This is a genomic window from Burkholderia sp. AU6039 (assembly GCF_002223365.1).
Lineage (GTDB): Bacteria > Pseudomonadota > Gammaproteobacteria > Burkholderiales > Burkholderiaceae > Burkholderia.
The window spans coordinates 337,086-561,643 of sequence record NZ_NKFK01000004.1 but is presented as its reverse complement, the minus strand read 5'-3'; the positions used below and the strand labels follow the sequence as shown (position 1 = coordinate 561,643).

The 224,558-nt window shown below is 67.9% G+C and carries 206 protein-coding genes, 1 tRNA gene, 2 pseudogenes and 1 riboswitch (2 of these 210 cut by a window edge); of the genes and pseudogenes, 109 read left to right on the top strand and 100 right to left on the bottom strand.

The annotated features are described in order from the left end of the window. Positions 1-1,503 carry the 5' portion of a threonine ammonia-lyase, biosynthetic gene (ilvA, locus tag CFB39_RS15260; RefSeq protein WP_089426311.1) on the bottom strand. Its footprint begins 21 nt before the window's first position, so only the first 1,503 of its 1,524 coding nucleotides appear in the window; its start codon is at positions 1,501-1,503; the stop codon falls past the left edge of the window. A 575-nt stretch (positions 1,504-2,078) separates the two neighbouring features. Between ilvA and CFB39_RS15250 the strand changes: the two genes are divergently transcribed. From CFB39_RS15250 to CFB39_RS15165, 18 genes are all read left to right on the top strand, one after another. Continuing rightward, complete coding sequence (locus CFB39_RS15250; RefSeq protein WP_089473545.1) at positions 2,079-6,098, top strand: DUF3683 domain-containing protein; 4,020 nt, start codon at positions 2,079-2,081, stop codon at positions 6,096-6,098. An 85-nt stretch (positions 6,099-6,183) separates the two neighbouring features. After that, complete coding sequence (locus CFB39_RS15245; protein ID WP_089426308.1) at positions 6,184-6,627, top strand: HIT family protein; 444 nt, start codon at positions 6,184-6,186, stop codon at positions 6,625-6,627. After that, positions 6,624-7,037, top strand: coding sequence for a gamma-butyrobetaine hydroxylase-like domain-containing protein (locus tag CFB39_RS15240; protein WP_089426307.1), 414 nt, complete (start codon positions 6,624-6,626; stop codon positions 7,035-7,037). Before CFB39_RS15245 ends, CFB39_RS15240 begins: the two co-directional genes overlap by 4 nt. Before the next feature lie 53 nt (positions 7,038-7,090). Next, a complete protein-coding gene (ubiE, locus tag CFB39_RS15235; protein ID WP_039360112.1) occupies positions 7,091-7,822 on the top strand; it encodes a bifunctional demethylmenaquinone methyltransferase/2-methoxy-6-polyprenyl-1,4-benzoquinol methylase UbiE in 732 nt (243 codons plus the stop codon). A 41-nt stretch (positions 7,823-7,863) separates the two neighbouring features. After that, the gene (locus CFB39_RS15230; RefSeq protein WP_089473544.1) at positions 7,864-8,898 is read left to right on the top strand and encodes a Tim44 domain-containing protein; all 1,035 of its coding nucleotides are present in this window, start codon (positions 7,864-7,866) and stop codon (positions 8,896-8,898) included. Between the two features lie 163 nt (positions 8,899-9,061). Beyond that, on the top strand, positions 9,062-9,688 hold the full coding sequence (locus tag CFB39_RS15225; RefSeq protein ID WP_069248831.1) for an SCP2 domain-containing protein: 627 nt from the start codon (positions 9,062-9,064) through the stop codon (positions 9,686-9,688). A 13-nt stretch (positions 9,689-9,701) separates the two neighbouring features. Further along, positions 9,702-11,279, top strand: a complete 1,578-nt coding sequence (gene ubiB / locus CFB39_RS15220; RefSeq protein ID WP_089440995.1) for a ubiquinone biosynthesis regulatory protein kinase UbiB — start codon at positions 9,702-9,704, stop codon at positions 11,277-11,279. A gap of 17 nt (positions 11,280-11,296) precedes the next feature. After that, positions 11,297-11,923 carry an SAM-dependent methyltransferase gene (locus tag CFB39_RS15215; protein WP_089473543.1) on the top strand — a complete coding sequence of 209 codons (627 nt, stop codon included), beginning with the start codon at positions 11,297-11,299 and terminating at the stop codon, positions 11,921-11,923. 95 nt (positions 11,924-12,018) lie between these two features. After that, entirely contained in the window at positions 12,019-12,366 is a 348-nt protein-coding gene (locus CFB39_RS15210) for an FmdB family zinc ribbon protein (protein ID WP_089473542.1), read from the top strand. Between the two features lie 61 nt (positions 12,367-12,427). Beyond that, the gene (locus tag CFB39_RS15205; RefSeq protein WP_069248829.1) at positions 12,428-13,078 is read left to right on the top strand and encodes a DUF502 domain-containing protein; all 651 of its coding nucleotides are present in this window, start codon (positions 12,428-12,430) and stop codon (positions 13,076-13,078) included. A gap of 67 nt (positions 13,079-13,145) precedes the next feature. Next, the gene (aspS, locus tag CFB39_RS15200) at positions 13,146-14,948 is read left to right on the top strand and encodes an aspartate--tRNA ligase (protein WP_089473541.1); all 1,803 of its coding nucleotides are present in this window, start codon (positions 13,146-13,148) and stop codon (positions 14,946-14,948) included. Between the two features lie 159 nt (positions 14,949-15,107). Further along, positions 15,108-15,602 carry a dihydroneopterin triphosphate diphosphatase gene (gene nudB, locus CFB39_RS15195; protein ID WP_089426303.1) on the top strand — a complete coding sequence of 165 codons (495 nt, stop codon included), beginning with the start codon at positions 15,108-15,110 and terminating at the stop codon, positions 15,600-15,602. Then, positions 15,599-16,873, top strand: coding sequence for a cardiolipin synthase ClsB (gene clsB, locus CFB39_RS15190; RefSeq protein WP_089473540.1), 1,275 nt, complete (start codon positions 15,599-15,601; stop codon positions 16,871-16,873). The genes nudB and clsB overlap by 4 nt, the downstream gene beginning before the upstream one ends. A gap of 201 nt (positions 16,874-17,074) precedes the next feature. Further along, on the top strand, positions 17,075-17,674 hold the full coding sequence (locus tag CFB39_RS15185) for a TetR/AcrR family transcriptional regulator (RefSeq protein WP_006751498.1): 600 nt from the start codon (positions 17,075-17,077) through the stop codon (positions 17,672-17,674). A gap of 58 nt (positions 17,675-17,732) precedes the next feature. Further along, positions 17,733-19,520, top strand: coding sequence for an acyl-CoA dehydrogenase C-terminal domain-containing protein (locus CFB39_RS15180; RefSeq protein WP_089473539.1), 1,788 nt, complete (start codon positions 17,733-17,735; stop codon positions 19,518-19,520). Positions 19,521-19,633: 113 nt separating this feature from the next. Beyond that, positions 19,634-22,069 carry a 3-hydroxyacyl-CoA dehydrogenase/enoyl-CoA hydratase family protein gene (locus CFB39_RS15175; RefSeq protein ID WP_046544448.1) on the top strand — a complete coding sequence of 812 codons (2,436 nt, stop codon included), beginning with the start codon at positions 19,634-19,636 and terminating at the stop codon, positions 22,067-22,069. 27 nt (positions 22,070-22,096) lie between these two features. After that, positions 22,097-23,296, top strand: a complete 1,200-nt coding sequence (locus tag CFB39_RS15170) for an acetyl-CoA C-acyltransferase (protein WP_039360089.1) — start codon at positions 22,097-22,099, stop codon at positions 23,294-23,296. A gap of 93 nt (positions 23,297-23,389) precedes the next feature. After that, positions 23,390-24,157 carry an enoyl-CoA hydratase gene (locus tag CFB39_RS15165; RefSeq protein WP_089473538.1) on the top strand — a complete coding sequence of 256 codons (768 nt, stop codon included), beginning with the start codon at positions 23,390-23,392 and terminating at the stop codon, positions 24,155-24,157. Between the two features lie 59 nt (positions 24,158-24,216). On the opposite strand, the gene fdhD is transcribed toward CFB39_RS15165, so the two are convergent. Beyond that, a complete protein-coding gene (fdhD, locus tag CFB39_RS15160; RefSeq protein WP_373452732.1) occupies positions 24,217-25,059 on the bottom strand; it encodes a formate dehydrogenase accessory sulfurtransferase FdhD in 843 nt (280 codons plus the stop codon). A gap of 117 nt (positions 25,060-25,176) precedes the next feature. On the opposite strand from fdhD, the gene CFB39_RS15155 reads away from it, so the two are divergent. Then, positions 25,177-25,659: a nitrate reductase associated protein gene (locus CFB39_RS15155; RefSeq protein ID WP_089426298.1), complete on the top strand. Its 483-nt coding sequence runs from the start codon at positions 25,177-25,179 to the stop codon at positions 25,657-25,659. Positions 25,660-25,703: 44 nt separating this feature from the next. Here CFB39_RS15155 and CFB39_RS15150 read toward each other — a convergent pair whose 3' ends face one another. Then, the gene (locus CFB39_RS15150) at positions 25,704-26,099 is read right to left on the bottom strand and encodes an acyl-CoA thioesterase (protein WP_041492954.1); all 396 of its coding nucleotides are present in this window, start codon (positions 26,097-26,099) and stop codon (positions 25,704-25,706) included. A 175-nt stretch (positions 26,100-26,274) separates the two neighbouring features. On the opposite strand from CFB39_RS15150, the gene CFB39_RS15140 reads away from it, so the two are divergent. Beyond that, positions 26,275-28,146, top strand: a complete 1,872-nt coding sequence (locus tag CFB39_RS15140; RefSeq protein ID WP_046546241.1) for an ABC transporter ATP-binding protein/permease — start codon at positions 26,275-26,277, stop codon at positions 28,144-28,146. Between the two features lie 198 nt (positions 28,147-28,344). Here CFB39_RS15140 and murU read toward each other — a convergent pair whose 3' ends face one another. Both murU and CFB39_RS15130 read right to left on the bottom strand, forming a co-directional pair. Beyond that, entirely contained in the window at positions 28,345-29,064 is a 720-nt protein-coding gene (gene murU / locus CFB39_RS15135) for an N-acetylmuramate alpha-1-phosphate uridylyltransferase MurU (protein ID WP_089473536.1), read from the bottom strand. Positions 29,065-29,095: 31 nt separating this feature from the next. Then, entirely contained in the window at positions 29,096-30,145 is a 1,050-nt protein-coding gene (locus CFB39_RS15130) for an aminoglycoside phosphotransferase family protein (RefSeq protein WP_089473535.1), read from the bottom strand. A 223-nt stretch (positions 30,146-30,368) separates the two neighbouring features. Here CFB39_RS15130 and CFB39_RS15125 point away from each other — a divergent pair, with 223 nt between their 5' ends. From CFB39_RS15125 to rsmA, 4 genes are read left to right on the top strand one after another with little or no spacing between them, the layout of a single operon-like run. Then, complete coding sequence (locus CFB39_RS15125; protein WP_089426294.1) at positions 30,369-32,729, top strand: LPS-assembly protein LptD; 2,361 nt, start codon at positions 30,369-30,371, stop codon at positions 32,727-32,729. 51 nt (positions 32,730-32,780) lie between these two features. Next, on the top strand, positions 32,781-34,139 hold the full coding sequence (locus CFB39_RS15120; RefSeq protein WP_089473534.1) for a peptidylprolyl isomerase: 1,359 nt from the start codon (positions 32,781-32,783) through the stop codon (positions 34,137-34,139). An 11-nt stretch (positions 34,140-34,150) separates the two neighbouring features. Beyond that, complete coding sequence (gene pdxA / locus CFB39_RS15115; RefSeq protein ID WP_089473533.1) at positions 34,151-35,140, top strand: 4-hydroxythreonine-4-phosphate dehydrogenase PdxA; 990 nt, start codon at positions 34,151-34,153, stop codon at positions 35,138-35,140. Positions 35,141-35,189: 49 nt separating this feature from the next. After that, the gene (gene rsmA / locus CFB39_RS15110) at positions 35,190-36,017 is read left to right on the top strand and encodes a 16S rRNA (adenine(1518)-N(6)/adenine(1519)-N(6))-dimethyltransferase RsmA (RefSeq protein ID WP_047852199.1); all 828 of its coding nucleotides are present in this window, start codon (positions 35,190-35,192) and stop codon (positions 36,015-36,017) included. A gap of 94 nt (positions 36,018-36,111) precedes the next feature. On the opposite strand, the gene CFB39_RS15105 is transcribed toward rsmA, so the two are convergent. Continuing rightward, the gene (locus CFB39_RS15105) at positions 36,112-37,047 is read right to left on the bottom strand and encodes a DMT family transporter (RefSeq protein ID WP_089473532.1); all 936 of its coding nucleotides are present in this window, start codon (positions 37,045-37,047) and stop codon (positions 36,112-36,114) included. Positions 37,048-37,442: 395 nt separating this feature from the next. Here CFB39_RS15105 and gloA point away from each other — a divergent pair, with 395 nt between their 5' ends. Then, positions 37,443-37,832, top strand: coding sequence for a lactoylglutathione lyase (gene gloA, locus CFB39_RS15100; protein ID WP_089473531.1), 390 nt, complete (start codon positions 37,443-37,445; stop codon positions 37,830-37,832). A gap of 108 nt (positions 37,833-37,940) precedes the next feature. Here gloA and CFB39_RS15095 read toward each other — a convergent pair whose 3' ends face one another. From CFB39_RS15095 to glyQ, 5 genes are read right to left on the bottom strand one after another with little or no spacing between them, the layout of a single operon-like run. Further along, the gene (locus CFB39_RS15095; protein ID WP_071335291.1) at positions 37,941-38,828 is read right to left on the bottom strand and encodes a M48 family metallopeptidase; all 888 of its coding nucleotides are present in this window, start codon (positions 38,826-38,828) and stop codon (positions 37,941-37,943) included. Between the two features lie 46 nt (positions 38,829-38,874). Continuing rightward, the gene (locus CFB39_RS15090; protein WP_089473530.1) at positions 38,875-39,639 is read right to left on the bottom strand and encodes a 1-acyl-sn-glycerol-3-phosphate acyltransferase; all 765 of its coding nucleotides are present in this window, start codon (positions 39,637-39,639) and stop codon (positions 38,875-38,877) included. Positions 39,640-39,682: 43 nt separating this feature from the next. Next, on the bottom strand, positions 39,683-40,246 hold the full coding sequence (gmhB, locus tag CFB39_RS15085) for a D-glycero-beta-D-manno-heptose 1,7-bisphosphate 7-phosphatase (protein ID WP_089426288.1): 564 nt from the start codon (positions 40,244-40,246) through the stop codon (positions 39,683-39,685). Between the two features lie 10 nt (positions 40,247-40,256). Next, a complete protein-coding gene (glyS, locus tag CFB39_RS15080; RefSeq protein ID WP_089473529.1) occupies positions 40,257-42,356 on the bottom strand; it encodes a glycine--tRNA ligase subunit beta in 2,100 nt (699 codons plus the stop codon). A 22-nt stretch (positions 42,357-42,378) separates the two neighbouring features. Beyond that, positions 42,379-43,383 carry a glycine--tRNA ligase subunit alpha gene (gene glyQ / locus CFB39_RS15075; protein WP_011885965.1) on the bottom strand — a complete coding sequence of 335 codons (1,005 nt, stop codon included), beginning with the start codon at positions 43,381-43,383 and terminating at the stop codon, positions 42,379-42,381. Positions 43,384-43,704: 321 nt separating this feature from the next. On the opposite strand from glyQ, the gene CFB39_RS15070 reads away from it, so the two are divergent. Next, on the top strand, positions 43,705-45,360 hold the full coding sequence (locus CFB39_RS15070) for a hypothetical protein (RefSeq protein ID WP_089473528.1): 1,656 nt from the start codon (positions 43,705-43,707) through the stop codon (positions 45,358-45,360). 98 nt (positions 45,361-45,458) lie between these two features. On the opposite strand, the gene lnt is transcribed toward CFB39_RS15070, so the two are convergent. The 8 genes from lnt to CFB39_RS15035 all read right to left on the bottom strand — a co-directional run bounded on the left by lnt (position 45,459) and on the right by CFB39_RS15035 (position 53,783). Then, positions 45,459-47,147, bottom strand: a complete 1,689-nt coding sequence (gene lnt, locus CFB39_RS15065; protein ID WP_089473527.1) for an apolipoprotein N-acyltransferase — start codon at positions 47,145-47,147, stop codon at positions 45,459-45,461. Positions 47,148-47,199: 52 nt separating this feature from the next. Then, positions 47,200-48,087, bottom strand: coding sequence for an HlyC/CorC family transporter (locus CFB39_RS15060; protein WP_039360042.1), 888 nt, complete (start codon positions 48,085-48,087; stop codon positions 47,200-47,202). Between the two features lie 309 nt (positions 48,088-48,396). Further along, entirely contained in the window at positions 48,397-48,549 is a 153-nt protein-coding gene (locus tag CFB39_RS40225; RefSeq protein WP_179257676.1) for a hypothetical protein, read from the bottom strand. Between the two features lie 70 nt (positions 48,550-48,619). Beyond that, positions 48,620-49,252: a gamma-glutamylcyclotransferase gene (locus CFB39_RS15055; protein WP_089473526.1), complete on the bottom strand. Its 633-nt coding sequence runs from the start codon at positions 49,250-49,252 to the stop codon at positions 48,620-48,622. Positions 49,253-49,264: 12 nt separating this feature from the next. After that, positions 49,265-50,041 (bottom strand): rRNA maturation RNase YbeY, encoded by a 777-nt coding sequence (ybeY, locus tag CFB39_RS15050; protein WP_089473525.1) that lies wholly within the window; start codon positions 50,039-50,041, stop codon positions 49,265-49,267. 147 nt (positions 50,042-50,188) lie between these two features. Then, positions 50,189-51,235 carry a PhoH family protein gene (locus CFB39_RS15045; RefSeq protein ID WP_089426281.1) on the bottom strand — a complete coding sequence of 349 codons (1,047 nt, stop codon included), beginning with the start codon at positions 51,233-51,235 and terminating at the stop codon, positions 50,189-50,191. A gap of 25 nt (positions 51,236-51,260) precedes the next feature. Beyond that, positions 51,261-52,634 (bottom strand): tRNA (N6-isopentenyl adenosine(37)-C2)-methylthiotransferase MiaB, encoded by a 1,374-nt coding sequence (gene miaB, locus CFB39_RS15040; RefSeq protein WP_089426280.1) that lies wholly within the window; start codon positions 52,632-52,634, stop codon positions 51,261-51,263. Between the two features lie 216 nt (positions 52,635-52,850). Beyond that, entirely contained in the window at positions 52,851-53,783 is a 933-nt protein-coding gene (locus CFB39_RS15035) for a LysR family transcriptional regulator (RefSeq protein ID WP_089473524.1), read from the bottom strand. A gap of 144 nt (positions 53,784-53,927) precedes the next feature. Between CFB39_RS15035 and CFB39_RS15030 the strand changes: the two genes are divergently transcribed. The 3 genes from CFB39_RS15030 (at position 53,928) to ribB (ending at position 57,186) form a co-directional block, all read left to right on the top strand. Next, positions 53,928-55,103 (top strand): MFS transporter, encoded by a 1,176-nt coding sequence (locus tag CFB39_RS15030; protein WP_089473523.1) that lies wholly within the window; start codon positions 53,928-53,930, stop codon positions 55,101-55,103. 218 nt (positions 55,104-55,321) lie between these two features. After that, positions 55,322-56,023 (top strand): helix-turn-helix domain-containing protein, encoded by a 702-nt coding sequence (locus CFB39_RS15025; protein WP_069248802.1) that lies wholly within the window; start codon positions 55,322-55,324, stop codon positions 56,021-56,023. 185 nt (positions 56,024-56,208) lie between these two features. After that, a riboswitch (FMN riboswitch) is annotated at positions 56,209-56,357 on the top strand. Between the two features lie 118 nt (positions 56,358-56,475). Beyond that, positions 56,476-57,186 (top strand): 3,4-dihydroxy-2-butanone-4-phosphate synthase, encoded by a 711-nt coding sequence (gene ribB, locus CFB39_RS15020; RefSeq protein WP_039360016.1) that lies wholly within the window; start codon positions 56,476-56,478, stop codon positions 57,184-57,186. 116 nt (positions 57,187-57,302) lie between these two features. Here the strand turns inward: ribB and CFB39_RS15015 are convergent, their stop codons facing one another. The 5 genes from CFB39_RS15015 to CFB39_RS14995 form a co-directional block, all read right to left on the bottom strand. Beyond that, entirely contained in the window at positions 57,303-57,989 is a 687-nt protein-coding gene (locus CFB39_RS15015; RefSeq protein ID WP_089473522.1) for an HAD family phosphatase, read from the bottom strand. 192 nt (positions 57,990-58,181) lie between these two features. Continuing rightward, positions 58,182-59,168 (bottom strand): inositol 2-dehydrogenase, encoded by a 987-nt coding sequence (gene iolG, locus CFB39_RS15010; RefSeq protein ID WP_089473521.1) that lies wholly within the window; start codon positions 59,166-59,168, stop codon positions 58,182-58,184. A gap of 71 nt (positions 59,169-59,239) precedes the next feature. Then, positions 59,240-60,067, bottom strand: a complete 828-nt coding sequence (locus tag CFB39_RS15005) for a TIM barrel protein (protein WP_089473520.1) — start codon at positions 60,065-60,067, stop codon at positions 59,240-59,242. A 38-nt stretch (positions 60,068-60,105) separates the two neighbouring features. After that, on the bottom strand, positions 60,106-61,128 hold the full coding sequence (locus CFB39_RS15000) for a xylose isomerase (RefSeq protein WP_089473519.1): 1,023 nt from the start codon (positions 61,126-61,128) through the stop codon (positions 60,106-60,108). Between the two features lie 156 nt (positions 61,129-61,284). Next, positions 61,285-62,349, bottom strand: a complete 1,065-nt coding sequence (locus tag CFB39_RS14995) for a LacI family DNA-binding transcriptional regulator (RefSeq protein ID WP_089473518.1) — start codon at positions 62,347-62,349, stop codon at positions 61,285-61,287. A 172-nt stretch (positions 62,350-62,521) separates the two neighbouring features. Here CFB39_RS14995 and CFB39_RS14990 point away from each other — a divergent pair, with 172 nt between their 5' ends. From CFB39_RS14990 to CFB39_RS14980, 3 genes are read left to right on the top strand one after another with little or no spacing between them, the layout of a single operon-like run. Beyond that, positions 62,522-63,604, top strand: a complete 1,083-nt coding sequence (locus tag CFB39_RS14990; RefSeq protein WP_089473517.1) for a fatty acid desaturase family protein — start codon at positions 62,522-62,524, stop codon at positions 63,602-63,604. Between the two features lie 36 nt (positions 63,605-63,640). Continuing rightward, entirely contained in the window at positions 63,641-63,949 is a 309-nt protein-coding gene (locus CFB39_RS14985) for a non-heme iron oxygenase ferredoxin subunit (RefSeq protein WP_089446355.1), read from the top strand. 4 nt (positions 63,950-63,953) lie between these two features. Next, entirely contained in the window at positions 63,954-65,204 is a 1,251-nt protein-coding gene (locus tag CFB39_RS14980) for an NAD(P)/FAD-dependent oxidoreductase (protein ID WP_089473516.1), read from the top strand. A gap of 80 nt (positions 65,205-65,284) precedes the next feature. On the opposite strand, the gene CFB39_RS14975 is transcribed toward CFB39_RS14980, so the two are convergent. The 3 genes from CFB39_RS14975 to glpD all read right to left on the bottom strand — a co-directional run bounded on the left by CFB39_RS14975 (position 65,285) and on the right by glpD (position 69,215). Next, positions 65,285-66,001, bottom strand: coding sequence for an MIP/aquaporin family protein (locus CFB39_RS14975; protein WP_006484467.1), 717 nt, complete (start codon positions 65,999-66,001; stop codon positions 65,285-65,287). An 81-nt stretch (positions 66,002-66,082) separates the two neighbouring features. Then, positions 66,083-67,585, bottom strand: coding sequence for a glycerol kinase GlpK (glpK, locus tag CFB39_RS14970; RefSeq protein WP_089473515.1), 1,503 nt, complete (start codon positions 67,583-67,585; stop codon positions 66,083-66,085). Positions 67,586-67,691: 106 nt separating this feature from the next. Then, complete coding sequence (glpD, locus tag CFB39_RS14965; RefSeq protein ID WP_089473514.1) at positions 67,692-69,215, bottom strand: glycerol-3-phosphate dehydrogenase; 1,524 nt, start codon at positions 69,213-69,215, stop codon at positions 67,692-67,694. A gap of 162 nt (positions 69,216-69,377) precedes the next feature. Here glpD and CFB39_RS14960 point away from each other — a divergent pair, with 162 nt between their 5' ends. Next, a complete protein-coding gene (locus tag CFB39_RS14960; protein ID WP_069248791.1) occupies positions 69,378-69,746 on the top strand; it encodes a hypothetical protein in 369 nt (122 codons plus the stop codon). A gap of 91 nt (positions 69,747-69,837) precedes the next feature. Here CFB39_RS14960 and CFB39_RS14955 read toward each other — a convergent pair whose 3' ends face one another. Both CFB39_RS14955 and CFB39_RS14950 read right to left on the bottom strand, forming a co-directional pair. Continuing rightward, positions 69,838-70,035: a hypothetical protein gene (locus tag CFB39_RS14955; protein WP_011353109.1), complete on the bottom strand. Its 198-nt coding sequence runs from the start codon at positions 70,033-70,035 to the stop codon at positions 69,838-69,840. A gap of 301 nt (positions 70,036-70,336) precedes the next feature. Continuing rightward, positions 70,337-71,116, bottom strand: coding sequence for a DeoR/GlpR family DNA-binding transcription regulator (locus CFB39_RS14950; RefSeq protein WP_089473513.1), 780 nt, complete (start codon positions 71,114-71,116; stop codon positions 70,337-70,339). A gap of 223 nt (positions 71,117-71,339) precedes the next feature. Between CFB39_RS14950 and CFB39_RS14945 the strand changes: the two genes are divergently transcribed. From CFB39_RS14945 to CFB39_RS14935, 3 genes are all read left to right on the top strand, one after another. Next, positions 71,340-72,980: a gamma-glutamyltransferase family protein gene (locus tag CFB39_RS14945; RefSeq protein WP_089473512.1), complete on the top strand. Its 1,641-nt coding sequence runs from the start codon at positions 71,340-71,342 to the stop codon at positions 72,978-72,980. A gap of 327 nt (positions 72,981-73,307) precedes the next feature. Beyond that, complete coding sequence (locus CFB39_RS14940) at positions 73,308-74,135, top strand: ferritin-like domain-containing protein (protein WP_039360322.1); 828 nt, start codon at positions 73,308-73,310, stop codon at positions 74,133-74,135. Between the two features lie 70 nt (positions 74,136-74,205). Beyond that, positions 74,206-74,712, top strand: coding sequence for a hypothetical protein (locus CFB39_RS14935; RefSeq protein ID WP_089473511.1), 507 nt, complete (start codon positions 74,206-74,208; stop codon positions 74,710-74,712). On the opposite strand, the gene CFB39_RS14930 is transcribed toward CFB39_RS14935, so the two are convergent. The 3 genes from CFB39_RS14930 to CFB39_RS14920 form a co-directional block, all read right to left on the bottom strand. Continuing rightward, positions 74,706-76,154, bottom strand: a complete 1,449-nt coding sequence (locus CFB39_RS14930; RefSeq protein WP_089426269.1) for a DEAD/DEAH box helicase — start codon at positions 76,152-76,154, stop codon at positions 74,706-74,708. The two genes, CFB39_RS14935 and CFB39_RS14930, sit on opposite strands and share 7 nt — an antisense overlap. 134 nt (positions 76,155-76,288) lie before the next feature. Further along, entirely contained in the window at positions 76,289-77,587 is a 1,299-nt protein-coding gene (locus tag CFB39_RS14925; protein WP_089440956.1) for a cytochrome c, read from the bottom strand. Positions 77,588-77,606: 19 nt separating this feature from the next. Continuing rightward, complete coding sequence (locus CFB39_RS14920) at positions 77,607-78,371, bottom strand: c-type cytochrome (RefSeq protein ID WP_046544481.1); 765 nt, start codon at positions 78,369-78,371, stop codon at positions 77,607-77,609. A 379-nt stretch (positions 78,372-78,750) separates the two neighbouring features. On the opposite strand from CFB39_RS14920, the gene CFB39_RS14915 reads away from it, so the two are divergent. Next, positions 78,751-79,683, top strand: coding sequence for a CopD family protein (locus CFB39_RS14915; protein ID WP_089431658.1), 933 nt, complete (start codon positions 78,751-78,753; stop codon positions 79,681-79,683). A gap of 153 nt (positions 79,684-79,836) precedes the next feature. On the opposite strand, the gene dgoD is transcribed toward CFB39_RS14915, so the two are convergent. Next, on the bottom strand, positions 79,837-80,985 hold the full coding sequence (gene dgoD / locus CFB39_RS14910) for a galactonate dehydratase (protein WP_089426266.1): 1,149 nt from the start codon (positions 80,983-80,985) through the stop codon (positions 79,837-79,839). 163 nt (positions 80,986-81,148) lie between these two features. On the opposite strand from dgoD, the gene CFB39_RS14905 reads away from it, so the two are divergent. Then, positions 81,149-81,832 (top strand): FadR/GntR family transcriptional regulator, encoded by a 684-nt coding sequence (locus tag CFB39_RS14905; protein ID WP_089473510.1) that lies wholly within the window; start codon positions 81,149-81,151, stop codon positions 81,830-81,832. A gap of 25 nt (positions 81,833-81,857) precedes the next feature. Here the strand turns inward: CFB39_RS14905 and CFB39_RS14900 are convergent, their stop codons facing one another. Then, on the bottom strand, positions 81,858-82,103 hold the full coding sequence (locus tag CFB39_RS14900) for a DUF1272 domain-containing protein (RefSeq protein ID WP_039359973.1): 246 nt from the start codon (positions 82,101-82,103) through the stop codon (positions 81,858-81,860). Positions 82,104-82,258: 155 nt separating this feature from the next. Between CFB39_RS14900 and CFB39_RS14895 the strand changes: the two genes are divergently transcribed. Next, a complete protein-coding gene (locus CFB39_RS14895) occupies positions 82,259-82,606 on the top strand; it encodes a GFA family protein (protein ID WP_089431884.1) in 348 nt (115 codons plus the stop codon). Positions 82,607-82,640: 34 nt separating this feature from the next. Here CFB39_RS14895 and CFB39_RS14890 read toward each other — a convergent pair whose 3' ends face one another. Beyond that, positions 82,641-85,742 carry a transglycosylase domain-containing protein gene (locus tag CFB39_RS14890; RefSeq protein ID WP_089473509.1) on the bottom strand — a complete coding sequence of 1,034 codons (3,102 nt, stop codon included), beginning with the start codon at positions 85,740-85,742 and terminating at the stop codon, positions 82,641-82,643. A gap of 424 nt (positions 85,743-86,166) precedes the next feature. Here CFB39_RS14890 and CFB39_RS14885 point away from each other — a divergent pair, with 424 nt between their 5' ends. Next, positions 86,167-86,559, top strand: coding sequence for an MAPEG family protein (locus CFB39_RS14885; protein ID WP_089473508.1), 393 nt, complete (start codon positions 86,167-86,169; stop codon positions 86,557-86,559). A 155-nt stretch (positions 86,560-86,714) separates the two neighbouring features. Further along, positions 86,715-86,999 carry a PAAR domain-containing protein gene (locus CFB39_RS14880; RefSeq protein WP_039359956.1) on the top strand — a complete coding sequence of 95 codons (285 nt, stop codon included), beginning with the start codon at positions 86,715-86,717 and terminating at the stop codon, positions 86,997-86,999. Positions 87,000-87,057: 58 nt separating this feature from the next. Here CFB39_RS14880 and CFB39_RS14875 read toward each other — a convergent pair whose 3' ends face one another. Together CFB39_RS14875 and CFB39_RS14870 are read right to left on the bottom strand one after the other, a co-directional pair. After that, entirely contained in the window at positions 87,058-87,369 is a 312-nt protein-coding gene (locus tag CFB39_RS14875; protein WP_089446345.1) for a cupin domain-containing protein, read from the bottom strand. An 81-nt stretch (positions 87,370-87,450) separates the two neighbouring features. Beyond that, positions 87,451-88,134 (bottom strand): DJ-1/PfpI family protein, encoded by a 684-nt coding sequence (locus CFB39_RS14870; protein ID WP_089473507.1) that lies wholly within the window; start codon positions 88,132-88,134, stop codon positions 87,451-87,453. 116 nt (positions 88,135-88,250) lie between these two features. Between CFB39_RS14870 and CFB39_RS14865 the strand changes: the two genes are divergently transcribed. Together CFB39_RS14865 and CFB39_RS14860 are read left to right on the top strand one after the other, a co-directional pair. After that, entirely contained in the window at positions 88,251-89,222 is a 972-nt protein-coding gene (locus CFB39_RS14865; RefSeq protein WP_089473506.1) for a GlxA family transcriptional regulator, read from the top strand. 177 nt (positions 89,223-89,399) lie between these two features. Beyond that, the gene (locus CFB39_RS14860) at positions 89,400-90,374 is read left to right on the top strand and encodes a LysR family transcriptional regulator (RefSeq protein WP_089473505.1); all 975 of its coding nucleotides are present in this window, start codon (positions 89,400-89,402) and stop codon (positions 90,372-90,374) included. An 88-nt stretch (positions 90,375-90,462) separates the two neighbouring features. Here CFB39_RS14860 and CFB39_RS14855 read toward each other — a convergent pair whose 3' ends face one another. From CFB39_RS14855 to CFB39_RS14825, 6 genes are all read right to left on the bottom strand, one after another. After that, positions 90,463-91,242 (bottom strand): hypothetical protein, encoded by a 780-nt coding sequence (locus CFB39_RS14855; RefSeq protein WP_144030261.1) that lies wholly within the window; start codon positions 91,240-91,242, stop codon positions 90,463-90,465. Between the two features lie 141 nt (positions 91,243-91,383). Continuing rightward, a complete protein-coding gene (locus CFB39_RS14850) occupies positions 91,384-93,612 on the bottom strand; it encodes a hypothetical protein (RefSeq protein WP_089473503.1) in 2,229 nt (742 codons plus the stop codon). Between the two features lie 289 nt (positions 93,613-93,901). Next, positions 93,902-93,978, bottom strand: a tRNA-Met gene (locus CFB39_RS14845). A gap of 158 nt (positions 93,979-94,136) precedes the next feature. Continuing rightward, a complete protein-coding gene (locus CFB39_RS14835) occupies positions 94,137-95,795 on the bottom strand; it encodes an MFS transporter (RefSeq protein ID WP_089426255.1) in 1,659 nt (552 codons plus the stop codon). A gap of 236 nt (positions 95,796-96,031) precedes the next feature. After that, positions 96,032-97,588 (bottom strand): sensor histidine kinase, encoded by a 1,557-nt coding sequence (locus CFB39_RS14830; RefSeq protein WP_089473501.1) that lies wholly within the window; start codon positions 97,586-97,588, stop codon positions 96,032-96,034. Positions 97,589-97,605: 17 nt separating this feature from the next. Then, a complete protein-coding gene (locus CFB39_RS14825; protein ID WP_041492943.1) occupies positions 97,606-98,334 on the bottom strand; it encodes a response regulator transcription factor in 729 nt (242 codons plus the stop codon). Positions 98,335-98,521: 187 nt separating this feature from the next. Between CFB39_RS14825 and recA the strand changes: the two genes are divergently transcribed. The 9 genes from recA to CFB39_RS14780 all read left to right on the top strand — a co-directional run bounded on the left by recA (position 98,522) and on the right by CFB39_RS14780 (position 107,696). Further along, positions 98,522-99,595, top strand: coding sequence for a recombinase RecA (gene recA, locus CFB39_RS14820; protein WP_089473500.1), 1,074 nt, complete (start codon positions 98,522-98,524; stop codon positions 99,593-99,595). Then, the gene (recX, locus tag CFB39_RS14815) at positions 99,595-100,464 is read left to right on the top strand and encodes a recombination regulator RecX (protein WP_089473499.1); all 870 of its coding nucleotides are present in this window, start codon (positions 99,595-99,597) and stop codon (positions 100,462-100,464) included. The genes recA and recX overlap by 1 nt, the downstream gene beginning before the upstream one ends. Positions 100,465-100,610: 146 nt before the next feature. Continuing rightward, on the top strand, positions 100,611-101,219 hold the full coding sequence (locus CFB39_RS14810) for a DUF2889 domain-containing protein (RefSeq protein WP_089473498.1): 609 nt from the start codon (positions 100,611-100,613) through the stop codon (positions 101,217-101,219). Between the two features lie 68 nt (positions 101,220-101,287). Next, complete coding sequence (sucC, locus tag CFB39_RS14805) at positions 101,288-102,454, top strand: ADP-forming succinate--CoA ligase subunit beta (protein WP_011353083.1); 1,167 nt, start codon at positions 101,288-101,290, stop codon at positions 102,452-102,454. 69 nt (positions 102,455-102,523) lie between these two features. Further along, positions 102,524-103,405 (top strand): succinate--CoA ligase subunit alpha, encoded by an 882-nt coding sequence (gene sucD, locus CFB39_RS14800; protein ID WP_006477916.1) that lies wholly within the window; start codon positions 102,524-102,526, stop codon positions 103,403-103,405. A gap of 156 nt (positions 103,406-103,561) precedes the next feature. Then, positions 103,562-104,266, top strand: a complete 705-nt coding sequence (locus tag CFB39_RS14795; protein ID WP_089473497.1) for a TerC family protein — start codon at positions 103,562-103,564, stop codon at positions 104,264-104,266. A 96-nt stretch (positions 104,267-104,362) separates the two neighbouring features. After that, positions 104,363-104,959 carry a pilin gene (locus tag CFB39_RS14790; RefSeq protein WP_089473496.1) on the top strand — a complete coding sequence of 199 codons (597 nt, stop codon included), beginning with the start codon at positions 104,363-104,365 and terminating at the stop codon, positions 104,957-104,959. A gap of 153 nt (positions 104,960-105,112) precedes the next feature. Continuing rightward, positions 105,113-106,891 (top strand): Wzy polymerase domain-containing protein, encoded by a 1,779-nt coding sequence (locus CFB39_RS14785; RefSeq protein ID WP_089473495.1) that lies wholly within the window; start codon positions 105,113-105,115, stop codon positions 106,889-106,891. A 454-nt stretch (positions 106,892-107,345) separates the two neighbouring features. Next, a complete protein-coding gene (locus tag CFB39_RS14780; RefSeq protein ID WP_089473494.1) occupies positions 107,346-107,696 on the top strand; it encodes a TonB family protein in 351 nt (116 codons plus the stop codon). Between the two features lie 100 nt (positions 107,697-107,796). Here CFB39_RS14780 and CFB39_RS14775 read toward each other — a convergent pair. The 6 genes and pseudogenes from CFB39_RS14775 to CFB39_RS39415 form a co-directional block, all read right to left on the bottom strand. Further along, positions 107,797-108,302: pseudogene (locus tag CFB39_RS14775) on the bottom strand (hypothetical protein); the annotation flags it as partial. A gap of 22 nt (positions 108,303-108,324) precedes the next feature. Further along, a complete protein-coding gene (locus CFB39_RS14770) occupies positions 108,325-109,047 on the bottom strand; it encodes a hypothetical protein (RefSeq protein WP_089473493.1) in 723 nt (240 codons plus the stop codon). An 18-nt stretch (positions 109,048-109,065) separates the two neighbouring features. Continuing rightward, positions 109,066-109,401: a hypothetical protein gene (locus tag CFB39_RS14765; protein WP_089473492.1), complete on the bottom strand. Its 336-nt coding sequence runs from the start codon at positions 109,399-109,401 to the stop codon at positions 109,066-109,068. Between the two features lie 148 nt (positions 109,402-109,549). Then, the gene (locus CFB39_RS14760) at positions 109,550-109,873 is read right to left on the bottom strand and encodes a hypothetical protein (protein WP_089426245.1); all 324 of its coding nucleotides are present in this window, start codon (positions 109,871-109,873) and stop codon (positions 109,550-109,552) included. A gap of 346 nt (positions 109,874-110,219) precedes the next feature. After that, positions 110,220-111,002, bottom strand: coding sequence for a hypothetical protein (locus CFB39_RS39420; protein WP_144030260.1), 783 nt, complete (start codon positions 111,000-111,002; stop codon positions 110,220-110,222). Further along, on the bottom strand, positions 110,999-111,502 hold the full coding sequence (locus CFB39_RS39415; protein WP_144030259.1) for a hypothetical protein: 504 nt from the start codon (positions 111,500-111,502) through the stop codon (positions 110,999-111,001). The genes CFB39_RS39420 and CFB39_RS39415 overlap by 4 nt, the downstream gene beginning before the upstream one ends. A gap of 172 nt (positions 111,503-111,674) precedes the next feature. Here CFB39_RS39415 and CFB39_RS14755 point away from each other — a divergent pair. Beyond that, a pseudogene (locus CFB39_RS14755) lies at positions 111,675-112,132 on the top strand (transposase); the annotation flags it as partial. Between the two features lie 251 nt (positions 112,133-112,383). On the opposite strand, the gene moaC reads toward CFB39_RS14755, so the two are convergent. Next, positions 112,384-112,863: a cyclic pyranopterin monophosphate synthase MoaC gene (gene moaC, locus CFB39_RS14750; protein WP_089426243.1), complete on the bottom strand. Its 480-nt coding sequence runs from the start codon at positions 112,861-112,863 to the stop codon at positions 112,384-112,386. Positions 112,864-113,133: 270 nt separating this feature from the next. Here moaC and CFB39_RS14745 point away from each other — a divergent pair, with 270 nt between their 5' ends. Beyond that, on the top strand, positions 113,134-114,828 hold the full coding sequence (locus tag CFB39_RS14745) for a M48 family metalloprotease (protein WP_089473491.1): 1,695 nt from the start codon (positions 113,134-113,136) through the stop codon (positions 114,826-114,828). A gap of 33 nt (positions 114,829-114,861) precedes the next feature. Here CFB39_RS14745 and CFB39_RS14740 read toward each other — a convergent pair whose 3' ends face one another. The 6 genes from CFB39_RS14740 to CFB39_RS14715 form a co-directional block, all read right to left on the bottom strand. Continuing rightward, positions 114,862-115,449, bottom strand: coding sequence for a DUF2946 family protein (locus CFB39_RS14740; RefSeq protein WP_089473490.1), 588 nt, complete (start codon positions 115,447-115,449; stop codon positions 114,862-114,864). Further along, positions 115,442-116,479 (bottom strand): hydrolase, encoded by a 1,038-nt coding sequence (locus tag CFB39_RS14735; RefSeq protein WP_089473489.1) that lies wholly within the window; start codon positions 116,477-116,479, stop codon positions 115,442-115,444. The genes CFB39_RS14740 and CFB39_RS14735 overlap by 8 nt, the downstream gene beginning before the upstream one ends. A 34-nt stretch (positions 116,480-116,513) precedes the next feature. Further along, complete coding sequence (locus CFB39_RS14730) at positions 116,514-116,960, bottom strand: nuclear transport factor 2 family protein (RefSeq protein WP_006749968.1); 447 nt, start codon at positions 116,958-116,960, stop codon at positions 116,514-116,516. Between the two features lie 115 nt (positions 116,961-117,075). Continuing rightward, the gene (gene waaF, locus CFB39_RS14725; protein WP_039360609.1) at positions 117,076-118,113 is read right to left on the bottom strand and encodes a lipopolysaccharide heptosyltransferase II; all 1,038 of its coding nucleotides are present in this window, start codon (positions 118,111-118,113) and stop codon (positions 117,076-117,078) included. Positions 118,114-118,263: 150 nt separating this feature from the next. Next, positions 118,264-118,458, bottom strand: coding sequence for a zinc-finger domain-containing protein (locus tag CFB39_RS14720; RefSeq protein ID WP_006749970.1), 195 nt, complete (start codon positions 118,456-118,458; stop codon positions 118,264-118,266). Positions 118,459-118,508: 50 nt separating this feature from the next. Beyond that, positions 118,509-119,432: a branched-chain amino acid transaminase gene (locus CFB39_RS14715; protein ID WP_089473488.1), complete on the bottom strand. Its 924-nt coding sequence runs from the start codon at positions 119,430-119,432 to the stop codon at positions 118,509-118,511. Positions 119,433-119,625: 193 nt separating this feature from the next. Between CFB39_RS14715 and CFB39_RS14710 the strand changes: the two genes are divergently transcribed. From CFB39_RS14710 to CFB39_RS14700, 3 genes are all read left to right on the top strand, one after another. Next, the gene (locus tag CFB39_RS14710) at positions 119,626-120,381 is read left to right on the top strand and encodes an AzlC family ABC transporter permease (protein ID WP_089473487.1); all 756 of its coding nucleotides are present in this window, start codon (positions 119,626-119,628) and stop codon (positions 120,379-120,381) included. Next, positions 120,378-120,701 (top strand): AzlD domain-containing protein, encoded by a 324-nt coding sequence (locus tag CFB39_RS14705; RefSeq protein WP_089473486.1) that lies wholly within the window; start codon positions 120,378-120,380, stop codon positions 120,699-120,701. The genes CFB39_RS14710 and CFB39_RS14705 overlap by 4 nt, the downstream gene beginning before the upstream one ends. Before the next feature lie 280 nt (positions 120,702-120,981). Next, positions 120,982-122,178: a phosphoglycerate kinase gene (locus CFB39_RS14700; RefSeq protein ID WP_069257480.1), complete on the top strand. Its 1,197-nt coding sequence runs from the start codon at positions 120,982-120,984 to the stop codon at positions 122,176-122,178. A 157-nt stretch (positions 122,179-122,335) separates the two neighbouring features. On the opposite strand, the gene CFB39_RS40825 is transcribed toward CFB39_RS14700, so the two are convergent. Then, positions 122,336-122,464 carry a hypothetical protein gene (locus CFB39_RS40825; protein ID WP_256093618.1) on the bottom strand — a complete coding sequence of 43 codons (129 nt, stop codon included), beginning with the start codon at positions 122,462-122,464 and terminating at the stop codon, positions 122,336-122,338. Between CFB39_RS40825 and pyk the strand changes: the two genes are divergently transcribed. The 6 genes from pyk to CFB39_RS14670 all read left to right on the top strand — a co-directional run bounded on the left by pyk (position 122,463) and on the right by CFB39_RS14670 (position 129,275). Then, positions 122,463-123,899 carry a pyruvate kinase gene (gene pyk / locus CFB39_RS14695; RefSeq protein WP_039360687.1) on the top strand — a complete coding sequence of 479 codons (1,437 nt, stop codon included), beginning with the start codon at positions 122,463-122,465 and terminating at the stop codon, positions 123,897-123,899. The two genes, CFB39_RS40825 and pyk, sit on opposite strands and share 2 nt — an antisense overlap. A gap of 317 nt (positions 123,900-124,216) precedes the next feature. Next, positions 124,217-125,281, top strand: coding sequence for a class II fructose-bisphosphate aldolase (fba, locus tag CFB39_RS14690; protein WP_034189083.1), 1,065 nt, complete (start codon positions 124,217-124,219; stop codon positions 125,279-125,281). A 223-nt stretch (positions 125,282-125,504) separates the two neighbouring features. Then, on the top strand, positions 125,505-126,395 hold the full coding sequence (locus tag CFB39_RS14685; RefSeq protein ID WP_039360621.1) for a phosphoribosylaminoimidazolesuccinocarboxamide synthase: 891 nt from the start codon (positions 125,505-125,507) through the stop codon (positions 126,393-126,395). An 18-nt stretch (positions 126,396-126,413) separates the two neighbouring features. Next, positions 126,414-126,935, top strand: a complete 522-nt coding sequence (purE, locus tag CFB39_RS14680) for a 5-(carboxyamino)imidazole ribonucleotide mutase (protein ID WP_039360624.1) — start codon at positions 126,414-126,416, stop codon at positions 126,933-126,935. A gap of 88 nt (positions 126,936-127,023) precedes the next feature. Further along, complete coding sequence (locus CFB39_RS14675) at positions 127,024-128,235, top strand: 5-(carboxyamino)imidazole ribonucleotide synthase (RefSeq protein WP_089473485.1); 1,212 nt, start codon at positions 127,024-127,026, stop codon at positions 128,233-128,235. Positions 128,236-128,246: 11 nt separating this feature from the next. Next, positions 128,247-129,275, top strand: a complete 1,029-nt coding sequence (locus tag CFB39_RS14670; protein WP_089473484.1) for an L-threonylcarbamoyladenylate synthase — start codon at positions 128,247-128,249, stop codon at positions 129,273-129,275. Between the two features lie 80 nt (positions 129,276-129,355). Here CFB39_RS14670 and CFB39_RS14665 read toward each other — a convergent pair whose 3' ends face one another. From CFB39_RS14665 to dacB, 3 genes are all read right to left on the bottom strand, one after another. Then, a complete protein-coding gene (locus CFB39_RS14665) occupies positions 129,356-130,486 on the bottom strand; it encodes an SGNH/GDSL hydrolase family protein (protein WP_089473483.1) in 1,131 nt (376 codons plus the stop codon). A gap of 95 nt (positions 130,487-130,581) precedes the next feature. Beyond that, positions 130,582-131,496, bottom strand: coding sequence for a sterol desaturase family protein (locus CFB39_RS14660; protein WP_089473482.1), 915 nt, complete (start codon positions 131,494-131,496; stop codon positions 130,582-130,584). A gap of 400 nt (positions 131,497-131,896) precedes the next feature. Beyond that, positions 131,897-133,429 carry a D-alanyl-D-alanine carboxypeptidase/D-alanyl-D-alanine-endopeptidase gene (dacB, locus tag CFB39_RS14655; RefSeq protein WP_089473481.1) on the bottom strand — a complete coding sequence of 511 codons (1,533 nt, stop codon included), beginning with the start codon at positions 133,427-133,429 and terminating at the stop codon, positions 131,897-131,899. A gap of 187 nt (positions 133,430-133,616) precedes the next feature. Here dacB and CFB39_RS14650 point away from each other — a divergent pair, with 187 nt between their 5' ends. From CFB39_RS14650 to CFB39_RS14625, 6 genes are all read left to right on the top strand, one after another. Beyond that, positions 133,617-134,279, top strand: a complete 663-nt coding sequence (locus CFB39_RS14650) for a response regulator (RefSeq protein ID WP_021164091.1) — start codon at positions 133,617-133,619, stop codon at positions 134,277-134,279. A 3-nt stretch (positions 134,280-134,282) separates the two neighbouring features. Next, positions 134,283-135,629 (top strand): ATP-binding protein, encoded by a 1,347-nt coding sequence (locus CFB39_RS14645; protein WP_089431641.1) that lies wholly within the window; start codon positions 134,283-134,285, stop codon positions 135,627-135,629. A gap of 111 nt (positions 135,630-135,740) precedes the next feature. After that, positions 135,741-137,225, top strand: a complete 1,485-nt coding sequence (locus CFB39_RS14640; protein WP_089426229.1) for a DegQ family serine endoprotease — start codon at positions 135,741-135,743, stop codon at positions 137,223-137,225. Positions 137,226-137,330: 105 nt separating this feature from the next. Beyond that, on the top strand, positions 137,331-137,768 hold the full coding sequence (locus CFB39_RS14635; protein ID WP_089473480.1) for a carboxypeptidase-like regulatory domain-containing protein: 438 nt from the start codon (positions 137,331-137,333) through the stop codon (positions 137,766-137,768). 132 nt (positions 137,769-137,900) lie between these two features. Next, the gene (locus CFB39_RS14630; protein WP_089473479.1) at positions 137,901-138,260 is read left to right on the top strand and encodes a DUF427 domain-containing protein; all 360 of its coding nucleotides are present in this window, start codon (positions 137,901-137,903) and stop codon (positions 138,258-138,260) included. A 28-nt stretch (positions 138,261-138,288) separates the two neighbouring features. After that, positions 138,289-138,996 carry a CoxG family protein gene (locus tag CFB39_RS14625; RefSeq protein WP_089473478.1) on the top strand — a complete coding sequence of 236 codons (708 nt, stop codon included), beginning with the start codon at positions 138,289-138,291 and terminating at the stop codon, positions 138,994-138,996. A gap of 42 nt (positions 138,997-139,038) precedes the next feature. Here CFB39_RS14625 and CFB39_RS14620 read toward each other — a convergent pair whose 3' ends face one another. Further along, complete coding sequence (locus tag CFB39_RS14620) at positions 139,039-140,055, bottom strand: helix-turn-helix domain-containing protein (RefSeq protein ID WP_089473477.1); 1,017 nt, start codon at positions 140,053-140,055, stop codon at positions 139,039-139,041. A 152-nt stretch (positions 140,056-140,207) separates the two neighbouring features. Between CFB39_RS14620 and CFB39_RS14615 the strand changes: the two genes are divergently transcribed. Beyond that, positions 140,208-140,873 (top strand): cysteine hydrolase family protein, encoded by a 666-nt coding sequence (locus tag CFB39_RS14615; RefSeq protein ID WP_089473476.1) that lies wholly within the window; start codon positions 140,208-140,210, stop codon positions 140,871-140,873. A 101-nt stretch (positions 140,874-140,974) separates the two neighbouring features. On the opposite strand, the gene CFB39_RS14610 is transcribed toward CFB39_RS14615, so the two are convergent. Beyond that, positions 140,975-141,616, bottom strand: a complete 642-nt coding sequence (locus CFB39_RS14610) for a TetR family transcriptional regulator (RefSeq protein WP_089426224.1) — start codon at positions 141,614-141,616, stop codon at positions 140,975-140,977. A 401-nt stretch (positions 141,617-142,017) separates the two neighbouring features. Between CFB39_RS14610 and CFB39_RS14605 the strand changes: the two genes are divergently transcribed. Genes CFB39_RS14605 through CFB39_RS14595 form a run of 3 tightly spaced genes read left to right on the top strand, consistent with a single transcriptional unit; the run spans position 142,018 to position 148,031 of the window. Next, positions 142,018-143,292, top strand: a complete 1,275-nt coding sequence (locus tag CFB39_RS14605) for an efflux RND transporter periplasmic adaptor subunit (protein ID WP_089473475.1) — start codon at positions 142,018-142,020, stop codon at positions 143,290-143,292. A gap of 15 nt (positions 143,293-143,307) precedes the next feature. After that, on the top strand, positions 143,308-146,508 hold the full coding sequence (locus CFB39_RS14600) for an efflux RND transporter permease subunit (protein ID WP_069248738.1): 3,201 nt from the start codon (positions 143,308-143,310) through the stop codon (positions 146,506-146,508). Then, positions 146,508-148,031, top strand: a complete 1,524-nt coding sequence (locus tag CFB39_RS14595) for an efflux transporter outer membrane subunit (RefSeq protein WP_089473474.1) — start codon at positions 146,508-146,510, stop codon at positions 148,029-148,031. The genes CFB39_RS14600 and CFB39_RS14595 overlap by 1 nt, the downstream gene beginning before the upstream one ends. Before the next feature lie 370 nt (positions 148,032-148,401). On the opposite strand, the gene CFB39_RS14590 is transcribed toward CFB39_RS14595, so the two are convergent. After that, positions 148,402-149,778, bottom strand: a complete 1,377-nt coding sequence (locus CFB39_RS14590) for a nucleobase:cation symporter-2 family protein (RefSeq protein WP_174972934.1) — start codon at positions 149,776-149,778, stop codon at positions 148,402-148,404. Between the two features lie 439 nt (positions 149,779-150,217). Between CFB39_RS14590 and CFB39_RS14585 the strand changes: the two genes are divergently transcribed. Continuing rightward, a complete protein-coding gene (locus CFB39_RS14585) occupies positions 150,218-151,669 on the top strand; it encodes a xylulokinase (RefSeq protein ID WP_089473473.1) in 1,452 nt (483 codons plus the stop codon). On the opposite strand, the gene CFB39_RS14580 is transcribed toward CFB39_RS14585, so the two are convergent. Further along, positions 151,653-151,850: a hypothetical protein gene (locus tag CFB39_RS14580; protein ID WP_089473472.1), complete on the bottom strand. Its 198-nt coding sequence runs from the start codon at positions 151,848-151,850 to the stop codon at positions 151,653-151,655. The two genes, CFB39_RS14585 and CFB39_RS14580, sit on opposite strands and share 17 nt — an antisense overlap. A gap of 94 nt (positions 151,851-151,944) precedes the next feature. Here CFB39_RS14580 and CFB39_RS14575 point away from each other — a divergent pair, with 94 nt between their 5' ends. Both CFB39_RS14575 and fghA read left to right on the top strand, forming a co-directional pair. Beyond that, on the top strand, positions 151,945-153,051 hold the full coding sequence (locus tag CFB39_RS14575) for an S-(hydroxymethyl)glutathione dehydrogenase/class III alcohol dehydrogenase (RefSeq protein ID WP_011353045.1): 1,107 nt from the start codon (positions 151,945-151,947) through the stop codon (positions 153,049-153,051). 16 nt (positions 153,052-153,067) lie between these two features. Continuing rightward, a complete protein-coding gene (gene fghA, locus CFB39_RS14570) occupies positions 153,068-153,916 on the top strand; it encodes an S-formylglutathione hydrolase (RefSeq protein WP_089473471.1) in 849 nt (282 codons plus the stop codon). Positions 153,917-154,054: 138 nt separating this feature from the next. Here the strand turns inward: fghA and CFB39_RS14565 are convergent, their stop codons facing one another. From CFB39_RS14565 to CFB39_RS14550, 4 genes are read right to left on the bottom strand one after another with little or no spacing between them, the layout of a single operon-like run. Continuing rightward, the gene (locus tag CFB39_RS14565) at positions 154,055-154,837 is read right to left on the bottom strand and encodes a metal ABC transporter permease (RefSeq protein ID WP_027789245.1); all 783 of its coding nucleotides are present in this window, start codon (positions 154,835-154,837) and stop codon (positions 154,055-154,057) included. Then, entirely contained in the window at positions 154,830-155,720 is an 891-nt protein-coding gene (locus CFB39_RS14560; RefSeq protein WP_089473470.1) for an ABC transporter ATP-binding protein, read from the bottom strand. The genes CFB39_RS14565 and CFB39_RS14560 overlap by 8 nt, the downstream gene beginning before the upstream one ends. A 15-nt stretch (positions 155,721-155,735) precedes the next feature. After that, positions 155,736-156,650 (bottom strand): metal ABC transporter solute-binding protein, Zn/Mn family, encoded by a 915-nt coding sequence (locus CFB39_RS14555; protein ID WP_089473469.1) that lies wholly within the window; start codon positions 156,648-156,650, stop codon positions 155,736-155,738. Positions 156,651-156,696: 46 nt separating this feature from the next. Then, entirely contained in the window at positions 156,697-157,158 is a 462-nt protein-coding gene (locus CFB39_RS14550) for a Fur family transcriptional regulator (protein ID WP_011353040.1), read from the bottom strand. 327 nt (positions 157,159-157,485) lie between these two features. Here CFB39_RS14550 and CFB39_RS14545 point away from each other — a divergent pair, with 327 nt between their 5' ends. From CFB39_RS14545 to CFB39_RS14510, 8 genes are all read left to right on the top strand, one after another. Further along, positions 157,486-158,262, top strand: a complete 777-nt coding sequence (locus tag CFB39_RS14545) for an L-iditol 2-dehydrogenase (RefSeq protein ID WP_089473468.1) — start codon at positions 157,486-157,488, stop codon at positions 158,260-158,262. Between the two features lie 96 nt (positions 158,263-158,358). Then, a complete protein-coding gene (locus tag CFB39_RS14540) occupies positions 158,359-159,315 on the top strand; it encodes a sugar kinase (protein ID WP_089473467.1) in 957 nt (318 codons plus the stop codon). Continuing rightward, positions 159,303-160,661 (top strand): D-tagatose-bisphosphate aldolase, class II, non-catalytic subunit, encoded by a 1,359-nt coding sequence (locus tag CFB39_RS14535; RefSeq protein ID WP_089473466.1) that lies wholly within the window; start codon positions 159,303-159,305, stop codon positions 160,659-160,661. Before CFB39_RS14540 ends, CFB39_RS14535 begins: the two co-directional genes overlap by 13 nt. A 58-nt stretch (positions 160,662-160,719) precedes the next feature. Beyond that, positions 160,720-162,045: a sugar ABC transporter substrate-binding protein gene (locus CFB39_RS14530; RefSeq protein ID WP_089473465.1), complete on the top strand. Its 1,326-nt coding sequence runs from the start codon at positions 160,720-160,722 to the stop codon at positions 162,043-162,045. 99 nt (positions 162,046-162,144) lie between these two features. Then, the gene (locus CFB39_RS14525; protein WP_089473464.1) at positions 162,145-163,098 is read left to right on the top strand and encodes a carbohydrate ABC transporter permease; all 954 of its coding nucleotides are present in this window, start codon (positions 162,145-162,147) and stop codon (positions 163,096-163,098) included. After that, positions 163,095-163,946, top strand: coding sequence for a carbohydrate ABC transporter permease (locus CFB39_RS14520; RefSeq protein WP_011353034.1), 852 nt, complete (start codon positions 163,095-163,097; stop codon positions 163,944-163,946). The genes CFB39_RS14525 and CFB39_RS14520 overlap by 4 nt, the downstream gene beginning before the upstream one ends. After that, on the top strand, positions 163,943-164,629 hold the full coding sequence (locus CFB39_RS14515) for an HAD family phosphatase (RefSeq protein ID WP_089473463.1): 687 nt from the start codon (positions 163,943-163,945) through the stop codon (positions 164,627-164,629). Before CFB39_RS14520 ends, CFB39_RS14515 begins: the two co-directional genes overlap by 4 nt. A gap of 58 nt (positions 164,630-164,687) precedes the next feature. Further along, positions 164,688-165,797 (top strand): ABC transporter ATP-binding protein, encoded by a 1,110-nt coding sequence (locus tag CFB39_RS14510; RefSeq protein WP_089473462.1) that lies wholly within the window; start codon positions 164,688-164,690, stop codon positions 165,795-165,797. Between the two features lie 201 nt (positions 165,798-165,998). Here the strand turns inward: CFB39_RS14510 and CFB39_RS14505 are convergent, their stop codons facing one another. From CFB39_RS14505 to CFB39_RS14490, 4 genes are all read right to left on the bottom strand, one after another. Then, entirely contained in the window at positions 165,999-167,012 is a 1,014-nt protein-coding gene (locus CFB39_RS14505; RefSeq protein ID WP_089473461.1) for a sugar-binding transcriptional regulator, read from the bottom strand. Between the two features lie 65 nt (positions 167,013-167,077). Then, on the bottom strand, positions 167,078-168,559 hold the full coding sequence (gene xylB / locus CFB39_RS14500; RefSeq protein ID WP_089473460.1) for a xylulokinase: 1,482 nt from the start codon (positions 168,557-168,559) through the stop codon (positions 167,078-167,080). Positions 168,560-168,642: 83 nt separating this feature from the next. Continuing rightward, positions 168,643-170,037 (bottom strand): D-arabinitol 4-dehydrogenase, encoded by a 1,395-nt coding sequence (gene dalD, locus CFB39_RS14495; RefSeq protein WP_089473459.1) that lies wholly within the window; start codon positions 170,035-170,037, stop codon positions 168,643-168,645. A gap of 183 nt (positions 170,038-170,220) precedes the next feature. Further along, positions 170,221-171,132, bottom strand: coding sequence for a LysR family transcriptional regulator (locus CFB39_RS14490; protein WP_179257682.1), 912 nt, complete (start codon positions 171,130-171,132; stop codon positions 170,221-170,223). 99 nt (positions 171,133-171,231) lie between these two features. On the opposite strand from CFB39_RS14490, the gene mdlC reads away from it, so the two are divergent. From mdlC to CFB39_RS14470, 4 genes are all read left to right on the top strand, one after another. Continuing rightward, positions 171,232-172,839 (top strand): benzoylformate decarboxylase, encoded by a 1,608-nt coding sequence (gene mdlC / locus CFB39_RS14485; protein WP_089473457.1) that lies wholly within the window; start codon positions 171,232-171,234, stop codon positions 172,837-172,839. A gap of 39 nt (positions 172,840-172,878) precedes the next feature. Further along, entirely contained in the window at positions 172,879-174,330 is a 1,452-nt protein-coding gene (locus CFB39_RS14480; protein ID WP_089473456.1) for an aldehyde dehydrogenase, read from the top strand. A gap of 14 nt (positions 174,331-174,344) precedes the next feature. Continuing rightward, positions 174,345-175,289 (top strand): ketopantoate reductase family protein, encoded by a 945-nt coding sequence (locus tag CFB39_RS14475; RefSeq protein ID WP_089473455.1) that lies wholly within the window; start codon positions 174,345-174,347, stop codon positions 175,287-175,289. A 266-nt stretch (positions 175,290-175,555) separates the two neighbouring features. Next, a complete protein-coding gene (locus CFB39_RS14470) occupies positions 175,556-176,953 on the top strand; it encodes an MFS transporter (RefSeq protein ID WP_089473454.1) in 1,398 nt (465 codons plus the stop codon). A gap of 29 nt (positions 176,954-176,982) precedes the next feature. On the opposite strand, the gene kynA is transcribed toward CFB39_RS14470, so the two are convergent. The 3 genes from kynA to kynB form a co-directional block, all read right to left on the bottom strand. Then, entirely contained in the window at positions 176,983-177,915 is a 933-nt protein-coding gene (gene kynA / locus CFB39_RS14465; protein WP_039368343.1) for a tryptophan 2,3-dioxygenase, read from the bottom strand. A gap of 78 nt (positions 177,916-177,993) precedes the next feature. Further along, positions 177,994-179,247: a kynureninase gene (kynU, locus tag CFB39_RS14460; RefSeq protein ID WP_373452731.1), complete on the bottom strand. Its 1,254-nt coding sequence runs from the start codon at positions 179,245-179,247 to the stop codon at positions 177,994-177,996. 25 nt (positions 179,248-179,272) lie between these two features. After that, positions 179,273-179,914: an arylformamidase gene (gene kynB / locus CFB39_RS14455; RefSeq protein WP_089473453.1), complete on the bottom strand. Its 642-nt coding sequence runs from the start codon at positions 179,912-179,914 to the stop codon at positions 179,273-179,275. A gap of 130 nt (positions 179,915-180,044) precedes the next feature. On the opposite strand from kynB, the gene CFB39_RS14450 reads away from it, so the two are divergent. After that, entirely contained in the window at positions 180,045-180,545 is a 501-nt protein-coding gene (locus CFB39_RS14450; protein WP_006477992.1) for an Lrp/AsnC family transcriptional regulator, read from the top strand. On the opposite strand, the gene CFB39_RS14445 is transcribed toward CFB39_RS14450, so the two are convergent. The 3 genes from CFB39_RS14445 to CFB39_RS14435 all read right to left on the bottom strand — a co-directional run bounded on the left by CFB39_RS14445 (position 180,532) and on the right by CFB39_RS14435 (position 183,417). Then, positions 180,532-181,041, bottom strand: coding sequence for a flavin reductase family protein (locus CFB39_RS14445; RefSeq protein ID WP_089426191.1), 510 nt, complete (start codon positions 181,039-181,041; stop codon positions 180,532-180,534). The genes CFB39_RS14450 and CFB39_RS14445 overlap by 14 nt on opposite strands. A gap of 307 nt (positions 181,042-181,348) precedes the next feature. After that, a complete protein-coding gene (locus CFB39_RS14440; protein ID WP_089473452.1) occupies positions 181,349-182,014 on the bottom strand; it encodes a hypothetical protein in 666 nt (221 codons plus the stop codon). Continuing rightward, positions 182,011-183,417 (bottom strand): selenium-binding protein SBP56-related protein, encoded by a 1,407-nt coding sequence (locus CFB39_RS14435; protein WP_089426189.1) that lies wholly within the window; start codon positions 183,415-183,417, stop codon positions 182,011-182,013. Before CFB39_RS14435 ends, CFB39_RS14440 begins: the two co-directional genes overlap by 4 nt. A gap of 580 nt (positions 183,418-183,997) precedes the next feature. On the opposite strand from CFB39_RS14435, the gene msrA reads away from it, so the two are divergent. Further along, complete coding sequence (msrA, locus tag CFB39_RS14425; protein ID WP_089473451.1) at positions 183,998-184,558, top strand: peptide-methionine (S)-S-oxide reductase MsrA; 561 nt, start codon at positions 183,998-184,000, stop codon at positions 184,556-184,558. A gap of 53 nt (positions 184,559-184,611) precedes the next feature. Here the strand turns inward: msrA and CFB39_RS14420 are convergent, their stop codons facing one another. From CFB39_RS14420 to pdxH, 3 genes are all read right to left on the bottom strand, one after another. After that, positions 184,612-185,907 (bottom strand): DUF72 domain-containing protein, encoded by a 1,296-nt coding sequence (locus CFB39_RS14420; protein WP_089473450.1) that lies wholly within the window; start codon positions 185,905-185,907, stop codon positions 184,612-184,614. A 23-nt stretch (positions 185,908-185,930) separates the two neighbouring features. Continuing rightward, the gene (locus CFB39_RS14415; RefSeq protein ID WP_089431619.1) at positions 185,931-187,151 is read right to left on the bottom strand and encodes a cyclopropane-fatty-acyl-phospholipid synthase family protein; all 1,221 of its coding nucleotides are present in this window, start codon (positions 187,149-187,151) and stop codon (positions 185,931-185,933) included. Positions 187,152-187,272: 121 nt separating this feature from the next. Then, on the bottom strand, positions 187,273-187,917 hold the full coding sequence (gene pdxH, locus CFB39_RS14410; RefSeq protein WP_089473449.1) for a pyridoxamine 5'-phosphate oxidase: 645 nt from the start codon (positions 187,915-187,917) through the stop codon (positions 187,273-187,275). Between the two features lie 128 nt (positions 187,918-188,045). On the opposite strand from pdxH, the gene tcdA reads away from it, so the two are divergent. Next, positions 188,046-188,903, top strand: a complete 858-nt coding sequence (gene tcdA / locus CFB39_RS14405; protein WP_089473448.1) for a tRNA cyclic N6-threonylcarbamoyladenosine(37) synthase TcdA — start codon at positions 188,046-188,048, stop codon at positions 188,901-188,903. A 113-nt stretch (positions 188,904-189,016) separates the two neighbouring features. Here the strand turns inward: tcdA and trxA are convergent, their stop codons facing one another. Continuing rightward, complete coding sequence (gene trxA, locus CFB39_RS14400) at positions 189,017-189,865, bottom strand: thioredoxin (protein WP_069248701.1); 849 nt, start codon at positions 189,863-189,865, stop codon at positions 189,017-189,019. Positions 189,866-189,917: 52 nt separating this feature from the next. Further along, positions 189,918-190,799: a pirin family protein gene (locus CFB39_RS14395; protein ID WP_089473447.1), complete on the bottom strand. Its 882-nt coding sequence runs from the start codon at positions 190,797-190,799 to the stop codon at positions 189,918-189,920. 246 nt (positions 190,800-191,045) lie between these two features. Here CFB39_RS14395 and CFB39_RS14390 point away from each other — a divergent pair, with 246 nt between their 5' ends. Continuing rightward, positions 191,046-191,924 (top strand): EamA family transporter, encoded by an 879-nt coding sequence (locus CFB39_RS14390; protein ID WP_179254846.1) that lies wholly within the window; start codon positions 191,046-191,048, stop codon positions 191,922-191,924. Between the two features lie 45 nt (positions 191,925-191,969). Here the strand turns inward: CFB39_RS14390 and CFB39_RS14385 are convergent, their stop codons facing one another. Both CFB39_RS14385 and tsaE read right to left on the bottom strand, forming a co-directional pair. Further along, entirely contained in the window at positions 191,970-193,490 is a 1,521-nt protein-coding gene (locus CFB39_RS14385) for an N-acetylmuramoyl-L-alanine amidase (RefSeq protein ID WP_089473446.1), read from the bottom strand. Further along, positions 193,472-194,026, bottom strand: coding sequence for a tRNA (adenosine(37)-N6)-threonylcarbamoyltransferase complex ATPase subunit type 1 TsaE (gene tsaE, locus CFB39_RS14380; protein ID WP_089426181.1), 555 nt, complete (start codon positions 194,024-194,026; stop codon positions 193,472-193,474). Before tsaE ends, CFB39_RS14385 begins: the two co-directional genes overlap by 19 nt. 17 nt (positions 194,027-194,043) lie before the next feature. Here tsaE and queG point away from each other — a divergent pair, with 17 nt between their 5' ends. From queG to xerD, 3 genes are all read left to right on the top strand, one after another. Next, positions 194,044-195,279, top strand: coding sequence for a tRNA epoxyqueuosine(34) reductase QueG (gene queG, locus CFB39_RS14375; RefSeq protein WP_089473445.1), 1,236 nt, complete (start codon positions 194,044-194,046; stop codon positions 195,277-195,279). A 64-nt stretch (positions 195,280-195,343) separates the two neighbouring features. Continuing rightward, positions 195,344-195,811 carry a methylated-DNA--[protein]-cysteine S-methyltransferase gene (locus tag CFB39_RS14370; protein ID WP_089426179.1) on the top strand — a complete coding sequence of 156 codons (468 nt, stop codon included), beginning with the start codon at positions 195,344-195,346 and terminating at the stop codon, positions 195,809-195,811. After that, positions 195,811-196,761: a site-specific tyrosine recombinase XerD gene (xerD, locus tag CFB39_RS14365; RefSeq protein WP_089473444.1), complete on the top strand. Its 951-nt coding sequence runs from the start codon at positions 195,811-195,813 to the stop codon at positions 196,759-196,761. Before CFB39_RS14370 ends, xerD begins: the two co-directional genes overlap by 1 nt. Before the next feature lie 48 nt (positions 196,762-196,809). On the opposite strand, the gene CFB39_RS14360 is transcribed toward xerD, so the two are convergent. Further along, the gene (locus CFB39_RS14360) at positions 196,810-198,372 is read right to left on the bottom strand and encodes a class I adenylate-forming enzyme family protein (RefSeq protein ID WP_089473443.1); all 1,563 of its coding nucleotides are present in this window, start codon (positions 198,370-198,372) and stop codon (positions 196,810-196,812) included. A gap of 245 nt (positions 198,373-198,617) precedes the next feature. Between CFB39_RS14360 and ybaK the strand changes: the two genes are divergently transcribed. Beyond that, positions 198,618-199,109 (top strand): Cys-tRNA(Pro) deacylase, encoded by a 492-nt coding sequence (gene ybaK, locus CFB39_RS14355; RefSeq protein ID WP_089473442.1) that lies wholly within the window; start codon positions 198,618-198,620, stop codon positions 199,107-199,109. A gap of 108 nt (positions 199,110-199,217) precedes the next feature. Beyond that, positions 199,218-199,856: a glycerol-3-phosphate 1-O-acyltransferase PlsY gene (gene plsY / locus CFB39_RS14350; protein ID WP_089431613.1), complete on the top strand. Its 639-nt coding sequence runs from the start codon at positions 199,218-199,220 to the stop codon at positions 199,854-199,856. A gap of 79 nt (positions 199,857-199,935) precedes the next feature. On the opposite strand, the gene CFB39_RS14345 is transcribed toward plsY, so the two are convergent. Further along, a complete protein-coding gene (locus CFB39_RS14345) occupies positions 199,936-200,421 on the bottom strand; it encodes a YajQ family cyclic di-GMP-binding protein (RefSeq protein WP_039368282.1) in 486 nt (161 codons plus the stop codon). Positions 200,422-200,558: 137 nt separating this feature from the next. Between CFB39_RS14345 and murB the strand changes: the two genes are divergently transcribed. Beyond that, a complete protein-coding gene (murB, locus tag CFB39_RS14340; RefSeq protein WP_089473441.1) occupies positions 200,559-201,608 on the top strand; it encodes a UDP-N-acetylmuramate dehydrogenase in 1,050 nt (349 codons plus the stop codon). 91 nt (positions 201,609-201,699) lie between these two features. Here the strand turns inward: murB and argF are convergent, their stop codons facing one another. After that, positions 201,700-202,629 (bottom strand): ornithine carbamoyltransferase, encoded by a 930-nt coding sequence (gene argF / locus CFB39_RS14335; protein WP_089473791.1) that lies wholly within the window; start codon positions 202,627-202,629, stop codon positions 201,700-201,702. Between the two features lie 413 nt (positions 202,630-203,042). Here argF and CFB39_RS14325 point away from each other — a divergent pair, with 413 nt between their 5' ends. Then, a complete protein-coding gene (locus CFB39_RS14325) occupies positions 203,043-203,363 on the top strand; it encodes a DUF3579 domain-containing protein (protein WP_089426173.1) in 321 nt (106 codons plus the stop codon). A gap of 156 nt (positions 203,364-203,519) precedes the next feature. Here the strand turns inward: CFB39_RS14325 and rpsT are convergent, their stop codons facing one another. Further along, on the bottom strand, positions 203,520-203,792 hold the full coding sequence (gene rpsT / locus CFB39_RS14320) for a 30S ribosomal protein S20 (RefSeq protein ID WP_039368270.1): 273 nt from the start codon (positions 203,790-203,792) through the stop codon (positions 203,520-203,522). Positions 203,793-204,096: 304 nt separating this feature from the next. Here rpsT and murJ point away from each other — a divergent pair, with 304 nt between their 5' ends. Together murJ and CFB39_RS14310 are read left to right on the top strand one after the other, a co-directional pair. Continuing rightward, positions 204,097-205,647, top strand: coding sequence for a murein biosynthesis integral membrane protein MurJ (gene murJ / locus CFB39_RS14315; protein ID WP_046544567.1), 1,551 nt, complete (start codon positions 204,097-204,099; stop codon positions 205,645-205,647). Positions 205,648-205,655: 8 nt separating this feature from the next. Continuing rightward, positions 205,656-206,498 (top strand): SirB1 family protein, encoded by an 843-nt coding sequence (locus CFB39_RS14310; protein WP_089426643.1) that lies wholly within the window; start codon positions 205,656-205,658, stop codon positions 206,496-206,498. A 65-nt stretch (positions 206,499-206,563) separates the two neighbouring features. Here the strand turns inward: CFB39_RS14310 and CFB39_RS14305 are convergent, their stop codons facing one another. From CFB39_RS14305 to lpxK, 5 genes are all read right to left on the bottom strand, one after another. Further along, positions 206,564-207,322: an SDR family NAD(P)-dependent oxidoreductase gene (locus CFB39_RS14305; protein ID WP_089426172.1), complete on the bottom strand. Its 759-nt coding sequence runs from the start codon at positions 207,320-207,322 to the stop codon at positions 206,564-206,566. A gap of 294 nt (positions 207,323-207,616) precedes the next feature. Beyond that, a complete protein-coding gene (gene adk / locus CFB39_RS14300) occupies positions 207,617-208,279 on the bottom strand; it encodes an adenylate kinase (protein ID WP_011352990.1) in 663 nt (220 codons plus the stop codon). A 208-nt stretch (positions 208,280-208,487) separates the two neighbouring features. Beyond that, positions 208,488-209,273 carry a 3-deoxy-manno-octulosonate cytidylyltransferase gene (kdsB, locus tag CFB39_RS14295; RefSeq protein ID WP_071334980.1) on the bottom strand — a complete coding sequence of 262 codons (786 nt, stop codon included), beginning with the start codon at positions 209,271-209,273 and terminating at the stop codon, positions 208,488-208,490. 110 nt (positions 209,274-209,383) lie between these two features. Then, complete coding sequence (locus CFB39_RS14290) at positions 209,384-209,578, bottom strand: Trm112 family protein (protein WP_010090898.1); 195 nt, start codon at positions 209,576-209,578, stop codon at positions 209,384-209,386. Beyond that, positions 209,559-210,587, bottom strand: a complete 1,029-nt coding sequence (lpxK, locus tag CFB39_RS14285; RefSeq protein ID WP_089473440.1) for a tetraacyldisaccharide 4'-kinase — start codon at positions 210,585-210,587, stop codon at positions 209,559-209,561. The genes CFB39_RS14290 and lpxK overlap by 20 nt, the downstream gene beginning before the upstream one ends. A 450-nt stretch (positions 210,588-211,037) precedes the next feature. Here lpxK and xseA point away from each other — a divergent pair, with 450 nt between their 5' ends. Further along, positions 211,038-212,420: an exodeoxyribonuclease VII large subunit gene (gene xseA / locus CFB39_RS14280; protein ID WP_046544571.1), complete on the top strand. Its 1,383-nt coding sequence runs from the start codon at positions 211,038-211,040 to the stop codon at positions 212,418-212,420. A 227-nt stretch (positions 212,421-212,647) separates the two neighbouring features. Then, entirely contained in the window at positions 212,648-213,226 is a 579-nt protein-coding gene (gene sodB / locus CFB39_RS14275; protein WP_089440866.1) for a superoxide dismutase [Fe], read from the top strand. Positions 213,227-213,332: 106 nt separating this feature from the next. Here the strand turns inward: sodB and chrA are convergent, their stop codons facing one another. Further along, on the bottom strand, positions 213,333-214,544 hold the full coding sequence (gene chrA / locus CFB39_RS14270; protein WP_089473439.1) for a chromate efflux transporter: 1,212 nt from the start codon (positions 214,542-214,544) through the stop codon (positions 213,333-213,335). Positions 214,545-214,630: 86 nt separating this feature from the next. After that, the gene (locus CFB39_RS14265) at positions 214,631-215,338 is read right to left on the bottom strand and encodes a Crp/Fnr family transcriptional regulator (RefSeq protein ID WP_089473438.1); all 708 of its coding nucleotides are present in this window, start codon (positions 215,336-215,338) and stop codon (positions 214,631-214,633) included. An 81-nt stretch (positions 215,339-215,419) separates the two neighbouring features. On the opposite strand from CFB39_RS14265, the gene CFB39_RS14260 reads away from it, so the two are divergent. From CFB39_RS14260 to CFB39_RS14250, 3 genes are all read left to right on the top strand, one after another. Then, complete coding sequence (locus CFB39_RS14260) at positions 215,420-215,944, top strand: DUF962 domain-containing protein (protein ID WP_089431610.1); 525 nt, start codon at positions 215,420-215,422, stop codon at positions 215,942-215,944. After that, a complete protein-coding gene (locus CFB39_RS14255; RefSeq protein ID WP_089473790.1) occupies positions 215,937-216,983 on the top strand; it encodes a 2-dehydropantoate 2-reductase in 1,047 nt (348 codons plus the stop codon). Before CFB39_RS14260 ends, CFB39_RS14255 begins: the two co-directional genes overlap by 8 nt. A 101-nt stretch (positions 216,984-217,084) precedes the next feature. Continuing rightward, positions 217,085-217,690, top strand: coding sequence for a class I SAM-dependent methyltransferase (locus tag CFB39_RS14250; protein ID WP_089473437.1), 606 nt, complete (start codon positions 217,085-217,087; stop codon positions 217,688-217,690). Positions 217,691-217,709: 19 nt separating this feature from the next. Here CFB39_RS14250 and CFB39_RS14245 read toward each other — a convergent pair whose 3' ends face one another. Together CFB39_RS14245 and mdtD are read right to left on the bottom strand one after the other, a co-directional pair. Next, the gene (locus tag CFB39_RS14245) at positions 217,710-218,984 is read right to left on the bottom strand and encodes an EAL domain-containing protein (RefSeq protein WP_089473436.1); all 1,275 of its coding nucleotides are present in this window, start codon (positions 218,982-218,984) and stop codon (positions 217,710-217,712) included. 192 nt (positions 218,985-219,176) lie between these two features. Next, complete coding sequence (gene mdtD, locus CFB39_RS14240; protein WP_089440860.1) at positions 219,177-220,613, bottom strand: multidrug transporter subunit MdtD; 1,437 nt, start codon at positions 220,611-220,613, stop codon at positions 219,177-219,179. Between the two features lie 217 nt (positions 220,614-220,830). Here mdtD and CFB39_RS14235 point away from each other — a divergent pair, with 217 nt between their 5' ends. Then, a complete protein-coding gene (locus CFB39_RS14235) occupies positions 220,831-221,154 on the top strand; it encodes a DUF2917 domain-containing protein (protein ID WP_089473435.1) in 324 nt (107 codons plus the stop codon). Positions 221,155-221,226: 72 nt separating this feature from the next. Here the strand turns inward: CFB39_RS14235 and CFB39_RS40820 are convergent, their stop codons facing one another. Next, positions 221,227-221,352 (bottom strand): hypothetical protein, encoded by a 126-nt coding sequence (locus tag CFB39_RS40820; protein WP_256991404.1) that lies wholly within the window; start codon positions 221,350-221,352, stop codon positions 221,227-221,229. Between the two features lie 252 nt (positions 221,353-221,604). On the opposite strand from CFB39_RS40820, the gene CFB39_RS14225 reads away from it, so the two are divergent. Next, the gene (locus CFB39_RS14225; RefSeq protein WP_089473433.1) at positions 221,605-222,996 is read left to right on the top strand and encodes a CoA transferase; all 1,392 of its coding nucleotides are present in this window, start codon (positions 221,605-221,607) and stop codon (positions 222,994-222,996) included. 21 nt (positions 222,997-223,017) lie between these two features. Here CFB39_RS14225 and CFB39_RS14220 read toward each other — a convergent pair whose 3' ends face one another. Next, entirely contained in the window at positions 223,018-223,764 is a 747-nt protein-coding gene (locus CFB39_RS14220) for a GntR family transcriptional regulator (RefSeq protein WP_011352976.1), read from the bottom strand. A 166-nt stretch (positions 223,765-223,930) separates the two neighbouring features. Between CFB39_RS14220 and CFB39_RS14215 the strand changes: the two genes are divergently transcribed. Next, positions 223,931-224,558 carry the 5' portion of an aldo/keto reductase gene (locus CFB39_RS14215; protein ID WP_089473432.1) on the top strand. Its footprint extends 218 nt past the window's final position, so 628 of the gene's 846 nt are visible here — the first part of the coding sequence; the start codon lies at positions 223,931-223,933; the stop codon falls past the right edge of the window.

The window sequence follows — 224,558 nt, the reverse complement described above, 5'->3', positions numbered from 1 at the left end:
AGCCGGGTTGGCGCTCTCCTCGACATACGGATAGCCGAGTGCCGCGAGGAAGCGTTCGAATTCGGCGCGATCGGCCTGCGGCACCTGCAGCCCGACGAGGATCGAGCTGTAGTCCGCGCCTTGGTTACGATAGTGGAACAGGCTGATGTTCCAGTCCGGCGCCATCGACGACAGGAACTTCATCAGCGCGCCCGGGCGTTCCGGGAATTCGAAGCGGAACAGGCGCTCGTCGAGCGCGAGCGGCGAGCGGCCGCCCACCATGTAGCGGATGTGTTCCTTCGACAGCTCGTCATGCGTCAGGTCGACGCTCTTGAAGCCATGCGACTCGAAGTTCGCGGCGATCTCGGCCGATTCGCCGCGGCGCTTGATCTGCACGCCGACGAAGATGTGCGCGGCCTGCGCATCGGCGATCCGGTAGTTGAACTCGGTGACGTTGCGGTCGCCGACGAGCGAGCAGAAGCGCTTGAAGCTGCCGCGCTCCTCGGGGATCGTGACCGCGAACACGGCTTCGCGCGCTTCGCCCACTTCCGCGCGCTCGGCGACGAAGCGCATCCGGTCGAAGTTCATGTTCGCGCCGGACGTGACCGCGACGAGCGTCTGGTTCTCGATGCCTTCGCGTTCCGCGTAGAGCTTCGCGCCCGCGACCGCGAGCGCGCCGGACGGCTCGAGCACGCTGCGCGTATCCTGAAAGACGTCCTTGATCGCCGCGCACAGTGCGTCGGTGTTCACCGTCACGACGCCGTCGAGGTATTCGCTGCAGAGCCGGAAGGTTTCCTCGCCGACCAGCTTCACGGCGGTGCCGTCCGCGAACAGGCCGACCTCGCTCAGCTCGACACGCTTGCCGGCTTCCAGCGACTGCGCCATCGCGCACGAATCCTCGGCCTGCACGCCGATCACCTTGATCTCCGGGCGCACCGCCTTCACGTAGGCCGCGACGCCGGACGCGAGCCCGCCGCCGCCGATCGGCACGAAGATCGCATGGATCGGGCCCTGGTGCTGGCGCAGGATTTCCATCGCGATCGTGCCCTGGCCTGCGATCACGTACGGATCGTCGAACGGGTGGACGAACGTGAGGCCGCGCTCTTCCTGCACCTTGACCGCGTGTGCATACGCGTCGCTGTACGACTCACCGGCCTGGATCACCTCGACGCTCGGGCCGCCGTGCGCACGCACCGCATCGACCTTCACCTGCGGCGTCGTGACCGGCACGACGATCACGGCCTTGACGCCCATCCGCGCCGCCGAGAACGCGACGCCCTGCGCGTGGTTGCCGGCCGACGCCGTAATCACGCCGCGCGCGAGTGCTTCCGACGGAATGTGCGCCATCTTGTTGTACGCGCCGCGCAGCTTGAACGAGAACACCGGCTGGTTGTCCTCGCGCTTCAGGTAGACGGCGTTGCGCAGGCGGGCCGACAGGTTGCGGGCGGATTCGAGTTCCGTCTCGATCGCGACGTCGTAGACGCGCGCGGTGAGGATTTTCTTCAGGTAATCGTGGGATGCCATGGGCGCTCGCGTGCAGTGCGGAAAGCAGACGGTAAAGGATCAATGATAGCGCCAAGGGTCTGCCTGCACGCAAGCGGCATGCCGAGCCGTTGCTCGCGGGGCCGTGCGGGCGGGGCGTCGGCGGGCGCGCGCCGCCTTTTTTACCGGCTTAACCGCACGGTTACCGACCGGACGGACGGCGAATGATCGCGCGAAATCGCGCCGAGCCAGGCCTGGCGCGGCTCGCGGGGATAGCCCCACGACCTGTCCGACGTGTCACGCGTGACCCGATCATGGGTTAGAATTCCGTTTTGAATCAAGGATCGGAAGATGCAGAGGCACCCTCGGATCGCACCGTTGAAGCCGACGCCGCGCGCAGCCAGCCCCGCGGCCGAACGGCACGCGCGCCGCGCGCGATCGTGCTGATCGTTCCGAGTGCCGCCAGGCCCTGTCGCCGGCCAGGAGGGGCGAGTCGCCCGCTCCGGCCCCATGAAGGACAGCCGCGCGCCTGGTAACAGAACAGATTTCCCCAAGATTGCGCCCACGCGCTTGCCGACGCCCGTGCACGGTGTATCGGCCCTCCGAGTCGTCCGAACATGAACGCACCACAAGTTTTCGATCCGCATGGCGCGGCCGCCGCCGTCGCCGCCGACCCCGCGCCCCGCTTGCGCGAGATTCCCTACAACTACACGTCCTTCTCGGATCGCGAGATCGTGATCCGCCTGCTCGGCGAAGAAGCGTGGTCGGTGCTTGACGAATTGCGCGCCGAGCGCCGTACGGGCCGCTCGGCACGGATGCTGTATGAAGTGCTCGGCGACATCTGGGTCGTGCGCCGCAACCCGTACCTGCAGGACGACCTGCTCGACAACCCGAAGCGCCGCGCGCTGCTGATCGAGGCGCTGAACCACCGCCTTACCGAAATCGGCAAGCGCCGCAGCGCGGATCTCACCGAGCACCGCGACGACGCGGGCCGCGAGCGCGCATCGCGCGTCGAGATGCTCGAAACCGCCGCGCAGCGTGCGGTCAACGAGTTCGCCGACGAATTCGAGAAGATGGCCGACCTGCGCCGCCGCGCGACCAAGGCGCTCGGCCGCTGCACGCAGAAGGACAACATCCGTTTCGACGGGCTGTCGCGCGTGTCGCACGTGACCGACGCGACCGACTGGCGTGTCGAATACCCGTTCGTCGTGCTGACCCCCGATAGCGAAGCCGAGATCGCCGGCCTGATCAAGGCCTGCTTCGAGCTCGGCCTGACCGTGATCCCGCGCGGCGGCGGCACCGGCTACACGGGCGGCGCGGTGCCGCTCACGCCGTTCTCCGCCGTCATCAACACCGAAAAGCTCGAGCAACTCGGCGCGGTCGAGCTGACCGAGCTGCCGGGCGTCGCGCACAAGGTGCCGACGATCTTCTCCGGCGCGGGCGTCGTCACGCGCCGCGTGACCGAGGCGGCGGAAGCGGCCGGCTACGTGTTCGCGGTCGATCCCACCTCGCTCGACGCATCGTGCATCGGCGGCAACGTCGCGATGAACGCGGGCGGCAAGAAGGCCGTGCTGTGGGGCACCGCGCTCGACAACCTGGCCTGGTGGCGGATGGTCGACCCGGACGGCAACTGGCTCGAAGTCACGCGCCACGAGCACAACCAGGGCAAGATCCACGACATCGCGGTCGCGCGTTTCGAGCTGAAGTGGTTCGACGGCGCGTATGCGCCGGGCGAGAAGCTGCTGAAGAGCGAGATGCTCGAGATCGAAGGCCGCCGGTTCCGCAAGGAAGGGCTCGGCAAGGACGTGACCGACAAGTTCCTCGCCGGCCTGCCGGGCGTGCAGAAGGAAGGCTGCGACGGGCTCATCACGTCCGCGCGCTGGGTGCTGCACAAGATGCCCGCGCACACGCGCACCGTCTGCCTCGAATTCTTCGGCCAGGCGCGCGAGGCGATCCCGAGCATCGTCGAGATCAAGGATTACCTGTTTGAAACGTCGAAGCAGGGCGGCGCGATCCTCGCGGGCCTCGAGCACCTCGACGAGCGCTACCTGCGCGCGGTCGGCTACGCGACCAAGAGCAAGCGCAATTCATTCCCCAAGATGGTGCTGATCGGCGACATCGTCGGCGACGATGCCGATGCGGTCGCGCACGCCACGTCCGAAGTGATCCGGATGGCGAACGGCAAGAGCGGCGAAGGCTTCGTCGCGGTCAGCGCGGAGGCGCGCAAGCGCTTCTGGCTCGACCGCAGCCGCACGGCCGCGATCGCGAAGCACACGAACGCGTTCAAGATCAACGAAGACGTCGTGATCCCGCTGAACCGGATGGGCGAGTACACCGACGGCATCGAGCGGATCAACATCGAGCTGTCGCTGAAGAACAAGCTGCAGCTCGTCGATGCGCTGGAAGCGTTTTTCCGCGCTGGCAACCTGCCGCTCGGCAAGACCGACGACGCGAACGAGATCCCGAGCGCCGAACTGCTCGAAGACCGGGTCCAGCAGGCGCTGGAGCTGCTCAAGCGCGTGCGTGCCCGCTGGGAATTCGTGCGCGACCGGCTCGACCAGCCGCTGCGCGAGGCGCAGCACTACCTCGTGCAGCTCGGCTACGAGGCGCTTGCCGAGAAGTTCGCCGATCGCGCGGACGATCAGCCGGGCGCGACCGTGTTCCACATCACGCAGGACCGCACGGTCCGCATCTCGTGGAAGCAGGAGATCCGCGCCGAGCTGCGCGCGATCTTCAACGGCGGCGCGTTCAAGCAGATCCTCGACGAGGCGCAGGCGATCCACAAGCAGGTGCTGCGCGGCCGCGTGTTCGTCGCGCTGCACATGCACGCGGGCGACGGCAACGTCCACACCAACCTGCCGGTCAACTCCGACAACTACGAGATGCTGCAGGACGCCCACGCGGCGGTCGCACGCATCATGACGCTCGCGCGTTCGCTCGACGGCGTGATTTCCGGCGAGCACGGCATCGGCATCACGAAGCTCGAGTTCCTGACCGACGACGAGATCGCCGAATTCCGCGCGTACAAGCAGCGCGTCGACCCGAACGGCCGCTTCAACAAGGGCAAGCTGCTCGAAGGCGCCGATCTGCGCAACGCCTATACGCCGAGCTTCGGGCTGATGGGGTACGAGTCGCTGATCATGAAACAGTCCGACATCGGCGCGATCGCCGATTCGGTGAAGGACTGCCTGCGCTGCGGCAAGTGCAAGCCGGTGTGCGCGACGCACGTGCCACGCGCGAACCTGCTGTACAGCCCGCGCAACAAGATCCTCGCAACCTCGCTGCTGGTCGAGGCGTTCCTGTACGAGGAACAGACGCGCCGCGGCGTGTCGATCAAGCACTGGGACGAGTTCAACGACGTAGCCGACCACTGCACGGTGTGCCACAAGTGCGCGACGCCGTGCCCGGTGAAGATCGACTTCGGCGACGTCACGATGAACATGCGCAACCTGTTGCGCAAGATGGGCAAGAAGAAGTTCAACGCCGGCAATGCGGCGGGCATGTTCTTCCTGAACGCGACCAATCCGCAGACGATCAACGTCGCGCGCAGCGTGATGATGGGCGCCGGCTACAAGGTGCAGCGCTTCGCGAACGACATGCTGAAGAAGGTCGTGACGAAGCAGACGCAGCACCCGCCGGCCACGGTCGGCAAGCCGCCGGTAGTCGAGCAGGTGATCCACTTCGTCAACAAGAAGATGCCGGGCAACCTGCCGAAGAAGACGGCGCGCGCGCTGCTCGACATCGAGGACAACAAGATCGTGCCGATCATCCGCAATCCGAAATCGACCACCGTCGATTCGGAAGCGGTGTTCTACTTCCCGGGCTGCGGCTCCGAGCGCCTGTTCTCGCAGGTCGGCCTCGCCACGCAGGCGATGCTGTGGGAAGCCGGCGTGCAGACGGTGTTGCCGCCGGGCTACCTGTGCTGCGGCTATCCGCAGCGCGGCTCGGGCCAGTACGACAAGGCCGAGAAGATCGTCACCGACAACCGCGTGCTGTTCCACCGGGTCGCGAACACGCTGAACTACCTCGACATCAAGACGGTGGTCGTGTCGTGCGGCACCTGCTATGACCAGCTCGCCGGCTACGAATTCGACAAGATCTTCCCGGGCTGCCGGATCATCGACATCCATGAGTTCCTGCTCGAGAAGGGGATGAAGCTCGATGGCGTGACGGGCACGCGCTACATGTATCACGACCCGTGCCACACGCCGATCAAGACGATGGACCCGGTGAAGCTCGTCAACGAGCTGATGGGCGCCGAGAAGGACGGCTACAAGATCGAGAAGAACGATCGCTGCTGCGGCGAATCGGGCACGCTCGCGGTCACGCGCCCGGACGTGTCGACGCAGGTCCGCTTCCGCAAGGAAGAGGAGATCCGCAAGGGGGCCGCGAAGCTGCGCAGCATCCCGGTCGTGGCCGGCAACGCGCCGGCGCCGGCGGCAGCGAACGGCCCGGACGTGAAGATCCTGACGAGCTGCCCGTCGTGCCTGCAGGGCCTGTCGCGCTACAGCGAGGACGCGAACCTCGAGGCCGACTACATCGTGGTCGAAATCGCGCGCCAGGTGCTCGGCGAGAACTGGATGGCCGATTATGTCGCACGTGCGAACAATGGCGGGATCGAGCGCGTGCTGGTCTAATGCGGGCATGACGACCGCCCGACCGGGCCAGGAATGAGCGGGCGCCGGCGCGGCAATGCCGGCGCCCGTCCACATGGGAGCGACGATGGAATGCGTGTTTTGCCGTGAAGACGGCGGCGAAGTGCTCTGGCAGGACGATGCGGTGCGTGTCGTCCTCGCGACGGGCGAGCACGACTACCCGGGCTTCTGCCGGGTGATCTGGGGCGCGCACGTGGCCGAATTCTCCGATCTCGGCGAACCGGAGCGGGCACATCTGATGCGCGTGGTCTACGCGGTCGAGCGGGCCGTGCGCCGCGTGATGCAGCCGAACAAGGTGAATCTCGCGAGCCTCGGCAACATGGTGCCGCACGTGCATTGGCACGTGATCCCGCGCTTTTCCAACGACGCACACTTCCCGCAGCCCGTATGGGCGCCGCGCCAGCGCAGCGTGTCCGAGGCGCTGCTGCGCTCGCGCGCAGCGCAGGCCTCGCTGCTGCACAATGCGGTGCGCGAGGAAATTCAACGCATGACCGATTCGAGGCAGCCATGAGCGGTTTGACTTCCACGACGCCGATTCCGTCCGGCGTCGTCGTGCACGCGGTATCGCGCGTGCTCGAATTGCAGTACCCGAACGGCGACAGTTTCCGGATTCCGTTCGAGCTGATGCGCGTGTATTCGCCGTCGGCCGAGGTGCGCGGCCACGGGCCCGGCCAGGAGACGCTGCAGACGGGCAAGCGCGAAGTGACGATCACCGCGCTTGAGGGCGTCGGCCACTACGCGCTGCAGCCGACGTTTTCCGACGGCCATTCGACCGGCATCTACTCGTGGGACCTGCTGTACGAGCTGGCCACGCAGCAGGACGCGCTGTGGCGCGACTATTTCGACAAACTGAAGGCGGCGGGCGTCGAGCGCGATGCCCCGATGCCGGCGGCGAACGCGTCGCACGGCCACTGCCACTGAAATTCGACGGCGCCCGCTCGGCGCCGTCTTGCCATTTACTGAGGATCAACGCGATGAGCAAAACCCACTTCGGCTTCGAAAGCGTCGAGGAAAACGAAAAAGCGAAGAAAGTGGCGGGTGTGTTCCATTCGGTCGCGAGCAACTACGATCTGATGAACGACCTGATGTCGGCGGGCATGCACCGTGCGTGGAAGGCGTTCACGATCGCGCAGGCGAACGTGCGCCCCGGCTTCAAGGTGCTCGACTTGGCGGCCGGCACCGGCGACCTGACCCGGTCGTTCGCGAAGGCGGCCGGGCCGACCGGCGAGGTCTGGCATACGGACATCAACGAATCGATGCTGCGCGTCGGCCGCGACCGGCTGCTCGACAAGGGCATCGTGACGCCGTCGCTGCTGTGCGACGCGGAGAAAATTCCCTTTCCGGACAACTACTTCGATGTGGTCACGGTCGCGTTCGGGCTGCGCAACATGACGCACAAGGATGCCGCGCTGGCCGAGATGCGCCGCGTGACGAAGCCCGGCGGCCGCGTGATGGTGCTGGAGTTCTCGAAAGTCTGGGATCCGCTGAAAAAAGCGTACGATCTGTATTCTTTCAAAGTATTACCGTGGCTTGGCGACAAGTTCGCGAAAGATGCCGAAAGTTACCGGTATCTTGCCGAATCTATTCGGATGCACCCCGATCAGGACACGCTGAAGACGATGATGGAACAAGCGGGCCTCGATGCCGTCAAATATTACAATTTGTCAGGTGGCGTGGTAGCTTTACACATGGGAGCCAAGTATTAAGGGGCTCTTTCCATACATTTGTCTTACATCTGGAGAAACTGATGTTCGAATCGCGTTCGTTGTTCAACCGTAGCAAGCCGTCGAAGCCGTGGGCTCGACGGGTCGGCACGCTGCTGATGGTCGGCCTGCTCACGGCCGGCACGTTCGCATCGCTCGACGCCGAAGCCAAGCGCATGGGCGGCGGGCGCAGCATCGGCCGCCAGAACTCCACGGTCACGCAGCGCCAGGCCACGCCGCCCGCGCAGCAGCCGATGCAGCAGGCCGCGCCGTCGCAGGCGCAGCGCGCGAATCCGGCCGCACCCGCGCCGGCCGCGCAGCCCAACCGCTCGCGCTGGCTCGGGCCGATCGCCGGCCTCGCGGCCGGTCTCGGCATCGCGGCGCTGCTGTCGCACTTCGGCCTGGGCGGCGCATTCGCGAGCATGATGGCGAACGTCATCGTGATCGCGCTGCTCGCGGCGGTCGGCATCTGGCTGGTCCGCAAGTTCATGAACCGCCGTCGTCCGCAGGAGCCGGCGTATTCGGTCGGCGGCTCGGCGTCGTCGTCGGGCGGCTACTCGCAAAGCCCGTCGTTCCAGCAGGGCGGCACCGGCAGCAACTACTCGGGTAGCGGCAGCAGCTACGCGAACGAAGCGCAAGGCGTGTTCGGCGGCGGGGCCGCGGCCACCGGCGCGGCAGCGGCTGCTGCGGCAGCACCGCTCCAGGTGCCGGCCGGCTTCGACACCGAAGCGTTCCTGCGCAGCTCGAAGGTCTATTTCGTGCGCCTGCAGGCCGCGTGGGACCAGGGCAACCTGGCCGACATCCGCGAGTTCACGACGCCGGAAATGTTCGCCGAGATCAAGATCGACCTCGATTCGCGCGGCAACGAGTCGAACCAGACCGACGTCGTGCAGCTCGACGCGGAACTGGTCGCGATCGAGGATCGCGGCATCGAGCAGTCGGCGAGCGTGCGCTTCCACGGCCTGATTCGCGAATCGGCGAATGCATCGGCCGCGCCGTTCGACGAGGTGTGGAACCTGTCGAAGTCGGGCAGTCAGGGCTGGCTGCTCGCGGGCATCCAGCAGATCAACACGCACTGAGCGTGACCGGCGGCCCGCGCCGCCGGCACCCGGGCGACGGCCGCCGCACTGCGACCGCTTGCCGCCCGGGTGTGCGGTCAGGCACGGTCTGCCGACGATCCGACGTTACAATAGAAACCCGCGTGGGCGCCCGGCCTGCGCGGGTTTTTTCTTTCCCAGCCCGATGACCTTTGCCGCCAAGCCTTTTGCTGCTGCTGTCAATCACCTGCTCGCCCGCGAATCGTGGGCGCGCGACCGCCTGATTCCCTATTCGGGCAAGACTGCCCGGATCGACGTGCCCCCGGTGACGCTGACGTTGCTGGTGCAGCCCGACGGCTATCTGTCGGCCGTCGACGCGCACGATGCGCAACAGGTCGACGTGTCGATCGCGCTTGCCGGCGACACGGTCGCCGCGTTCCTGCAGGGCGGCCAGGCGGCCGTGATGAAGCACGTGAAGATCGAGGGCGACGCGGAGTTCGCCACGCAGATCGCGAAGCTGGCCGAGCACCTGCGCTGGGAGCCTGAGGAAGATCTCGCGAAGCTGGTCGGCGACGCGGCGGCATACCGGATCGCGACGGTCGTGCGCGACGCCGGCGCGCGCGCGCGCCGCACCGGCCGCAACGTGCTCGATTCCGTCGCCGAATACTGGCTCGACGAGAACCCGCAAGTCGTCCGGCGCGCGTCGCTCGGCGGCTTCGACGCCGAACTGGCGCGCGCACGCGATGCGCTCGCACGGGTCGAAAAGCGGGTCGAGCGACTCGAACAAAAAATCGGCGCGCGCACGGGTTCCGGCCCGCGCGGCGCGCACTGAGGGGCCGCAGGGCATGCGCATTTTCCGTTTCATCAAGATTGTCTACACCGTCATCCGCTTTGGTCTCGACGAAGTGATGCTGTCCCGGATCGACGACCGGCGCGTGAAGCTGCTGTTGCGGATCACGACGATCGGCCGCCGCTATTCCGATCCGCCTGCCGTGCGGCTGCGTCACGCGCTCGAAAGCCTCGGCCCGATCTTCGTGAAGTTCGGCCAGGTGCTGTCGACGCGCCGCGACCTGCTGTCGGTCGATTTCGCGAACGAACTCGCGAAGCTGCAGGATCAGGTGCCGCCGTTCGATTCGGCGGTCGCGATCGGGATCATCGAGAAGTCGCTCGGTGCGCCGGTCGACGAGCTGTTCGACGAATTCGAGCGCGAGCCGGTCGCGAGCGCGTCGATCGCGCAGGTGCATTTCGCGAAGCTCAAGCAGGGCCAGCACGCGGGCAAGGCCGTCGCCGTCAAGGTGCTGCGCCCGAACATGCTGTCCGTGATCGATTCCGACCTCGCGCTGATGCGCGACATCGCGATCTGGACCGAGCGCATGTGGGCCGACGGCCGGCGCCTGAAGCCGCGCGAGGTCGTCGCCGAATTCGACAAGTACCTGCACGACGAGCTCGACCTGATGCGCGAGGCCGCCAACGGCAGCCAGCTGCGCCGCAACTTCGCGGGCCTCGACCTGCTGCTCGTGCCCGAAATGTTCTGGGATTTCTCGACGTCGCAGGTGCTCGTGATGGAGCGCATGACCGGCGTGCCGATCAGCCAGGTCGAGACGCTGCGTTCGGCCGGCGTCGACATCAAGAAGCTCGCGCGCGAAGGCGTCGAGATCTTCTTCACGCAGGTGTTCCGAGACGGCTTCTTCCACGCGGACATGCACCCGGGCAACATCCAGGTGAGCCTCGATCCGAATACGTTCGGCCGCTACGTCGCGCTCGATTTCGGGATCGTCGGCGCGCTGTCCGATTTCGACAAGAACTACCTCGCGCAGAACTTCCTCGCGTTCTTCAAGCGCGACTACCACCGCGTCGCGACGCTTCACCTCGAGTCGGGCTGGGTGCCGCCCGAAACGCGCGTCGAGGAACTCGAAAGCGCGATCCGCGCGGTGTGCGAGCCGTATTTCGACCGCGCGCTGAAGGACATCTCGCTCGGCCAGGTGCTGATGCGGCTGTTCTCGACGTCGCGCCGCTTCAACGTCGAGATCCAGCCGCAGCTCGTGCTGCTGCAGAAGACGATGCTGAACGTCGAGGGCCTCGGCCGTTCGCTCGATCCCGAGCTCGACCTGTGGAAGACCGCGAAGCCGTACCTCGAGCGCTGGATGACCGAGCAGATTGGCCTGCGCGGCTGGTACGAGCGCTTCAAGGTCGAGGCGCCGCAGTGGAGCAAGACGCTGCCGCAACTGCCGCGCCTGATCCATCACGCGATGGCCGCGCGCCATGATGCGCCGCGTGCCGCGAGCGAAGAGTTGATGCGCCAGATCCTCGTCGAGCAGAAGCGGACGAACCGGCTGATGCAGGCGCTGCTGATCTTCGGCCTTGCCGTCGGCGTCGGGGCGCTCGTCGCGCGTGTGCTGCTGGCGCTCACGTACGGCACATGACCGAAAGGAGCAGGGCGATGTCCGATCCGAAGCAACCCGCTACACCGTCAGCCGCCGATTTCGCGACGCGCGATCCTGGCAACGCATCGTTCTGGGACGAACGTTTCGAGCGTGGCGTGACGCCGTGGGAATTCGGCGGCGTGCCTGAGGGGTTCCGCGTGTTCGCGCATCGGCTCGAGCCGTGCTCGGTGCTGATTCCCGGCTGCGGCAGTGCGCAGGAAGCCGGGTGGCTGGCCGAAGCCGGCTGGCCCGTGCGGGCGATCGATTTCGCCGCGCAGGCGGTGGCGGCCGCGAAGGCGCAGCTCGGCACACATGCGGGCGTCGTCGAGCAGGCCGATTTCTTTACGTACCGGCCGCCGTTCGACGTGCAGTGGGTGTACGAGCGCGCGTTCCTGTGCGCGCTGCCGCCGGCCATGCGTGCCGGCTATGCGGCGCGCATGGCCGAGCTGTTGTCTGCGGATGGATTGCTGGCCGGCTATTTCTTCCTGATGGCGAAACCGAAGGGGCCGCCGTTCGGAATCGAGCGTGCCGAACTCGATGCGCTGCTCACGCCGCACTTCGAGCTGATCGAGGATTTGCCCGTGACCGATTCGCTCGCGGTGTTCGAAGGACACGAGCGCTGGCTCACGTGGCGTCGCCGCTGATGCGCGGGTGTCGCGGCCATTGCCGGAGCGCGGCAGGGTTTCGGCTATAATTCAAGGTTTTGCAAGCCGTTTCCAGTTTCCGCGGGAAAAATATCATGCCGATCTACGCCTATCGATGCGAAGCGTGTGGCTTCGCGAAGGACGTGCTCCAGAAGATGAGCGACGCGCCGCTGTCGCAGTGCCCGGAATGCGGGAAGGATGCATTTCGCAAGCAGGTCACTGCCGCGGGCTTCCAACTGAAGGGTTCGGGTTGGTATGTCACCGATTTCCGTGGCGGTTCGGGCGGCACCAGCGCGCCGGCAACGGCATCGGGCGACGCAGCCCCGGCTGCATCGACGGAAGCCGCGCCTGCCGCGACCGCGCCGGCTGCATCGAGCAGTTCCGAAAGCACGACGACGAGCGCGGCGCCCGCCCCGGCTGCAGCGCCCGCCGCCAGCAGTTGACCGTCGCGGCCCGGCCGGGCTGCGACCAACCCGCGCCGCCGGCGCGGTTCATTGACGGCAGATGATGAAAAAGACGACCCTGAAATCGGTGTTTCTGACCGGCCTGCTGGTTCTCGTCCCGCTCGCGATCACGCTGTGGGTGCTTGGTCTCATCATCGGCACGATGGACCAGACCCTGCTCCTGTTGCCCGAATCGTGGCAGCCCGAGCGGATGCTCGGCTTCCATCTGCCGGGGATCGGCGCGGTGCTGACGCTCGCGTTCATCTTCGTCGTCGGGCTGGCCACGCAGAACTTCATCGGCCAGAAGCTCGTCACGTGGTGGAACGCCGTGGTGCGTCACATCCCGGTCGTCGGGCCGATCTACACGAGCGTCAAGCAGGTGTCGGACACGCTGCTGTCGAGCAGCGGCAACGCGTTCCGCAAGGCGCTGCTGATCGAATACCCGCGTCGCGGCTCGTATACGATCGCGTTTCTGACCGGCACGCCGGGCGGCGACGTGCTCAATCATCTGACGGAAGAATACGTGAGCGTCTATATCCCGACGACGCCGAACCCGACGTCGGGCTTCTTCCTGATGCTGCCGAAGAGCGAAGTCATCGAACTCGACATGTCGGTCGATGCCGCGCTCAAGTACATCGTCTCGATGGGCGTGGTGGCGCCCCCGGCGCCGGCTCCGGCGCCTGCACGCCGCCCCGTCGAGCCGCCGCTGTAAGTAAAGAATCATCGCCCGGGCCGCGCGTTGCGGCGCCCGTTGATCAAACCGAACGAAAGCAAACATCATGTCGATGCGTACTGAATACTGCGGTCTCGTGACCGAACACCTGCTGGGCCAAACCGTGTCGCTGTGCGGCTGGGTGCAGCGCCGCCGCGATCACGGCGGTGTGATCTTCATCGACCTGCGCGATCGTGAAGGCCTCGTGCAGGTGGTGTGCGACCCGGATCGCGCGGAAATGTTCGCGACCGCCGAAGGCGTGCGCAACGAGTTCTGCGTGCAGATCAAGGGCCTCGTGCGCAACCGTCCGGACGGCACGGTCAACGCCGGCCTGAAGAGCGGCAAGATCGAGGTGCTGTGCCACGAACTGAACGTGCTGAACGCGTCGGTCACGCCGCCGTTCCAGCTCGACGACGACAACCTGTCGGAAACGACGCGTCTCACGCACCGCGTGCTCGACCTGCGCCGCCCGCAGATGCAGCACAACCTGCGCCTGCGCTACCGCGTGGCGATCGAAGCGCGCAAGTACCTCGACGAGCAGGGCTTCATCGACATCGAAACGCCGATGCTGACGAAGAGCACGCCGGAAGGCGCGCGCGACTATCTCGTGCCGTCGCGCGTGAACGCGGGCCAGTTCTTCGCGCTGCCGCAGTCGCCGCAGTTGTTCAAGCAGCTGCTGATGGTCGCGAACTTCGACCGTTACTACCAGATCACCAAGTGCTTCCGCGACGAAGACCTCCGTGCCGACCGTCAGCCGGAATTCACGCAGATCGACTGCGAAACGTCGTTCCTCGGCGAGCAGGAAATCCGTGACCTGTTCGAAGACATGATCCGTCACATCTTCAAGACGACGATCGACGTCGAGCTCGACGCGAAATTCCCGGTGATGCCGTACTCGGAAGCGATGGCGCGTTTCGGTTCGGACAAGCCGGACCTGCGCGTGCAGCTCGAATTCACCGAGCTGACCGACGCGATGAAGGACGTCGACTTCAAGGTGTTCAGCACGCCGGCCAACGCGAAGGACGGCCGTGTCGCGGCACTGCGCGTGCCGAAGGGCGGCGAGCTGTCGCGCGGCGACATCGACGGCTACACCGAATTCGTGCGCATCTACGGCGCGAAGGGTCTCGCATGGATCAAGGTCAACGAGAAGGCGAAGGGCCGTGACGGCCTGCAGAGCCCGATCGTCAAGAACCTGCACGACGCATCGATCGCGGCGATCCTCGAGCGCACCGGCGCGCAAGACGGCGACATCATCTTCTTCGCGGCCGACCGCGCGAAGGTCGTCAACGACAGCCTCGGCGCGCTGCGCCTGAAGATCGGCCATTCGGAATTCGGCAAGGCGAACGGCCTCGTCCAGGCCGGCTGGAAGCCGCTGTGGGTCGTCGACTTCCCGATGTTCGAATACGACGACGAAGATGCGCGCTACGTCGCGGCTCACCACCCGTTCACCAGCCCGAAGGACGAGCATCTCGAGTACCTCGAGACGGATCCGGGCCGTTGCCTCGCGAAGGCCTACGACATGGTGCTGAACGGCTGGGAAATCGGCGGCGGCTCGGTGCGTATCCACCGCGAGGAAGTGCAGAGCAAGGTGTTCCGCGCGCTGAAGATCGGTGCGGAAGAAGCGCAGCTCAAGTTCGGCTTCCTGCTGGACGCGCTGCAGTACGGCGCGCCGCCGCACGGCGGTATCGCATTCGGTCTCGACCGCATCGTCACGATGATGGCCGGCGCCGATTCGATCCGCGACGTGATCGCGTTCCCGAAGACGCAGCGTGCGCAGGATCTGCTCACGCAGGCGCCGAGCCCGGTCGACGAGCGTCAGCTGCGCGAACTGCACATCCGTCTGCGTCAGCCGGAACAGCCGAAGGCGTAACGCGCTTCGTACCCGGTCGTGTGTGCGTTCGCGCGCACACGACGCACATGAAAAAGGCGCAGCGATGCGCCTTTTTCGTTTTTTGCGGTACAGTCGCAGCACTTGCCGCCCGTTCGGAGCATTTGCCCGGCACGCGGCCCTGTGCTGCATGAAACAAAGATGACGAAGCCGCCGAAAATCCCCGAATCCGTTCTTGTCGTGATCTACACGCCCGACCTCGATGTGCTCGTGATCAAGCGTGCCGACCAGCCTGATTTCTGGCAATCGGTGACCGGCTCGAAGGACGCGCTCGACGAGCCGCTCGCGCTCACCGCCGCGCGCGAAGTGGTCGAAGAGACCGGCATCGCGGTCGGCACGCCGGACGTGCCGGCGAGCGCGCTCGTCGACTGGCGCCACAAGATCGAATACACGATCTATCCGCAATACCTGCACCGCTACGCCCCGGGCGTCACGCGCAACGTCGAGCACTGGTTCGGCCTGTGCGTGCCGCATCGCGTCGACGTGACGCTGTCGCCGCGCGAGCATGTCGACCATGCGTGGCTGCCGTTCCGCGAGGCGGCCGCGCGCTGTTTCTCGCCGTCGAACGCCGAGGCGATCCTGCAACTGCCCGCGCGCGTGGCACTGTCGCGCGCGCCGCACGGCTCGTCCGCATGACGGCGGAAGCCCGCAAGCGCTTCGCGCAATTGCGGCAGATGTTCCTGCAGGAACGCGGTTCCGCGTCGCGGCTCGCCTTCACGTCGGGCAATACCGTGCGATTGTGCGAGACCGGCGGCGAGTTCTTCCGGGCGCTGATCGAGCGGATCGATGCCGCCCGCGAGCAGGTGATGCTCGAAACCTACATCTTCTGCGACGACGCGGCCGGCCGGCCGGTGTCGGATGCGCTGATCCGCGCGGCGCAGCGCGGCGTGCGCGTGCGCGTGATCACCGACGGCATCGGCACCGCACGCCTGCCGTTGTTCGACACGTGGGTGGCAGCCGGCGTCGAGCACTGCATCTACAACCGTTACCTGTTCGGCCGCTTCGGCTTCTCGCGCACGCATCGCAAGCTCGCGGTGATCGATCACGCGGTCGCGTTCTGCGGCGGCATCAACATCGTCGACGACTACACGCAGGGCAGCGCGACGCTGCCGTTTCCGCGCTGGGATTTCGCGGTCGAGATGGCCGGGCCCGCGGTGTCCGACGTGCGTGCCGCGTTCGAGTTGCAGTGGCACCGGATCCAGTTCGGCCACAAGCCGTACGCGCAGTACGCGGCCGGGCTGCACGGCGGCGAAGCGTTCCCCGACATGTTCCGGCGCTGGATGCGCAGCCATCGATGGATCAAGGCCGGCGCACTGCGGGTCGTGACCGAGCCGAGCGTCGCGTTCGTCGCGCGCGACAACGTCGTGAACCGCCGCGCGATCGAGAAGGCGTATCTCGCGGCGATCGGCCAGGCGCGCCAGCGGATCCTGCTCGCGAATCCGTATTTCATGCCGGGCCGCAAGCTGCGCCGCGCGCTGACGGGCGCGGCCCGCCGCGGCGTCGACGTGCAGGTGCTGATCGGTCGCAAGGAATTCACGGCGCTCGATACGGCCGTGCCGTTCCTGTATCACTCGCTGTTGCGGGCGGGCGTGCGCGTGGCCGAATACGACAAGACGATCCTGCACGGCAAGGTCGCCGTGATCGACGACAACTGGGCGACGGTCGGCTCGTCGAACCTGGACGCGCTGAGCCTGATGCTGAACAATGAAGCGAACGTCGTGCTGGTGCGCTACGATGCAGTGACGAACCAGTTGCGCGACGCGATCGCGACCGCGTTCGCAGAAGGCCGGGAGATCGATGCCGCGCGCTACGCCGCGCGCCCGCGCATCGAGCGGCTGCTGAACTGGCTTGCGTACAACACGTACCGCCTCGTGATGAAGGCGCTGACGGTCGGCGGTTACGACTGAACGCAGACTAAGTATTCGCTTCAAAAAATCTGTCCGCACGTTCGTGCGGAAAAGCCGCTCCGGTCCCGCCGGAATCGCGCAAAATAGCGGCTCGGTTAGACACCGGTTTCTAATAATTTCCTTGTTTCGCGAGCGGCCGCACTCAATAATAGTACGGCCGTTCGATTTTATTCGAACCCCCGAACGGTTACAGAAATAGCTATGCGAAAAGGCGAACAGACGCGTGCCGCGATACTTGAAGCTGCTTTGGACCTCGCCAGCCGTGACGGGCTGGAGGGGCTGACGATCGGCCTGCTGGCCGAGCGCATGCAGATGAGCAAGAGCGGTGTGTTCGCGCACTTCGGATCGCGTGAGGACCTGCAGGTCGAGGTCGTCCGCGAGTATCACCATCGTTTCGAAAACGAGGTGTTCTTTCCGAGCCTGCGCGAGCCGCGAGGCTTGCCGCGCCTTCGGGCGATGCTGGCCCGCTGGACGGAGAAGCGCATCCAGGAGGTGACGACCGGATGCATCTACATCAGCGGTGCGGTCGAGTATGACGACCGGCCTGACAGCCCCGTGCGCGAGCAGTTGATCGCAAGCGTGACGGCCTGGCGTGCCGCGATGCTGCGTGCCATTTCGCAGGCGAAGGAAGAAGGCCATCTGCGTGCGGATACGGATCCGGACCTGATGCTCTTCGAGTTGTACAGCTTCACGCTCGGCCTGCATCACGACGCCCGCTTCCTGCATTCGCCGGATGCCGTGCGCCTCACGTGGGCCGCGCTGGAAAAGACGATTGTTTCGTATCAGAGCGAGAGCCGTTAGCGGCGCGTGATCCGCCCGCCAGGAGCTCGAGCCGTTTTGCCCACCTTTGGAGAGAGTCATGGGACAGTACGCCGCGCCGCTGCGCGACATGCAATTCGTGTTGCACGAGCTTCTGAACGTCGAAGCCGAAGTCAAGCAAATGCCCAAGCATGCGGACCTCGACGCCGACACGATCAACCAGGTCCTCGAGGAAGCGGGCAAGTTCTGCTCCGAGGTGCTGTTCCCGCTGAACCAGGTCGGCGATCGCGAAGGCTGCACGTATGAAGGCGACGGCGTCGTGAAGACCCCGACCGGCTTCAAGGAAGCCTACCAGCAGTATGTCGAGGCCGGCTGGCCGGCGCTCGGCTGCGATCCGGACTACGGCGGCCAGGGCCTGCCCGCGTTCGTGAACAACGCGCTCTACGAAATGCTGAACTCGGCGAACCAGGCCTGGACGATGTATCCGGGCCTGTCGCACGGCGCCTACGAGTGCCTGCACGCACACGGCGCGCCGGAACTGCAGCAGCGCTACCTGCCGAAGCTCGTGACGGGCGAATGGACCGGCACGATGTGCCTGACCGAGCCGCACTGCGGCACCGACCTCGGCATCCTGCGCACCAAGGCCGAACCCAACGGCGACGGCTCGTACTCGATCAGCGGCACGAAGATCTTCATTTCGAGCGGCGAGCACGACATGTCGAGGAACATCATCCACCTCGTGCTCGCGCGCCTGCCGGACGCGCCGCAGGGCACCAAGGGGATCTCGCTGTTCATCGTGCCGAAGTTCATCCCCGACGCAGCCGGCGAGCCGGGCGAGCGCAACGGCATCAAGTGCGGCTCGATCGAGCACAAGATGGGCATCCACGGCAATTCGACGTGCGTGATGAACCTCGACGGCGCGACGGGCTGGATGGTCGGCGAGCCGAACAAGGGCTTGAACGCGATGTTCGTGATGATGAATGCCGCGCGCCTCGGCGTCGGCATGCAGGGCCTCGGCCTCACGGAAGTCGCGTACCAGAACTCGCTCACCTATGCGAAGGAGCGCCTGCAGATGCGCTCGCTGACGGGCCCGAAGGCACCGGACAAGCCGGCCGACCCGATCATCGTGCATCCGGACGTGCGCCGCATGCTGCTCACGCAGAAGGCCTACGCCGAAGGCGCGCGCGCATTCACGTACTGGTCCGCGCTGCAGATCGACAAGGAGCTGTCGCACGGTGACGAAGCGGTGCGCAAGGAAGCGGCCGACCTCGTCGCGCTGCTCACGCCGATCATCAAGGCGTTCCTGACCGACAACGCGTTCGAGTCGACCAACCACGCGATGCAGATCTACGGCGGTCACGGCTTCATCTCCGAGTGGGGCATGGAGCAGTACGTGCGCGACGCGCGGATCAACATGATCTATGAAGGCACGAACTCGATCCAGTCGCTCGACCTGCTGGGCCGCAAGGTGCTCGGCGACATGGGCGCGAAGCTGAAGAAGTTCGGCAAGCTCGTCACGGAATTCGCGGAAGCCGAAGGCGTGAAGCCGGAAATGGCCGAGTTCATCAACCCGCTCGCCGACATCGGCGACAAGGTGCAGAAGCTGACGATGGAAATCGGCATGAAGGCGATGCAGAACCCGGACGAAGTCGGCGCTGCCGCCGTGCCGTACCTGCGCACCGTCGGCCACCTGGTGTTCTCGTACTTCTGGGCGCGCATGGCGCGCCTCGCACTCGACAAGGAAGCGTCGGGCGATCCGTTCTACAAGTCGAAGCTCGCCACCGCTCGCTTCTACTTCGCGCGCCTGCTGCCCGAGACGGCGTCGACGATCCGCGCGGCGCGCGCCGGTTCGAAGACGCTGATGGAAGTCGACGAATCGCTGTTCTGACGCGAGTCCGGGCGGGGCGCACCGCGCGCCGCCCGAACGCAACGGTTCCTGGTACTCACTTCGCCGTGCAGCCCCCACCTCCCGCGCTGCACGACACTATCCGGAGACATCCCGTGAGCAATTTCCTGATTCGCAAGGTCGCCGTGCTGGGCGCCGGCGTGATGGGCGCGCAGATCGCCGCGCACCTCATCAACGCGCGCGTGCCGGTGCTGCTGTTCGACCTGCCGGCCAAGGAAGGCCCGAAAAACGCGATCGCGCTGAAGGCGATCGAGAACCTGAAGAAGCTGTCGCCCGCGCCGTTCGGCGTGAAGGACGACGCAAAGTACCTCGAGGCAGCGAACTACGAAGACGACATCGCGAAGCTCGCCGAGTGCGACGTCGTGATCGAGGCGATCGCCGAGCGGATGGACTGGAAGCACGACCTGTACAAGAAGGTCGCGCCGCACATCGCGCCGAACGCGATCTTCGCGACCAACACGTCGGGCCTGTCGATCACGAAGCTGTCCGAAGGGTTCTCGGACGAGCTGAAGTCGCGCTTCTGCGGCGTGCACTTCTTCAACCCGCCGCGCTACATGCACCTCGTCGAGCTGATCCCGACCGCGCATACGCGCCCGGAGATCCTCGACCAGCTCGAAACCTTCCTGACGAGCATCGTCGGCAAGGGCGTCGTGCGCGCGAAGGACACGCCGAACTTCATCGCGAACCGCGTCGGCATCTTCTCGATCCTCGCGGTGATCACCGAGGCCGCGAAGTTCGGCCTGCGCTTCGACGAAGTCGACGACCTGACGGGCAGCCGCCTCGGCCGCGCGAAGTCGGCGACGTTCCGCACCGCGGACGTGGTCGGCCTCGACACGATGGCGCACGTGATCAAGACGATGCAGGACAACCTCGCCGACGATCCGTTCTTCCCGGTCTACCAGACGCCTGCCGTGCTCGCCGAACTGGTGAAGCAGGGCGCGCTCGGCCAGAAGACGGGCGGCGGTTTCTACAAGAAGGAAGGCAAGGCGATCAAGGTGCTCGACGCGAAGACGGGCACCTATGTGGATTCGGGCGCGAAGGCGGACGAAACCGTCGGCCGCATCCTGAAGCGTCCGCCGGCGGAACGCCTGAAGCTGCTGCGTGAAACGGACCATCCGCACGCGCAGTTCCTGTGGTCGATCTTCCGCGACGTGTTCCACTACATCGGCGTGCATCTCGAATCGATCGCCGACAACGCGCGCGACGTCGACCTCGCGATCCGCTGGGGCTTCGGCTGGAACGAAGGCCCGTTCGAAGGCTGGCAGGCTGCCGGCTGGAAGCAGGTCGCCGAGTGGGTGCAGGAAGACATCGCGGCCGGCAAGGCGCTCGCGAACGTGCCGCTGCCGTCGTGGGTGCTCGAAGGCGCGGTGGCGGAGAAGGGCGGCGTGCACACGGCCGAAGGTTCGTGGGCGCCGGCAGCGAAGCGCTTCGTGCCGCGTTCGGACCTCGCGGTCTACGACAAGCAGGTATTCCGTGCGCCGCTGCTCGGCGAAGCCGGTGCCGATCCGAAGACGTACGGCAAGACGCTGTTCGAGACCGATGCCGTGCGTGCATGGGTCGACGACCGTGCGGGTGAAGACGACGTCGTGATCGTGTCGTTCAAGTCGAAGATGAACACGATCGGACCGAGCGTGATCGACGGCCTCGTGCAGGCGATCGAACTCGCGGAGAAGGACTACAAGGGCGTCGTGATCTGGCAGCCGACGTCGCTGAAGCTCGGCACGCCGGGCGGCCCGTTCTCGGCCGGTGCGAACCTCGAAGAGGCGATGCCCGCGTTCATGATGGGCGGCGCGAAGGGCATCGAGCCGTTCGTGAAGAAGTTCCAGGAAGGCATGCTGCGCGTGAAGTACGCGAACGTGCCGGTCGTTGCAGCCGTGTCGGGCATCGCGCTCGGCGGCGGGTGCGAGCTGATGCTGCACAGCGCGAAGCGCGTCGTGCACGTCGAGAGCTACATCGGTCTCGTCGAAGTGGGCGTCGGCCTCGTGCCGGCGGGCGGCGGCCTGAAGGAAGCCGCGCTGCGCGCAGCGGATGCCGCAACGGCCGCGAACGCGACCACCGACATCCTGAAGTTCGTCACGAAGTCGTTCGAGAACGCGGCGATGGCGAAGGTGTCGGCGTCCGCGCACGATGCCCGTGCGATGGGCTACGTGAAGCCGTCCGACACGATCATCTTCAACGTGTTCGAACTGCTCGACACCGCGAAGAAGGAAGCGCGCGCGCTGGCCGCGACCGGCTACCGCGCACCGCTGCGCGCGAAGGACGTGCCGGTCGCCGGCCGTTCGGCGATCGCGACGATCAAGGCATCGCTCGTCAACATGCGTGACGGCCGCTTCATCAGCGATCACGACTACCTGATCGCGAGCCGCATCGCCGAAGCCGTGTGCGGCGGCGACGTCGAAGCCGGCAGCCTGGTCGACGAGCAGTGGCTGCTCGCGCTGGAGCGCCGTGCGTTCGTCGAGCTGCTCGGCACGCAGAAGACGCAGGAACGGATCATGGGCATGTTGCAGACCGGCAAGCCGGTGCGTAACTGAGCGAGCGGATAAGGCAAGGAGTCTCAAATGAGCAAACAATTGCAAGACGCATACATCGTCGCCGCCAGCCGCACGCCGATCGGCAAGGCCCCGCGCGGTGTCTTCAAGAACACGCGCCCGGACGAGCTGCTGGTCCACGCGCTCAAGTCGGCGGTGGCGCAGGTGCCCGGCTTCGACACGAAGCTGATCGAAGACGCGATCATCGGCTGCGCGATTCCGGAAGCCGAGCAGGGCCTGAACGTCGCGCGCATGGGCGCGCTGCTCGCAGGCCTGCCGCAGACGGTCGGCGGCGTGACGGTCAACCGTTTCTGCGCGTCGGGCATCACGGCGCTGGCGATGGCGGCCGACCGCATCCGCGTCGGCGAATCGGACGCGATCTTCGCGGGCGGCTGCGAATCGATGAGCATGGTGCCGATGATGGGCAACAAGCCGTCGATGTCGCCGCACATCTTCGATCGCAACGAAGACTTCGGCATCGCGTACGGGATGGGCCTGACGGCCGAGCGCGTCGCGGAGCAGTGGAAGGTGAGCCGCGAAGACCAGGACGCGTTCTCGGTCGAGTCGCACCGCAAGGCGCTTGCCGCCCAGCAGGCCGGCGAGTTCAACGACGAGATCGCCGCGTACACGATCACCGAGCGTTTCCCGAACCTCGCGACCGGTGAAGTCGACGTGAAGACGCGCGAGATCAAGCTCGACGAAGGTCCGCGCGCCGATACGTCGATCGAAGGCCTCGCGAAGCTGCGCACGGTGTTCGCGAACAAGGGCTCGGTCACGGCCGGCAACAGCTCGCAGACGTCGGACGGCGCGGGCGCGCTGCTCGTGGTGTCGGAGAAGGTGCTCAAGGAATTCAACCTGACGCCGCTCGCGCGCTTCGTGAGCTTCGCGGTGCGTGGCGTGCCGCCGGAAATCATGGGCATCGGCCCGAAGGAAGCGATTCCGGCCGCGCTGAAGGCTGCCGGCCTGAAGCAGGACGATCTCGACTGGATCGAGCTGAACGAAGCGTTCGCCGCGCAATCGCTGGCGGTGATGCGCGATCTCGGCCTCGACCCGTCGAAGGTCAACCCGATGGGCGGCGCGATCGCACTCGGCCACCCGCTTGGCGCGACCGGCGCGATCCGCGCGGCGACCGTCGTGCACGGCCTGCGCCGCCGCAACCTGAAGTACGGGATGGTCACGATGTGCGTCGGCACCGGCATGGGCGCCGCGGGCATCATCGAACGCCTGTAAGCGGAGCACGACGACAAGCTGCGACGGTGCGCGGGCCACGAGCTCGCGCACCGTTTTTTTCATTCCGATAGAGGAAAGTCAAAGGAGACGGTTGTGGCCGAAATTCAAGTGGAACGCGCCGATGGCGTGATGACGATCACGATCGCGCGCCCGGCGAAGAAGAACGCGCTGACGGCGGCGATGTACCAGACGATGGCCGATGCCCTCGCCGAAGCGCAGGAAGACAAGGCGGTTCGCGTGATCCTGCTGCGCGGTGGCGACGGCAATTTCACCTCGGGGAACGATCTCGAGGATTTCCTGAAGTCGCCGCCGAAGGACGACACCGCGCCGGTGTTCCAGTTTCTCGCGCGGATCAGCAGCGCGAGCAAGCCGATCGTGGCCGCGGTGCCGGGCCTGGCGATCGGTGTCGGCGTGACGATGCTGCTGCACTGCGATCTGGTCTACGCGGCCGACACCGCGACGTTCTCGCTGCCGTTCACGCAGCTCGGGCTGTGCCCGGAAGCCGCGTCGAGCGCGCTGCTGCCGCGTCTGGCCGGCCATCAGGTCGCGGCCGAGAAGCTGCTGCTCGGCGAAGCGTTCGACGCGCCGGAAGCACACCGGATCGGCATCGTCAACCGCGTGCTGCCGGCGGCCGAGCTCGACGCGTTCGCGGCGAAGCAGGCGGCAAAGCTCGCGGCGCTGCCGGCGGCATCGCTGCGTGTGACGAAGGCGCTGCTGAAGGATACGGGCGGGGTGGCGACACAGGCGCGGATGGCCGAGGAAGCGGGCCACTTCGCCACGATGCTGCGCGCGCCGGAAGCGCGCGAGGCGATGACGGCGTTCTTCGAGAAGCGCAAGCCGGATTTCCGTCAGTTCGACTGACCGTCTGACGGAGCAGGGCGCGCCGGCAGCGAACTGCCGGCGCGCTCCCGCGATCGCGATCAGGCCGTGCCGTAGTCGACGTGGCCGGTTTCGCGGCAGAAGCTGACGAGCCGCAAGCCGGCCGCTTTCGCGATCTCGATCGCGAGCGATGACGGCGCGGAGATCGTCGCCACCAGCGGAATGCCGACCCGTGCGGCCTTGCGCACGAGCTCGTAGCTCGCGCGGCTCGACAGGAACACGAAGCCGTCGGTCGCGTCGGCGCGCGACAGCACGAGCGAGCCGATCAGCTTGTCGAGTGCGTTGTGGCGGCCGACGTCCTCGAATGCCATCTGGATCGCGCCTGTTGCGTCGCACCACGCGGCCGCATGCAGGCCGCCCGTGAGCCGCGTGAGCGCCTGGTGAACCGGCAGCGCCTGCGCCGCACGCGTCAGCGCGTCGGGGGCGAGGCGGGCGAGAAAGCCCGTATCGGGCACGCGTTCGGGCGCGAGGTCGAGCAGGTCGATGCTTTCGATTCCGCAGACGCCGCAGCCGGTACGCCCCGCGAGCGCACGGCGCCGGTCCTTCAGAGCGGCGAACGCCCGCTGGACGACCTCCAGGTGGACTTCCGCATGCGGCAGCGGCGCGTCGGTGTGCAGGATCACCTCGATGTCCTTGATGTCGCTGCCGCGCGCGACGATCCCTTCCGAGATCGCGAAACCGACCGCGAACGCTTCGAGGTCGCACGGCGTACACATCATCACCGCATGCGAGATGCCGTTGAAGACGAGCGCGACGGGCCATTCCTGCCCGACGTAGTCGTGTGCGGTTTCGACGGTGCCGCCGCGCGTGCGGCGCACGGACAGTTCGATCGCGCCGCGCGGTTCGTCGCGCAGGTCGCCGGATTCGGTCGGATTCACGAGCACTCCCGTTGATTCGGCGCGCGGGGCCGGCGGCAATCGTATCCGCCACCCGCGCGCAGAGGTTCTAAAATACCCCAGGCAAGCCGGCCGCGCCGGTATCCGCCACATCAGGTAACGATCATGGGACTCAGCGACGCTCCACTGCTATTCGCCTTCGAACACGCTTCGTCGGAAAACTTCACGTACATCCCGATGATCGTGCGTTTCAATCTCGACCGTTTCGGTCTGCGGATCTCACTGGAGCAGTGGCAGTTGCTGCCGCTCGAGGACCGCAAGCTGCTCGCGCGCTTTCCGGCCGACGAGGACACCGCGATCGAGCCCAACTTCGATCACGCGCTGTTCGAAATGCTGCGTACGCACGCGGATCTGGAGCCCTCGTGGTTCCAGCCGGACGAGCAGCCGGCCTGGCGTGCCACCGACATCGTGCCGGAGTCGCTCGTGCAGCAGAGCGCACTGGCCGGGCTGATGGCGCCCGAGCTCGCGCAGTGGCAGCGGCTCGCGCCGTTCCAGCGCTACGTGCTGGTGAAGCTGTCGCGCAAGCCGAAGCTGAACCACGATTTCCTGCCCGCGATGCGGGAGTTCGGGCTGACGGCCACGCACTGAGGTGGCCGCAGGCAGGGAAAGCGCCGCCGTGCGGCGCTCGCCCGTCAGAGCGGCGGCAGTTGCCGCGGCTTGCGGTCAGTGCCGGTCGCGACGTAGGTGAGCGTCGCTTCGGTGACCTTGACGACTTCACCCATCAGGCGCATGCGCTGCGCGTACACCTCGACGTCGACCGTGATCGACGTGTTGCCGGTACGCGTGATGGTCGCGTAGAAGCTCAGCAGATCGCCGACGAACACCGGCTGCTTGAACACGAACGAATTGACCGCGACCGTCGCGACGCGACCGTTCGCGCGCTGGCTCGCGGGGATCGAGCCGGCGATGTCGACCTGCGACATGATCCAGCCGCCGAATACGTCGCCGTGGACGTTCGCGTCGTGCGGTTGCGGGACGACGCGCAGCGCGGGCTGCTTTTGCGGGAGTTCGAGGGTCGAATCGGTCATGGCGGGGGCTTTCATCCTGTAATAATTACGCCGCCGCGCGCAGGCCGGCCGGCGGGGGCGCCGGCAGCGGCGCGAGGCGGCTTCTGCGACAATACAACGTTCGCAAATTGTACGAGAAAGTGAGCGAGCCGGCCGCCGATGCACGCGTCCGGCACCGCCGCCGATCCTTCCCCCCATGCGCCGATTTCCTGCTTCCGGCGAGCCCGCGCCGGCTTCGACCGGGCCCCGCAACGACTGGCAAACCATCCGGTCGCTGCTGCCGTACCTGACCACCTACAAATGGCGCGTCGCCCTCGCGCTCGGCTGCCTGATCGGCGCGAAGGTCGCGAACCTCGGCGTGCCGGTCGTGATGAAGCGCATCGTCGACCACCTGTCCTACGTCCAGCAGATCACCGCGATCGGCCGCGCCGAGCAGTCGGCCGGCATCGTGCTCGCGGGCGGCGTGGGGCTGCTGGTCGTCGCGTATGCGCTCGTGCGGCTGTCCACTTCACTGTTTACCGAGCTGCGCGAGATCCTGTTCTCGAAGGTCACCGAGAGCGCGGTGCGCCAGCTCGCGTTGCAGGTGTTCCGGCACCTGCACGGGCTGTCGCTGCGGTTTCACCTGGAGCGCCAGACCGGCGGCATGTCGCGCGACATCGAGCGCGGCACGCGCGGCATCCAGCAGCTGATTTCGTATTCGCTGTACAGCATCCTGCCGACGCTCGTCGAGGTCGGGCTCGTGCTCGGCTTCTTCGTGGTCAAGTACGAGGCCTATTACGCGTACGTGACGTTCGCGGCGCTGGTCACCTACATCGTGTTCACGGTGAAGGTCACCAACTGGCGCACGCATTTCCGCCGCACGATGAACGAACTCGATTCGCGTGCGAACTCGCGGGCGATCGATTCGCTGATCAACTACGAGACGGTCAAGTATTTCGGCAACGAGGAGTGGGAAGCGCAGCGCTACGACGAGAACCTGAAGCGCTACCGGAAAGCCGCGATCCGTTCGCAGAATTCGCTGTCGGTGCTGAACTTCGGCCAGCAGGCGATCATCGGCACGGGGCTCGTGTTCATCCTGTGGCGTGCGACGCAGGGCGTGCTCGCGGGCAAGCTGACGCTCGGCGACCTGGTGCTGATCAACACGTTCATGCTGCAGCTGTACATTCCGCTCAACTTTCTCGGTGTCGTCTATCGCGAGCTGAAGCAGAGCCTGACCGACATGGATCGCATGTTCGGGCTGCTGTCGGCCGCGAAGGAAGTGGCCGATTTGCCCGATGCGCGGCCGCTCGCGGTGGCCGGCGCGCAGGTGCGCTTCGAGCACGTGAATTTCGCGTACGAGCCGGCGCGGCAGATCCTGCACGACGTGTCGTTCACGATCGATGCGGGCACGACGACCGCGGTGGTCGGCCACAGCGGCTCCGGGAAGTCGACGCTGTCGCGGCTGCTGTTCCGCTTCTACGATCTCGACCGGCAGGCGGGCGGCGCGATCCGGATCGACGGCCAGGACATCCGCGACGTCACGCAGGACTCGCTGCGCGCGTCGATCGGGATCGTGCCGCAGGACACCGTGCTGTTCAACGACTCGATCTACTACAACATCGCGTACGGCCGGCCGACCGCGACCCGCGACGAGGTGATCGCGGCCGCGCGTGCCGCGCACATCCACGATTTCATCGAAAGTTTGCCGAAGGGCTATGACACGCCGGTCGGCGAGCGGGGGCTGAAGTTGTCGGGCGGCGAGAAGCAGCGCGTCGCGATCGCGCGCACGCTGTTGAAGAACCCGCCGGTGCTGCTGTTCGACGAAGCGACGTCGGCGCTCGATTCGCGCTCGGAGCGCGCGATCCAGCACGAACTCGACCAGATCGCGCGGCATCGCACGACGCTCGTGATCGCGCACCGGCTGTCGACGGTCGTGCACGCGCAGCAGATCCTGGTGATGGACCACGGGCGGATCGTCGAGCGCGGCACGCACGACGAACTCGTGCGCGCCGACGGGTTGTATGCGCAGATGTGGGCGCTGCAGCAGCAGCGCGCGGCGGCGGGCGGGGAAGAGGCGGAAGCCGCGTGAGCGGCGGGGCTGCGCGCGGGGCGCGCGCAGCAGGACGGGGCACGTTTGATGGGCGGGAGCCGGCCCGGCATGGTGGTTCGACAGGCGCCGGGCCCTTTGATCAGTCAGGTCAACGCGGCCAGTTCGCCGGTCAGCCAGCTAGCCCACCCGTCAGCTAACCGGCCGTTTGATCATTCAGCCCGAGGGCCCGTCAGCCGGTCACTCCACGGCGCGCAGCCGAGCATCCAGCTCGCCGAGTTGCGCGGGCGTGCCGACGTTCTCCCAGATACCTTCATACAGTTCGCCGCTCGCGCGGCCGGCCTCGATCGCCGCGCGATAGTACGGCGTCAGCGCGCGCCGCGTGCCGGGCGCGAGATCGCGGAACATCCGCGTGTCGTACAGGCCGATGTTGCCGAACGTGAAGCGCGCGGCGCCGTCGAGCGCAAGGCGGCCGTGGTCGCCGAGCGCGAAGTCGCCCGCCGGGTGGAACGGCGGGTTCGGCACCATCACGAGGTGCATCGCCGGCGTATCGAGCGCGGCCATCCGGGCGGCGCGCGGCGCGAGCGACCGGTAGTCGAACGCGCAGTAGACGTCGCCGCTGACCGCCGCGAACACGGCCGGCTGCCCGTCGCGCTCGAGCAGCGGCAACGCCTGCGCGATGCCGCCCGCGGTTTCCAGCGCTTCGCCTTCGGCCGAATACACGAGCCGCACGCCCCAGCGCGAACCGTCGCCGAGCGCAGCCTCGATCTGCTCGCCGAGCCACGCGTGGTTGATCACGATCGTCTCGATGCCCGCGCGGGCGAGCGCCTCGATCTGCCACACGATCAGCGGCTTGCCGCCCGCTTCGAGCAGCGGCTTCGGGCGGGTGTCGGTGAGCGGGCGCATCCGTTCGCCGCGCCCGGCGGCGAAGATCATCGCCGTGGTCAGGGTGTTGCTCATGTTCGGCCGGGTGTCAGGAGAGTCGGAACGATCAGAAGGTATAGCCCACGTCGGCCGGCGCGTTGCCCTCGAGCTCGTCGAGCAGCTTCGCGAACGGCACGAGCGGGCGATAGCGCAGCGCGACCTTGCGCGCATACGCGATGAAGCGGGGCAGGTCGTTCAGGTAGTGCGGCTTGCCGTCACGGTAATTGATACGCGCGAACAGGCCGAGCACCTTGATGTGGCGCTGCAGCCCCATCCATTCGAGCTGGCGGTAGAACTCGCCGAAATCGGGGTCGACCGGCAGGCCGGCCTTTTTTGCCTTTTCCCAGTAGTACGCGAAGCAGTCGAGCTCGAACTCCTCGTCCCAGCTGATGAAGGCGTCGCGCAGCAGCGACACGACGTCGTACGTCAGCGGCCCGTAGACGGCATCCTGGAAATCGAGGATGCCCGGGTTGGGCGCGCACACCATCAGGTTGCGCGGCATGAAATCGCGCAGCATGAAACCCTGCGGCTGCGCGTGCGCGCTGGCGACCAGCAGCGCGAAGGTGCGGTCGAGCGTGCCGCGCATCGCGTCGGTGACCGGCTTGCCGAGGTGGCGGCCGACGAACCATTCGGGCATCAGCTCCATCTCGCGGCGCAGGAATGCCTCGTCGAACGGCGGCAGCACGTCGGGCTTCGACGTGAGCTGGAAGCGGATCAGCGCGTCGAGCGCCGCGCGCATCAGCGGTTTTGCGGCGGCCGGGTCGGCCGGATCGAGCACCGAGATGTACGACGTGCGGCCGAGATCGGTCACGAGCATGAAGCCCGCGTCGAAATCGTGGGCCAGCACGTCCGGCACGTGGTCGCCGGACGCGGCGAGCAGTTGCGCGACCTGGACGAATTCACGGCACTTTTCGGGCGGCGGCGCGTCGACGGCGATCAGCGTGCCGCCGGCGCTCGTGGCCGACGCGACACGGAAATAGCGGCGGAAACTGGCGTCCGACGAGGCGGGCGCGAGGGTCGACAGGTCGAGCGCATAGCGTTCGGCGAGCGGGTGCAGCCACGCGGTGAGCGCTTCGAGGCGGGCGTCGGGCTGGGATACGGCGGATGGGGGCGTCATGAAACTCGGCGGAGGGGGGAACGTCTTGCCATATAATACCCCACGACTTTTTTGACGCGCCCCGCGTCAGCTTTCCGCCGTGCAGGCCCGCCGCCTGTCGCGCGGTCGCCCGAACGCCTCCCCGGTTTGCGCTCAGCCGCAGTCGCGGTGCGACGGTGCGGCCTGCCGCGCGCGCATGTGCCGCGACGGCGCGGTTGACAAGGGGCGATTCGCCAAACGATAGATGCCGCCCAAACCGCTATTCCCGAATGTTTTCCCCGGTGACGGGGCGCCGCGCAAACGGCGGCTCGCGCTCGCACTCCTGGCCGTGCCCGGCCTCGTGCCGGCCGTGTCGTACGCGCAGCTGTCGGGCGCGGCCGCGCAGCCGCAGCCGCTCGACTCGCCGTGGGATCTGCGTCTCGCGCCCCAGCTCGAGGATCATCCGCTGAAGGACGGCGCGAAACCGGCCGCCTTCGTGATCGCCGACCATACGAGCGGCACGGCCGAGCAGGATCTCGCCGCGAAGGGTTCGGCCGAGCTGCGGCGCGGTGACGCCGTCGTGAAGGCCGACGCGATCCACTACGATCAGGATACCGACATGGCCGATGCGTACGGCCAGGTCAGGATCAACAATGCCGGCACGTCGTTCGCAGGCCCCGAGGCGCACCTGAAGATCGAGGCGAACCAGGGCTTCATGACGGCGCCGAAGTATCACTTCAACGTGACGGGCGGCTCGGGCAGCGCGGAACGCGTCGACATGGTCGACAACGAGCGCTCGGTGTTCGTCAACGGCACCTACACCGCGTGCCAGTGCTCGACGAACCCCGCGTGGTACATCAAGGGCAGCCGGTTCGACTTCGATACGGGTGCCGACGAAGGCACCGCGCGCAACGGCGTGCTGTTCTTCCAGGGCGTGCCGATCTTCGCGAGCCCGTGGATGACGTTCCCGCTGTCGGGCGAGCGGCGCAGCGGCCTGCTGCCGCCGACGTTCTCGATGGACTCGAAGAATGGCTTCGAGTTGACGCTGCCGTACTACTTCAACATCGCGCCGAACCGCGACCTGACGCTCACGCCGCGCATCATCTCGCGGCGCGGCGTGATGGCCGAGGCGACGTTCCGCTACCTGTCGCCGTCGTATTCGGGCACGTTTACGGCCAATTACCTGCCGGATGACCGGCTCGCGCACCGCAACCGCTACGCGATCTACTGGCAGCACCAGCAGAATTTCGGCGGCGGCTTCGGCGGCTACGTCTACTACAACAAGGTCTCGGACAACACGTATCCCGAAGACCTCGGGTCGGCGAACCAGTTCATCAACGGCACGCAGACGCTGTACCAGCAGGAAGCCGGTGTCACGTACAACAACGGCCCGTGGTCGGTGCTCGCGCGCTACCAGCACTGGCAGACGCTGCCGCCGTCGATCGCGCCGTACAGCCGCGAGCCGCAGTTGAACGTGAAGTACACGAAGTACAACGTCGGCGGCTTCGACTTCGGCGCGGAAGCCGACTATTCGCGGTTCCGCATCACGACGGCCGATGCGACGGAAGGCGACCGGATCGTCTTCAATCCGTACATTGCGTACGGCGTGTACGGCCCCGGCTACTTCGTCGTGCCGAAGGTCCAGTACCACTTCGCGTCGTACGACCTGAACTACCTGTCGTCGACCACGCCGAACAGCCCGAAGCGCTTCACCGAGTCGATCCCGACCGTGAGCTTCGATACGGGGCTGATCTTCGACCGCTCGGTGCGCCTGTTCGGCCAGGACTTCATCCAGACCCTCGAGCCGCGCCTGTACTACGTGTACACGCCGTATCGCGACCAGTCGAACGCACCGCTGTTCGACACCGCGGAGTCGGACTTCGGCCTCGCGGAGATCTACCAGCCGAATACGTTCGTCGGCAACGACCGGATCGCCGATGCGAACCGGATCACGGCCGGCCTCACGTCGCGCTTCATCGATCCGCGCACCGGCGACGAGCGTGCGCGTTTCGTGATCGCGCAGCAGTACTATTTCGCCGATCAGCGTGTCACGCTGAATTCCGGGCAGTCCGCCGTGCAGGCGCGTCACTCCGACCTGATCGTCGGCGCCGCGCTGAAGCTCGGCTCGGGCTTCATGTCGGAGACGGCGTTCCAGTACAACCAGAACAACAACCAGCTCGTGAAGTCGAGCGTCGGTTTCGGCTACAGCCCGGGCGAGCGCCGCGTGATCAACGTCGGCTACCGCTACACGCGATCGAACACCACGCTCGACAACCAGCCGATCAACCAGTTCCTGGTGTCCGCGCAATGGCCGCTCACGCGCCGCCTGTATGCGATCGGCCGCTTCAACTACGACCTCGCCGGCGATCGCGTGGTCGACGGTCTGGTCGGCTTACAATACGACGCGGACTGCTGGGCGCTCGGGGTCGGGGTGCAGCGGGCGGCGAACGGCATCAATTCGTCGGGACAGCAGAGTTCGTCGACGCGAGTCATGATGCAGCTGACGCTCAAGGGCCTGTCGACCGTCGACAACGGCCTCGTGTCGGCGTTCCGCGCCGGGGTGCCGGGCTACACGCCGCTGCCGCCGCCGCCGCCGCCGATGTCCCGCTTCAGCAACTACGAGTAACGCCGGCTTGTCTGCACCGGTCAGCACGATTTCAATGGAGTTCCAGTGGCAATGAAGAAAACCCTTCGTTTCGCGGCAGTCGTGTCCAGCCTCGCTGCGGCCTCCGCGCTGCTCGCCGCCGCGCCGGCCGCGGCGCAGGCGCTCGGTTCGCAAGGTGCGCAGCTCGCCGACGAAGTCGTCGCGGTCGTCAACAACGACGTGATCACGGGCCGCGAACTCGACCAGCGTGCCGGCCTGATCGCGCGCCGGTTGCAGCAGCAGAACGCACCGGTGCCGCCGACCGACCAGTTGCGCGCGCAGGTGCTGAACCAGATGGTGCTCGAGCGTATCCAGGTGCAGAAGGCCAAGGACGACGGGATCCGCATCGACGACGCGACCGTGCAGGCCACGCTGCAGCGTCTCGCGCAGGCGAACGGCATGACGCTCGAGCAGTACCGCGCGCGTCTCGAGGCGCAAGGCGTGCCCTGGAGCATCTTCACGAGCGACGCGCGTACCGAACTGATGCTGTCGAAGCTGCGCGAGCGCGAGGTCGACGGCAAGATCACCGTGTCGGACGCCGAGGTCGCGAACTACATCGCGAGCCAGCGCGGGCCGAGTGCGTCGCAACAGCAGGACCTGCGCTTCCAGCACATCTTCATCAAGGCGCCGACCAACGCGCCGCAGGCCGACATCGAAGCCGCGCAGAAGAAGGCTGACGCGTTGCTGCAGCAGGCGAAGTCGGGCGCCGACTTCGAGAAGCTCGCGAAGAACAATTCGGAAGCGAACGACGCGAAGAAGGGCGGCGACCTCGGCTTCAAGGCGCCGAGCGCGCTGCCGGCCGACGTCGTCGATGCCGCATCGAAGCTGCGCCCGGGCCAGGTCAACCCGACGCTGATCCGCGTGCCGGACGGCTTCGAGATCGTGCGCCTCGTCGATCGTCGCCAGAGCCAGGGCGCGTCCGCCGCGGCACCGAAGATCGTGCAGACGCACGTACGCCACATCCTGTTGCGCGTGGGCGAAGGCAAGTCGGAAGGCCAGGCGCGCCAGCAACTGGCCGACATCCGCAACCAGGTCGAGGCCGGCGGCGATTTCGCGAAGTTCGCGCGTACCTACTCGCAGGACGGGTCGGCGTCGCAAGGCGGCGATCTCGGCTGGATCAGCCCGGGCGAGACCGTGCCGGAATTCGAACGCGCGATGAACAACCTGCAGGACGGCCAGGTCAGCCAGCCGATCCGTACCGAGTACGGCTATCACCTGATCCAGGTGCTGAGCCGCCGCGAAGCGGAAGGCTCGGTGCAGCAGCAGATGGATATCGCGCGTCAGGCGATCGGCCAGCGCAAGGCCGAGCAGGCGTATGCCGACTGGCTGCGCGAGCTGCGCGATTCGTCGTACGTGCAGTACAAGATCGGCGGCGTCGGCCCGGCGAACTGAGCGAGCTTCAGATGACCGCACCCGCGCTGCAGATCGCGATCACGACTGGCGAACCCGCGGGGGTCGGCCCGGAGCTGACCGTGCAGGCGCTGCGTGATGCCGCGCAGCGCTGGCCCGACGCGCATTTCACCGTGCTCGGCGATGCGGCGCTGCTCGATGTGCGCGCGGCGGCCGTCGGCGCCGACCGGGCCACGCTGGCCGGCGGCGGGCCGGTGTCGGTCGCGCATCACGCGCTCGCCGTGTCCGTGCAGGCGGGCAAGCTGGACGCCGCGAACGGCCCGTACGTGCTCGGGTTGCTCGATGCGGCGATCGACGGTGCGCTGGCAAGCCGGTACGATGCGATCGTCACCGCGCCGCTGCAGAAGAGCACCATCAACGATGCGGGCGTGCCGTTCACCGGCCATACCGAATACCTGGCGGAGCGCACGCATACGCCGCGGGTCGTGATGATGCTGGCCGGTACCGGCCACCGGCCGCTGCGCGTCGCGCTCGCGACCACGCACCTGCCGCTGAAGGACGTGTCCGCCGCACTCACGGTCGACGGGCTCGTCGAGACACTCGCGATCATCGATCGCGACCTGCGGCGCGACTTCGGTCTCGCCGCACCGCGCATCCTCGTGACGGGCCTGAACCCGCACGCGGGCGAGAACGGTTATCTCGGCCGCGAGGAGATCGACGTGATCTCGCCGGCGCTGGCCCGCGCGAACGCGCAGGGCATCGACGCGCGCGGCCCGTATCCGGCCGACACGCTGTTCCAGCCGCGCCATCTCGCGGACGCCGATTGCGTGCTCGCGATGTTCCATGACCAGGGCCTGCCCGTGCTGAAGTATGCGACGTTCGGCGAGGGCATCAACGTGACGCTCGGGCTGCCGATCATCCGGACGTCGGTCGATCACGGCACGGCACTCGATCTGGCCGGCACCGGCCGCGCGGATCCGGGCAGCATGATCGCCGCGCTCGACACGGCCGTCACGATGGCGCGTCATCGCCGCACGGCCTGACGCGGCCCGGCTTCACCTCTTTCGTCGTATTTTTCGTTTTACTCAGTCGATGTCGAACAGCAGACAGCACCAAGGCCATTTCGCGCGCAAGCGCTTCGGGCAGAACTTCCTCGTCGATCACGGCGTGATCGACTCGATCGTCTCGACGATCGGCCCCGCGCGCGGCCAGCGCATGGTCGAGATCGGCCCCGGGCTCGGCGCGCTGACCGAGCCGCTGATCGAGCGCCTCGCGACGCCCGAGTCGCCGCTGCATGCGGTCGAGCTCGACCGCGACCTGATCGGGCGCCTGCAGCAACGGTTCGGCGCGCTGCTCGAACTGCATGCCGGCGACGCGCTCGCGTTCGACTTCCGGTCGCTCGCGGCGCCTGGCGACAAGCCGTCGTTGCGGATCGTCGGCAACCTGCCGTACAACATTTCCAGCCCGCTGCTGTTTCACCTGATGACGTTCGCCGATGCGGTCATCGACCAGCATTTCATGTTGCAGAACGAAGTCGTCGAGCGGATGGTCGCGGAGCCGGGCACGAAGGCATTTTCGCGTCTGTCGGTGATGCTGCAGTACCGCTACGTGATGGAGAAGATGCTCGACGTGCCGCCGGAATCGTTCCAGCCGCCGCCGAAGGTCGATTCGGCGATCGTCCGGATGATTCCGTACGAACCGCATGAACTGCCGGACGTCGATCCCGTGCTGCTCGGCGAAATCGTCACCGCCGCGTTCTCGCAGCGCCGCAAGATGCTGCGCAATACGCTCGGCGACTATCGCGAGACGATCGATTTCGACGCGCTCGGCTTCGATCTCGCACGCCGTGCGGAGGACGTGAGCGTGGCCGAATACGTCGGCGTCGCGCAGGCGCTCGCGGCGGTGCGCAAGGCCGGTTGAGGCCGGTCACGCGAGCCGGACCGGATGTGACGAAGAGGCTGCCCTGCGAGGCAGCTTTTTTGTTGCGTGGGCGCGCGCGTGCTGCGCCGGGTCGTCAAGCCCGCCGGCGCGGCGGCGCGTTGACGAGCGCGATGCCGGTCAGCACGAGCGCGGCCGCGGACATGAAGCGCCAGCCGACCGATTCGCCGAGCAGCAGCACGCCGAACGCGACGCCGAACAGCGGCGACAGGAACGTGAAGACGGACAGCCGCGACGCACTGTAGCGCGTCAGCAGCCAGAACCACGACAGGTAGCTGACGAACGCGACGATCACCGACTGGTACGCGAGGCTCGCCACCGCGACCGGCGTGACCTGCGCAAACGACACCTGGCCGAACAGGGCGGCAAGCGCGACCAGCACGACCGCCGATACCGCGAGCTGGTAGAACAGCGTCTTGCTTGCACTCGCCCGCGCGAGCGCCGTCGAGCGCACGACGACCGTCGTCGCGGCCCACATCGCGCCGCCGAGGATCCCGAGCGCGTCGCCGGCGAGCCCGGCCAGCACCGATGCGCCGGGGGCGCGCGGTTTCAGGAAGCCGTCCGCGAACGCGAGCGCGATGCCGGCGAATGCCAGGCCGACGCCGGCCCACTGCGTGCGCTGCAGCCGTTCGCCCGGGGCGAACAGGTGCAGGCCGAGCGCGGTGAAGCAGGGCGCCGTGTAGAGGAAGATCGCCATGTGCGATGCACTCGTCAGCGTCAGCCCGAAGAACACGCAGATGAATTCGCCGGCGAACAGTGCCCCGGCCGCGAGGCCCGCGCCGAACGTGCCGTCCGCCTGGAACAGCGGCGTACCGCGCGAGCGGGCCCAGCCCCACAGCAGCACCGCCGCGATCACCGAGCGCAGCCCGGCCTGGAACATCGGTGCAATCGCGGCGTTCGTGCTCTTGATCGCGACCTGCTGGAAGCCCCAGATCGCGCACAGCAGCAGCATCAGGCCGACGGCGCGCATGTCGAGCGCGCGGCGCACGGGGGCGGCGGCGAGCGTGGTCATCGGCGAACCTCGCCGGTTCGGCGCGGCAGCTGCATGATCGGGAGGGCGGCGCATCCGGCGCGCTCGAATCGGCGGTTTCGCACGGCAGTGTGGGTGTCTCGGGGGAGGGGTGGTCGCGTTCGGGCAGGGGGTTGCATGCCCGTTTTTGGTGCGAGGTGGAAGGATGTTACCCGATCGGCGCAGTCGCCGGGCGAGCCGGATCGTGCCGTTTTCCGCCGTTGTGCTCGCGCCGGTTGGTGTCGACGGATCGTATTGGCGCACTCGGGCGAGGCGCGTCCGGCTGGACGCTCGCGGACGGCCGCAGCCAGGCGCCCCCCGGCTAGGCGCCCCCGGCGAAATTCACCCGACTCTGGTAGAGTTCCCGGTTCTGGAAAGTCCCCACAGGAGTACAACACATGCGATTTCTGCATACGATGCTGCGAGTCGGCGATCTCGACCGCTCGATCAAGTTCTACACCGAATTGCTCGGCATGAAGGTGCTGCGCCGCGACGACTATCCGGAAGGCAAGTTCACGCTCGCATTCGTCGGCTACGGCGATGAAAGCGACAACACGGTGATCGAGCTGACCCATAACTGGGATACGCCGGCCTACGATCTCGGCAACGCCTTCGGCCACCTCGCGCTCGAAGTCGACGATGCGTACAAGGCCTGCGAGCAGATCAAGGCGCAAGGCGGCAAGGTCACGCGCGAAGCGGGCCCGATGAAGCACGGCACGACCGTGATCGCGTTCGTCGAGGATCCGGACGGCTACAAGATCGAGTTCATCCAGAGGAAGGCGCACTGAGCGCCGGATGAGCCGGGCTGCGGTGTGCGAGGTGCGCCGCGGCAGAAAAAAAGGGCGATGCGGGGTGACCCGCATCGCCCTTTTTCGTTGGCGGCGACGCCGTGCGCGTCACAGCGACGGCAGCAACTCGGGCGGGTGATGCTTGAGCGTATGCCGCGCTTCGCGGAACTCGGGGAAGATCGATTCGACGGTTTGCCAGAAGGCCGGGCTGTGGTTCATCTCGCGCAGGTGCGACAGCTCGTGCGCGACGACGTAGTCGATGATCGACATCGGGAAATGGATCAGCCGCCAGTTCAGCCGGATCTTGCCGTCGCTCGAGCAGCTGCCCCAGCGCGTCGCGGCCGACGACAGCGCGTACATCGAATACGTGACGCCGAGTTTCTCCGCATAGACGGCGAGGCGTTCGCCGAAGATCCGCTTGGCTTCGCCCTGCAGCCAGCCCTGCACACGATCCTTGATCTGCTGCATGTCGGCCTGCACGGGCAGCGGCAGCGAGAGCCGCAGCGCATCGGCATCGAACGCGACGGCGCCCGCGCCGAGCGCGATCGTCACCGTCTTGCCGAGATAGGGAAGCGCCGCGCCGTCGCGCCAGTCGATCTGCGGCAGCGCGCGCTGTTCGGTGCGCGTCTTCCACTCCGCGAGCTTCGCGAAGATCCAGCGCTGTTTCTCGGAGATCGCGGCTTCGATGTCGGCGAGGGTGACCCAGCGCGGCGCGGTGATCGACAGCCCGCTGCCGTCGATCGTGAAGCCGATCGTGCGGCGCGCGGAGCGCTTCAGGCGGTATTCGAGCACGCGGCTGTCGAGCGCGAACGTGCGCACGCGCGAGCGGTCGGGCGCCGGGCCCGGATCGAGGGGCGCCGCGGGTGCCGCTTCGGGCGGCGCCGGCGGCGTGGCGGGCGCCGACGGTGCGGCGGCCGGCCCGTCGAAGAGCGGCAGATCCATCTGGCGATGATCGAGGGCCACGACGGCAGGCCGTGGCCGCGGACGCTGTTTCATCAGTTCGCTTCTTTTTGTCGTACGCAACGGCTGCAACCTGGGGGCGTCAGACACGCGCGGCATCGCGCGTGCCCGCATTGCCCGCCTGGCGATACGAATCGGGATCGATCCGGCGCATTTCCGCTTCGATCCATGCTTCGACCTGCGAGTTCAATGCATCGGGCGTCAACCCTTCGCTCGCGATCGGCTTGCCGATCGACACGGTGACGACGCCCGGGAATTTCGTGAACGAATTGCGCGGCCACACCCGACCTGCATTGTGCGCGATCGGCACGACCGGTGCGCCGGTTTCGATCGCGAAGCGCGCGCCGCCCGTCTTGTACTTGCCTTGCTTGCCGACCGGCGTGCGCGTGCCTTCCGGGAACATGATCATCCATGCGCCTTCCGACAGGCGCTTCTTGCCCTGGCGGATCACCGACGTGAACGCGTTCTTGCCTTCCTTGCGGTTGATGTTGACCATGTGCAGCATCCCGAGCGCCCAGCCGAAGAACGGCACGTACAGCAGCTCGCGCTTGAACACGTAGCAAAGCGGCCTCGGCATCAGCGCCGGAAACGCGAGCGTCTCCCACGCGGACTGGTGCTTCGACAGCAGCACCGCCGGGCCGTCGGGCAGGTTCTCGTACCCTTCGATCCGGTAGCGGATGCCGTTCAGCCAGCGCACGACCCACAGCGTCGACTTGCACCAGCCGGCGGCCATCCAGTAGCGCGCGTCGGAGCGCATGAACGGAAAGGCGATGAAGCACGCGGTGGCGTACGGCACCGTGTACAGGACGAAGTAGATCAGCAGCAGCAGGGAGCGGACGAAGCGCATCGGCGTAAGTCTGGCGTTAGGGAGGATGCGCGCGGCGGCTGCATCACTCGTGTTCGTGTGAAAGGAAATCGAGCGCGAACGCGCGCAGGTCGTCGTGGACCTTCGTGCCGGGCGGCAGGTTGCCGGCGGCGAGCGTCTTCTTGCCCTTGCCGGTGAGCACGAGGTGCGGCTGGAAGCCGACCGCGACGCCGGCCTGCAGGTCGCGCAGCGAATCGCCGACGACCGGCGTGTGATCGGGATCGATCTCGAAGCGCTCGGCGATCATCTGCATCATGCCGGGTTTCGGCTTGCGGCAGTCGCAGTGATCCTCGGCCGTGTGCGGGCAGAAGAACACCGCGTCGATACGTGCGCCGACCGCGGCCGCCGCGCGATGCATCTTCAGATGCATCTCGTTGAGCGCGGCCATGTCGAACAGCCCGCGACCGATGCCGGACTGGTTGGTCGCGACCACCACGCGATACCCCGCGTGGTTGAGCCGGGCGATCGCCTCGAGGGCGCCGGGCAGCGCGATCCATTCGTCGGGCGTCTTGATGAACGCATCCGAATCGACGTTGATCACGCCGTCCCGGTCGAGGACGACGAGCTTTCGGTTGGGGCTGGTCGGCATCGTGCGGCCCTTATGCGGCGAGCTTCGAGATGTCGGCGACGCAGTTCATCTGCTGGTGCAGCGCGGACAGCAGCGCGAGACGGTTCGCGCGCAGTGCCGGATCTTCCGCGTTGACCATCACGTCGTTGAAGAACGTGTCGACCGGTGCGCGCAGCGCGGCGAGCGCCGACAGCGCGCCCGTGTACGCACGTGCCTCGAGCTGCGACTGCACGTGCGGCGTCACGGCCGCGAGCTGTTCGTGCAGCGCCTTCTCGGCGGCCTCGACGAGCAGCGTCGGCTGCACCGTGCCGTTCGCGCCGCCTTCCGACTTCTTCAGGATGTTCGAGATCCGCTTGTTCGCGGCCGCGAGCGCTTCGGCTTCCGCGAGGCGCGTGAACTCGCGCACCGCGTCGAGGCGCGCGACGAGATCGTCGACACGCGTCGGGTTCAGGCTCAGCACCGCGTCGATTTCGCCGGCCGAATAGCCACGCTCGCGCAGCAGGCCGCGCAGGCGATCCATGAAGAACGCGAGAATCGCATCGGTCGATTCGGCCACGCCCGGCACGCCTTCGAAGCGTGCATGGGCCGTGCGCAGCAGCGACACGAGATCGAGCGGCAGCTGCTTCTCGAGCAGCAGGCGCAGCACGCCGAGCGCGTGGCGGCGCAGCGCGAACGGATCCTTCTCGCCGGTCGGCGCGAGGCCGATGCCCCAGATGCCGACGATCGTCTCGAGCTTGTCGGCCAGCGCGACGGCGGTCGACACGGGCGTGGTCGGCAGGGCGTCGCCGGAGAAGCGCGGCTGGTAGTGCTCGGCGCAGGCGAGCGCGACGTCGTCGGCTTCGCCGTCGTGGCGCGCGTAGTACGTGCCCATCGTGCCCTGCAGTTCCGGGAACTCGCCGACCATGTCGGTCAGCAGGTCGGCCTTCGCGAGACGCGCGGCGCGCTTCGCGTGCGTGGCGTCGGCACCGATCGCGGGGGCGATCTCGCCGGCCAGCGCCTCGAGGCGCTCGACGCGTGCGAGCGCCGAACCGAGCTTGTTGTGATACACGACGTTCGCGAGCTGCGGCACGCGCTCGGCGAGCGGCTTCTTCTTGTCCTGCTCGAAGAAGAACTTCGCATCGGCGAGGCGCGGGCGCACGACGCGCTCGTTGCCTTCGATGATCTCGCCCGGCGTCTTCGTCTCGATGTTCGACACGATCAGGAAGCGCGAGCGCAGCTTGCCGGCGACGTCGGTCAGCGCGAAATACTTCTGGTTGGTTTGCATCGTGAGGATCAGGCATTCCTGCGGGACCTGCAGGAATTCGTCCTCGAAGCGGCACGGGTAGACGACCGGCCATTCGACCAGCGACGTCACTTCGTCGAGCAGCGACTCGGGCATCACGACCGTATCGCCGTTCGCGTGCTCGTTCAGCTGCGTGCGGATCGTTTCGCGGCGATCGGCGAAGTGCGCGATCACGCGGCCCTTGTCGCGCAGCGTGTCGGCGTAGCTGCGCGCATGCTGGATCGCGACGAGGCCGTCGGACAGGAAGCGGTGGCCGAGCGTGGTGTCGCCGGCGTCGACGCCGAATGCGGTGACGGGCACGATGCGATCGTCGTGCAGCACCGTCAGGCGGTGCACCGGGCGCACGAACTTCACGTCGGAGCCGTCCGGGCGCTGGTAGGTCATCACCTTCGGGATCGGCAGCTTCTCGAGCGTTTCGTCGAGCGCGGCCTGCAGGCCGTCGGCGAGCGTCGCGCCGGCTGCCGAATAGTTGATGAAGAACGCTTCGGCCTTGCCGTCCTGCGCGCGCTCGAGATCGGCGATCGACAGGTTCGGGTGGCCGAGCGCCGCGAGCTTCTTCGCGAGCGGCGCGGTCGGCTTGCCTTCGGCGTCGAGCGCGACCGACACGGGCAGGACCTTTTCGCGGACCTGCTTTTCAGGGGCGACGGCGCGCACGTTCTGCACGACGACGGCGAGGCGGCGCGGCGTGGCGTAGCGTTCGAACACGAGTTCGCCTTCGATGAGGTCGCGCGCCGCGAGGCGTTGCGCGAGACCTTCGGCGAATGCGTCGCCGAGGCGCGCGAGGGCCTTCGGCGGCAGCTCTTCGGTCAGCAGTTCGACGAGCAGGGGGGCGGGATGATTGTGCGTCATGATTGGAATGAATCTCGTCTCGTCAGTCCTGATCGATCTTGCGTTCGACCTTGAGCGGCGGCGCCCACGCCGGCTGTGCGGCGTCCTGGGCGTCGGTGGTGAGGCCCGGCACGCCCGGCGGGTTGCCGAGCATCGGGAAGCCGAGCTTCTCGCGCGAGTCGTAGTAAGCCTGCGCGACGAGACGCGACAGCGCGCGGATGCGGCCGATGTACGCCGCGCGCTCGGTGACCGAGATCGCGCCGCGCGCATCGAGCAGGTTGAACGTGTGGCCGGCCTTCAGCACGAGCTCGTACGCGGGCAGCGCGAGCTGCGCGTCGATCATCTTCTTCGCTTCCGCTTCGTAGCTGTTGAAGAACGTGAACAGCAGGTCGACGTTCGCGTGCTCGAAGTTGTAGGTCGATTGCTCGACCTCGTTCTGGTGGTAGACGTCGCCGTACGACAGGCGGCGCAGCTCGGGGCCGTTCGGGCCTTGCTCTTCCCACTCGGTCCACACGAGGTCGTACACGTTCTCGACCTTCTGCAGGTACATCGCGAGGCGCTCGAGGCCGTACGTGATCTCGCCGAGCACCGGCTTGCAGTCGAGGCCGCCGACCTGCTGGAAATACGTGAACTGCGTGACTTCCATCCCGTTCAGCCACACTTCCCAGCCGAGGCCCCACGCGCCGAGCGTCGGGTTTTCCCAGTCGTCTTCGACGAAGCGCACGTCGTTCTGCTGCAGGTCGAAGCCGAGCGCCTCGAGCGAGCCGAGGTACAGGTCGAGGATGTTTTCCGGCGCCGGCTTGAGCACGACCTGGTACTGGTAGTAGTGCTGCAGGCGGTTCGGGTTCTCGCCGTAGCGGCCGTCCTTCGGGCGGCGCGACGGCTGCACGTACGCGGCGCGCCACGGCTCGGGGCCAACCGCGCGCAGGAACGTGTGGACGTGCGAGGTGCCCGCGCCGACTTCCATGTCGATGGGCTGGAGCAGGGCGCAACCCTGCTTGTCCCAGTAGGACTGCAGCGTCAGGATGATTTGCTGAAACGTAAGCATGAAGAGCCTTCGTGGCGCTGGCGCTCCGTTGCGGGCGGCGCTCCGGGCGGGGCCCGGAGGGTCGGCTCGCGCGGCGGCGCGGCTTGTTAGTGTGCTGAAACGCGTAATTTTACCGGATCGGCGAGCGGATGCGGCCGGAACGCGGGCGGGCACACCGTCGGCCCCGTCCGGGCGGCCCGCGCGGGCGTGACCGATGCCCGCCGGGCGGCTGCGCGCGGCCTGTCGTGACGCGCGTGCCGCGCGGCTTCGCGCGGGCGTTAAGATGCGCGTATTGCGGTGCGCGCGACGCGTGCCGCGCCACCGCTAGCCGATTCCGACTGCATGGACGATTCGACCGACATCCTCATTCCGCTGCTTCCGCCCTTCCTCGCGCTGCTCGGGCAGGCCGCCGATGCGCAGGCGCGCGGCGAACATGCCGCGCACGATCTGTGGCTCGCCGCCGCCGCGCAGCTGCATGCGGTCGACGCCGATGCGCTCGCGCAACTCACCGGCGCGCTCGTCTCGCGGCAGCGTACGGCCGATGCGCTCGCGCTCGCCGAATGCGCGGCGCGCGTGCAGCCGGGCGCGACCGCGTACTTCAACCACGGCTACGCACTGCAGATGGCGGGCCGCCACGCGGACGCCGTGGCGCCGTATCGCGCGGCGCTCGCGCTCGATGCCGACCGGCCGTCGCTGCGCAACAACCTCGCGATCGCGCTGCGGCTGTCGGGCAGCGGCCGCGCGGAGGAGATCGCGCTGCTCGAAGCGGCGGTGCGCTTCGATCCACGCGACGTGCAGGCGTGGATCAATCTCGTCGTCGCGCGGCTCGCGACGCACGACCTGGACGCCGCGCTCGCGTGCGCGGCGCGGCTCGTCGAGCTCGCGCCCGACAACGCGCTCGCGATGAACAACGTCGCGCTGGCGATGAAGGAGGCGCAGCGCTGGGACGACGCCGAGCGCTACGCGGCACGCGCGTGCGAGCTGGCGCCCGACGACGCGTCGTACCGTTTCAACCTGGCGATCATCCAGCTCGTGCGCGGCAACGTCGCGGCCGGCTGGCGCGGCCACGAGGCGCGCTGGGACGGCGCGGGCGAATTGCGCGGCCGCCGGCCGGTGCTGCCGGGCCCGCGCTGGCAGGGCGAGCCGCTCGCCGGCAAGACACTGCTCGTGTGGGGCGAGCAGGGGCTCGGCGACGTGCTGCAGTTCTGCCGCTTCGTCGCGCCGCTCGCCGAGCGCGTGCACCGCGAGGGCGGCAGGCTCGTCTGGAATACGTTCCCGCTGGTGGGCACGCTGATGCAGCGCAGCCTCGGCGCGCATGCGGACGCATTCAGCGCGGGCGGCGGCATCGAATCGCTGCCGGCCTTCGATTACGAAGTGCCGCTGATCGGCCTGCCGCTGATGCTCGGCATGGAAGCATCGACGCTCGCGTCGTCGGTGCCCTACCTGCGGGCCGATCCGCATGCGCGCGATGCGTGGCGCGCGCGGCTCGCGGGCGACCGCCGGCTGAAGGTCGGGCTCGTGTGGACGGGCAGCGCGGGGCACCAGCGCAATCCGTTCCGGCGGGTCGGGCTCGAGCGCTATGCCGACGCGTTCCGCGGGATCGACGGCGTCGCGTTTTATTCGCTGCAGCCGGGCGCGAACGCGGATGTCGAGGCGGCGCGCGCGGCGGGCTTCGCGATCGAGGACGTCACGGCGGAACTGACGAGCTTCGACGATACGGCTGCGTTCATCGGCGCGCTGGATCTGGTGATCACCGTGTGCACGTCGGTCGCACACCTGGCGGGTGCGCTCGGCGCGCGCACCTGGGTGCTGCTCGACGTGAATCCGCACTGGCCGTGGCTGCTCGAACGCAAGGACAGCCCGTGGTACCCGAGCGCGACGTTGTACCGGCAACCGGTGTTCGGCGCGTGGGCGCCGGTGATGGAGGAGGTGAGCCGCGACCTGCGGCGCCTCGCCGCGCAGCCGGTTCAATCGGAGGAGTCGACCCGGCAGGCTTGAGCGGCCGGCCGTTTCGCGGCCGCGGGCCGCCGCTGCATGTTGCAGCAAGTTGCATTCGACGGCGGCCGCCACGCACTGCGCGGCGGTCGGCCGTTGCGTCATTCCGGCTGGTCGTCGCCGTTCTTCTTGCCGTTGCGCCGGCGTAGCCCGGGGCCGAACGTGAAGCCGAACGCGAGCAGCACGAGCGACACCGCGAGCACGATGTTGTTGCCGCTCGTCACGTAGGGCGTGAAGCCGCTGGTGCCTTCGATCCGCACGTCGAGCGAGCCGATCGTGAACGGCTTCAGCTGCCCGAGCACGCGGCCATGCGCATCGATCGCGGCCGTCATCCCCGTGTTGGTCGCGCGCAGCATCGGCCGGCCCGTCTCGAGCGAGCGCATCCGCGCGATCTGCAGGTGCTGGTCGAGCGCGATCGTGTCGCCGAACCACGCGAGGTTCGTCACGTTGACGAGCACGCCGGGCGGCTGCGGATTGTCGCGGATCGTCGCGGCGATTTCCTCGCCGAACAAGTCCTCGTAGCAGATGTCGGCCATCACGGGCTGGTTGTGCACGAGGAACGGCTTCTGCACGAGCGCGCCACGCGCGAAGTCGCCGAGCGGCATCTTCATCAGGTCGACGAACCACCGGAAGCCCCACGGGATGAATTCGCCGAAGGGCACGAGGTGGTGCTTGTCGTAGTGATAGATGTCGCGCGAATTCGGCGTCACGCCGTACAGGCTGTTCGTGTAGTCGACGTAGTGGCCGTCCTCGGTCACCGATGCGCCGACCGCGCCGAACAGCACGGCCGAGCCCGTCGTGTCGCTGAACTTGCGGATCGCGACGGCGAACGGCTCGGGCAGCTCCTGGATCATCACCGCGATCGCGGTTTCGGGCGTGACGATCAGGTCGGCCGGCTTCTCGATGATCATCTGCGTGTACATCTTGATCGCCGCGTCGATGCCCGCTTCCTCGAACTTGATGTCCTGCTTCACGTTGCCCTGCAGCAGCCGCACCGTGAGCGGCTTGTTCGCGGGCACGGTCCAGGTGACCTGCGACAGGCCGAGACCGGTCGCGATCAGCGCGAGCGCGATGCCGGCCGGCGCGGCGATGCGCACGCGCGCATCGCCGGCGCGGGGCTCGGCAGGCGGCGACGGCCGGGCGGCGGCGAGCGCCTGCACGACGAGCGCGGCGAACAGCGCGAGCACCCACGCGATCCCGTACACGCCGGCGACCGGCGCGAAGCCCGCGAACGGGCCGTCGACCTGCGGATAGCCGCTGGCGAGCCACGGGAAGCCGGTGAGGACGGTGCCGCGCAGCCATTCGCCGAGTGCCCACGCGCTCGCGAACGCGAATGCGCCGTGCCAGGTCGGCGAGAACGGCCGCGGGTCGGGCGCGCGGCGATGCCACGCATGGCCCGCGCAGAACGACCACAGCCCGGCGGAGAACGCCGGGTACAGCGACAGGTACAGCGAGAACAGCACGAGCGCGCCGCCGGCGAGCGGCGCGGCCATCTCGCCGTACACGTGCATGCTGATGTAGAGCCACCAGATGCCGGTGATGAAGTTGCCGAAGCCGAACGCGCCGCCGGTGAGCGCGGCGCTGCGCCAGCTTGCGGTGCGCGTGAGCTGCGCGAAAAACCAGACGAATACGACGAGTTGCAGCCAGCCGCCATGCGGCGTCGGTGCGAAGCTGAGCGTATTGGCTGCGCCGGCGAGCAGTGCGGCCGGGTAGTGCCAGCGCGGCAGCGCGCGGCCGGGTGTCGGCGCGAGCAGGCCGCCAGCCGGGCGGGACAGGATCGGATCGTCCATGTGAAGCGGAAGTGGGCGAGCGGTTGTGGAACGCGCGGCTGGCGCGCGACGGTCAGTCCTCGTGCGAGGCTTCGGCGCGACGGCTGGCGAGCGGATTGCGGCGCACCAGCAGTACGTGGACCTGGCGCGCATCGCCGCGCTGGATCTCGAACACGAGGTTGCCGAGCTGCAGCTTCTCGCCGCGATGCGGGACGCGGCCGAAATGATGCGTGATCAGGCCGCCGATCGTGTCGACTTCGTCGTCGGGGAAATCGGTGCCGAACGTCTCGTTGAACTGCTCGATCTCGGTGAGCGCGCGCACGCGGTAGCGGCCGTCGGGCCCCGAGATGATGTTGCCGGCTTCCTCGTCGAAGTCGTATTCGTCCTCGATGTCGCCGACGATCTGCTCGAGCACGTCCTCGATCGTGATCAGGCCCGCGACGCCGCCGTATTCGTCGACGACGATCGCGAGGTGGTTGCGGTTCACGCGGAAGTCGTGCAGCAGCACGTTCAGGCGCTTCGATTCGGGAATGAACACGGCCGGGCGCAGCATCCCGCGCACGTCGAATTCCTCTTCGGCATAGAAACGCAGCAGATCCTTCGCGAGCAGCACGCCGATGACGTTGTCGCGGTTCTCCTCGTACACGGGGTAGCGCGAGTGCGCCTTCTCGAGGACGAACGGGATGAAATCTTCGGGCTTGTCGGCGATGTTGATCGCGTCCATCTGGGCGCGCGGCACCATGATGTCGCGTGCGCACAGGTCGGATACCTGGAACACGCCTTCGATCATCGACAGCGAATCGGCGTCGATCAGGTTGCGCTCGTGGGCGTCCTGGAGGATTTCCAGCAGCTCGCCGCGGGATTCGGGCTCGGGCGAGATGAAGTCGGTCAGGCGCTCGAGCAGCGAGCGCTTTTCTTGCGGTTTGTCGGTTAGCTTACGACTGGGATACGAATCGTTCATGGTGGTGCGCCCGGGTCATGCCGGAGCGCGCGGTCACGGAGTAGGCAAGGATACACCAAGGGCACGACGCGACCGTGTCACACCGGCCGCACGGCCAGGGTGGGCGGCTCGCGCGGGCCCCGCTCGCGGACGGCCGCGCCGGGCGCGACATCGTCCTCGGTTCCATCCTATCCCAGAAAGGCGCGGTGGGGCAGCGGCGGCAAAAAACGGGTGCGGAAGGGGTGGGGCGCCGTGACGCGGGAAAACGTCCGGCGGAGGCGGCCTGGGGCGGCATTCTGACGCACGCGGGTTTTGTCGCCGCGCCGCGGTTCAGAACCGCATGCCGGCCGAGCAGCCGCCGGCGGCCGCGCCGTTGGTCGCGGCGCCGCCGCAGCCCAGGATGCCGCAGCCGGACAGCGCGACGCTCGCGGCAACGATCAGCGCGGCAATCCTGCAACGCGACCAGCGTGATGGTTTCATCATCGGGCGTGCCCTCGTTCGAATGCGCACGCGGCGCGGCAGCGCGTGGCGGCAAGCCGGGCGCCAGGCCGTGTCACCGGCATCGCGCGAGCAGGCCTTCAAGTGCGCGATCGGGGATGCCGCTCGCGCGCAGCGCGTCGACCGTGCGGCTCACGTAGTCGAGCGTCGTGCCGTAGCGGCCGGCCGCGCAGCTGAACACTTCCTTCACGACGGGATCGGTCAGCTTGCCCGTGTAGGTCGGCGCGTCGCGGCGCATCACGAACGCGAGCGCGTTCACGCGTTCGCCGCTTTCCAGCGAGCACGGCAGCCACGCGGGCCGGTACGAGCCCATCGGCATTTCGCGCTTCCACAACGTTTCGAGGTGCGGTTGCGCGGTCGGGCCGGCGAGCCGGAACGCGATGCCCGAGCAGGAGCCGCCGCGATCGAGCGCGAGCACGAGGCCCGGGCGTTCGGGCGTGCCGCGGTTCACGCGCGACCACAGGTAGAGCCCGCGGTGATAGCCGTGCACCTTGCCGCGCACCGCGGCGACGGTCGGCAACCCCGGGTTCCAGATCAGCGAGCCATAGCCGAACAGCCAGAGATCCCGCTGGCCGTCCCAGTCGCGCATCGTATGCGCGAGCGAGGCCGCGAGCTCGTCTTCCGTCAGCAGGCGCCCGTCGCCGATCGACGGCGGGTAGGCGGGCGGGAGCATCGCGGCGTTGCGCATCGTGCGAAGGGCTTACTGGTACGGGTTCGGAAAGCCCAGCTTCGCGAGGATGTCGACTTCGAGCGCTTCCATTTCGGTTGCGTCCTCGTCGCTCGTCTCGTGGTCGTAGCCCTGCGCGTGCAGCGCGCCGTGCACCAGCAGGTGCGCGTAATGGGCCGTGAGCGGCTTGCCCTGGTCGTGCGCTTCCTTCTCGACGACCGGGCAGCACAGCACGAGGTCGCCGATCACGGTGCCGTCGGGCGCCGCGTCGTACGCGAAGGTCAGCACGTTGGTCGGGTAGTCCTTGTGGCGGTAGCCGGCGTTCAGCGTGCGGCCTTCTTCTTCGCCGACGAAGCGCACGGTGAGCTGCGCGCTGGCGAACAGCGCGGGCTCGATCCATTCGGCGATCAGCTTGCGCTTGGGCAGCGTCTTGCGCACGTCGCTCGTGATTTCGTCACCGTATTGCACGGACAGGTCGAGTTCCGGCTCGCGCAGTGCGTCTTCGGCGTCGTCTTCGCGCGGGGCGGGCTCGGCACCCACGTGCAGCGTCACGCTGTCGTAGTGCTCGGGCTGCAGCGCGAGCTTCGCGCGCATGGCCGGATCGTTGTGCTGCGCGACGATCGCGACGGCGGCTTCTCCCGAACTGCCCGACAGGTCGAACATCAGGCTGCGGCCGTCCGGGAAGTCGATTCGCAGCCCTTGCGCGTTGACGGTCCGGGCCTTGCCCTTCGCATCGAACAGCGACAGGCGGGGGGAGGCGGGCGCGGCGGACTGGGCGCGCCCGGACTTGCGGGAACGGGAGGATTTCATGACGCGTGCGGCGATTAGGACGCGTTGAGGATACACCAAACGGCCGATCGCACCCGAATTCGCACAGGCGAAAAAAAGCCCGGCGCGCCGTGTGGCGGGCCGGGCCGGGCTGTCGGGCCGGGGCGGCGTACGGGTGCCGCCGGCCGGTCAGCCGTCCTGGTGCTGCGCGTGGAATTCGTCGTACGCCTCGACGATGCGCGCGACGAGCGGATGGCGCACGACGTCCGCGCTGGTGAAGCGCGTGAGCGCGATGCCGCGCACGCCGCCGAGCACCTGCTGCGCCTCGACGAGGCCGCTCTTGTGGCCGCGCGGCAGGTCGACCTGGCTCGTGTCGCCGGTCACGACCGCCTTCGAGCCGAAGCCGATCCGCGTGAGGAACATCTTCATCTGCTCGGGCGTCGTGTTCTGCGCCTCGTCGAGGATGATGAACGCGTGGTTCAGCGTGCGGCCGCGCATGTACGCGAGCGGCGCGATCTCGATCATCTGGCGCTCGAACATCTTCGCCGTCTTGTCGAAGCCGAGCAGGTCGTACAGCGCGTCGTACAGCGGACGCAGGTACGGGTCGACCTTCTGCGCGAGATCGCCCGGCAGGAAGCCGAGCCGCTCGCCGGCCTCGACGGCCGGGCGCGTCAGCACGATCCGCTTGACCTGGTCGCGCTCGAGCGCGTCGACCGCGCACGCGACCGCGAGGTAGGTCTTACCGGTGCCGGCCGGCCCGATGCCGAACGTCACGTCGTGCGACAGGATCTGCTTCAGGTACTCGCGCTGCGCCGGCGTGCGGCCGCGCAGGTCGGCGCGCCGCGTGTAGAGCTTCGGCGCGGGCTCCTCGTCCGGCTCGCTGGCGTCGAGCTGCACGACGGGCTCGTCGAACGGATGGTCGGGGTCGCCGCGAAAGCGCACGTCGAGCGTGTCCTGGCGGCCGTTGCCGGACGTATGGCGCACTTCGACCAGCGCGAGCTGGATGTCGTCGACCGACAGCGCATCGCGCGCGCGGTTGTAGAAGTTCTCGAGCGCGGCGAGCGCGAGCTTGGCGCCGCGCCCGCGGATCGCGATCCGGTGGCCGCGTCGCGACAGCGTGACGTCGAGCGCCTGTTCGATCTGCCGCAGGTTCTCGTCGAGCGGGCCGCAGAGGTTGGCGAGGCGCGCGTTGTCGTCGCGCGGCGCGACGAATTCCAGTGCTTGGGTCGGCTTCAAAGTGGCGTCGGGCTCCTGTTGAGCGTCAGTGCGTGGCCGCGCTCGCGTCGTCGCTGACGAGCACGAGCTCGCCGCGCAGCGAATGCGGGTAGGCGTGGTTGATCTTCACGTCGATCATCTGGCCGATCAGGCGCGGGTGCGACGCGAGCGGCGCCGGGAAATTCACGACCCGGTTGTTCTCGGTACGGCCCGCGAGTTCGTTCGGGTCCTTGCGCGACGGGCCCTCGACGAGGATCCGCTCGACCTTCCCGACCATCGACTCGCTGATGCGCGCGACGTTTTCCTCGATGGTCGCCTGCAGATGTTGCAGGCGTTTGAGCTTCACGTCGCGCGGCGTGTCGTCATGCAGGTTCGCGGCCGGCGTGCCGGGGCGCGGGCTGTAGATGAACGAGAAGCTGGTGTCGTAGCCCATCTCGTGCACGAGCGCCATCATCTTGTCGAAATCGTCCTCGGTCTCGCCGGGGAAGCCGACGATCATGTCGGTCGACAGCGACAGGTCCGGGCGGATCGCGCGCAGCTTGCGGATCACCGACTTGTATTCGAGCACCGTGTAGCCGCGCTTCATCGCCATCAGGATGCGGTCGGAGCCGTGCTGGACGGGCAGGTGCAGGTGGCTCACGAGCTTCGGCACCTTCGCGTAGGTATCGATCAGGCGCTGCGTGAATTCCTTCGGGTGCGACGTCGTGTAGCGGATCCGCTCGATGCCGGGGATGTCGGCGACGTATTCGATCAGCGTCGCGAAATCGGCGATTTCCGACGAGCCGGCCGCCAGCGCGCCGCGATACGCGTTCACGTTCTGGCCGAGCAGCGTGACTTCGCGCACGCCCTGGTCGGCGAGGCCGGCCACTTCGGTCAGCACGTCGTCGAGCGGGCGCGACACTTCATCGCCGCGCGTGTACGGCACCACGCAGTAGCTGCAGTACTTCGAGCAGCCTTCCATGATCGACACGAACGCGCTCGGCCCCTCGACGCGCGCGGGCGGCAGGTGGTCGAACTTCTCGATTTCGGGGAACGAGATGTCGACCTGCGCACGGCCGCTCTCGCGGCGCGCGTCGATCATCTGCGGCAGGCGGTGCAGGGTTTGCGGGCCGAACACGAGGTCGACGTACGGCGCGCGCGACACGATCGATGCGCCTTCCTGGCTCGCGACGCAGCCGCCGACGCCGATCAGCAGGCCGGGCTTCGCTTCCTTCAGCTCGCGCACGCGGCCGAGATCGGAGAACACCTTCTCCTGCGCCTTTTCACGCACCGAGCAGGTGTTGAACAGGATGATGTCCGCGTCTTCCGGCGTATCGGTCTTTTCGAGGCCTTCGGCCGCATTCAGCACGTCCACCATCTTGTCCGAGTCGTACTCGTTCATCTGGCAGCCGAAGGTCTTTACGTAAACTTTCTTGGTCATGGGGGTTCGCCGTTCGCAGTGGTTGACCTGGGGGCGTCGTCTATAAGGTGAATCGGGACGGCCGTGCGCTGCACGCGGATGGCGCGCAGCCAGCATGAAAAGCCGTCGGGAAAGCCTTTCATTATAGCTTTTCATGCTGGCGGGGACGGGCGGCGGGTTGCGGCCGCGCGACGCCGTCCGCCAGGTCCCGACCCCTTGGCGTGAATGCACCGGCCGTCAGCGGCACGCGTTCAGCAGGTCTTCGTGCGCGGCTTCCTCGCGCGCGAAGCGTTCGGCGAGAAAGTCGAGCAGCACGCGCACGCGCGGCGCCATGTAGCGCTTGCCCGGATAGATCGCGTGCAGCGGCGCGCTCTGGTGCCGCCAGTCCGGCAGCAGGACCTTGAGCCGCCCGGCGCGGATGTCGTCGGCGACATCCCAGATCGAGTTCAGCACGATGCCGCGGCCGCGCAGCGCCCACTCGCGGGCGAGGCCGCCGTCGTTGGTCTCGAACGCGGTGGCGAGCGGCACCGTGCAGGTCTGGGTGTCGTCGCCGCGCGTGAAGCGCCACGTGTTCATCGGGCCGGACGCCACCGTGATCACGTTGCACGGAAAGCGGGCCAGATCGTGCGGGTCACTCGGCATGCCATGACGTTCGATGAACGACGGCGCCGCGCACGGCACGCGCCGGTCCGCGGCGAGCCGGCGGGCGATCAGCGCGCCGTCGGGCGGCGCCGCGAAGCGGATCGCGAGGTCGATCTCGTCCTGCCACAGGTTCACCGTCGAGTCGGACGCCGTCAGCGAGAACGTCACGTCCGGGTAGCGCGCGGTGAATTCGTCGAGCCAGTCGAGCAGCCGGCGGCGGCCGAAATCGGACGTCGCCGACAGCCGCACCCGGCCGCCGACGACGTTGCGTCCGGCCTGCAACAGCGCGTTCGCGTCGTCGAGCGCCTGCAATGCCTGCCGGCAGCCGTTCAGGTACAGGCGCCCCTCGTCGGTGAGCCGCAACTGCCGGGTCGAACGGTCGAACAGCCGGGTGGCGACCGCCGCCTCGAGCTTCGCCAGGCGCGCGCTCGCGGCGGCCGGCGTGAGGTTCAGCTTGCGCCCGGCGGCGGACAAGCTGCCCAGTTCGGCCGCCTCGACGAACAGCCGGATATCGCCCAGTCGATCCATGCGATTTTCCAGAAATATTTGAAAATGGTTCAAATGCCACGCCAATTATCAAATATCGGCATCTTCGGGACAATGCGCACATCCTGCCTTTTGTGCGGTGCGGCACCGCCCGGGCGCCGCGTCCGCCGCCTTCCGGAGAACGACATGCCCATTCCGTTACTGGCGCTTGCGATCAGCGCCTTCGCCATCGGTACCACCGAGTTCATCATCATGGGCCTGCTGCCCGAAGTCGCGCGCGACCTGGCCGTGTCGCTGCCGTCGGCCGGCCTGCTGGTCACGGGCTACGCGCTCGGCGTCGCGGCCGGCGCGCCGCTGCTCGCGGTGCTGACGAGCCGCATGCCGCGCAAGGCCGCGCTGCAGTGGCTGATGGCGATCTTCATCGTCGGCAACGTGCTGTGCGCGACCGCGTCCGGCTACGCGATGCTGATGGTCGCGCGGGTCGTCACGTCGTTCGCGCACGGGTCGTTCTTCGGGATCGGCGCGGTGGTCGCCGCGTCGCTCGTGCCGGCCGACAAGCGCGCGAGCGCGATCGCGCTGATGTTCACGGGACTCACGCTGTCGAACGTGCTCGGCGTGCCGTTCGGCACCTTCGTCGGCCAGCTGCTCGGCTGGCGCGCGTCGTTCTGGATCGTCGCCGCGCTCGGCGTGCTGTCGCTCGGCGGCGTCGCCGCGCTGGTGCCGAACCGCCACGACAGCGGGCCGGTCGGCCTCGGCCAGGAAGTGCGCGTGCTGAAGGAGCCGCAGGTGTGGCTCGCGCTGCTGATGACCGTGCTCGGCTTCGGCGGCGTGTTCGTCGTGTTCACGTACATCGCGCCGATTCTCCAGTCCGTGTCGGGCTATTCGCCGCGCGCGGTCGCGCTGATCCTCGTGCTGTTCGGCGCGGGGCTGACGATCGGCAACACGCTCGGCGGCAAGCTCGCCGACCGCGCGCTGATGCCGTCGTTGATCGCGATCCTCGTCGCGCTGATGGCCGTGATGGTCGTGTTCGCCAGGACAAGCCACCATCCGGTCGCGGCGGCCGTCACCGTGTTCGTATGGGGGATCGCCGCATTCGCGACGGTGCCGCCGCTTCAGGCGCACGTGGTCGAGAAGGCCGCGAGCGCGCCGCATCTCGCATCGACGCTGAACATCGGCGCGTTCAACGTCGGCAATGCGCTCGGCGCGTGGCTTGGCGGCGTTGCGCTGGAGCACGGCCTGGCGCTCGATGCGCTGCCCTGGGTGGCCGTCGCGGTGACGTTCGCGGCGCTCGTCGTCACGTGGTGCGCGATGCGGCTCGACGCGCGCGGGCCGGCGCGCGGCACGGCGCCGGCGGCGCAATGAGCGGTGCAACGCGCGGCGCCCGCACGACGCGATAGCGGCAGGAAAAGGTTCGCGAGGAACGCATTCCTCCGCGATGCTGATAACGGTGTGAAGATAACTTCGTTTGCCGGTGCAAGACCGGGTGATAGCGTCTCGATACGCGCCGTTGCTGGCGCAACCCGATTCCGATCCCGGCTTACCCCATTCGCAGGGCTGCACCGCGGCCCGGAGGCAATGCTATGTCTTCATCCCTGGCGCTCGTGCGCGACGTGTCTTCCTTCGAATCCGGCAACGCCGCCGATGCGCGGGCGTCCGCGTCGCTCGACGTGCTCGAACAGGTCGTTGGCGTGAACCTCGCGCGGTTGCGTGCCGAGCGGCAATTGTCGCTCGATGCGCTCGCGCGGCTGTCCGGCGTGTCGCGCGCGATGCTCGCGCAGATCGAGTCGGCGCGCAGCGTGCCGTCGATCAAGGTGCTCTGCAAGATCGCCGCGGCGCTGAAGGTATCGGTCGCCGCCTTCCTGCGCCGCCATGCGGTGAACGGCTTCGAGCATCTGGCGGCCGAGCGTGCGTCGCGGGTCGTCAGCTCGAACGGCCGCTTCTCGGCACGCGCGCTGTACCCGGAAGGCGAGCCGGCCGCGGCCGAGTTCCACGAGCTGCGGATCGCGCCGCTGCATACGGAGCCCGGCGCCCGCCGCGCGCCCGGCACGACGGTCAACCTCGTCGTCAGCGAGGGCACGCTCGAAGTCAGCGTGCACGACCGCCGCCAGTTGCTCGCGACCGGCGATGCGATCGTGTTCGATGCCGACCAGCCGTACAGCCTGCGCAACCCGGGCGACAGCGAGGCGCGCGCATTCCGCGTGACGGTGAGCCCCGAGGTGCCGCCGCGCTGGCTGGTGCCCGATGCGGCGCACGCGGCACATGCCGCGCACGCGGCCGGCTGACCGCGCAACGCAGGCCACGCGGAAGCGGCTCGCGTGCTCGCCGTCCGGACGAGAACGCGGGTCGTCCGTCGGCCGTTTGGACGACGCCGTTAGACGGAGTCGTCAGTAAGGTTTTACGCAGTGTTCGCTGCGTAGCTGTTGTATGCTTGGCCCGCCGTCGATGGGGTTGGCCCATCCGGCAATCAGTGCGTCTTCAGGGCGGGGTGAAATTCCCCACCGGCGGTAGGCTGGCGTAAGCCGGCGAGCCCGCGAGCGCCCGCGCATCCGCGCGGGGTCAGCAGATCTGGTCGAATGCCAGAGCCGACGGTCATAGTCCGGATGAGAGAAGATGTGCAGATAGTCATGTCCGTCAGGGCCGCTTCGCCATGTGTGCGAAGCGGGTTGTCGTTCTGTCTGTTTGCAATGCCCTGAAACGTTTTTCGCCCAAATCGTATTTGCGAGGAGCGTTTCACATGTCCTTGATGTCCGTTTCGTCGGCCCCCGCCGACGCCTTTGCCGATCTCCCGTTGCTGGATTCCGAACCGGTGCCGCCGCGCATCGCCGCCGCGCTCGAAGCGATGCGCGCCGGCCGTGCCGTGGTGCTGCAGGACGACCACGACCGCGAGAACGAAGCCGACCTGATCGTTGCCGCCGAGCGCATCACGCCCGAGACGATGGCGCTGCTGATCCGCGAATGCAGCGGCATCGTGTGCCTGTGCCTGACCGACGACACCGTGCGTGCGCTCGAGCTGCCGCCGATGGTGCAGACCAACGAGAGCCGCAACGGCACCGCGTTCACCGTGTCGATCGAGGCACGCGAAGGCGTGCATACGGGCGTATCGGCGGCCGATCGCGTGACGACGATCCGCGCGGCGATCGCCGAAGGCGCGAAGCCGCACGACATCGTGCGCCCGGGCCACGTGTTTCCGTTGCGTGCGCAACCGGGCGGCGTGCTGGCGCGCCGCGGTCACACCGAAGGCACGGTCGACCTGTCGATCCTCGCGGGCCTGAAGCCAGCCGGCGTGCTGTGCGAGCTGATGAATCCAGATGGCACGATGACGCGCGGCGACGATGTCGAGCGTTTCGCGCAACAGCACGGGCTGCCGATGCTGACGATCGCGGAACTCGTCGAGTTCCGCGAGGCGCTGGCCGCCGCGCGCGAGCGCTGCTGCGAACCGGCCTGAGTGCGGGGAAGGGGGAAGGCGGGCGCGTTCGCGCGCCCCTTGTGTGCCTTGTGTGGCGTGCGTGAACCGGCGCACGCCGGATCGGCCCGATCAGCCTGACCGGGCCGGCACGACCATCAGGACTGTACGTCCCCGAATTCGCCGCGCATGCCGGCTTCGACGAGCGCCGGCAGTTCGTCCATCTTGCGCATGATTCGCGTGATGCCCATCGCGCGCAGCGCGTCCGCGTAGTTGTCGGGGATGTGGCTCGCGCCGACGAATGCGATCGTCTTCATGCCTGCCGCCCGCGCGGCATTTAGCCCCGACACGCTGTCCTCGACGACGATGCAGCGCTCCGGCGCGACGCCGAGCGCGTGCGCCGCATGCAGGTAGACGTCGGGGTAGGGCTTCGGCCGCGCCACCTGTTCGGAGCTGAACACGCGATCGCCGAAGATCTCGGTGAGCGCCGCGCGCTTCAGCGAACTGCGCACGCGCGCGAGCCGGCTGTTCGACACGACGGCCGCCGGCAGGCTCACCTTCAGCAGCGCGTCGCGCACGCCGGAGATCGGCGCGAGCGATTGCGCCAGCGCGCGCTCGATGTTGTGCTCGATGGTCTCGATGAAGTTGGCCGGCATCTCGATCCCGAAGCGGGATTCGATTCCCGCCAGGAAGCGCGACGTCTGCTGGCCGAACGCCGATTTGGCGGCGGCTTCGAAGTCTAGATTCGGGAACGTGGCGGACAGCGTGTCGAGCAGGACGCGGTCGGCAATGATTTCGCTGTCGACGAGCACGCCGTCGCAGTCGCAGATGAGGTGATCGAGCATGGTGGTGAAAAAGCGGGATGTCGGCGACACAGATCAATTCGCCATCATACGTGCATTCACGCACACGCCGCGCGACGCTTCGGCAAATTTTCCCGACGCGGTCGCGCGCTGACTGCGTCTCGTCCGGGTGGGGTGCCGATCGTCCGGCGGCGGCCCGCTTGCGCGGTTCGCCGCCGCCTGTCGCCGGTGACGTCACAGCTCGATTACGCGCCCCGTTTTCCACGAAGTCATCGCCGCCTCGGCGAGTTCGAGCGCGGCGAGCCCGTCGTCGATCGTCGTGCGGACCGGCGTGCCGTCGCGCAGCGCATCGACGAAGTGCGCGATCTCGGCCGCATACGCGTGCCGGTAGCGTTCGAGGAAGAACGGCTCCGGCACGTCCGTCGCGATGCCGGCCGCGAGCCACGCGCTCACCTCGGTCGGCCGCACGTTGCCGGCCTGCAGCATCCCGTTGCTGCCGAGCAGCTCGAAGCGCTGATCGTAGCCGTACGCGGCGCGCCGCGACGTGTTGATCTGGCACAGCAGCCCGCGCCGCGTGCGGATCGTCACGGCCGTCGAATCGATGTCGCCCGCATCCTGCACGGCCGGATCGGTCAGGCAGCTGCCGGTCGCGTGCAGCGTCTGCGCTTCGTCGCCGAGAATCCAGCGGAACACGTCGAAGTCGTGGATCAGCATGTCCTTGAAGATGCCGCCCGAACTGCGGATGTAGTCGACGGGCGGCGCGCCCGGGTCGCGGCTCGTGACGACCAGCATTTCCGGCGCGCCGATGTCGCCGCGCTCGACGCGCGCCTTCAGCGCGGCGAACGTCGGGTCGAAGCGGCGCTGGAAGCCGATCATGCAGGTCACGCCGCTGCGCCGGACGGCGTCCGCGCACGCACGCGAGCGCTCGACGCTCAGGTCGACGGGCTTCTCGCAGAATAGGGCCTTGCCCGCATTCGCGGCCGCGACGATCAGGTCCGCATGCGTGTCGGTGCTCGACGCGATCACGACCGCCCGTACAGCCGGATTGCCGAGTGCGCGCTCGACGTCGGTCACCTGCGCGCCGTGCGCGTGGGCCAGCGCTTCGGCCGACGGCGCATGCCGGTCGACGACGTATTTCAGCTTCGCGCCCGGGTGGCGCGCGAGATTCGCCGCGTGGATCTTGCCGATCCGTCCCGCGCCGAACAACGCGAATTCGATCATTCCGTTCTCCTGTTGATTTCGTGGATATGCGCCGGTGCGCGGCTTCAGTTGGCCGTGCACCGTGGCGGCGCTCATTGATTCGCCAGTTCGCCGCGCACGTAGTCGATGCTCGCTCGCAGCCGGTCCTCGATGTCGTCGGCCTCGGCGATTTCGTGCGCGAACGGCTCGAACGAGAACGCGCCACGGTAGCCGCGCGCGAGCAGTTCGCGCAGTTGCCGGATATTGCCGAGCCGGTCGGCGCCGCCGACCAGCACGCGATGGCCGTCGCGCATCCGGTCGACCGGCAGGTCGTCCTCCTCGACGCCCGAGACGTGCACGAGGCCCGTCAGGTTCGGGAAGAAGATGTCCTCGCCCGACAGGTGATGGTGGAACGTGTCGTGCACGAGCCGGAACACCTGTTCGCCCGCCGCGTCGTAGATGCCTTTCACCGCATCCGACTTGCGGCGCAGCGCGCATTCCTCGAAGCCGAGCGGCTCGATGAAGCCGAGCAGGCCGCGCGCGTCGAGGATCGGCTTGAGCGCCTTCAGCGCCTTCACGAGATCCGCGTGGCGCACGTCCGCGCTGCGTGTGTCGCCGCGGCTGTTGGTCGGGCACAGCACCAGCGCACGCGCGCCGCATTGCGCCGCGTAGTCGGCCAGCACGGTCGCCTCGTCCGCGCGCTCGGCGTTCCATTGCTCGAAGCGCTGCAGCCCGTTGATCGTCAGGATCGTCACGCCGCCGGCTGCGGCCGTTGCGCGCACGGTGGCGGCCGGCGTGCCGTCGGCGATCTCGACGCCGTCGAGATCGTTGCGGATCTCGATCGTGTCGACGCCGAGGCGCTGGCACAGCGCGACGTAACGGTCGAACGGCAAGCGCGGGGCGCTCATCCGGTTCAGCGAAAAATGGAAGGCTTGCGTCATCGTTCTGTCCTTGGGTCTCGAGGGGGGCGGGGATCGAATCAGGTGCCGGTGTGTGCGACGTCGGCTGCCGGCGGCGCGGCGAGGGCACGCCACGTGTCGCGCAGCCAGTGCGCGCACGCGACGTTGTTGTCGAAGATCGAATAGCGCGCGCCGCCGCCGTAGTCGGGAAACGGGATGAATTCGCAACTGATCTGCTCGACGCGCGCCGGCTGTGCGTGGGCCTGCGCGTGCAGCAACTGCCGAAGCGCGGCCTTCCACGTGTCGAGCGCCTCAGCGCGCCATGCGCCGTGATAGGTGCCCGGTGCCGGCGCGACGAACGGATACTGGATGCCGCGCCCGGGCCTGCCGTCGGCGCGGCGCATCCACGGGTTGTCCGGATTGTTCGGCATCACGCTGCGGGCATGCGCATGCCGGACCCAGCCGCACGCGATCCAGTCGGCGTAGAGGGCGTCGGGCGATGCAGGGTCGAGCAACCGCCGGCCGCCGTCAGCCGCGTCGCGGATGCCCGATGCATCGAGTTCGGTGTGGTTGCCGATCTTGAACAGCAGGTGCGAATGATCGAGCGTGATCCGGAACGGCGCGCCGGCCTGCTCGACAAGCCGTGCGACGCGTGCGATGCGCGTGAAATCCTCGCTCCACATGTCGACGTGCACTTCGAGGCTCGGCAGGCAGCCGGCCGGCTCGCCGCGCTCGTAGGTCCGCAGGTAGAAATCGGCGACCTCGCGATCGGACAGCGGATGGCCACTCGCGTGACGCGCATGCAGCTGGCAGTTGAGCACCGTGCTGCCGAAGCGCGCGCCCGCGTCGACGATCTCGGCGACGTGCGCTTCGTCACGGCCCGCGCACCAGATGCCGCCGATCACGCGAATCGGCAGCGCATGGCGTTCGACCAGCGCGAAATACGGCGACAGGTCCTCGCCGCGCGTCGGGTTCTTTTCGATGTAGTCGAACACACCGGCGCCGGCGACCATCCGGAAGCGTTCGGCGGGCGCGGGCAACGGCAGGCCGTCGTGTTCGAGCACGCCGTCGAGGTTCACGCCGATGAGGATCGGTTCAGCCATCGTCTCCTGTCCGCCGTTGTCATGGGATGGGTTGCCCAATGTACGGAGGCGCGGCGCGGGCTGCATGACAAACGTTGGCGAAAAATCGCCAATGCGGCGGTCGATTTTTTCGCAATGCGCATGCGGCGCGACAGAAGGTGGGCCGGGCGCTCGAATTCAGGCCGGCAGGTACGCGCTCGTCCGCACGTTTGCCGGACAGAACACGCGGAATTCGACCGGATCGGCCGGTGGCGGCTGTTCGACGATCCCGCACGCATGCAGCACGTGCTGCAGTGCGGAAATCACCTGGCCGTCCGGATCCTGGTCGATCGCGAGATCCATCGCGCCGGATTCGATGAAGGTGCGGTGCAGGTCGATCATCTCGTGGCCGATCCACACGACGCGGCCGGCCGCGCCGGCCTTGCGCAGCGCCGCTTCGATGCCGGCCGAGCCGGCGCCGCTGTTGTAGATCGCGACCACGTCGTCGTGCGCCTGCAGCGCCTTCGTCACCGCGCGGTAGCAGCGGTCGTCCTGGTCGAGCGTCTCGACCGGCTCGTCGTCGCAGCGGACGGCGGCGAACGCTTCGGCGAGCTGGTCGCGGCAGCCGGCCATCCGGTCGGCGTGCGCGCGGTAGCCCATGCGCCCGCCGAGCAGCAGCACGCGGCCGGGGCGTGCCGCCAGGCGGCCGATGTAATAGCCGGCCGTGCGCCCGGCCCGGTAGTTGTCGATGCCGGCGAAGTGCGCGCGGTCGATGCCGCCGATGTCGGTGACCATTGTCACGACGGTCTCGCCGCGCGCGATCGCGCCGGCCAGCGCGTCGCGCACGCGGCTCGTGTCGCGCGCCGTGACGATCAGCGCCGCGCGCCGGTAGGCGGGCCGTTCGATCAGCGCGGCGGCTCGCTCGTCGTCGGCGGCGGGCAGGATCGTCCGGTGCACGACCACGCGCCGGTCGAGCATCTGCAGCGAGCGCTGCAGCGCCAGCTGCAGCCGCTTGAAGAAAGCCGCGTCGGTATCCGGCAGCAGTACGTCGACGTGGAGCAGCCCGTGTCGCGTGTCGGGCAGCTGGCGCGGCACGCCGAGCTGCCGCGCGGCCGCCACCACACGCTCGCGCGCCTGCGCCGAGACGCTGCCGCGCTCGTTCAGCACGCGGTCGACGGTGGTCGTGCTGACGCCGGCAAGCGCCGCGATCTCGTCGAAGCGTGCGGTGCGCTTGCGCCAGCGCGGCCCGGATTCGCCTGCCATGGTTGTCTCCATCGTGGGGTCGCCATCGAGACGTGGCGATGCGGGGAACGCTAAAGCGATGGCGAAATTTCGTCAACGTTTCGATTGAGCGGGGGAGGCCGCGGGCCTAATTTTGATTCCATGCCGAAGCGCTTGCCGCGCTTCCTACGAACAAGGAATCCAGGAGACGCACGTGGCTCATATCGACGACCAGGCGCACGACCGCACGGTGGCGCGCCGTCAGGCCTACCGGATGATCGGCGGCGCCGGCGAGCGCGCGCAGGCGGCCGGGCTCGCCAACGCGGAGTGGTATCGATGCCCGGTGCCGCGGCCGCTGATGAAGCAGCTGATGCAGCGCGGCGACGCGCGCGCGATCCGCGACACGCTGATCTGGTACGCGGCGATCGCGATCAGCGGGGTGCTCGCATGGCTGGCGTGGCATGCACATTCGGCGTGGGCGATTCCCGCGTTCTTCGTGTACGGGACGCTCTACTGCAGCCCGGCCGACTCGCGCTGGCACGAATGCGGGCACGGCACCGCGTTCCGCACGCGCTGGATGAACGACGTGCTGTACCAGGTCGCGTCGTTCCAGGTGTTCCGCCGCGCGACGGCGTGGCGCTGGAGCCATGCACGCCATCACACCGATACGCTGGTCGTCGGGCGCGATCCGGAAATCGCCGCGCCGAAGCCGACCGACTGGCGCTCGCTCGCGCTGAACATCGTCGCGCTGAAGCACGTGGCCGGCGAGCTGCGCAAGATGATCGCGACTGCCTTCACCGGCCGGCTCGACGACGAGGAGCGCACCTACGTGCCCGAATCGGAGCGGCCGAAGGTGGTGCGCGAGTCTCGCATCCATCTCGCGGTGTACGCGCTCGTGACCGGTGCTTCACTCTACTGGCACACGATCCTGCCGCTGCTCTACATCGGGCTGCCGAGCCTCTACGGCGCGTGGCTGTACCTGTATTTCGGCCTCACGCAGCATGCGGGCATGCCCGAGAACGTGCTCGATCACCGGCGCAACTGCCGGACCGTGATGATGAATCCGGTGTTCCGCTTCCTGTACTGGAACATGAACTACCACGTCGAGCACCACATGTTCCCGATGGTGCCGTTCCACGCGCTGCCGAAGCTGCACGAAGCGGTGAAGGCCGACATGCCGCCGCCGTACCGCAGCACGCTGGCCGCGTATGCGGAGATCGTGCCGGCGCTGGTCCGGCAGACGCGCGACCCGACCGATTACGTCGTGCGGCCCGTGCCGGATGCCGCGCGTGCGTGACCGACATCGAACCTTCCAACCCAGGAGACATGCAACATGACGCAATGGATCGACACCGGCGCGCTCGACGACATCGACGACGAAGACGTCGCGCGCTTCGACCATGCCGGCCACACGTACGCGATCTACCGCATCGACGGCGAAGTCTATGCAAGCGACGGCCTGTGCACGCACGAGCAAGTACATCTCGCGGACGGGCTCGTGATCGACCACGTGATCGAATGCCCGAAGCACAACGGGCGCTTCGACGTGCGCGACGGCCGGCCGCTGTCCGCGCCCGCCTGCGAGAAGCTGCGCACGTATCGCGCGAAGATCGAAGGCGGCCGCATCCTGATCGAGGTGTGACGCGATGACGAACGATCGGGTGATGGCGATCGTCGGCGCGGGCCACGCGGGCGGCCGCGCGGCGCAGGTGCTGCGCGAATCCGGCTGGAGTGGGCGGATCGTGCTGATCGGCGCGGAGGCGCACCTGCCGTACGAGCGGCCGCCGTTGTCGAAGGGCGTGCTGACCGGCGAACGCAGCGCGGCGCAGTGCCGGTTGCGCGATCCGGAAGCGTGGGCGGCCGATCGCATCGAGCCGGTCGTCGCGACGGTCGAGCGCATCGATCCGGGCGCACGTGAACTGCGCCTGTCGGATGGCCGTGCGTTCGGCTACGACGCGCTGCTGCTCGCGACCGGCGGCCGCGCGCGTCGCTTGACGATTCCAGGTGCGAGGTTAGACGGCGTGTTTGCATTGCGCACGCTCGACGATGCGGCGGCGCTCGGCACGCGGCTCGTGCCCGATGCACGGGTCGTGCTGATCGGCGGCGGTTTCATCGGCCTCGAAGTCGCGGCGTCGGCGCGACTGCGCGGGTGCCGCGTGACGGTGCTCGATGCGGCGCCGCGCCTGCTCGGGCGTGCGGTGCCGGAAGCGATCGCGGCGCGCGTGCACGCGCTTCACGAACGGCAGGGCGTGGCCATTCGCGTGAAGCGGAAGCCGGTTGCAATCGAGCGAACGACGGGCGGCGCGCTGGCCGTCATGCTCGACGACGGCGACACGCTGATCGCCGACACGGTCGTCGCCGGCATCGGCATCGAGCCGGCCGACGAGCTGGCGCGTGAGGCGGGCCTCGCCGTCGAGCGCGGCATCGTCGTGAACGAGCGGCTCGAGACGTCGGCGCGCGGCATCTACGCAGCGGGCGACGTGGCGGTGTTCCCGAGTGCGTTGTCGGGCCGGCCCGTCCGGCAGGAGACGTGGCACGGCGCCGAGACCCAGGCGCGCGTCGCCGCGCGCAACATGCTCGGCGCCGACGAGCCGTATCGCGAGACACCGTGGTTCTGGTCGGATCAATACGACGCGCAGTTGCAGGTGGCCGGTGAGCCGGCGCTTGGCGAGCGATCGGTCGTGCGCGTGCTCGGCGACGACGCGGAAATCCATTTTCATTTCGACGCCGGAGCGCGGCTCGTCGCTGCAAGCGGTTTCGGCCGCGCGTCGGGGTTCGTCAAGGACATGCGGGTGGCGAGAATGCTGGTCGAGCGCGGGAGCGACGTGAGCCCGTCGGCTGTCGCGGATACGGGGGTGAAGCTGAAGTCGCTGGTCTCGGCCGAGGGTGACCGGTAGCGAAAACGAAGCGGCGAAGCGCGAGGGAAGGAGCGTAAAACGCGCGGCGAGGATCGCCGCGCGTTTCGGTCAAGCGACGATCAGATCGTCGTGTGCAGGTGCAGGTACAGGCCGGCCGCCGCGGCGCCGCCGAGCAGCGGACCGACGACGGGCACCCATGCATAGCGCCAGTCGCTGTCGCGCTTGCCGGGGATCGGCAGCAGCGCGTGCATGATGCGCGGCGACAGGTCGCGCGCGGGGCTCATCGCATAGCCGGTCGGGCCGCCGAGCGAGATGCCGATGCCGAGCACGAGCAGGCCGACGGGCAGTGCGTCGAGCGCGCCGAGGCCGACTTGCGGCGACGCGAGGTACAGCACGCCGAGGATCAGCACGAACGTGCAGATCGCTTCGGTCAGCACGTTGTGCGTGACGCTGCGGATCGCGGGCGCCGTGCAGAACACCGCGAGCTTCAGGTCCGCATCGGCTTCCTTCGCGAAGTGCTGGCGATAGGCGAGCCACACGAGCAGCGCGCCGGCCATCCCGCCGAGCATCTGCGCGAGGACGTAGCCGCCGACTTTCGACCACGCGAACTTGCCCGCGAGCGCGAGACTGATGGTGACGATCGGGTTCAGGTGCGCGCCGCTGAACGATGCGGTCACGTAGACGGCGACGAACACGGCCATCGCCCAGCCCATCACGATCACGATCAGGTCCGCGCCTTTGCCCTTGGTCTTTGCAAGCAGCACGTTGGCGACCGCGCCGTTGCCGAGCAGCACGAGGATCGCTGTGCCGATGAATTCCGCAATATAAGGTGACATGTTTGTCTCTCTTGAATCACGGCGGACTCGCGCAGTGCGCGGTCCGCCGGTGTTGTTGTATTTCGTCCGGATGCCTGACGGTTATTGCGCGTCGTCGGCCCATGCCTTCGCGGCACGCACCGCACGCTGCCAGCCCGACATGCAGCGTTCGACGTGCTCCTTCGGCATCGACGGCGAGAAGCGGCGATCGAGCTGCCACTGGTCGTGCACTTCGTCGAGGTTCTTCCAGTAGCCGATCGCGAGGCCCGCGAGGTAGGCCGCGCCGAGCGCGGTCGTCTCGGTGATCTGCGGACGCACCGCGTCGACGCCGAGCAGGTCCGCCTGGAACTGCATCAGCAGGTCGTTCGCGCTCGCGCCGCCGTCCACGCGCAGCTCGCCGATGCTGATGCCCGAATCGGCTTCCATCGCGGCCAGCACGTCGAGCGACTGGTACGCGATCGAATCGAGCGCCGCACGTGCGAGGTGCGCGGAGGTCGTGCCGCGCGTGACGCCGAACACCGAGCCGCGCGCCCGCGCGTTCCAGTGCGGTGCGCCGAGGCCGGCGAACGCGGGCACCAGGTAGACGCCGTCGGTGTGCGGCACGCTCGCGGCGAGCGCTTCGATTTCAGCGGCCGACTTGATGATGCCGACGCCGTCGCGCAGCCACTGCACCACCGCGCCCGCGATGAAGATGCTGCCTTCGAGCGCGTACTGCACGTCGTCGCCGATCTGCCAGGCGATCGTCGTGACGAGGTTGTTCTTCGACTCGATCGGCTTGTCGCCGGTGTTCATCATCAGGAAGCAGCCGGTGCCGTAGGTGTTCTTCACCATGCCCGACGTCGTGCACATCTGGCCGAACAGCGCCGCGTGCTGGTCGCCCGCGATGCCCGCGAGCGGGATCTTCGATGCGAACACGGTGGTCTTCGTGTGGCCGTAGATTTCCGACGATGCCTTCACTTCCGGCAGCATGCTGCGCGGGATGTCGAGCATGTCGAGCAGTTCGTTGTCCCACTCGCGCGTGTGGATGTTGAACAGCATCGTGCGCGACGCGTTCGTCACGTCGGTCACGTGCAGCTCGTGCTTCGTGAAGTTCCACACGAGCCAGCTGTCGACGGTGCCGAACGCGAGCTTGCCCTGCTTCGCCTTCTCGCGCGCGCCCGGCACGTTGTCGAGAATCCAGCGGATCTTGGTCCCGGAGAAGTACGAATCGATCGGCAGGCCGGTCTTCGCGCGCACCTTCGCCTCGAAGCCTTGTGCCTTCAGCGAATCGCAGAAGTCGGCCGTGCGGCGATCCTGCCAGACGATCGCGTTGTAGACGGGCTGGCCCGTCTCGCGATCCCAGACGATCGTGGTTTCGCGCTGGTTGGTGATGCCGATCGCGGCGATCGACGTGCCGTTCAGGCCCGTGCGCGTGACGGCTTCGGCGGCGACGCCGGCTTGCGTCGACCAGATTTCCTGCGGATCGTGCTCGACCCAGCCGGGTTGCGGGTAGATCTGCTCGAATTCCTTCTGGGCGATCGAAACGATATTGCCCTGGCGATCGAACAGCATCGCGCGGGAACTCGTGGTGCCCTGGTCAAGCGCGAGGATGTACTGATCCTGCATGTCTCTCATCTCCATCCGTGGATTTGGCTTAGTTGTGATGCGCGCCGCATGTGGGGCGGCGCGTCGGTGAGTCAACGTCGGTCAAGCAACTGCAACTGCATTCCGGTCAGGCGTGCGGCGCGTGCGCGGCGGCGAACCACGCGTCGACCGCGGCGGTCACCGCGTCGAGCGTGCCGGGCGCGACGTGCAGGCCGAGCTTCGAGCGGCGCCACAGCACGTCCTGCGCGCAGGTCGCCCATTCGGCGTCGCGCAGGTAGCGCAGTTCGGCGTCGTAGATGCCCGGTGCGATTTCGGTGCCGAGATCGGCGAGCGACTTCGCGCCGTCGATCACGCGTTCCGCGCGCGTGCCGTATGCACGGGCATAGCGGCGGGCGAGCGCGGCGGGCAGCCACGCATGGCGTTTGGCGAACGTATCGGCGAATGCGTCGAACTTCGCGTTCGCGATGTCGCCGCCCGGCAGCGCGACGCCGGCCGTCCAGGTCTTCGCGTCGCGGCCCAGTGCGCGGCACAGCATGTCGCCGGCTTCTTCCGCGAGCTTGCGGAACGTCGTGATCTTGCCGCCGAACACCGACAGCAGCGGGGCGCCCGCACCGTCGTCCAGCTCGAGGCGGTAGTCGCGCGTGACGGCCGATGCGTTCGCGGCGTTTTCGTCTTCCAGCAGCGGGCGCACGCCCGAGTAGGTCCAGTGCACGTCGGCCGGCGAGATCTTGCGCTTGAAGTAGCGGTTGATCGAATCGCACAGGTACTGCGTCTCGTCGCGATCGATCGCGACCTTCGCGGGATCGTTCGTGTATTCGACGTCGGTCGTCCCGATCAGCGTGAAATCGTGCTCGTACGGAATCGCGAAGATGATCCGCTTGTCCGGGTTCTGGAAGATGTACGCGTGGTCGTGATCGAACAGGCGGCGCGTGATGATGTGGCTGCCCTTCACGAGCCGCACGCTGTGGTGCGCGCCGCGGCCGAGCGCGCCTTTCAGCACGTCGCCGACCCACGGGCCGGCCGCGTTCGCGATCGCACGGGCATGCACGACGCGGATCGAGCCGTCGGCGTGCTGCAGTTGCGCTTCCCATTCGTCGCCGCGGCGTTCGGCGGACACCAGCTTCGTGCGCGTCAGGATCTGGGCGCCGCGCTCCTTCGCATCCATCGCGTTCAGCACGACGAGGCGCGCGTCGTCGACCCAGCCGTCCGAATAGACGAAGCCGCGCTTGATCGAATCGATCAGCGGCGCGCCGGCCGCATGGCGGCGCATGTCGATGCCGCGCGAGCCGGGCAGCAGTTCGCGTTTCGCGAGGTGATCGTAGAGGAACAGGCCGATGCGGATCAGCCAGGCCGGACGCAGGTTCGGCATGTGCGGCATCACGAAGCGCAGCGGCCACATGATGTGCGGCGCCGCGCGCAGCAGCGTCTCGCGCTCCTGCAGCGCCTTGCGCACGAGCCCGAACTCGTTGTACTCGAGGTAGCGCAGGCCGCCGTGAATCAGCTTCGTGCTGGACGACGACGTGTGCGACGCGAGATCGTCCTGCTCGCAGAGCATGACCGACAGGCCGCGGCCGGCCGCATCGCGCGCGATGCCCGCGCCGTTGATGCCGCCGCCGACGACGAGCAGATCGTAGCGATTCGGTTGGGTCACCTGCTGTCCTTATCGTCTGAGGGAAAGGGTTGAACAGAAAATGTTCGAATTCGAAATTTAACGAACGAAATCGAAAAAGTAAAGTTCGATAAAGCGGGGCCAGTAGCGCGCGGCGCGATCCCGGACGATACTGGCGAAATCGACCGTTTCACGAGGTGAATCATGCGTATTGGGATGTGGGCTGGCGTATGCGCCGTCCTTCTGGCGGGGTGCACTGCCGGGATGCCGCCGCTCGCCGGCAACTGGCGCACGCCGTCGTTCGTCGACCTGCAGACGTCATGCGGCGGCACGGCGCGGGACTGGGGCGCGGACGCGCAGCCGGTCTACTCGACGCTGTATGACGCGTACGTGGCGAAACGGTATCGCGGGCTGACCGATGCGAACTATTGTGCGTTCGTAAACGAACTTTCGACGCACTATGCGGCGCCTGATGCGGCGGCGCGTGCCGGCTGGATCGCGTATTTCAACGGTGCGCGTGCGCAGGCCATCAGCTGGCGGGCGGCGGTCGATCCGACGCTACGCGGCGGCTGAAGCAGGCTGCGGCGGGGCGGTGGGCGGGAAGCGGGAATGACCGCGCGGCCCGGCATCCGGGCGGCGCGGTCAGGTCGGGAACGGTGTGGTTTTACGAATAGCGGTACTTGATGGATCGCAGCGCGGCGTCGCCTGTTTCGGTCACGCAGTATTTGCGCCCCGAACCGAGACCTTCCAGACGGACGAGCTGCTGTTCGAGCAGTGCGTCGATTTCGTCCCGATCCATGTGGGTTTGATCGGGAGCGTCCTTCACAAGCAATAGCGTGGCGAATTCATGCGGACTCAGCATCGTTCTCTCCATGGCGACCAGTCAGCCCGCGCGGCCGGCGCGGGCCGACGCGCGATACCCAGCGGGGTATGGCTTGGGGGGAAAGCTGTATTCGCCGGCCATGCCATTCGTCCGCGCCCTGGCACAGGCGGAACGGTCGAAATGGGCCGGGGAACTGGAGTCTAGTCGAGCGTGCAGGCAACGACAAATCAGGCCCCGTTAATTTTCCGTTTGACAGCCGGGCGACGCGCAAGCGGTTTGCTCGCGACGCCAACTTCTTGATTTCACTTGAAGTTTCGGGTGCGGTGCAGCATCGGAATCGTCACTCGGCGACGTACACCTGGGTGCCGGCGGCCGCCACGGTGTCGGCCATCTCGGGCGGCAGCGGCTTGTCGGTGAAGAGCGCGTGCACCTGGCTCAGGTGACCCTGGCGCACCAGCGCGGGACGGCCGACCTTCGAATGGTCGGTCACGAGATAGACGGTGCGCGCATGCTGCATGATCGCCTCGGCCACGCGCACCTCGCGCGTGTCGAAGTCGCGCAGCGTGCCGTCGGCCTCGATCGCCGACGTGCCGATGATCGCGTAGTCGACCTTGAACTGGCGGATGAAGTCGATCGCGAGTTCGCCGACGATCCCCTTGTCCCACGGCCGCACGATGCCGCCCGTGATCAGCACCTCGCAGTCGGGGTAGCCGCTCATCATCGACGCGACGTTCAGGTTGTTCGTGATCACGTGCAGCCCGTGGTGGCGGTTCAGCGCGCGTGCGACTTCCTCGGTGGTCGTGCCGAGGTTGATGAACAGCGAAGCCTGGTCGGGAATGTGCGACGCCGCGAGCGCCGCGATGCGCCGCTTCTCGTCGTGGAACATCCGCTGGCGCGCGGTGTACGACACGTTCTCCGAGCTGGTCGGCAGGCTCGCGCCGCCGTGGTAGCGGCGCAGCAGGTTCAGGTCCGCCAGCCAGTTCACGTCGCGGCGGATCGTCTGCGGCGTCACCCCGAAGTGCGCGGCGAGATCGTCGACGGTCACGAAGCCGTCGCGCTGCACCCATTCGAGCAATTCCTGCTGGCGCGCGTTGAGGGTGAGGCGGGGATCTCGGGTCATGGCTCGATGGTCGTGTCGTGAGACGGAGCGGGTATTGTAAGGGCGGCAACGGCGTTAGGCCGGCCCGGCCCGCAGGGTTGCCTGATATTCATGCGGAGATTGCATGGATTCATGTGACAAATGAATTTGTGCGATTGAGCCGATCGCGCTGCAATGGCGGATTGCCGCGCGCTCGCGAGGGCGCGGCCGGCGCGATCATTCAGCTTTCGACGAGGTGGAACCGATGACTGGCTTCAACTGGCACAACCCGTATCCGACGACCCGCATCCCGGTGTTCGCGCGCAACGTCGTGTCGACGTCGCACCCGCTCGCCGCGCAGGCGGGGTTGCGGATGCTGTGGAAGGGCGGCAACGCGGTCGACGCGGCGCTGGCCGCCGCGGCCGCGATCACGGTCGTCGAGCCCGTGTCGTGCGGGCTCGGCGGCGACGCGTTCGCGCTCGTGTGGGACGGCGAGCGGCTGTCCGGGCTGAACGCGTCGGGCGTCGCGCCGGCCGCATGGAACGTCGACTATTTCCGCCAGCGCCACGGCGAGGCGGGCAACGGCATCGCGAACAAGCCGACGCGCGGCTGGGACACCGTCACCGTGCCGGGCGTGATCGCGGGCTGGGAAGCGCTGCATGCGAAGTTCGGTTCGCTGCCGTTCGCTGACCTGCTCGAACCGGCGATCGAGATCGCGGAGCGCGGCTATGCGGTGCCGCCGATCGTCGCGCACAAGTGGGCGGCCGCGGTGCCGGAACTCAAGGGGTTGCCGGGTTTCGCGGACACCTTCATGCCGCATGGCCGCGCACCGCAGGTGGGCGAGCGCGTGTGCCTGCCGGGCCATGCGCAGACGTTGCGCACGCTGCAGAAGGAAGGTGCGCGCGCGTTCTACGAGGGGGCGCTCGCCGAGCGCATCGCCGCGTTCTCCCGCGAAGGCGGGGGCGCGCTGACCGCAGCCGACCTGCAGGCTTACCGGCCCGAATGGGTCGAGCCGCTCGGCAAGCGCTTCGGCCGTCACACGATCCACGAGATTCCGCCGAACGGGCAGGGCATCGCCGCGCTGATCGCGCTCGGGATTGCCGAGCACGCGGGCGTGACCGAGTGGCCAGTCGATTCGGTCGACTCGCAGCATCTGCAGATCGAGGCGATGAAGCTCGCGTTCGCCGATGTCTATCGCTACGTCGCCGATCCACGCGCGATGGAGTTCACGCCCGAACAGATGCTCGACGATGCGTATCTCGCCGAGCGCGCGAAACTGATCGACCCCGCGCGCGCGACGCACTTCGCCGCCGGCCGGCCGCATTCGGGCGGCACGATCTACCTGTCGGCGGCCGACGAGCGCGGGATGATGGTGAGCTTCATTCAGTCGAACTACATGGGCTTCGGCTCGGGGCTCGTCGTGCCCGGCACCGGCATCGCGCTGCAGAATCGCGGGCACGGCTTCTCGATGGACCCGGCTTCGCCGAACGTCGTCGCGGGCGGCAAGCGGCCGTTCCACACGATCATCCCGGCGTTCGTCACCGAGGAGGTCGAAGGCCGGACCGAGGCCGTGATGAGCTTCGGCGTGATGGGCGGCGACATGCAGCCGCAAGGGCACCTGCAGACCGTCGTGCGGATGCTCGGCTACGGGCAGCAACCGCAGGCGGCCTGCGATGCGCCGCGCTGGAAGGTCAACCGCGACTTCACGCTCGACGTCGAGGCAACGATGCATCGCGCGACCGTCGATGGGCTGGCCGCACGCGGCCATACGATCAAGTCGATCGACGATCCTTACATGGATTTCGGTTCGGGGCAGTTCATCTGGCGTCTCGATCGCGACGATCGCGAGCGCGGCTACGTGGCCGCGAGCGACAGCCGGCGCGACGGTCTGGCGGCCGGTTTCTGACGGATTCCCGGCGGCTTTCGCCGGCATGTCGTGTGCTTCGCGGGCGGCCGAATGGCCGCCCGTTTCGTTTGCGGCAAGCCGTATCACCGCGCGGGCGCAAGCGGTTTGAAGGACTCGTCTAACGAACGGCAACAGACGCCGTGGAACTGCGCTTGTCGGGTATGGTCAGTGCTTTGAAGCATGAACATCAAAGTCCGGCTAAGATGCCAGCATGGTTCGGCCGGACCAATCCACTATAAACGCAAGTAAAACGCCGCCTGCGGGATGGCCGGCGCCTGTGCCGAAGGCATGGGCCGGCCCCCGCGCGACGACTGGGAGCGCACCACCATGGACACCAAAACGACGCATGTGATGCCGTGGCGAATCGAGGACATCGACCTGAACCGGATCGATCGTCAACGTGCCGCCGCGAACGAGGATCTGTTGCTGCTGCTGTGCGCGTCGTCGTTCATCGAAAGCGGCTCGGATCTCTACACGAGCAACCTGAGCCAGTTCTTCAACGACGATCCGGAAGTCTCCGCATGGCTCAACAATGCATGGGAGCACGAAGAATTGCAGCACGGGCGCGCGCTGAAGGCGTACATCGCGCACGTGTGGCCGGAGTTCGACTGGGATACCGCGTTCGCGAACTTCTTCGCCGAGTATTCGCAGACCTGCAAGGTCGAGGCGTTCGAGAAGACCCGCGCGCTCGAGATGGTCGCGCGCTGCGTCGTCGAGACGGGCACGGCCACGCTCTATCGCGCGATCAACGAGTGCTCGGACGAGCCCGTGCTGAAGGAAATCACCGACAACATCCGCACCGACGAAGTGCGCCACTACAAGCACTTCTTCAAGTTCTTCAAGAAGTACAACCAGGTCGAAGGCAATGGCCGCCTTGCGGTGCTCGGCGCGCTGGCGCGCCGCGTGATGGAAATCAAGAACGAGGATTCGGAGATCGCGCTGCGCCACGTGTTCGCGGTGCGCTATCCGGATCGTGTCGGCGACAGCCAGTACAACCGCGAACGCGCCGCGCGCATCAGCACGCTCGTGCGGCGCAACCTGTCGGCCGACATGTGCGTGAAGATGCTGCTCAAGCCGCTCGACCTGCCCGCGAAGATCCAGCCGGGCGTCCACTATCCGCTCACGAAGATCACGCGGCACGTGTTCCTGCGCTGAGCGCCGCGGCGCGGCCCGACGCGCGTATGCTGCGGCTCTTCATCCGCTTATCCATCGGGGCCACGCCATCATGACCGATACCCATCGCCACGCGCTCGAACAATGGACGTTCGATGCGTGGCCGCCGGGCGTCGTCTCGTTGTTCGACGGCACCGCGCTCGAGCGTCATGCCGACGTCGCCGCGTCGCTGATCGTTGCGACCGACGATGGCCAGTTGCGCACGACGCTGCTCGGCGTCGGCGAAATCTATGCACACGATGCGCGCACGCTGCTGCTGGCGCTCTGGCCGCAATCGCGTGCGGCGCGCGCGATCGCGCAACGGCGGTCGGCCGCGTTGACGCTGGTCGCAGACGGCGCGTTCTTTCAGGCGCAATTGAGGATGGCACCGCTCGAAGGAGATTTCGGCGGACTGGCCGGATTCGCTGCGACGATCGCGCACGGCGATGCGCAGCGGGTCGGCTATGCGCGTCTCGCGACGGGTGTCACGTTCACGCTGGAAGGGGAGCGCACCGAGGTGCTCGCGCGCTGGCAACGCCAGGTCGAGCACCTGCGGCGCGCAGCCGCACGGCTTCAGTGACCGCGCTGGCCGCTGCGCGACGAGCGGTTGCGGTTCGCGTGCGCGGCATTGCCGTTCGCCGGGCGCGCGCTGTTGCCGCCACCGGCCGGACGCCCGCCGTTGCCACCGGCGCCGCCTTGCCCTTGCGTGCGCGGCTTCGCGGCCTTCTGCTGGGTAGCCTTCGGTTGCGCATTGCCGTCGCGTTTCGCGGCCGGCTGGCCTGAGCCGCCTGCGCGCGGCTGGCGATTGCCACCGCCGCCGCCACCGCCGCGCGGCTGTTGCTGCCCGCGGCGCTGCTGGATCGGCTCCGGCTTCGCGTTCGGATCGGGTTCGAAGCCCGCGATCACTTCCTGCGGAATCTCGCGCTTGATCAGCCGCTCGATGTCGCGCAGCAGCTGCTTCTCGTCGACGCACACGAGCGACACGGCTTCGCCGGTCGCACCCGCGCGGCCCGTGCGGCCGATCCGGTGCACGTAGTCTTCCGGCACGTTCGGCAGGTCGAAGTTGACGACGTGCGGCAGCTGGTCGATGTCGATCCCGCGCGCGGCGATATCGGTCGCGACGAGCACCTGCAGCGTGCTGTTCTTGAACTCCGCCAGCGCGCGCGTGCGTGCCGACTGGCTCTTGTTGCCGTGGATCGCCATCGCGCTGATGCCGTCCTTCGTCAGCTGCTCGGCGAGCCGGTTCGCGCCGTGCTTCGTGCGCGTGAACACAAGCACCTGGAACCAGTTGTGTTCGCGGATCAGGTGCGTGAGCAGTTCGCGCTTGCGGTCGCGGTCGACCGGGTGGATCTTCTGCGCGACGCTTTCGGCGGTCGTGTTGCGGCGTGCGACCTCGATCAGCGCGGGCGAGTCGAGCAGGCTGTCGGCGAGCGCCTTGATCTCGTCGGAGAAGGTGGCCGAGAACAGCAGGTTCTGGCGCTGCGGCGGCAGCTTCGCGAGCACGCGCTTGATGTCGTGGATGAAGCCCATGTCGAGCATCCGGTCGGCTTCGTCGAGCACGAGGATGTCGAGGTCCGACAGGTCGATCGTCTTCTGCTGCATGTGATCGAGCAGGCGGCCCGGCGTCGCGACGACGATGTCGACGCCGCGCTTGAGCGCATCGATCTGCGGATTGATGCTGACGCCGCCGAACATCACGGTCGAGCGCAGCTTCAGGTACTTGCTGTACGCACGGACGCTTTCCTCGACCTGGGCGGCGAGTTCGCGCGTCGGCGTGAGGATCAGCGCGCGCACCGCGCGCTTCGCGCCGCGATGTTCCGCGTAGAACGTATGCAGGCGTTGCAGGATCGGCAGCGTGAAGCCGGCGGTCTTGCCGGTGCCCGTCTGCGCGCCGGCGAGCAGGTCGCCGCCGCCGAGGACGGCCGGGATCGCCTGTTGCTGGATCGGGGTCGGCGACGTGTAGCCGAGCTCGTTGACCGCCTTGACCAGCGGTTCGGCCAAGCCGAGAGATTCGAAAGACATAGATACCACTCTTCAGTTTTATGATCGGCGACGTCGCGCGCGGCCCGCGCGGGAGGTGACATCGCAAAATGCAAAATGCAAAAGGGCGCGGCCGCGGTTTCCCGCAGCCGCGCCCCGTGTGTGTCAGCCGCTTCTTAGTCGAGCGGCGCGGAACGCAGGTCGCTCACCTGTTGCGGCGAGATCGGCGTACCGTTGTTGCCCCACGATACCCGGATATACGTGACGACCGCCGCAACTTCCTGGTTCGACAGCGACTGGGCGAACGGCGGCATCCCGTACGGACGCGGATTCTTGAACGTGCTCGGCGGATAGCCACCGTTCAGCACCATGCGGATCGGGTTGACGGCCGATTCCATCATGATCGAGTGGTTGCCCGCGAGCGGCGGATACGCCGGCGGCTTGCCCGCGCCGTTTTCGGCGTGGCAGGTCGCGCAGTTGTCCGCGTAGATCTTCTTGCCCTGCTCGAACAGCGCGTTGCCGAACTGCTTCGACGGCTCGTACTGCATGTTCTTCGGCGCTTCAGCCTTCTGCGGGATCGACTTCAGGTACGTCGACATTGCGCGCGTATCTTCGTCGGTCATGTACTGCAGGCTGTTGTGGACCACATCCGCCATCGGGCCGAACACCGCGCCCTTCTGCGACACGCCGGCCTGCAGCAGGTCGGACAGCTCCTGCACGTGCCAGTCGCCGAGGCCGAGTTCCTTGTCGTTCGTCAGCGACGGCGCATACCAGTTCTGCAGCGGGATCAGGCCGCCGGCGAATGCCGAGCCCGTCACCGGGCCGCCCATCATGTTGATCGACGTGTGGCACATCGAGCAGTGGCCGAGGCCTTCGACGAGGTACGCACCGCGGTTCCATTCGACCGACTTGGTCGGATCCGGCTTGTACTCGCCTTCCTTGAAGAACAGCGTGCGCCAGCCGATCAGCAGGTTGCGGTTGTTGAACGGGAACTTCAGTTCATGCGGACGGCTCGGCACCGACACCGGCGCGACCGAGCGCAGGTACGCGTAGATCGCGTCCGAATCCGCACGCGTGACCTTCGTGTAGCTCGCGAACGGGAAGCCCGGGTAGAGCAGGCTGCCGTCCTTCGAACGACCGGTGTGCATCGCGCGGTAGAAGTCATCCGACGTCCACTTGCCGATGCCATCCTTGTCGTCCGGCGTGATGTTCGGCGTGTACATCGTGCCGAACGGCGTCGCCATCGGCAGGCCGCCCGCGAACGACTTGCCGCCGCGCACGGTGTGGCACGCGATACAGTCGCCGACGCGCGCGAGGTATTCGCCCTTCTTGATCAGCGCGGCCTGGTCGGCCGGCGTGGCCGCGACGGCGGAAGCGCCGTGCAGCGTGTCGTTGCCCGGCCACAGGACCGGCACGAGAGCGGCAGCCGCGACGATCGCGACGGCCGAGAGTGCAAACAGGGACTTGCGTTTCATTGTGTCTGTCTCCCTTGCCTTATTGCGGTTCGCTGCCGCAGGCGAGCGGAGTCTTCATCGAACGCGCCGGAGCCGGCACGGGGTTGGCGGGCGCCGGTTGCGCGGCAAGCCATGCGGTCACGGCCGTCACGTCTTCGTCGGAAAGCTTCGAAGCGACTTCATGCATGCAGTCAGGTGCCTTCGCGTGACGGTTGCCCGAACGCCATGCACCGATCTGCGCGCTCAGGTAGTCGGCGTGCAGGCCGACCAGGCCCGGGATCGCCGGCTGCATGCCGGTCAGCGTCGCGCCGTGGCAGGCCACGCAGGCCGGCAGCTTGCGGGACGGGTCGCCTTGCGTGACGAGCTGCTTGCCGCGCGCGAGCGTCGCGGCCGGCAGCGTCGGCTTCGCCGGCGCCGGGTACGGCGGGCGTTCGGCCGAGAAATGCTCGGCCATTTCACGCAGGTAGTCGTCGTTCAGGTACGTCAGCAGGTAGTTCATCGGCGGGTACTTGCGCCGGCCGTCACGGAAGTTGACGAGCTGGTTGTACAGGTACTCGGCCGGCTTGCCGGCAAGACGCGGGAAGTAGTCGTTGTCCGTGCCCTGGCCGTGGACGCCATGGCAGGCCGTACAGCCGCGCACACGCTCGGCCATGGTATCGGGTGCCTTGAGCGGCGCCTGCTGGGCGTGCGCTTGCTCCGTGGGCTTGGTCTGCGCTTGGGCAGCGCTCATAAGGCCCGCGCTGCCGAACATCAGTACGGCGAGCAGCGGACGGAAGAGGCGTCTTGAAGACACACGAGACTCCATGTTTATTCGACGGGGACCTGTTGTCCGGGCTACGATCGGCTCGGCGCATGACGGCAAGGCAGCCGGGCTGCTGCGACGCGGCATTCTATCATCGATGGGTAATGACGGCTATTTGGCAAAAGGACATCGGTTCCTGTCCGTTTGCGACTTGCGACAATTTGACGCGCATTGCGACGTGTCGGTGTGAACCGGCGTGCGTTTTCACCATCGAAGACCGTACACTCGCGGGTCGCGCGGCGCCGCCTCCGCCGCAGGTCCAGTCATTTCTCCCGTTTCCGGATTCATCGATGACGTTTTCTACCGTGCCGTTGCCTTCCTCACGCTGTCCATCCCGTTGCTGCCACCTCGTCGGCCTGCCGCTGTCGGGAGGGTGTGGGCGATGAAGTTCGACAGCTTGTGGATCGGTCAGGTCGCGCTCGCGGCGCTGATGGACGCCGCGTTCGCGATGGCGGTCGGCTCGGCGCTGCTCAAGGCATGGCTTGGCAAGGACGGTGCGCGTCCGGTCGTCGCGCCGTCGCATTCCGCGTGGCTGCGCGCGCAACATTCGCTGGTCGCGGCGGCGCTGGCGCTGGTGCTCGCGGATCTCGGCTGGCTCGTCTACGAGGCCGCGACGATGAGCGGGGCGGGGCTCGGCGGCGCGTTCGCCGCGATTCCCGTGATGCTGATGCAGACGCACACGGGCTTCGCGTGGAGCGTCGCGTTCGCCGGCGCCGTGGTGCTCGCGATCGTCGCGCTGGCGAAGCCGGAGGGCCCGGCCGCGCACGCGGTGCTGTGGCTCGCGGTGATCGTGGTCGCGGCCGGCAAGGCGTCGCTCGGCCATGCGGCCGATACGGGTGCGCTGTCCGCGGCGGTCGGCGTGCAGACGCTGCACCTGCTTGCGACGGCCGTGTGGGGTGGCCTCGTGCTCGCGGGCGGGCTCGCGGTGCTGCCGGCGCTCGGGTCGTCGGTCGCGCGCGGCGCGCTGATCCGCATCGGCCAGCATCTGTCGCGTACGTCGATCATCGCGGTCGTCTTCGTGCTCGGCACCGGCGCGCTCAATGCGATCCGCGGCCTCGGCGGTTCGCTCGCGCCGCTCGACGGCAGCACGTGGGGGCGCGTGTTGCTGCTGAAGCTGCTGCTCGTCGCGCTCGCGCTCGTGCTCGGCGGCCTGAACCGCTTCGCGGCGCTGCCGCGCCTGCGCCGCACCGCGTCGACCGAGGATGCACACACGTTCCGCAACATCCTGCATCTCGAGGCGCTGACGATGATCGGCGTGTTCGTCGCAGCCGCCGTGCTGTCGTTCAGCGTGCCGGGGTTCGCGGCGATCGGCTGACGGCAGGGCGCGCGCGGCGCGGCGCAAGGCCGCCGTCGCGCACCCGGCACGTGCCGGGCACCGCACTGCGCATGCAAAAACGGCTGCCTGTGGGCAGCCGTTCTCGAATCGATACTTGCCGCGCGGGCCGAGGCCGCACGCCGCGCATCGCGCTCACCACTCGGCGACGCTGCCGTCCTCGTGACGCCACACCGGGTTGCGCCAGCGGTGCCCCGTCTTCGCCATCTCGCGCACCTTCTCCTCGTTCACGTCGATGCCGAGCCCCGGGCCCTGCGGGATCGCGACGAAGCCGTCCTCGTAGCGGAACACCTCGGGGTTGCGCAGGTAGTCGAGCAGGTCGTTGCCCTGGTTGTAGTGGATGCCGAGGCTCTGCTCCTGGATGAACGCGTTGTAGCTGACCGCGTCGAGCTGCAGGCACGCGGCGAGCGCAATGGGCCCAAGCGGGCAGTGCAGCGCGAGCGCGACGTCGTAGCTCTCCGCGAGCGTCGCGATCTTGCGGCACTCGGTGATGCCGCCCGCGTGCGATGCGTCGGGCTGGATGATGTCGACGTAGCCGCCCGCGAGGATGTGCTTGAAATCCCAGCGCGAGTAGAGCCGCTCGCCGAGCGCGATCGGCGTGTTGGTCTGGTTGACGATGTCGCGCAGCGCCTCGGCGTTCTCCGACAGCACCGGCTCCTCGATGAACATCAGCTTGTACGGATCGAGCTCCTTCGCGAGCACCTTCGCCATCGGCTTGTGCACGCGGCCGTGGAAGTCGACGCCGATCCCGACGTGCGGGCCGACCGCGTCGCGCACCGCCGCGACGTTCGCGATCACCTGCTCGACCTTGTCGTAGGTGTCGACGATCTGCAGCTCCTCGGAGCCGTTCATCTTCACGGCCTTGAAGCCGCGCTCGACCACCGCGCGCGCATTGTTCGCGACGTCGCTCGGCCGGTCGCCGCCGATCCACGAATACACCTTGATGCGATCGCGCACCTGGCCGCCGAGCAGCGCGTGCACGGGCACGCCGTGATGCTTGCCCTTGATGTCCCACAGCGCCTGGTCGACGCCCGCGATCGCGCTCATCGTGATCGGGCCGCCGCGGTAGAAGCCCGCGCGGTACATCACCTGCCAGTGATCCTCGATCAGCAGCGGATCGCGGCCGACGAGGTAGTCGGCCAGCTCCTGCACGGCAGCCTCGACCGTGTGCGCGCGGCCTTCGACGATCGGCTCGCCCCAGCCGACGATGCCCTCGTCGGTTTCGATCTTGAGAAACAGCCAGCGCGGCGGGACGACGAAGGTTTCGAGGCGGGTAATTTTCACGATGCGAGTCTCCAGGGTTGACCGGCGCGGGCAGTCGGGCGCGGCGCGCGGTCGCGTGCTTTCGCGGTTATCCTAGCGCAGCCCGATAAAAAATAGTATTAATAGCACTATTGTGCAGATAGTGGGCAGCCGGCACGCCCGGGTACTCGCATAACGGAGAACGATCATTCGACGCGACCTGCATGGACAAACGGCCTTCCGGCTCGCCACGGCGATCCTGCGCGGCGACTACCCGCCCGAGTCGCTGCTGCCGAGGGAACCCGACCTGATGGTGATGTACGGCGTGAGCCGCACGGTGATGCGCGAGGCGCTGCGTACGCTCACGTCGAAGGGGCTCGTCGAGTCGCGGCCGAAGATCGGCACGCGCGTGCGGCCGCGCGGCGTCTGGAACCTGCTCGACGCCGACCTGCTCGACTGGTACGCGCGTGTCGCGCCGCCGATCGCGTTCGCGCTGAAGCTGCAGGAGATGCGCGAGATGGTCGAGCCGTACGCGGCCGCGCTTGCCGCGCGCATGCATACGCCGGAGACGTTCGACGCGATCGACGGCGCGGCGCGCGCGATGGCCGTCGCGCGCAACGTCGACGAATGGGTGCGCGCCGACCTGCGCTTTCACCTGAGCGTGCTCGAGGCCGGCGGCAACGAACTGCTGGTGCCGCTCGGCACGCTGATCGATCGCACGCTCGAGGCGCAACTGCAGCTGAATGCGCGCCGCGCGGACGTATACAACGCGTCGCTCGCCGAGCACATGGCCGTCAGCGACGCGATCCGCGTGCGCGACGAGGACGGTGCGCGCCGCGCGATGGCCGCGCTGCTCGCGGTGACGCGCGCACGGATCGAGATGTCGTGACGGGGGGCGGGGCAGTGCGGCGCCGTCAGGCGTTCGCGCAGCCGCCCGGCTTGTGGATGCGTTCGGTGGATGCCGGGTACTTCGCGAGCAGGCTCGCCGGCCGCCGCGGGCGCGCGACCAGGTCGCCGCCGCAGTTCGGGCAGCGGCCCTTCAGCACGTCGTCGGCGCAGGTCGCGCAGAACGTGCATTCGAACGTACAGATGCGTGCATCGGCCGAATCGGGCGGCAGGTCCTTGTCGCAGCATTCGCAGCCGGGGCGCAGTTCGAGCATGACGGTTTTCCTTGGTTTGGACAGGGTCGGGACGGGCGCCGCACGGACATTGCGTGCGGCGCATGTGCGCGCTACTGTACCCGCTTGGATCGGCCCGGCCAACGGTGTTCCGCCGGGGCGCCGTCGATGCGCACGGGCCGCACCGGGAGACGACCATGCTTTATCGCGGAAGCTGTCACTGCGGTGACGTGAAGTTCGAGGCGGAAGGCGACCTGCAGGGCGTGATGGCGTGCAACTGCTCGATCTGCCGGCGCAAGGGCGCGCTGATGTGGTTCGTGCCGCGCGACCACATGACGCTCCTCACGCCCGACGACCATCTCGCCACCTACACGTTCAACAAGCACGTGATCCAGCACCGCTTCTGCAAGCGCTGCGGGATTCACACGTTCGGCGAGGGCGTCCACCCGAACGGCACCGCGATGGCCGCGATCAACGTGCGCTGTCTCGAGGATGTCGATATCGACGCGCTGCCGGTCACGCACTACGACGGCCGCTCGCATTGAGCGGCGCGCCGGCGCATGAACGGACGCACGGCCGTCAGGACGGTTGCGCGGTCGCGGCGCCCGGCGCGGGCGTTTCCGCCTGCGGGGCGGGGCCCGCGGTGCGCGTGCCGGCCGGGCGCTCGATCAGCGGCGCGAGCGCCGGCGCCATCGACTTCAGCAACTGCACGGCCATCGCGCTCGTGAAGTCGTAGCGTGCCGCATACGGCTCGTGCGCCGTTGCGGTCAGGACCCCGAAGAACCGGTCGCCGAGCACGAACACGAAGGTGCCGCTGCGGTTCACCTTGCGCGACTCGATCAGCCGCGCGCCGCGCGCATAGACGTTGAAGCGCTGGTCGCCCGTCCCCGTCTTGCCGTACACGTCGAGCGTCTTGCCGTCGGGCAGCGTGAAGCCGCCCGCGAGGCGGCGCGCGGTGCCGTTGAGCACGACGTCGCGCAGCAGCGTATGCGCCACGTTGACGATCTCCGGCGACAGCATCGGCTGCGGCTGGGCGGCCGCGCGCACGAAGCGCGTTTCGTACGGCGTGCCCTTCGCGAAGTCGAGCCGCGTGATCGTCTCGGTCGGCGCCTTCTGGCCGCCGTTCGCGATCAGGCCGATCAGTTTCGCGAGTGCGTCGGGCTGGTCGCCCGATGCACCGATCGCGGCCGCGTACGACGGCGTGACTTCCGCGAACGGGTAGCCGAGCGCGCGCCACGACTTCGTGATTTCCGCGTACGCGCGCAGCTCGACCATGCGGCGGATGCGGCGGTCCTGGGTCGCGTGGTAGCGCGTCTTGTACAGCCACGAGTACGTGTAGAAACGCGCGTCGCGGCTCTCGCGCTGGACATCGGCGAGCGACGCTGCCGGGTGCGCGCGCAGGTAGTTGAGCGTCCACAGCGCGAGCGGATGCACGCTCGCGATATAGCCGCGATCGTTAAGGTTGAAGCGGTCGATCGCGTACTTCGCGTAGAGCCTGGCGAGATCGTCGTCGGACAGTGTCGCAGCCGGCGTGCCCTTCAGTTGCACGCGCATCTGCGCATCGAACCACGCGAGCGATTCGTTCGGTGCGACGCTGCGCAGCACCGTCGCGATCTTCGGCGGCGATTTGCGCACGTCCTTCAGCATCAGCGCGAGCGCGTCGTCGGGCGCCTTGCCCGCATAGCGCGTGTAGTAGCGCTTCACGTAGACCTGGCTTTCGCCGTCGACGAACTGCTGCAGGTAATGCCGGCGCTGCTCCGGATCGCCGAGCCACGATGACGACGGGCCGGCCGCCTGCAGCGTCTCGTAGTGGACGATGTCGCGCATCAGCCGCACGAACACGAGGTTGACCGAATGCTCGAACGCCTTGTGCAGCGTCAGGATGCGGCCGTTGTCCGACTTCTCGAAGTTCGAGAACACCTGCGCGCCGCCGCCCGTGTAGAACACGTCGGGGCTCGCCGAATACTTGCGTTCGACGGCCGCGTCGAGCATCGCCTGCAGCGAGCGGTCGCGCGTATGCGACAGGTAGTCGAGCGCCCAGCGCGACAGCCCGTCGATCGGGTCGGGCTTCACGCGCGCCAGCTCCGCGTTCGACAGGTTCGCGTAGCGCGCATGCAGGTCGGACACGATCTGCAGGTACGTGATCAGCGTGCGCAGCTTCGCGGTCGAGCCGAGGTTGATGCGGCCGCCGCGATTCACGTCGAACGGCTCGTTCACGCTGTCGGTCTGCACGCGCAGCAGGTTCGCGCCGTTGCGGTGTTCATACAGCGTGAAGCTGTACGTGAGGTGCGACGGGTCGTCCTTCGGCGCGAGCATCTCGAAACCGTACAGGCCGGCCTTCTGCGCCCCGTCGCGCGTCGACGCCTGGGCGAGCCGTTCGGCGACCGCCTGCTGCACGCCGTTGTCGAGCGTGCTGGTTGCCTGCAGGTCGAACTGGTCGAGCTGGTACAGGTCGCTGATGCCGAGCGCCGACAGCAGCGACGCGCGCGCGGACGTCACGGCCTTGCGCGACACGAACGACTGCACGTGCGCGGCGGCCGGCGGTGCGCTGCGTTCGATCTGCGCGGCAAGCGCGGCGTCGCGCAGCGCGGGCGAGATCACGCCGCCGTTCGACAGCAGCCGCAGGTAGCTGTCGGTCAGCTTCTGCAGCGCCGGGTAGCCGCGGTTGAGGAAGTACGATGGCGCGCGCTGCGCGATGATCAGCGACAGCACCTCGCGGAACGTCTTGCCTTGCTCGTCGACGTTGTCGCCGGTCGTCGGCGCGGACAGGATCCGGTTCACGTCGTTGAAGTCGCGGCCGTACCACGCGGCGAGACCGTCGCCGATGCCGGTGATTTCGCCGATATGCGGCCGTGCGGCGAGCGGCACCGAGTTCAGGTAGCGCACGACGATGGTGCGGCGTGCGAGCATCGTCTGCGGGCCGTTCAGGTACGCGCGCACCGACGCGGACGCGATCTGCCGCAACTTCTCGGGCGGCGTCGCGGTGCGGCCCTCGGGCGAATGGCGGAACTTCTCGATCTGCGTCGCGAGCGTGCTGCCGCCCGGGCGCGCCTGATGGCGGTTGACGACGTGCAGCGCCTGGTCGGCGACCGCGCGGCCGAAGCGCCCCCAGTCGATCGCCGGGTTGCGGTTCGGTTCGTTCGCATCGAGCAGGTAGCGATCCTCGATGAACAGCAGCGAATCGGCCACCACGCGCGGCACCAGGTCGAAGTCGGCGTAGACGCGCTGCGGGAACACGGTCGCGAACAGCGGCGCGCCGGTCGAGTCGAACAGCATCAGGCCCGCCTGGTCCTTTTCTTCAAACGGGAGGAACAATCCGCGCTCGCCGAGCGACAGCATTCGCTGCGAATCGCGCGCCTGCTTGCTGACGACGAAGCCGCGCGCGAGCAGCCGCTCCTGGAACGCCGGAATCATCGCGTAGCCGAGGCGCTGGTCGTAGGGGCCGTTCGCGGGGAAGCGGATGTGATCGCTCGGGCCCGTCTCGACCGTGTAGCCGACATCGCGGGTAAGCTCGGACAGGTAGTGCGCCTGCAACCGGGACGTTTCGATCTCGCTCTGCACGAGTCGCGCAATGATCGCCACGGCGATCAGCAGCGCGGCCAGCAAAGACCACTTGACCCACGTCCAGACCGATGCGGGACCGGTCACGCGCGGCAGGATACGATTCAGCGGCCGATTCATGGCGGCGTCTCCCTGAAGGCGCGGGCTCCGGCCGCACCCCATTAAGGATTAGTGTAGTCCTCCGCAGCGGGCTGCCAAGGACGTTCACTACCGAGATGCGTCGACGCAACGCGCATGCCTGCGACGCGCTGTAACCCGCGTTGCGTTGCGATGGTGCATGCCGTCGCATGCGTAACGTTTGCGCGTTTCGTGCCGGCATGTCCGTGTGCTGGGGTGGGTCGGCGGGCAGGCCCGGACGGCGGGGCAGGCGGTGGCAATGCACCGGTTTCGTGCGGTGCGGCGGCGCGACAATTGGGATCGGAACCCGACCGTAAAATTGTGTCCGCGGCACGACGATGCTGCGGGTTTCCGTGATGGTCGCGCGTGTCGGTCACGGGTACGATCATTGGCTATGCGGCGCATTTCCGCTTTTGCCGGGAGTCCCATGCCGATCCACCCCGTCGCGCTCGTTTGCACGGCCATCCTCGGGCTGCTGCTGTTCGGGCTCGGGCTCGTCGTGTCCGTCACGCGCTTCCGGTGCACCACCGGCTCCGGGTGTGCGGCCGATCCCGCGAACGGGTTGCACAAGATCGTGCGCGCGCACGGCAACACGGCCGAATACGCGCCGTTTCTCGCGGTGCTGTTTCTCTATTTCGGTACACACGATCCATCGCGCGCGATCCTGACGCTGATCGTCGCGGCGACCGCGTGCCGCTGCCTGCTCGTGATCGGCCTGCTTGCCTGGCCGACGATGGCCGACCCGAATCCCGCGCGTTTCGTCGGCGCGCTCGGCTCGTATCTGTGCGGTGCCGCGCTGTGTCTCGCGCTGTTCGTCTGAATGGCGGCGCCGGCGGCATACGGCACGGACCCTGATCCGGGAGGCGGCTGCGGCGCGCGGTGATATGCTCGCGGGACGCCCGCGATCGACGGGCAGATTCCGACTGCCTGCGCGCTGCCGCGTTGCACGGCATTTCCGAGGGAAGAACCGACAACATGAGCCGCAAATTCATTCTGAAGGGCGACACGACCGACCACGGCGGCGTCGTGCTCGAAGGGATCGCCAATTCGTCGTTCGACGGACGCGAACTCGCCTATCTCGGCGCGGCGGTGTTCTGCGCCGCCTGCAAGTCGCCGGGCGTGATCGTGTCCGACGGCGGCGAGCGGACGATGACCGTGATGGGCAAGGTCGTCGCGCTCGAACACGACCTGTGCCAGTGCCTGTGCACGCCGCAGCCGAAGCTGATCGCGTCGCAGGCCACCGGGACGATCACCGGGTGAAACCCGCCGCGCGGAGGCGGCTGCCATCCGCGCGGCATCGACGCCCGGCCGCGGGCCGTCAGACGCTGCCTTCGGTTTCGATCACGAGGATGCGTGCTTCACCGAGCGGATGCGCGACGTGCTCGGTGCCGGCCGATGCGTGGAACACGTCACCCGTTTCGAGCACCGTCGCGTGCTCGACGCCTGCTTCGCGATAGCGCATCTCGACGCGACCGTCGAGCACCGCGAACACTTCCTCGCCGTCGTTGACGTGCCACCGATACGGCTGGTCGGTCCAGTGCAGGCGGACCGTGATGCCGTTCAGGTTCGCGATGTCGAGCGCGCCCCATGCGCGGTCCGCGGTGAACGCGGCGCTGCGGATGATGTTCATCGATGGGTTCTCCGGCGCGAATGCGCGTCGTTCTCGTCTTCCAGTCTTCGAGCGTTCAAGTCGATTGTCCGGCGTCGGCATTCAGCGCGACCTCGCGCGCAGTGCCTGTTCGATCGTCGCCTTGCGCGTCGCGAAACCCGCCGCCGACCGGTCGGTGACGCGCTTCACGACCGCTGCCGGTGCGGTGTCGGGCGAACCGGCGTCGAACGGCGGTGCCGGCGCGTACTCGAGTTGCAGCTGGATCGCCTGCGCTTCTTCCTCGCCGGCCAGCTCCGCGGCGATCGTCAAGGCGAAGTCGATGCCGGCCGTGACGCCGCCGCCCGTGATCAGGTTGCCGTCGCGCACCACGCGCTCGCGCACCGGCACCGCGCCGAGCGGTTCGAGCAGCGAGTGGAACGCCCAGTGCGTCGTCGCGCGCCGCCCGCGCAGCAGGCCGGCCACACCCAGCAGCAACGCACCCGTGCACACCGACGTCACGTAGCGCGCGGCGGCCGCGCGCTGCTGCACGAACGCGATCGTTTCGGCATCGAGCAACAGCGCGTTGATCCCGATCCCGCCCGGAATGCAGATCACGTCGAGCGGCGGACAGTCGTCGAACGTGCAGGTCGGCGCGAGCGCGAGTCCGCTGCTCGATGCAACGGAGTCGCGCGACTCCCCGACCAGATGAACGGTGGCGTCGGGCAGCGACGCGAGCACGTCGTGCGGGCCGGTGAGATCGAGTTGCTGGACGCCTGGAAACACGAGAAAGCCGATATGCAGGGTCATGCGAAGACTCCGATTGGATGGGGGCGGGCCGTAGCCGGTACGGGATGGACAGGTCGATTCTAGGCGCGTAGTGTTTGGCGAAATTGCCATATCACCCACGTTTTCAGCCAATCGCCATGCCTGCCGCCCCGCGTTCGATCCTGATCCTCGCGTTTCCTCGTGCCCAGCTGCTCGACGTGTCGGGGCCGCTGCAGGTGTTTGCGTCCGTCAACGAGCTGGCGCAGGAGCGCGGCCAGCCGGCGCCGTATGCGCCGCGCGTCATCGCGGCCGAGGCGGGGCCCGTCGAGACGTCGTCGGGCCTCGTCGTGATGGCGGAATCGCTGCGCTCGGCGGCGCGCCATCCGGACACGCTGATCGTCGCCGGCGGCAAGGGCGTGCATGCGGCATCGAAGGATGCGCGGCTGGTGCGCTGGGTGCGGCAGCAGGCGGCGCGCACACGGCGCGTGGCATCGGTCTGCACCGGCGCGTTCCTGCTCGCGGAGGCCGGCCTGCTCGACGGGCGGCGTGCGGTCACGCACTGGGCGCGCTGCGACGAATTCGCGGCGCGCTATCCGAACGTGCGCGTCGAATCCGATCCGATCTTCATCCGCGAAGGCGCGTTGTGGACCTCGGCCGGCGTGACGGCCGGCATCGATCTCGCGCTCGCGCTGGTCGAGGAGGATCTCGGGCGGGCGACCGCCCTCGACGTCGCGCGCGAACTCGTCGTGTTCCTGAAGCGTCCGGGCGGGCAGGCCCAGTTCAGCACGATGCTGTCGATGCAGCGCACCGACGACCGGTTCGGCGAACTGCATGCATGGATGGCCGAGCACCTGGCGGCCGACCTGTCGGTGCCCGCGCTGGCCGAGCGCGTGCGCATGAGCGAGCGCAGCTTCGTGCGCCACTACCGCGCCGGAACCGGCCGCACGCCCGCACGCGCGGTCGAGCAGATCCGCGTCGAGGCCGCGCAACGCCTGCTCGGTGAAACGGCATGGCCCGTCAAGCGGATCGCCGCGCGGTGCGGCTTCGGCTCGGAGGAGACGCTGCGCCGCTGTTTCCTGCGCGTGCTGGGCGTGTCGCCGCAGGGGTATCGCGAGCGATTCGTGCGGTAACGCGCGGCGTGCGACCGGCGGGGCCGGAACGATCGCCGCGTGGGACTGAACGGAAATCGATCGCTTTCCAGTCCGAAACGCCGAAACTATTCAGGATCGGAGAACAATGGGTGGGGACTTGTGCCGCGCCCGTCGCGCGCTCTATTCTGTTCTGTTGGCGATTCGAAGGGGGGCAGCATGGACCGAATCCAGGCAATGGAAGTTTTTACCCGCGTGGTCGACGCGAACAGCTTCACGCGCGCGGCCGACACGCTCGCGATGCCGCGCGCGTCGGTGACGACCATCATCCAGAATCTCGAGGCGCTGCTCGGCGTGCGCCTGATGCACCGCACGACGCGCCGGCTGTCGCTGACGCCGGAAGGTGCGGCGTACTACGAGCATTGCATGAAGATCATCTCGGAGATCGCGGAGGCCGACGCGAGCTTCCAGACCGGCAACCGCAAGCCGAGCGGCGTGTTGCGCGTTCACATGCCGAGTTCGCTCGGGCGGCGCATCGTGCTGCCGTCGCTGTCGATTTTCCGGCAGCGCTATCCGGACATCACGCTCGAACTGGGGCTCTCCGACCGCTACGTGGATCCGGTCGAGGAGGGGATCGACTGCATGATCCGGGTCGGGCCGCTCGAGGATTCGTCGATGGTCGCGCGGCGGATCGGGATGCTGAAGCGCGTGACTTGCGCGTCGCCCGACTACCTCGCGCGTCACGGCGAGCCGCACGAGATTGCCGATCTCGCCGACCACCACGCGGTGAATTTTCGGTCGAGCCACGGCGCGCGGGCAATTCCGTGGGTGTTCATGATCGACGGCAAGCCGTTCGAGGTGCGGATGAACGGGAGCGTCACGGTCAACGATTCGGATGCCTATGTGACATGCGGGCTCGAAGGGTTCGGGATGATCCAGCCGACGCTCTTCATGGTGCTGCCGCATCTGCTCGACGGCTCGCTGGTCGAGGTGCTGCCGGACTGCAATCCGAAGCCGAAGCCAATTTCGATCGTCTATCCGCATAATCGGCATCTGTCGCAGAAGGTGCGCGTGTTCGCGGACTGGATCGCGGAGGTGTTCGAGTCGACGCCGTCGCTGGAAGGTGGGGAGAACTGGCGCGGGCGGGTGGGGGGCAACGCGCCGGCGGCGCGGCGCGGGGCTGTGGCGGCGTAAGAAGTGGGGACGCGCAGGGGCGGGTGGCCGTGTCGCCGGCCACCGTAGATGCTGCTGCGCGCAGCCGACGTGCGTCGGGGCGTCGCCGCTACCAGCGGATGATGTACGGGTTTTCGCCCAGTGCCCAGTGCGCGTTGTCGTCCCGTTCGAGGAGAATCCCCTCGTGCGCCCAGCCGTCGTCCTCGGGATGGAACGACAGCGAGTCCAGCAGGTCCGGGTCCGCCAGCCAAGGCGTAGCTTGCTTGTCCGGCTTCCACAGGAAATTGACCCACGTCACAAGATGCGGATTGTCGTCGAACGGATTCTTGGACGGTGTCATGAATTTCTCGACGCCGCCATACGAAACATGCGCGCAGAACAGATTCGTCATGTGCAGGACACGCCCGCCGGGTGCCGAAGGATCGGTCGACTCGAATTCGTGATACCTGTAGTACGGCTTTCCGAATGCGGTGAGTTCGATGTGGCTTAAGCGCACATGCTTTTCGCTCGGCTCGTAATCCGGATTCCGGACGGTCGGCTTCCCGTTGCCGGCGTTGAACTTGACGGTAATCAGGCCGCGTTTGACGAGTGCCTGCACGTCTTTCCTGACCACTCCGTCCACTCTCAGCAAGCTCGCAGCGGTGACGTCGGCGGGCAGCTCGGCACCGCTCAAGGCGACGCAGGCGTCCGTCGGAGCCGTGTTCTTGTCCGCGAGTGCGGCTTTCAGAATCTCGTCGATCTCGCTCTTGTCCAGGCCGCCCGGCGGTGACATGTATCGCACGCCTGCCAGCACGGCGGCGGCGATCGCGGCGACCGCGGCACCTGCCACCAGCCGACGTCGTCTCGTGCGTCCGCGCGGCTTGTCGCTGTTCGATTCGTTACGGTCCATCATCTGATCCTCGGAGTTTTTCGTTATCGATCGGGCAACTGCGGAGTCCGGTCATGGAGAGGTTGGCAGAGGCCCGACCGGTCGAACGCGTGTCCGATTTTCACCGATCGTGGAGGTCGGCGGCCAGTCGATGCCATGGCTTCAGTTGCGGGATTGATCCGGAGCAGCGCCACGTGTCGCATGATCGCGCAGTGCGGCGGGCAATTGCCACAGCATCAGTTCGCGCGTGCCGAGTGCCCACAGCGCCGAACCGCTCCACGAAAAGGCCAGCGCCTGGATCTCGCTGTCTCTGGGTATCGACGATGTGTCGAGCTGCGCGGGTGTGCGGCCCTGTGCGACGTCCCAGAGTGTGACGCGATGCTTCCAGCCGCCTGTGGTGTAGGTCGTGCCCATCGCAAGGAAGCGTCCGTTCGCGGAACGAGCGGCGGCCTTCAAGTTGTTGGCGCTGCCGAGCAGGGCCGACAGCACGTGTCCACTCTTGAGATCCACCACGTGCATGCCGACAAAGCGCGCCCGTTTCGGGCCGGGATATTTCATGGGGGGCGGCATGCTGCCGTCGTCGTCGAGCAGGAGCACGAAGCCTGTCGCGATCCATTGACCCTGCGGCGAACCAAGCGGCTTGGGCACCCATTGCGCGACACCGGCGGCGCTGAAGGAATCCGGCGTGCCGAAGCGCTGCGGTAAGGCGATCGTACGCAGCGTGCGGCCGGTGCGGGCGTCCAGCTCGGCGAGCCCTTGCGAATCCTCCGTCCAGTAGCTCCCGGAAGGCCGCCAGCGTACGGGCCAGATCAGGGCATTGCTGCCGTTGCTGATCTCGTCCATCAGCGACTGGCGTACCGATGACAGCGTGGTGACGAACGGCCATGGATCGTCGGCGTCCGACGGCGGTGACGCCGGGCGCTGCACGGTCAGGAACGCGGAACCGACCGGGTTCTCGTCCTTCTCGTCATGCCGGATGTCATGCCAGAAATTGGCCGGCAGATCGTCGTCGAGAATCCAGTGCAAATCGCTCATCTGATGGTCTTGCCAATCGGTCTCGCTCGGCCAGACGACTTCATGACGATCGACCTTGCGGCTCGCGAGGTCATATCGGTACAGGCATGGCTTGCTCTTGGCGTCCGGCTGGCCGTCGAACCAGACGGCGCTGCCGTCGCCATTGATCATCATCCGTCGCGGGCCGTCCTTGCCGTGCCAGACTTCGTCCGCCTGCAACCCATCATTGCCCGCGTGCAGTCGCCACACATACTCGTTCCAGCCGCGGTTGTCGGCCACCTGGGCGCTGAACAGCAGGCTGCCATCCGGCAGGCCGAGGATGTCATGCGGGTACAGCAACGTGCGTTGCGACGGGTCGGTCACGAACTTGTCCCAGCGGATGATCGACGGCTTGATGACCGGGACGCTCGGGTCCGGCGCGACCAGCTTGATTGCGGGGGGCGGCGTCGACGGTGTCGACGGCAATTGCCATGCAGTGGGCGACGCGGCGATTTCCAGCCTGGTCGCCAGTGCGGACAGCGCGTCGGACAATGCCGTGAACACGTCGCCCGGTACGACGGAGATGCCTGTCCTGCTGGATTGGGTCCGGTTGCCGCTGAATATGTCCAGGTCCTGAAGTGTCAGGGCTTTCCACAGGCTGTAGTCGGGGTTGGGCCGGGAGTCGATGCGACCGAACTGAACGACCGTCGCCGGATGCCCGAATATCGCGCTGACGTCCTGCACCCTGACGAATAGCGCGCTTCGGTACTGACCGGTGATGCCGTCGCTGTGGTCCTGGCGGGCTTCCCAGAATGCGTAGGTGGACTGCAGCGCAGGCACGCCCGAGCCCTGGAACAGCCGGTCGACGCGTGCCCGAGCCTGATCCATGCGCCAGTCCAGTTCCTGCCGGGTGATCGCGCCTTGTTGCAGCGCCTGCTGCAGTTTCGGCAGAGTCGCGTGGTCGGCGATGGCTGCGCGCAGGTCCGGCCGGCGCGACAACAGCACACGGCTCCAGGGGGCCGGCAAATTCTGCAGTTGCCAGCTATTGGCGCTGGCTGTTACCGGGCTCGTCCGTTGCAGTACGCGCTGCACCAGCGGCTGCACCTGATCGTAGGGGGCGGAGACCAGCAGGAACACGGCTTCCGCATAAGCTTGCCGGTTCTTGCCGTTGTCCCAGATCAGAACCTGTTCGCCTCGACGGGCGGCCACTTCGTAATCGTCGTCGTGCCCGGTGTCGTGCAACTGCTCGAATCTCCAGTGCAGGCCGTCGACAGTGGTGTCTGGCAGAGGGTCGGCATGGCAGGCGAGCGGGATGGCGATGCCGATCAGAACCGACAGGAAGCATGCGAGGCGTTTTTTCATTGACGTTATGCCCGGATGCAGCAGAAATTTGGACATACCGATTCTAGGTGCGGTGTAGTGCTCGTGCCGCGGTGGTCCGGGTGCCATTGCGCGGGGTATCGACTTTTGCACCGTTCGGTATCGCCGCATACAGGCATCGGCGAGTGGATCGTCTTTTTTACGGAGAGCGGTGCCGGCATCGGTTGTGGGTCCACTCCGGTCTCGAGCGCAATGGCACGATCGTCGTGGCCACGAAGGCATGAGCCGCTACTGGAGCATTGGCGCGCGTTTTTGGCGGAACAAATGAAAAAGCCGCTGTTTCTTTCGAAACAGCGGCTTTCGCATTTGGTGGCGAATCAGGGATTCGAACCCCGGACCTGCGGATTATGATTCCGTCGCTCTAACCGACTGAGCTAATTCGCCGAAGACTTGAATTATGTCGATCGGGCGGTCCGCTGTCAATACCTTTTTCCATCTTTCCCGAAAAAAGTTGCCGGCGGCCCGTGCCGACCTTCATTGCGGGCGGGAGCCGGTCCCCGGAAGGAGACCTTCCGCCGACCGTCCCCGCTGCGCACCCGCCATCAATCCTGCGCGTAAATGTTCGAGTCCTTCGTCTCCTTGACGAACAGCAGGCCGATCACGAACGTGGCCAGCGCGATCACGATCGGATACCAGAGGCCCGAGTAGATGTTGCCCTTCGCCGCGACGATCGCGAACGCGGTGGCCGGCAGGAAGCCGCCGAACCAGCCGTTGCCGATGTGATAGGGCAGCGACATCGACGTGTAGCGGATCCGCGTCGGGAACATCTCGACCAGCATCGCGGCGATCGGGCCGTAGACCATCGTCACGTAGATCACGAGGATCGTCAGGATCACGATCGTCATCGGCCAGTTGAGCTGCGCCGGGTCTGCCTTCGCCGGGTAGCCGGCCGATTTCAGCGTCGACGCGAGCGTCTTGTCGAACGCCGCGCCCTGCGCCTTCGCGTCGGCCGCCTTGCCTTCATAGGCGGGGATCACCGTGTCGCCGACCTTGATCTGGGCCGTCGCGCCAGCCGGTGCCGCGACGTTCTCGTAGTTCAGGCCGGCCTTCGCGAGCGCGCTCTTGGCGACGTCGCACGAGTTCGTGAACTTCGACGTGCCCACCGGGTTGAACTGGAACGAGCAGGCGGCCGGATCGGCGATGACCGTGATCGGCGCCTTCTGCGTCGCGACCTCGAGCTGCGGGTTCGCGTAGTGCGTGAGCGCCTTGAACAGCGGGAAGTAGGTCAGTGCCGCGATCAGGCAGCCCGCGAGGATGATCGGCTTGCGACCGATCTTGTCCGACAGCGAACCGAAGAACAGGAAGAACGGCGTGCCGATCAGGAGGGCGATCGCGATCAGGATGTTCGCACTCGCACCATCCACCTTCAGCGTCTGCGTGAGGAAGAACAGCGCGTAGAACTGGCCCGTGTACCACACGACGGCCTGGCCGGCGGTCAGGCCGACGAGCGCGAGGATCACGATCTTCAGGTTCTTCCACTGGCCGAACGCTTCGGTCAGCGGCGCCTTCGACGTCTTGCCTTCCGCCTTGATGCGCAGGAACACCGGCGATTCGTTCAGCTGCATCCGGATCCACACCGACACCGCGAGCAGCAGGATCGACGCGACGAACGGCACGCGCCAGCCCCAGCTGCCGAACGCTTCCTCGCCGATGAACGTGCGCACGCCGAGGATCACGAGCAGCGACAGGAACAGGCCGAGCGTGGCGGTCGTCTGGATCCACGCGGTGTAGAAGCCGCGACGGTTGGCCGGCGCATGCTCGGCGACGTAGGTCGCCGCGCCGCCGTACTCGCCGCCGAGCGCGAGGCCCTGCAACAGCCGCATCGCGATGAAGATCACGGGGGCGGCGATGCCGATCGACGCGTAGCCGGGCAGGAAGCCGACCACGAACGTCGAGATGCCCATGATCACGATCGTCACGAGGAACGTGTGCTTGCGGCCGACGAGGTCGCCGAGGCGGCCGAACACGATCGCGCCGAACGGCCGCACCGCGAAGCCGGCCGCGAAGCCGAGCAGCGTGAAGATGAAGGCGGCGGTTGGATTGACGCCGGAGAAGAAACTCTTGCTGATGTAGGCCGCGAGCGAGCCGGCCAGGTAAAAGTCGTACCACTCGAACACGGTGCCGAGCGACGACGCGAAGATCACTTTCTTCTCTTCGCCCGTCATCGGCGAGTGGGAAATTTGCCCGCCTAACGTTGCCATGAGTCGTCTCCAAGTCCCTTGATATAGATGTGCGGCCGCCTTGGGTGGACGGGCCTGTCGAGGATTATTGGTACGGAAACTTACGGCCGACTGACTCGCGCGTGCAAAACGACTGCAGGTTAACCCGCGCCGAATCGGTGGCTTTGTGAGCCCATCGTGCTGCGAAGTGCTTTGATTGTCTGGTAAATCGTCGATTTCGACTCAATCGCGGCGTGGTGCGGCGGCGCCCGTCAGGGTTAATCCGGGGCGGTTTCGGCCAGCGGCAGGCTGACGCGCACGAGCGTGCCGGCGAGGCGCGGTGCGTGTTGGTAGACGTGATCGTCGAGCGTCAGTGTGCCGCCGTGCTGCGTGGCGATCTCGCGCACGATCGCGAGCCCGAGGCCGCTGCCGTCGCCTTCGCGGCCGAGGATCCGGTAGAAACGCTCGACGACGCGCTCGCGTTCGGCGGCCGGGATGCCCGGCCCGGTGTCCTCGACTTCGAGATGCACGAGCCGCGCCGCGGGCTCGGCGCGCACGCGCACCGTGATGCGGCCGCCGTCCGGTGTGTAGCGGATCGCGTTGTCGATCAGGTTGCCGAGCATCTCGCGCAGCATCACCGGATTGCCGTCGACGTCGAGCGGCCCGTCGTCAGGCGGGTCCGGCGGGCCTTCGTAGCCGAGATCCATCCGTTTCGCGAGCGCGGCCTGCACCCAGTCGCGCACCGCGCGCCGCGCGAGCGTGGCGATCTCGACCGGCTCGAACGTCAGCCCGCTCGCGCGGTTTTCGGCGCGCGCCAGCGCAAGCAACTGCGTGACGAGCCGCGCGGCTTGCTCGGAGCTCGTCGCGATCTGCTCGAGCGAGCGCTGCACGTCGGGCGGGACGGGGTGGCGCAGCGCGAACTCGGCCTGCGTGCGCAGGCCCGCGAGCGGTGTCTTCATCTGATGGGCGGCGTCGGCGATGAAGCGCTTCTGCAGCGCCATGTTCTGTTCGAGGCGCGCGAGCAGGTCGTTGAACGACGTGACGAGCGGCTCGATCTCGGGCGGCGCGCGCTGCGCCTCGACGGGCGACAGGTCGTCGGGCCGCCGCGCGCGGATGTGCGCCTGCAGCGCGTTGAGCGGCGCGAGCCCGCGCGACAGCCCGAACCAGACCAGCAGGATCGCGAGCGGCAGGATCACGAACTGCGGCAGGATCACCCCCTTGATGATGTCGTTCGCGAGCGCGTTGCGCTTGTCCAGCGTTTCGCCGACCTGCACGAGCACGGGCTGCGGGCTGCCCGATTGCGGCAGCGCGACGGTCGTATACGCGACGCGCACGTCGTTGCCGCGCAGCAGGTCGTCGCGGAACATGACGACGCCTGGCGGCGGGCGGTCCTCGTCGCGCGGCAGCGGCATGTCGGCTTCGCCCGCGACCAGCTCGCCGCGTGTGCCGAGCACCTGGAAGTACACGCTGTCGACGTTGTCCGCGCGCAGGAAATCGCGGGTCTGCTCCGGCAGTGTCAGCTCGGCGACGCCGTTCACCGGATGGATCTGCCGCGCGAGCACATAGGCGTTGGTCTCGAGCGCGCGGTCGAACGGGCCGTTCGCGATCGTCTTCGCGACCAGATAGGTGACGGCGATGCTCATCGGCCACAGCAGCAGCAGCGGCGCGAGCATCCAGTCGAGGATTTCGCCGAATAGCGAGCGCGGGCGCGGCGCCTCGGGCGCATCGGTTTCGTCGGGCGGCGCGAACGGGTTCTCGTAGCGCGCGTCGCGCGCCTCGTCGGCGGCCGACGACGGCGCGCCGGTCGGATGGCGGGGATGGGCCGGCGTGGCCATCGCGGCGACGCCCGGGTTCAGCGCAACGGCGTGCCGGCCACCGCGGGCTGGGGCGCTGCCGTGTCGGCCGGCGCGGCGGGCGCGACCTTCTCGAGGCAATAGCCGAGGCCGCGCACGGTCGAGATCCGTACGCCGCTGGGTTCGATCTTCTTGCGCAGCCGGTGCACGTAGACTTCGATCGCGTTGTTGCTGACTTCCTCGCCCCATTCACAGAGATGGTCGACGAGCTGTTCCTTCGACACGAGCCGGCCGATCCGCTGCAGCAGCACCTCGAGCAGGCCGAGCTCGCGGGCGGAGAGGTCGAGCACGTGATCGTTCGCATACGCGATCCGGCCGACCTGGTCGAACGCGAGCGAGCCGTGGCGCACGACGGTCGGGCCGCCGCCCGCGCCGCGCCGGGTCAGTGCGCGCACGCGCGCCTCGAGCTCGTTGAGCGCGAACGGCTTGGCCATGTAGTCGTCGGCGCCGAGGTCGAGCCCCTTCACGCGCTCGTCGACGCTGTCGGCGGCCGTCAGGATCAGCACGGGGAGGTTGGAATTGCGGGCGCGCAGGCGCTTGAGCACGTCGAGCCCGGGCATTTTGGGGAGCCCGAGATCGAGGATCAGCAGGTCGAATGTCTGCATCGACAGCGCGGTATCGGCGTCGACACCGGTCTTCACGTGGTCGACCGCATAGCCCGATTGGCGGAGTGACCGGGTGAGGCCGTCCGCGAGTATGCTGTCGTCTTCCGCGATGAGAATTCGCATGGTGCTGACCGATGGCCGGCGGGGCGTTCGCGCCGGCCGGCTGTCTCCGAAGTTATTCGTGTACAACGCTCTGCATTGCGGGCTTGCACAAAACACTGTTTTTTTATACAGTGTCTGCATTCGTGGGCAGCGCTTGAAAGTGGGCGCGCCTCTAACAGACGCTGCTCATCATAGCAAAGGACGATTCATGGAAGATAGCAAGAAGGGCTCCGGGATGACCGCCGAGAAGAGCAAGGCGCTGGCCGCCGCGCTTGCCCAGATCGAAAAGCAGTTCGGCAAGGGCTCGATCATGCGCATGGGCGACGGCGAGGCGACCGAGAACATCCAGGTCGTGTCCACGGGCTCGCTCGGTCTCGATATCGCGCTCGGCGTCGGCGGCCTGCCGCGCGGCCGGGTGGTCGAGATCTACGGTCCGGAATCGTCCGGTAAAACCACGCTCACGCTGCAGGTCATTGCCGAACTGCAGAAGATCGGCGGTACGGCGGCGTTCATCGACGCCGAGCACGCGCTCGACGTTCAATATGCAGCGAAGCTCGGCGTGAACGTGCCGGAGCTGCTGATCTCGCAGCCGGACACCGGCGAGCAGGCGCTTGAAATCACCGACGCGCTGGTGCGCTCGGGCTCGATCGACATGATCGTCATCGACTCGGTCGCGGCGCTCGTGCCGAAGGCCGAAATCGAAGGCGAGATGGGCGATTCGCTGCCGGGTCTGCAGGCCCGCCTGATGTCGCAGGCGCTGCGCAAGCTGACCGGCACGATCAAGCGCACGAACTGCCTGGTGATCTTCATCAACCAGATCCGGATGAAGATCGGCGTGATGTTCGGCAACCCGGAAACCACGACGGGCGGCAACGCGCTGAAGTTCTACTCGTCGGTGCGTCTCGACATCCGCCGGATCGGCTCGATCAAGAAGAACGACGAGGTGATCGGCAACGAAACCCGCGTGAAGGTCGTCAAGAACAAGGTGTCGCCGCCGTTCCGCGAAGCGATCTTCGACATCCTGTATGGCGAAGGCATTTCGCGTCAGGGCGAGATCATCGATCTCGGCGTGCAGGCGAAGATCGTCGACAAGGCGGGCGCCTGGTACAGCTACAACGGCGAGAAGATCGGCCAGGGCAAGGACAACGCGCGTGAATTCCTGCGCGAGAATCCGGAAATCGCACGCGAGATCGAGAACCGCATTCGCGAATCGCTTGGCGTGGTCACCATGCCCGATGGGGCAGGCCAGGACGAAGCCGAGGCGATGGACGAAGAAGAGTGATGGTCGGGCGCCGAGGTCAGGCTGGCGAGCCGGAGGAGAGCGACGCGCCCGAAACGGCGGGTCGCTCCGGCCGGCGAGCCGGATCCTCGGGCGCCGATCGGCGGGGCGCAGGCAGCGATGCCGCGAACCGCACCGCGACGAGGGCATCCGACGATGCCCTCGTTTCGTTTGAGATTGCCACACCGGACGATCCGTTCGACGACGATGAATCGTTCGACGCGCACGACCGCTCCCGCCGTCGTGTTTCCGGTGTCAGCTTCCCGGGTGATCGCGCAGCCGATGCATCGGCGCCGGCCAGGGAAGATGTCTATACGCGCAGCAGCCAGCATCCGCGCCGCACACGTCGCGCGCCGGGTGCTTCTTCCAGCACTGCATCAGGTGACGCACCGGGCGCGACCGAGCGCAAGTCATCGAAGCCTCAGCGATCGCTGAAGGGCCGCGCGCTCGGCTATCTATCCCGCCGTGAATACAGTCGCACGGAACTCGCGCGCAAGCTCGCGCCCTACGTCGGCGAAGACGAATCCGTCGATCCCGTGCTCGATGCGCTGGAACAGGAAGGCTGGCTGTCCGATGCGCGCTTTGCCGAGAGTCTCGTGCATCGTCGCGCGTCGCGTGTCGGCGTCGCACGCATCGTCAGCGAGCTGAAGCGTCATGCGGTGGGCGACACGCTCGTCGAAGAGGTGAATGCGCAGCTCCGCGAGACCGAATGGGCGCGTGCACAGGCGGTCTGGCGCAAGAAATTCGGTGCACTGCCGCAAACGCCGGCCGAGCGTGCGAAGCAGGCGCGCTTTCTCGCCGCGCGCGGCTTCTCGAGTGCGACCATCGTGAAGTTGCTGAAGGTCGGCGACGATTTCCTGGTCGACGACTGACCGCGCCGATCGCGCGCGTGGCGCGCGATTTTGCTGCATCGCAACCGCTTCCGGACAGGCGGGAATACCCGCCGTTGCGTCAAACTGTCTCAAATACCCAATATGCTAAAATCCTTGGGTTTTCCTCTTCGGCCTCAACCTCCAGCATGCCGCTATCCGAGCCCGTGCCCCGTCAGTTGCGACATCAACGCGCAATCCGAGCGGAAGCTTACGAGCGCGGCGACGGCTTGTGGGACATCGAAGCCTGCCTGACCGACCACAAGCCGCGCGATGTCGCGCTTGCGTCGGGCATCCGGCCCCAGGGCCTGCCGATCCACGAACTCTGGCTGCGCGTGACTATCGATCGTGACCTCAATGTCGTCGACGCCGAAGCGTCTTCGGAATGGGTTCCCTATCCCGGTCACTGTCAATCCGCCACTCCCGCCTATCGGGCCCTCATCGGGCTCAATCTCTTCCGCAATTTCCGCCGCAACGCGAACCGGCTGCTCGCCGGCGTCGCAGGCTGCTCCCACCTCACCGAACTGTGCGCCGTGCTGCCGACGGCAGCGATCCAGGCGTTCGCCGGTGACGTGTGGAACGTGCGCGAGGAGGGGGGCGAGGGGCCGGACCATGGCGGCGTGCACGACGAAGCGCCTTTCCAGCTCGGCCGCTGCCGGGCGTTGCGGTTCGACGGCGAGGTCGTGCGGCAGTACTACCCGCGCTGGTATGGCGCGAGCCGGCCGGACGTGCCCGGTGAAGGCAGCACGAAGGAATGAACGGAAATCATTCGAAGAAGCGTCTAAAGCGACTTTTCATCCAACTCTCAGACTGAAGGGAATCACGCATGAAGATTCACGAGTACCAGGGTAAGGAAATCCTGCGGAAATTCGGAGTCGCGGTACCGCGCGGCAAGCCGGCGTTCTCGGTGGACGAGGCCGTCAAGGTGGCAGAAGAGCTCGGCGGCCCGGTATGGGTCGTGAAGGCTCAGATTCACGCAGGCGGCCGTGGCAAGGGCGGCGGCGTGAAGGTGGCGAAGTCGATCGAGCAGGTCCGCGAATACGCGAACCAGATCCTCGGCATGCAGCTCGTCACGCACCAGACCGGTCCGGAAGGCCAGAAGGTCAACCGTCTGATGGTCGAAGAAGGCGCCGACATCAAGCAGGAACTGTATGTCAGCCTCGTCGTCGATCGCGTGACGCAAAAGATCGTTCTGATGGGTTCGAGCGAAGGCGGCATGGACATCGAAGAAGTTGCCGAAAAGCACCCGGAACTGATCCACAAGGTCATCGTCGAGCCGTCGACGGGCCTGCTCGACGCGCAGGCAGACGACCTCGCCGCGAAGATCGGCGTGCCGGCCGCTTCGATTCCGCAAGCGCGCGCGATCCTGCAAGGCCTGTACAAGGCATTCTGGGAAACCGATGCGTCGCTGGCTGAAATCAACCCGCTGAACGTTTCCAGCGACGGCAAGGTCATCGCACTCGACGCGAAGTTCAACTTCGACTCGAACGCGCTGTTCCGCCACCCGGAAATCGTCGCTTACCGCGACCTGGACGAAGAAGATCCGGCTGAAATCGAAGCGTCGAAGTTCGACCTCGCATACATCTCGCTCGACGGCAACATCGGCTGTCTCGTGAACGGCGCGGGCCTGGCAATGGCGACGATGGACACGATCAAGCTGTTCGGCGGCGAACCGGCGAACTTCCTGGACGTCGGCGGTGGCGCGACCACCGAGAAGGTCACGGAAGCGTTCAAGCTGATGCTGAAGAACCCGGATCTGAAGGCGATCCTCGTGAACATCTTCGGCGGCATCATGCGCTGCGACGTGATCGCGGAAGGCGTGATCGCCGGTTCGAAGGCCGTGAACCTGAACGTGCCGCTCGTCGTGCGCATGAAGGGCACGAACGAGGACCTCGGCAAGAAGATGCTGGCCGATTCGGGCCTGCCGATCATCTCGGCTGACAGCATGGAAGAAGCTGCGCAGAAGGTCGTCGCGGCAGCCGCAGGCAAGTAAGCGCGCGCTAATGAACACGCATGGCGGCGCGGTTCATACGCGACGCCAATCGAACAGAGGTCAAAATACATGTCGATTCTGATCAACAAGGACACGAAGGTCATCACGCAGGGCATTACCGGCAAAACCGGTCAGTTCCATACGCGCGCCTGCCGTGAATACGCAAACGGCCGCGAAGCATTCGTCGCGGGCGTGAACCCGAAGAAGGCTGGCGAAGATTTCGAAGGCATTCCGATCTACGCAAGCGTCAAGGAAGCGAAGGCGGAAACCGGCGCGACCGTGTCGGTCATCTACGTTCCGCCGGCAGGCGCAGCGGCTGCGATCTGGGAAGCGGTCGAAGCCGACCTGGATCTCGCGATCTGCATCACGGAAGGCATTCCCGTCCGTGACATGATCGAAGTGAAGGACCGCATGCGTCGCGAAGGCCGCAAGACGCTGCTGCTCGGGCCGAACTGCCCGGGCACGATCACGCCGGACGAACTGAAGATCGGCATCATGCCGGGTCACATCCACCGCAAGGGCCGCATCGGCGTCGTGTCGCGTTCGGGCACGCTGACGTATGAAGCGGTTGCCCAGCTGACGGCACTCGGCCTCGGCCAGTCGTCGGCAGTCGGTATCGGCGGCGACCCGATCAACGGTCTGAAGCACATCGACGTGATGAAGATGTTCAACGACGATCCGGATACGGACGCAGTCGTGATGATCGGCGAAATCGGTGGTCCGGACGAAGCCAATGCGGCAGAGTGGATCAAGGACAACATGAAGAAGCCGGTGGTCGGCTTCATCGCGGGCGTCACGGCGCCTCCGGGCAAGCGCATGGGCCACGCCGGCGCGCTGATCTCGGGCGGTGCGGATACGGCCGAAGCGAAGCTGGAAATCATGGAAGCGTGCGGCATCACCGTCACGCGCAACCCGTCGGAAATGGGCCGTCTGCTGAAGAAGGCGCTGTAATATTTCCACCTGGGTTCGTCCTGCAGAAAACGCCGGCTTTGCCGGCGTTTTTTGTTATGCTCGCGCAATGAATTCGTAAGCACCGGGCATGCATCGCGCATGTGCCGGCAATGAACCGGGTCGCCCGAGGGCGGCCGCCGTCCTGCCCGTCACGCCATGCTCGAATTCCTGACGTCGCTCCACTGGGGCGCCGTTCTCCAGATCGTCATCATCGATATCCTGCTCGGCGGCGACAACGCCGTCGTGATCGCGCTCGCATGCCGCAACCTGCCCGCGAACCAGCGGTTGCGCGGCGTCGTCTGGGGCACCGCGGGGGCGATCCTGCTGCGTGTCGCGCTGATCACGTTCGCGGTCGCGCTGCTCGACGTGCCGTTCCTGAAGCTCGGCGGCGGGTTGCTGCTGCTGTGGATCGGCATCAAGCTGATGGCGCCGGCCGGCGACGCGCACGACGACATCAAGCCGGCCAGCCGGCTGTGGGACGCCGTGAAGACGATCGTGATCGCCGATGCGGTGATGAGCCTCGACAACGTGATCGCGATCGCGGGCGCGGCCGAACAGGCCGATCCGTCGCACCGGATCGCGCTCGTGATCTTCGGCCTCGTCGTCAGCGTGCCGATCATCGTGTGGGGCAGCACGCTGGTGCTGAAGCTGCTCGACCGTTTCCCGATCTTCGTGGCATTCGGCGCGGGGCTGCTCGGCTGGATCGCGGGCGGGCTGATCGTGAATGACCCGGTCGGCGACCGCTGGCCGGTGCTCGATACGCCGGAGGTCCTCTACGGCGCGAGCATCGCGGGCGCGCTGTTCGTCGTGGCGATCGGTTACACGCTCAGGAAGCGCCGCGACGTACCGCACGCGCACTGACATTGGCCGTCCGGCCGACTGCCGGATTCACGGCCCGCTGGCTACGATCGAGACGCCTGCCTTTGCGGCAGGCGTTTTTCGTTTCCGGAGCCTGCCATGTTCGAAGCCTTTTCCGTTTCCCTGTTCCGTCGCGTGGCCGCCGATCTGCGGCGCGCGAACCGGCCGTCGCCGCGCTGGCGGCCGGCCGGCTTCACGCTGATCGAACTGATGATCGTGCTGGCGATCGTCGGCGTGATCGCGGCCTATGCGATTCCCGCGTATCAGGATTACCTTGCGCGCTCGCGCGTCGGCGAAGGGCTCGCGCTTGCGTCGTCCGCGCGGCTCGCCGTCGCCGACAACGCCGCAAGCGGCGCGAGCCTCGACGGCGGCTACAGCCCGCCGGCCGGCACCCGCAACGTCGAATCGGTTGTGATCGACGGCGAGACCGGCCAGATCACGGTCGCGTTCACCACGCGCGTCGCCGCGGCCGGCACCAATACGCTGGTGCTCGTGCCGTCCGCGCCCGACAAGGCCGATGCGCCCACCGCCCGCGTGCCGCTCAAAAAGGGCGCGATGCAGGCCGGCGCGATCGCGTGGGAGTGCTTCGCCGCCGGCAAGGCGGCGTCGTCGCTGCCCGCGCCGGGGGCCGGGCCGCTACCGGTCGATGCGGCGACGCTGCCCGCGAAATATGCGCCGGCGGAGTGCCGCGCGTAGCGCCGGAGGCGAAGCAGGGCGGCGCGGGCAGCATGCCGGCCGCCGCTTCAGCCGGCCGGGGCGGCCGCGCCGTGTCGGATCGTGGCGCGAAGGCCCCGCACAGAGGGGGGAAAGTTTTGTATAGTGCGCCGGTTGCTGACATCCGGTTCGCTCATGCCTTCTACTTTTTCCCGTTCGTTGCCGCTCGTTGCGCTGGCTGTCGCCCTGATCGTGCCGTACGCGATCACGAATCACACGTATCCGATCCCGACCTTCTATTCCGAGTTTTCGGCACTGGTGCTGTATCTGCTGGTCGGTGTGTCCGTCGTGCTGCTCGCGCGCACGGGCCGCCCGGCCGAGCCGTTTGCGGCGCCGGCCGCGTTCGTCGCGCCGCTCGGGTTCGCCGTGGTGCTCATCGCGCAGGTCGCGCTGATCCCGCTCAAGGTGCCGTCGATGAACTGGCTGGCGGTCGGCTATCTCGCCGCCGCGCTGGTCGCGATGCAGGCCGGCTATGCGCTCGCGCGCGACGGCCTGGCCGAGGCCGTGTCGCGGATGATGGCCGGCGCGCTGCTCATCGGCGGCGTGTTCGCGGTCGGAACGCAGATCGTGCAGCTGTTCCACCTCGAGTCGGCGCTGTCGCCGTTCGTCGTGATATACAACGTCGCGGTCGATCGCCGTCCGTACGGCAACATGGCGCAGGCGAACCATCTGGCCAGCTACATCGCGTTCGCGCTCGCGGGCGCGCTGTATCTCGTGCAGACGCGCCGGCTCGCGGTATGGGCGTGGCTCGTGCTGTCGATCGTGCTGTCCGCCGGTCTGGCGCTGACGGTGTCGCGCGGGCCGTGGCTGCAGGTCGCGGTGATGGTCGTCGCGGGTTTCTGGATGGCGTGGCTCGAATCGCGCCGCGCGCCGGGCAATGCGCGTGCGTGGGCGATCCCGGTCGTGCTCGCGGTGGCGTTCATCGCGGTGAACGTCGCGGTGCGCTGGGCGAACGTCCATTACCACCTGGGTCTCGCGGAATCCGCGGCCGACCGGATGCGGGACGCGGGGCAGATCGCACCGCGCCTCGCGCTGTGGAAGTACGGGCTCGCGATGTTCCGCGAACATCCGCTGCTCGGTGTCGGCTGGGGTGAATTCCCGTCGCACCAGTTCGCGCTCGTGCGCTCGCTCGGCGGTGTCGAGATCGCGAACAACTCGCACGACATCTTCATCGACCTGCTCGCGAAGTCCGGCCTCGCCGGCCTGGGCGTGCTCGTCGTCGCGCTCGTGACGTGGTTCGTGCGCGCGGTGCGCGCGCCGCAGTCGAGCATGCGCGTGTTCGGCTTCGCGCTGATCGGCATCCTGCTGATGCATGCGCTGGTCGAGTATCCGCAGCAGTACATGTTCTTCCTGTTGCCGGCCATGTTCGTGATCGGGCTGCTCGAGGTGAAGTCGCTGCGCATCCTGCCGGGGCGTGCCGCATTCGGGCTGTTCGCGGTGCTGTCGGTCGGCGGCGTGCTGGCGGCGGTGCCGGTGCTGCGCGACTACCAGCGCGCGGAAGTGCTGTATTACGGCAGCGATCCGGCTGCGCAGTACCGCGATGCGCCGTCGCTGCTGTTCGGCGCGTGGGGTGAATACGGTGCGGCCACGCTCCTCCCGATTTCGGCGGACGACCTGCCGGCCAAGCTCGCCGCGCATGAGCGCGCGATCGCGCTGCTGCCCGGCGAGACGGTGCTGCGCCGCTATGCGGCACTGCAGGCGCTGGCCGGCCGCGAGGCCGACGCGCTCGACACCGTCGCACGCCTGCACGTGTTTGCGAAGGAGTTGAAGGACTGGCCGCAACAACTGGCCGCGCTGTACAAGCTGTGCGATCAGCAGCCGGCGCTGAAGCCGTTCAAGGCGGCGGTCGTCGCGAAATACGGCGAAGTGCCGGCCGATGCGGCCGACGACGAGGACGACGACGATTCGGATTGATGCGCGCAGCGCCTGCCGGAACGGGGAATTCCGGCATGTGCCGCGCCGCGACGGGGCGGCGGTGCGCGTCGGTCGTTAGCGCCCGGCGCGAACCCGGCGATTCCGGCCGCGCATCGATTACCTCGCGGATTGCATGGATTCCGGCTGAAGGCCCGGCGATTCGCGTCAACCATTGTCAAATCGCCGCCGCTCGCCGGGGAGGGCGTGCACAATGCGCGAAAGCGCTCGCGTGCCGACCCGTGTGAGGCGAGGGCAGCGCGAACACAGGCAACACCCCGGTCACCCGGGAAGTCCGCCACGCAGGATCGCGGCCGAGCATCGATCGGCCGTGCGGCCGTAACGGGGCGCCGGTCCGATGGCCGCGGCGCAGTGTGATGCATGCGATGCGGCCGGGCAACGTGTTCCGGTGCGCGGCGCGTGCGTCCGGAACAGTGCTGAAGAACGATATTCGACCATGGCTATTCGCTCGACCTACCTGATCCTGCCCGCCGTCGCGATGCTGTTTTCCGGCTGCGCGATGCTGTCGTCGTCGCAGGAAAGCAAGCTGACCTGTCACATTCCACGCGCCGTCTATCCGGATTCCGCGAAGCCGCTCACGCGCCCGGCGACCGTGCTCGTGCGTGCGCTGATGACGACGTCCGGCGAAGCGCAGAACGTCACCGTGACGACGAGCAGCCGCAATGCGGCGGCCGACCGCGCGGCCGTCGACGCGATGACGCACGCGAGCTGCGTGCAGACGGGCGCGACCGCGAACCCGTTCCTGCTGACCCAACCGTTCGTGTTCGAGCCGCAGCGCGGCCAGTGAGGCGTGGGCGGTGTGACCCGCGTAGAGGTGCCCGCCGCCTCGTTGTGCATGGCAGCCGACAGTCGATGCGCACGGCCGTTACGGCACGCGTGTCCAACGTTCAGTGCTGCGGCATCAGGTTCGCGCCGCGGCAAGCCGGCTCGGCCGCGGTACTCAGCCCGAGCAGCGTGAATCCGTAGCGCTCCTGGCGAATCAGCGCATAGTGCCGCGCGACCGTTTCCCCGGTGGTGCCCGTCAGATCGAGTTCCACTTGGAAGCGATCCTTGCTGTCCGAGCAGCCGCGCACCGGGCCATACGCGAACCCCCTGCCGGCCACCTTGCTGGCCTTGTCGAACGCCTGCCGGCCTTTCAGCGCGGCCGCTGCTGCGGCGGGCTCGCTTCAGTCGCGCGCGAGCGCATCATCTGCCTTCAGCCATTCATCGACGAAATCGCGGCCGTTGAGCGCGACGGGCTGTACGCGCTGCACGGTGTCGCCGTCGACGCGGTAGCGGAAGATGCCCGCCGCGTCATCACGTCGCTGTCCATCGAGCCGACCGTCGCGCGCACCTCGAAGCCGTCGGGGCGCACCTTGAACCGGATTGGGTTGTCGTCGAGCACGTAGCTGTTCTCGGAATGACCGCAAACATCATCAGCAGTTGAGGATGTAGCCGTCCGCGATAGTCCATGCTGTCGTCAGGAGCTTGACCGCATCGGCCTCAGGAACGACTTGGGGTTCTCCGTGGCGTGGGGCCTGCGCTGCATTTTCCAGTAGCCTCGTCGCTGATTCATCGCACCCGGCAATCTCGCGCAGTGTCTTCCACTGAGTTGTCTTGTCCTTCGGGTCCAGTGATCGAGTAGCGATGCAATGGTGGCGAAGCGATTCGATGGCTCGATAGCAGTGGAAGGCAACATCGTCCGGTTCCTTCATCGCGGTGATAAGGTCGCGTAAGCACCGATGAAGGAAGACTCCCGGTTCGCCTCGCAGCTTAGGACGCATGGCTGCAATGCGGGCATGCAGATCGACTCCCCGATGCAGTTCGCCGATGCAAGGAACGTCGATGCCGAAAACGACATCGAGACCGACTTCCGGGCAGATGGCCCGCCGTATTTCCACATCATAGGTGTGGCCGAGAAGGAAGCCCACAATGTCCATTTCCAGCTGGACCATGTACCTGACTGCGTTGCGCAGGTCCAAGGCATTCCACTCGACTTCCGTCTCGACCCATACAGCCACCTGATTCATGAGAATCCGAACGTCAGCTTTCGCATCCACCCCGGATACAACGTGCTTGAACTTAGGGGAGATGTGGTGATCGGGTATCTGCGCTCGTTCGGGATGGACCACGCCATCGAGGAAATATCTGTAGGTCATTTCGGTGTCGTCAGGCGATCAATCCCGCTCGTCCGCTGGCAACGGACATTCAACCTCGATCAACCGCTTCCTCGCGACCGCAAGCTGTTCTTCCGTGAACAGATCGCGCCACGGTTTCTGAAGGACAAGATATTCGACGCTTAGTCGGAGGTTTTCCCGTCCACGGAGAAAGAGTTCAGTGAACCCTTCCGATGGCTTGTTTGTTGCCAGCAGTCGGTTCGCAGTCTCCTTGCCACCGTGTTCGTTCACCATCCGCAAGAAGTATGTCGCGTGGTATGGCGGCTTCAACCGTCGGGCGGCGTCATAAATGCCGCGCATCGCTTGGTCGAATTGTTCGATGGTCTTGTCGGTCATGTTTTAACTAGTCGCCGTGATAATCATGAAGCCTGCATCGTGGTCCGCCGCGCCGAATTTGAGACCCTGGGGCGCTAACATTCCGCCAGTTGGTTTTTGCAGTCGGACGGACTGCAAGGGCTTATCGGTTCAGGCGGACGAAGATAGCTTATACGCTAAACGTATGATCGCAATCGAGGCATTTGTAGTTGTCGAGGACATGCGAGTCCACCATCTCGCCAGCTTTTGAGCCTACAACTGCGCCGGTGGCGGCACCACCCAATGCGCCCAAAATACCACCGGCGATGCCGCCAAGCAGGGTTCCGACGACAGGAACTAGCGAACCGATTGCAGCACCCGCGGCCGCGCCTTCGCCTGCGCCGAGCCAGCCTCCCACTGCCCCTGCGCCCGCCCCAACCGCAGTGCCTGCTTTTTTCCCGTAATTTCGCTTATCTACCTGCGGGCTGTTGCATTTCGGGCAAGTGATAGCCATTTTGAGATCCTCCGTGCTTGTTCGTTACGACATGGTTAGAAGGGGGGCGCCTGCGATAGGGGGGGCGTCCGCATAACTCAGTGTAGTTATCGACCGCTTAGGCCCTTTCTTTATGGATTGCCGGTAACCAATCTCACGTCTCGTGATGGCCCAGACAGGATTGTGCTGACCAGCCTACGAGCAATGTGAATCGGGTGTGCCTCAGGCGAACCGGGTCGAGACTTTTCTCTAAATGGTTCACACCGAGTCCATAAAAAAACTGATTCAGTGCGAACCATGCTGCTCAGGTCACCGAAGAAGGCCAATGATTGTTCGTGCACACTCATAGACCGCTGGAAGTAGCTACCTATTCGATGATGCCCTCCCGCTCTGTGCCGTCGATTGGCTGATTTGCAGTGACTTTACCGAAATAAAGATACACACCAGTTAGCAGGCTAACTTTTCCGCCGAATATCGTTCCATACAAAATCTGAACGCCAAGACTGGACGCGGTCGACTGGAATGTGTAGTTATTAGTCAAGCCGTGGCCTTGAATGTATTGCTGCGTCATATCATCGGGCGCGTTTGGGGTTGTGCCTGCACCAATTAACTCGTAATCGGCTGGCACTCCATTTCTAGAATATCTGATCAACTCCGAAACAGGGGCCACTGGAATTTTTGTTGTATCTTTGCTTCCAATGCTAAGATTTTTTAGCATGGCTGATGGGACGGATCGGCTGGGGCTAAAATTTATTTGGTGAGATTGATTTTCCCCTGGATTAACTGGAGCCAAAAATCGAATATTCACCCTCAGTGCCGGCAGTGTGCTGATATTGGAAAGGCTGAGTGTTAAATAGTCTTCGCTATCCGATGCCCATTTCTCAATTTTAGCGGAGGCTAAGTCCAATTTGGTTGGATTCGAGGCTTCGATATATCTCTCTATTTTTGCGAGTGCGTCTGCCGCATCCTTTGCGACAGAGAATTTCGGGCAGTACTGCGCAGGGAATGATCTTGGTGTGGCCGCATTAACTACAATATTGCAGTCGCCGGTGACGATTTGCGCATTCCCTGCACCTTCAGCGCTAGTGGACAACGAGGGGAATGAAGAGAGTGCGGCAACTAGAGCGATGAGCGAAATTTTCACTTTCACTTCTGTTTCCCCGCTTGGTTGGTAACATTATTGTTCGAGCCATTCACCACCTGGACATTATTGGACAAAAGGCCTCCCGTATTAATGCCGGTGACAACAGGAGCCGACGACCCCGAAGCGGGTGCAATCGGGGCCGCATTTAGTTGTACATTCCCTACGGATGAAGATGCGCCTTGCGCAACACTGTTGCCATTGCCATTGCCATTGCCATTGCCATTGCCATTGCCATTGCCATTGCCATTGCCATTGCCATTGCTTGATTGTGCTCGCGCGTTCTCAACCGAGCCTCGATTCTGGCCTAAGACTGCACCGGCAGATACAAGGAGAACACCAAGGGAGGTGAGGAAAAAGCACACAACCGCCAGTTGGATGATTTTTTTATCCGATTTCTTGGTTTTCAGCACGGCGAAGACGACGCCAGACGCGACTGAAACCACGAAAGCAGCGCAGACAATAGGATTATTAAGATATGGAGCCCAAGCTCCGGATTCAATTGCCACTCAACCACCTCCTAGTCGTCCATTGATCACGAGCGCATTTATTGCACCCACATGGATAACGGCATGAATTAATCAGATCTTTACATTGGCATGACCCTAGCCCACAAAACTGTCCCATTTGAAAGTGGAAAATTCCGGCATGGCGTTGTCATCGAGATCAGGAGGTCATGCCGTGAAGAAGAGCAAGTTCACCGAGGAACAGATCACATACGCATTGAAGCGGGCCGAGCTGGGCACGCCTGTCGCGGAGGTGTGCTGCAAGATGGGGATCAGCGACGCGACGTTCTACAATTGGCGGACGAAATATGGCGGGCTGTCGCGCTCGGAACTGCGCCGGCTGAAGCAACTTGAGGAAGAGAACGCCAAGCTCAAGCGGCTCGTGGCCGATCTGTCGCTGGACAAGGCCATGCTGCAGGACGTGCTGTCAAAAAAGCTCTGAAGCCTTCTCGGCGCCGTGAGCTTTTCACTGACTTGATGCAGCGTTTCGGCGCAAGCCAGCGGCAGACCTGCGCGTTATTGCAGCTGTCCCGCACGGTCTACCGCTACGAGTCGGTCGCGCGGGATCAAAGCGCATTGGAAATGCGCATCAAGGAGATCACGGAAGTGCGAGTGCATTACGGTGCGCATCGGCGGAATTCGCCCGCCAGTGCACCGATCGGGCCGGCTCGGCCCGCCCCGAAGAGCCGGAATTTTCCAACTAAGACTGGGACGGAAATTGGGCCAGCCTCAGAATTGAAGCCATTCCAGTTTCTTGTGGGACCGGAGTGGGACAAGATCGATTTTTCGTATGCCAGCAGTCAGATTCGAGGCGATTTCGTCAAACGAAGGTGATACCGGGGTGGCCGGTATGGAATCGAAGAAAGGATTTACGAAACGGAGTCTTATTCCTCCGCCTTCCAGTCCCCCGACTTCCCGCCGCGCTTCTCGCGCACGCTTACATCGGTGATCACCATCCCGCGATCGACGGCCTTGCACATGTCGTAGACGGTCAGCAGCCCGACCTGCACGGCGGTCAGCGCTTCCATCTCGACGCCGGTGCGCCCGAACGTCTCGACCTGCACGACGCAGTGGACGCCGGGCAGCGCGTCGTCGAGTTCGAACTCGACGGCCACGCGCGTCAGCGCGAGCGGATGGCACAGCGGGATCAGGTCGGCCGTGCGCTTGGCGCCCTGGATGGCCGCGATGCGCGCGACGCCGAGCACGTCGCCTTTCTTGGCCTTGCCGTCGCGGATCAGCGCGAACGTGGCCGGCAGCATCCGGATCGTGCCGCGCGCGATCGCGATGCGTTGGGTTTCCTGCTTGCCGCCGACGTCGACCATGTGCGCATGGCCGGCGGCGTCGAAATGGGTGAGTCCTGACATGTCTTCCTCTAGTGGAACGGCGGGCGCGAGCACGTCCCGCGATCGCGCATCGCGATTGGCCGGGGCATCGAATCCCGTCTCTGCGCCCCGCGCCGATCCAACGGCTCAACGGGCGCCTATCATAGCAGTGGCATGCGCGGCGCCGGGGACGCAGATGGCGTCCATGCCGAACGGGACAGTCACGCTGCCGCCGGTACAATGACCCGAACATTCAGACCAAACGCCGCGATGCGCGCCCGGCGCGCGGGACGGCGTCGTTTTCATCCTGCCATGCGTGTCAAACAGTTGCTTGCCGTGTCGCTGTCGGTGGCGCTCGCATTGCCGCCGAGCGGCCGTGCGCAGAGCGCGTCCGCGCCGCCGCTCGAATCGGCGGCCGGCGGCGCGCGGTCGATTTCCACCGTGCCGTCCGGCATCGCGGCCGGCGTGTTCGGCACGTACGGCGGCGCGGAGAGCCGGTTTTCGGACGCAGGCGGCGCGTCGGCGCCGGCCGCGAGCCTGCGCGCGCCGCTTCGCTCGCTGGAGCTGCCCGACCTGGGCGACGGCTCCGGCGGTTCGCTGACGCCGCAGGCCGAGCGCCGGCTCGGCGAGCGCGTGATGCGCGAAGTGCGGCGCGATCCCGACTATCTCGACGACTGGCTCGTGCGCGACTACCTGAACGCGATGGCGGCGCGGCTCGCGGCCGCGGCGGCCGCGCGCTTCATCGGCGGCTACACGCCGGACTTCGACCTGTTCCCGGTGCGCGATCCGCAGATCAACGCATTCTCGATGCCGGGCGGCTTCATCGGGATCAACAGCGGCCTCGTCGTCACGACACAGACGGAGTCGGAACTCGCATCGGTGGTCGGCCACGAGATGGGGCACGTGCTGCAGCGGCACATCGCGCGGATGATCGGCGCGAACGAGAAGACCGGCTACACGGCGCTCGCGACGATGCTGCTCGGCGTGCTGGCCGGCGTGCTCGCGAGAAGCGGCGACCTCGGCAGCGCGATCGCGATGGGCGGGCAGGCGTATGCGGTGGACAACCAGCTGCGCTTCTCGCGTTCGGCCGAGCGCGAGGCCGATCGCGTCGGCTTTCAGCTGCTCGCGGGCGCGGGCTATGACCCGTACGGGATGCCGGGCTTCTTCGAGCGGCTCGACCGCGCGTCGATGGGCGATGCGGGCGTGCCGGCGTACGCGCGCACGCACCCGCTGACCGGCGAGCGGATCGCCGACATGGAGGATCGCGCGCGCCGCGCACCGTACCGGCAGCCGCGCCAGTCGCCCGAATACGGGTTCGTGCGTGCGCGGCTGCGCGTCCTGCAGAATCGCGCGCCGACCGACATCGCGGCCGAGGCGCGGCGGATGCAGTTCGAGATCGACGATCGCACCGCGCCGAACGTCGCGGCGAACTGGTACGGCATCGCACTCGCGGATGCGCTGCTCGGCGAGTACGACGCGGCCGGCAAGGCGCTCGCGTCGGCACGCAGCGCGTTCGACGCCCGCGAGCGGCGCGAGGACGATCCGGCGACGAGCTCGCCGAGCCTCGACGTCCTGGCCGCCGACATCGCGCGCCGCGCGGGGCGGGCCGACGACGCGGTGCGGCTCGCGGCGCTCGCGCAGCGGCGCTGGCCGGCGTCGCACGCGGCGATCGTCGCGCATCTTCAGGCGCTGATCGCGGCGCGCCGCTTCGGGGAAGCGCAGGCGCAGGCACGCGCGCAGGCGAAGGCCGACCCCGAGCAGCCGGACTGGTGGGACTATCTCGCGAAGGCGAGCGACGGCAAGGGTGACCTGCTGGCGCGGCGCCGCGCGCTCGCGGAGAAGCTCGCGCTCGACGGCGCGTGGCCGTCGGCGATTCGCCAACTGAAGGAAGCGCGCGACGCGAAGGACGTGTCGTTCTACGAGCAGTCGATGATCGGCGCGCGGCTGCTGGAATTCGAGGCGCGCTACAAGGAAGAGCGCGAGGACGAGAAGAACGGCCGCGGGTAGCGGCCGATACTCGGGAAGCGCGGCCGCTGCGGATCAGTTGCCGCTGTCAGCTGTATTGCGGGCCTGCTGCGCCGGGCTTGCGACGTAGCCGAACCGCGCGGGCACGTCCGCACCGACGATGCTGCCGAGCGGCAGCGTGCGGCCGTCGCGCCAGCACAGCACGGGCGGCGCGGCATCGAAATCCGCATGATCGGCGAACAGCCCGAGATCGTGATCGTGCAGCGCCGCGATGCGCGGCGGCGTGCCGGCCGCGCGAAACAGCACGCCACCCGCGTCGTCGAGCCAGGCTTCGTCCGGTTCGAACGGCGCGCCGGTCTGGTCGGTGAGCGTGAGCTGCCCGTCGCGCTCGGCGAGCCGGACGACCCACGGTGTATAGGCGAGCTCGACGTACACGCGCTGCGGCCCGTTCTGGAAGAACCACTGGCCTTGCGCGTCGCATTCGTAGTTGCGGCCGATGAACGCGTTCAGCGCCGCATGCCGGATCGGCGAGCCGAGTTCGCCGGCCGCCTGAGCCGCGTCGTCGCGCAGCCGCCATTCGCCGCGCCGGTCGAGCAGCAGCCAGCCGGTACAGTGCGGCACGTTCGGCCACTTGGCGAGGGCCTGCCTGACGATGTCATCCATGGTCGACGAATTTGGAGCAATAGCCGAACACCCGCGCCGACAGCCAGTCGAGGCGGCCGGGGAACGGCCCGGTCATGAATCCCGCGTGCCCGCCGGCCGCGGGCTGGTCGAGCTCGACGGCCGGCGATACGTCGGCCGGGCCCGGCAGCGCCGATTCAGGCAGGAACGGGTCGTTGCGGGCGTTGAGGATCAGCGTCGGCACGTCGATCGCGGGCAGCAGCGGCCGTGTCGTCGCCTTCGTCCAGTAGTCGTCGGCGTTCGCGAAACCGTGCAGCGGCGCGGTCACGACCTCGTCGAAGTCGCGCATCGTCACGGCCTGCAGCATGGCTTCGCGGTCGAACAGCCCCGGGTACTGGTCGAGTTTCGCGAGTGCCTTGCGCTTGAGCGTCTTCAGGAAGCTGCGCGTGTAGACCATCGCAAAGCCTTGCGACAGCGCGCGCCCGCCGGCGTGCACGTCGATCGGCGTCGAGATCGCGGCGGCCGCCCGCAGGATCGACGTGTCGCTGCGATGCTCGCCGAGCCAGCGCAGCAGCACGTTGCCGCCGAGCGACACACCGGCCGCGACGAGCGGCCCGCGATGCTGCGCGGCGAGCCGGCGCAGGATCCAGTCGACCTCGGCGCTGTCGGCGAGATGGTAGAAGCGCGGCTGGCGGTTGATCTCGCCGCTGCAACTGCGGAAGTGCGGCACGACGGCGTGCCAGCCCTTCGCGCGCGCGGCGGCCATCATCGCGAGCGCGTAGTGCGAGCCGGAGCTGCCTTCGAGGCCGTGGAACAGCACGAACAGCGGCGCATCGGGCGCCGGCGCCGCGCTGTCGAGATGCGCGACCCAGTCGAGATCGATGAAGTCGTGGTCGGGAGTTTCCCATCGCTCTCGTCGATAAGCGACGACGGGACGCCGCGCGAACAGCGCGGGCACGATGGTTTGCGCATGGCTGTTGGGCAGCCAGCGTGGTGCGCGATAGCGCAGTATGTCGTCGTCGGGGGCCGGGGCCCCGGTCAGCGGCGAGGTGGGCGGAGAAGCCGTACTCATGATCGCCCCGCGTATGCGTTGCTTCGTCTTTTCGTCAGTGCAGCGGACCCTGCCCATGACGGATCTTCGCGGCGAATTGTCCGGCCGCTTGTTCGGGAATCGGGCTCGCGTGAATGTGCGCGATGCGCCATTCGCCACGTTCGTGAATCATCACGTACGTCGCGAAAACCATGTCGGGTTCGGCCGTCAGGTCGGCCTGCTGATGCGCTTCGGCGATCGTATAGACGACCGTGCCGAGGCTGTCGTACACGCGGATGTCGAGCGGCTCGATCGTCACGGGGCGCGTGGCGAGCCGGTTGGCGAGCCCGCTGCGGATCTGGTCGAGGCCGTGCAGATGCTCGCCGTCCGCCCATACGCAGCTGGCGAAATCCTCGTCGATCCACAGTCCCAGCAGCGCGTCGAGATTGGCATCGGCGACGGCCTGGTAGTAGGCGTTCAGCGTATCGGCGGCGGCTTCGAAGAGGCGGGCAAAACGTGGCATCGGGGTTATCTCTCGCGCGCGTCGCGCGCCGTATTCAGCACGGCGGCCCGGATGGAGCCGCCGTACACCGGTGAATCGGATTGCCCGGCGCGCCGTGCGACGCTGCCGGCCAGGGTCAGCGCTGCCCGACGAGCATGCCGCGCAAATCGCCGAATACCTGCTCGGGACCGAGTTCGCGCAGGCACTTCAGGTGGCCGAGCGGGCACTCGCGTTCGAAGCAGGGACTGCATTCGAGATGAAGCCATTGTACCTTCGCCAGGTCCGACAGCGGAGGGGTGTGGCGCGGATCGGTCGATCCGTACAGCGCGACGAGCGGCCGGCGTAGCGCGGCGGCAACGTGCATCAGCCCCGAATCGTTGGTGACCACCGCGTTCGCGCGCGCGATCAGCGCGCACGCCTCCGACAGCGACGTCTGTCCGCACAGATTGCGCACGTTCGGCGCGTGGTCGGCGATCGCCTGCGCGGCCGCGGCGTCCTTCTGCGAGCCGAGCGCGACGATCTGCGTGTACGGGAACGACTGGTGGACGATGGTGGCGAGCGACGCGAAGTGCTCGGGCGGCCAGCGCTTGGCCGGGCCGTATTCCGCGCCCGGGCAGAACACGACGAGCGGCTTGCGTGTATCGAGATTGAAACGGGCGGACACGCGCGCCGTCTCGTTGAGATCGGCGTCGAGGCGCGGCGCGGGCAGCGTCTTCATCGACTCGGGCAGCTTCGCGCCCGGCGCGTACGCGAGCGCCGCATAGTGGGCCGTCATCGGCGGCCGCTCGCCCGATTTGTCCGGGTTCGCGTGCCGCACGTTCAGCAGCCCGTAGCGGTGCTCGCCCGTGTAGCCGACCCGCAGCGGGATGTTCGCGAGCCACGGGATCACCGCGGATTTCAGCGAGTTCGGCAGCACGTACGCCGCGTCGTAGCCGACGTCGCGCAGGTCGCTCGCGAGCTGCCAGCGGCGCAGCAGTTGCAGCTTGCCGTGCGCGAGATCGGTCGCGTAGACATCGTGGATCTCGGGCATCCGCTCGAGCACGGGCGCGACCCACGAGGGCGCGACGGCATCGATCGCGATGCGGGGATGGTTTTTCTTCAGCAGCGCAAAAAGCGGCTGCGCCATCAATGCGTCACCGATCCAGTTCGGTGCGATAACCAGCGCTCGACGCATCAGGTCGACTTCCGATGTCGTAATGAAGCACGGCGCTCAGGCGCCGCGTTCGGGTTGCCAGAATGGAGAACGGCGGCGCGCCGGCAATCCGGCTGCGCCGCCTGGGCGGGCGCCGGGCCTGCATCAGCCTGCAGGCCCGGCCGCCGGGGCTCAGTGGCCCTTGACGACCTCGCCGTCACGCAGCTTGTAGCGCGTGCCGCAGTACGGGCAGCGTGCCTCGCCGTGCGAGACGTCGATGAAGACGCGCGGGTGGGCGCTCCAGCGCGCCATGGCCGGGTTCGGGCAGTACGCGGGAAGATCCTTGGCCGTCAGCTCGACCAGCGGCATTTCCTTGATTTCACTCATGAGACTTTCTCTTATCACTCTTTTGTGGGGCGGTCGGTGGCGCGGCGCGCTCAGACCTTCGTCAGCCAGTTCGCGTACTTCGCGTTCTTGCCCGACACGATATCGAAAAACGCCGACTGGAGCTTTTCCGTGACGGGGCCGCGCGCGCCGCTGCCGATCGTGCGGTTGTCGAGCTCGCGGATCGGCGTGACTTCAGCGGCCGTGCCGGTGAAGAACGCCTCGTCGGCCGTGTAGACCTCGTCGCGCGTGATGCGCTTCTCGATGACCTCGATGCCGGCGTCCTTCGCGAGCGTGATGACGGTATCGCGCGTGATGCCGTCGAGGCACGACGACAGGTCGGGCGTGTACAGCTTGCCGTTGTTCACCAGGAAGAAGTTCTCGCCGGAGCCTTCCGACACGTAGCCGTCGACGTCGAGCAGCAGCGCTTCGTCGTAGCCGTCCGCGGTGGCTTCCTGGTTCGCGAGGATCGAGTTCACGTACCAGCCCGACGCCTTCGCGCGCACCATCGACACGTTCACGTGGTGGCGCGTGAACGACGACGTCTTCACGCGGATGCCCTTCGCGAGGCCTTCCTCGCCGAGGTACGCGCCCCACGGCCATGCGGCGATCGCGACGTGGATCGTGTTGCCCTTCGCGGCCACGCCGAGCTTTTCCGAACCGACCCAGATGATCGGGCGCAGGTAGCACGACTCGAGCTGGTTCTCGCGCACGACTTCGAGTTGCGCGGCTTCGAGCGTTTCCCGGTCGAACGGCACGTCCATCTGGAAGATCTTCGCCGAATTCAGCAGACGTTTCGTGTGCTCGTACAGGCGGAAGATCGCGGTGCTGCCGTCGGCCGACTTGTACGCGCGCACGCCCTCGAAGACGCCCATGCCGTAGTGCAGCGTGTGGGTCAGGACGTGGATCTTGGCGTCGCGCCAGTCGATCAGCTTGCCGTCCATCCAGATCTTGCCGTCGCGGTCGGCCATTGACATAGATTTCTCCTGGGATGCGGTTGTATGCAGCGTTGAGCCGGAAAGACGCATATTTTAGCGTCATTTGAAGGCGATCCGGTCGGTCGGCGCGGGGCCGGCGCTATAATCGCCCGGTACCGATTCCAATAACGAAGGGTCGACCCGGCAGGAGGCGCCGGCGCCCCGACGAACCGCCCGCTGCGGCCCGCTTCCCATGCTCGCTCGATTGTCCGCCACCGACCGCTTCGCGCTGATCCAGGGCGCGCGCGACTATTCCCCGACGCTGATGGCGATTTTCTCGTGGGGGCTCGTCACCGGCATCGCGATGAGCAAGTCGGTCATGACCCTCTGGCAGGCGAGCGCGATGTCGCTGCTGGTCTACGCGGGCTCGTCGCAGCTCGCGGTGCTGCCGCTCCTCGCGGCGAAGCTGCCGATCTGGACCATCCTGCTCACGGCCGCGATGGTCAACACGCGCTTCGTGATCTTCAGCGCCGGGCTTGCTCCCCATTTCTCCTACCTGCCGCTGTGGCGGCGCCTCGCGATCGGCTATTTCAACGGCGACGTGATCTACCTGCTGTTCCAGAAACAGGGCTTCGCGTACGGCCACGTGCCCGGCAAGGAAGCGTATTTCTGGGGGATGGCGCTCGCGAGCTGGCTGTCGTGGCAGGTGTCGTCGCTCGCCGGCATCCTGCTCGCGAGCGTCTTTCCCGCGAGCTGGGGGCTGGAACTGGCCGGCACGCTCGCGCTGATCCCGATCATGGTGTCGGCGGTCGCGAACCGCTCGACGCTCGCGGCCGTCGCGGTCGCCGGTGTCGTGTCGCTCATCGCGTTCGACCTGCCGTACCGGCTCGCGCTGCCGCTCGCGGTGCTCGCCGCGCTCGCGGCCGGCTGCACGGCCGATTTCTTCGTCGAGCGGGCCGACTGGCGGCGCATCCGCACCGAAACCGTGCACGAAAAGGAAATCGATTGAGCGCGACGGAAATCTGGATCGTCATCATCGGGATGACGATCGTCACGGCCGTCACGCGCGCGCTGTTCCTGATCGGCGGCGAACGCACCGTGCTGCCCGAGCGCGCGCAGCGCGCGATGCGCTACGCGCCGGCGGCGGCCCTGGTCGCCGTCGTGCTGCCCGACGTGCTCGAAACGCCGGCCGGGCTGTCGTTCGCGTTGTCCAACCATCCGTTCTACGCGGCGCTCGCCGGCCTCGGCTGGTTCCTGTGGCGGCGCAGCATGCTCGGCACGATCGTCGTCGGGATGCTCGTCTTCACCGGGCTGCGCCTGGTCTTCTGATGGGCCGCCGCTCAGGCCCGCCGGGTAACCGGCCGCTTGCGCGCGTGCATTGCTGCGTTGCGGCAATGGGTCCGTTCCCGCGTGCGATCCCAAATAGGCGGAATTCGCCGCCCGCGGGTCAGTCTGCCGGGTGGATCGGCTAGAATGCCCGTTCGAGATTTTTTACCCGTGCGCGTCATGCGAACCGCCAGCCACGGCCGCATCCGGCGCCCTTTCGCGGCAGCCCGCGCACGTCCAGCGTGAACCCCCTTTCCCCATCCACTACTTCAATTTGTCCAACATGAGCCAAGTCAAGCGTCTTACCGACCTGATCGCCGCCGGCCAGCTCGCCGGCAAGCGGGTATTCATCCGTGCCGACCTGAACGTCCCGCAGGACGACCAGGGCAACATCACCGAAGACACGCGCGTGCGCGCGTCCGTGCCGGCCATCCAGGCCGCGCTCGACGCCGGCGCTGCCGTGATGGTCACGTCGCACCTCGGCCGCCCGACCGAAGGCGAATTCAAGCCGGAAGATTCGCTCGCGCCGGTCGCGAAGCGCCTCGCCGAGTTGCTCGGCCGTGACGTGCCGCTCGTGTCGAACTGGGTCGAGAACGGCGTGAACGTCGCGCCGGGCCAGGTGGTGCTGCTCGAGAACTGCCGCGTGAACAAGGGCGAGAAGAAGAATTCGGACGAGCTCGCGCAGAAGATGGCGAAGCTCTGCGACGTGTACGTGAACGACGCGTTCGGCACCGCGCACCGCGCGGAAGCGACCACCCACGGGATCGCGAAGTACGCGCCGGTCGCGTGCGCGGGCCCGCTGCTGGCCGCCGAACTCGATGCGCTCGGCAAGGCGCTCGGCAACCCGGCCCGCCCGCTGGTGGCGATCGTCGCCGGCTCGAAGGTGTCGACCAAGCTCACGATCCTGAAGTCGCTGGCCGGCAAGGTCGACCAGCTGATCGTCGGCGGCGGCATCGCCAACACGTTCATGCTCGCGGCCGGCCTGTCGATCGGCAAGTCGCTCGCGGAAGCCGACCTCGTCAACGAGGCGAAGGCGATCATCGACGAAGCGCGCGAGCGCGGCGCATCGGTGCCGATCCCGACCGACGTCGTGACGGCCAAGGAATTCTCGCCGACGGCCGCGGCCACGGTGAAGCAGGTCGCCGACATCGAAGCGGACGACATGATCCTCGACATCGGCCCGGATACCGCCAAGGCGCTCGCGAGCCAGCTCGAGAAGGCCGGCACGATCGTGTGGAACGGCCCGGTCGGCGTGTTCGAGTTCGACCAGTTCGGCAACGGCACCAAGACGCTCGCCGAAGCGATCGCCAAATCGTCCGCGTTCTCGATCGCGGGCGGCGGCGACACGCTCGCGGCCATCGCGAAGTACGGCATCCATGACCAGGTCAGCTACATCTCGACGGGCGGCGGCGCCTTCCTCGAGTTCCTCGAGGGGAAGAAGCTGCCGGCGGTGGAAGTGCTGGAAACGCGGGCGGCCTGAGCGTGGCGGCGCGCGCAGGGGTGACGAAGGCCGCGCGCTCCGCGAAAGCGGAGCCGACGGCCGGCGCGGGCAAGCGCAAACGCGCGCCCGCGCGGGCGAACACCGCCCCGCGCGCACCGGCGGCCGCCGGCGACGCGGCCGAGCAGCACCACGAGATTCAGAACAAAGCGATGCCGGGCGCAAGCACCGGCACGCCCCCCGGAGCGGCGGCCGCTGGGCCTGCCGCTTCCGGCTCTCGCAGCGTTTCACCCAGCGCATCCACCTTGATCCAGATGAGGAGTTTCATGCAGCGCGCCACCAAGATAGTCGCCACGATCGGCCCGGCTTCCAGTTCGCCGGAGATTCTGCTGCAGATGATGCAGGCGGGCCTCGACGTCGTGCGGCTCAATTTTTCGCACGGCACGGCCGACGATCACCGCCAGCGCGCCGAGATGGTGCGCGAGGCCGCCCGCAAGGTCGGCCGCGAGATCGCGATCATGGCCGACCTCCAGGGCCCGAAGATCCGCGTCGGCAAGTTCGAGAACGGCAAGACGACGCTCGAGCCGGGCCAGGCCTTCATCCTCGACGCGGGCTGCGAGCTGGGCAACGACGAGCGCGTCGGGCTCGACTACAAGGAGCTGCCGCGTGACCTGCGCACGGGCGACCTGCTGCTGCTGAACGATGGCCTGATCGTGCTGACCGTCGAGCGCGTGCTCGGCGACGAGATCCACACGATCGTCAAGGTGGGCGGCGAGCTGTCGAACAACAAGGGCATCAACCGCCAGGGCGGCGGGCTGTCGGCGCCCGCGCTGACCGCGAAGGACATGGAAGACATCCGCACCGCGATGTCGCTCGGCGCGGACCTGGTGGCGGTGTCGTTCCCGAAGAACGCGACCGACATGGAAATGGCGCGCCAGCTCGCGAACATCGCGGGCGCGCCGTACGGCATCAAGCCGAAGATGATCGCGAAGATCGAGCGCGCGGAAGCGATTCCGGCGCTGCAAAGCATTCTCGACGCGTCCGACGGCATCATGGTCGCGCGCGGCGACCTCGCGGTGGAAGTGGGCAACGCGGCCGTGCCGGCGCTGCAGAAGCGGATGATCCGGATGGCGCGCGAGTCGAACAAGCTCGTGATCACCGCGACGCAGATGATGGAATCGATGATCCACGCGCCGGTGCCGACCCGCGCGGAAGTGTCGGACGTCGCGAACGCGGTGCTCGACGGCACCGACGCGGTGATGCTGTCGGCCGAGACGGCCGCCGGCAAGTATCCGGTCGTCACGATCGAGACGATGGCGGCCGTGTGCGTCGAGGCGGAAAAGTCGGAAGAAGTCGAGCTGGACAAGGATTTCCTCGACCGCACATTCACGCGGATCGACCAGTCGATCGCGATGGGCGCGCTGTTCACCGCGTACCACCTGGGGGCGAAGGCGATCATCGCGCTGACCGAATCGGGCGCGACCGCGCTGTGGATGTCGCGTCACTACACGCACGTGCCGATCTTCGCGCTGACGCCGCGCGTCGGCAGCGAGCGCACGATGGCGCTGTACCGCAACGTGACGCCGCTGCACGTCGACTTCAACAGCGACCGCGACTCGGCGCTGCAGGCGGCGCTCGAAATCGTCGTCAAGCAGGGCTACGTGCAGCACGGCGACATGGTCGTGCTGACCGTCGGCGAGCCGATGGGGCAGGCGGGCGGCACCAACACGCTGAAGATCGTGCGGGTCGGCGAGCACTATTGAGCGCCTGCTGAACCTCGGGCCGGCCTGCCGGCCGGCCGCCCGGGTCGGCTGAAAAATCGATCCGGCACCGTTTTTCGCGCGAAAGCCGCGTGGGGTCCGAAGCCCCGCGCGGCTTTTTTTCTCATTTTTGCCCGCATTGTGCCGTGCGAACGTAACAAATTGCGAGTCGGCGCCACCGGGCGGTCGGAATCGGAGGCGCTTCGCGATAAAATGCGGCTATTCGACGCTCAGCCGCGCCGCGCCACCCCGGGTTCGACCGGGAGCGAGCGCCGCGCCGGCGTCAGGGCGCACCGGTTTTCATTCCATGGAGTTCCACAATGCCTCTCGTATCAATGCGTCAATTGCTGGACCACGCGGCAGAACACGGTTACGGCCTGCCGGCCTTCAACGTGAACAACCTGGAACAGGTCCAGGCGATCATGGCGGCGGCGGACCAGGTCGGCGCGCCCGTGATCATGCAGGCATCGGCCGGCGCGCGTAAGTACGCGGGCGAGCCGTTCCTGCGCCACCTGATCGAAGCAGCGGTCGAGTCGTACCCGCACATCCCGGTCGTGATGCACCAGGATCACGGCCAGTCGCCGGCAGTCTGCATGGCCGCGATCCGCAGCGGCTTCACCAGCGTGATGATGGACGGTTCGCTGGAAGCCGACGGCAAGACGGTCGCATCGTACGAGTACAACGTCGACGTGTCGCGCAAGGTCGTGGAGATGGCGCACTCGATCGGCGTGACGGTCGAAGCCGAACTCGGCGTGCTCGGCTCGCTCGAGACGATGAAGGGCGACAAGGAAGACGGCCACGGCGCGGAAGGCACGATGACCCGCGAGCAGCTGCTGACCGATCCGGAGCAGGCTGCCGACTTCGTGAAGCTCACGCAGTGCGATGCACTCGCGATCGCGATCGGCACGTCGCACGGCGCGTACAAGTTCTCGAAGAAGCCGACGGGCGACATCCTGTCGATCCAGCGCATCAAGGAAATCCACGCGCGCATCCCGAACACCCACCTGGTGATGCACGGTTCGTCGTCGGTGCCGCAGGAACTGCTGGCCGAGATCCGCGAATTCGGCGGCGACATGAAGGAAACCTACGGCGTGCCGGTCGAGGAAATCCAGGAAGGCATCAAGCACGGCGTGCGCAAGATCAACATCGACACCGACCTGCGTCTGGCGATCACCGGTGCGATCCGCCGCTACCTGTTCGAGAACCCGGGCAAGTTCGATCCGCGCGACTACCTGAAGCCCGCGCGCGAAGCGGCGAAGCAGGTCTGTGTCGACCGTTACCTCGCGTTCGGTTGCGAAGGGCAGGCCGGCAAGATCAAGCCGGTGGCCCTCGACAAGATCGCCGAGCAGTACAAGTCCGGCGCGCTCGCACAGGTCGTGCGCTGAGACTGTAGTACGATTGCCGCGCCCGATGTGGGCAACGGCAAGGCTGTCCGGCCGGATCTGATCCGGCCCCGCAGCCGCTCCGTCCGGCCGAACGAGGGCCGGCCGGCAACCGCCCGGGCGCCGTCGCCCGGCGGTTCGCCGACGTATTGCAAGACCGCCGTTCCCGCCTGCCGCGGGGAACGGCGTTTCCCTTTTTGTTTGGCTCCTTATCTGCGAAAAGACGATGTCTACCCTCTACGAATCCACGCTCCGCTCGCTGCCGCTCCTCGGTCGCGGCAAGGTCCGCGATAACTACGCGGTCGGCAACGACAAGCTCCTGATCGTCACGACCGATCGTCTGTCGGCATTCGACGTGGTGATGGGCGAGCCGATTCCGAACAAGGGTCGCGTGCTGAACCAGATGGCGAACTTCTGGTTCGACAAGCTCGCGCACATCGTGCCGAACCACCTGACGGGCGACGCGCCGGAAGCGGTTGTCGCGGCCGACGAGGTCGAGCAGGTGAAGGGCCGCGGCGTGGTCGTCAAGCGCCTCGAGCCGATCATGATCGAAGCAGTCGTGCGCGGCTACCTGGCCGGCAGCGGCTGGAAGGAATACCAGGCGTCGGGCGCCGTGTGCGGCGTGCAGTTGCCGGAAGGCCTGCAGAACGCGCAGAAGCTGCCCGAGCCGATCTTCACGCCTGCCGCGAAGGCCGAGATGGGCGAGCACGACGAGAACATCACGTTCGAGGAAACCGAGCGCCGCATCGGCACCGAGCTGGCCGCGACGATCCGCGACATCTCGATCAAGCTGTACAAGGAAGCGGCCGACTACGCGGCCACGCGCGGCATCATCATCGCCGACACGAAGTTCGAATTCGGCCTCGACAACCACGGCAAGCTGTACCTGATGGACGAAGTGCTGACCGCCGATTCGTCGCGCTTCTGGCCGGCCGACCAGTACGAAGTCGGCACGAACCCGCCGTCGTTCGACAAGCAGTTCGTGCGCGACTGGCTCGAGGCGCAGCCGTGGGGCAAGACGGCGCCGGCGCCGGCGCTGCCGGCCGACGTCGTCGAGAAGACGGCCGCGAAGTACCAGGAAGCGCTCGAGCGCATCACGGGCCAGTCGCTCGCCTGACCAGAGGGAACGCACGAAATGAGTGAAGTCCAGACCGCCCACACGCACAGCGCACCGCTCGTCGGCGTGCTGATGGGTTCGAGTTCCGACTGGGACGTGATGAAGCACGCGGTCGCCATCCTGCAGGAATTCGGCGTGCCGTACGAAGCGAAGGTCGTATCCGCGCACCGGATGCCCGACGAGATGTTCGACTATGCGGAGAAGGCGCGCGAGCGCGGGCTGCGCGCGATCATCGCGGGCGCCGGCGGCGCCGCGCACCTGCCCGGCATGCTGGCCGCGAAAACCACGGTGCCGGTGCTCGGCGTGCCGGTCGCGAGCAAGTACCTGAAGGGTGTCGATTCGCTGCACTCGATCGTGCAGATGCCGAAGGGCGTGCCCGTCGCGACGTTCGCGATCGGCGAGGCCGGTGCTGCGAACGCCGCGCTGTTCGCGGTGTCGATCCTGTCCGGTAACTCGGTCGACTATGCGAACCGCCTCGCCGCGTTCCGCGTGCGCCAGAACGAAGCCGCGCACGCAATGGTGCTGCCGCCGCTGGAATGACGGCGCACCGGCGGCCGCCCTGCGATTCGAGCGGCTGCCTGACCTCCCCACTTGCGGCGGGCAGCGCCCGCCGCGACCGACCACTGACATGACCGCAACTCCTGATTCCGTTTCCCCGATCCTGCCCGGCGCGTGGCTTGGCATGGTCGGCGGTGGCCAGCTCGGCCGCATGTTCTGCTTTGCCGCCCAGTCGATGGGCTATCGCGTCGCCGTGCTCGATCCCGATCCGACGAGCCCCGCCGGCGCGGTCGCCGACCGCCACCTGCGCGCGGCCTATGACGACGAAGCCGCGCTCGCCGAACTGGCCGACCTGTGCGACGCGGTATCGACGGAATTCGAGAACGTGCCGGCCGCGAGCCTCGATTTCCTCGCGCGCACGACGTTCGTCGCACCGGCCGGCCGCTGCGTCGCGGTCGCGCAGGACCGGATCGCGGAGAAGCGCTTCATCGAAGCGTCGGGCGTGCCCGTCGCGCCGCACGTCGTGATCGAATCGTCGGCGGCGCTCGCCGCGCTCGACGATGCCGCGCTCGACGCGGTGCTGCCGGGCATCCTGAAGACGGCGCGCCTCGGCTACGACGGCAAGGGCCAGGTGCGGGTGAGCACCGCGCAGGAAGTGCGCGACGCGCATGCGGCGCTGAACGGCGTGCCGTGCGTGCTCGAAAAGCGCCTGCCGCTGAAATACGAAGTGTCGGCGCTGATCGCGCGCGGCGCGGACGGCCGCTCGGCCGCGTTCCCGCTCGCGCAGAACGTGCACCACAACGGCATCCTCGCGCTGACCGTCGTGCCCGCGCCGGCCGCCGATGCCGCGCGTGTCGAAGAGGCGCAGCAGGCCGCCGTGCGGATTGCCGATACGCTCGGCTACGTCGGCGTGCTGTGCGTCGAATTCTTCGTGCTGGAAGACGGTTCGTTCGTCGCGAACGAGATGGCGCCGCGCCCGCACAATTCCGGCCATTACACGGTCGATGCGTGCGCCACGAGCCAGTTCGAGCAGCAGGTGCGTGCGATGACGCGGATGCCGCTCGGCAACCCGCGCCAGCATTCGCCGGCCGCGATGCTGAACATCCTCGGCGACGTGTGGTTCCCGAACGGTGCGGCCGGCGTAGGTGCGGCGGCCGATGCCGTCACGCCGCCGTGGGACACGGTCGCGGCGATGCCGACCGCGCACCTGCACCTGTACGGCAAGGAAGACGCGCGCGTCGGCCGCAAGATGGGCCACGTGAACTTCACGGCCGAAACGCGCGACGAAGCCGTTGCCGCGGCCACCGCGTGCGCGCAGCTGCTGCGCGTGCCGCTCGACTGAGACGCCAGCCGATGTCCATCGATCTCCCGAACGCCGTGACGGCTGCTCAGATCGACGCGGCCGCCGCGTTGCTCGACGCGGGCCAGCTCGTCGCGTTTCCGACCGAAACCGTCTACGGGCTCGGCGGCGATGCGGCGAATCCCGAGGCCGTCGCGCGCATCTACGCGGCGAAGGGGCGGCCCGCGAATCATCCGGTGATCGTGCATCTGCCGCCGGGCGGCGATCCCGGCTACTGGGCCGACGATCTGCCGGCCGACGCGCAGGCGTTGATCGATGCGTTCTGGCCGGGCCCGCTGACGCTGATCCTGAAGCGCCACGCGCGCATCCCGGACGCCGTGAGCGGCGGCCAGGATTCGGTCGGGCTGCGCTGCCCGTCGCATCCGGTCGCACAGGCGCTGCTGGCCGCGTTCAGCGCGCGGCGCGGCGGGCATGGCGGCGTGGCTGCGCCGTCCGCGAACCGGTTCGGCCATGTGAGCCCGACCACCGCGCAGCACGTACGCGACGAATTCGGCGACACCGTGCACGTGCTCGACGGCGGCGCATCGGAAGTCGGGATCGAATCGACGATTCTGGACCTGTCGCGCGGCTTCCCGGCGCTGCTGCGCCCGGGCCACGTGACGCCGCAGCAGATCGCCGCCGTGCTCGGCCGCGCACCGCAACTGCCGGACGGCAGCGACGCGACCGCGCCGCGCGCGTCGGGCACGCTGAAGGCGCACTACGCGCCGCGCACGCCGCTCGCGCTGCTGCCGTTCGACGCGCTCGAGCCGCTGCTCGCGGCCGCGCAGACCGACGGCGAGCGTGTCGCGCTCGTCGCACGCGCATCGCGCGCGGGACGCTGGGCGCAGGCCGAGGGCGTGCATTTCGTCGCGGCGCCGGAAGATCCACAGGCGTATGCGCGCGACCTGTACGGGATGCTGCGTGCGCTCGACCGCGCGCAGGTGGCGCGGATTCTCGTCGAGAAGTTGCCCGAGACCGTCGAATGGATCGCGGTCAACGATCGCCTCGGCCGCGCGGCCGCCGCGTTCGAAGCGCGCGACTGATACCCGTCGCGGTTCACGAATGAAAAACGCCCGACCGGCAAACCGGTCGGGCGTTTTCGTTTGGGCGCGTGGCCGGCGGCTTACTTGCCGACGCCCGAGGCCGCGATCTTCGACTGCGCGAACTGCGCGAACAGCGCATGCAGGCGCGTCGTCGGGTGGACCGTGTCGGCGAACATGTAGGTTTGATCCGCGTTCGCGACCGTGTAGGTCTGCGGCGAGCAGAACAGCGACGAGCCGAATGCGGTTGCGTTCGCGACGCCATACTGCGTGGCGGCCTGGACCATCGCCTTCAGGTTACAGGCGGTGTCGGTGTTCGACACGGCGAAGCCGTTCGCCTTGTAGTTCGCGAGGATGCCGTCCTGCCACGTGAACGTGTCCAGCAGCACGTACTTGGTCGTGTCGACCTTGAGTGCCTGCAGCGTCGCGGCGAGCGTGCCGTTGAACAGCATCGACAGTTGCGTGAGGGTCGTCTGCGAGCCGCTCTGGAGCGCGAGCGGCGTGCCGCCGATATCCGGCACGTTCGACACGAACACGTGCGTCGCGCCGGCGGCGACGATCTGTTGCACGATGCCCGCGAGCTGTTGCGCGGCGGCGCCGATGTTCTGCTGCAGCTGCGTCGGCGTGATCGCGCCGGCCTGCAGCGCCGCGACCTGGTAGAAGATGTCGTTCGCGCCGCCGTTCAGCAGCACGATCTGGCCGGCGTTGAAGCTGCCGTGCTGCGACACGTATTGCTTGACCTGGTCGGCGATCGGCGTCGTGGTCGCTTGTGCGTAATCGGGGTTCGGCACGCTGGCGTCCGCGTGGCCGATGCCCGGCTGCTGCGTCACGCGCGAGCCGCCCTGTGCGTAGCCGAGACCGCCGGTGGCCTGCAGCGGAATTCCGAAACCGCCCTGGTTCGCGGGCTGCAGCGTGTCGCCGTAGTACTGCGCGACGTTCTGCGTCCACACCTGGCCCGGGTTGGTCGTGAAGCGGCCGCCGCCGAAGCCGAGCTTGATCTGCGAGTAGGTGCCCGCGTCGGACAGGCTGTCGCCGAACGACACGACCTGCATTTTCACGCCCGACGGCGGCGTGTTCGATGCGCTGTTGTTGTTGTCGTCACCACCGCCGCCGCACGCGGCGAGCAGCGCGAGCGCGGCGCCGGCGATCGCGAGTTGCGCGGTGCGCAGCATGCGCTGACGGGTGCGGGCGGGTGCGTGTTGTTGTGTCTGCATCGTTCGATCTCCTCGTAGATATGGCCTGATGTGTTTCTCATCTGCCGCGTGCCTGCTCGGTTCCGGGCTGCGCGGCGGCCGTTGGCTGAAACGGTTTATTGGTCTCGCGCGGCCGCAAGCGGCACGGTGCGCGGATCGGGGTTCGCGGCCTCGGCAATCTGCGCATGATAAGCGCTCGCCCATTCGGGCGGGCCGAAAATCGCGCGCAGCTTGTTGCGCCAGCCGGCGACGCGCAACGCGTCGCCGGCCATCGACACCCACTCGTGGAACGTCGCGACGAGCGGGTTGTTCGAGCCGAGCCGCTCGACGATCCCGTACTGCGGCGGATCGTCGGGCGCTTCCTCGACATAGCTGCCGAACAGGCGATCCCAGATCACCAGGACGCCTGCGTAATTGCGGTCGATGTAGCGCGGGTTGCGCGCATGGTGCGCGCGGTGGATCGACGGCGTGTTCAGCACGTATTCGAGCCAGCCGAGCTTGCCGATCGCCTGCGTATGCACGAAGAACTGGAACGCGAGGTTGATCAGCACGATGCCGACGACCTGTTGCGGCGGAAAACCGGCGAACGCGAGCGGCAGCCAGAACACCCACATCCCCGCGACCGGGTACATCAGGCTCTGGCGGAACGCGGTCGAGAAATTCATCCGCTCGGACGAGTGGTGCACGACGTGCGCGGCCCACAGCCAGCGCACGCGATGGCTCGCGCGATGAAAGACGTAGTAGAGGAAATCCTGCGCGACGAACAGCACCGCGAACGACAGCCAGCCGTCATGCCACGTGAACAGGCGATAGTGCTGGTAGCAGTACGCATAGACGGGGATCACGAACAGCCATGCGACCTTGTCGGCGCCCTGGTGCATCAGCGCGAGCGCCGCGTTGCACAGCGTGTCGCGCCACGCATAGACAGCGTCGTGCGCACGGGTGCGGGCGAGGTGCCAGGCCTCCCACGCGATGCAGAGCAGGAAGACGGGCGCCAGCGCGAGCAGAAGCAATTCGACGTCGAATCGCATGGGCGTGTCTCCTTCTTTCCCCTGCAAGCCTTGAGGCCGGGCGTGTGGCCCGTTGTAGATATCGGTCAGGCCAACAGCCTACGCAATCGCCAGGCGCTAGGCGAGGGGGCAGCGTAGAGGGTTCCCTCTGAGGACAGGGTTTTTACGGAAGCCGCGCGGCACGGGGGCGGGCGGTGTGGCCCTGTTTTGCGGACGTGGGTGGCGCGCGGTATGTCGTGCGCGGGTGGCGGCCGGTGTTTCAAACCGGAGAGGGCGGGATTGGGTGTGCGCAGGCGCTGGCAGGCGGCTCCGGCGGCGCGTCAGGGCGACCCGCTGCGCGGTGCCGCCCCGATGCCGAGGCGGGCCGACGCGCGCCGGCAGCAGGCCACCGGCGCGCCGTATGTCGCGGCGTGCGGCAACGTCAGTGCGCGCCGGCGTAGATCCACTCGAGCAGCGAGTCGTGCGCGGCGCGTGCGGCTTCCGCGTGATCGTTGTTGATGAAGCTCACGACGATGTAGCTCTGGCCGTCCGCACCGGCGACGTAGCCGGCGATCGCGCGCACGTCGCGCAGCGTGCCGGTCTTGATGTGCGCGTTGCCGAGCACGCCGGCGTTGGTGAGGCGGTTCTTCATCGTGCCGTCGATGCCGGCGATCGGCAGCGAATCGACGAACGCCTGCGCGACCGGGCTCGCGTTCGCGGCCTGCAGCAGCGCGGCGAGCGACAGCGCGCTCACATGTTCTTCGCGCGACAGGCCCGAGCCGTTCTCGAGCACGAGGTCGGGCATCGCGATGCCGTTCTTCTGCAGGAACGCCTGGATCACGCGGCTCGACTGCTCGGGCGTCGCGGGCGGCTTGCCGCTGACCGCGCCGATCGTCAGGAACAGGTTGCGCGCCATCACGTTGTTGCTGAACTTGTTGATGTCGTAGACGATGCTGCCGAGCACCGGGCTGTGATGCACGGCGAGGGGCCGCGCGGCGGTCGGCACCTTGCCCTCGCTCACGGGCCCGGCGATCGTGCCGCCGTCCTGCTGCCACAGCGCGAGGAAGCCGCGCGCGAAGAACGTCGTGTGATCGAGGATCGCGAGGTTGGTCGTGTGCGCACCGCAGCGCAGCGGGTAGTCGCCCGCGAACGACGCGGTCATGATCCCGCCGCCGGCCGTCAGCGTCGGGCGCGCGGCCGCGGCGGCCGCGCTGCACGAGCCCGTGCCTTCGACCAGCTGGTTGTCGATCGACAGGTCCGCGAGCGGCGGCAGCACGTCGACGGCCACCTTGCCGTCGTCGCCCGGCGTGACCGTGAACGACACGGCCTTGAATGCGTACAGCAGCGGATCGGGGCCGACGTTGTACGGCGCGCTCGCGTCGTCGTCGAACGAAGGGAGATCGCGCGTCGAGGTCGCGAAGTAGCTCTTGTCGAGCACGAGGCCGCCGGCCACGCGCTTGACGCCGGCCTTGCGGAGCTTGTCGACGAGATCGATCAGCTCTTCGGGCACGAGCTTCGGATCGCCGGTGCCCCTGATGTACAGGTTGCCCTGCAGCGTGCCGTCCGGGTCGATCGTGCCGTCCGTGTAGGCAGTCGTGCGCCAGCGGTAGTCGGGGCCGAGGATCGACAGGCCCGAGAAGGTCGTCACGAGCTTCATCGTCGAGGCCGGCATCATCGGCCGGCTCGCATTCCACGCGATCAGCGGCTCCGGATCGCCGACGCGCTCGACGACGACGCTCATCGCCGACGCCGGCACCTTCGCGCGCTGCAGCGCGACGAGCACCGACGCCGGCAGGCCGGCCGCGCGTGCGGCAGGCGACACGACGGCCGTCTTGCGTGCTTCCTTGTGGGATTTCTTGCGGGCCTGCGCGGGCGGCGCGAAGGCGAGGGCCGTGCAGGTGGCGACGATGGCGGCTGCCTTCAGGCAGACGCGGGCACGGGGGGCGAACCGGGTGGAAAGATCGGAAATCGGCATGAGCGAATACGGGGGGAAGCACGACGTTCGGGCAGGGCGCGCGCGGCGCCAAAGCGCACATTGTAGAGACAAGTCCGGACAGCCCCCTTGCAATCCGCCTTTCTGTTGCATTGCACGGTGCCGCGCGCCCGGTTCGCGGCGCTACAATGGTCGGCGTGTTTGACTCGCCCCATGGATGCCTGTCCCGATGCGGATTCTGCTTGTCGAAGATGATCGAATGATTGCCGAAGGCGTGCGCAAGGCGCTGCGCTCGGACGGCTTTGCGGTCGACTGGGTGCAGGACGGCGACGCCGCGCTGACGGCGCTCGGCGGCGAGACGTACGACCTGCTGCTGCTCGATCTCGGCCTGCCGAAGCGCGACGGCATCGACGTGCTGCGCACGCTGCGCGCACGCGGGCTGGCGCTGCCGGTGCTGATCGTCACCGCGCGCGACGCGGTGGCCGATCGCGTGAAGGGGCTCGACGCGGGCGCCGACGATTACCTCGTCAAGCCGTTCGACCTCGATGAGCTGGGCGCGCGGATGCGCGCGCTGATCCGCCGCCAGGCCGGGCGCAGCGAATCGCTGATCCGCCACGGCGCGCTGACGCTCGATCCCGCTTCGCACCAGGTGACGCTCGACGGCGCGCCCGTCGCGCTGTCCGCGCGCGAGTTCGCGCTGCTCGAGGCGCTGCTCGCGCGGCCCGGTGCGGTGCTGTCGAAGAGCCAGCTCGAGGAGAAGATGTACGGCTGGGGCGAGGAGATCGGCAGCAACACGGTCGAGGTCTACATCCACGCGCTGCGCAAGAAGCTCGGCTCGGACCTGATCCGCAACGTGCGCGGGCTCGGCTACATGGTCGTCAAGGAAAGCTGACGCGTGAGGTCGATTCGTCATCAATTGCTGATCTGGCTGCTCGCGATCGTCGTCGCGGGCGTGGGCCTCGCGGGCTGGCTCATCTACCGGCAGGCGCTCGCCGAAGCGAACGAACTGTTCGACTACCAATTGCAGGAAATCGCCGCGGCCTTGCCGTCCGAGCCGTTCTCGCAGGTGTTCGGTTCGCGCACCAACGGCGACGAAGGCATCGTGATCCAGATCTGGAACCGCAACGGCGTGCTGATGTACTTCTCGCATCCGCGTGCGCCGATCGCGCCGCGCGCGGAGCTCGGCTTCTCGACCGAACGCACCGATCGCGGCGAATGGCGCGTGTACGGCGCGATCGTCGGCGACAACGTCGTGCAGCTCGCGCAGCCGCTGTCGGTGCGCAACCGGCTCGCGGCGAACGTCGCGCTGCGCACGCTGTGGCCGCTGATCGTGCTGTTGCCGTTCCTCGGCGCGGCCGTGTGGGTGATCGTCGGACGCGGGCTCGCGCCGCTCGGCCGCGTGACGCGCGCGGTCGAGGCGCGCCGGCCGGAAGCGCTCGACGCGCTGCCCGATGCGCGCCTGCCGCTCGAGGTGCAGCCGCTCGTCCGCGCGCTGAACGGCCTGCTCGCGCGGCTGGCGGCCGCGCTCGACACGCAGAAGGCCTTCGTGGCCGATGCCGCGCACGAACTGCGCACGCCGCTCGCGGCCGTGCAGATCCAGGCGCAGCTCGTCGCCCGTGCGAAGGACGACGCGTCGCGCCGCGAGGCGATCGCCGATCTCCAGGATGGCGTGTCGCGTGCGACGCGCCTCACCGAGCAACTGCTCGCGCTCGCCCGCGCCGAACCGGATGGCGCGACGATGCGCGAGCCGGTCGACCTGCAGGCGCTGCTCGCCGAATGCGTGGCCGCGCTTGCGCCGCTCGCGCAACGGCACGACATCGATCTCGGCTTCGAGGAGACGCGCGCGGCGAGCGTGGTCGCGGACGTCGGCGCGCTGCGCGTGATGTTCGGCAACCTGCTCGACAACGCGGTGAAGTACACGCCGGACGGCGGCCGCATCGACGTATCGCTGACCCGCGACGCGGCCGGCCGCGCGTGCGTGCAGATCGGCGACAGCGGGCCCGGCATTCCGGCCGACGAGCGCGAACGCGTGTTCGACCGCTTCTACCGCGACAGCTCCGCGCGGGCGCGCACCGACGTGTCGGGCAGCGGGCTCGGGCTCGCGATCGTCAAGCGCGTGGCCGCGCAGCAGGGCGCGACGGTGTCGCTCGGCGACGCGGCCGCGGGCGGCCTGCTCGTCAGCGTCGTGTTCCGCGATGCCGAGATGCCGGCCGAGGCGCCGCAGCCGTCCGAATCCGTGTGAAGCACGCCCCCGCGCGGGCGCCGGCGGCCGCTTAAGCCCCGCTTAAGGCTGATTAAGCCTCCTTTAAGTCAGGGTCGTTACGCTGCGTCCTAACAAAGAGGAGGTCCTACGATGAACACCCGATTCCTTGCGCGCGGCGCCGTCGCGGTCGCCGTGGCGGCCGCCCTGTCCGCCGGTTATGTCGCCGGCACCCGCCGCGCCGATCCGCAGATCATCACGCCCGCGCAGGCCGCCGCATTGATGCCGGCCGAAGCGGCCGCGAAGACCGGCATCCCCGATTTCTCCGGGCTCGTCGAGACCTACGGCCCGGCGGTCGTGAACATCAGCGCGAAGCACGTCGTGAAGCAGGTGTCGCGGCGCGTGCCGCAGCCGCAGCTGCCGATCGATCCGAGCGATCCGTTCTACCAGTTCTTCAAGCACTTCTACGGCCAGGTGCCGGGCATGGGCGGCGACGCGCAGCCGGACGATCAGCCGAGCGCGAGCCTTGGTTCCGGGTTCGTCATCAGCTCCGACGGGTACATCCTCACCAATGCGCACGTGATCGACGGCGCGAACGTCGTCACGGTCAAGCTGACCGACAAGCGCGAATACAAGGCGAAGGTCGTCGGCTCCGACAAGCAGTCGGACGTCGCGGTGCTGAAGATCGACGCGAGCGGCCTGCCGACCGTGAAGATCGGCGACCCGGCGCAGAGCAAGGTCGGCCAGTGGGTCGTCGCGATCGGTTCGCCGTACGGCTTCGACAACACGGTCACGTCGGGCATCATCAGCGCGAAGTCGCGCGCGCTGCCGGACGAGAACTACACGCCGTTCATCCAGACCGACGTGCCGGTGAACCCCGGCAACTCGGGCGGCCCGCTATTCAACCTGCAGGGCGAGGTGATCGGCATCAACTCGATGATCTACTCGCAGACGGGCGGCTTCCAGGGCCTGTCGTTCGCGATCCCGATCAACGAGGCGATCAAGGTGAAGGACGAGCTCGTGAAGACGGGCCACGTGAGCCGCGGCCGCCTCGGCGTCGCCGTGCAGGGGCTGAACCAGACGCTCGCGAGCTCGTTCGGACTGCAGAAGCCGGACGGTGCGCTCGTCAGCTCGGTCGATGCCAACGGCCCGGCCGCGAAGGCCGGCCTGCAGCCGGGTGACGTGATCCTGGCGGTCAACGGCTCGCCGGTCGCCGATTCGACGTCGCTGCCCGCGCAGATCGCGAACCTGAAGCCGGGTTCGAAGGCCGACCTGCAGATCTGGCGCGACAAGTCGAAGAAGTCGATCAGCGTGACGCTCGGCGCGATGGCCGACGCGAAGCTCGCGTCGAACGACGGCGGGCCGGTCGAGCAGGGGCGCCTGGGCGTCGCGGTGCGTCCGCTGTCGCCGCAGGAGCGCAGTGCCGCCAACCTGTCGCATGGCCTGATCGTGCAGCAGGCCGGCGGGCCGGCCGCCAACGCGGGCATCCAGCCCGGCGACGTGATCCTCGCGGTCAATGGCCGCCCGGTCACGAGCCCCGAGCAGTTGCGCGACGCGGTCAAGGGAGCGGGCAACAGTCTTGCTCTGCTGATCCAGCGCGATAATGCACAGATCTTCGTGCCGGTCGACCTGAGCTGACCGGCCACGGCCGACGGCCGGCCAGGCCGGCCGCGGCGGGCGCCGCCGCCGTTCTGAAGGTGTGACGCGGCGCCCTGTATGTGTTCCGACCCCAAGGAGAGAGCCATGCAATATCTACGCAACGTGTCCCGATTTGCCGTCGCCGCGGCGCTGGCCGCCGGCCTCGCAGCCGGAGCGACCGGCGCGTACGCGCAGTCGGACGGCTTGCCCGCCGCGCGCCAGCAGGGCGACGTCACCTTCGTGTCCGGCGGCGTCGGGCTGGACGAATCGACGGCGTTCCAGCGCAGCGAGCCGAGTTGGCCGATGGCGCTGCGGTTCACCGGCAAGGGCGGTGAGTTCCTGGCCGACGTCCATGTGCGGATCGTCGACGGCAAGGGTACCGAAGTGCTGAAGACCGACGCGCGTGGGCCGTACATGCTCGTGAAGGTGCCGCCGGGCCGCTATACGGTGCAGGCGTCGTATCAGGGCAACGAGGAATCCCGCGCCGTCACGGTCGGCGCGAAGGGCGGCGCGAAAGCCGCCTTCCAGTGGAGCGCGCAGTAGGCCGCCGCGCGCGGCCCCGGCCGGGGTTGCGCATTCGGCTGCGGTTTCGCCCATAATGAAAGCCACGGCACCCGTGCCGTGGCTTTTTCGTTTCCTGAGTCCGGCCTGGCCGGGCCGCCCCAAGGAGAAACGATGTCCGACGCAGCCGACCCTCGTCTCGAAATCGTGCCGAACCGCCATCGCGTGCGCGTGATCCATCGCGGCATCACGTACGCCGATTCGCACGGCGCGTTGACCGTGCGCGAAACGGGCCTGCCGGACACCCACTACCTGCCGCGCGGCGACGTCAACATGCGCCGGCTCGTGAAGTCGGGCGTCACGTCGGCCTGCCCGTTCAGGGGCGAGGCCGTGCACTTCGACTTGCAGACCGAAGACGGCGTGATCGAGAACGCCGCATGGAGTTACGAGGAACCGAAGGCGGCTGCGTTGGCGCTCGCGCACTACGTTGCCTTCGACGCCGCACGGATCGACAGTCTCGTCGAGACGTCCTGATGCGGCGCGTGTTCATCGGGGAGGCGTCATGGAACTGAACGACACGTTACGCATACCGCTCGCCCCGCCCGTCGTGCGGGAGGCATTCGAGGATCTCGCGTTGCTGCGCGCGAGCTTCGACCATTGCGAATCCTTCGTGAAGCTTGCGCATGGCGAGTTTGCGCTGACGATCACGGTGCCGCTCGGCCCGCTGCGCGCCCGCTACGACGTGCGCGCGCATGCGGCCGCGGAGCAGGGCGACGCGGAAGGGCAGCCGCGCCGCGTGCTCAACTTCAAGGCGCGGGCCGACGGGCTCGGCGCGCTGCGCGGCCAGGTCGAACTCGTGCTGATGCCGGATGACGATGCCAACGCCACGCGCATCGAGTATGTGGTCTGGGCGACGGCGAGCGGCCCGCTCACCGAGCTGCCGGGGCGGCAGATCGAAAATACGCTGCGCGAATGGACCGACGATTTCTTCCGTGAATTCTGCACGGTCGTGCAGGCGAAGCACGGTCTTGCACCGAATCGCGCGCGCTCGGCCGCGCCACGGCGCCAGCACGTGTTCCTGCGGCCGGCGTCGCTGGTGGCCGCGACGAAGCGTGCGTTGCCGCCGCACCTTGGCGGTGCGCTGACCGGGCGTGCCGCCGGCGCGCTCCCGCATCGCGGCGCCGGCACGGTGCCCGTGTGGGCGTGGGCCGCGATGATCGTCTTCGTCGCGCTGCTGCTTTATGCGGCGCGCTGGATCAACGGCGGCTGAGCGGCCGGCCGGCTCCGCTGCGAGGCGTGCTCGCCGCGCGCGTCACCGCACGACATCGGCGCCGGCTCCGGCGCCGCGAAATTCCCTTCGATATGCCGACGGCGACGTGCCGAGCGTGCCCGCGAAATGCTGGCGCAGCGACACGCTCGACCCGTAGCCGGCCGCCTGCGCGATCGCATCGATCGATTGTCCGGTGGTTTCCAGCAGATGCTGCGCGCGCGCGAGCCGCTCGGCCTGCAGCCACGCAGTGACGGTCGTGCCGGTCGCCTGGCGGAAGTGGCGCGTGAACGTGCGCCGGCTCATCAGCACGCGTTCGGCGAGCGAATCGACGCTGTGTGCGGCGTCGAGGTGGGCGCGCACCCAGTCGAGCAGGCCCGCGAGCCGCGCATCGCGCGGGTGCGCGGCCACCGGCTGCGGCACGTACTGCGCCTGCCCGCCCTGCCGGTGCGGCGGGATCACGAGGCGGCGCGCGATCTGGTTCGCGGCGTCCGAGCCGAAGCGCAGCCGGACGACGTGCAGACAGCAGTCGAGCCCGGCGGCCGTGCCGGCCGACGTCATCAGGTTGCCGTCTTCCACGTACAGCACGTCCGGATCGAGCTTCACGCGCGGAAAGCGTCGTGCGAAGTCGTCGGCCCACGCCCAGTGCGTGGTGGCCGGGCGGCCGTCGAGCAGGCCGGCCGCGGCGAGCACGTAGGCGCCGAGGCACAGCCCGACGAGCTGCGCGCCACGCGCGGCGGCCGCGTGGACGGCGTCGAGCAGCACGTCGGGCGGCGCTTCGTCCGGGTCGCGCCATGCCGGCACGATGACGATGTCCGCATCGTCGAGCCCGTCGAGCCCGTACGGCGCGGTGATCGTGAAGCCGCCTGTCGTCGACAGCGGGCCACGTTCGGCCGAGCAGACGCGGAACTCGAACGCGGGCGAGGCGGCCGCGTCGCGTTCCTTGCCGAATACGACCGACGGCACCGACAGGTGGAACGGGCTGATGCCGTCATACGCGATCACGGCAACGACGGTCGGAGCAGGCTGGGCGGTCCGGGTGGACGAGGCGGCGGCGGTCATGGCGAGCTCCGGAATGGCGATGGCCCGATTCTATCGAAGAATGGCTATCGGGCCACTGTCCCCGTGAGCGATGCGCGCCGACAATGCATCGCATCGCGCCGCTGGCCGTCCCGTTCCGGGGCGGGGCCGCGCCCCCGGACCAGGAGCCCGCCATGTCGAACGCCGTCCCGCATCCCGCTTCCCAAGCCGTTTCCCGTCGCGCACTGATCGTGATCGATGTCCAGAACGAGTACGTGACGGGCAACCTGCCGATCGAATATCCGCCGCTCGACGTGTCGCTCGCGAACATCGGCCGCGCGATCGACACCGCGCATGCGGCCGGCGTGCCGGTGATCGTCGTCCAGCACGTCGCACCGGCCGGCGCGCCGATCTTCGCGCCCGGCTCCGACGGCGTCGCGCTGCACCCGGTCGTTGCCGGCCGGCCGTATGCGCACCTGATCGAGAAGAGGCAGGCAAGCTCGTTCGCCGGGACCGACCTCGCCGCGTGGCTCGACGCGCACGGGATCGACACGCTCACGGTGGCCGGCTACATGACGCACAACTGCAATGCGTCGACGGTCTATCACGCGGCGCACGCGGGGCTGAATGTCGAGTACCTCAATGACGCGACGGGCGCACTGCCTTACGAGAACGAAGCGGGGGCGGCGAGTGCCGAGGAGATTCACCGCGCTTATACGGTGGTGTTCCAGTCGAATTTCGCGGCCGTGATGTCGACCGACGCGTGGATTGCGGGACTGGCCGGTGCGCCGATGCCGACGCGCGATTCGGTCGCCGCGTCGAACCGGCGGGCCCGCGCGCAGCGCGCGAAGGCGGCCTGAAACAGCAGGGACAGGGGGGAGGGCGCGGGCAGCGCGTTGGCGCGGCCCGGCGCGCCGCCCGGTGAAACAGACAACACCGCAAGCGAGCGCTCGTCGCGCGGTCAGTCGCCGTCCTTCAGCATCGCCGGGCTGAAGCGCAGCATGTCGAAACAGCCGTCGACGAGCTTTTCCGCATGCTGCTCGGCGTCGATCTCGTCGGGCAGCATCAGCATGTCGCGCACGAAACCGCTGACGAGCGTGTGCAGCATCAGCGTCGCGCGCCACGTATCGAGCCGCTCGGGCAGCAGCTTGAGCCGCACGGCCCCCGCGAGATCGGCATCGATCGCGTGCAGCGCCTCGCTCATGCCCGCACGGTTGCGCTGGAGCAGCGGCTCCAGATCCGCAACGTACTCGCACTTCATGAACAGGATGCTGAACACGCGGCGCAACTGCGCGTCGCGCTGCACGCCGAGCAGGCACCAGATCAGGATCTGCCGGATCTTCTCGAGCGGATTGCCGCCCGGCGCGTCGAGCGGCATCCGCTTCAGCTCGTCGATCGGCAGAAACACGCGGTCGAACATCGCGTCGAACAGTTCGCTCTTGTTCGCGAAATGCCAGTAGATCGCGCCGCGCGTCACGCCGGCATGCTGGGCGATGTCCGCGAGCGACGTGTGCGACACGCCCTTCTCGAAGAACACGTGTTCGGCGGCGTCGAGAATACGGTTACGCGTCTCGAGCGCCTCCTCCTTGGTACGTCTGACCATGTGCAGGCCTGATTGGAATGATCGTAGGTGAATTTAGGGTCTGCAACCCTCGGCGCAGTCATATAGACTGGCTATGCTTGCGATTGGTAACAATCCGTAAGACTGGACGGCAGGCGGGGCATAAACGGGCTTTTTACATACATTCATGAATGTATATACAATACCACCCTACGATCGAATGACCCAAGTGGCAATCAGTTAATATCCCACTCTGCTGATTCCCGCCAAAGTTCCAGTCCGCAGTGCGGGGCAACCTGTCGGCACGGAGGTTTCGTGCCGCTTGCTGTATCTAGCAGTCCAGTATTTCAGGTGTTCGATCTGCGCCGTGAGGCGCATCCGTGTCGCGCTCCCTCCGGTCGGGTGCGGCACTTATTCCATTGGTTATACACAGAGGTCGCTCCATGCGCGTCGAACGGGTTCCATACCGCTTAATCACTGTCGCGACGGCCGCCGTTTTCCTGGCCGCGTGCGGGAAAAAAGAATCGGCACCGCCGCCGCAAACGCCGGAAGTCGGCGTCGTCACCGTCCAACCGCAAGCCGTACCGGTCTTCAGCGAACTGCCGGGCCGCACCAGCGCATTCCTCGTCGCGCAGGTCCGCGCGCGGGTCGACGGCATCGTGCTGCGTCGTGAATTCACCGAAGGCACCGACGTCAAGGCCGGCCAGCGTCTGTACAAGATCGATCCGGCGCCGTACGTCGCCGCACTGAACAGCGCGAAGGCAACGCTCGCGAAGGCGCAGGCGAACCTCGTCACGCAGAACGCACTGGTCGCACGCTACAAGGTGCTGGTGGCCGCGAACGCGGTCAGCAAGCAGGACTACGACAACGCGGTGGCCACGCAGGGCCAGGCCGCGGCGGACGTCGCGGCCGGCAAGGCGGCGGTCGATACCGCGCAGATCAACCTCGGCTATACCGACGTCGTGTCGCCGATCACCGGTCGCGTCGGCATCTCGCAAGTGACGCCGGGCGCCTACGTGCAGGCGAGCCAGGCGACGCTGATGTCGACGGTGCAGCAGCTCGATCCGGTGTACGTCGACCTCACGCAGTCGAGCCTCGAAGGCCTGAAGCTGCGCCAGGACGTGCAGAGCGGCCGCCTGAAGACGAGCGGCCCGGGCGCCGCGAAGGTGTCGCTGATCCTGGAAGACGGCAAGACCTACTCGGAAGCCGGCAAGCTGCAGTTCTCGGACGTGACGGTCGACCAGGCCACCGGCTCGGTGACGATCCGCGCGGTGTTCCCGAACCCGGGCCGCGTGCTGCTGCCGGGCATGTTCGTGCGCGCACGGATCGAGGAAGGCGTGAACGAGAACGCGTTCCTGGTGCCGCAGATCGGCGTCACGCATGACCAGAAGGGCCAGGCGATCGCGATGGTGGTGAACGCCAGCAACAAGGTCGAGCCGCGTCCGCTGAAGACCACCGGCATGCAGGGCCCGAACTGGATCGTCGAAGGCGGTCTGCAGGCGGGCGACCACGTGATCGTGCAGGGCGGCGAGAAGGTGCGCCCGGGTGCGACCGTGAAGTCGGTACCGGCACAGCTCGCACCGGCGGCAGCCGCCGCATCGGGCGCCGCCGCCACCGCCGCGCCGGCTGCCGCCGGTTCCGGCGCCGCTGCCGCTTCCGGTGCTGCCGCATCGGGCGCCGCGCCGGCGAGTGCTGCCGCTGCTTCGAGCGCGCAATAACAGGGAGCCTGTTTCATGGCAAAGTTTTTTATCGATCGCCCGATCTTCGCGTGGGTGATCGCCATCATCCTGATGCTGGCAGGGGTTGCGGCGATCTTCACGCTGCCGATCTCGCAGTATCCGACGATCGCGCCGCCCTCGATCCAGATCACCGCGAACTACCCGGGCGCTTCCGCGAAGACGGTGGAAGACACGGTGACGCAGGTGATCGAGCAGCAGATGAGCGGTCTCGACAACTTCCTGTACATGTCGTCGACCAGTGACGACTCGGGCAACGCGACGATCACGCTGACCTTCGCGCCGGGTACCAACGCCGACATCGCACAGGTTCAGGTGCAGAACAAGCTGTCGCTCGCGACGCCGATTCTGCCGCAGGTCGTGCAGCAGCTCGGCCTCTCGGTGACGAAGTCGAGCAGCAGCTTCCTGCTGGTGCTCGCCTTCAACTCCGAAGACGGCAGCATGAACAAGTACGACCTCGCGAACTTCGTGGCGTCGCACGTGAAGGACCCGATCAGCCGGTTGAACGGCGTCGGTACCGTCACGCTGTTCGGCTCGCAGTACGCGATGCGGGTCTGGCTCGATGCGACCCGCCTGACGAACTACGGCCTCACGCCGGTCGACGTGTCGACCGCGATCTCCGCACAGAACGTGCAGATCGCAGGCGGCCAGATCGGCGGCACGCCGTCCACGCCGGGCACGATGCTGCAGGCGACGATCACCGAGTCGACGCTGCTGCAGACGCCCGAGCAGTTCGGCAACATCCTGCTGAAGGTCAACCAGGACGGCTCGCAGGTTCGCCTGAAGGATGTCGCGAAGCTCGAACTCGGCGGTGAAAACTACAACTTCGACACGAAGTACAACGGTCAGCCGACCGCGGCACTCGGTATCCAGCTCGCGACCAACGCGAACGCGCTGGCGACCGCGAAGGCCGTGCGCGCGAAGATCGACGAACTGGCACCGTTCTTCCCGCACGGCCTCGTCGTGAAGTACCCGTACGACACGACGCCGTTCGTGAAGCTGTCGATCGAGGAAGTGGTCAAGACGCTGCTCGAAGGTATCGTGCTGGTGTTCCTCGTGATGTATCTGTTCCTGCAGAACCTGCGGGCGACGATCATCCCGACGATCGCGGTGCCGGTCGTGCTGCTCGGCACGTTCGCGATCATGTCGATGGTGGGCTTCTCGATCAACACGCTGTCGATGTTCGGTCTCGTGCTCGCGATCGGCCTGCTGGTGGACGATGCGATCGTGGTGGTGGAGAACGTCGAGCGGGTGATGGCGGAAGAGGGCCTGTCACCGAAGGAGGCGACCCGCAAGGCGATGGGCCAGATCACCGGCGCACTCGTTGGCGTGGCGCTCGTGCTGTCGGCGGTGTTCGTGCCGGTGGCGTTCTCGGGTGGCTCGGTCGGCGCGATCTATCGTCAGTTCTCGCTGACGATCGTGTCGGCGATGGTGCTGTCGGTGCTCGTCGCGTTGATTCTGACGCCGGCACTGTGCGCGACGATCCTCAAGCCGATCCCGCAAGGGCATCACGAAGAGAAGAAGGGCTTCTTCGGCTGGTTCAACCGCACGTTCAACAACAGCCGCGACAAGTACCACGTCGGCGTGCACCACGTGATCAAGCGCTCGGGCCGCTGGCTCATCATCTATCTCGTCGTGATCGTCGCGGTCGGCCTGCTGTTCGTGCGCCTGCCGAAGTCGTTCCTGCCGGATGAAGACCAGGGCCTGATGTTCGTGATCGTGCAGACGCCGTCGGGCTCGACGCAGGAAACGACCGCGAAGACGCTCGCGAACATTTCCGACTACCTGCTGAAGGACGAGAAGGAAATCGTCGAATCGGCGTTCACGGTCAACGGCTTCAGCTTCGCCGGCCGCGGCCAGAACTCCGGTCTCGTGTTCGTTCGCCTGAAGGACTACGCGCAGCGTCAGCATGCGAACCAGAAGGTGCAGGCGCTGATCGGCCGGATGTTCGGGCGCTACGCGGGCTACAAGGACGCGATCGTGATCCCGTTCAACCCGCCGTCGATTCCTGAACTCGGCACGGCTGCCGGCTTCGACTTCGAGCTGACGGACAACGCGGGTCTCGGCCACGATGCGCTGATGGCCGCGCGTAACCAGTTGCTCGGGATGGCCTCGAAGGATCCGACGCTGCAAGGTGTGCGTCCGAACGGCCTGAACGATACGCCGCAGTACAAGGTCGACATCGATCGCGAGAAGGCGAACGCGCTCGGCGTGACGGCGGATGCGATCGACCAGACGTTCTCGATCGCGTGGGCGTCGAAGTACGTGAACAACTTCCTCGATACCGACGGCCGGATCAAGAAGGTCTACGTACAGGCAGACGCACCGTTCCGGATGACGCCGGAAGACTTGAACATCTGGTACGTGCGCAACGGGTCGGGCGGGATGGTGCCGTTCAGTTCGTTCGCGACCGGTCACTGGACGTACGGTTCGCCGAAGCTCGAGCGCTACAACGGTGTGTCGGCGATGGAAATCCAGGGTCAGGCCGCACCGGGCAAGTCGACCGGTCAGGCGATGGCTGCGATGGAACAGATCGCGAAGAAGCTGCCGGTCGGTATCGGCTATTCGTGGACCGGCCTGTCGTTCCAGGAAATCCAGTCCGGTTCGCAGGCGCCGATCCTGTATGCGATCTCGATCCTCGTCGTGTTCCTGTGTCTGGCGGCGCTGTATGAAAGCTGGTCGATCCCGTTCTCGGTGATCATGGTGGTGCCGCTCGGCGTGATCGGTGCACTGCTCGCGGCAACGATGCGCGGCCTCGAGAACGACGTGTTCTTCCAGGTCGGCCTGCTGACGACCGTGGGCTTGTCCGCGAAGAACGCGATTCTGATCGTGGAGTTCGCGCGCGAACTGCAGATGACGGAGAAGATGGGGCCGATCGAGGCCGCGCTGGAAGCGGCGCGCCTGCGGCTGCGTCCGATCCTGATGACGTCGCTCGCGTTCATTCTCGGCGTGATGCCGCTCGCGATCAGCAACGGCGCGGGTTCGGCGAGCCAGCACGCAATCGGTACGGGCGTGATCGGCGGGATGATCACGGCGACGTTCCTCGCGATCTTCATGATCCCGATGTTCTTCGTGAAGATCCGCGCGATCTTCAGCGGCGAGAAGGAAGACGTCGACGAGGCGCTGCGCCTGGCTCAGGAGCACTCGCACCACGAAGAGAAGCCGGGCAACGGCGACGAAGGCAACAAGGGACAGTGATGATGCAAAAACACGCTTTGACTGCAATCGCGGTCGCGCTCTTCGCCACGGGCTGCACGATGGCGCCGCATTACAAGCGGCCCGATGCACCCGTCGCGCAGACGTACCCGGCCGGCGGCGTCTACGCGACGCAGCCGGGTGCGGCCGGCGCGCGCAGCGCGAACGGGCAAGCTGCGACCGCCATCGGCTGGCGCGAGTTCTTCGTCGATCCGCGCCTGCAGCGGCTGATCGAGATCGCGCTGAAGAACAACCGCGACCTGCGCGTGTCGGTGCTGAACATCGAGGCGGCGCGCGCGCAGTACCAGATCACGCGCGCGGGGTTGTTCCCGACGCTCGATGCGACGGGTACCGGTAATCGTCAGCGCCTGCCGAATGCGCTGTCGGTGGCGCCGGGCCGGAACATCACGACGACCTACAACGTCGGCCTGTCGGCGTCGTGGGAGCTCGACCTGTTCGGCCGCGTGCAGAGCCTGAAGGACCAGGCGCTCGCGCAGTACCTGTCGACCGCGTATGCGCGGCAGGCGTCGGAGATCTCGCTGGTGTCGCAGGTGGCGGATCAATACCTGACGCTGCTGTCGACCGACGATCTGTTGAAGGTCACGGAGAACACGCTGAAGACGGCGCAGGACTCGTACAACCTGACGAAGCTGCAGTTCGACAACGGCACGGGCTCCGAGCTCGAGCTGCGTCAGGCGCAGACGGTGGTCGAGCAGGCGCTGTCGAACCAGCAGGCGCAAGCACGGGCGCGTGCGCAGGCGTTGAACGCGCTGGTGCTGCTGATCGGCGAGCCGCTGCCGGACGATCTGCCGGCGGGCATGCCGCTCGACGCGCAGAACCTGCTGACGGATGTGCCGGCCGGGTTGCCGTCGGATCTGCTCACGCGTCGTCCTGACGTGATGCAGGCCGAGCAGTCGCTGCTGGCGGCGAACGCGAACATCGGTGCGGCACGCGCGGCGTTCTTCCCGAAGATCTCGCTGACGGCCGCGTTCGGCACGGCGAGCCCGACGCTCGGTGGCCTGTTCAAGGCCGGCACGGCGGCGTGGTCGTTCGCGCCCAGCATCGCGTTGCCGATCTTCGAAGGCGGCTCGAACATCGCGAACCTCGATCTCGCGCACGTGCAGAAGCGCATCGAGATCGCGAACTACGAGAAGGCGATCCAGTCGGCGTTCCGCGAAGTGTCGGATGGCCTCGCCGCACGCGGCACGTACGACCAGCAGATCGCGGCGCTCGAGCGCAACGAGCACGCGCAGCAGCGACGTTTCGACCTGTCGGACCTGCGTTACAAGAACGGCGTCGACAGCTATCTGTCGGTGCTGACTGCGCAGACGGATCTGTACGCCGCGCAGCAGACGCTGATCAGCGCTCGTCTGGCACGCTGGACGAACCTGGTCGACCTGTACCGCGCACTGGGCGGCGGCTGGATTCAGCGCGCAGGCGAAACGCCGCGCGCGCCGGATGCACCGGTCGACTACGACAAGGCGGCCGCTCCGGCGCCTGCGTCGGCAACGGCGACGAACGGGTAAGCGCAAGCAAGGAAGGGCAGGCGCGGTCTACCGCGCTTGTCTTCCGAACCGGCTGGTTGCGGAAACAAGAACGCCGCGGACGAAAGTCCGTGGCGTTTTTTTGCGTGCTCGAATCGGGCGGCGCGAAGACGGTCGGGATGACGGTGCGCGTATCGGGCTCCGGTGTCGCTTGTCGCACCGGTCCAGTCATCCTGCGTCGCCAGCGAGCATCCCGTGCCGCCCCGTGGGCGACCCGCTTTCACGCGCCATGACCGTCCGACCGATCACCGCGCATAGTCCCGCCCCCCCGCAAAGCAAAACGCCACGGCATGCCGTGGCGTTTTTCGTTACCGCTTACCGCTTCTCCGCGCCGTCGTCCGGCTCGACGCGATCAGTGGTGCACGTCGGCGGGACGCCCGTCGAAGTCGTGTCCGGCGCGACGGATGTCGCAGCGTGCGTCCTTCTCGCCTTTCACGCCGTTGAACACGATGTTCAGGATCACGGCCGTCGCCGATGCCAGCAGGATGCCGCTGTGCAGGATCGGGGCGAGCGCGGGCGGCAGCTTCGAGAAGAAGTGCGGGGACACGACCGGCACGAGGCCCATGCCGACGCTCACGGCGACGATGAACAGGTTGTGCGTGTTGTTCACGAAGTCGACCTTCGACAGCACCTTGATGCCGTTCGCCGCCACCATCCCGAACATCACGATGCCCGCACCGCCGAGCACGAACGGCGGCACCGACGCGACGACCTGCGCCATCTTCGGGAACAGGCCGAGCAGCACGAGGATCACGCCGCCGGTGGCGCACACGAAACGGCTCTTCACGCCCGTCACGCCGATCAGGCCGACGTTCTGCGAGAACGACGTATGCGGGAACGAGTTGAAGATGCCGCCGATCAGCGTGCCGAGGCCGTCGACGCGCAGGCCGCGCACGAGGCGCTCCTGGTTGACCGGGCGATCGACCATGTCGCCGACCGCGAGAAACATGCCGGTCGATTCGATGAACGTGACGAACATCACCGTGACCATCGTCACGATCGACAGCGGGTCGAAGTGCGGCAGGCCGAAGTGGAACGGCATCACGAAGCCGACCCACGGTGCGTGCGCGACGCCGTCGGTATTCACGCGGCCGATCGCGAAGGCGATCGCGAAGCCGGCGACGATGCCGAGCAGCACCGAGATGTTCGCGACGAAGCCGCGGCCGTACTTGTTGATCAGCAGGATCAGCGTGAGCACGAGCAGCGACAGGCCGAGATAGACGGGGCTGCCGTATTCGGGGTTGCCGACGCCGCCGGCCGCCCAGTTGATGCCCACTTCCATCAGCGACAGCCCGATCACCGCGATCACGGTGCCGACGACGACGGGCGGGAAGAACCGCAACAGCTTGCCGATCATCGGCGCGAGCACGATGCCGATGATGCCGGCCGCGATGGTCGAGCCGAAGATGTCGAGGATGCCGAGGCCGGGGTTGGTGCCGATCGCGATCATCGGGCCGACTGCCGCGAACGTGCAGCCCATGATGACGGGCAGGCGGATCCCGAAGATCCACAGGCCGAGCGTCTGGATCAGCGTGGCGATGCCGCACGAAAACAGATCGGCGCTGATCAGGAACGCGATCTGGTCTTTCGGCAGCTTGAGCGCGGCGCCGACGATAAGCGGCACGGCGACAGCGCCGGCGTACATGACGAGGACGTGCTGCAGGCCAAGCGTTACCAGCTTGCCGGTCGGCAGCACCTCATCGCACGGATGGACCGTGTTCGATTGCATCTGTCTCACTCCATGATCTTGTTTTCGGGGTGATACGAAATTATTCGGAATGAATCCATGCAACAAGAGTGCTGGGTACTATTCCGTTCTTTGCTGGTTCGATATGCCATTTCGGCATGGAACAGGGTGTCGATCATCGGGAAACAGCCGCAGGAGTGAGGTTCCCCGGTTTTATAGCCCTTCAAAATAGCGCTGGCCCCCGTGTCAAATATAGGCCGCTTTATGGTGTGTATCGGGCGGGTGGCATAGTGGCAAAAAGTGCCTGGGAAAAATCGTGCCGGGTTAACCCGCGAACGGCCGCTTTTGCCCGCCAGGTGCAGCCGGGTGGAACCCCGCCGGCGACCGCGTTTTCGGCCTGCCGCGGTAGCGGCAAAAAACGGGGCGCGCATCACGATCCCGCTATCATCGACATCCGTTCATTCGAATTCGCCCTCACGTCATGCGCCTGCTCGGAATCGACCTCGGCACCGGCTCCGTCAAACTCGTCACGCTCGATGCCGACGGCGTCGAGCGGGCAGTCGCGAGCGAACCTTATGCGCTGTCGTCGCCGCAGCCCGGCTGGGCGGAGATCGCGCCCGATACGTGGTGGCAGGCGCTCGTGCGCGCGGCCGCGCGGCTGCCGGCCGACGAGCGTGCGCAGGTGGCCGCGATCGGGTTCTCGGGGCAGATGCACGGTGTCGTGCTGATCGACGCGGCCGGGCAGCCGGTGCGGCCCGCGCTGCTGTGGCCCGACACACGCGCGGTGCGCGAAGCGGACGTGGCCGATTGGGCCGCCGCCGGCTTGCCCGTCGCCCCGAACCCCGTCGCGCCGGGCATGGCCGGCCCGCTGTTGCGCTGGCTGGCCACACATGAACCCGAAGCGCTGCGCGCCGCGCGCTGGGCCGTGCAGCCGAAGGACTGGCTGCGCATCGCGCTGGGCGGCGACGTCGCGGCCGATCCGAGCGACGCGTGCGCGACCGCGCTCGCGACACCCGACGGTGCATGGGATCTCGCGTTGATCGACGCGCTCGGCCTGCCGGCCGACCGGTTCGCACCGGTCCTTCCGTCGAGCGCGCGCTGCGGCACGCTCGGCGCGCAGGCTGCCAAGGCGCTTGGCCTGCCGGCCGGCGTGCCGCTGGCGACGGGTGCGGCCGACACCGCATGCGCGGCGCTCGGCAGCGGGCTGGCCGCTGCCGGCGACGCGCTGCTGACGACGGGCAGCGGCGGCCAGATCGTCGTGCTCGCGGATGCGCTGCCGCCCGCGCGACGCGGGCTGCATCGCTATCGTGCGGCGGCCGGCGGCGGCTATTACACGATGGCCGCGATGCAGAACGTCGGGCTCGCGCTCGAAGCCGTGCGCGGCTGGCTCGGCTACGCGCAGTGGGCCGATGCGTATGACGACGCGTTCGCCCCCGCGGCGTCGGAACGCCTGTGCTTCCTGCCGTACCTGACGGGCGAGCGTTCGCCGTGGATGAACCCCGACGCGCGCGGCGGCTGGCTCGGCCTCGGGCTCGGGGACACGCGCGGCGCGATGATGCGCGCCGCGTTCGAAGGTGTCGCGTTCGCGTTGCGCGCCGGGCTCGATGCGATCCGCGATGCCGAGCGCGGCGATCCGGTCGCGATGCTGCGTCTCGCGGGCGGCGGCTCGGTCGATCCGCGCTGGCGCCAGTTGCTGGCCGATGCGCTCGGCGCGTCGCTCCACGCGATCGACTGCCCGAACGCCGCGACGCGCGGCGCCGCGCTGCTCGCGGGCGTCGCGATCGGGCACTGGCGGGAAGACGCGCTGCACGCGCTGGCGCCGGCCGCGTCGCCGGTTGCCGCGCCGCGCGACGATCGCGCGCTGGCCGCGCGCCACGCGCGCTTCGTCGATCTGTATGCGCGAACGGATGCATGGTTCACGACGGGCGTTTAAACTCGAACACTTGTTCTTTTGCGCCAGCGATGACGCATCGTGGCAAGCCGGCGACCGTTTCCCGCACGCGATGCACGGCCGGACCGGCCATCATGGCGAGCACGAGATTCTTTTGCCGTGCCGCGCGCGATGCCGCGCGGCACGGCTTCGACCGCTTTGCCTGGAACCCGGTGCGAAGCATGGAACCGGCATCGGTGCTCGCGCACCCATGCCGGCCGACATGAGCGCTGATGCGCCGACCCGGGCCGACCTCACACACAGACAGGAGTCACACGATGAAGACGAAAGCAGCGATTGCATGGAAGGCGGGCGCGCCGCTGACGATCGAGGAAGTCGATCTGGAAGGGCCGCGCGCCGGCGAAGTGCTGATCGAGGTGAAGGCGACGGGCATCTGTCACACCGACTACTACACGCTGTCGGGCGCCGATCCGGAAGGGATCTTCCCGGCGATCCTCGGCCATGAAGGCGCGGGCGTCGTGGTCGACGTCGGCCCCGGCGTCGGCACCCTGCGCAAGGGCGACCACGTGATCCCGCTCTACACGCCGGAATGCCGCGAGTGCAAGTTCTGCCTGTCGCGCAAGACCAACCTGTGCCAGAAGATCCGCGCGACGCAGGGCAAGGGCCTGATGCCCGACGCGACGTCGCGCTTCTCGCTCGACGGCAAGCCGCTGTTCCACTACATGGGCACGTCCACGTTCTCGAACTACATCGTCGTGCCGGAAATCGCGGTGGCGAAGGTGCGCGAGGACGCGCCGTTCGACAAGATCTGCTACATCGGCTGCGGCGTGACGACGGGCGTCGGCGCGGTCGTGTACTCGGCGAAGGTCGAGGCGGGCGCGAACGTCGTCGTGTTCGGCCTCGGCGGCATCGGCCTGAACGTGATCCAGGGCGCGAAGATGGTCGGCGCGGACAAGATCATCGGCGTCGACATCAACCCGAAGCGCGTCGAGCTCGCGAAGAAGTTCGGGATGACGCACTTCATCAACCCGAACGAAGTCGAGAACGTGGTCGACCACATCGTGCAGCTGACCGACGGCGGCGCGGACTACTCGTTCGAATGCGTGGGCAACGTGAAGCTGATGCGCCAGGCGCTCGAATGCACGCACAAGGGCTGGGGCCAGTCGTTCATCATCGGCGTGGCGGCAGCGGGCGAGGAAATCAGCACGCGTCCGTTCCAGCTCGTGACGGGCCGCGAGTGGAAGGGTTCGGCGTTCGGCGGCGCGCGCGGTCGCACCGACGTGCCGAAGATCGTCGACTGGTACATGGAAGGCAAGATCAACATCGATGACCTGATCACGCACACGCTGCCGCTCGAGCGGATCAACGAGGGCTTCGACCTGATGAAGGCCGGCGAGTCGATCCGCTCGGTCGTGCTGTACTGACCGGGAGCGCACCGCGATGCTCGAACTCGTTTCCTCGCATGCGTGCCACGGCGGCGAGCAGCGTTTCTACCGTCACGATTCGGCGGCCATCGGCCTGCCGATGAAGTTCTCGGTGTACCTGCCGCCGCAGGCCGCGCACGGCCGCGTGCCGGCGCTGTTCTATCTCGCGGGGCTCACGTGCACCGACGAGACGTTCGCGATCAAGGCCGGCGCGCAGCAATACGCGGCGCAGCACGGCCTCGCGCTCGTGATGCCCGATACGAGCCCGCGCGGCGCGGGCGTGCCGGGCGAGAACGATGCGTGGGACTTCGGCGTCGGCGCGGGCTTCTACGTCGATGCGACCGAGGCGCCGTGGTCCGCGCATTACCGGATGGAGTCGTACGTGACGGGCGAGCTGCGCGAACTCGTCGCGGCCGAGTTGCCGATCGACGGCGCGCGGTTGGGGATCTTCGGCCACTCGATGGGCGGGCACGGTGCGCTGACGCTCGCGTTGCGCCATCCGGGCCTGTACCGGTCGGTGTCGGCGTTCGCGCCGATCGCCGCGCCGACGCGCTGCCCGTGGGGCGAGAAGGCGTTCTCGGGTTATCTGGGCGCCGATCGCGAAGCATGGAAGGCGCACGACGCGAGCGAACTCGTCGCGCGCGCCGATGCGCCGAAGTTCGCGGACGGCATCCTCGTCGATCAGGGTCTCGCCGATCAGTTCCTCGCGAACCAGCTGAACCCCGACGTGTTCGAAGCCGCGTGCGCGAAGGCCGGCCAGCCGCTGACGCTGCGCCGCCATCCGGGCTACGACCACGGGTATTACTTCATCTCGACGTTCATCGCCGATCACATTGCGCATCACGCGCGCGTGCTCGCACGATGAGCGGGAAGGGAAGCAGCTAACGCTTACGTCGGCACACGGCGCGCGGCACGATCGCGGGCACATGCAAAAACGCCGGCGCTGCCCTCGGGCACGCCGGCGTTTTCTATTTCGTTCGGGCGGCGATCCGCCTGGCGGTGCTCAGTGACGCCGCAACAGGCTCGCACCGTACACGAGCGCCGACAGCGCGGTGATCCAGAAGCTCGTCGGCCAGTCGGTGTGATACGCGAGCACGATGCCGAGCCACGCTTCGAACAACGCGAACAGCGCAGCGAGCAGCACGCCGGTCGACAGACGCGTCGTCACGTTCTGCGCGGCGGCAGCCGGCCCGACCAGCAACGTGAACACGAGCAGCACGCCGACGATCTGCGTCGCCGCGGCCACCGCGAGCGCGCACACCGCGAGGAACAGCATCGACACCGTGCGCAGCGACACGCCCTTGGCTTCGGCCAGTTCGGGCTGCAACGACGCGAACAGCAGCGGCCGTGCGATCAGCGCGAGCGCGAGCAGGCTCACCGCGCCGATGCCGGCGAGCACCGCGAGCGTGTCGTGGCTCACCGCGAGCACGTTGCCGAACAGCAGCGCGGTGACCTGCGTCGCGAACGACGTATAGAAATGCAGGAACAGCAGGCCGAAGCCGAGTGCGCCGGACAGGATCACGCCGATCGCGACGTCGCGGCCCGCGAGCTTCTCGCCGAGCGCGCCCATCCCGATGCCGGCCGCGAGCGTGAAGCCGACCATCCCCCAGATCGGCGAGATGCCGAGCAGCACCGCGCCCGTCGCGCCGGTGAAGCCGACGTGCGACAGCGCATGGCCGGCGAAGGTCTGCCCGCGCAGCACCAGGAAGTAGCCGACGATGCCCGCGAGCACCGCGACGATCCCCGACGCCGCGAAGGCGTTGATCATGAAGTCGTATTCAAACATCGTGCGAATGCCCGGGATGAGCGTGTCCGTGGTGGTGATGGCCGTGGCCGCCGCCACCGCCGTGCGAGTGACCGTCGTCGTCCTCGTGTTCGTGATCGTGCTTCTCGATCTCGACGTCGCCCGACATCACGAAGATCTTGCCGTTCACGCGCATCACGTCGATCGGAGAGCCGTAGAGCCGCGACAGCACCGACTTCGTGATCACCTCGTCGACGGTGCCGAGCGCGGCCACGCCGTTGCCGAGATACAGCACGCGGTCGAGTGCGTTCAGCAGCGGATTCAGTTCGTGCGCGGAGAACAGCACGGTGATGCCGAGTTCGCGCTGCACGTTGCGCACCAATTCGACGACGCCGCGCTGGTGATTCGGGTCGAGGCTGATCAGCGGCTCGTCGAGCAGCAGCAGCTTCGGGTTGCCGAGCAGGCATTGCGCGAGCAGCAGGCGCTGCCGCTCGCCGCCGGACAGTTCCGACAGCGGCCGGCGCGCGAGCGTCGGGCCGCCGACGAGGTCGAGCACGCGGTCGACGTCGCGGCGCGTCGCCGCGTTCGTGTGCGGCAGCCCCCAGCGGTGGCCGTCGGCGGCCATCGCGACGAAGTCGTAGCCGCGCATCCGGCGGTTCGCGAGGCCGCTTCGGATCTGCGGCATGTAGCCGATCGACGCGTTGCCGCGCACGACCGGCACACCGCCGACGGACAGCGTGCCGGCCGACACGGGTACGAGGCCGAGCACCGCGCGCATCAGCGTCGTCTTGCCCGCGCCGTTCGGCCCGAGCACGCCGACGAATTCGCCGGGTTCGATCGAGAAGCTGACGTCGCGCAGGATCGTGCGTCCGCCCAGTTCGAGCGTGACGCGATCGACGGCGAGTGCGTGAGGAGTGACGGTCATTTCGTTACGGAGTGTTTATTTCTTGCCGGCGGCCAGCGCGTTCGAGAGCGCGTCGAGCTGGCCGGCCATCCATTGCTGGAAGGTCTTGCCGGCCGGCTGCGTCTCGGTGACGCTGACGGTCGGCACGCCGCCGTCGCGCGCGATCTTCAGCATGCGCTTGGTCATCGGTTCTTCGGCCTGGCTGTTGTAGATCAGCACGCGCACCTGCTTCTTGCGCAGGTCGTTCTCGAATGCGGCGACATCCTGGGCGCTGGCTTCGGTGTCGTTCATCGTCGCGAGCTGGAAGCGCTGGTTGCGCATGTCGAGGCCGATCGCGTCGGACATGTAGCCGAACACGGGCTCGGTGGCCGTCACCGGCACGCCCTTGTACTGCGCGCGCAGCGCGGCGACCTTGTCGTCGACGGGCTTGAGCGACGCGACGAACTTCTGCAGGTTCGCATCGTATTCGGCCTTGTTCGCCGGGTCGGCGCGGCCGAGCTCGGCGGCGATCGCGCGCGCGGCGGCCGGCATCGTCGCCGGGTCGTACCACAGGTGCGGGTTGTCGCCGGCCTTCTTGCCGACCAGATCGGCGACGACGATCGTCGCGCGCTTCGCCTGCTTCGACGCGCCGAGCAGCTTGCCCATCCACGGATCGTAGTTGGCGCCGTTGTAGATCACGACCTGCGCGTGCTGGAGCGCGCGGGCGGTCTTCGGGCTCGCTTCGAACAGATGCGGATCCTGGTCCGGATTGCTGAGGATGCTCGTTACCGCGACATGGCTGCCGCCGATCTGCGACGCGACGTCGCCGTAGAAATTCTCGGCGGCCACGACGTTGACGGTCGCGGCCTGCGCGAACGCGGGCGCCGCGAGCGACAGGGCGGCAACGGCGGCGGCGACCCAGCGGACAGGCGACAGGGCGCGCCGCGGCGCGCGCTTCAGGGCAATGGACATGGAACTCCTCGTTGGAAGGGGCGGCGCGGGCGCCGCGCGAAACGCGTCAGCGTTGCACGGGCTTGTGCTTGCAGTGCCCGCACAGGCCGCTCAGCTCGACGACCTGGTGGTGGACTTCGAAACCGTGCGCGGGCTCGCTCGCGGACAACTGCTTCGCGAGGTCGCCGCCGGGAATCTCGACCGTGTCGCCGCACGAGTCGCAGATCAGGAACTGGCCTTCGTGCGGCACGCCGATCTCGCAGCATGCGAAGAACGCGTTCTTCGATTCGATCCGGTGGATGAAGCCGTGCTCGACGAGGAAATCCAGGGCGCGATAGACGGTCGTGGGCGGCACGCGGCCGCGCTGCGGCTCGAGTTCGGCGAGCAGGTCGTACGCGCCGATCGGGCGCTGCGCGGCGAGCACGCGTTCGTAGACCTGGCGGCGCAGCGGCGTCCACGCGAGCCCGTGCTCGGCGGCGAATGCGTCGGCCCGGGACAGCCGGGCGTCAATGGACGATGAGGTAGCCATGGCGTGAAGCAGGGCGATGAAACAAAGTACGGCGATGATATAACGTATCGCCGCGCCGTGCAGCGCGAAATCCCGTTTCCGTCCTCACTCCGTCCCCTTCATCGCCGATCCGACCGCGCCGCACCGAACGCGCTACGCCTTGCCCGGCGTGCGCGGCGGGCCGCCGCGCTGCGCCGTTGTGCCGCAGCGCGTCATAGAAAGCCGTCACGTCGCCTTGACAGCGCGAATCACGTATCCGATCATTCGATCACCAACAGAGCAATTGATCGGTTGGCGAGCGTTCGCTCACCTCGCCGCCGTCGAAGCAGAACGAACCGGAGACAGCCAGTGAGACTGGAAGACAAGGTAGCGATCCTGACGGGCGCCGCAAGCGGCATCGGCGAGGCGGTCGCGCAACGCTATCTGGACGAGGGCGCACGCTGCGTGCTCGTCGACCTGAAGCCGGCAGGCGGCTCGCTCGCGCGGCTCATCGAGGCCAACCCCGGCCGAGCGGTGGCCGTCACCGCGGACGTCACGCGCCGCGACGACATCGAGCGGATCGTCACCACGTCGGTCGAGCGCTTCGGCGGCGTCGACATCCTGTTCAACAACGCGGCGCTGTTCGACATGCGGCCGATCCTCGACGAATCGTGGGACGTGTTCGACCGGCTGTTCTCGGTCAACGTGAAAGGGCTGTTCTTCCTGATGCAGGCCGTCGCGCAGCGGATGGTCGAGCAGGGCCGTGGCGGCAAGATCGTCAACATGTCGTCGCAGGCCGGGCGTCGCGGCGAGGCGCTCGTTTCGCACTACTGCGCGACCAAGGCCGCGGTGATCAGCTACACGCAGTCGGCCGCGCTCGCGCTCGCGCCGCACCGGATCAACGTGAACGGCATCGCGCCGGGTGTCGTCGACACGCCGATGTGGGAGCAGGTCGACGCGCTGTTCGCGCGCTACGAGAACCGGCCGCTCGGCGAGAAGAAGCGGCTGGTGGGCGAAGCCGTGCCGCTCGGCCGCATGGGCGTGCCGGGCGACCTGACGGGTGCCGCGCTGTTCCTCGCGTCGTCCGACGCCGATTACATCACCGCCCAGACGCTGAACGTCGACGGCGGCAACTGGATGAGCTGATATGGCGCCGCTCGCACGCGCCACCCGCCGGCCGGCCGGCGATGCAGCAGCATCGCTGCACGTCGCGGCCGCCGTCGAACGAGGAGGGCCCGCCTGATGGCCGAGATCGTCGTGGCCGGCGAACTGCTCGCCGAATTCGTCGCCGCCGAGCGCGGCCAGGGTTTCGAGACGCCGGGCCTGTTCGAGGGGCCGTTCCCGAGCGGTGCGCCGGCGATCTTCGCCGACCAGGCCGCGCGGCTTGGCGCACGTGTTGCGTATGCGGGCTGCGTCGGTCGCGACGCATTCGGCGACGCGATCGTCGCGCGGCTCGAACGCGACGGTGTCGACGTCGCGCGCATCCGCCGCGTCGCGCGCCCGACCGGCACCGCGTTCGTCGCGTATCGCGACGACGGCTCGCGCAGCTTCGTGTTCACGTTGTCCACCAGTGCGGCTGCGTGTGTCGACGATTCCGATGTCGATACCGCGATGTTCGACGGCTGCCGCTATTTCCACGTGATGGGCTCGTCGCTGACGAGCGAATCGGCGATCGCGGCGGTGCAGCGCGGCGTGATCGAGGCGGCGCGCGTCGGCGCGAAGGTGTCGTTCGATCCGAACGTGCGGCCCGAAATGCTGAGTTTTCGCCCGATGCGTGCGGCACTCGACGCGATGCTCGCCGCGTGCCACCTGTTCCTGCCGAGCGAAGCCGACCTGCCGTTCTTCTGCGGGCCGCAGCCGGCCGAGCGGGCGATCGCGGGCCTGCTCGCGACGCATCCGCTGCTTGAGCGCGTCGTGCTGAAACGCGGTGCGCAAGGCAGCGTCGCGTTCGATCGAGCGAACCGTGCGGAAGCGCCGGCGTTCCAGGTCGACGAAGTCGATCCGACCGGCGCCGGCGACTGCTTCGGCGGCACGCTGGTCGCGAGCCTCGTCGCCGGCGTGCCGATCGAGGTCGCGCTGCGTCGCGCGAACGCGGCCGGGGCGATCGCGGTCACGCGGCGCGGCCCGATGGAGGGCAACAGCAGCGCGGCCGAAATCGACCGTTTCCTGACCGAACGAGGTATCGCATGTCCGGCCTGACGACCTTCGCCGAACGTTCGCGCACCGCGCACGCGGACGCCGTGCTGCGGATGATCTTCGACGCGAACCGCACTAACGCGCAGCGCGGCATCTATGCGATCTGCAGCGCGCACCGGCTCGTGCTGGAGGCCGCGTGCGAAGCGGCGCGCGCGGACGGCTCGCCGTTGCTGATCGAGGCGACCTGCAACCAGGTGAACCATCTCGGCGGCTATACGGGCATGACGCCTGCCGATTTCCGCCGCGACGTCGACGCGATCGCCCGGCGTTGCGGGCTGCCGCCGTCGGCGCTCGTGCTCGGCGGCGACCATCTCGGCCCGAACCCGTGGCGGCATCGCCGCGCGGCCGACGCGATGCGCGAAGCGAGTGCGATGGTCGCCGCATACGTCGAAGCCGGCTTCGAAAAGATCCACCTTGATGCGAGCATGGCGTGCGCGGACGATCCGGCGCGGCTCGACGATCGTACGATCGCCGCGCGCGCGGCCGAACTGTGCCGCGCGGCGGAAGACGCGGCAGCGCGCGCCGGCATCGCGCCCGTCTACGTGATCGGCACCGAGGTGCCGACGCCGGGCGGCGAAGTCAGCGGCAGCGGTGACGATGGCAACGCGGCGATCGCGCAGATCGCGGTCACGCGCAGCGACAGCATCGCGGCGACGCTCGACGCGCACCGCCACGCGTTCGCGGCGGCCGGGCTCGACGATGCGTGGACGCGCGTCGTCGCCATCGTCGCGCAGCCGGGGGTCGACTTCGACGATCGCCACGTGCTCGACTACGACAGCGCCAAGGCGGCGTCGCTCGGCGCGAGTATCCTGCAGACACCGGGCCTCGTGTTCGAAGCGCATTCGACCGATTACCAGACCGAGGGTGCGCTCGCCGCGCTCGTGCGCGACCACTTCGCGGTGCTGAAGGTCGGCCCCGCGCTGACGTTCGCGCTGCGCGAGGCGCTGTTCGCGCTGACCTTCATCGAGGACGCATTGATCGACGACGTCGCGCAGCGCTCGCGGTTGCGCGACGTCGTCGACGCCGCGATGCGCGCGCAGCCCGAGCACTGGGCACCGTATTACCGCGGCGGCGAGTCCGAGCAGCGGCTCGCGCGCCAGTTCAGCTACAGCGACCGGATCCGCTACTACTGGCTGCAGCCGGCCGTCGCGGCCGCGGTCGAGCAACTGTTCGACAACCTCGCGCGGCAGCCGGTGCCGGAAACGCTCGTCGCCCAGTGGTTGCCGGACGTGTACGCGGCCTGCCGCGCGGGCGGCCTCGCGAAAGAGCCGCGCGCGTGGGTGCGGCACCGGATACGCGACGTGATCGCGCACTATGCGCGCGCGTGCGGAATGCAGCGGCCGGCGTGACGGGCCGCGAACGAAACGCAGTACCGACGACACTTCGAACAAACACAGGAGACATGCCATGCAACGAAAGATGCTCGACGCCGCCGCACGCTGCTTCGCCGGAGCCGCGCTCGCGACGGCGGCCTGCGCCGCGTCCGCCGGCACGCTGACGATCGCGACGCTGAACAATCCCGACATGATCGAGCTGAAGAAGCTGTCGCCGGCCTTCGAGAAGGCGAACCCGGACATCAAGCTGAACTGGGTGATCCTCGAGGAGAACGTGCTGCGCCAGCGCGCGACGACCGACATCACGACCGGCAGCGGCCAGTTCGACGTGATGGCGATCGGCACCTACGAGACGCCGCAGTGGGGCAAGCGCGGCTGGCTCGCGCCGATGACGGGCCTGCCCGCCGACTACGACCTGAACGACATCGTGAAGACCGCGCGCGACAGCCTGTCGTACAACGGCCAGCTGTACGCGCTGCCGTTCTACGTCGAAAGCTCGATGACGTTCTACCGCAAGGACCTGTTCGCGGCGAAGGGGCTGAAGATGCCCGACCAGCCGACCTACGACCAGATCGCGGAGTTCGCGGACAAGCTCACCGACAAGGCGAAGGGCACCTACGGGATCTGCCTGCGCGGCAAGGCCGGGTGGGGCGAGAACATGGCGTACGTGTCGACGGTCGTGAACACGTTCGGCGGCCGCTGGTTCGACGAGAACTGGAATGCGCAGCTCACGTCGCCCGAGTGGAAGAAGGCGATCAATTTCTACGTGAACCTGTTGAAGAAGAACGGCCCGCCGGGAGCGAGCTCGAACGGCTTCAACGAGAACCTGACCCTCACTGCGTCGGGCAAGTGCGCGATGTGGATCGACGCGACGGTCGCGGCCGGGATGCTCTATAACAAACAGCAGTCGCAGGTGGCCGACAAGATCGGTTTCGCGGCCGCGCCGGTCGCCGCCACGCCGAAGGGTTCGCACTGGCTGTGGGCCTGGGCGCTGGCCGTGCCGAAGACGTCGAAGCAGCAGGACGCCGCACGCAAGTTCATCGCGTGGGCGACGTCGAAGCAGTACATCGAGATGGTCGGCAAGGACGAGGGCTGGGCGTCGGTGCCGCCGGGCACGCGCACGTCGACCTATCAGCGCCCCGAGTACAAGGCTGCCGCGCCGTTCTCGGACTTCGTGCTGAAGGCGATCGAGACCGCCGACCCGAATGATCCGTCGCTGAAGAAGGTGCCGTACACGGGCGTGCAGTACGTCGGGATTCCTGAATTCCAGTCGTTCGGCACGGTGGTCGGCCAGTCGATCGCGGGTGCGGTCGCGGGCCAGATGTCGGTCGACCAGGCGCTCGCCGCCGGGCAGGCCGCCGCCGACCGCGCGGTGCGGCAGGCCGGCTACAAGAAGTAACGCGGCACGCACCGTGCGCGGTGGCGCACGGTGCGTGTCGTCGAAGCTGACAGGCGGGCAGGCCTTCGCGCCCGCGCATCAACCGGAGGGACTCCGATCATGCGTCACCTGCGTCTTCCCCTGAGCCACGCTCACGCGCCGTCGGTCGGCGACGCGTCGTCACCGCCCGGCGCGCCGCGCCGCGCGCGCGGCGGCGCGAGCTGGCTCGTCTCGCCGTCCGTCGCGGTGCTGCTGCTGTGGATGTCGATTCCGCTCGCGATGACGATCTGGTATTCGTTCTCGCGCTACAACCTGCTGAACCCGGACGTGAAGGGCTTCGCCGGGTTCGACAACTACCGCTTCCTCGCGACCGATCCGTCGTTCCTGCCCGCGATCTGGCACACGCTCGTGCTGATCGGCGCGGTGCTCGCGATCACGGTGATCGGCGGCGTGCTGATGGCCGTGCTGTTCGACCGCAAGTTCTACGGGCAGGGCGTCGCACGCCTGCTCGCGATCGCGCCGTTCTTCGTGATGCCGACGGTGTCCGCGCTGATCTGGAAGAACATGATCCTGCACCCGGTGTACGGGCTCGTCGCGAACGCGATGCGCGCGCTCGGGATGACGCCGATCGACTGGTTCGCCGATTACCCGCTCACCGCGGTGATCATCATCGTCGCGTGGCAGTGGCTGCCGTTCGCGTTCCTGATCCTGTTCACCGCGATCCAGTCGCTCGACCAGGAGCAGAAGGAAGCGGCGCGCATCGACGGCGCGGGCCCGATCGCGATGTTCTTCTACATCACGCTGCCGCATCTGAAGCGCGCGATCGCCGTGGTCGTGATGATGGAGACGATCTTCCTGCTGTCGATCTTCGCGGAGATCTACACGACGACCGGCGGCGGCCCCGGCGACGCGACGACCAACCTGTCGTACCTGATCTACGCGCTCGGCCTGCAGCAGTTCGACGTCGGCCTCGCGTCCGCGGGCGGCATCATCGCCGTGGTGGTCGCGAACGTCGTGTCGTTCTTCCTCGTGCGGATGCTCGCGCGCAACCTGAAGGGAGAGTACGACAAATGAGCGACCTGACCTTCGAGGGCCGGCGCGTGCCGGCCGTGTTCGACCTCGTGCGGCGCGCGCTGCCCGGCACGCTCGCGTGGCTGATCGCGCTGTTGCTGTTCTTCCCGATCTTCTGGATGGCGATCACCGCGTTCAAGACCGAGCAGCAGGCGTATGCGTCGACGCTGTTCTTCATCCCGACGCTCGACAGCTTCCGCGAGGTGTTCGCGCGCAGCAACTACTTCGCGTTCGCGTGGAATTCGGTGCTGATCTCGGCGGGCGTCACGGTGATCTCGCTGCTGTTCGCGGTGCCGGCCGCCTACGCGATGGCGTTCTTCCCGAACCACCGCACGCAGAAGGTGCTGCTGTGGATGCTGTCGACCAAGATGATGCCGTCGGTCGGCGTGCTCGTGCCGATCTACCTGCTGTGGAAGAACGCGGGGCTGCTCGATACCGTGTCGGGCCTCGTGATCGTCTACACGCTGATCAACCTGCCGATCGCGGTGTGGATGACCTTCACGTACTTCAACGAGATTCCGAAGGACATCCTCGAAGCGGGGCGCATCGACGGCGCGTCGACGTGGCAGGAGATCGTCTACCTGCTGATGCCGATGGCGCTGCCGGGGCTCGCGTCCACCGCGCTGCTGCTCGTGATCCTGTCGTGGAACGAGGCGTTCTGGAGCATCAACCTGTCGAGCTCGAACGCGGCGCCGCTGACCGTGTTCATCGCGTCGTACTCGAGCCCCGAGGGGCTGTTCTGGGCGAAGCTGTCCGCGGCTTCGCTGCTCGCGGTCGCGCCGATCCTGATCGTCGGCTGGCTGTCGCAGAAGCAGCTCGTGCGCGGGCTCACGTTCGGAGCCGTCAAATGACCGCGACGAACGTCCTGATCTGCGATTGCGACGGCGTGCTGCTCGACAGCGAGGCGGTGGCGGCCGACGTGCTCGTGCGCGAACTCGATGCCCGCTGGCCGGGCGCGGATGCGCGGCCGGCCGTGATGCCGCTGCTCGGGCTGCGCATCGAGCGCGTGCTGGCCGGCGCATGCGACGCGCTCGGCCGCACGCTGTCGAACGACGACGTCGTCGAGATCCGCGCCGCGGTCGAGGCGGCGGCCGTCAACGCGCCGATGGTCGACGGCATCGATGCGGCGCTGGCCGCGATCGAACTGACGACGGCCTGCGCGAGCAACAGCTACCGCGCGTACGTCGAGGCAGCGCTGGCCCGCACGGGCCTCGCGCGCTTCTTCGGCGACCGGCTGTTCTGCGCGGACGCCGTCGCGCGGCCGAAGCCGGCGCCCGACGTGTATCTCGCGGCGGCGCGCACGCTCGGCGTCGCGCCGGCCCGGTGCCTCGTGGTCGAGGACAGCGTGACCGGCATCACCGCGGCCGCCGCGGCCGGCATGACCGTGCTCGGCTTCGTCGGCGGCGGGCATGCGTCGGCCGCGCAGATCGATGCGCTGCGCGGCATCGGCGCGCGTCACGTCTTCGACGACATGCACGAGCTGCCCGGCTACGTCGCGCGCTGGCAGGCGACCGGTGCGGTGCTGCCGAACTAGCAAGAACGATTGCGCGCCGCGTTCGACGCGGCGCATCACGAACGAACGGAGACAGATCATGGCAAGCGTGCTCCTGCGCAACATCGCGAAGCGCTACGACGACACCGAAGTGCTGCGCAACGTGAACCTCGACATCGCCGACGGCGAATTCGTCGTGTTCGTCGGCCCGAGCGGCTGCGGCAAATCCACGTTGATGCGGATGATCGCCGGCCTCGAGGATATTTCGAGCGGCGACCTGCTGATCGACGGCGCGAAGGTCAACGACGTGCCGAGCGCGAAGCGCGGCATTGCGATGGTGTTCCAGTCGTATGCGCTGTACCCGCACATGACGCTGTACGACAACATGGCGTTCGGCCTGAAGCTCGCGGGCGCGAAGAAGCCGGAGATCGACCAGGCGGTGAAGCAGGCCGCGAAGATCCTGCACATCGACCATCTGCTCGACCGCAAGCCGAAGCAGCTGTCGGGCGGCCAGCGGCAGCGCGTCGCGATCGGCCGCGCGATCACGCGCAAGCCGAAGGTGTTCCTGTTCGACGAGCCGCTGTCGAACCTCGACGCGGCGCTGCGCGTGAAGATGCGGCTGGAGTTCGCGCGGCTGCACGACGAGCTGAAGACGACGATGATCTACGTGACGCACGACCAGGTCGAGGCGATGACGCTCGCCGACAAGATCGTCGTGCTGTCGGGCGGCGCGGTGCAGCAGGTCGGCACACCGAACGAGCTGTACCACGCGCCGGCGAACCAGTTCGTCGCGGGCTTCATCGGCTCGCCGAAGATGAACTTCCTGAAGGGCACCGTCGAAGCGGTCGACGCGGGCGGCGTGCTCGTGCGTTTCGACAGCGGCGAGACGCAGCGCGTCGCGGTCGAAGCAGCGGGCTTGCAGCGCGGCGCGGCGGTGACGGTCGGCGTGCGGCCCGAGCACCTGAAAGTCGAAGCCGCGGCGACCGGTGTGGCCGCGAAGACGATGGCCGTCGAATCGCTCGGCGATGCCGCGTACCTGTATGCGGAGTCGGCCGTCGCGCCGGACGGGCTGATCGCGCGGATTCCGCCGCTCGACACGTACCGCACCGGCGAGGCGCTGCATGTGCACGCGCAAGCCGAGCACTGTCACCTGTTCGATGAGCACGGGCAGGCGTTGCGCCGGCTGAGCATGCACGCGAAGGCCGCGTGACGGCCGTCGCCTGCGCCGGACAGACGCGCAGGGGTTCGGCCATCGAGTCGATGAATGCGCGTGGCCTGGGTGTCGGATGCCGGCCCGACGATCACGGTATGGGGGTCGGCGCGTGGCGTGCGCGCCGGCATGCGTTTCCGGCGCCGCACGCGGGTTGAGCGCTCGACAGCCGCGCGCGGTGCGCCGTGCGCGGCTTCGGCGTCAGGCCGCTTTCGCGGCGAGCGCGGCGCGCGCGCACGCTTCGTCGGTGACGAGCCCCGACAGCCAGCCGCCGCGCAGCGCGGCAATCACCGCGTCGTGTTTCTTCGGGCCGCCGGCGAACGCGATCGTCGGCAGCTTCGGCGGCGTGGCGAGCGCGACGCTCGTCACGCGCGCGCTCGTCGATACGGCGATCTGCGTGCCCTGCGCGTCGATCGGCACGCCGAGCAGCTCGGCCACCGCGCCGAGCGCGGTCATCTCGTCGCGCTCCTGTTCGGTGATGAAGCCGTCTTCATAGAGCGGGCAGTGCGGGCCGATGTTGCCGATCCCGACGAACGCGACATCGGCCTTGCCCGACAGCGCCTCGACGATCCGGTACAGCCGGTGATTGCACCACTGCGCGCGCTCGGCGTCGCTGTCGGCGAACAGCGGCGCGGGCAGCAGGAAGTGCTTGCTGCCGGTTTTTTCGGAGATGTACTGCGCGACGTCGTAGCGGTTCGACGAACCGTCGGCCGCGATCGCGCCGACCATCGACACGAGCCGGTGCTGCGGGCGGTCGATCTGCGCGATCTGCGCGACCGCGGCCTTCAGCGTCCGGCCGCTGCTGACCGCGATCACCATCGGCCGCGTTTCGTTCAGGTAGCGCTCCATCACCTGCGCGCCGGCGACCGCGAGCTTGCGGTCGATCGCGTCGGGCGCATCGGCATCGACGGGCACGACTTCGCACATCGCGAGGCCGTAGCGCTTCGACAGCTGTGCGCCGAGATCGAGGCAGTCGGCGAGCTGGTGGTCGACGCGTACGCGGATCAGGTTCTTCTCGACCGCGAACGCGACGAGACGCTGCGCGACCGGGCGCGACACCTGCAGCTTTTCCGCGATTTCGTTCTGCGTGTCGCCCGCGACGTAGTAGAGCCACGCGGCACGCGTGGCGAGATCGAGTTTTTCTGAGGACTTGGACACGATAGCGATTCGGTTCGGATCGGGGGGGCGCCCCGCGGGCCGGCCGGCGGGCCGCATGGCGGCATCCACTGTACCGCATGTCGCGCACGCGGCCGACGGCCGCCACGCGCGACGTGCGGCGCTTATGCGAGCCGTGCGCGCGATGGTTCGTACAGCGGCTGCACGTGACGGTACAGCGCGCGGAACGCATCGAGACGTTCGCGCAGCAGCGCATGGCGGGCCGCATTCGGCGTGTATTCGGCGCGCACCGGCGGCTTGGTCAGTACCGCATGCGGATCGCCGCCGACGGCCAGCCAGCCGAGCCGTGCCGCGCCGAGCGCCGCGCCGGTTTCGCCGCCGCCGTGCTGGCGCGTGCGCACGTTCAGCGCATCGGCGATCAGCTGCGCCCAGAACGCGCTGCGCGCGCCGCCGCCGATCAGCGACAGCTGGTCGGTTTCGACGCCGGCCGCATGCAGCGCGTCGAGACCGTCGGCGAGGCCGAGCGTCACGCCTTCGAGCACCGCGTAGCCGAGATGCGCGCGTTCGGTCGCATGTGTCATCCCGAAGAACACGCCTTGCGCGTACGGGTCGTTGTGCGGCGTCCGCTCGCCGGACAGGTAGGGCAGGAACAGCGGGGCCGTCGCGAGCGCGTCGGCGTCGAGCGTTTCGATTTCCGCGAGCAGCGCGGGCTCGTCGGTGCCGGTCAGCTTGCAGACCCAGCGCAGGCAGCTCGCGGCCGACAGCACGACGCTCATCAATTGCCAGCGATCGGGAATCGCATGGCAGAACGCATGCACGGCCGACGCGGGGTTCGGCATGAAGCGATCGCCGACCACGCTCAGCACGCCGGAGGTGCCGAGCGAGACGAAGCCGTCGCCCGCGTGGATCGCGCCGATGCCGAGCGCACTCGTCGCGTTGTCGCCGCCGCCGCCGGCCACCACGACGGCCTCCGACAGCCCGAGTTCGCGTGCGATGTCCGCGCGCAGCGTGCCGGATGGCGCGTTGCCTTCGACGATGCGGGGCATCTGGTCACGCGTCATCCCGCACGCGGCGAGCAGCGCATCGGACCAGTCGCGGCGCGCGACGTCGAGCCACAGCGTGCCGGCGGCGTCCGACGGATCGGACACCTTCGCGCCGGTCAGCCGGAACCGCAGGTAGTCCTTCGGCATCAGCACGCAGGCGGTTGCCGCGAACACGTCGGGTTCGTGCTTCGCGACCCACAGCAGTTTCGGCGCGGTGAAGCCCGGCATCGCGAGGTTGCCGGCCAGTGCGTGGAGATCGGGCGCGCGTTCGGTGAGCAGCGCGCATTCGTCGGCGCTGCGCATGTCGTTCCACAGGATCGCGGGGCGCAGCACGCGATCGTCGCGGCCGAGCAGCACGGCGCCGTGCATCTGGCCCGACAGGCCGATGCCGCGCACGGCCGCGAACGCGTCGCGGTGCCGCTCGCGCAGCGCCGCGAGCGCGGCGAGCGTGCCTTGCCACCAGTCGTCCGGATGCTGTTCGGCCCAGCGCGGATGCGGCCGCGACACGGTGAACGGCGAGCCGGCGGTGCCGACGACCGTGCCGTCCGGGGCGAGCAGCAGCACCTTCACTTCCGAGGTGCCGAGGTCGATGCCGAGATACATGAGCGATCCGTTCCGTCAGTGGGGAGTCGCTACTTTATCCGCGCGGCCGCGCCCGTGCCAAGGCAGGTTCGCCCGGATGCGCGTCAGCGTGCCGCGAGCCATGTGTCGACACGCAAGAGTCCGCCGCGCAAGGCCTCGAACAGCGCGGCGTTGCCGGCGAGCGAGCCCCACAGCTGCCGGTTCGCGCACAGCGCGACGACCGGGTCGTCGGCCTGGACGATCGCGCGCGCGGCGCTTTCGTCCATCACGCCGTCCTGGTACGCGTACGGCAGCGCGCCGCGCGCCCAGCGCTCGAGAAAGCGCAGGAACAGCGCGGGCAGCACGGCGGTGGCGACCGGCGCCGCGCCGCGTGCGAACGATTCGGCGAGCGTCGGCGCGATGAAGCCGGGAATCTTCGAGAAGCCGTCGGCCGCGACGCGCTGGTTCGTGTCGAGCACGTACGGGTTGCCGAAGCGTTCGAGCACGACGTCGCGGTAGCGCGCGAGATCGAGCGGGCTCGGCGTGAGGCAAGGGATCACGTCCTGCGTCACGTAGTCGTGCGCGAAGCGGCGGATCGCCGCGTCGTGCGTGCCTTCGTGGATATACGTATGGCCCGCGAGCGTGCCGGCCCACGCGATGCAGCTGTGCGTCGCGTTGAGGATGCGGATCTTCGCTTCCTCGTACGGGTGCACGTCGTCGACGAGTTCGGCGCCGGCCGCTTCCCACTTTGGACGGCCGGCCGCGAAGCGGTCCTCGATCACCCACTGGATGAACGATTCGCCCATCACCGGGCATGCGTCGTCGAAGCCGGTGGCCGCCAGCACGCGCTCGCGCACGTCGGCGGTCGGGCGCGGCGTGATGCGGTCGACCATCGCGCTCGGTGTCGCGACGTTCGTATCGAACCATGCGAGCAGGTCGGCCTGGCCGCGCCGCTCGAGGAATTCGCGCATCCCCGCGCGAAAGCGCGCGCCGTTGTTGCGCAGGTTGTCGCAGCTCTGCAGCGTGAGCGGGCCCGCGCCGCGCTTCACGCGTTCGGCGAGCAGCGCCGCGAGCGCGCCGTACAGCGTCGTGCGCGCGCTCTGCAGGTCGGCCGCGAGATCGGCGTTCGCGAGGTCGAGCCGGTTGTGTTCGTCGAGGTAGTAGCCGCCTTCGGTAACGGTAAACGACACGATCCGGCAGGCCGGGTCGGCGCCGGCGTCGATCAGCGCGGCGAGGTCGATCGACCACGGCAGCACGCGCGTGATCGCGCGGATCGTCTCGTACGCGCGCTCGCCTTGCGGCGTGACGGTTTCGAGCGTGTAGGCGCCGTGCTGCGCGGCGAGTGCGTCCATCGTCGCGTGCATGTCGTCGCGGATGTTGCCGACGGTCAGCGACCAGCGCTCCTCGGCCGGGACGGCCGCGTTCACGCGATGCAGATACCACGCCTGGTGCGCGCGGTGAAACGAGCCCGCGCCGATGTGCAGCAGCACGGGCGTGCGGGCGGAGGGCGATGCGCTCATCCGGTGTCTCCTTTTCGTGCCTGACAGTCCTGCCGAATACGATCATTTGCTCTTTGTGTGAGCGAATGATCGTATTCGGGCGAACGAAAGTCAAGGCGGGGAAACGGCATTTCGATGGTGCGCTGCGGCGGCGTGCGGGAAGGTGGGGAGGCCGCGAACGGGCACCCGGTGCGGAAAGCGCCGTCAGCGTCCTTCGCGCGTCAACGCGACGAGTTCCTCGAGCAGCTTGCCCGCTGGCCCCGGCAGGATGCCGTGGCGGCGCCGGAACGCGGTGAGCGTGCGCACCGCGACGACCTCGCGCACGGGCAGCGTGTCGATCGTGCCGGCACGCTGTTCGGCGCCGTACATCGGCTCGGCCATCCAGCTCAGGAAGCCGGCATGCGCGACGAGGCTCTTCAATGTAGTAACCGAGCGCGTTTCGACCGCGATGTCGGGCAGCGCGAGCCCATGTGCGTCGAAGGTCGCGCGCATGTGGTCGAACGGCGCGGTGCCGCGCGGCGGAATCGCCCAGCGCGCGTGCAGCGTGTCGGCGAGCGTCGGCGCGCGGTCGAGCGCGCGCAGCGGATGGTGCGGCGCCGCAACGATGTGGCTGCGATCCTCCCAGCGACACTCGGGAATCGCGACGATCTCGTCGGTATCGGGCCCGTGCGCGGACAGCGCGAGATCGATCTCGTGCTTGTTCAGCCCTTCCGCGAGCCGGTCCCACACGCCTTCGATGATCTCGACGCGCAGGTTCGGCCAGCGGTCGAGCACGCGGCCGACCGCGACCGGCAGCACGAGGCTCGCGATGCTGCCCACCGTACCGACCTTGATCGTGCCTTTCGCGAACCCGCGCATCGCATCGAGCTCCTCGCGCGCGTGCTCGGCCTCGTGCTGCAGCAGCGTCGCATGCGGCAGCAGCGCGTCGCCGAACGCGGTGAGCTGCACACCCTTCGAATGGCGCTCGAACAAGGGCGCGCCGACCTGGTCCTCGAGCCGCTTCAGGATCCGGCTCAGCGCCGGCTGCGTCACGTGCAGCGCGTCGGCCGCGCGGCCGAGGCTGCCGCACGCGACAATCGTCGTGAAGGCGCGCAATTGTCGGAGGTCGAAAGTCATGTCGGAACGGTATGGCTTATCGCAAAAAATACAGTATCCGAGAATGGCTCGCGCTTCGATACTGTGGAAACCGCCAAGCCATCGAGGAGACGCCCGAGCATGTCCGGCCATACGCCCCCTTCCGCCGCACCGATCACCGTTCGCGATGCGGTGATCGACCTGCTTCGCCAGTTCGGCATCGACCGCGTGTTCGGCAATCCCGGCTCGACCGAGCTGCCGATGTTCCGCGACTTCCCGGACGATTTCCGCTACGTGCTCGGCCTGCATGAAGCCGTCGTGGTCGGGATGGCCGACGGCCACGCGCAGGCGACCGACAATGCGGCGGTCGTCAACCTGCATTCGGCGGCGGGTGTGGGCAACGCGATGGGCAATCTCTTCACCGCCTTCAAGAACCGCACGCCGCTGATCGTCACCGCGGGCCAGCAGGCGCGCGCGATCCTGCCGTTCGACCCGTTCCTCGGCGCGACGCAGGCCGCCGAGTTGCCGAAGCCGTACGTGAAATGGAGCATCGAGCCCGCGCGTGCGCAGGACGTGCCGGCCGCGATCGCGCGTGCGTACCGCATCGCGATGCAGGAACCGCGCGGCCCCGTGTTCGTGTCGATCCCGGTCGACGACTGGGATCAGCCGGCCGAGCTGCTGCCGCGCCGCGACGTCAGCCGTGTCGTGCGGCCCGATCCGGACGCGCTCGCGCGGCTCGGCGATGCGCTCGACGCCGCGCGGCGTCCCGCGTTCGTGGTCGGGGCGGCCGTCGATCGCGCCGGTGCGTGGGACGACGTCGTGCGGCTCGCCGAGCGGCACCGTGCGCGCGTGTACGTCGCGCCGATGTCGGGGCGCTGCAGTTTCCCCGAGGACCATCCGCTGTTCGCCGGCTTCCTGCCCGCGATCCGCGAGAAGATCGTCGCGCGGCTCGACGGGCACGATCTCGTGTTCGCGTTCGGCGCCCCCGCATTCACCTATCACATCGAGGGCTTCGGCCCGCACGTGCCGCCGGGCGCGACGCTCGTGCAGCTCGTCGACGATCCGGGCGTCGCCGCGTGGACGCCGTCGGGCGATGCGGTCGTCGGCAACCTGCGGCTCGCCGCGCGCGACCTGCTCGCGCGGCCGGCGCCGCCCGAGCGGCCGATGCCCTCGCCGCGGCCGCCGCGTGCGCGCGTCGAACCGCCGGCCGCCGGCGAGCGCATGTCGGTCGCGTTCGCGCTGCAGACGCTCGCCGACGTGCGCGCCGCGCACGACATCGTCGTCGAGGAAGCGCCGAGCGCGCGGCCCGTGATGCAGGAACACCTGCCGTTCACGCACTGCGGCACCTTCTACACGATGGACAGCGGCGGTCTCGGCTACGGGATGCCGGCCGCGGTCGGCGTCGCGCTCGCGCAGCCGGGCCGGCGCGTGATCGGGCTGATCGGCGACGGATCGAGCCTGTATTCGATCCAGGCGTTGTGGAGCGCCGCGCAGTTGAAGCTGCCGATCACGTTCGTGATCCTGAACAACCGGCGCTACGCGGCGCTGCAGGATTTCGCGCCGGTGTTCGGCTTCGGCCCGGACGATCCCGTGCAGGGCACCGATCTGCCGAACCTGGATTTCGTCGCGCTCGCGCAAGGGATGGGCTGCCGGGGCGTACGCGTGTCCGATGCGGCGCACCTGCGTGACGCGCTGACCGACGCGCTGCGTGCGGCGGCGCCGGTCGTCGTCGAAGTCGAGATTGTCTGAATGACGTGATGCGCAGTGGCGCGTCCTGCCGGAGATTCCATGCAAACCGTATCGATGCTGATCGGCGGCGAACGCCGTCATTCATCCAGCGGCGCGACCTTCGCGCGCCGCAACCCGCTTGATGGCGAAGTCGCGTCCGAAGCGCCCGCGTGTACCGTCGACGATGCGCGCGCGGCGGCCGACGCGGCCGCCCGTGCATTTCCCGGCTGGGCCGCGCTCGGCCCCGGCGCCCGCCGTGCGCTGCTGCTGAAGGCGGCCACCGCGCTCGAAGCGAAGCACGAGCAGTTCGTCGCCGCGATGGCGGCGGAGACGGGCGCGTCCGCGCTGTGGGCCGGCTTCAACGTGCAGCTTGCCGCGAGTGGGCTCGTCGAGGCCGCGTCGCTGACCACGCAGGTCGGCGGCGAGCTGATCCCGTCCGACGTGCCCGGTTCGCTCGCGATGGGTGTGCGGCAGCCGGCCGGCGTCGTGCTCGGCATCGCGCCGTGGAATGCGCCGGTGATCCTCGCGACGCGCGCGCTCGCGCTGCCGCTCGCGTGCGGCAACACCGTCGTGCTGAAGGGCTCGGAGCTGTGCCCCGTCACGCACGGCTTGATCGTCGAGGCGCTGCAGGAGGCAGGGCTGCCGCCGGGCGTCGTCAATTTCGTGACGAACGCGCCCGAGGACGCGGGTGCCATCGTCGATGCATTGATCGCGCATCCGGCCGTGCGCCGCGTGAATTTCACGGGCTCGACGCGCGTCGGCAGGATCGTCGCCGAAGCCTGTGCGCGCCACCTGAAGCCGTCGGTGCTGGAGCTCGGCGGCAAGGCGCCGTTCGTCGTGCTCGACGATGCCGATCTCGATGCGGCAGTCGCGGCGGCCGCGTTCGGCGCGTTCGCGAATTCCGGGCAGATCTGCATGTCGACCGAACGCATCGTCGTCGACGCGTCGATTGCCGATGCGTTCGTCGCGAAGCTCGCCGACAAGGCCGCGTCGCTGCCGCTCGGCGATCCGCGCCAGGGGCCCGTCGTGCTCGGTTCGCTGGTCGACATGAAGGCCGTCGAGCGCTGCAACGCGCTGATCGACGACGCGCTCGCGCACGGCGCGACGCTCGTGTGCGGCGGCAAGGCCGACAGCACGCTGTTCCCGGCCACGCTGCTCGACCATGTGACGCCGGCGATGCGCATCCATGCGGAGGAGTCGTTCGGCCCGGTGAAGGGCATCGTGCGCGTCGATGGCGAGGACGCCGCGATCCGCTGCGCGAACGACAACGCGTTCGGGCTGTCGTCGGCCGTGTTCAGCCGCGACGTCGCGCGTGCGATGCGCGTCGCGGCCCGCATCGAATCGGGCATCTGCCACGTGAACGGTCCGACCGTGCACGACGAGGCGCAGATGCCGTTCGGCGGCGTGAAGGACAGCGGCTTCGGCCACTTCGGCGGCAAGGCCGGCATCGCGGCGTTCACGGACCTGCGCTGGATCACGGTGCAGACCGCACCGCGCCACTATCCGTTCTGACGAGGCCGACGACGATGAGGATTGCGATTCTGGGCGCCGGCGCGAAGGGCTCGCTGTTCGGCGGGCGGCTGGCCGAAAGCGGCGAGGCCGTCACGCTGATCGACGTGAACGATGCGCATCTCGATGCGATTCGCCGCGATGGGTTGCGCATCGATGACGATCGTGGTGAGCGGTGTATCCGGACGTTGCAGGCCGTGCGGCCGGAAGCGGCGAATGCGGCTGCGGCCGCATCGCCCGATGCATCATTCGACCTGCTGATCGTTTTCACGAAGTCGCTGCATACGCGCGCCGCGCTCGACGGCGTGCGCGCGCTGCTCGAGCGGGACACGCACGTGCTGACGCTGCAGAACGGGCTCGGCAACGTCGAGACGCTGAATGCGTTCGTGCCGCTCGAACGCATCCTGGTCGGCGTGACGACGTGGCCGGCCGACGCGGCGGGGCCGGCGCACGTGCGCTCGCACGGGGCGGGCGCGATCCGCATGATGACGGCCGACGGCGCGGCACGTCCGTTCGCGGCGACGGTGGCCGATACGCTGTCGCGCGCGGGGCTCGCGTGCACGCTGGACGCCGACGTGTGGGCCGCGATCTGGGAAAAGGTCGCGTTCAACGCGGCGCTCAACACGCTGTGCGCGGCGACGGGCTGCACGGTCGACCAGCTCGGCAACCATCACGACGGGCCGCGGCTTGCCCTCGCGATTGCAGCCGAGGTGGCCGCGGTCGCCCGGGCGAAGGGCATCGCGGTCGACGGCGAGCGCATCGCGCGCAATGTCGAGCATGCGATCCGCGCGCATCGCGGCCATCGCCCGTCGATGCTGCAGGACGTGCTCGCGGGCCGCCGCACGGAAATCGACGCGATCAGCGGCAAGGTCGTCGCGGCCGCGCGCGAAGCGGGCGTCGCGGTGCCGCATGCGGAGACGCTGCTCGCGCTAGTCCGGCTGATCGACGCGCGGGTGAACTGAGCATCAGGCGGGCGGCGCGGCTTGCGCCGCACGACGAGACGAGCGCGTCGCGCGCAGGCGACGGCGCCGGATCGGGACAGGTTGGACGAGACACCGGAGGCGGCGCCGATGCGTCGACGCCGGCCGCCTGCGCAGCACGAGATCCGGGCACGCGCCACCGCGCCAGCCCGGGCAACCGGAGACGCCATGAACGCCATCGAATGCCGTTGTCTTGCCGCGCGCTGCTTGCGCATGTTGCCGCCTGAGCGCGGCGCACGGGAGGTCGCATGAGCACGCGCGACGGATTGTTGCCTGCGTCCGTCGACATCGGCGCGACGCTCGACGACGGGCCGTTCACGACGATGCAGCGCTGCGTGGTGCTGCTCGCCGCGCTCGCGATCGTGCTCGACGGCTTCGACGGCCAGCTGATCGGCTTCGCGATTCCGGTGTTGATCCGCGAATGGGGCATCACGCGCGGCGCGTTCGCGCCGGCGGTGGCGGCCGGGCTGATCGGGATGGGCATCGGCAGTGCGTGCGCGGGGATCGTCGCGGACCGCTTCGGCCGCCGTCAGGCCGTGATCGGCAGCGTGTTCCTGTTCGGCATCGCGACCTGCGCGATCGGCTTCGCACCGGACGTCACGGCGATCGCGGTGCTGCGCTTCGTCGCAGGCCTCGGGATCGGCGGCGCGTTGCCGACGGCCACGACGATGACGGCCGAATACACGCCCGCGCGGCGTCGCACGATGATGGTGACCGCGACGATCGTCTGCGTGCCGCTCGGCGGCATGCTGGCCGGCCTGTTCGCGCACGAGGTGCTGCCGCGCTACGGCTGGCGCGGGCTGTTCTTCGCGGGCGGCGCGTTGCCGCTCGTGCTCGGCTTCGTGCTCGTGCGTGCGCTGCCCGAATCGCCGCGCTATCTCGCGCGGCGCCCCGCGCGCTGGCCGGAACTCGGCGCGCTGCTTGCGCGGATGGAGCGGCCCGTCGCGCCGGGCACCGCCTTCACCGATCTGCGGGACGCACGCGCGGCAGGCGGCCGCGGCGGCTTCGGCGCGCTGTTCGCGAGCGGCCAGGCGCGCGACACGATCGCGCTGTGGTGTGCGTTCTTCATGTGCCTGCTTGCCGTGTATGCGGCGTTCAGCTGGCTGCCGACGATGCTGGCGGCGAGCGGGCTGAGCGTGTCGGTGGCGGGGACGGGGCTCACCGCGTACAACCTCGGCGGCGTGATCGGCGCGCTGTTGTGCGCATGGACGATCGCGCATGCCGGGTCGCGCTGGCCGCTCGTGCTGTGCAGTATCGGCGGCGCGGCGAGCGCGGTGTGGCTGATGGGTGTCGATGCGAGCCGCCACACGGGCTGGCTGATCGTCGGGCTCGGCCTGCACGGGTTGTTCGTCAACGCGGTGCAGTCGACGATGTATGCGCTCTGCGCGTACATCTACCCGACGGCCGTGCGCGCGACGGGCACCGCGAGCGCGCTCGCGTTCGGCCGGCTCGGCGCGATCCTCAGCGCGTTCGCGGGCGCGGTCGTGATCACCACGGGCGGCGCCACGGCCTATCTGACGATGCTGGCGATCGCGATGGGCATTGTCTGCGTCGCGCTGCTCGTCGTGCGACGGCACATTCCGCGACTGTCGCGCGCGGCCGTGCAGCCGCGCGAAGGGGAGGAGCTGGCCCGCACGTCGTCGTGACGGCGGGCGGGCCGGGGGCGGGGCGCGCGTTACAGCGTGGTGCGCACGTGCCAGAGCTCGGGGAACAGCACGACGTCGAGCATCTTGCGCAGGTACGGCGCGCCGCTGGTGCCGCCCGTGCCCTGCTTGAAGCCGATGATGCGCTCGACGGTCGTTACGTGACGGAAGCGCCACTGGCGGAACGCATCCTCGAGATCGACGAGTTCCTCGGCCATCTCGTAAAGCTCCCAGTGCTGCTGCGGATGACGGTACACCTCGAGCCACGCGGCTTCGACCGTCTCGTCGTGCCGGGTCGGCTGCGTCCAGTCGCGCTCGAGCCGCTCGGCCGCGATCGGGAAGCCGCGCCGCGCGAGCAGGCGCACGACTTCGTCGTAGAACGACGGCGCTTCGAGCGTTGCACGCACCTGTTCGAGGATGTCGGGCCGGTGCGCATGCGGCTGCAGCATCTGCACGTTCTTGTTGCCGAGCAGGAATTCGAGTTGCCGGTACTGATAAGACTGGAAACCCGACGACTGCCCGAGATACGGCCGCATCGCCGAATACTCGGACGGCGTCATCGTCGACAGCACGTTCCAGGCCTGCACCAGTTGCTCGAGAATCCGCGACACGCGCGCGAGCATCTTGAACGCAGGCGGCAGCGCGTCGGTGCGCACCGCGTCGAGGGCGCCGCGCAGTTCGAACAGCGCAAGCTTCATCCACAGCTCGCTCGTCTGATGCTGGATGATGAACAGCATCTCGTTGTGATCGGGCGACAGCGGATGCTGCGCGTCGAGGATCGAATTCAGCGACAGGTAGTCGCCGTAGCTCATCGACTTCGAGAAATCGAGCTGCGCGTTGTGCCAGCCGGCATCGCCGGGCACGTGCGACGCTTCGTGCGCGGCCGGGGCTGCTTGGGCCGAATGCGCGGCGCGTGCGCCCGAGAACGGGCAGCCCGCCGGCGCGTCGCCGCCGGGTGGCTGCATATGACCAGAATTCACGACTTTCTCCAGATTTGAATGACGGGGCGCGGCGCGCGGCTCGCGCGCGCCGGGCAAGGCCGATCAGGTCACCGCGCCGCGTTCGGCGAACTCGGGCGCCTTCCACGCGTCGGTGGCGAGGATGTCGCGCAGCGTCTCGACGGCATCCCACACGTCGGCGAAGCGCGTATAGAGCGGCGTGAAGCCGAAGCGCAGCACGTACGGCTCGCGGTAGTCGCCGATCACGCCACGCGCGATCAGCGCCTGCATCACCTCGTAGCCGTGCGGATGCTCGAAGCTCGCCTGCGAGCCGCGCTGGTGATGCGCACGCGGCGTGACGAGCTTCAGCGACAGGCCCGCGCAGCGTGCCTCGACGAGCGCGATGAACGCATCGGTCAGCGCGAGCGACTTGCGGCGGATCGCGTGCATGTCGGTCTGCAGGAACACGTCGAGCCCGCATTCGACCATCGACATCGACACGATCGGCTGCGTGCCGCACAGAAAGCGCGCGATGCCCGGATCGGGCGTGAAACCCGGCTGCATCGCGAACGGTGCGCGGTGGCCCCACCAGCCGGACAGCGGCTGCGAGAAGTGCGCGTGATGGCGCTGCGGCACCCATACGAAGGCGGGCGAACCGGGGCCGCCGTTCAGGTACTTGTACGTGCAGCCGACCGCGCCGTCCGCGCGCGCGCCGTTCAGGTCGACCGGCACCGCGCCGGCCGAGTGCGCGAGATCCCACAGCATCAGGCCACCCGCGTCGTGCACGAGCTGCGTGACGGCCGGCATGTCGTGCATGTAGCCGGTGCGGTAGTTCACGTGCGTGATCATCGCGACGGCCGTGTCCGCGCCGAGCGCGCCGGGCAGGTCGGCCGGGTCGTCGATCAGGCGCAGTTCGTAGTCGCCGCCGAGCTGCTCGATCAGCCCCTGCGCGATATACAGGTCGGTCGGGAAGTTCGAGCGCTCCGACACGATCACGCGGCGCTCCGGCGCGCGCTCGGCCTGGTGGCGCACCATCGCCGACAGCAGCTTGAACAGGTTGATCGAGATCGTATCGGTCACGACCGTCTCGTCGGGCGCGCCGCCGATTAGCGTCGCGAGCTTGTCGCCGAGACGGCGCGGCAGCGCGAACCAGCCGGCCGTGTTCCAGCTGCGGATCAGGCCTTCGCCCCATTCGGCGCCGATCACCTGCTGCGCACGGGCGGCCGAGGCGCGCGGCTGTGCGCCGAGCGAGTTGCCGTCGAGGTAGATCACGCCGTCGGGCAGGGAGAACTGGTCGCGCAGCGGGGCGAGCGGATCGTCGCGGTCGAGCGCGAGCGCGTCTTCACGGGTCTTGATCATGATGTGGGGTTGTCAGTCGGGGTAATCAGGAAGCACGCGCGGGCAGCGCGCGCAGCACCGCGCGCACGGGGCTCGCGTCGAGCGTCGCGAACTTCAGCGGCAGAGCGATCAGTTCATAGTCGCCGGGCGGCACGTCGTCGAGCACGATGCCTTCGAGGATCGCCATCCGGTGCGCGCGCACGCGGTGATGCGCATCCATCGTCTTCGATTCCTGCGGGTCGAGCGACGGCGTGTCGATGCCGATCAGCTTCACGCCGTGCGCGGCGAGCAGGTCGATGGTCTCGGGCGCGACCGCGCAGAAGTTGCTGTCCCAGTGCTCGACGCTGGCGCGCGCACAGGTGCGCAGCAGCACGCGCGGCGGCACGCCGTCGAGCGCGGCCGCGACATCGGCCGGCTGCACGACCGGCGATGCGCCGATGCAATGGATCACGCGGCACGGGCCGAGGTAGGTGTCGAGCGGCACGGCGCCGATCGGCGCGCCGTCGGCGTCGTAGTGCAGCGGCGCGTCGCAGTGCGCGCCCGTGTGCGGCGACAGCGTCAGGCGCGCGACGTTGACCGGCGAGCCGGCCTCCATCCGCCACACGCGTTCGACGGAAACCGGCGTATCGCCCGGCCACACGGGGGTGGCGGGGCTGACGGGCGGCGAGATGTCCCAGAGGGTGTCCATGGCATGACGATTCGGTGAGTCGATCCTTCGAATGATAGGTGGACGCTCGCAGAAAGTGCTTGCGAAATAAACATGGACAATCCGCCGGATTGGCAGATAATTCGACTCAGAGGGAAAACGGGGACCAAAAATGCACGCGATCACGCTCGATGCCACCGACTGCCGGATTCTGGCGGTACTGCAGGAAGAGGGCAGAATCAGCAATCTCGACCTGGCGGAACGGATTTCGCTTTCGCCGTCCGCCTGTCTACGCCGCATGCGTCTGCTCGAGGAGCAGGGCGTGATCGAGCACTATCGCGCGTGCCTGAGCCGCGAGAAGCTCGGCTTCGAGCTCGAGGCGTTCGTTCAGGTGTCGATGCGCAACGAAGAGAATCAATGGCACGAGCGCTTCGCGGAAGCGCTGCGCGAATGGCCGGAGGTGGTCGGCGCGTTCGTCGTGACGGGCGAGAGCCACTATCTGCTGCGCGTGCTCGCGCACAACCTCAAGCACTATTCGGATTTCGTGCTGAACCGGCTCTACAAGGCGCCGGGCGTGATGGACATCCGTTCCAACATCGTGCTGCAGACGCTGAAGGATGAAGCCGGCGCGCCGGTCGGGCTGGCGCGCACGGGGGCGATCAAAGCGGTGTAAGGCCGTGGAAGCCGCCGCCGTGGAACACGAGCGGCGGCGCCGTGTCCGATTCCATGCGCACGCCGCAGCGCTCCACTTCGCCGACGAAGATCACGTGGTCGCCTTCATCGTAGCGGCTGCGGTTGTGGCATTCGAACCACGCGAGCGCGCCGTCGAGCACGGGCATCCCCGAGTTGCCGGCCGCATGCGCGATCCCTTCGAAGCGGTCGCCCTTGTAGGTCGAGAAGCGCTTGCACAGGTCGAGCTGCGAGGCCGCGAGCACGTTCACCACGTAATGGCTGTTGCCGCGAAACACGGGCGTCGACGCCGATTTGTGCGCGAGGCTCCACAGCACGAGCGGCGGATCGAGCGAGACCGAGTTGAACGAGCTGGCGGTGATGCCGATCAGCTGGCCGGACGGCGCGCGCGTCGTGATCACCGTCACGCCTGTGGCGAACTGGCCGAGGGCTTGCCGGAAGGCGGCCGAGTCGAAATCCGGGGGATTGGCGTGGCTCATCGCGCGGCCATCCGGAACGAGACGGGCGGGCGCGGCGCGACGCGGGTGGGGCGGGCACGGCGGACGAAAGGCGACAAGGCGGTCGAGGGGGAAGGGGTGCGCATGGCCCGATTTTAGCGGAATCGGGGCCGCCGGGCCCGGCCGGACGGTGCATTGCGGGGGCAGGGTGACGTAGCGAACACTGCGGCGCGCGGCCGGATGCGCGATGGCACGCTGCCGGCACGGCCGTTCCGTCGCGTTTTTTGTGCGGGGCCGCCGTGCCGCCCGGCACCCGTGCTCGACATCGGCCGCAGGTCCCTCCGCCCTATCACGCCGCCGCCGCCAGCCCCAGCGACAACGCGCCCGTCACGATCAGGCTCGACGCCCACACCGCGTCGAGATTGAACCAGCTTCGCGATACGAACTTCAGCCCGAGATAGCGGTACACGAGCCACGCGAGCCCGCCGCCGGCGCCAATCATCGCGATGGCATGCACGGCCGCGACGACGAGCGCCATTCCGAGATGCGCATCGACGAGCGTGGCCGCCGCACGGTGGCCGGCGTCCTGGTCGAGCCCGCACAGCCCGAGGTAGATCGGCACCAGCATCAGCCCCGCGCCATGCGCGATCGCGACCGCGAACGACCACAAGCCGAGCCGCGCGGGCGGAATCCGCGCAAGCGCCCGCGGATGCCGGCGCCGGATCAGCAGCACGGCGCCGAAGCCGATCACGAGCGCGCTCGCGCCGATCCGGATCGCCGTTTGCCACGCGAGCAGCGCGGCGAGCAGCCCGAACGGCAGCATCACCGCGAACACGGCGAGCGCATGGCCGAGCGCGAGATAGCCGAGCGCCGCGACGAGCGCGCCGCCGCGGCGCGTCATCAGCGCGTTCGACACCGCGAGCGGCCAGCCCATCGCGGGGTTGAGCCCGTGATACACCCCGCTCGCGAGCACGGCCGCCCACAGCGCGAACGGGGCGTGAAAGCCGGCGTTCAACGCTTGACCGACGGATAGCAGAACGAGTCGGTCGAGCAGTCGCCGCCTTCGAGCCGGATCTGGTGCGCGCGATAGCCGTCGGGGAACTCGACCCAGTAATCGTCGGCGAGCGTCAGCCCGCCTTCCGGCCCCACGTGCGCGAGCACCTGCGCGCCCGGCACGCCGTCCGGATAGAACTGGTCGTCCCACGTCGAATAGAGCGAGTTGGTCCAGTACACGCGCTTCCCGTCGCGGCTGATCTCGACCATCTGCGGGCCGCCCGCGAACGTGCGGCCGTTCGAGTGCGGCGCGCGGCGCGCGATGCCGCCGATCCGGACCGACCCCGCGAGCACCGGGTTGTGCGGGTCCGACACGTCGTACTGGCGCATCTCGCCGGTGCCCCAGCACGACACGTAGAGGAACCGGTCGTCGAGCGAAAGGTCGATGTCGGTCACGAGCGGCGGCACCGCGCCGAATCCCTTGAGCAGCGGCGGCAGTTCGTCGGCCGCGGCCGGCTCGGCCGGGATCGTCGCGGTTTTCTTCACATGGAACTTGCCGCCTTCGCGCCACCAGGTCCAGATCGAGCCTTCGAGATTCGTCGTGTCGACCACGACGCCGACGAACCCGTATTCGCGCGCCGGGTCGTGCGCGGGCCGCACCTCGAGCGCCATCTGGTGCTGCGCGCCGAGATCGATCGTCTGCACGTTGCGCCGCGCGCGCAGGTCCCAGAAATGCAGCCGGTGCCCGTATTTGTTCGCGAGCAGGTCCTCCGGCACGATCCCGTTCTCGAATTGCGGCGGCAGCGCCCATTCGCTCGACACCATGTAGTCGCGCGGCAGGTTCCACCAGAAGTCGTAATGCTTGTCCTGCGGGCCGCGATCGATCTCCCAGCGGCCGAGCACGTCGAAGGTTTCGCAATCCATGATGAAGATGCCGGGCGCGCCGTCGGTGCCGTCCTTGCCCGCGCCGCCGAGCGTGCTCACGTAGATGCCCTCGGGCCCGCAGTGCACGGTGTGCGGCCGTGAATAGCCGGTCTTCGAGAAGATCTCGTCGGGCTCGATGATCTTGTGGATGCGCGCCTGCGTCGGATGCGGCTTCGTGTCGATCACGTAGATGCGCGACGAGCGCAGGCCGGGGATGATCAGGAAGCGGCGTTCGAGGAACGCATGCCCGGTCAGCGGCGACAGCGACGACGAACACGCATTCCAGCCGAAGTGGTGAAACTCGTCGCCGGTGTTCGGCATCGTCACCGTGTGCACGATTTTTCCGTAGGTCGACGAGCCAGGCTTGACGTCGATCACGGCGAGCGCGTCGGGTCTGGAAAAATCGGGGCTCAGCAACAACGTATAGGCAAACTCCTCCGCCGGTGCCTGCATCGCAAGCTCGGGTGAAGCGTGAAACGTCGGGTCAGGCCGCATGCTCATGGTGATGCCCTCTCGATGGTGTCGGATCGGGGTCGCACGGCCGTTCGTTGCGGGCGTGCGAGTCGGGGTTGCCGCACGGCGCGCATCACGCCGGCGGGAGCGATCGGCAGGCGGACGCACGCGTCGATGAGCGTGCGACGCCGTGCATCAGATCGTGAAAGCGGAAAGAAGCGGTGTGCCGGATCGCCGCGCGCGGAGCGAGACGGATGCATGGCAAGGAGGTGATGCAATCGAAGCCGCGGCCCGCGACGCGGCGACGGCCGGACGCGTGACGCGGGTGAGGTCTGTTAAGGCATGCATAGCGAAGTTCCGGCAGATGATGTTTGCATCAGGGTCGGGCATGCATCGGGCACGTTACGCGAGCCAGCGGGTTTGCCGCCGCGCTCGTGCGTGCCTAAGTGTAGTCGAGAAAACGGGCGGCTGGTCGCGCGCGACACCCGTGCAATCTGTCAGGTTCGCGCGCGAGTGAGATACTTGCCGACGTGCCGTTGCGACCCGCATGCGGGTGGGCAGCGGCGAGACGGAACGGTGGCGCCGGCGCATGCGTGCCGGCTGCCGACATCAACGAGGGACTGATTTCATGGTGAACGAGATGCTTGAAACCGCGACATTGGGAGGCGGGTGTTTCTGGTGCACGGAGGCGGTGTTTCTCGACGTCGACGGCGTGACGGCCGTCCAGTCGGGCTATGCGGGCGGCCATACGCGCAATCCCGGCTATCGCGACATCTGCGAAGGCGATACGGGCCACGCGGAAGTCGTCAACGTGACGTTCGATCCGGCGCGCATCGGCTATCGCGAAATCCTCGAGATCTTCTTTGCAACGCACGATCCGACCCAGCTGAACCGGCAGGGCAACGACGTCGGTACGCAGTACCGTTCGGTCGTGTTCACCCATTCGGACGCGCAGCGCGACACGGCGCTCGACGTGATCCGCGAGCTGGAGCGCGAGCAGGTGTTCGGGCAGCCGATCGTCACGCAGGTCGTGCCGCTCGACGGCAACTACTGGCCGGCCGAGGATTATCACCAGAACTATTACGCGCGCAACCCGGGGCAGGGCTACTGCTCGGTCGTGATCGGGCCGAAGCTCGCGAAATTCCGGAAGAAGTTCTCGCACCGTCTGAAGTCGCTGCGCGGCGCGTAAGCGTCGTGACCGCGGCCGGCGCAAGCCGGTATCAAGCCGGTATCAAGCCGGTATCAAGCCGCCTCGTTGCGCCACTGCGCGCACGCGGCGGCGATCTCGCGCGCAAGCGCGATGCACGACAGCGGCGCGGAGCCTTCCGCCTTGTTGTTGATCGTGATGATTACCGGCTGCCCGGCCAGCGCATAGCGCGCAGCCAGTTCGGCGAGCGCCGAGCGCGTGGCCGGATCCTCGTCGACGAGCTTGTCGAACGGCTCGTACTTCGCTTTCGCCTGTTCGTACTTGAAGCCGCCGTGCAGGCTCCAGCGCACGATCAGCGGGCCCGGCGCGTCGCCGTCGAGCAGCGCGAGCGCGGCTGCCTGGCGCAGCGGGTCGGGCATCCGCGCGTGCAGGCCGACGCAGTAGCGCACGCCGAGCGCGGCGAGCGCGCGGATGAAGCGCGGCGTGAGCAGGCTCGCGTCGCGAATCTCGATCGCGTAGCGGGTGCCGTCGGCTTCCGCCGGCAGCGGCGGCAACGCCGCGAAGAACGCGGCCAGCCGGTCGATCAGTTCGGCCGGCCGGGCAAGCATCTGGTCGGGCAACGGCGAGAACTGGAACACGAGCACGCCGGCTTTCCGGCCGAGCCCTTCGACGCACGGCTGCACGAATTCGCGGGTCGCGAGATCCGCGTCGAGGAAAGTCGGGTTCGGTCCCGACGGTTCGCCGCGCCGGCCGCGGATCACCGCATCGGTCACGGAAGCCGGCGCCTTCACGACGAAGCGGAAATCGTCGGGCACCTGCTGCGCATAGCGCAGGTAGTCGGCCACCGATAGCGGGCCATAGAACGACCGGTCGAGGCTCACGCTCTTCAGCAGCGGATGCGCACCGTACGCTTCGAGCCCTTCGCGCGACAGCTTGGTCTGCGCGAAATCGCCGTCGTAGACGATGCCGTCCCAGCCGGGGAAGTACCACGACGACGTGCCGAGCCGGACGTTCGGCGGCAGGCCGGCCGCCGCATCGGCCACATCCGGTGTGATCGGCGCGGGCAGCACGCCGCGCCGGCGCCGGCCCTTCTTCGGCGGCTCGGCTGGCAGGGACGGTTCGTCCCACAGCAGGCCGGAAGCGGCGGGCGGTGTTTCGTCTGAAGAACGGGGGTGGGTGCGGGGGCGCGGTGCCGGTTGAGCGTCGTCAGGCGCGCCCGGGTTCACGTGTTCGTCGGTGTCGGCGGGCGGGCCATCGTTCTCGGGCGACGCGCGTGCAGCGTCGGCCGGCACGCCGAACAGGTCGAATTGCCCGTCGGCGTGCGGCGTGTTCGCGTCGTCGTGCTGCTGTCGTTCCGGCGGCGCCTTGCGCCGCGTCCTGCCGTCACCCATGCATGCCCAGCGTGAAGCGCCGCCTAGCGCGGCAGCGCGTGTTCGTACATATAGCGCCGCGACCACGGCAGCGTCTTCGCGCTCTGCCCGGCCTTGCGGCACACGATCTGGAAGATCGACACGTCGTCGTGCTCGAACGCATACGCGCAGCCGGCGAGATACACGCGCCAGATGCGGAATTTTTCGTCGTCGACGAGTTGTCGCGCGGCGTCGGCCTTCGCCTCGAAGTTTTCCGTCCAGATATCGAGCGTGCGGGCATAGTGCCGGCGCAGGCTTTCGACGTCAATCGCTTCGAGCCCGCCGCGCTGCGCGGCTTCCAGCGCGAGGCTGATGTGCGGCAGCTCGCCGTCCGGGAACACGTAGCGATCGATGAACTCGCCGCCGCCGAGTGCCGTCTCGCCGCTTTCCGCGTCGGTCGACGTGATCCCGTGGTTCATTGCGATGCCGTCGTCGGCAAGCAGGTCATGGATTCGCGAGAAATAGAGCGGCAGGTTCTTGCGCCCGACGTGCTCGAACATCCCGACGCTCGTGATGCGATCGAATTGCCCGTCGATCTCGCGGTAGTCCTGCAGCCGGATCTCGATTTTGTCTTCCAGCCCGGCGGCCTTCACGCGCGCGGTCGCGAGGTCGAACTGGTTCTGCGACAGCGTGACGCCGAGGCACTGCGCGCCGAACTTCTGCGCGGCGCGCAGCACGAGCGCACCCCAGCCGCAGCCGATGTCGAGCAGCCGCTGGCCGGGCTGAAGCCGGATCTTGGTGAGGATATGGTCGATCTTCTTGATCTGCGCGGTGGCGAGATCCTCGTCGCCGTTCTCGAAGTATGCGCACGAGTACACCATGTTCTCGTCGAGCCACAGCTGGTAGAACTCGTTCGAGACGTCGTAGTGATACTGGATCGCCTTCTTGTCGGTGCTCTTCGAGTGATTGAAGTAGCGCTTCACGCGCGCCAGCTTGCTCGCGCTCGTGACCGTGCTGCGCGCGAGCGAGTAGCCGATGTTGATGATGTCCGACAGCTTGCCTTCGATGTCGATCTTGCCCTTCACGTACGCCTCGCCGAGATTGTCGAGGCTCGGTTCGAGCAGGAGCGGCAACGCCGACGCGCTGTTGACCTTCAGCGTGACCTGCGGCGCGCTGAAGGTGCCGAAATCGAGTTGATCGCCGTTCCACAGCACGAGGCGCGCCGGTATGTTCGCTTTCGCCCGTACTTCGTCCGCCCACTGTGCCAGCTTCTTTTCCCAGAACATTTGGATTCTCCGTTTGTTCGTTGAATCGAATACAGCCAAGTATCTTGACCGGCGCCCGCCGCTTGCGAGGCGGGCGCCCGAATGCAACACGAGACACGACCGGCGTGCGCCGGCGCAGCGCTTACGGCGACAGGCGCGAAATCGACCAGCCCGTCGACGTGCCGGCGTCGCGCGTGTAGAGCAGGCGGTCGTGCAGCCGCGACGGGCGGCCCTGCCAGAACTCGATCGAGTCGGGCACGAGGCGGTAGCCGCCCCAGTGCGGCGGGCGCGGCGGGTTGTCGCCGTAGCGTTCGCTGATGGCCTTTTCCTGCGCTTCGAGCGTCGCGCGGCTGTCGATCACCGCACTCTGTTGCGACGCCCATGCGCCGATGCGCGAGCCGAGCGGGCGCGACGCGAAATAGCGGTCACTTTCTTCTGCGCTGGTTTTCTCGATCCGGCCTTCGATGCGCACCTGGCGCTCGAGCTCGATCCAGTAGAACAGCAGCGCGGCCTCTGGGTGCGCGGCGAGATCGCGCCCCTTGCGGCTTTCGTAATTGGTGAAGAAGACGAACCCGCGTTCGTCGACGCCCTTGATGAGCACGATGCGTGCCGACGGCCGGCCGTCGGCGCCGACGGTCGCGAGCGTCATCGTGTTCGGCTCGGGCAACTTGGCGGCGAGCGCCTCCTTGAACCAGCGGTCGAACTGGGCGAAGGGGTCGTGGGCGACGTCGGCCTCGTCGAGCGAAGCACGTGAGTAATTGATGCGGAGATCGGCGAGAGTCGTCATGTTATGCAAACGCTTCAATCTGGAACCATTGTAGCCAACGCGCAAGAAACGTGCGTGCACAGTGGCGCGTGCGAGCGGGGAGTTCAGGCAAAATAGAGGGCTGCACGACTTACGTTTTCCTTGCTGCCATGTCCGTCGCCGACGCTGCCCCGCCCAGTTCCTCTGATCTTACCCCGACCCCGGAAATCCAGCTTGACGTGGATCGCGCGCGGCGTTTCGGCGGTGTTGCGCGCCTGTACGGCGCGCCGGCCGCCGCCGCGTTCGAGCGCGCGCACGTCGCGGTGATCGGGATCGGCGGCGTCGGCTCGTGGGTGGCCGAGGCGCTCGCGCGCAACGCGGTCGGCACGCTGACGCTGATCGATCTCGACAACGTCGCCGAAAGCAATACGAACCGGCAGATCCACGCGCTCGACGGCAATTACGGCAAGCCGAAAGTCGACGCGATGGCCGAGCGGATCGCGCTGATCGATCCCGCGTGCCGCGTGAACCGGATCGAGGATTTCGTCGAGCCCGACAACTTCGACGCGCTGCTCGGCGGCGGCTTCGACTACGTGATCGACGCGATCGACAGCGTGCGCACGAAGGTTGCGCTGATCGCGTGGTGCGTCGCGAAGCGCCAGCCGCTCGTGGTGGTCGGCGGCGCGGGCGGCCAGCTCGACCCGACGCGCATCCGGATCGACGATCTCGCGCTGACGATCCAGGATCCGCTGCTGTCGAAGGTGCGCGCGCAGTTGCGCAAGCAGCACGGCTTTCCGCGCGGGCCGAAGGCACGTTTCAAGGTCAGCGCCGTGTATTCGGACGAGCCGCTGATCTATCCGGAAGCTGCCGTCTGCGACCTCGAGGACGGCGCCGAGCCGTCCGCGGCCGCGCACGTCGCGGGGCTCAACTGTGCAGGGTTCGGTTCGAGCGTGTGCGTGACCGCGAGTTTCGGCTTCGCGGCCGCCGCGCATGCGCTGCGCGCGATCGCGGCGCAGGCCGCCGGCTGAGCCGCTGCGAATCGCGGTCGTCGAGGCATGGCGGCGCGTGACGCGCGCCGTCGGCCGTCAAGCGGGGCGACCCCGCAGCCGGGCCGTTGCGGCCCGGCCGGTCATCCATCCGTTCAGTTGAGCGCCATGCTCAGCCTGCGCCGCCACCCGGCGACGAGGTCCGGGCGATCGCCGGCTAGCTCGAACACCGAGATCAGCGTGCGGCGGCCGAGATCGTCGCCGTACGCGCGGTCGCGCGTGACGATTTCCAGCAACTGCTCCACCGCCCCTTCGTACGCGCGCCGCGCGATCAGGCTCTGCGCGAGGTCGAAGCGCGCGTCGAGGTCGGCCGGGTTCGCCGCGATGCGCGCTTCGAGCGCGTCGGTCGGCGGCAGGTCGGCTGTCGCGTCGAGCGCGTCGAAACGGGTCTTGATCGCCTGGTAGCGCGGATCGCCGTTCTGCACGGTCTGCGGCGACAGGCGTTCGGTCTCGGCGCGTGCGGCGTCGACCTGGTTGTTCGCGAGCAGCAGTTCGATCAGATCGAGGCGGGCGTCGTCGAAGCCCGGGTTCAGCGCGAGCGCCGCCTCGAGGTGCGTGAGCGCGTCGTCGTAGCGCGCCTCGGCCATCGCATATTGCGCGGCACGCCGTTCGGCTTCCTCGGGCGCCGGCAGCAGCCGGTCGAGGAAGGCACGCAGCTGGCCTTCGGGCAGCACGCCGACGAACTGGTCGACCGGGCGCCCGTCGGCGAACGCGATCACGTGCGGGATGCTGCGCGTCTGGAAGTGCGCGGCGAGTTCCTGGTTCTCGTCGACGTTGACCTTCACGAGCTTCCAGCGGCCTTCATAGTCGCCTTCGAGCTTTTCCAGCAGCGGGCCGAGCGTCTTGCAGGGGCCGCACCACGGCGCCCAGAAGTCGACCAGCACGGGTGCGTCCAGCGACGCCTCGATGACGTCTTTCTCGAATGTGGCAAGCGTGGTGTCCATGTCGTTCTCTTCCGTTCGAATGTCGTCAGGATGGGGGCGGCGCGCCCCTTTTTCAACGCGGCTTCGACTCGGGCAGCGGAATCCACTCCGTCTCGCCCGGCACCTTGCCCATTTCCTGGCGCGTCCACGCTTCTTTCGCGCGCTCGATCGCCTCGCGGCTGCTGGCGACGAAATTCCATTCGATGAAGCGCTCGCCGTCGATCTTGTCGCCCCCGAGCAGCATCGCACGCGCGCCGCTGCCGCTCGTCAGCGTGACCGCGGCGCCGGGCGTGAGCACGGCCATCTGCTCGGCCGGCACCGGCGTGCCGTCGATCGCGAGCTCGCCGTCGACCACGTAGACCGCGCGCTCCTCGTGCGACGCGTCGAGTGCGAGACGGCCGCCGGCCGCGAATTCGGCCGCGACGTACAGCGTGCGCGAGAACGTCGTGACCGGCGAGCGCAGCCCGAACGCATCGCCGGCGATCACCGTCAGCGCGACGCCGTCCTCGTTGCGCTTCGGCAGCGTGTCGGCCGCATGGTGCTCGAACGACGGCTCGGTCGTCTCGTGCGCGCGCGGCAGCGCGACCCAGGTCTGGATCCCGTGCACGGTGTGGCCGTGTTCGCGCTGCGCGTCGGGCGTGCGTTCGGAGTGGACGATCCCGCGGCCGGCCGTCATCCAGTTCACGTCGCCCGGCACGATCTCCTGCAGCGAGCCGAGGCTGTCGCGGTGCAGGATCGCGCCGTCGAACAGGTAGGTGACGGTGGCGAGGCCGATATGCGGATGCGGGCGTACGTCGAGGCCCGTGCCGGGCGGCAGCGCGGCGGGCCCCATGTGATCGAAGAAGATGAACGGGCCGACGAGGCGGGCGGCGAGCGCGGGCAGCGTGCGGCGCACCTGCAGGTTGCCGATGTCGCGCACGTGCGGCTTCAGCAGGGCTTTGATCGGAGCGGTCATGGCGGATCCTGTGGGGCGGCGGGGGATGCCGGTCATTGTACTGGCCGTCCGCCGCCGATTCCATGCGCGCCGCGCGGGTATCGGGCCGGGGCTGAAACCCGGTAGACTGACCGGCTTCCCAGAGGAAAACACCGGGCCGCGCCGGGCTTTCCGCCTCGAAGGCAGTCCTCTCGGGGCACCCGGCGCAAAGCGACAGGGCCTGAGCGCACCGTGCACGACCATTCGACAATCGAGGAGACGCCGATGATGGCCCCGAAGGACTTGCTGCTTGCGCTGGTCGTGATCCTGGCGTGGGGCGTGAACTTCGTCGTGATCAAGGTCGGCCTGCACGGCATGCCGCCGATGCTGCTCGGCGCGCTGCGTTTCACGCTCGCGGCCGTGCCCGCGGTGTTCTTCGTGCGCCGGCCGCAGATTCCATGGCGCCTGCTGGTGCTGTACGGCGCGACGATCCAGCTCGGCCAGTTCGTGTTCCTGTTCACCGGCATGTACGTCGGCATGCCGGCCGGCCTCGCGTCGCTCGTGCTGCAGTCGCAGGCATTCTTCACGCTCGTGTTCGCGATGCTGTTCCTCGGCGAGCGGCTGCGCGTGCAGAACCTGCTCGGGCTCGCGATCGCCGCGGGCGGGCTCGTCGTGATCGCGGCGCAGGGCGGCCGCGCGATGACGCTCGCGGGCTTCCTGCTGACGATCTGCTCGGCCGCGATGTGGGCGTTCGGCAACATCGTCACGAAGAAGGTCGGCCGTGCGAACCTCGTGTCGCTCGTCGTGTGGGCCAGCCTCGTGCCGCCCGTGCCGTTCTTCCTGCTGTCGCTGTGGTTCGAAGGGCCGCAGCGGATCGCGACCGCGCTCGCCGGGCTGAACGGTGCGTCGATCTTCGCGGTCGTCTATCTCGCGTTCGTCGCGACGCTGCTCGGCTACGGACTGTGGAGCCGCCTGCTGTCGCGCTATCCGGCCGCGCAGGTCGCGCAGTTCTCGCTGCTGGTGCCGATCGTGGGCCTCGCGTCGTCGGCGCTGCTGCTCGACGAGCATCTGACGCGCACGCAGCTGATCGGCACGGCGCTCGTGATGGGCGGGCTCGCGGTGAACGTGTTCGGCGGGAAACTGATGCGCCGCTTCGCGGCGTCGTGACGCGCCGGCACGCACTGCGTGCCGGCGGCGCGGAAGCGATGGCGCTCAGGCCATCCGGCTCTTCGCGAGCGGCGGATTCGCGGCGAAATAGCGCTTGATGCCGCGGAAGATCGCGTCGGCCATCTGGTCGCGATAGCCGTCGTCGTTCAGCCGGCTCTCTTCTTCCGGGTTGCTGATGAAGGCCGTCTCGACGAGGATCGACGGAATGTCGGGCGCCTTCAGCACCGCGAACCCGGCCTGCTCGACCGAGCCCTTGTGCAGCTTGTTGATGCCGCCCACTTCCTTCAGCACGTAGTTGCCGTAGCGCAGCGAATCGCGGATCTGCGCGGTCGTCGACATGTCGAACAGCGCGCGGTTCACGGCCGCATCCGCCGTCTTGATGTTGATGCCGCCGATCAGGTCGGACGAGTTCTCCTTGTTCGCCATCCAGCGCGCCGCGGCGCTCGTCGCGCCGTGGTCGGACAGCGCGAACACCGACGAGCCGCGCGCGGACGGCGTCGTGAATGCATCGGCGTGGATCGACACGAACAGGTCGGCGCCCACGCGGCGCGCTTTCTGCACGCGCACGTTCAGCGGCACGAAGAAGTCGGCGTCGCGCGTCATCATCGCGCGCATGTTCGGCGCGCCGTCGATCTTCGCGCGCAGCTTCTTCGCGATGTCGAGCGCGATGTGCTTCTCGTACGTGCCGCCGCCGCCGATCGCGCCCGGATCCTCGCCGCCGTGGCCCGGATCGATCGCCACCGTCAGCAGGCGAACGGTGCTGCCCTTGCCGGATTTCGGCGCGGTGAACTTGTAGGTGTCGCCATCGTCGTCGCTGTCGTCGCGGCGTGCGATGACGGGCGGCGGCTTGACGGCCGGCTTCGCGGGCGTCGAAGGCGTGGCGGGCGGCGTGTGCGGCGTGGCCGGCGTGTTCTGCGCGAAGCGCTGGAAGAACGCGTCGCTGTTGTCACCCGCGGCGGGCGGCGGGGTACCCGGGCCGGCCAGCGTGGTCGGCGGCTGCATCTGCTGCGCGCGCGCGGTGTCGTTGAGCGCCTGCTCCTTGCGTTCCGTCTGCGCGATCAGGTCGGACAGCGGATCCGGCGCGACGGCCGGATACAGGTCGAACACGAGCCGGTACTTGTAGGTGCCGACCGGCGGCAGCGTGAACACCTGCGGCTTCACCGAACCTTTCAGGTCGAACACCATCCGCACGACGTGCGGCTGATACTGGCCGACACGCACCGACTGGATCTGCGGATCGTTCGGCGCGATCTTCGACACGAGGTCGCGCAGCGCCTGGTCGAGATCGAGGCCGGTCAGGTCGACGACGAGACGGTCGGGACCCTGCAGCAGCTGTTGGCTATTCTGCAGCGGCTGGTCGGATTCGATCGTGACGCGCGTGTAATCGCGTGCGGGCCACACACGCACGCCGAGCACCGACGACGCGCGCGCGAGCCGCGGTGCGACGAGACCGAGCACCAGCGTCGACGCGCCCGCGCACAGGATCTGGCGGCGCCGCCAGTTGTGCGTCGCGGTGGCCGCCGATTCGATCGAGCGGAACGGTTTGATCAACATCTTTCGAGACATGCCTTTCCTGAAGCGCTGTACGCCCGGACGGTGAGGGCGCGGCCGTCGCCGTCCACGTCGAGCGAGAAAACCAGATCGGGTACGCCGAGCAGCGTGCCTGCCTGTTGTGGCCATTCGACGAGACAGATCGCGCTGGAATTGAAATATTCGCGAAAGCCTGCGTCGGACCATTCGGCCGGATCGTTGAAACGATACAGATCGAAGTGATAGACCTCGAGTTCCCCATCGTCGCGTTCGAGCGCGTACGGCTCGACGAGCGTATAGGTCGGGCTGCGCACGCGCCCCGTGTGGCCGAGGCCACGCAGGATCGCGCGGACGAGGGACGTCTTGCCCGCGCCGAGATCGCCGACCAGCTGGATCTGCAGCCCGTCGAACGCATGCGCGCGGGCAAGCTCGGTGCGCGCCGCGTCGAGCGCGTGCGCGAAGCGGGTGCCGAAGGCCTCGGTCGCCGCTTCGTCGGCGAGCGCGATCACGCGCTCCGCGAGCGGGGCGGGCAGCATGGCGTCGTGAGGCGGATGGCTGGGCGTGGCTGGCATTCTCGTAAAATAGTGCGATGAACCGATTACCGGAACTCGCCGCATCCGACAGACCTTCGACTCGTGCCGAAGGTGCGGCACCGTGCGCGCTCGACGATGCGGCGTTGACTGCGCTCGCCGCGCGCATCAGGGCGTGGGGGCGCGAATTGGGTTTCGGGGCGATCGGCATCAGCGATACCGATCTCTCGGATGCCGAAGCAGGCCTCGCCGCCTGGCTGGAAGCCGGATACCACGGCGAAATGGATTATATGGCGAAACATGGGATGAAACGCGCGCGTCCGGCCGAACTTGTGGCCGGTACGCGACGCGTGATCTCCGCCCGGCTCGCCTATCTGCCGGCCGAAACGCTCGCCGCCGACGCGCCTGAAAGCGAGCCAGGTGCGCTCGCGCTGCACGACTGGCGTGCGCGCGAACGGGCGCGGCTCGACGATCCGCAGGCGGCCGTCGTGTCGATCTACGCACGCGGCCGCGACTATCACAAGGTGCTGCGCAACCGCCTGCAGACGCTCGCCGAGCGCATCGAGCAGGAGATCGGCGCGTTCGGCTATCGCGTGTTCACCGATTCGGCGCCCGTGCTCGAGGTCGAACTCGCGCAGAAGGCCGGCGTCGGCTGGCGCGGCAAGCACACGCTGCTGCTGCAGCGCGATGCGGGCTCGCTGTTCTTCCTCGGCGAGATCTACGTCGACGTTCCGCTGCCGACCGATGCGCACACGTCCCCCGACACCGCGCCCGAGACGCCCGGCGCGCACTGTGGCAGCTGCACGCGCTGCATCGACGCCTGCCCGACCGGCGCGATCGTCGAGCCGTACCGCGTCGACGCGCGCCGCTGCATCTCGTACCTGACGATCGAACTGAAAGGCAGCATCCCCGAGCCGCTGCGGCCGATGATCGGCAATCGCGTGTACGGTTGCGACGACTGCCAGCTCGTGTGCCCGTGGAACAAGTTCGCGCAGGCCGCGCCCGTCGCCGATTTCGACGTGCGGCACGGCCTCGATCGCGCGACACTCGTCGAGCTGTTTGCATGGGACGCGGACGCGTTCGATACGCGGATGCAGGGCAGTGCGATCCGGCGCATCGGCTACGAAAGCTGGCTGCGCAATCTCGCGGTCGGGCTCGGCAATGCGCTGCGCGCGGACGCGGGCCGGCTCACGCCGCAGGCGCGCGACGCGATCGTCGCCGCGTTGCGCGCGCGGGCCGACGACCCGTCGCCGGTCGTGCGCGAGCATGTCGAATGGGCGCTGCGTGCCGCGTGAAGGCGGCGTAAAGTGTCGTCGGCGCGCGGTGGTGCCGCGCGCATCCATCGGTCAGGAGAGGGCCATGTTCAATGCAGTCATCGACGCGCCGTTCGGCAAGGTCGGCATCCGCACGGATGCCGCGGTGGTGCGCGAGATCGTCTATCTGCCCGAATCGGTGAAGTCGGTCGATCCGGATTCGCCGCTCGCGCAGCGTGCGGTCAAGCAGATCGAACGTTATTTCGAGCGCGCGTCGGCGCGCTTCGACCTGCCGCTCGCCGAAGTCGGCAGCGCGTTCCAGCACCGCGTGTGGGACGTGATCAGCGATATTCCGCCCGGCACGGTGCTGACCTACGGCCAGGTCGCGAAGCGGATCGGCAGCGCGCCGCGCGCGGTGGGCCAGGCATGCGGCGCGAACTACTTCCCGCTCGTGATCCCGTGCCATCGCGTCGTCGCGGCGGGCGGACTCGGCGGCTTCGCGAACCACGACGACAACGGTTACTACCAGAAAGTGAAGCGCTGGCTGCTGGCGCACGAAGGCGTGCCGTACTGATGAGTGAATCGTTGATGTCCCCCGAAGTCGACGGCGATGCCGTCGAGGTGTCCCCCGCGCTGCTCGCGAGCCGCGCGTCGATCGACGTGTTTTGCGATGCGCTGTGGCTCGAGCACGGGCTGGCGCGCAACACGCTCGATGCGTACCGGCGCGATCTGGTGCTGTTTTCACAATGGCTGGCCGAGACGCACGACGCGTCGCTCGATGCGGTCGATGAAGCGATGGTGACGGGCTACATCGCCGCGCGCAGCGACGGCAAGGCGACGTCGTCGAACCGGCGGCTGTCCGTGTTCCGGCGCTATTACGGCTGGGCCGTGCGCGAGCATCGCGCGAGCGCCGACCCGACGCTGCGGATCACGTCCGCGAAGCAGGCGGCCCGGTTTCCGTCGACGTTGTCGGAGGCGCAGGTCGAGGCACTGCTCGGTGCGCCCGACATCGGCACGCCGCTCGGCCTGCGCGATCGTACGATGCTCGAGCTGATGTATGCGAGCGGGCTGCGCGTGAGCGAGCTCGTGACGTTGAAGACCGTCGAGGTCGGGCTCAACGAGGGCGTCGTGCGCGTGATGGGCAAGGGCTCGAAGGAGCGGCTCGTGCCGTTCGGCGAAGTCGCGCAAGGGTGGATCGAGCGCTACCTGCGCGAGGCGCGGCCGGCGCTGCTCGGTGCGCGCGCGGCCGACGCGCTGTTCGTGACCGCGCGCGGCGACGGGATGACGCGCCAGCAGTTCTGGAACATCATCAAGCGCCACGCACAGCACGCGGACGTGCGCGCGCACCTGTCGCCGCATACGCTGCGGCACGCGTTCGCGACGCACCTGCTGAACCATGGCGCCGACCTGCGCGTCGTGCAACTGCTGCTCGGCCACAGCGATATCTCGACCACGCAGATCTATACGCACGTTGCACGCGAGCGCTTGAAGACGCTGCATGCGCAACACCACCCGCGCGGTTAGCGCATCCGGTGCGGAGCAGGCAGTGTCACGCGCCGCGGCCGGTTCAAGTCAGACCAGCTCGCGCAACTTGTGCTTCAGCACCTTGCCCGTCGATGCGGCCGGCAGCGCGTCGAGTACGCGGATGTGTGCGGGGCGTTTGTAAGGCGCGAGCCGCTCCGCACACCAGGCGTGCAACGCCGCTTCGCCGGCCGTCGCGCCGGGCACTAGTTCGACGAACGCGAGCACTTCCTCGTTGCCTTCGACTGCGCGGCCGATGACGGCCGCCTGCACGACGTCCGGATGCGCGTTCAGCACCTGCTCGACTTCGACCGGATAGACGTTGAAGCCCGACCGGATGATCAGTTCCTTGCTGCGGCCCGCGATCGTTACCGCACCGTCCGCCTCCTGCCGCGCGAGATCGCCGGTGCTCAGCCAGCCGTCCGGCGACACGGCCGCGTGCGTGGCGTCCGCGTTGCGGTAGTAGCCGAGCATCACGTTCGGCCCGCGCACGCGAATCTCGCCGACTTCGCCCGGCGGCACGTCGGTGCCGTCCGGCGCGACGATCCGCATCTCCACGCCGGGAATCGGCACGCCGACCGAGCTGTCGGCGCGCGGGGCGTCGAGCGGCGTCTGCGTGATCGTCGGGCTGCTTTCGGTCATCCCGTAGCCGTTGTGCAGCGGCACGCCGTACAGGCGCTCGACGCGCGCCTTCAGGTTCGCGTCGAGCGGCGAGCCGCCCGAATACGCGAAGCGCAGGCGCGGCGCGCGCCACGCGTAGCCGTGCGTGTGCAGGTGTTCGAGCAGCTTCGCGTGCATCGCGGGCACGCCCTGGAAGATCGTGACGCCTTCGTCGGCGAGCGCGACGCGCACGGCTTCCGGCGAGAAGCGCGGCGCGAGCCGCAGCGTCGCGCCCGCGTACAGGCTGCCGAGGCAGACCGACGCGAGCCCGTACACGTGCGACACGGGCAGCACCGTGTAGACGACGTCGTCGGGCGACACGCGGCGCAGCGTGCTCGACGTCGCCGCGATGAACAGCAGGTTGCGATGCGACAGCATCACGCCTTTCGGCGTGCCGGTCGTGCCGGTCGTGTAGATCAGCGCCGCGCATTGCGCGGCACCGTCGGCGGCGACCGGCTCGCCCGGCGCGCTCGCGTCGACGTGGTACGACCACGCACCGATGTCGACCGGCAGCGTGCCGGCGGGTGTCGCACCGTGCCGTTCGGCATGCGTGCGCGCGTCGGGCGAGGCGTCGGTGGTGAACGCGATCAGCTTCGGCCGCGCGTGCGCGGCGATCGCGTCGAGCTCGCCGGCGGACAACCGGGCGTTCGACACGAGCGCCCACGCGTCGAGGCGGGCGGCCGCGAACAGCAGCACGATCTGCGCGATGCAGTTTTCGGCGACGATCATCACGCGGTCGCCGCCTTGCACGCCGAGGTCGGCGAGCTGCGCGGCGGCTGCATCGACGGCCTGCGACAGGTCGCCATACGACAGGCGGCGCGCGTCCTCGATCAGCGCCGGATGCGCGGGCGCTTGCGCGGCCCAGCGTGCGGGCACGTCGGCGATGCGGCGAGGCAACGCGGCGAGCAGTGCGTCGACGTCGAGCGGCTCGGATGAACGGAGGGACGAGGACATGGCGTCTCCAGAAGAAGGGCGGGCGGCGGCCGACGAGGTTGGCGAACGATCGTGCCATGACCGCGGGCGCGCCACAATCGGCCATTCGGGCAATAGCGCTTCGCGATGTCCGCAATGATGATGGACGGAATCGTTGCGGCGCCGCAGCAGGCCGCCCGGCGAAAAACGGGCCGCGAGTATACCGTCGGTGGGGGCGCGAGGGCGTGATCGCGCGCGCGCCGGTCGTTCACCCTTAAAATGCCGCCATGAGCAAATCCAGGCATGTGTCCGAAACCCCCGCGACCCAGTTGCTGCGCCGCCACGGCGTTGCGTTCGGCGAGCATCCGTACGACTACGTCGAGCACGGCGGCACCGGCGAATCGGCGCGCCAGCTGGGCGTCGACGAGCACCGCGTCGTGAAGACGCTCGTGATGGAAGATGAACACGCGAAGCCGCTGATCGTCCTGATGCACGGCGACCGCACCGTGTCGACGAAGAACCTCGCGCGGCAGATCGGCGCGAAGCGCGTCGAGCCGTGCAAGCCCGAGGTCGCGAACCGCCATTCGGGCTATCTCGTCGGCGGCACGTCGCCGTTCGGCACGCGCAAGGCGATGCCCGTCTACGTCGAGGCGACCATCCTCGAGCTGCCGACGATCTACCTGAACGGCGGGCGTCGCGGCTACCTCGTCAGCCTCGCGCCGGGTGTGCTTACGTCACTGCTCGGCGCGCAGCCCGTGCAGTGCGCCAGTGTCGACTGAGGGTTTCACCTTCGTGGCAGGCCGCGCGCGTTCGGTAGAATGGGCGCCGTTTCGGCGTGCCGCGCGCAGCCGTCCCTTTACCGATACGTTGAAAGAAGAGTCCTCCGCATGCAGATCCTGCTCGCCGCCCTCGTTGCCTACCTGATCGGTTCGGTGTCATTCGCCGTCGTCGTCAGTGGCGCGATGGGCCTGGCCGACCCGCGTTCGTACGGGTCGAAGAATCCCGGCGCGACCAACGTGCTGCGCAGCGGCAACAAGAAGGCCGCGATCCTGACGCTCGTCGGCGATGCATTCAAGGGCTGGATTGCCGTCTGGCTCGCCCGGCGCTTCGGCCTGCCGGACGTCGCGGTCGCATGGGTCGCGATCGCCGTGTTCCTCGGCCACCTGTATCCGGTGTTCTTCCGCTTCCAGGGCGGCAAGGGCGTCGCGACCGCGGCCGGCGTGCTGCTCGCGGTGCACCCGGTGCTCGGGCTCGCGACCGCGCTGACCTGGCTGATCGTCGCGTTCTTCTTCCGCTATTCGTCGCTCGCGGCGCTGGTGGCGGCCGTGTTCGCGCCGGTGTTCGACGTGTTCCTGTTCGGCACGAGCCATAACCCGGTCGCATGGGCCGTGCTGGCGATGAGCGTGCTGCTCGTGTGGCGTCACCGCGGCAACATTGCGAAGCTGCTGGCGGGGCAGGAAAGCCGGATCGGCGACAAGAAGAAGGCGGCCGCGGACGGCGGCGCGCAGGACGGCGGGAAAGCCTGAGAAAGTGCGGCGCCTGGCCGCAGCCGGGCGCGCCGCGTGTGCGGGGCCCGGCGGGATGACGTGACGGATCGCCCCGCGATCAGTCGCGGAAGTTGTTGAAGTCGAGCGGCGTGTCGGTCACGTCCTTGCGCAGCATCGCGATCACGCTCTGCAGGTCGTCGCGCTTGGTGCCGTTCACGCGCACGGCGTCGCCCTGGATGCTCGCCTGCACCTTGATCTTGCTGTCCTTCACGAGGCGCACGATCTTCTTCGCGAGATCGCCGGTCACGCCTTTCTTCACGGTGACGATCTGCTTGACCTTGTCGCCGCCGATCTTCTCGACCTTGCCGTAGTCGAGGAAGCGCACGTCGACGTTGCGCTTGGCCAGCTTGCCGATCAGCACGTCCTTGACCTGGCCGAGCTTGAAATCGTCGTCGGCGAACAGCGTCAGCTCGCGTTCCTTCTGCTCGACGCGCGCGTCGGAGCCCTTGAAGTCGAAGCGCGTCGAAATTTCCTTGTTCGACTGCTCGATGGCGTTCTTCACTTCGATCATGTTCGCTTCGGAAACGACGTCGAACGATGGCATGGCATTCCTCCCTTGAGATGCGGGCACCCGGCTCGCGCGCGGGCACTCGCTATAATTGCGGACTGTTTGCCATTTTACCGATGCCCCTCCGTTTGCCCAAGGCCGGCCATGCGCCGCCCGGGCGGACGTGACCGCGAATGCCGATGCCTCCTGACGATTCCGCCCTGTCGCTTCTTCCCGACTATCCGCTCGCCGCGCACAACACGTTCGGCATCGCCGCGACCGCGCGCTTTGCCGCGCGCATCACGCATGCGTCGCAGTTCGAGGCGCTCCATCGCGACCCCCGCGTCGCGAACCTGCCGCAACTCGTGCTCGGCGGCGGCAGCAACGTCGTGTTCACGCGCGACTTCGACGGCGTCGTGCTGCTCGACGAGATCGCGGGCCGCCGCGTCGTACGCGAGGACGACGACGCGTGGTACGTCGAGGCCGGCGGCGGCGAGAACTGGCACGCATTCGTCGCGTGGACGCTCGAGCACGGGATGGCGGGCCTCGAGAACCTTGCGCTGATTCCGGGCACGGTCGGCGCCGCGCCGATCCAGAACATCGGCGCATATGGCCTCGAGATGAAGGCGTATTTCGACTCGCTGGTCGCGGTCGAGCTGGCGACGGGGCGCAGCGAGCGTTTCGACGCCGCGCGCTGCGCGTTCGGCTATCGCGACAGCTTCTTCAAGCGGCAAGGGCGCGGCCGGTTCGCGATCGTGTCGGTGACGTTCCGGTTGCCGAAGCAGTGGGCACCGCGGCTCGGCTACGCGGACGTCACGCGCGAACTCGACGCCCGAGGCATTGCATCCGATGCGGCCACGGCGCGCGACGTGTTCGACGCGGTCGTCGCGATCCGCCGCGCGAAGCTGCCCGATCCGCTCGTCCTCGGCAACGCGGGCAGTTTCTTCAAGAATCCGGTGATCGATGCCGCGCAGTTCGATGCGCTGCGCGCCCGCGCGCCGGAAGTCGTGTCGTATCCGCAGCCGGACGGGCAGGTGAAGCTCGCGGCCGGCTGGCTGATCGACCGCTGCGGCTGGAAGGGGCGCGCGCTGGGCGCGGCGGCCGTGCACGACCGCCAGGCGCTCGTGCTCGTCAATCGCGGCGGCGCGACGGGGGCCGACGTGCTCGCGCTGGCGCAGGCGATCCAGGCCGACGTGCGCGCCCGTTTCGGCGTCGAACTCGAGCCCGAACCGGTCTGCCTGTAACGCGGGTTCAGCACCGCTTTTCCCGCGCCCAAACAAAAAGCGCCGATCGTCGATCGGCGCTTTTTTCATGAGCTGGCGGGTTGCCGGCGCGTCAGTGCTTGAGGCGGCCGAGCAGCAGGAATTCCATCAGCGCCTTCTGCACGTGCAGGCGGTTTTCCGCTTCATCCCACACGACGCTCTGCGGGCCGTCGATCACGCCGGCCGTCACTTCCTCGCCGCGGTGCGCGGGCAGGCAGTGCATGAAGAGGGCCTCCGGGTTCGCGTGCCCCATCATTTCCTCGTCGACGCACCAGTCGGCGAACGCCTGCTTGCGGGCCTCGTTCTCGGCCTCGAAGCCCATGCTCGTCCACACGTCGGTGGTGACGAGGTCGGCGCCCTTGCATGCTTCGTTCGGATCGTCGAACACTTCGTAGAACGGCGCGCTGTCGGGCGACACGAGCTTCATGTCGAGCGCGTAGCCGGGCGGCGTGGACAGGCGCAGCTTGAAGCCGAGGATCTGCGCGGCTTCGATCCACGTGTAGAGCATGTTGTTCGCATCGCCGACCCAGGCAACGGTCTTGCCGGCGATCGGGCCGCGGTGCTCGTAGTACGTGAAGATGTCGGCGAGCACCTGGCACGGGTGGTACTCGTTCGTCAGGCCGTTGATCACCGGCACGCGGGAATTGTCCGCGAAGCGCTTGATGACGTCCTGCTCGAACGTGCGGATCATGATGATGTCGACCATCCGCGAGATGACCTGCGCGGAATCCTCGACGGGTTCGCCGCGGCCGAGCTGCGTGTCGCGCGTGCTCATGAAGACGGCGTGGCCGCCGAGCTGGAAGATCCCGGCTTCGAACGACAGGCGCGTGCGCGTCGAGCTCTTCTCGAAGATCATCGCGAGCGTGCGGTCGTGCAGCGGGTGATAGGTCTCGTAGTTCTTGAACTTGCGCTTCAGGATACCCGTGCGTTCGAGCACGTACTCGTAGTCTTCCAGCGAGAAATCCTTGAACTGCAGGTAGTGACGAATGGTTTTGGTGGTCATGAAGCGAAATACGGCGGGTTGCACCCGGCAGCAAGGCCGGACGGCGCCGCCGTCGGGTGTGGATAACTCAAAGCAGCATAAAGGATTTTCTGTGCTTTGACGAGCCGCGGAGAGAAGCGGGGCACGATCGCCGCGCACGGCAAGCGACGCAGGAGAAGGGGTGGCGGGACGGCGCGCGATGGCGCGCTGCGGTATAATTCAAAAGTTTTCTCCAGCCCGGCAGGCAAGCCTCTTCGCGCTCTGCCGGACACAAGCCGTGCGCTGCACAAATCCGGTGCAGTCCGCCGGTGGCGCGCGCCGACGTCCTGTTTTCGGGATATCGGAATGCTTGTGCCGCCGTCCGTTTCAGCTTTGTGTTCGCGTATCCAGGCGCCGTTGCCTGGACATCGCCGGGCCGTCACTTGGGTAACCACATGGCTGAAACCCCTCCGACCGAATTCTTCATCCAGGGCATCACGAAAGACGGGAAAAAGTTTCGCCCGAGCGACTGGTCGGAACGTCTGGCCGGTGTGATGGCCTGCTTCGGGCCGGGGGCGAGCGGGCGGAACGCGCGTCTCCAGTATTCGCTCTACGTGCGTCCGACGATGCTCGGCGACCTGAAATGCGTGATCCTCGATTCCCGGCTGCGCGACGTCGAGCCGATGGCGTTCGATTTCGTGCTGAATTTCGCGAAGGACAACAATCTCGTCGTGACCGAGGCGTGCGAACTGCCGGACTACGACGCGAAGAAGTGATGCCGGCGCGGGCGAGGGCGCTTGCCGCGCCCGCCCTCGTGGCAACTGTCACCGGCCAGCAGCATGCGCTGGCGACGGGCGACAAAAAGCCCGCCTAGGCGGGCTTTTTTGCGATCGCAGGAAACAGGAACGCCCGCGTGAGCGGGCGCACCGGATTTACGCTGCTGCCTGCAGACCCTTGACGGCTGCGGCCAGGCGGCTCTTGCTGCGAGCGGCCTTGTTCTTGTGAACGATCTTCTTGTCGGCGATCGTGTCGATCGTCTTGACGGCAGACTTGAACAGCTCTGCAGCCTTTGCTTGATCGCCGGCGTCGACAGCCTTGCGAACAGCCTTGATCGCGGTACGGAATTTCGAGCGCAGCGCCGAGTTGTGCGAATTTGCCTTCGCGGCCTGGCGGGCGCGCTTGCGTGCTTGTGCGGAGTTAGCCATGACGGTTCCTTATCCTGTCCTGTTTCCAGAGCTTGGAGCCTAGACGGCCAAGCGCTGCTTTTCGATCCGTCCCCTGAGAGCGATTGCCCAGGGGCGCATAAAAAACGGTGATTTTAACCGAGGCAGGGACATGAAAACGGCAGTTGCCGTGCATGTACGAGCCTAGAAACCGGCGATTATAGCAACGAAATCAAGCGCGTGGCAAGTTCAACGTGACACCCGCCGAGGACGGCGCCGAACGCGTGCGCGCTTTTCGGCATCGGCCGCTGGCCGGGCCACGCAACGTCCGTATAATAAGCGCCCCATGAATCTATTCCGAGCCCTGCTGACGGTCAGCGGCTTCACGCTGCTGTCGCGCGTGACCGGACTGGCCCGCGAGACGCTGATCGCCCGTGCGTTCGGCGCCAGTCAATACACCGACGCGTTCTACGTCGCCTTCCGTATCCCGAACCTGCTGCGCCGCCTGTCTGCCGAAGGCGCGTTCTCGCAGGCGTTCGTGCCGATCCTCGCCGAGTTCAAGAACCAGCAGGGGCATGACGCGACGAAAGCGCTCGTCGACGCGATGTCCACCGTGCTGGCGTGGGCGCTTGCCGTGCTGTCGGTGGTCGGGATCGCCGGCGCATCGTGGGTCGTGTTCGCCGTCGCGTCCGGTCTGCACACCGACGGGCAGGCGTTCCCGCTCGCCGTCACGATGACGCAGATCATGTTCCCGTACATCGTGTTCATCTCGCTGACGACGCTCGCCTCCGGCGTGCTGAACACGTACAAGAGCTTCTCGCTGCCCGCGTTCGCGCCGGTGCTGCTCAACGTCGCGTTCATCGCTGCGGCGGTGTTCGTCGCGCCGCACCTGAAGGTGCCGGTGTTCGCGCTCGCATGGGCCGTCATCGTCGGCGGCGTGCTGCAGTTCCTCGTGCAGCTGCCGGGCCTGAAGAAGATCGACATGGTGCCGCTGATCGGCCTCAACCCGCTGCGCGCGCTGCGCCACCCGGGCGTGAAGCGCGTGCTCGCGAAGATGGTGCCCGCGACGTTCGCGGTGTCGGTCGCGCAACTGTCGCTGATCATCAACACCAACATCGCGTCGCGGCTCGGGCAGGGCGCCGTGTCGTGGATCAACTACGCCGACCGCCTGATGGAATTCCCGACGGCGCTGCTCGGCGTCGCGCTCGGCACGATCCTGCTGCCGAGCCTGTCGAAGGCGCACGTCGATGCCGATTCGCACGAGTATTCGGCGCTGCTCGACTGGGGCCTGCGCGTCACGTTCCTGCTCGCGGCGCCGAGTGCGCTCGCGCTGTTCTTCTTCGCGACACCGCTCACCGCGACCCTGTTCAACTACGGCAAGTTCGACGCGCACACCGTCACGATGGTCGCGCGCGCGCTGGCGACTTACGGGATCGGCCTCGTCGGCATCATCCTGATCAAGATCCTCGCGCCGGGCTTCTATGCGAAGCAGGACATCAAGACGCCCGTGAAGATCGCGATCGGCGTGCTGATCGTCACGCAGATCTCGAACTACGTGTTCGTGCCGCTGATCGGCCACGCGGGCCTGACGTTGAGCATCGGCGTCGGCGCGTGCCTGAACTCGCTGCTGTTGTTCATCGGGCTGCGCAAGCGCGGCATCTACCAGCCGTCGCCGGGCTGGCTGCGCTTCTTCGTGCAGCTGATCGGCGCGGCGCTCGTGCTCGCCGGCCTGATGCACTGGCTGTCGATCAGCTTCGACTGGACCGGGATGCGTACGCAGCCGCTCGATCGCATCGCGCTGATGGCCGCGTGCCTCGTGCTGTTCGCTGCACTATATTTCGGTATGTTGTGGGTGATGGGCTTCAAATACGCTTATTTCAGAAGGCGCGCCAAGTGACGACCGCAATGACCCGCGTCCTCGACTACTTCAGCACGCTCGTGGCAGACGACGACAGTCTGCCCGTCACGGAAGCGGCGCTGTCGCTGGCGCAGGACGCGTATCCCGATCTCGACCTGCAGGGCACGCTGGCCGAACTCGACATGCTGGCGGCGCGGTTGCGCCGGCGGCTCACGGACGATGCGGACCTGAAGGGCCGCGTCGCCGCGCTGAACGATTTCTTCTTCCGCGAGCTCGGCTTCGCGTGCAATCACAACGACTACTACGACCCCGATAACAGCCACCTGAACGCCGTGCTGAAGCGGCGGCGCGGGATCCCGATCTCGCTGTCGGTGCTGTACCTGGAGCTCGCCGAGCAGATCGGCGTGCCGGCGCGCGGCGTGTCGTTCCCCGGCCACTTCCTGCTGCGCGTCACGCTGCCGGACGGCGACCTGATCATCGATCCGGCCAACGGCCATTCGCTGTCCGAAGCCGAGATGGTCGAGATGCTCGAGCCGTACGTCGCGCGGGCGGCCGGCGCGGTCGACAGCGCGTTGCGCGCGCTGCTGCAGCCGGCGACGAGCCGCGAGATCATCGCGCGGATGCTGCGCAACCTGAAGACGATCTATCTTCAGACGGAACGCTGGCAGCGGCTGCTCGCGGTGCAGCAGCGGCTCGTGATCCTGTTGCCCGAGCACCTCGACGAAGTCCGCGACCGCGGGTTCGCGTATGCGCGGCTCGATTACCTGCGGCCCGCGCTCGAGGATCTCGAACTGTATCTCGGCGAGCGGCCGGACGCGGACGACGCCACCGTCGTCGAGTCGCAGGTGACCGAATTGCGGCAGCGGATGCAGCGCGACGGCGAGGACTGAGCCGCCGCCACGCTGCTGGCACCCCTGAATGAAAAGACGCCCGCATCGCGGGCGTTTTTTTGTGCCTATTTCGGCTGCATCCGGATCGCGCCGTCGAGGCGGATCACCTCGCCGTTGAGCATCGGATTCTCGACGATCTGGCGTACCAGCAACGCGTATTCGGCCGGTTTGCCGAGCCGCGGCGGGAACGGCACCATCGCGCCGAGCGCGTCCTGCACGTCCTGCGGCATGCCGAGCAGCATCGGCGTCTCGAACAGGCCGGGCGCGATCGTCATCACGCGGATGCCGCTGCGCGACAGGTCGCGCGCGATCGGCAGCGTCATGCCCGCGACGCCGGCTTTCGACGCCGCGTACGCGGCCTGGCCGATCTGCCCGTCGAACGCGGCGACCGACGCGGTGCTGACGATCACGCCGCGCTCGCCGTCCGCGGTCGGCGCGGTGGCCGCCATCGCGGCGGCCGCGAGCCGGATCATGTTGAACGTGCCGATGAGGTTCACGTTGATCGTCTTCGCGAACACGTCGAGCGGATGCGCGCCGTCCTTGCCGACGGTCTTCGCGGCGGGCGCGATGCCCGCGCAGTTCACGAGGCCGCGCAGCGTGCCGGCTTGCGTCGCCGCGCTGACGGCGGCCTGCGCGTCGGCTTCGCTCGACACGTCGCAGTGCACGAAGCGGCCGCCCAGTTCGGTCGCGAGCGCGGTGCCCGCCGCGTCGTTCAGGTCGGCGAGCACGACCGTGCCGCCTGCCTGCGCGAGCATCCGCGCGGTGCCGGCGCCGAGGCCCGAGGCGCCGCCCGTGATCAGGAACACATTGCCGCGAATTTCCATGACTGTCTCCGTTATTGAGCGCCCCCGGCGCTTCAGCGCTCAGGGCGGAACCGTCCAGGGTGGTCGACGCTATCGGCGCTTCGGCGCGGGTTGCGGTGCCGCGCAAAGCGGTTGCCTGGTTCAATGCCGTGCGATGGGTTGAAATGCCGGCGCTCGGGTAACGCGAGCACCCGCACCCGACCGATTGTACGGGGCACACTCGCGCGACGGCGGGACCAGAACGGTCGTGCCAATTCCGCCCGGGCAAAAAAAAGCCGCCCGGAAAGGGCGGCTTGCGGGTGCGCGATGCGCTGCTTACTTCAGTGCGCCAAACGCGCGCTCGCGGATTTCCTCGACGCTGCCGAGGCCCGAGATCTTGCGGTACTGCGGTGCCTTCAGGCCGTTTTCCTCGCCGCGCTGCGCCCAGTCGCCGTAGTACGTGATCAGCGGCTTGGTCTGCGCTTCGTACACTTCGAGACGCTTCTTGACGGTTTCTTCCTTGTCGTCGTCGCGCTGGATCAGCGGCTCGCCCGTCACGTCGTCATGGCCTTCGACCTTCGGCGGGTTGAACTTGACGTGGTACGTGCGGCCCGATGCCGGGTGCGTGCGGCGGCCGCTCATGCGCTCGATGATTTCCGAGAACGGCACGTCGATCTCGAGCACGTAGTCGATCGCGACGCCGGCTTCCTTCATCGCGTCAGCCTGCGCGATCGTGCGCGGGAAACCGTCGAACAGATAGCCGTTCGCGCAGTCCGATTCCTTCAGGCGCTCCTTGACGAGGCCGATGATCAGCGCGTCCGGCACGAGCTTGCCCGCGTCCATGTAGCCCTTCGCCTCGACGCCGAGCGGCGTGCCGGCCTTCACGGCCGCGCGCAGCATGTCGCCCGTCGAGATTTGCGGGATGCCGAATTTTTCCTTGATGAAGTTTGCCTGGGTGCCCTTTCCCGCGCCGGGCGCGCCCAACAGGATCAAACGCATGGTGATATCTCCAGTATGTAGATTCGTGTGGCGAGACGAAAAAAGCGCCGGCGACGGTGTGCGCGGGGCTTGCCTGGCGCGTGGCGGACCGGTCTGATGCGGCGCGTCGGGTTGGGCGACGCGCGGCTGCCGGCAGGGCCGCGGGCGGGGTCAAGCGAGGACGCGCTGGTCGCGGACGGCTCGCACAATCGCCTGATTATGCCACGGGTTATTTTGATGACGGCTGAAAAAGGGCCTGCACGCGTGCGAGATCGGCCGGCGTGTCGATGCCGGCTTCCGGTGCGGACTCGGTGATGAGCACTGCGATGCGCTCGCCGTGCCAGAGCGCGCGCAGCTGCTCGAGCTGCTCGGCCTGCTCGATCGGCGCCTGCGCCAATGTCGGATAGGTGCGCAGGAAACGCGCGCGATACGCATAGAGGCCGATGTGCCGGTAGACCGGGAAGGCCGGTGCTGGCATGGCCGCGACGTCGGGCCAGTGCGGCTGGTACGCGTCCCGGCTCCACGGAATCGGCGCGCGCGAGAAGTACAGCGCGACGCTCTGCGCGTCGAGCGCGACCTTCACCACGTTCGGGTTGAACACGTCGGCCGCGTCGTGGATCGGGTGGGCCGCCGTCGCAATCGCGCAGGCCGGATGCGCGGCGAGGTGCGACGCTACGTCGCGCACGAGTACCGGGTCGATCAGCGGCTCGTCACCCTGCACGTTGACGACGACGGTGTCGTCGCTCCACCCGAACGTCGCCGCGACTTCCGCGAGCCGGTCGGTGCCGGACGGATGGTCGGCGCGCGTCAGCACCGCTTCGAAACCGTGATCGCGGGCCGCATCGAGCACGCTCTGCGCGTCGGACGCGACCAGCACCTGCTGCGCGCCCGCTTCGCGCGCGCGTTCGGCGACGCGCACGACCATCGGCTTGCCGCCGAGATCGGCGAGCGGCTTGTTCGGGAGCCGCGTCGACGCGAGCCGGGCGGGAATGACGGCGATGAAGGGTTGAGTCATCGGGGAGGACGGTGAGAAGAACGGAGCGGGCGGCACGTCGGGTGCGGGCCGCCCGGCGGGTTCGGCGCCCTCGCCGCGGACGGGCCGCTACGAGGGGCGGGTCGGGCGGCTTAGCGGCCGGCCGGGTCGACCGGCGTGCCTTCGACGGTCTGGCGCGCCTCGTCGACCAGCATCACGGGGATGCCGTCGCGGATCGGGTAGGCGAGCTTGTCCGCGTTGCAGATCAGCTCCTGCGCGGCACGGTCATAGTGGAGCGGGCCTTTGCAGATAGGGCACACAAGGATTTCAAGCAGGCGAGCGTCCACGGAGTTTCTCCACAACGAGGGCAATGAGGCGAGGGTCGAGCGCGGCTTCGACGGGGACCACCCACAGTCGGGCGTCGCGCCAGGAAGCGCCCAATTTTACTGCATCCTTCTCGGTGATCAGGATCGCATCGACGGCGTCGTCGACGAACGGATTGTCGGCGAACGCGTAGTGATCCGGCAGCGCGCGCGTCGCGGGCGCGAGACCGGCCGCGCGCAGCGTCGCGAAGAAGCGTTCCGGCGCGCCGATGCCGGCCGCGGCGAGCACGCGCTCGTTCGCGAATTGCGACAGTGGGCGGCGCAGCGCGGGCTGGTCGAGGTGCCACGCGGCGCCCGGCGTGAGCGCGAGCGAATAGGTGTCGGGCCACGGCGGCAGCGCGCCGCTGTACGGATCGTTGACGAGCGTGGCGTCGCGGTGCCGCGACAGCGGCTCGCGCAGCGGGCCGGCCGGCAGCAGGAAGCCGTTGCCGCCGAGCCGGTGGTCGAACACGACGAGCTCGACCGTGCGCGCGAGGCGGTAGTGCTGCAGGCCGTCGTCGCTGACGATCACGTCGACGTCCGGATGCGCGGCGCGCAGCGCCTGCGCGGCCGCGACGCGATCCGGGCAGACCCAGACGGGCGCACCGGTGCGGCGTGCGATCAGGAGCGGTTCGTCGCCGCCCGCGCCGGCGCGCGACGCGGGTGTGACGGCGGTCGGCGTCTTCACGTTCGCACCGTAGCCGCGCGACACGATGCCGGGCGTGAAGCCGGCCGCGCGCAACGCGTCGACGAGTGCGATCACGGTCGGCGTCTTGCCGGTGCCGCCGACGGTCACGTTGCCGACCACGACGACGGGCACGCCGACGTCGACCGGCTTCTTCCAGCCTTGCGCGTAGGCGGTGCGCCGCAGCGCCGCGCATACGCCGAACACGCACGCGAACGGCGTGAGCGCCCACGCGAGCGCGCCGCGGCGCTGCCATTCGCGCGTCAGGCGGGCTTCGAGCCGGGCGAGCGGGCCGTCGGGCGCGCTCATCGGGCCGGGCGCGGCATCTCGTGCGCCGCGGCGTGGGACGGATTCGTCAAGGCGGATTCTCCGTTGGGCGGCGCATGCCGCGGGGTCTGCGGAAGGCGGCACTCTAGCGCGCCGCGGGCGGGCGCGGCAAGCGCGACCGGCCGCCGCAGCTCGCGGGGCCGGATCGCGGCGGCTTGTGGATAACTCTGTGAAGAACTCCCTCCTCGATGGCCTCAAACGCCCGCCGGGTGGGCTTCGAATCGGATGAGAATCATTCAGAAAGATTTAAAAATATATAAAAATCAATGTGTTAGAGAGAATTGTCTGGATTTTTCAGCGGTTTTCACGCGTTTTAGGCCGATGATTGCCAAAGTGTGGACACCTTCCGAACGTCACGGTACGTGCGCCCGGCGCTGGACGTGGCGTGCGTGTCGGACTATCGTGTCGCCGCCAGCATTCATTCGACCGTCCATGCCTTCCGACTCCCCATTTGCCGCACCGGGCGCGACCCGCGGCGGCGACGAAGTGATTCCCGTTTCGGCGCTCAATCGCGCGATTTCGACGATGCTCGAGCGCTCGTTTCCGCTGCTGTGGATTTCGGGCGAAGTGTCGAATTTCACGCGCGCCGCGAGCGGCCACTGGTATTTCTCGATCAAGGACCAGCAGGCGCAGATGCGCTGCGTGATGTTCCGCGGCCGCGCGCAGTACGCGGAGTTCACGCCGCGCGAAGGCGACCGGATCGAGGTGCGCGCGGTCGTCACGATGTACGAGCCGCGCGGGGAAGTGCAGCTCAACGTCGAGGCCGTGCGGCGCACCGGGCAGGGGCGCCTGTACGAGGCGTTCCTGCGGCTGAAGGCGCAGCTCGAGAGCGAGGGACTGTTCGCGCCCGAGCGCAAGCGGCCGCTGCCGGCCCATCCGCGCGCGATCGGCATCGTCACGTCGCTGCAGGCGGCGGCGCTGCGCGACGTGCTGACCACGCTCGCCCGCCGTGCGCCGCACATTCCGGTGATCGTCTATCCGGCGCCCGTGCAGGGTGCGGGTTCCGCCGAAAAGCTCGTCGCGGCCGTCGAGACCGCGAATGCGCGCCGCGAGGTCGACGTGCTGCTGGTCTGTCGTGGTGGCGGCTCGATCGAGGATCTGTGGTCGTTCAACGACGAGGCGCTGGCGCGCGCGATCGCGGCGAGCGAATTGCCGGTCGTCAGCGGCGTCGGGCACGAAACCGATTTCACGATCGCGGACTTCGCGGCCGACGTGCGTGCGCCGACGCCGACCGGCGCGGCCGAACTCGCGAGCCCGCAGCGCGCGCTGCTGCTGCGCGAGGTCGGCGAGCGCCAGCGTGCGCTCGCGCGCGGCATGGAACGCCGGCTCGAACAGCGCGCGCAGCAGCTCGACTGGCTCGCGCGCCGGCTGGTGAGCCCGGCCGAGCGGCTGCAGCGGCAGCGCACGCACGTCGAGCAGCTTGCGGTGCGGCTGGCGTCGGCGGCGTCGCGGCCGGTACGCGACGCGCGCGCGCGGTTCGCGCTCGCGCAGCTGCGCTGGCAGCGCGCACGGCCTGATCCGTCGCAGGCGCGCCAGGCGCTCGCGGGGCTGTCGCAGCGTCTTGCGCTGGCCTTGCAGCGCCGTCACGAACGCGACACGGCTCGCGTGTCAGCCTGTGCGGCACGGCTCGAGGTGCTGAGCCCGCAGCGCACGCTCGAGCGCGGCTATGCGGCGCTGATCGATGCGCAGACGGGCCGCGCGGTGCGCACGCCGAACGCGCTGAAGCCGCAGCGCCGCCTGACCGTGCATCTCGCGGAAGGCTCGGCCGACGTGTCGATCGCCGACGTGCAGCCGCGGCTGACCGATACGATCTGACGTAACGGGTGCGAGCGGAGCGAAGGTTGTCGCAACGGACGCATCGTGCACGGGAACGGATGCTGCTCATCGTCGGGTTCGTCCTGCCGGACGTTGCGCAAACATCGCTTTTCCGCATACCGCGGATAAATGGCCCGTGAGTTTGCGGGGTTATTCGTCCTCGCCTACAATCGGACGCTCGGCAGCATCCAACACAGCCTCCCTACATACTCAACGAAGGAATCGCCATGGCTCATACGCTCCCGCCGCTCCCGTACGCTGAAGACGCACTCGCGCCGACCATCTCGAAAGAGACGATCGAGTACCACTACGGCAAGCACCATCAGGCTTATGTGACGAACCTGAACAATCTGATCCCGGGCACGGAATTCGAAAACCTGTCGCTGGAAGAGATCGTGAAGAAGTCGTCGGGCGGCATCTTCAACAACGCCGCGCAAATCTGGAACCACACGTTCTTCTGGAACAGCCTGTCGCCGAACGGCGGCGGCGCACCGACGGGCGCGCTGGGCGACGCGATCAATGCGAAGTGGGGTTCGTACGACGCATTCAAGGAAGCGTTCACGAAGGCTGCGGTCGGCACGTTCGGCTCGGGCTGGGCATGGCTCGTGAAGAAGGCTGACGGTTCGCTCGACATCGTGTCGACGAGCAACGCAGCAACGCCGCTGACGACCGCCGACAAGGCACTGCTGACGATCGACGTGTGGGAACACGCGTACTACATCGACTACCGCAACGCACGTCCGAAGTTCGTCGAAGCGTTCTGGAACATCGTGAACTGGGACTTCGCAGCGAAGAACTTCGCGTAAGGTCCGGCGCCTGCGCGCCGCTGCGGCGCGCGGCACCCCGCAGAAAAGCCCTCGAAACGAGGGCTTTTTTGTTTTTGACGCGGTGGAACGTGCCGCGCGCACCTGGTCAGGCCAGGAGGCCGAGCCCCCAGCCGAGCGCGGCGCTCGCGATCACGACGGCCCACGGCGGCACGCGCCAGAACACCAGCGCGACGAATGCGATGAGCGCGGCGGCCAGATCGTGCGGCGCCACGATCGTGTCGGTCCAGACCGGGTGATAGAGCGCGGCGAGCAGCAGCCCGACGACGGCCGCGTTCACGCCGGCGAGCGCGGCCTGCATGCGCGTGCTGCGGCGCAGGCGTTCCCAGAACGGCGCGGTGCCGGCTACCAGCAGGAACGACGGCGCGAAGATCGACACCAGCGCGATCGTGCCACCGAGCCAGCCGTTCGGCGCAGTGCGCAGCGACGCGCCGAGGAACGCCGAGAACGTGAACAGCGGCCCCGGCACGGCCTGCGCGACGCCATATCCGGCCAGGAACGCTGCATCGCCGACCCAGCCGGGCGCGACCACGGCCGCCTGCAGCAGCGGCAGCACCACGTGACCGCCGCCGAACACGAGCGCGCCCGTGCGGAAGAACGCATCGACGACGGCAAGCATATCGGAGCGCAGCGTACGGGCCGCGAACGGCAGGACGACGAGAAGCGCCGCGAACAGCGCGAGCCACAGCACGCCCGCGCGAGGCGACACGTGCAGCGGCAGTGGATCGTGTGCGCCACGTGGCGGCTGCGGCAGCAGCACGAGGCCGGCCAACCCGGCCGCGACGATCACCGCAACCTGGGTCCACGCGGCCGGTGCGAGCAACGCGACGCAGGCGGCCGCGGCCATCAGCGTGACGCGGCGCGCATCCGGGCACAGCGTGCGCGCCATCCCCCACACGGCTTGCGCGATCACGGCGACCGACACGATGCGCAGCCCGTGCAGCGCACCGGCTTCGATCGGCGCGCCCGTTGCATGCACGCCGAGCGCGAACAGCATCATCAGCAGCGCCGACGGCAGCGTGAAGCCGAGCCAGGCGGCGAACATGCCCGCGTAGCCGGCGCGCGCGAGGCCGATCGCCATCCCGACCTGGCTGCTTGCGGGCCCGGGCAGGAACTGGCACAGCCCGACGAGATCCGCGTACGTGCGCTCGGTGAGCCAGCCGCGCCGCGTGACGAACTCGGTGCGGAAGTAGCCGAGATGCGCGACCGGGCCGCCGAACGACGTGAGGCCGAGCCGCAGGAACGCGATGAACACAGGCCACGGATGGCGGGACGGAGCGGAGGCGGTCGACGTGCTCAAGGCGAAGCGGGCGGATGAACGGACGAGCCGCCACGATAGCGCAACGCGGTGACGGTGGGGAGGCCGCGTGGCGCTGGTGCGGAACCTCAGCGCATGCCGTCGGGCAACCCGCTCGCGCGCCGCAGCGCATCGACGTCGACGAGCTCGATCTCGCCGACGTGCAGCCGCACGACGCCGTCGGCCTGCAGCGCCTTCAGCAACTGGTTGGTGGTCTGCCGCGTCAGCGACAGCATCGCCGCGAGCTTTTCCTGCGACAGCCGGATGCGGGTGCGGCCGGCGCTGATCCCGCCGTAGCCGTCGGCGATCATCAGGAGCCGGGCGGCGAGCCGCTGCGCGGCCGGCATCACGCTCATCGATTCGACGGTCAGGAAGCTCAGGCGCAGTTTCTGCGCCATCAGCAGCGCGAATTGCCGCCAGTATTGCGGCGTCGCATCGAGGATCGCGAGCAGCGCGGCCTGCGGGACGTGCAGCAGCAGCGCGTCGTCGAGCGCGATCGCGTCGTGCGTGCGCGGCTGGCCGTCGAACAGCGCGATTTCGCCGAACCAGGTGACGGGCTCGGCCACCGTCAGCAGCGCTTCCTTGCCCTGCGGGTCGACCGCACCTATGGTGAGTGAACCGGCCAGTACCGCGTACAGCCCGCATGGCGGGTCGCCGCGCCGGAACAGCGCGTGGCCGGCCGGCAGCCGGCGCAGCGCCGCGCGGGCGAGCAGGTCCGCGCGCAACGCGGGCGGCAGCGAGGCGAACCACGGGTTCGCTTCGATCTGCGGCAGGTACGGGGCGAGCGAAGAGGGCATGGGCACGCGATGTCGGGTAGCTGACAGAGGTTCTCGGGCGTGACGCGCATCATAGCGCTCAACCATGGACCAGGAGACGCGATGAAGACACTCGAAGACCATCTTGCCCAGTATGCGGCCTACCACCGCGACGCGCGCAACATCGCGACGCATCTGGTCGGCATTCCGATGATCGTGTTCGCGGTCGAGGTGCTGCTGTCGCGGCCGGCGCTCGGGGTGCTGGCCGGCATCGCGCTGTCGCCGGCGCTGCTGCTGGCCGTCGCGTTCGCGCTGTTCTACCTGCGTCTCGACCTGCGGTTCGGGATCGTGATGACCGCGCTGTTCGCGCTCGGCCTGTGGGCCGCGCAGGCGCTCGCACTGCTGCCCACGGCGCAATGGCTCGCGATCGGCATCGGCGCGTTCGTCGTCGGCTGGATCGTGCAGTTCGTCGGGCACTGGTTCGAGGGGCGCAAGCCCGCATTCGTCGACGATCTGGTCGGCCTGATGGTCGGGCCGCTGTTCGTCGTCGCCGAGGTCGCGTTCTTCGCGGGGCTGCGCGGCGACGTGCGCCGCGAAGTCGAGCGTCGGGCCGGCCCCGTGCATGGCGGCGCGCATTCGCATGTCTGACGCCCCGGTCTGCGTGTTCGGCGCGGGCGCGGTCGGCTGCTATCTCGGTGGACGGCTTGCGGCGGCCGGCGCGAATGTGACGCTCGTCGGCCGCGCGCGGATCGGCGACGCGATTCATCGGCACGGGCTGACGCTGACCGACCAGCGCGGCTACCGCGCGACGCTCGCGCCGGCCGACGTCGTGTTCGAGACCGATCCGGCGGCTGCGGCCGCCGCGCGGCTCGTGCTCGTGGCGGTGAAATCGGCCGCGACGCGTGAGGCCGCGGCGCAGCTTGCCGGCGTGCTGCGGCCCGGCACGGTCGTGGTCAGTTTCCAGAACGGCCTGCACAACGCCGACGTGCTGCGCGAAGCGCTACCGCAAGCGACCGTGCTGGCCGGCATGGTGCCGTTCAACGTGATCGAGCGCGCGCCCGGTGCGTTTCACCAGGGATCGGCCGGCGCGCTGGCGGCCGAAGTCTCCGCCGCGCTGACGCCGTTCGCCGGCGCATTCGCGCGTGCCGGGCTGCCGCTCGCGCTGCATCGCGACATGCGGGCCGTGCAATGGGCGAAGCTGCTGCTCAACCTGAACAACGCGGTCAACGCGCTCGCGAACCTGTCGCTGCGAGACGAACTCGCGCAACGTGCGTACCGGCGCTGCGTCGCGCTTGCGCAGCGCGAAGCGCTGCACTGGCTGGCGCGGGCCGCGATCCGGCCCGCGCGGCTGACGCCGTTGCCGGCCGGATGGCTCCCGGCCGTGCTCGACTTGCCCGATCCGGCGTTTCGCGCGCTGGGCGGCCGGATGCTCGCGATCGACCCGCTAGCGCGTTCGTCGATGTCCGACGATCTCGCGGCGGGGCGGGCGACGGAAGTCGAGTGGATCAACGGCGAGGTCGTGCGGCTGGCCGCGCGCTTCGGCGGGCAGGCGCAAGTCAATGCGCGACTGTGCGCGCTCGTGCACGACGCGGAACGCGCGGCGGCGCGCCCGGCCTGGCGCGGCGATGCGCTGTGGGCCGAGCTGACCGCGCAGGCGCCGCGCGCGGGCGACGTGCGGGCCGCGTAGGGGCTGCACGGCTCGCCGCATGGGCGTGCGTGATGCCGCGCGGAGTGTGCAACGGCTAAGATGCGGAGTGCGTCATACGACGCCTATGCGGAGCCGTCACCATGGTGGATCGCCCGACTCTTGATGCCTACGACGCCCATGCCGCGCAATACGCGCAGGACTGGCTCGACCAGGCTGCGCCCGACGACATGTACGCGCTGCTGGAGCAGCATTTCTTGCCGGGGCCGACCGCGGACGTCGGCTGCGGGGCCGGGCGCGATACGGCCTGGCTCGCGTCGCGCGGCTTCGACGTGCGCGGCTACGACGCGAGCGCCGCGCTGCTCGACGAGGCGCGGCGCCGCCATCCGGATCTCACCTTCGAGCTGGCCGCGCTGCCGACGCTGGCCGGCGTGCCGTCCGGCGCGTTTCGCAACGTACTGTGCGAAACGGTCGTCATGCATCTCGAACAGGCGGAGGCGGCGGCCGCCGCCGCGCGACTGGCCGAACTGCTGATGCCGGGCGGCACGTTGTACATGAGCTGGAGGGTGGCCGGAAACGGCGCGTTGCGCGACGAGCGCGGCCGCCTCTACACGCCGCTCGATTCCGCGCGGATGCGCTCGGCGCTGGGCGCCGGCACGCAAGTGATCGACGAGCACGAGGTCGTCAGCGCCTCGTCCGGCAAGCGCGTGCACCGGCTGATCGCACGCAAGGCTGCCGCGGCCGCATGAGCGCGACGCGGCGGCATGCTCATTCGCGGTTGAGTGCCGCTTCCCAGTTGATGTCGACGCAGAGCACCTGCATGCCGGTCGCGACCGGCGCGGCGATCGACGCCGTCACGCACAGGTGCGCCTCGTTGATCGACAGGTAGGGTGCCGTCAGGTGCACACGGCCCGGCGCGCGCATCGCGTCGATGAAGTACGGACGGCGTTCCCAGCTCGCCCCTTCCGAATGCAGCAGCGGCCGGAAGCGCTTCGCGCGCTGCGAGACGCTGCCGCGCGCGAGCACGTTGTCGCCGATCTGGCGCCCCGATGCGTCGAGCAGGAAGCAGCGTGCGGTCTCCGGCAGCCCGAGTACGGCTGCGGCCGCGTCGGTCAGCGATTCTCCCGCGACGAGCTTCTGGCTCGCTTCCTCGAGCGCCGCGACGTACGGCGCGAGCCGTTCCGCCTGCGTGCGCTCGCGTTTCGCGACGCGCAGCCGCAACGCGGCCGACAGCGTATCCATGCAGCCCGCGGCGGCCTGCGGCTGCACCGGTTCGACGCTCGGCCCCGCGAAGTACTGGCCCTGCACGAAATCGACGTCGCACTCCAGTGCGATCAGCGCGTCGCGCTCGGTCGCGAGCCCGCCCATCAGCACGAGCTGCCCGGATTCGTGCAGCAGCGACACGAGCCCCGGCAGCACGCGTTCGAGATGTGAGTGCTCGCTCGCCTGCGCGAGGATGCCGCGGTCGAGCGTGACGATGTCGGGATGCAGGTGCCACACGCGGTCGATGTTCGAATGCTTCGCGCCGAACCCGACGAGCGCGATCAGGAAGCCGGCCTTGCGCAGGCCGTCGACGATCGCCGCGTAGCGCGGCGTCTCGCCGCCCGCCTGTTCGGGCACCTCGAGCACGACGCGATGCGGCGGCAGCCCGAGCGCCTTCAGGTTCGCGAGCAGCGCGTCGCTGTAGACGGTGTCCATCAGCGCGGCCGGATGCAGGCTCAGGAAGAGCCATTCGTCGTGGCTGTCGAATGCGTGGAAGTTGCCGAGATGCAGCGATTCGGCGAGCCGGCCGAGCTCGAGCAGGTCGCCGCGCCGCGCCGCCTGCGTGAACACCTCGTGCGACGCCACCTGGCGGCTTTCCTCGTCGTGCGCACGCAGCGACGCGTGATAGCCGATCGCGCGGCGGTGCGACACCGAGAAAACGGGCTGGAACACGCTGAACACGGTGTAGCCGCCGTACAGCACGGTGCGCCGGTTCCCGTCGTCGCCGGCGACGGGGCGGGGCGGCTGAAAGCCGGGGGGATCGATTTCGATCATGCTCATGATGTCGGCCGAAGGAAGACTGCCAGTTTACCTAGAGAATAGGCGAGCAAGAAGCGTGCACGGCATCGTACCCCGTGCGGCGGCGCGTCGCGGCCGAGCCCCGCAGGGCATTGCCGGTGTTTCGGATGCGCATCGCGGGGCCGCGCTGCACCGTGATGGTGCGCGCCGACCCGGTTCGGCGCGCGCCACGCATCACGCGCGCTCGGACGGGTCGGTCTTGCGCGCGGTGCTGCGGATCTCGGGCGCGAGCTGCGCGAAGATCCACGCGGAAGCCGCCGTGATGATCCCGACGCAGATGAACGTCGCATGGAACGCCGGCAGCGTGTTGCTCGGCGTCACGGTGCGCAGCATGCCCGTGAACGTCGCGAGCAGCGCGCCCGCGACCGTGACGCCGAGGCTCATCGACAGCATCTGCACGAGCGAGAACAGGCTGTTGCCGCTGCTCGCGCCGCCCGTGCCGAGATCCTTCAGCGTCAGCGTGTTCATCGCGGTGAACTGCATCGAGTTGAAGCCGCCGAACAGCGCGAGATGCACGACCTTCACCCAGACGGGCACCGTGTCGCGCATCAGTGCGAAGCTCGCCATCATCACGCCGACCATGATCGTGTTCGCGAGCAGCACCTTGCGGTAGCCGTGCCGTGTGATCAGGCGCGTGATGATCCGCTTCGAGAACATCCCGGCGGCGGCCACCGGCAGCATCATCAGCCCGGCCTCGAACGCCGAGTAGCCGAGGCTCACCTGCAGCAGCAGCGGGATCAGGTACGGCATCGCGCCGCTGCCGATCCGCGCGAACAGGTTGCCGAGCAGCCCGACGCTGAACGTGTGGATCCGGAACAGCTCGAGCGAGAAGATCGGTTGCGGCGCGCGCACCGCATACAGCCCATACGCGACGAAGCACGCGAGGCTCAGGATCAGCAGCACGAGCACGGCCGCGTGCTGCATCCCGAGATCGGCGAGCCCGTCGAGCGACAGCGAGATCGCGACCATGCCGATCGTCAGCAGCAGATAGCCCTTCAGGTCGAAGCGGCCGACGGCCGGGTTGCGCGAATCGGGCATCGAATAGAAGGTCGCGATGCAGCCCGCGACGCCGACGGGCACGTTGATCAGGAAGATCCAGTGCCACGACGCGATCTTCACGAGCCAGCCGCCGAGCGTCGGCCCGATCAGCGGGCCGATCAGGCCGGGAATCGCGACGAACGACAGCGCGGCGAGGTAGCGCTCGGCCGGAAAGGTACGCAGCACCGCGAGCCGTCCGACCGGCAGCAGCATCGCGCCGCCGACCCCCTGCACGACGCGGAACGCGACAAGTTGCGTGAGCGTATGCGCATTCGCGCACAGCAGCGAGCCGAGCGAGAACACCAGGATCGCACTGAAGAACACACGCCGCGTGCCGAAGGTATCGGCGAGCCAGCCCGAGACCGGGATCATTACCGCCATCGTCAGCGAGTACGCGATCACGACCGACTGCATCCGCAGCGGCGATTCGCCGAGGCTCGCGGCCATCGACGGCAGCGCCGTGTTCACGATGGTCGCATCGAGCGTCTGCATGAAGAAGCCCGTTGCGACGAGCCAGAGCATCACGGTGAGGTTCTTTTCGCCGGGGGCGGCGGCAGGCGGGCGCTGGAACATGGGGCGGGAGGGTGGCGCGGGACAGCCGACATTGTAGGGAAAGCCGTCGCGTCGTGCCGGTTCGGCGCAAGGACGGCGCGGAGTCGGGCCAGCGGGTGCCCGTCCCCGTCGATCGACCAGTACAGTTCAGTCAAAAGTGTCTGTAGCCGTATCTGTCCGTGTGCTGCCACTGTCCGAAATACTGATGCCATCGGATCCGTGCGACCAGGAGGCTGCCATGCGCGAACTGCGACTTTATGTGATCGATGGCGACGAGCCGGCCGGTCGCTGGCGGATCGTCGATCGCACCTCGCTGGAGGTGGCCGACGGCGAGGTCTGGGTGACGATCGAGGGCTTGCCCGACGATCACTGGCTTGGCGCCGGGGCTTCGCTGATGCTGACGCCCGGCATGCGCGTATGGGTCAGCGCGGGGTCGGAGGGTGCGACGTTCGCGTTCGGTCCGCTCGAGGTGCCGGCGAGGCGCGCCGCGCCGGCGTGGTGGAGGCCGCTCGTCGCGTGGCGCGACGGCCGGCGTCACGCGCCCGCGTCGTTGCCGACGTAGCGTTTCCGGGGCGGGAACAGCGCTCCGTCCGTGCATTGTTCGAGCGCATGTGTGATCCAGCCGGCCGTGTGGTCATGCGGCGATCTGCGTGATCTGCGAGTCCGGCTCCGGTACGTCCCGGTCGAGCGAACGTTCGACGCTCGCGCGCGAGCGCTTCGCGTCGGCACGGCAGCGTGCGGGCAGCGGCACTCGATCCACGTGATGGTAGCGATGCCCGGTCGCGCGATCCGGTAGTGAGCGCTGCAGGTCGCGGTTCACACGTGCAGGGGTTCACGCCGGTATCGAGGATACCGGCAGGTTTCTTGCGCACTGGAAGAGGTGAGGTCGGCCGTTTCTGCCGGAACGCAGGGAGTACGACCGTGCGTGATGTGCGGATTCATGCAATCAGGATTGCTCGCGCCTACTGCCGATCCTAGACTCGATGTTGTCTTCCTCACCGCCCATTCCGCCATGACCCCCGAACTTGCTTTGGCGCATCTGTGGCGGCTCGCACACGGCGACCCCGGCGCGCTGGCCCGTGCGACCGTAACGGGGCAGGACCCGACGCTGCCGTCGACCTTCCGGGGCGGCACGCTGGCCGCGGCGACGATCGCGGCAGCCGGGCTCGCGGCGGCCGAATGCCACCGGCTTCGCACGGGTGGTGCGCAATCCGTCGACGTGTCGGTGCGCGACGCGCTCGTCGCGTTCCGCAGCGAACGCTACCTGCGCGTGGACGATGGTCCGCCGCCGGAGTTGCGTCATCCGGTGACGGGCTTCTTCGAGACGGGCGACAGACGCTGGATCCAGTTGCACGCGAACTTCCCGCATCACCTGAGCGGCATTCTCGACGTGCTTGGCTGCGGCGCGCAACGGGACGATGTCGCCGCGGCGATCCGCACGTGGGACGGTGCGGCACTCGATACCGCGCTGGCCGACGCCGGGCTGTGTGCCGCATTGATCAGAACACCTGACGAGTGGGCGTCACTCGAGCAGGCGCGCGCGATCGCGTCGCTGCCGCTGTTCGAGATCGAGCGGATCGGCGATGCACCGGTCGAGCCGATCGGTCGAGGCGAAGCCGCCCAACCGCTCACGGGTGTGCGTGTGCTCGATCTCACGCGCATCATCGCGGGGCCGGTCGCGGGCCGCACGCTGGCGTCGCACGGCGCGCAGACGCTGCTCGTCAACGGCCCGCACCTGCCGAACATCGCACCGCTCGTGATCGACACCGGGCGCGGCAAGCGTTCGACGTGGATCGACCTGCGCGATGCGGCGGGCATCGATACGCTGCACGCGCTCGCACACGACGCGGATGTGTTCCTGCAGTCGTACCGGCCGGGCGCGCTCGCGGCGCGCGGCTTCGCGCCGCATGCGCTGGCGATGCGACGCCCAGGCATCGTGTACGTGTCGATATCCGCGTACGGGCATGCGGGGCCGTGGGCGCAGCGGCGCGGCTTCGACAGCCTCGTGCAGTCGGCGAGCGGGATCGCGTGGCAGGAGCAGCAGGCCGCGCACGCGGACGCGCCGCGCCACCTGCCGTGCCAGGCGCTCGATCACGCAACGGGTTATCTCGCGGCGTTCGGTGCAATGATTGCGCTCGCGCGCCGGGCGCGCGAAGGGGGAAGCTGGCACGTGCGGCTGTCGCTCGCGCAGACGGGACGCTGGCTGCAGTCGTTCGGCATCGTGCCGGACGGCCTGCAGGCACCCGATGTCGCGCATACCGACGTGCGCGACCGGATCGAGCGCATCGCGTCGCCGTTCGGCACGCTCGACGCGGTCCGGCCGGCCGAGCGGTTGTCGGCCACCCCGCCGTCGCTTGCGCGCCCGCCCGTGCCGCTCGGCACCGATGAGGCGCGCTGGCTGTGAGCGCCGGCGGCGCGGCGGGCGTTACTTGCGCAGTTCGACGACGAAGTCGTAGTAGTCGTTGCGGCAGTAGGTGTCGGTCAGTTCGATCGCGCGCTGGTCCGACGTATAGCCGATTCGAGTGATCAGCAGCAGCGCGTCGTGCGGCGCGATGCCCATCTGCTCGGCGATCTCGTCGGTCGCGTTGACCGCGCGGAAATGCTGCAGCGCGCGCACGATCGGCGTGCCGCGCGCTTCGAGATAGCTGTACAGCGAGCCGCCGATCGCCTGCGGATCGGGGATCAGCGTCGCGGGGAACGTCGAATTCTCGACGGCCATCACGATGCCGTCGGCGAGTCGCAGGCGTTTCAGGCGCGTGACCGATGCGGCCGGCGACAGCCCGAGCTGGATCACTTCGTCGCGGTTCGCCGGCTGGATCTCGCGCGCGAGCCATTGCGAGCTCGGCTTGAAGCCGCGCCGTTCGAGCATTTCGCTGAAGCTCGACAGCCGCGACAGCGGATCTTCGTAGCGCGGCTGGATGAAATTGCCGGCGCCCTGCGTGCGGCGAATCAGGCCTTGCTCGACGAGCAGCGCGATCGCCTTGCGCGCGGTGATGCGCGAGACGCCGAGCGCATCGGACAGCACGCGCTCGGAGGGCAATGCCTCGCCGGCCGTCCAGCGGTTGTCGTGGATCGCATCGCCGAGCTTGCGGGCGAGCTGCAGGTAGAGCGGCGTGTCGTTGTCGGGGTCGGGGCGCAGGTCCTGCCAGCGGTCGTCCGTGGATGCCTTCATGGAGTGGGTATCGATCTGATTGCGGCCATTCTAAGTCATCACGTGGCGCCGTTATAGCCGGTTTTTGCCGTGCAATAGGTGAATGGCGCGCCGATTGACTACACTGATGCGTCGTATTCCATGGCTGGGCCGCGGTGCGCGGCCACGAATCCGCAACGAGGAACGCATGACAGACACGATCGCCACGGTCGTCCTGCCGGACGGCGAGACGATTCCGAAGCTTGGCCTGGGCACGTGGGAAATGGGCGAACGGCCGAGCCGGCGCGCAGACGAGATCGCGGCGCTGCGCGAAGGCGTCGCGCTCGGGATGACGCTGGTCGATACGGCCGAGATGTACGGTGACGGCGCGACCGAGGAGCTGGTGGGCGAAGCACTCGCGGGCTTGCGCGACGACGTGTTCCTCGTCAGCAAGGTCTATCCGCACCATGCGAGCCGGCGCGGCGTCGTCGCCGCGTGCGATGCGAGCCTCAAGCGCCTGCGTACCGATCGCCTCGACCTGTACCTGCTCCACTGGCGCGGCTCGGTGCCGCTCGAGGAGACGGTCGAAGGCTTCGAGGCGCTGCAGCGCGCGGGCAAGATCCGTCACTGGGGCGTCAGCAATTTCGATACGGCCGACATGGCCGAACTCGTCGATGAAGCCGGCGGCGGTGCGTGCGCGACCAACCAGATCCTTTACAACATCGCGCGGCGCGGCCCCGAGTTCGACCTGCTGCCGTGGCTTGCCGAGCACCGGATGCCGGCGATGGCCTACAGTCCGGTCGATCACGGGCGGCTGCCGAAGCACTCGCCGCTCG

What these genes read in the sequence shown, in the direction of transcription:
- CFB39_RS15250 (WP_089473545.1), top strand. Translation starts at nt 2,079, where the DNA reads ATGAACGCACCACAAGTTTTCGATCCGCATGGCGCGGCCGCCGCCGTC.
- CFB39_RS15245 (WP_089426308.1), top strand. Translation starts at nt 6,184, where the DNA reads ATGGAATGCGTGTTTTGCCGTGAAGACGGCGGCGAAGTGCTCTGGCAG.
- CFB39_RS15240 (WP_089426307.1), top strand. Translation starts at nt 6,624, where the DNA reads ATGAGCGGTTTGACTTCCACGACGCCGATTCCGTCCGGCGTCGTCGTG.
- ubiE (WP_039360112.1), top strand. Translation starts at nt 7,091, where the DNA reads ATGAGCAAAACCCACTTCGGCTTCGAAAGCGTCGAGGAAAACGAAAAA.
- CFB39_RS15230 (WP_089473544.1), top strand. Translation starts at nt 7,864, where the DNA reads ATGTTCGAATCGCGTTCGTTGTTCAACCGTAGCAAGCCGTCGAAGCCG.
- CFB39_RS15225 (WP_069248831.1), top strand. Translation starts at nt 9,062, where the DNA reads ATGACCTTTGCCGCCAAGCCTTTTGCTGCTGCTGTCAATCACCTGCTC.
- ubiB (WP_089440995.1), top strand. Translation starts at nt 9,702, where the DNA reads ATGCGCATTTTCCGTTTCATCAAGATTGTCTACACCGTCATCCGCTTT.
- CFB39_RS15215 (WP_089473543.1), top strand. Translation starts at nt 11,297, where the DNA reads ATGTCCGATCCGAAGCAACCCGCTACACCGTCAGCCGCCGATTTCGCG.
- CFB39_RS15210 (WP_089473542.1), top strand. Translation starts at nt 12,019, where the DNA reads ATGCCGATCTACGCCTATCGATGCGAAGCGTGTGGCTTCGCGAAGGAC.
- CFB39_RS15205 (WP_069248829.1), top strand. Translation starts at nt 12,428, where the DNA reads ATGATGAAAAAGACGACCCTGAAATCGGTGTTTCTGACCGGCCTGCTG.
- aspS (WP_089473541.1), top strand. Translation starts at nt 13,146, where the DNA reads ATGTCGATGCGTACTGAATACTGCGGTCTCGTGACCGAACACCTGCTG.
- nudB (WP_089426303.1), top strand. Translation starts at nt 15,108, where the DNA reads ATGACGAAGCCGCCGAAAATCCCCGAATCCGTTCTTGTCGTGATCTAC.
- clsB (WP_089473540.1), top strand. Translation starts at nt 15,599, where the DNA reads ATGACGGCGGAAGCCCGCAAGCGCTTCGCGCAATTGCGGCAGATGTTC.
- CFB39_RS15185 (WP_006751498.1), top strand. Translation starts at nt 17,075, where the DNA reads ATGCGAAAAGGCGAACAGACGCGTGCCGCGATACTTGAAGCTGCTTTG.
- CFB39_RS15180 (WP_089473539.1), top strand. Translation starts at nt 17,733, where the DNA reads ATGGGACAGTACGCCGCGCCGCTGCGCGACATGCAATTCGTGTTGCAC.
- CFB39_RS15170 (WP_039360089.1), top strand. Translation starts at nt 22,097, where the DNA reads ATGAGCAAACAATTGCAAGACGCATACATCGTCGCCGCCAGCCGCACG.
- CFB39_RS15155 (WP_089426298.1), top strand. Translation starts at nt 25,177, where the DNA reads ATGGGACTCAGCGACGCTCCACTGCTATTCGCCTTCGAACACGCTTCG.
- CFB39_RS15150 (WP_041492954.1), bottom strand. Translation starts at nt 26,099, where the DNA reads ATGACCGATTCGACCCTCGAACTCCCGCAAAAGCAGCCCGCGCTGCGC.
- CFB39_RS15140 (WP_046546241.1), top strand. Translation starts at nt 26,275, where the DNA reads ATGCGCCGATTTCCTGCTTCCGGCGAGCCCGCGCCGGCTTCGACCGGG.
- murU (WP_089473536.1), bottom strand. Translation starts at nt 29,064, where the DNA reads ATGAGCAACACCCTGACCACGGCGATGATCTTCGCCGCCGGGCGCGGC.
- CFB39_RS15130 (WP_089473535.1), bottom strand. Translation starts at nt 30,145, where the DNA reads ATGACGCCCCCATCCGCCGTATCCCAGCCCGACGCCCGCCTCGAAGCG.
- CFB39_RS15125 (WP_089426294.1), top strand. Translation starts at nt 30,369, where the DNA reads ATGCCGCCCAAACCGCTATTCCCGAATGTTTTCCCCGGTGACGGGGCG.
- CFB39_RS15120 (WP_089473534.1), top strand. Translation starts at nt 32,781, where the DNA reads ATGAAGAAAACCCTTCGTTTCGCGGCAGTCGTGTCCAGCCTCGCTGCG.
- pdxA (WP_089473533.1), top strand. Translation starts at nt 34,151, where the DNA reads ATGACCGCACCCGCGCTGCAGATCGCGATCACGACTGGCGAACCCGCG.
- rsmA (WP_047852199.1), top strand. Translation starts at nt 35,190, where the DNA reads ATGTCGAACAGCAGACAGCACCAAGGCCATTTCGCGCGCAAGCGCTTC.
- CFB39_RS15105 (WP_089473532.1), bottom strand. Translation starts at nt 37,047, where the DNA reads ATGACCACGCTCGCCGCCGCCCCCGTGCGCCGCGCGCTCGACATGCGC.
- gloA (WP_089473531.1), top strand. Translation starts at nt 37,443, where the DNA reads ATGCGATTTCTGCATACGATGCTGCGAGTCGGCGATCTCGACCGCTCG.
- CFB39_RS15095 (WP_071335291.1), bottom strand. Translation starts at nt 38,828, where the DNA reads ATGAAACAGCGTCCGCGGCCACGGCCTGCCGTCGTGGCCCTCGATCAT.
- CFB39_RS15090 (WP_089473530.1), bottom strand. Translation starts at nt 39,639, where the DNA reads ATGCGCTTCGTCCGCTCCCTGCTGCTGCTGATCTACTTCGTCCTGTAC.
- gmhB (WP_089426288.1), bottom strand. Translation starts at nt 40,246, where the DNA reads ATGCCGACCAGCCCCAACCGAAAGCTCGTCGTCCTCGACCGGGACGGC.
- glyS (WP_089473529.1), bottom strand. Translation starts at nt 42,356, where the DNA reads ATGACGCACAATCATCCCGCCCCCCTGCTCGTCGAACTGCTGACCGAA.
- glyQ (WP_011885965.1), bottom strand. Translation starts at nt 43,383, where the DNA reads ATGCTTACGTTTCAGCAAATCATCCTGACGCTGCAGTCCTACTGGGAC.
- CFB39_RS15070 (WP_089473528.1), top strand. Translation starts at nt 43,705, where the DNA reads ATGGACGATTCGACCGACATCCTCATTCCGCTGCTTCCGCCCTTCCTC.
- lnt (WP_089473527.1), bottom strand. Translation starts at nt 47,147, where the DNA reads ATGGACGATCCGATCCTGTCCCGCCCGGCTGGCGGCCTGCTCGCGCCG.
- CFB39_RS15060 (WP_039360042.1), bottom strand. Translation starts at nt 48,087, where the DNA reads ATGAACGATTCGTATCCCAGTCGTAAGCTAACCGACAAACCGCAAGAA.
- CFB39_RS40225 (WP_179257676.1), bottom strand. Translation starts at nt 48,549, where the DNA reads ATGATGAAACCATCACGCTGGTCGCGTTGCAGGATTGCCGCGCTGATC.
- CFB39_RS15055 (WP_089473526.1), bottom strand. Translation starts at nt 49,252, where the DNA reads ATGCGCAACGCCGCGATGCTCCCGCCCGCCTACCCGCCGTCGATCGGC.
- ybeY (WP_089473525.1), bottom strand. Translation starts at nt 50,041, where the DNA reads ATGAAATCCTCCCGTTCCCGCAAGTCCGGGCGCGCCCAGTCCGCCGCG.
- miaB (WP_089426280.1), bottom strand. Translation starts at nt 52,634, where the DNA reads ATGACCAAGAAAGTTTACGTAAAGACCTTCGGCTGCCAGATGAACGAG.
- CFB39_RS15035 (WP_089473524.1), bottom strand. Translation starts at nt 53,783, where the DNA reads ATGGATCGACTGGGCGATATCCGGCTGTTCGTCGAGGCGGCCGAACTG.
- CFB39_RS15030 (WP_089473523.1), top strand. Translation starts at nt 53,928, where the DNA reads ATGCCCATTCCGTTACTGGCGCTTGCGATCAGCGCCTTCGCCATCGGT.
- CFB39_RS15025 (WP_069248802.1), top strand. Translation starts at nt 55,322, where the DNA reads ATGTCTTCATCCCTGGCGCTCGTGCGCGACGTGTCTTCCTTCGAATCC.
- ribB (WP_039360016.1), top strand. Translation starts at nt 56,476, where the DNA reads ATGTCCTTGATGTCCGTTTCGTCGGCCCCCGCCGACGCCTTTGCCGAT.
- CFB39_RS15015 (WP_089473522.1), bottom strand. Translation starts at nt 57,989, where the DNA reads ATGCTCGATCACCTCATCTGCGACTGCGACGGCGTGCTCGTCGACAGC.
- iolG (WP_089473521.1), bottom strand. Translation starts at nt 59,168, where the DNA reads ATGATCGAATTCGCGTTGTTCGGCGCGGGACGGATCGGCAAGATCCAC.
- CFB39_RS15005 (WP_089473520.1), bottom strand. Translation starts at nt 60,067, where the DNA reads ATGACGCAAGCCTTCCATTTTTCGCTGAACCGGATGAGCGCCCCGCGC.
- CFB39_RS15000 (WP_089473519.1), bottom strand. Translation starts at nt 61,128, where the DNA reads ATGGCTGAACCGATCCTCATCGGCGTGAACCTCGACGGCGTGCTCGAA.
- CFB39_RS14995 (WP_089473518.1), bottom strand. Translation starts at nt 62,349, where the DNA reads ATGGCAGGCGAATCCGGGCCGCGCTGGCGCAAGCGCACCGCACGCTTC.
- CFB39_RS14985 (WP_089446355.1), top strand. Translation starts at nt 63,641, where the DNA reads ATGACGCAATGGATCGACACCGGCGCGCTCGACGACATCGACGACGAA.
- CFB39_RS14980 (WP_089473516.1), top strand. Translation starts at nt 63,954, where the DNA reads ATGACGAACGATCGGGTGATGGCGATCGTCGGCGCGGGCCACGCGGGC.
- CFB39_RS14975 (WP_006484467.1), bottom strand. Translation starts at nt 66,001, where the DNA reads ATGTCACCTTATATTGCGGAATTCATCGGCACAGCGATCCTCGTGCTG.
- glpK (WP_089473515.1), bottom strand. Translation starts at nt 67,585, where the DNA reads ATGCAGGATCAGTACATCCTCGCGCTTGACCAGGGCACCACGAGTTCC.
- CFB39_RS14960 (WP_069248791.1), top strand. Translation starts at nt 69,378, where the DNA reads ATGCGTATTGGGATGTGGGCTGGCGTATGCGCCGTCCTTCTGGCGGGG.
- CFB39_RS14955 (WP_011353109.1), bottom strand. Translation starts at nt 70,035, where the DNA reads ATGCTGAGTCCGCATGAATTCGCCACGCTATTGCTTGTGAAGGACGCT.
- CFB39_RS14950 (WP_089473513.1), bottom strand. Translation starts at nt 71,116, where the DNA reads ATGACCCGAGATCCCCGCCTCACCCTCAACGCGCGCCAGCAGGAATTG.
- CFB39_RS14945 (WP_089473512.1), top strand. Translation starts at nt 71,340, where the DNA reads ATGACTGGCTTCAACTGGCACAACCCGTATCCGACGACCCGCATCCCG.
- CFB39_RS14940 (WP_039360322.1), top strand. Translation starts at nt 73,308, where the DNA reads ATGGACACCAAAACGACGCATGTGATGCCGTGGCGAATCGAGGACATC.
- CFB39_RS14935 (WP_089473511.1), top strand. Translation starts at nt 74,206, where the DNA reads ATGACCGATACCCATCGCCACGCGCTCGAACAATGGACGTTCGATGCG.
- CFB39_RS14930 (WP_089426269.1), bottom strand. Translation starts at nt 76,154, where the DNA reads ATGTCTTTCGAATCTCTCGGCTTGGCCGAACCGCTGGTCAAGGCGGTC.
- CFB39_RS14925 (WP_089440956.1), bottom strand. Translation starts at nt 77,587, where the DNA reads ATGAAACGCAAGTCCCTGTTTGCACTCTCGGCCGTCGCGATCGTCGCG.
- CFB39_RS14920 (WP_046544481.1), bottom strand. Translation starts at nt 78,371, where the DNA reads ATGGAGTCTCGTGTGTCTTCAAGACGCCTCTTCCGTCCGCTGCTCGCC.
- CFB39_RS14915 (WP_089431658.1), top strand. Translation starts at nt 78,751, where the DNA reads ATGAAGTTCGACAGCTTGTGGATCGGTCAGGTCGCGCTCGCGGCGCTG.
- CFB39_RS14900 (WP_039359973.1), bottom strand. Translation starts at nt 82,103, where the DNA reads ATGCTCGAACTGCGCCCCGGCTGCGAATGCTGCGACAAGGACCTGCCG.
- CFB39_RS14895 (WP_089431884.1), top strand. Translation starts at nt 82,259, where the DNA reads ATGCTTTATCGCGGAAGCTGTCACTGCGGTGACGTGAAGTTCGAGGCG.
- CFB39_RS14890 (WP_089473509.1), bottom strand. Translation starts at nt 85,742, where the DNA reads ATGAATCGGCCGCTGAATCGTATCCTGCCGCGCGTGACCGGTCCCGCA.
- CFB39_RS14885 (WP_089473508.1), top strand. Translation starts at nt 86,167, where the DNA reads ATGCCGATCCACCCCGTCGCGCTCGTTTGCACGGCCATCCTCGGGCTG.
- CFB39_RS14880 (WP_039359956.1), top strand. Translation starts at nt 86,715, where the DNA reads ATGAGCCGCAAATTCATTCTGAAGGGCGACACGACCGACCACGGCGGC.
- CFB39_RS14875 (WP_089446345.1), bottom strand. Translation starts at nt 87,369, where the DNA reads ATGAACATCATCCGCAGCGCCGCGTTCACCGCGGACCGCGCATGGGGC.
- CFB39_RS14870 (WP_089473507.1), bottom strand. Translation starts at nt 88,134, where the DNA reads ATGACCCTGCATATCGGCTTTCTCGTGTTTCCAGGCGTCCAGCAACTC.
- CFB39_RS14865 (WP_089473506.1), top strand. Translation starts at nt 88,251, where the DNA reads ATGCCTGCCGCCCCGCGTTCGATCCTGATCCTCGCGTTTCCTCGTGCC.
- CFB39_RS14860 (WP_089473505.1), top strand. Translation starts at nt 89,400, where the DNA reads ATGGACCGAATCCAGGCAATGGAAGTTTTTACCCGCGTGGTCGACGCG.
- CFB39_RS14855 (WP_144030261.1), bottom strand. Translation starts at nt 91,242, where the DNA reads ATGGACCGTAACGAATCGAACAGCGACAAGCCGCGCGGACGCACGAGA.
- CFB39_RS14850 (WP_089473503.1), bottom strand. Translation starts at nt 93,612, where the DNA reads ATGTCCAAATTTCTGCTGCATCCGGGCATAACGTCAATGAAAAAACGC.
- CFB39_RS14835 (WP_089426255.1), bottom strand. Translation starts at nt 95,795, where the DNA reads ATGGCAACGTTAGGCGGGCAAATTTCCCACTCGCCGATGACGGGCGAA.
- CFB39_RS14830 (WP_089473501.1), bottom strand. Translation starts at nt 97,588, where the DNA reads ATGGCCACGCCGGCCCATCCCCGCCATCCGACCGGCGCGCCGTCGTCG.
- CFB39_RS14825 (WP_041492943.1), bottom strand. Translation starts at nt 98,334, where the DNA reads ATGCGAATTCTCATCGCGGAAGACGACAGCATACTCGCGGACGGCCTC.
- recA (WP_089473500.1), top strand. Translation starts at nt 98,522, where the DNA reads ATGGAAGATAGCAAGAAGGGCTCCGGGATGACCGCCGAGAAGAGCAAG.
- recX (WP_089473499.1), top strand. Translation starts at nt 99,595, where the DNA reads ATGGTCGGGCGCCGAGGTCAGGCTGGCGAGCCGGAGGAGAGCGACGCG.
- CFB39_RS14810 (WP_089473498.1), top strand. Translation starts at nt 100,611, where the DNA reads ATGCCGCTATCCGAGCCCGTGCCCCGTCAGTTGCGACATCAACGCGCA.
- sucC (WP_011353083.1), top strand. Translation starts at nt 101,288, where the DNA reads ATGAAGATTCACGAGTACCAGGGTAAGGAAATCCTGCGGAAATTCGGA.
- sucD (WP_006477916.1), top strand. Translation starts at nt 102,524, where the DNA reads ATGTCGATTCTGATCAACAAGGACACGAAGGTCATCACGCAGGGCATT.
- CFB39_RS14795 (WP_089473497.1), top strand. Translation starts at nt 103,562, where the DNA reads ATGCTCGAATTCCTGACGTCGCTCCACTGGGGCGCCGTTCTCCAGATC.
- CFB39_RS14790 (WP_089473496.1), top strand. Translation starts at nt 104,363, where the DNA reads ATGTTCGAAGCCTTTTCCGTTTCCCTGTTCCGTCGCGTGGCCGCCGAT.
- CFB39_RS14785 (WP_089473495.1), top strand. Translation starts at nt 105,113, where the DNA reads ATGCCTTCTACTTTTTCCCGTTCGTTGCCGCTCGTTGCGCTGGCTGTC.
- CFB39_RS14780 (WP_089473494.1), top strand. Translation starts at nt 107,346, where the DNA reads ATGGCTATTCGCTCGACCTACCTGATCCTGCCCGCCGTCGCGATGCTG.
- CFB39_RS14770 (WP_089473493.1), bottom strand. Translation starts at nt 109,047, where the DNA reads ATGACCTACAGATATTTCCTCGATGGCGTGGTCCATCCCGAACGAGCG.
- CFB39_RS14765 (WP_089473492.1), bottom strand. Translation starts at nt 109,401, where the DNA reads ATGACCGACAAGACCATCGAACAATTCGACCAAGCGATGCGCGGCATT.
- CFB39_RS14760 (WP_089426245.1), bottom strand. Translation starts at nt 109,873, where the DNA reads ATGGCTATCACTTGCCCGAAATGCAACAGCCCGCAGGTAGATAAGCGA.
- moaC (WP_089426243.1), bottom strand. Translation starts at nt 112,863, where the DNA reads ATGTCAGGACTCACCCATTTCGACGCCGCCGGCCATGCGCACATGGTC.
- CFB39_RS14745 (WP_089473491.1), top strand. Translation starts at nt 113,134, where the DNA reads ATGCGTGTCAAACAGTTGCTTGCCGTGTCGCTGTCGGTGGCGCTCGCA.
- CFB39_RS14740 (WP_089473490.1), bottom strand. Translation starts at nt 115,449, where the DNA reads ATGGATGACATCGTCAGGCAGGCCCTCGCCAAGTGGCCGAACGTGCCG.
- CFB39_RS14735 (WP_089473489.1), bottom strand. Translation starts at nt 116,479, where the DNA reads ATGAGTACGGCTTCTCCGCCCACCTCGCCGCTGACCGGGGCCCCGGCC.
- CFB39_RS14730 (WP_006749968.1), bottom strand. Translation starts at nt 116,960, where the DNA reads ATGCCACGTTTTGCCCGCCTCTTCGAAGCCGCCGCCGATACGCTGAAC.
- waaF (WP_039360609.1), bottom strand. Translation starts at nt 118,113, where the DNA reads ATGCGTCGAGCGCTGGTTATCGCACCGAACTGGATCGGTGACGCATTG.
- CFB39_RS14720 (WP_006749970.1), bottom strand. Translation starts at nt 118,458, where the DNA reads ATGAGTGAAATCAAGGAAATGCCGCTGGTCGAGCTGACGGCCAAGGAT.
- CFB39_RS14715 (WP_089473488.1), bottom strand. Translation starts at nt 119,432, where the DNA reads ATGTCAATGGCCGACCGCGACGGCAAGATCTGGATGGACGGCAAGCTG.
- CFB39_RS14710 (WP_089473487.1), top strand. Translation starts at nt 119,626, where the DNA reads ATGCTCGCTCGATTGTCCGCCACCGACCGCTTCGCGCTGATCCAGGGC.
- CFB39_RS14700 (WP_069257480.1), top strand. Translation starts at nt 120,982, where the DNA reads ATGAGCCAAGTCAAGCGTCTTACCGACCTGATCGCCGCCGGCCAGCTC.
- pyk (WP_039360687.1), top strand. Translation starts at nt 122,463, where the DNA reads ATGCAGCGCGCCACCAAGATAGTCGCCACGATCGGCCCGGCTTCCAGT.
- CFB39_RS40825 (WP_256093618.1), bottom strand. Translation starts at nt 122,464, where the DNA reads ATGAAACTCCTCATCTGGATCAAGGTGGATGCGCTGGGTGAAACGCTG.
- fba (WP_034189083.1), top strand. Translation starts at nt 124,217, where the DNA reads ATGCCTCTCGTATCAATGCGTCAATTGCTGGACCACGCGGCAGAACAC.
- CFB39_RS14685 (WP_039360621.1), top strand. Translation starts at nt 125,505, where the DNA reads ATGTCTACCCTCTACGAATCCACGCTCCGCTCGCTGCCGCTCCTCGGT.
- purE (WP_039360624.1), top strand. Translation starts at nt 126,414, where the DNA reads ATGAGTGAAGTCCAGACCGCCCACACGCACAGCGCACCGCTCGTCGGC.
- CFB39_RS14675 (WP_089473485.1), top strand. Translation starts at nt 127,024, where the DNA reads ATGACCGCAACTCCTGATTCCGTTTCCCCGATCCTGCCCGGCGCGTGG.
- CFB39_RS14670 (WP_089473484.1), top strand. Translation starts at nt 128,247, where the DNA reads ATGTCCATCGATCTCCCGAACGCCGTGACGGCTGCTCAGATCGACGCG.
- CFB39_RS14665 (WP_089473483.1), bottom strand. Translation starts at nt 130,486, where the DNA reads ATGCAGACACAACAACACGCACCCGCCCGCACCCGTCAGCGCATGCTG.
- CFB39_RS14660 (WP_089473482.1), bottom strand. Translation starts at nt 131,496, where the DNA reads ATGCGATTCGACGTCGAATTGCTTCTGCTCGCGCTGGCGCCCGTCTTC.
- dacB (WP_089473481.1), bottom strand. Translation starts at nt 133,429, where the DNA reads ATGCCGATTTCCGATCTTTCCACCCGGTTCGCCCCCCGTGCCCGCGTC.
- CFB39_RS14650 (WP_021164091.1), top strand. Translation starts at nt 133,617, where the DNA reads ATGCGGATTCTGCTTGTCGAAGATGATCGAATGATTGCCGAAGGCGTG.
- CFB39_RS14640 (WP_089426229.1), top strand. Translation starts at nt 135,741, where the DNA reads ATGAACACCCGATTCCTTGCGCGCGGCGCCGTCGCGGTCGCCGTGGCG.
- CFB39_RS14635 (WP_089473480.1), top strand. Translation starts at nt 137,331, where the DNA reads ATGCAATATCTACGCAACGTGTCCCGATTTGCCGTCGCCGCGGCGCTG.
- CFB39_RS14630 (WP_089473479.1), top strand. Translation starts at nt 137,901, where the DNA reads ATGTCCGACGCAGCCGACCCTCGTCTCGAAATCGTGCCGAACCGCCAT.
- CFB39_RS14625 (WP_089473478.1), top strand. Translation starts at nt 138,289, where the DNA reads ATGGAACTGAACGACACGTTACGCATACCGCTCGCCCCGCCCGTCGTG.
- CFB39_RS14620 (WP_089473477.1), bottom strand. Translation starts at nt 140,055, where the DNA reads ATGACCGCCGCCGCCTCGTCCACCCGGACCGCCCAGCCTGCTCCGACC.
- CFB39_RS14615 (WP_089473476.1), top strand. Translation starts at nt 140,208, where the DNA reads ATGTCGAACGCCGTCCCGCATCCCGCTTCCCAAGCCGTTTCCCGTCGC.
- CFB39_RS14610 (WP_089426224.1), bottom strand. Translation starts at nt 141,616, where the DNA reads ATGGTCAGACGTACCAAGGAGGAGGCGCTCGAGACGCGTAACCGTATT.
- CFB39_RS14605 (WP_089473475.1), top strand. Translation starts at nt 142,018, where the DNA reads ATGCGCGTCGAACGGGTTCCATACCGCTTAATCACTGTCGCGACGGCC.
- CFB39_RS14600 (WP_069248738.1), top strand. Translation starts at nt 143,308, where the DNA reads ATGGCAAAGTTTTTTATCGATCGCCCGATCTTCGCGTGGGTGATCGCC.
- CFB39_RS14595 (WP_089473474.1), top strand. Translation starts at nt 146,508, where the DNA reads ATGATGCAAAAACACGCTTTGACTGCAATCGCGGTCGCGCTCTTCGCC.
- CFB39_RS14590 (WP_174972934.1), bottom strand. Translation starts at nt 149,778, where the DNA reads ATGCAATCGAACACGGTCCATCCGTGCGATGAGGTGCTGCCGACCGGC.
- CFB39_RS14585 (WP_089473473.1), top strand. Translation starts at nt 150,218, where the DNA reads ATGCGCCTGCTCGGAATCGACCTCGGCACCGGCTCCGTCAAACTCGTC.
- CFB39_RS14580 (WP_089473472.1), bottom strand. Translation starts at nt 151,850, where the DNA reads ATGCTTCGCACCGGGTTCCAGGCAAAGCGGTCGAAGCCGTGCCGCGCG.
- CFB39_RS14575 (WP_011353045.1), top strand. Translation starts at nt 151,945, where the DNA reads ATGAAGACGAAAGCAGCGATTGCATGGAAGGCGGGCGCGCCGCTGACG.
- fghA (WP_089473471.1), top strand. Translation starts at nt 153,068, where the DNA reads ATGCTCGAACTCGTTTCCTCGCATGCGTGCCACGGCGGCGAGCAGCGT.
- CFB39_RS14565 (WP_027789245.1), bottom strand. Translation starts at nt 154,837, where the DNA reads ATGTTTGAATACGACTTCATGATCAACGCCTTCGCGGCGTCGGGGATC.
- CFB39_RS14560 (WP_089473470.1), bottom strand. Translation starts at nt 155,720, where the DNA reads ATGACCGTCACTCCTCACGCACTCGCCGTCGATCGCGTCACGCTCGAA.
- CFB39_RS14555 (WP_089473469.1), bottom strand. Translation starts at nt 156,650, where the DNA reads ATGTCCATTGCCCTGAAGCGCGCGCCGCGGCGCGCCCTGTCGCCTGTC.
- CFB39_RS14550 (WP_011353040.1), bottom strand. Translation starts at nt 157,158, where the DNA reads ATGGCTACCTCATCGTCCATTGACGCCCGGCTGTCCCGGGCCGACGCA.
- CFB39_RS14540 (WP_089473467.1), top strand. Translation starts at nt 158,359, where the DNA reads ATGGCCGAGATCGTCGTGGCCGGCGAACTGCTCGCCGAATTCGTCGCC.
- CFB39_RS14535 (WP_089473466.1), top strand. Translation starts at nt 159,303, where the DNA reads ATGTCCGGCCTGACGACCTTCGCCGAACGTTCGCGCACCGCGCACGCG.
- CFB39_RS14530 (WP_089473465.1), top strand. Translation starts at nt 160,720, where the DNA reads ATGCAACGAAAGATGCTCGACGCCGCCGCACGCTGCTTCGCCGGAGCC.
- CFB39_RS14525 (WP_089473464.1), top strand. Translation starts at nt 162,145, where the DNA reads ATGCGTCACCTGCGTCTTCCCCTGAGCCACGCTCACGCGCCGTCGGTC.
- CFB39_RS14520 (WP_011353034.1), top strand. Translation starts at nt 163,095, where the DNA reads ATGAGCGACCTGACCTTCGAGGGCCGGCGCGTGCCGGCCGTGTTCGAC.
- CFB39_RS14515 (WP_089473463.1), top strand. Translation starts at nt 163,943, where the DNA reads ATGACCGCGACGAACGTCCTGATCTGCGATTGCGACGGCGTGCTGCTC.
- CFB39_RS14510 (WP_089473462.1), top strand. Translation starts at nt 164,688, where the DNA reads ATGGCAAGCGTGCTCCTGCGCAACATCGCGAAGCGCTACGACGACACC.
- CFB39_RS14505 (WP_089473461.1), bottom strand. Translation starts at nt 167,012, where the DNA reads ATGCGGCCCGCCGGCCGGCCCGCGGGGCGCCCCCCCGATCCGAACCGA.
- xylB (WP_089473460.1), bottom strand. Translation starts at nt 168,559, where the DNA reads ATGTATCTCGGCATCGACCTCGGCACCTCGGAAGTGAAGGTGCTGCTG.
- dalD (WP_089473459.1), bottom strand. Translation starts at nt 170,037, where the DNA reads ATGAGCGCATCGCCCTCCGCCCGCACGCCCGTGCTGCTGCACATCGGC.
- CFB39_RS14490 (WP_179257682.1), bottom strand. Translation starts at nt 171,132, where the DNA reads ATGACTTTCGACCTCCGACAATTGCGCGCCTTCACGACGATTGTCGCG.
- mdlC (WP_089473457.1), top strand. Translation starts at nt 171,232, where the DNA reads ATGTCCGGCCATACGCCCCCTTCCGCCGCACCGATCACCGTTCGCGAT.
- CFB39_RS14480 (WP_089473456.1), top strand. Translation starts at nt 172,879, where the DNA reads ATGCAAACCGTATCGATGCTGATCGGCGGCGAACGCCGTCATTCATCC.
- CFB39_RS14475 (WP_089473455.1), top strand. Translation starts at nt 174,345, where the DNA reads ATGAGGATTGCGATTCTGGGCGCCGGCGCGAAGGGCTCGCTGTTCGGC.
- CFB39_RS14470 (WP_089473454.1), top strand. Translation starts at nt 175,556, where the DNA reads ATGAGCACGCGCGACGGATTGTTGCCTGCGTCCGTCGACATCGGCGCG.
- kynA (WP_039368343.1), bottom strand. Translation starts at nt 177,915, where the DNA reads ATGCAGCCACCCGGCGGCGACGCGCCGGCGGGCTGCCCGTTCTCGGGC.
- kynU (WP_373452731.1), bottom strand. Translation starts at nt 179,247, where the DNA reads ATGATCAAGACCCGTGAAGACGCGCTCGCGCTCGACCGCGACGATCCG.
- kynB (WP_089473453.1), bottom strand. Translation starts at nt 179,914, where the DNA reads ATGGACACCCTCTGGGACATCTCGCCGCCCGTCAGCCCCGCCACCCCC.
- CFB39_RS14450 (WP_006477992.1), top strand. Translation starts at nt 180,045, where the DNA reads ATGCACGCGATCACGCTCGATGCCACCGACTGCCGGATTCTGGCGGTA.
- CFB39_RS14445 (WP_089426191.1), bottom strand. Translation starts at nt 181,041, where the DNA reads ATGAGCCACGCCAATCCCCCGGATTTCGACTCGGCCGCCTTCCGGCAA.
- CFB39_RS14435 (WP_089426189.1), bottom strand. Translation starts at nt 183,417, where the DNA reads ATGAGCATGCGGCCTGACCCGACGTTTCACGCTTCACCCGAGCTTGCG.
- msrA (WP_089473451.1), top strand. Translation starts at nt 183,998, where the DNA reads ATGGTGAACGAGATGCTTGAAACCGCGACATTGGGAGGCGGGTGTTTC.
- CFB39_RS14420 (WP_089473450.1), bottom strand. Translation starts at nt 185,907, where the DNA reads ATGGGTGACGGCAGGACGCGGCGCAAGGCGCCGCCGGAACGACAGCAG.
- CFB39_RS14415 (WP_089431619.1), bottom strand. Translation starts at nt 187,151, where the DNA reads ATGTTCTGGGAAAAGAAGCTGGCACAGTGGGCGGACGAAGTACGGGCG.
- pdxH (WP_089473449.1), bottom strand. Translation starts at nt 187,917, where the DNA reads ATGACGACTCTCGCCGATCTCCGCATCAATTACTCACGTGCTTCGCTC.
- tcdA (WP_089473448.1), top strand. Translation starts at nt 188,046, where the DNA reads ATGTCCGTCGCCGACGCTGCCCCGCCCAGTTCCTCTGATCTTACCCCG.
- trxA (WP_069248701.1), bottom strand. Translation starts at nt 189,865, where the DNA reads ATGGACACCACGCTTGCCACATTCGAGAAAGACGTCATCGAGGCGTCG.
- CFB39_RS14395 (WP_089473447.1), bottom strand. Translation starts at nt 190,799, where the DNA reads ATGACCGCTCCGATCAAAGCCCTGCTGAAGCCGCACGTGCGCGACATC.
- CFB39_RS14390 (WP_179254846.1), top strand. Translation starts at nt 191,046, where the DNA reads ATGGCCCCGAAGGACTTGCTGCTTGCGCTGGTCGTGATCCTGGCGTGG.
- CFB39_RS14385 (WP_089473446.1), bottom strand. Translation starts at nt 193,490, where the DNA reads ATGTCTCGAAAGATGTTGATCAAACCGTTCCGCTCGATCGAATCGGCG.
- tsaE (WP_089426181.1), bottom strand. Translation starts at nt 194,026, where the DNA reads ATGCCAGCCACGCCCAGCCATCCGCCTCACGACGCCATGCTGCCCGCC.
- queG (WP_089473445.1), top strand. Translation starts at nt 194,044, where the DNA reads ATGAACCGATTACCGGAACTCGCCGCATCCGACAGACCTTCGACTCGT.
- CFB39_RS14370 (WP_089426179.1), top strand. Translation starts at nt 195,344, where the DNA reads ATGTTCAATGCAGTCATCGACGCGCCGTTCGGCAAGGTCGGCATCCGC.
- xerD (WP_089473444.1), top strand. Translation starts at nt 195,811, where the DNA reads ATGAGTGAATCGTTGATGTCCCCCGAAGTCGACGGCGATGCCGTCGAG.
- CFB39_RS14360 (WP_089473443.1), bottom strand. Translation starts at nt 198,372, where the DNA reads ATGTCCTCGTCCCTCCGTTCATCCGAGCCGCTCGACGTCGACGCACTG.
- ybaK (WP_089473442.1), top strand. Translation starts at nt 198,618, where the DNA reads ATGAGCAAATCCAGGCATGTGTCCGAAACCCCCGCGACCCAGTTGCTG.
- plsY (WP_089431613.1), top strand. Translation starts at nt 199,218, where the DNA reads ATGCAGATCCTGCTCGCCGCCCTCGTTGCCTACCTGATCGGTTCGGTG.
- CFB39_RS14345 (WP_039368282.1), bottom strand. Translation starts at nt 200,421, where the DNA reads ATGCCATCGTTCGACGTCGTTTCCGAAGCGAACATGATCGAAGTGAAG.
- murB (WP_089473441.1), top strand. Translation starts at nt 200,559, where the DNA reads ATGCCGATGCCTCCTGACGATTCCGCCCTGTCGCTTCTTCCCGACTAT.
- argF (WP_089473791.1), bottom strand. Translation starts at nt 202,629, where the DNA reads ATGACCACCAAAACCATTCGTCACTACCTGCAGTTCAAGGATTTCTCG.
- CFB39_RS14325 (WP_089426173.1), top strand. Translation starts at nt 203,043, where the DNA reads ATGGCTGAAACCCCTCCGACCGAATTCTTCATCCAGGGCATCACGAAA.
- rpsT (WP_039368270.1), bottom strand. Translation starts at nt 203,792, where the DNA reads ATGGCTAACTCCGCACAAGCACGCAAGCGCGCCCGCCAGGCCGCGAAG.
- murJ (WP_046544567.1), top strand. Translation starts at nt 204,097, where the DNA reads ATGAATCTATTCCGAGCCCTGCTGACGGTCAGCGGCTTCACGCTGCTG.
- CFB39_RS14310 (WP_089426643.1), top strand. Translation starts at nt 205,656, where the DNA reads ATGACCCGCGTCCTCGACTACTTCAGCACGCTCGTGGCAGACGACGAC.
- CFB39_RS14305 (WP_089426172.1), bottom strand. Translation starts at nt 207,322, where the DNA reads ATGGAAATTCGCGGCAATGTGTTCCTGATCACGGGCGGCGCCTCGGGC.
- adk (WP_011352990.1), bottom strand. Translation starts at nt 208,279, where the DNA reads ATGCGTTTGATCCTGTTGGGCGCGCCCGGCGCGGGAAAGGGCACCCAG.
- kdsB (WP_071334980.1), bottom strand. Translation starts at nt 209,273, where the DNA reads ATGACTCAACCCTTCATCGCCGTCATTCCCGCCCGGCTCGCGTCGACG.
- lpxK (WP_089473440.1), bottom strand. Translation starts at nt 210,587, where the DNA reads ATGAGCGCGCCCGACGGCCCGCTCGCCCGGCTCGAAGCCCGCCTGACG.
- xseA (WP_046544571.1), top strand. Translation starts at nt 211,038, where the DNA reads ATGCCTTCCGACTCCCCATTTGCCGCACCGGGCGCGACCCGCGGCGGC.
- sodB (WP_089440866.1), top strand. Translation starts at nt 212,648, where the DNA reads ATGGCTCATACGCTCCCGCCGCTCCCGTACGCTGAAGACGCACTCGCG.
- CFB39_RS14265 (WP_089473438.1), bottom strand. Translation starts at nt 215,338, where the DNA reads ATGCCCTCTTCGCTCGCCCCGTACCTGCCGCAGATCGAAGCGAACCCG.
- CFB39_RS14260 (WP_089431610.1), top strand. Translation starts at nt 215,420, where the DNA reads ATGAAGACACTCGAAGACCATCTTGCCCAGTATGCGGCCTACCACCGC.
- CFB39_RS14255 (WP_089473790.1), top strand. Translation starts at nt 215,937, where the DNA reads ATGTCTGACGCCCCGGTCTGCGTGTTCGGCGCGGGCGCGGTCGGCTGC.
- CFB39_RS14250 (WP_089473437.1), top strand. Translation starts at nt 217,085, where the DNA reads ATGGTGGATCGCCCGACTCTTGATGCCTACGACGCCCATGCCGCGCAA.
- CFB39_RS14245 (WP_089473436.1), bottom strand. Translation starts at nt 218,984, where the DNA reads ATGAGCATGATCGAAATCGATCCCCCCGGCTTTCAGCCGCCCCGCCCC.
- mdtD (WP_089440860.1), bottom strand. Translation starts at nt 220,613, where the DNA reads ATGTTCCAGCGCCCGCCTGCCGCCGCCCCCGGCGAAAAGAACCTCACC.
- CFB39_RS14235 (WP_089473435.1), top strand. Translation starts at nt 220,831, where the DNA reads ATGCGCGAACTGCGACTTTATGTGATCGATGGCGACGAGCCGGCCGGT.
- CFB39_RS14225 (WP_089473433.1), top strand. Translation starts at nt 221,605, where the DNA reads ATGACCCCCGAACTTGCTTTGGCGCATCTGTGGCGGCTCGCACACGGC.
- CFB39_RS14220 (WP_011352976.1), bottom strand. Translation starts at nt 223,764, where the DNA reads ATGAAGGCATCCACGGACGACCGCTGGCAGGACCTGCGCCCCGACCCC.